Source organism: Ruegeria sp. BG6 (genome assembly GCF_056538465.1).
This window is the reverse complement of the sequence record NZ_JBQFTB010000002.1, coordinates 1-230,686: the sequence shown is the minus strand read 5'-3', so window position 1 is coordinate 230,686 and position 230,686 is coordinate 1. Positions and strand designations below refer to the sequence as shown.

Below are 230,686 nucleotides of genomic sequence, written 5' to 3'. Positions count from 1 at the left end.
GCGGATGGTGGCGGGGCTGGAAACTGTCACGTCAGGCGATATCCGGATCGGTGATGAACGGGCCAACGACAAAGAGCCTATGGACCGCGACATTGCCATGGTGTTCCAGAACTATGCGCTCTATCCGCATATGTCGGTGCGTCAGAACATGGGGTATGGCCTGAAAATTGCCGGGTTGCCCAAAGATCAGATCGATCAAAAAGTGACTGACGCCGCAAAGCTGCTGCAGTTGGAACCCTTGCTGGACCGTAAGCCCAGACAGTTGTCAGGCGGACAGCGTCAGAGGGTGGCGATGGGGCGGGCCATCGTCCGCGAGCCAGCAGTTTTCCTGTTTGATGAGCCGCTCTCGAACCTTGACGCCAAGCTTCGAGTTCAGATGCGTCTTGAAATCCGCGAACTTCAGGAAAAACTCGGTATTACCTCACTTTACGTTACACATGACCAGGTCGAAGCCATGACAATGGCGGACAGAATGATCGTAATGAATGGAGGCATCGCCGAGCAAATTGGAACGCCGCTGGAGGTCTACGAGACCCCTAAGACGCTGTTCGCGGCGCAATTCATCGGCAGCCCGGCGATGAATATTTTTGAAGCACGGCGCGAAAACGGGACAATCCGGATCGGCGACATCTCGGTTGGCCCGTCTACAGGTCCAGATGCCGCCGTAAAGCTGGGCATAAGGCCAGAGCACCTGCTGCTGGATGAAAGCGGTCCGCTGGAAGCTGCGATTCAGATGGCGGAACCGCTTGGGGCAAATACGCTGTTGCACGGCCACCTTACGGGTTCTGGCGACACGATCACGATCAGCCTTCCGGGTGTTCACCCGATCGAGGGTCGTCATCCGAATATGCGGTTCTCGGTTGCACCAGAGAATATGCATTTGTTTGACCACGCAACGGGCAAAAGACTGGAAAATTAATGGTGTTCCCTCAGGTCGAAGCATTTCGCGGCGGCAAGGATTTGATCCGGGTCGTAGGTCATCGGGGTGCGCGGGGCGTTTTGCCTGAAAACAGCATGATCGGTTTTGACTTCACACTTTCCATTGGCGTCCCGCTTCTTGAGTTTGATGTCGTTCTTACGGCTGACGATGTCCCCGTCATCACACATAACCACCGGCTTCACGCGCCGACTTTTCGAGACGCCATTGGCCGTTTCTTGGTAGGAGAAGAGCCAAAGGTTTCTTCGCTGACCGTCGAGCAGATCCAGCAATTCGACGTTGGGCGGTTGGACGGGCAATCGGCTTATGGTCGTCGGTTCCCTGATCAGGCCCAACTGGACGGCATTCGCGTTCCCACGCTGTTGGACTTGCTGAAACTTGTTGGTGAACCGAGATACGGTGATGCCAATCTTATGCTGGAACTAAAATCTGACCCCGATTTGGCCCACGATTCATCTTACAGGCGGAAATTCGTTAAACGTGTGCTGCAGGAGCTTCGTGCCACAGGCTTGGCATCGCGGGCTGTTTTGCACAGTTTCGATTGGAACTTGTTGGAAGAATGTCAGCGTCAGGCGCCTGATCTGCCGTCTTCCTACCTGACTCAGCTCCCGGAAAATGCCGACGATGTCGGCGAGGATTCCTCGAAAGCTGTTTGCCCGGATTTTCGGGGCCGTCGGGATGAAATTCCAAAACTGGTCAAGCAGGCCGGGGGTGCGCTTTGGTGCCCCTATTTTGCGGATGTGACCGCAGAAAACGTGTCGCTTGCGAAAGAACTGGGCCTTTGTGTTGCTGTGTGGACAGTCAATGACCCTGAAGAAATAAGCAGAATGATCGATCTGCGCGTGGATGCAATTGTGTCAGATTATCCAGGCCGGGTTCAAAGGCATCTGTCAGATTTGGGCATGGGATGGCACGTCGATACACCGGCACAACTTGACCGGACACAAACGTCATAGACACCTGCCAATTCTTAGATTTTAGAGAAACACAATCTGCATGGATTGGTTAGATCACCAGTTTATTTCGCCTTAGGGGCGAAACCCATATAGGCTGGGCAAACGAAACGAGCCTCAGCTTTGACCGTGCAACTTTTTTGTGAAGGCCTCGAAGTCCCCTTCATCGCGTCTCGTGCTACGGAGCGCTAGATCATACCCTAGGCTTGCCCATCATTGGGTGGAAAAGGTGCATCTTTTCTGCATTTTCAGATGATTAAGTTGGACCCAAAGCGGAAAATTTTTCAAGAAAAAGACGTGAATACAGCGCTCTAGATCAGCCTCTGAATGCGACATTCCGCCGCGCCCTTTGATTCAAGCAGGTATATCTATGGTAGTAACACTTCAGTGAGCATTTTCATCTTAGGCGAGCGAGATAGATATGACAGATCAATCCATCAGCAGCTCGAAAGACGCAGCCAAGCGTGAATGGCTGTCCTTCTTGTTTATTACGTTGGTGTTTCTGCCCGGAATTACAGTCCTGGGGGTCGGGGCTTACGGGTTCACCGTATGGATCCTTCAAATCATTTACGGCCCGCCAACTGGATCTCTCTAAACCCAGAAAATGAACCGAGGAGCACGTTCTTATGTCTCTGAAGTCTACATTGTCATCCTTCTGGAATACGGTATCCCGACCTGCCACAACGATCAGTCTGGGCGTGATCAGTCTGGGTGGCTTTATTACCGGGATAATTTTCTGGGGCGGCTTCAATACCGCGATGGAGTTTACCAACACGGAAAAGTTCTGCGTTTCCTGCCACGAGATGCGTGACAATGTCTATGTAGAGCTTCAGTCTACGGTCCATTGGGAAAACCGAACCGGGGTCCGTGCCACATGTCCGGATTGTCATGTACCGCATGAGTGGACCAACAAGGTTGCCAGAAAAATGCAAGCGTCGAAGGAAGTCTGGGCGGCTGTATTCGGCACCATAAACACCCGCGAAAAGTTCGAGGCACGCCGCGCGGAATTGGCAAGACACGAATGGGCCCGGCTGGAGGCAAACAACTCGCTCGAATGTCGGAACTGTCATGATTACGACAGCATGGATTGGGACGCGATGTCGGCCGAAGCGCGGTTCTATATGAAACCGGCAGCCGCACTGAATACAGGCTGTATCGAGTGTCACAAGGGCATAGCTCATCACCTGCCTGACAATGTGGCCGTGGGCAGCCCGGCCATGGCCAAGCTTGAAAACAAAGCCAATTCAGGCAGCGTCTCGGTCGGCGAAGACTACTTCGCCATTCGTGACATCCCTGTTTATGACAGCGCCGAGGGTTCGGAGCCGGTGGGTAACCTGACACTCGGTGCTGCCGTCGAAGTTTTGGATGAAAGCGGGGACCGTGTTCAAGTCGCACTTAAGGCGTGGCGCAAGGATAAAGGGTTTGGGCGCGTCATATTTGATGAATTTGGGCACAATATTCGGGTTGCCGTTTTGTCGAAGGACACGGCTCAGAACGCCGAACTGGTCGAAGCTTCCGCACCTCAGACGGATGATGCGACGGGGCTCGACTGGGCGCCTGTCACGGTAACGCTTTGGTCGGACAAACAGGGATATGTGGATGAGATTGACGAGCTTTGGACGGTGGCTGAGGAAAGCTACACCGCCAACTGCTCCACTTGCCACGCACAGCCGGACCCGGATCACTTCGGGACCAACTCCTGGCCTGCGCAGTTTAACGGTATGGTCGGGTTTACCAACATGGACGAAGCTCAGGCCAACTTAGTGCTGACCTACCTGCAAAAACATTCCGCTGACTATGGCGGCTCTCACTGAGGAGAAAACCATGTCAACGCGTCGTGATTTTCTGAAAGGCACAGGAGCAACAGGGTTGTCCGCACTATTGGGGCCCAGCCTGCTTCAGCCAGCGACCGCTCGTGCCGAGCAACTGACATCTGCCGGTATCTGGAAAACATCAGGCTCACACTGGGGTGCGATTGAGGCCCTTGTCAAAGGTGGTCAGGTGACCGAGGTTCGCCCGCTTGCCGACGATCCGCACCCGACCGATATGGTGAACGGCATCCAGGGCCTGATTTATTCGCCGTCGCGCGTCCGCTACCCGATGGCCCGTGCAGAATGGCTGGATAACCGAAAGGACGCGGACCGGACCACACGGGGCGACAACCGCTTTGTTCGTCTGACCTGGGATGAGGCTTTGGACCTGTTCTTCGAGGAAATGGAGCGTGTTCAGACTACGCATGGACCTTCGGGGCTTTACGCTGGGGCGACGGGCTGGCGGCAGACCGGCCAGTTCCATTCCTGCATCAATCACATGAACCGTGCCGTTTCGATGTACGGCGGCTATGTGAAAAAGGCGGGCGACTATTCAACTGGCGCAGGCCAAACCATCCTTCCTTACGTGCTTGGGTCCACCGAAGTTTATTCGCAGGGAACCAGTTGGCCACTGATCCTGGATAACGCCAAGACTATCGTTTTCTGGGCGAATGACCCGCTGAAAAACCTGCAAGTCGGCTGGACCTGCGAAACACACGAACCATTTGAGTATTTTGACCAGCTGCGGGACAAAATCGTGGCAGGCAACATCCGGGCCATCAGTGTGGACCCGGTGCGAACCAAAACCCAAAAGCACATTGGGGCTGAGCAACTCTACATCAACCCGATGACAGATGTGGCTTTCATGCTGGCACTGGCGCACACCCTCTATACCGAAGGTCTGCACGACGAAGAGTTTCTGAATGTCTACACGCTCGGGTTCGAGCCTTTCATGGCCTACGTTATGGGCGAGGCTGAAGATGGTGTCGAAAAGACGCCCGATTGGGCAGCGCCGATTTGCGGTGTCCCGGTTGATACGATCAAAGAATTTGCCCGATTGCTTGCATCGGACCGAACCCAGCTCGTCTTCGGTTGGTCCGTGCAGCGGCAACAGCATGGCGAACAGCCGTATTGGATGGGTGCGATCATCGCGGCCATGTTGGGCCAAATCGGGCTACCTGGGGGCGGCATCAGCTATTCTCATCACTATAGCGGTATTGGCGTGGCACCATCTGGTGCCAGCATGCCCGGGGCTTTTCCTCTGAATTTGGATATTGGCGTTGATCCCGTACGGTCAGACGACAATTTCCTGGGTGCCAGCAGTACAATTCCTGTCGCCAGATGGATCGACTGCCTGATGAACCCTGGTGGAACAGTCGAACACAACGGGCACACAGTTACGTATCCGGACATCCGAATGGCAATTTTCACCGGATGCAATCCGTTCCATCATCATCAGGACCACAACAAGATGCGCGTGGCTATCCAAAAGCTGGAGACCATTGTTGCGATTGACTATGCGTGGACCGCTACGTGCAGACACGCCGACTTGGTCCTGCCTGCCTGCACCCAATTTGAGCGGAACGACATAGACAGCTACGGTTCGTATTCCCGTTCCGGCGTAATCGCCATGAAGAAGCTGGTCGATCCGCTGTTCCATTCCAAAACCGACTTTGAGATTTTTTCGCTGTTCTGCCAACGCTTCGGTCGCGAGCAAGAATACACCCGTGGCTGGGATGAAATGGAGTGGGTTGAGAGCCTTTATGAGACGACCCGTAGCGCAAACGAAGGTAGCTATGAGATGCCACCTTTCGAAGAGTTCTGGGAAAAGGGCATGGTTCGGTTTGAACGGGGCGAACCTTGGGTCAGGCACGCCGATTTCCGCGAAGACCCTGAAATAAATGCGCTTGGTACGCCTTCAGGATTTATCGAAATCTCCAGCCGGACGATCGGCAACTATGGCTATGACGATTGCGGAGAACACCCCAAGTGGATGGAAAAAGTCGAACGGTCTCACGGTGGTCCTGGGTCTGACAGGTTTCCGCTATGGCTGCAATCCTGTCATCCGGATCAGCGCCTTCATTCGCAAATGTGCGAGAGCGACCCGTACCGTGCAACATATGCGGTAAAGGATCGAGAGCCTGTGTATGTAAACCCCGAAGACGCGGCCGACCGAGGAATTGAAGACGGCGATATCGTGCGGGTTTTCAATGATCGCGGTCAATTGTTGGCCGGCGCGGTTCTGAGCGATGACTATCCAAGAGGCGTAATCCGCATTCATGAAGGTGCCTGGTATGGGCCGGTCGATGCCGCGCCCAACGCTCTCGACACGTATGGCGACCCCAACACGGTCACTTTGGATGTGGGCGCCTCGAAACTGTCACAGGCGACATCCGCAAATACCTGCATCGTCGAGATGGAGAAATTTGAAGGAGAAGTTCCACAGGTAACAGCCTTTGGCGGACCCATCACCGTATGAAAGAGATTTCTCCGGATCTGATGCGCTTTCTGTCGACGGGATTCGCGCGCGAACTTGACGTGGCAACCATCAAAGCATGCCATGGCGGGGTCGCTGACGAGCTTTTGAGTGATGTCGCTGGATCAGATCAGCTGATCCGGGAAATGAAAAAGTGGTCTGACCCGCAGACCACCCAAAAAGAACTCGCAATCAGTTACGGAAGCGTATTTCTGGCCGGTGGCAGGGAAGCCGCCCCACTATATGCCTCTGCTTGGCAAGGGTCGGGGAGCCTCATGTCTGCCCCACATTGCAGGATGAAATCATTGCTAAAGCAAGCCAGAACAGAAGTGGTCAGTGGCTTCTCTGAACCGGCCGATCATCTGGCCATAATGCTCGAATATCTAGCGATGTGTCTGGAAGGGCACCCCGGCGCAATAGACGCCGCGCGATTTGCTGCTGAAGACATACTGCCCTGGTACAATGCCTTCGCGACCAGGGTTCAAGGGCATCATTTGTCCGCACCGTTTTACGTGACGCTCGTTAGCCTCACCGAAGCGGTGGTTGAGGACTGCGCATCATAGTCCATCCAATAATTCGACGGATTACGTAGACCTCAAGGGCCTGGTCCAAGGGGTTACTTCCGTGAGGGCAGCAGAGTTAAAAAATCAAGAATTGGAATTTGAATATACATTATGTTGTAGTATCCTTCTCCTCGATGGGTAAATATTGATGGACGCCACGGGAGGGGATGGTGAAGTATTTTAAGTCGATGCTCGCAACGACGCTAACTGCAATGCTGTTAGTATGTCCCAACCTGAGTATTGCAAATCAAGTCTCGAAACAGATTGAAGCGTTTCTGGTGTCAAGCGACAACGCTGGTAGCGCACTTGCCAACAGCAAAAGCCTGAATGCGAAAATCCTGGTGCCGCGTTTTTACGAAGAACGGGGCTTTGCACCGGTATGGACACGCAATGAACTGGTTGACGAACTTTTTGAAGAGTTGGATGGGGCCATTGATCAGGGGTTCAGACCCGACGACTTCAAACTAGACGAACTTCGAACCGCTTTTAAAACCTCACAGGGTGGGGATGCCTCGGATCAGGCTTTCTTCGACATTCTGGCGACCGATGCCGCCGTGAAGCTTGTGCACCATCTGGTGTTTGGAAAAGTCGACCCAAACGCACTGGACGACGATTGGAACTTTTCAAAACCGGTAGTTCAACAAGATCCAGCCACGGTATTGAACCAGTTTCTTCAGGGGGAGGGCTTTAGCGCATTAATTGAACACATCGACATCGACAACGCCCAATATGCGATGCTTGTTGACGCACTGAGCAAATACAGAGCCATCGCATCTCAGGGTGGGTGGACCAAAGTTCCCGAAGACACTGTTCTGAAGCCGGAAATGGTGGATCCCGCCGTTGGAAAACTGCGCGAAAGGCTTGTGGCAGAGGGTTATGCAGGAGCTGGCGCTTCGTCGGAAACCAGTCAAGATGGTGAAAACCCGGCTTGGGTTTACGATGATAACCTGGTCGAGTTGGTCAAGAACTTTCAAAGTCGCCACGGGTTGGAAGCAGACGGGGTTATTGGCGGCAAGACGTTCGGCTCACTCAATAAACCCGTGGAAGACCGTATAAACAAGCTGCGTCTCAGTCTGGAGCGAGGCCGTTGGCTGATGCGGGAAATCGACGACGAGTTCGTGCTGGTGAACATTGCAGGCGCCCGCACATACATGGTCAAATCGGATGGCACTCTTTGGACCACCAGGTCGATTACGGGGTCAGCCTACAGAAAGACCCCGGTGTTCCGGGATGAAATCGAATACATGGAGTTCAACCCGACCTGGACCGTTCCCGCTTCGATTTTTCGCAAAGACAAGCTGTCTCGCATCCGCCAGGATCCGACCTATCTGTCGCGTAACAATTATGTGGTGCGGAACAAAGACGGGCAGACAATTCCTGCCCATCTTGTGAATTGGGGGGCAAAGAACCCCGGCGTCACGCTGGTTCAGCAACCGGGCCCGGACAATGCGCTGGGTTTGGTCAAGTTCATGTTTCCCAACAAGTACGCGGTGTACTTGCATGACACCAACGACCCCAGTCTTTTTGACCGAAACGAAAGGAACCTCAGTTCCGGCTGCGTTCGCCTTGAGTATCCGTTCGAATTCGCAAGCCTTCTGATGGAAGGGGAGCCAGACTGGAGCCGACAAAAAATGCAATCCATTCTGGATAGCGGAAAGACAACCCGCATCAACCTGCCCGAGCCGATGCCGGTTCTCCTGACTTATTGGACTGCGTGGGTTGAGGATGGGATCGTTCACTTCCGCGAAGACCCGTACGAACGGGATGCGCGCATCCTTGCGGCTTTGGACCGCTGAGTGCGCAAAGCGCGGCACAAGGAAACCTTGTTTTCGGGCCAAACTGCCAGAATGGTTGGAGATTTCCGTTTTCGAGGTAAACTAGCCTGTGTGAGCGGCGACAAGGGAACGCATGAGGACTTGGCTATTTAGAATATTCGGCATTGTCGCGTTTCTCGTTTTCGCAGCAATCGCCTTTGTCTGGTTGTTGCTGGCTGCGCCGTTGTTTTCAGACATTCGGCGCGGCCTTGTCGAACAAGTTCTTTCGGAACAAATCGGGCGACCACTTTTGGTCAACGACGATGTGAGCGTCGCGCTTGGACGTATCACGCACATCTATGTCGGCGGCGTGGTAATCCCGAGCCTGACAATGGCAGATACATCGCTTGCCGAGTTAAGTCGCCTGGAACTGGAACTGGATATTGCGGCTTTGGCCAACGGGCGAATTCAGTTTGACAATCTCGCGGTGGACGGCCTTCAGGCCAATTTTCTTACGTCGTCTGACGGCACGACAAGCTGGCAAAAGGGTCAAACGCCACCAAAGCCAAAACCCGCAAGCGCTCAGTCAGAGGACAATCAAGACACTTTGGCCGAGGTCGACGAGCCCGCAGAGAGTGACGCGGAAGGCAGCGGAATCCTCGCATTTCTCAGCGACAAGAACGTGAGTTTCAGTTCGATAGGGCTGACCATTGATGACCAAGTCTCGGGCTTTTCGTTTGTGTTTGACCTTCAGTCGCTCGGCCTCGAACAGGTGGATGACGGACAAAGAACAAAGGTCTCCGGGGCAGGTGCCGTCAATGGCCAAAGCTTCCAGATAGAGGGCGACTATCCGCACGGCGCGCCGTTTACGACCCGTGCCAATTTCGGGGGGATGACGGTCAACTACGACGGCGAGCCATTGTCGGAGAGCGAAGGCGGAGGCTATCGCGCTGTTCTGCAGATGGACACTGGTGAATTCGGTGATTTTCTTGAAGTCATCGGGCTGGAGCGCGTTCTAGAGGGGAATGGCCAACTTGAAGCCGAGCTTGTGTCACAGGACACTCTTAAAGTTGAGGGTTTCAAGACCACGATTAGCCTCGCGGAGGGACAGCAGCTTTCGGCTGAGGGGTCCATTGAAGACCTCTACGCAGCCCAAGGCGTCGACCTGCTTTTTGACGCGCGGCTTCACCCCGAAGGACAGCCCCCGCAAGCAGCCAAGAGTATTCGGGAACTGAAGTTCACGGCCTTTGAAATGCACATGGTTGGATCGCTGGCGTCATTCGAGTTTGAAGAGCTTCTGTTTCAAACCAACGCATTTGACCAAGGACTGGACGTTATTGGTCCAGCCTCCATCGAACGCATTCGCCGTATGCCAGATGGTCGGCTTGCGATGTTGGGCATTACCTTGCAAGCCGGGCCAGTCGAGGATCCGGTCCTCAAGGCGGAAGGCGAAATCCTTGACCTGCTTCAGCTTCAGGATGTGACATTTGAGGGAACCCTGAACGGACCTGCCAGGTTGATTCTGCCAAATCTGGATGAAGATTTCGTCGACCAGTTTGGTGGTATTAACGCCGACTTCAGCCTGTCCAACAAGGGTGGAACGGTTTCTCTCGACAGGTTCAACGCAACCACCTACGGCACCGATCTCTGGGCGCTCGATCTAGCGCTGTCTGTGAACGAGATCAAAGGGTTGGCAGGCCTTGATTTCGACGTTGAACTGGATGTGGGTAACGGCGCTGAGTTTCTGACCGCGCTCAATCTGGAACCTGTCCCAGTTGGTGCGCTGGCCATTGATGCAGAAACATCGAAACAGGGTGACGATTTCGATGCCTCGATCGAGTTTGAAGCCGGGTCGTCACACCTTCTGGCCGCATTGGGCGCAAAGTTTCCCGAGGGCGCTTCTGTCGTTCGTGGCAACGTTATAAGCGAAAGGCTCGATCTTGGCGACCTGAAGAACCTGACTGCGACGCTGAACCAACTTAAGAGCTTGGTGGGCGAGGCCGCGAAGGAAGTTGAAACCGACGTACAGCCCCTGGTTCTGCCGAAGGAAGCGGATGTCCAGCCGTTGGTCTTGCCCAAGGAGAAGGGCAAGCCTGCCGATCTTCTGGATGTGCAGCGGGTGCTGCAAGAGGCTGATCTTGAGGTACAGATCGAATTCAAAGAGATTGTAGGCCAACAAGGGGTAACATCTGTTTCAAGCCAGTTGTCCGCAAAGGAAGGGACAGTTGATTTTGGCCCGCTCCAGATGGCCTATGGTGGTGGAAACTTCAGCCTGCGGGCGGTGATGGACCTGATTGACTCGCCTGATTGGCTTTCCCTGTCCGGTTCCACGTCAGGATGGGAATTCGGTGAGATCCTTGATGAACTGGGTATCGGAATCGATGCCTATGGGCGTTTGAGCGGGGAGTTCAATGTTTCGGGCAGTACGGCGTCCGGCAAAGCCTTCATCAATTCCATGCGCGGCGGCGCCTCTTTGTCGATGTCGCAAGGCTATGTCAGCACCAGCCTGCTGGAACTGGCAGGGCTTGGTATTTTCCCGTGGCTGTTCTCCGAGGAGTTTCGTCAAGGGTACACCGACATCACCTGCGTGGTGGCACCGGTACGCATTGAAGCCGGACAGGTAAGCTCGAACTCCATAGTGGTTGAGACGGGCTCGGTCCAATTGGTGGCCAGCGGGCAGGTAGACTGGTTGAACGATACAATTGCGATCAGAGCAGAGCCCCGCCGGGTTGGCAAACCTTTGTCCCGAAGTGCATGGCCGTTCGATGTGACCGGTCAGCTTTCGTCGCCGAAATTCAAACTGGATGTGGGTGGGTCAAGAAGTAAAGCACCCGATGGTGCAGACGAAATGCCGGCAGACAGGCAACCTTGCGTGCCGGATATTTCCCAATTGGAATAGCCTAGCATGGTCTTATTCGTTTAGCGGTTGCGGCTGTTCTTCCTGACACGCCAGAACGGCCTCGATGGCTTTGGCGGACCCACTCAAATCGAGCTCTACCTCGGTTCCACTTTCGCCAATGATCGTGACGCTTTGACGCTTTCCGAATTCACCTACAAATGCAGGGTTATCGAAATAGGCGTAACCTCCCGGGACGCCATTCTTGAAAACCCCGACCGCTTCGCCTTCGAACTTAGCGTCACCGAAATCGAACTTAACAATCCCCGTCGCCCCATCCTCGATCTGATCCCAGGCCGGATTGTAGGCTGCGAAAAAGCCGCCACCCTGCTTGGGGGCGGCCCCAATTTCTACTGTCATATCGTTTTCAAAGGGTTTCCAGGCGAGACACCCGTTGCCTTTCTCAGGATCAATCAGGATTTTCCAGTCTCCGGACTCACCCCATTGTTCCATACCGGCAGCGAAAGCATAGCTCCCACTAAGCACGAAAGCTGCGGACAGTGCCCATTTGATCATCTGAAACCTCAAATCGTTCTGAAGACTACATCTGTAATTCTACCTGTTGCGCGGCCCCGATCCAACTGCTCCCAGAGTGGGCAAGGTCACTTGGTCTGGTCGGCTGTATTCGCGAGCTTTCCATCCCATTCCTCTGTCGGAACTTTCGGTTCTGGCGGGTCCGCAATGTAGGACGGTGTCATTATCTGTGTTCCGTTTTCATTGAACACGTCGACAATGTTCTCATGAAGATCGGACAGTATCTTGGGCAGGCTCGATCCACGAGACGTGTATGCATTGACTTCATAGTTGATTGCGTAGTCGGCCAACTGGGTCCAAAGCACAAATGGTTCAGGGTTCTTTTTCAACCCTTGCGTGCGATGGGCTGCTTCCACAAGCATCGCCTTGATCTTCTTTGGTGGCTCTTCGTATCCAATTCCCACCGTCGTGTGCACCAATATCCCGCGACCATCCACTTTTCGCGAGTAATTTATGACTTCGGAATTGAGAAGCTGCGCGTTTGGAATACTTATCATTTCGTTTTTGATGGATTTGATAAGAGTTTCCATCAGCTTTATCTCGGTGACGTCTCCGATCTTGTCGCCGACCTTAATGCGATCACCTACGTTTGTACTGCGCCTGTAGATAACGAACAGACCAGCCATCATGTTTGAAACAACGGTGTTCGAGCCAAGCGAAACCATGATGCCGGCCAGAATTGTCAGACCCTGAAAAGCACGGGAGTCAGATCCCGGTATATAGGGGTACGCAAACACCAGCGCGATAACGATGATCAATGCCCTGACCAACATGTTCGTGGGTGCAATCCAGTGATCTTCAAAGTCCTTGAGCTCGAACGCGCCGCTCTCAAGATTTTCAAAAAACAGGTCGATGCCGCGAATTGCCATCCGCGTCACAGCGGCAATGATCACAAGCATGATCAGGTTTGGGATATACCCCACGATAGCCAACACGACACTGATGAGTGGCTCGCTGACGTATTTCAAAAGGATCTGGGCGATGTCCTGTGTTTCCGCGAAAGACAGCAGCACCAATGAAAGGTAGTAGTAAAAGAAGAACAGATACAGGACCCACATCAATATGTGGATCGAGTAAACGATGATCGAGGCAATTGCCCGGCTTCTCAAGATCGACTTGGTGGCTTCCTCGACGCCTTCTGCTCTCTTCTCCAGATTATTTCTGATATATCTCAACAGCTTTCGCCGCTTTGCAAAAAACCCATAGGACGCAAGGGCAAAGATCACCGTCCAGGCAAAAGCAGCCATCGCGCTGTCGACTCTACCCTCATTGGACCTGGCATCCCGGTATTGCAGGATCGCAGCCTCGATCGCTTCGGCCTGAAGCCCGGCCAGGACTTCAATCGCCATCTGTTCATGCTCGGCATCCGCTTGGGTGGTTATCGTGATCATTTGCCCGTCGGCACGGATCAGTTTCCCGAATTCAGCGTCCGAAATCAACAATTGGACAGTTGATTTGTTGGAAGCATCAGCGACCTGGGCTATCCGTTCTTCGATTTTTCTGGCTCGTTCCGTGGCAGGCAAAGCGCTTGAGCCTCGAACCACGAACAACTCCTCACCGTCGACAACGACCGGAGCAATATATTCAGGATCTTCTCTTTCTTCCTGTGGGGTAAGTGCTTCTTCTGACTGGGCAAATGCGACACCGCACACAAGTAGAAAGGACGCGAACCAAAGCGATACAGCTCTCATGACTTTGCTCCCTCTGCGGGTATCAGATGAACATCCCGTTGTGGGAAGGGGATCGAAATGCCCTCTTGGTCGAACTTCTCTTTCGCTTGCCCAGTGAGGTCCCAATAGACTGTCCAATAGTCTTCGGACTTGGACCATGGGCGACAGAAGATATTGACCGAACTGTCTCCCAACTCCCCCACGAAAACCTCTGGTTCTGGTGTCTTCAGACATAGCTTGTGTTGCGCCACCAGATCTTTGAGAACCTCAATTGCCCGGGCCGCGTTGTCCGAATACGCGATGCCGAAAACCAGATCGACGCGACGTTCTTCCGACGCGCTTACGTTAGTTATAACGTCGCCCCAAATCTTGCTGTTCGGAACCACGACAATCTGGTTGTCGAATGTTCTGATTTTCGTTGAAACCACGGACATCTCGTCCACAAAGCCCGATGAACCGCCGACCTGTATATAGTCGCCAGTGTCGAACGGTTTGAGGACCATGATCATCAGGCCGGCTGCCAGGTTGCCCAGCGTTTCTTGCAACGCAAAGCCCAGGATGAAGGACAAACCGCCCAGTATGGCAAACAGGGGTGTAACGTTCACGCCGAACAGCGCCAAAACGACCAATATGCCAAGGACAAAAACAGCCCAATAAACGGTTGTGGCCACAAACCTTTTCAGCATCCTCGAAATCGTCGGAATTTTGTTTAGCCCACGTTCGGTTACCCGTCGCACCATTCGGGCGACGAACATCATGGCCCAGACGGCCAGCAAGACGCCCAGACCAGCCATCAGCAGACCGATGCCCCCGTCCCAGGAAATCAGCCAGGCCCAGGCGTTCTGGAAAAGCGTTTGAAGATCAGTTGTTTTTAGGGCGCCGGCTTTCAGAGCGAGAATATAGTCGGTGTGCGGTGTCAGATCCTCGGCCTTCGCACCTTTCAATGTCCATGCCTCGAGCACCACGCGATAGTTGTCCAAAATTTCGGATCCGGTGTCATTCAAGGATGACAACTGCGATCTCAAGCCATCTTCTTGAGTTTCGCTTGCTGACCGGAGTTTCAGATTAACCTGAGCAATGTCTTCGAGCTGAGAGCGCACATATCCCTGCCAAGTGGCGGCGACCTCGGAAAGCTCTGCAGCGGTCAAGGGGACTAGCAGGACTTCCAGGTCATCCGCCGATATTGACTGATCGACGACCTCATCCAGAAGACTACTATCTTCCACTTCAACGGTTTCCGGCTCGGCCGTGGCTTCTTGCGCGCTGGCAGGAAACGTAGTTGAAATCGCTGCGAACCAAAGGAAAAGCCAAATCAGCCAGGCTCCGAGTGGTCGTCTCATTTCTCTGTCCCCTCCCTCTTTAACGGTTAAAAAGAGCACACAGAGACGCAACAAATCTACACCTTTGTTCGAAAAAATCTGTTGCCGAACCCTTCCGTAAATAGGGCTAAACGCTGGCCGCCCGTTCAGACTCCGGTGGCCTCCTCCCCGGTTGTCTTCACCTGGACAGGCTTCAAACAGCAGTTTTTACTTCACCAACCGGCGGATGCGAACACAGTATCAAACCTGCCGCTTCACCGGAGCTTTGTTCGTTTTGGGGACAATCACCATCGCCAACCAAACAAGCTTGCAAATCGAAGAGGCCCTGAACGAAATTCAAAGCCCTGGTTGATGGTGGCAACTGGGCACCTCATTGCGAGATCGGGTGCCTTTGACCGAAGCCTTTACCTGACGCGTTGCCCGACTGATCAAAACCGCAGGGACAGGCAAGACATGCCGCCGTCCAGCTTGGCGCAATCGGTGTTGTCGATCTGGATAACCTCATATCCCGCCTTGTCCAACATCTCTGCCGTGCGTGGAAAACCGGCGGCCATGAGAACGAGGTTGTTGAAACGGATAGCATTGGCGGCGGCTTCTTCACCATCGGCCACATGCAGGACTCTGTAGCCTTCGAAACAGCCTGACGCACTAAGGCGCCTGGTCGACAGGATCGTCTCGGCATCCATCAACGAACAATCCGTTTTGAAATGCAAGACGCCGTCCGGCGTAAAGACTTCACGCAGGGCGTGGCCCCATTCACTGGCGATCTCGGCCAGTTCTGCCACGCCAGCAGCATCTGTGCGGTCAGAGCGACCGACAAGGATTTCCTGTCCGGTCACCAGAATATCGCCGCCTTCGACATAACCGGGGCCTTTGATCTCGCGAACATCGTCATAGCAGGCGCGGATCGTCGGTGCCATTTCAGCCACCTCGCCCAGCCGCGAGGGCGCGCCGGGTCGCATCAGGATAGCGCCTTGCGGCAGGCACAGCGCAGTGTCTTCGACAAACTGGGCGTCTGGAAACGCGTCGAGCGGCTCAAGCTCAATCACCTCGGCCCCGGTGCTGCGCAGGGCTTCAACATAGGCTGAATGGGCAGCCCGCATACCGTCCAGGCTGGGCTTGCCGATGTCTTCGGCGCGCAGACCGTCGGCAATGGTCGAGGCGGGCCTACGGGTGATGGCCCGGGTAAATTCAAAGGTCGGATTTCGCATTGGTCACTCCTGATCCGGATTGCTTCCGGCAATGTCAATTTCCAGAATGGAGGGGCAATTCTGTGCGCTGGCTACTGCCAGAGCAGTCGCAATGGCACTCGGGTCTGGTGATACGCGTGTGTAGGGTATGCCGAACGAGGCAGCCGCGGCGGAAAATTCAGGCGGGGTCGGGTCGCACCCGATCACCTTCACATCCACGGCTTCCATCGAGGTCGCGATTTCGCCGTAACCGTGATTGTTCCAAAGAACAAAGGTGATGCGCAGGTTTTCGTCCACTGCGGCCATGATCTCGGGCAGCGAAAACTGAGCGCCGCCATCGCCAGCGATACAAATGACATGGGCGTCCGGGGCGGCGATCGCAGCGCCGATGGCGGCAGGTATACCGTAGCCCAGCGCGCCATATCCGGTGGCCGCATTAAACCAGCCGCCGGGGCGGTCGTGGTCGTAGTAGAGGTTGCCCGCATAGATCGGCTGAGTGGAATCTCCAATCATAAGCGCGCCCGGCACCGCATTGCGCATTTCGTTCAGAATTTGGACCTGAGCACGATAGTTCGGACCTATCTCTTCATACGCGGCGGCGCGGGTCATTTCAGCGCGGGCCACCCCTGCGTTTTGGTTTGATTTGCCGGGCAGGGCTTTCAACAACGCGGTCGTAGCTTCGTCAGCGCGGCCTTCGATAGCAATCGCGGCATCGTGACGAGCCAACTGATGCGGACAAATGTCAACGCGTATAAGCCCGGACATGGCCGCCGTTTTCCCAGTTGCATACATATCATAGTCGGTGGGGCCCAGTTCGGTCCCCAGAGCGAGGACACAATCGGCATCTTCGATCAGTGCTTGGACGGACTTCAGGCTGGGGCTGGCGGGTACGGTAAGCGGATGACCATGCATCACCCCGCGGGCATTCACGGTTTGCACGACCGGCGCATCGAGGCGTTCTGCCAGAGCCTGCAACTGCGATCCGGCCGTTTTTGCTCCGCCGCCAGCAAGGATGACCACTTTCTTCGCCGCCGATAGTTGGTCTGCCGCGTCTTGAAGCCGTGTTGGGTCCAATGCCGGGCAGGCCTTGGCACTCGGGGCCACGGCGCTCTGCGCCGCGAGCCCTGCGACATCCAGTGGGATCTGGATGTGAGTTGGGCCGGGTCGACCCGTGGAGTAGGGGGCAAAAGTGCGGTCCAGAGCGGTGCTCAGGTCGTGAGCCTGCTCGACATGCTCGGAAACCAGCGCAACAGTTTTGGCCAGCGCGTGCTGATCGGGCAGTTCGTGCAGATGGCCAAGTCCCCGATTCAAGGTGTTGCGTTCGTTAACGCCTGAAACCACCAGCATTGGGACTGAGTCTGCCCGGGCCTGGGCCATTGGTGTCAGCGTGTTTGTCAGGCCAGGACCCGTGATCACAAAGGCAACGCCCGGTTTCCCCGAGACACGGGCATAGCCGTCAGCCATGAAGCCAGCGCCCTGTTCGTGTCGTGGTGTAACGTGGCGGATGCCAGCGGCTGCAAGACCGCGATAAAGCTCGACCGTATGCACGCCGGGAATGCCAAAAACACAGGAGACACCCCTTTGCTTCAACTCGGCGACCAGCGCTTCGCCGACTGTTTGGTTGTTCATGCAACGCTCCGTTTCTTGCGGTTTGCGTGGGCGACGATGCGGTCCAGTGCGGTGGCAAAACTGTCGTCGTCAATGGTGAGGGCAACCCGAACCCAGTCCCTGAGGCTTTCGCCAAAGGCAGAGCCGGGCATGACCGAAACACCATGCTCCAGCAGGTCCCAGGCATAAGCGTCGCCGTCCAATCCGCTGGCCGAGACGTTGACCAGAGCAAACATGCCGGCATCGGGTCGGTGGACGGTCAGCCCGGTTTCGGTGTGCAGACGGCTTTCCAGCAGTGCAGCACGCGCCGCGAAGCGCGACGCCATACCGGAAGCCACCGATGACCCCTTGCGCACGGCTTTTTCTGTCATGTCAGCAATGAAGGGCTGGTTGCCAAACAGCATAGTTTCCGAGACTGGCAGCAGCGCGGTGCAGAACTCGGCCGGGCCCACACACCAGCCGCTGCGAAAACCGGGGGCGGCGTGTGATTTGGAGATCGAAGAGACTGCAATGACCCGGTCTGCCAGCGCCGGATCAGAGAGGGGAGAAGCAAACTCTGCACCCTCAAAGATCAGATGCTCATAGACTTCGTCGGATATTATCCAGAGATCGTGTTCTATCGCGAGTTCACCAATCTTCCGAACGTCCTCGGGCGTCAGGATGGCGCCTGTCGGGTTGTGCGGAGTCGTGAGAAGAATGGCGCTGCTGCGGGGCGTAATGTGCGCGGCAAGGTCTTCTGCCTGCAACCGAAATCCGTTTTCGGGGCGTAGCGGCACCGGCACCGGCTCGGCACCTGACGCTCGGATCACGCCCTCATAGGTGGCATACATTGGATCACCTACAAGAACTTCGGTGCCAACTTCTGCGACGCCCTGCATGACAGTGAAAAGGGAGGTCTGGGTGCCGGGAAAGCAAAGGATGTTCTCTGGCAGAAACCGGCGTCCGCGGGTTGCGGTGTAGGCCTCGGCCAGGGCTGCGCAAAGTCCGGCTTCGCCGCGTCCGTTGGAATACCCTGTGCGACCCGATTTCAGCGCGGCCGCTGCCGCGTCGCACAGTTCAGTTGGGGTTGGAACATCTGGTTCGCCAATGGTCATTTCCACGATATCGGCCCCGGCCTCGACCATAGCGCGTGCTTTCAGATGCACTTCCCATTTCCCGCCGCCCAAACCGGCCAGCCGTTCGGTAATTGCTGTCAGCCTCATTGGCGCTCACTCTCCTGCGTTAGATCCAAATCAATGATGGCGGAAACGGATTGCAGCCCGATTTCGACCAGTTCGCCCGGCGCAAAAGCATCGGGAAGGGCGCCGCCCTCAAGCCAGAGGCCGTCAATAACCGCGTTGCAGGCAATGGCCAGTTGACGCAGGCGGGCCGGAGAGGGCGCGCGGCCCGCTTCTTTCATCGAAGCGGCGATCAGCCCCTCCAGTTGGTCGCGAAAATAGGCGTATGTGCGTTCGTGCGTCGCCTTCATCTGTGGGTCGCGCTGCACCTTGTTCAGAAAGCTGGCCCACAGCGCGATTGCCCTTGGGTCGACAACCGGGGCTGTCAAAGACGCCGTCACAAAAGCGATCAACCGGGCGCGTGCGCTGGCCGCCGCGCCGTTTGCCGGGGCAAAGGTTTGATCCGTCATGGTGTTCATGTGGTGCTCGTAAGCGGCGACGATCAGTTCCTCCTTGGAACTGAAGTAATGCCGGATCAGTCCCTGGGTGACATCTGCACGCTCGGCGATTCCCCGCACCGTTGCCCCGCGCACGCCTTGTTCGGCCACCAACTCGAGCGTGGCGAGAATCAGCGCCTCCTGCCGGGATTCAGCCGATTCCCGCCTGAATTTTTTGCGCTCTTCGCTCACGACAGTTCCTTTTTTCTGGCGGCTGTAATTATACACTTGCATAATTACTAGGTTCGCGGCTTACTGCAATCAGAATTTTGGGGTCAATGAAAATGGACGCTGCCACCGCATCAGTTCAACAGACGGACACGCGCCGCGAGGCGATCCGGGTCGAGGATCTGCACAAGTCCTTTGGAAATCTGGAGGTGCTGAAAGGCGTGGATCTGACTGCGCATCAAGGTGACGTCGTGGCGATCATCGGCGGCTCGGGGTCGGGCAAGTCGACCATGCTGCGCTGCATCAATTTTCTTGAGACGCCAAGCTCAGGCAAGATCGTGATTGGCGGTGAGGAAGTGGCGATGCGGGCTGATGGCAGCCCGGCCAGCCAGAAGCAAATCGAACGAATCCGAACCAAGCTGGCGATGGTGTTTCAACAGTTCAACCTGTGGACACATCGAACCCTTCTGGAAAACGTGATCGAGGTGCCGGTACATGTCCTGAAGGTTCCGAAATCCGAGGCGATCGAACGCGCACACGAATTGTTGCGTCGGGTAGGGCTGGGCGGCAAGGAAGACACGTTCCCCGCCTACCTTTCTGGCGGGCAGCAGCAGAGGGCTGCAATTGCCCGGGCATTGGCGGTGGACCCTTCCGCCATGCTGTTTGATGAACCGACCTCGGCGCTGGACCCTGAACTTGTGGGCGAAGTTCTGACAGTGATACGCGATCTTGCCGCCGAAGGGCGCACCATGCTGCTGGTCACCCACGAAATGAAGTTCGCGCGCGAAGTCGCGAACCATGTCGTCTACCTTTATCAGGGTCGTATTGAGGAGCAGGGGAAGCCTGCCGAGATCTTTGGAAACCCGCAATCCGAACGACTGAAACAGTTCCTCAGTTCGGTGGGGTAGCACACAGAAAACCGAATAATATCAACAGGGAGAAACCTATGAAACTCAAAGCACTTCTGACCGCGGCCTCTGCCGTGGCCGTTTTGACAGCAGGCGCCGCTGCGGCTGAACAGGTCAAGATCGGCATCGCAGCCGAGCCTTATCCTCCGTTTGCCTCGCCCGACAGCTCGGGCAATTGGGTCGGCTGGGAGATTGAGGTGATCGGTGCCGTCTGCGCTGCGGCGGAACTGGACTGCGTGATCACGCCTGTTGCGTGGGATGGCATCATCCCGTCGCTGACCGGCCAGCAGATCGACGCCATCATGGCTTCGATGTCGATCACCGAAGAGCGCCTTAAAACCATCGATTTCAGCGACCCCTACTACAACACCCCGGCGGTGATCGTGGCGGACAAGTCGATGGACATTGAACCGACCCCAGAGTCGCTGGCGGGCAAGATTGTCGGCATCCAGGCCTCGACCATTCACCAGGCTTACGCGCAGGAATACTTCAAGGACGCAGAGCTGAAGGTCTACCAAACGCAGGACGAGGCAAATCAGGACCTGTTCGCGGGCCGCATCGACGCGACCCAGGCGGACAGCATTGCCATGGCCGACTTCGTGAACTCGGACAATGGCAGCTGCTGCGAGATCAAGGGTGCCGTTGCGGATGACCCGGCGATCCTGGGCCGCGGCGTTGGTGCCGGTGTGCGCAAAGGCGACACCGAGCTTCTGGAGGCGCTCAACAAAGGGATCGCGGCGATCCTGGCAGATGGAACCCACGAGAAAATCACCGCGGGCTATTTCACGACCAGCATCTACTAAGGCGCTGCTGTGACCGGACTGTTTGAGACACTGGGCCTCGGCGCCAGCGCCGAGTTGCTGTCGCTGTCAAGCTGGGGAGGCAACCTGCTGCGCGGGCTTGCCAATTCGCTGCAGATCGCCTTCGGCGCATTTGGGATGGGGCTGGTAATCGGGCTGTTCGGAGCCTATGGAAAGCTATACGGCGGGAAGGTCACACGCGACCTTCTCGCTATCTACACGACTGTGATCCGGGCGGTACCTGAGCTGGTGCTGATCCTGATCCTCTATTACGTCGGCAGTGATATCATCAACAAGATTTCTGAGGCGGTCGGCGGAGGCCGGGTTGAAATCAACGGTATCGCGGCAGGCATCTGGGTGTTGGGCGTGGTGCAGGGGGCCTATGCCACCGAAGTTCTGCGCGGTGCCATCAAGGCTGTTCCGGTGGGACAGATCGAAGCGGCAAAGTCTTACGGAATGCCAGCTTTCATGATCATGCGTCGGGTAACGATACCCGCGATGATGGGGTTTGCGGTGCCGGGGCTTGCCAATTTGTGGCTCATCGCGACCAAGGACACGGCGTTGCTGGCCGTTGTCGGATTTAGTGAATTGACCCTGGAAACAAGGCAGGCGGCAAGCAGCACCCGGGCCTATTTCACTTTCTTTCTGGCGGCGGGCTTCCTCTATCTTATGGTGACCCTGTTTTCGGGTGTGGTTTTTGCCCGAATTGAGAAATGGGCACGGCGCGGTCAACCTTCGCTGAAAGGGGACGCCGCATGACAACATTCAAAGCCCTGATGCAACCGCACCGCATCGTTATGATGCTTCTGTTTGCGGCATTGGTGATCTGGTGCGCGTTATCGCTGCGCTGGGACTGGATCCCAAAATATGCGCCCTTGGCACTGCAAGGTCTTTGGACCACGGTTTGGCTTCTGGTTGTTACAACTGTTCTGGGCTTTCTTTTGGCTGTGCCGCTTGGATTGGCGCAGGCGGTCGGGCCTTGGTATCTGGCCACTCCAGCTCGGGTATTCTGCACCATAATTCGCGGCACGCCGCTGCTGCTGCAGATTTGGTTGCTGTATTATGGGCTGGGCTCTCTGTTTCCCCAGTTTCCCTGGATCCGCGCATCGGAACTATGGCCGTACCTGCGCCAGGCGTGGCCCTATGCAGTGCTCGCGCTGACCTTGTCATTCGCGGGCTATGAGGGCGAAGTAATGCGCGGCGCGTTTTCCGGGGTGGCGAAAGGGCAGCTTGAGGCCGCAAAGTCATTTGGCATGCCACGTTTCACCATGTTCCGCCGGATCTGGTTGCCGCAGGCAGTCCGCAACGTGCTGCCGACTTTGGGTGGCGAAACAATTTTGCAACTCAAGGCAACCCCGCTGGTGGCGACCATAACAGTGGTCGAGATCTATGCAGTTTCTTCCCGGGTTCGGGCAGACACCTTTATCGTCTACGAACCACTGCTGCTGCTTGCGCTCGTTTATATGGCGATTGCGGGCCTGATTGCTCTGGCATTCCGGCGGTTCGAAGGGGTTTGAATCGCTTTGACGCTTTTCAGATAAACTCGACTTTAGGTTAGGTAAGTGTTTTGCCTGCTTCAGTTTTCTTGCCAAGACTTTTCCGTCAAAGATCTGCCAAAGAAAACAACCGCTCACCTCCAGGCAGCTGGAAAGAACCGAAGAATGGTCAACTCTTTGAAGAATGACGGTTGCTGACCCAGCGGCAACACGACATTCGAGTGAGCGTTTGGACGCAGAGCGTATCAGGGGCTTTTGTGTTTCGCGACCATTGCCGTATTGACGCAACAGCCATGGCAAATTTTCTGGATTTCAGGGTCCCACATGGAACATTACGTGGCATCTGCGCTAAAGTAAGGTGTTAATTCAGTTGCTATGGATATGATCAAAATGACTATTCGCACCCAAGCCGTCGCCCTTGTCCTTGCTGCGACGTACCCGGCAGCTTCAATGGCGAGTGATACTGAAGTTTCCCGTGTCATGGCACCGTTCCAAAAGCCGGCTGTACTCCCTGCATCCGGCGTCGACTGGACAGGTTTTTCCGTTGGTTTGGAACTTGGTTATGCCCCCGACGTGGAAGGCTCCAGCGGCCCGATCTACGGCGCGAAATTCGGCTGGGACTACGATTTCGGCAAGGTCATAATCGGGTATTTTCTGCAATACACCCGGACGAATCTGGACATTGACCCTGGTTTCGAACTGGGTTCATACAAGCGTTTTGGCGCGCGCGGCGGCATCGACAGCGGGTTGAACATGTACTACGCCAGCGCCGGTTATGCTGAACTCGACACGCACGCCAGCGGCGATATTAATCCTGGCGAAGGCGATGGTTATTTCGTGTCTCTTGGTTATGAACGTTTCATCCGCGAGGAGATCACGCTTGGCGCCGAGTTGGTCTATTCTGAGTACTCGGATTTTGAACGTGACTTTAAAGACTTGGGTGTAACCACACTTTCGTTTTCCTTGAACTACAGGTTCTGAATCGGAGCGGGCCACTGGCCCGTATTCGATCATGCGGCCCGGGCAGCGCGGCAAGGGCGTCGCGTGGATTTCCCATTAGTTAGGCGCGGCACATGGTATCTGCATGATACCGATATGCTTTTCTTGCCACCCGTCGGAGTGTACCATTGGTCTTGCGCATGTTGCGCGAGTCCTTCGGAGCACTTGCGCCCCACGCGTTGTCTGCAAGGAGGCGTAGCAATTCGGTGCCAATCTATCCCACGCTAAAGACCGTATTCATTCATATTCCAAAAACTGCGGGATCGACGGTTTCAACAATTTTGCGCCGCCCGAACCTTTTGAATTTTACGAAACATGATCCTTCTCCTTCGATCGATAAGCACTCGTCATTATTTGTGCATCTCGAGCAATTGGGGCCGGAGGCGGCAGACTATTTCAAGTTCAGTTTTGTTCGGAATCCTTGGGACAGGTTGGTCTCGGCCTATCACTATATCATCGCGCGGCGTCAGGAACTGGAACTGGTGGCCAGTCACCCCGATTTCGAGAGCTTCCTGTCTTCATTCACGGAAGAACCTTCAAAGTACCTCGACATACCCTACTTCAAACCCCAATCCAGTTTTCTCGTAAATGACGACGGTGAAATGCCGTTGGATTTCCTGGGCCGCTTCGAAACCCTCGATAAAGACCTAAAAGTCGTGCTTCGGGAAATTGGCAGCAGGCGTATGTTCTTCAAGCATCGAAAGAAATCGAAAAGGCGGGATTACCGGGAATACTATTCCGAAGAAAGCAGTAAAGCGGTTGGTGAGGTTTACATCCGCGACATTGAGAATTTCGGGTATGATTTCAACGACGGCCTGGTTCGCAAAAAGAACTTCTCTCTCCGAAAATTGTAGCCCCAAGGGGTGACTGAAGGTAAAAATTCGAATTGGTTTCTGCCCCGGGCAATGAGTTCGCGCAAAGCGCAAGAATCCTCCGACTTGATGCCTTAATTTAGGCAGGTTCAAACCCGACCGTAGTCAACACGGTCAAACAAATGGCTCGGGAGAGCCTTGCGTCTGGAACCCGCCGTCATGCGAGCGCCACGAGATCAAGATGGGTCCAAACTGGTGCCATCAATTCGCTGTGCCCTGGAATTTGGCTGGCTTCAAACGACCCTCTGCAAATCACCTTTGAAACAAATCCTTGCGCAACGTCGTAAGGGCTTCGGCGTCGATCTTGGCGTGAATAACAGTTGTTGCCCCGCAGGAAAATGCGCTGGTCAGGGCTGGCCCCAGATCCTCCGGCGACTCTATCCAGATTCCTTTGCCGCCACACAACTCAGCGAACCGGTCGAACCGGGGCGAGGCGATTTCGGCACCAAGCAGACGGCCTTCGAAAAACTCCTGTTGATAAGCTTTTTCCGCTCCCCATGCCTCGTTATCCAGGACCACGATTACTATCGGCAATCCATATGAGATTGCTGTCTGAATTTCGATCATAGTGTATCCGATCGCGCCGTCGCCCATGATTGCCACGACCGGTCGATCCGGGGCGGCGGCCTTGGCGCCAATAGCCGCCGGAAGACCAAAACCGACCAATCCGAAGTCCAGCGGTGTGATCAGGGACCTGGGTGCATAGTGGACCAGGCGGTCTGCTGCCTGAAGACATGTGTTGCCGGTATCCAGCGTTACAATTGCATTCTGGGGCAGTACTTTCCGAATTTCCGCCAAGGCGCGTCTGGGGTGCATTGGCCGCGTGTCGATCCTGGCCTCCTCATCGCGTTCAGCACGCAAGGTTTTCATGTCGTCCTGAAAAGAAATACGCCATGGATCGGCGGCGGGCTTTGAACATTTTTCGGTCAATGCGACGGCCGTTTGGCAGGCGTCTGCCTGAACTGCGATCTCAGCCGGAAAATAGCGACCGACGGCGGACCCTTTGATATCGACATGGGCAATTCGGGTATCGGCCCCGACATAGTCATTGCTGTGAAAGGTCGAGTTGAACCCCAACCGCGCGCCCAGAACGATCATAACGTCTGCCTCTTTGGTCAGGCGCGAGGCGACGCGATTGCCACGTGGCCCCGCCTGTCCTGCGAACCAAGGATGACCATGCCGCATGACATCCGCATGACCTGTCGACGCGACCACCGGAATCTCGAGCGTTTCGGCAAGCCTTGTCAGCGTGTCACACCCGGCACTCCACTTAAAACCGGCACCTGCGAAAATCACCGGGCGCTTTGCGCCGGACAGCAATCTGGCAATCGCGGTCACATCCTCGGGTGCAGGCGGGCCGGGGCGGGCTATTTTGACGGGCTCCGGCGCAATGGGCGGAACCTGGGCCGCGAAAAGATCGCGCGGGACATGCAAGACCACCGGCCCGCGTCGACCCGAACTTGCAAGTCGGATTGCATCTTCGAGCATTGGCGCCAGTCGGCTAGGATCGGTCACCATCACCGAACGCTTGCAGATCGGAGCAAACAACGCGACCTGATCGACTTCCTGAAACGTATCCTTGGCCTGATCGGACCGGCTGATCGCCCCCGCTATGACGACAAGCGGTGAATAGGCCAGATGAGCTTCGGCCACCGCCGTTGCAATATTGACCACGCCGGGGCCAGCCTGCGCGCCGAGGACGACGCCGGGTTTGCCCGTCATGCGCGCCCAGGCATCCGCCATGTGCCCAGCTGCACGTTCATCGCGGGCGCCGACATAGGCGATATCGCCGCCGCGATACATTGCGTCGTAAAGTTCCAGCATCGAGCCGCCGAGTAGTCCGAATACCGTGTCGATCCGGTTGGCCTTCAAAACGCGATAGACGGCCTCACCGCCATTGATCGTGGTCATCATTTACTCCTCGGATCGGGGGCGCAGGTTCTTTGGGTCGAAAAGGGCTTCGTCATGGACTGTAACAGGTATGTCCTGGTTCAGAATCTGCACCGAAAGCCCATTGCGTGTGGTGCCCCTGCGCACGAACAGCCAGCCCAGAGATTTTCTGATCGTGTAACCATATCCACCCGACGTTGTCAGGCCGACAACAACGCTGTTACGCAGGACGGGTTCTCCGCCATGAATGTCGAAACGATCTGAGTGCAGTTCGCAATAAAGCAGTTCCCATTCCGGCGCGTGGGCCAACAAGGCATTCCGCCCAATGAAATCGCGCCTCTCTGCACGAACGAAACGGTCCAAACCGACATCCAGCGGACCGACATCGGTGGTCAGTTCGCCCGACGCGCGATAGGCCTTCTCCATTCGCATGCCGTTGAAGGCGTAACTGCCAAAATCAATCAGGCCGTGTCCGGCACCTGCCGCGTGGAGCGCATCATAGATCTCTGCGATCCGGTGCAGCGGCGCGTGAATCTCCCAACCCAACTCTCCAACAAAAGATACTCGCAAGGCATAGACTGGCACATCCGCCACGTTGATTTCCTGCCCCGACAACCAGGGGAAGGCGGCATTCGACAGATCCGCGTCGGTAAGTTCACGCAGGATTTTGCGCGAGTTCGGACCGGACAGGGCCAGCATCCCCCAGTCCGAAGTTCGGTTGATCATCCGCACGTCCTCGCCTGGCCGAATGTGTGATCGGATCCAATCAAAGTCCGGTTTGGCGCGGGCTATTGCGGAGCCTGTGAAATACCGATCCCGGGCAATGCGCCAGATCGTCATCTCGGTTTCGAACCGTCCATTGGGCGTTAACAGGTGGTTCAGGCTTATGCCGCCGTCGCGGGAGGGGATTGTGTTTGCAGACAACCTGTCCAGCAAATTGCAGGCATCCGGGCCTGAAATTTCGAACTGAGCAAATGCGCATAGATCAACTACGCCAGCGGACGCGCGGGTTGCTTGCGCCTCGGCCATGGCGTTGGTGTGCCATGGTTGGTGCCCCCAGCCTATCTGCTCGACTTCACCCGGCATGCCAAAATACCGTGGGCGTTCCCACCCTGCGATCTCGCCGAAAACCGCGCCTTTGGCGGCCAACCGATCATACAGCGGATGTCGCTTGATCGGGCGAAGGGACGTGAACTGCTTGCCAGGGCAGGGCGTGTCATGGCGGCGCATGAATTCATCTTTGGTGCGTTCGAGGATAAAGGTGTCACTGGCAAAATCGCCGTAGCGACGCGGGTCCATCGACCTTGTGTTGATCTGCGTTTCGCCGTGAACCATCCAGTCGGCCAGCACCTTGCCCGCACCGCCGCCCCACGCGAGGCCGATAGACGACCCACAGGACAGCCAGACATTCGGCGCACCCGAGGGCCCAACCAGCATCCCCCCGTCGGGTGTGTGTGTGATTGCACCCCGAACCACTCGCTTGATGCCCAGATCAGCAAGGACAGGCATTTTCTCAAAGGCGATCATCAAGAAGTCGCCAATCGAGTCGTAATCGGCTTCGAACAGTTCATTTTCGGCCTTCCAGGGCGCACCCTGCGGCATTGTCCAGACGGTCGGGCAAATATGGCCTTCGTATATTCCGATCAGGCCGGACTTCTGTTCCTGTCTGATATACCCGCCAAAGGTGTTGTCGCGCATAACCGGCAGTTCCGGGCGGTTTTCGAATTCAGGCACGGCATCAGTGACCAGATAGTGATGTAGGCACGAGACCGAGGGGATTTTCAAACCAAACCACTCTCCAACCTGATTGGCATAGCTGCCTGCGGCGATCACCACGTGTTCGGCCAGTACTTCACCATTTTCCGTGCGCAGCAGCCAAATGTCCCCTCGTCGGCTTGCGCCCAGAACCTGATTGCGGCGGTCAATTTTGGCCCCACGCGCGCGGGAAGCCGCTGCCAGCGCCTGGGTCACGCCGGACGGGTCGATATGTCCGTCTTCGAACGTCCGGACTGCCGCCTTGACGTTGTCGACCTTGTAAAACGGATTGCCTTTTGCAACCTCATCCGGCCCGACCAGTTCCATCGGCAGATCGAGCATCTTGCCCACACCCATGATGGATTTCATCCAGTCAACCTCATCATCGGTGGTGGCAATGCGAAAACCGCCGACTTCATGCCAGCCGATGCTTTGGCCCGTCTCTTTTTCAACCTGCTTGTAGGTTGCGATCGAGTTTTTGTTGATCCATCCAGCGACACGGCTGCTGACGGCGTGGGCGATCTGCCCCGCGGCGTGCCAGGTCGAGCCACTTGTCAATTCCGCTTTCTCGAACAGAAGCGTATCTGTCCAGCCGTTTTCGGCTAGCTGAAACTGCGCAGCGACCCCCATGATACCGCCGCCAATGATGGCGACACGGGTGGTGCGCGTCACGTCCGCCACGAAAATGCTTCCTTCGCGGGTTTCAAAGTGGCCTGCGCCGAAAACCGCACACAGGCGATTTCAACTTCAACAGGCAGCGTGCCATCCGCAGTCCAGGATTTTTCTTCGAAAGACCGCTGGATATCGTGCACAACTGCCAAGGCCACAGATCGGTTGAACCGATAACTCCAGGCCGAAGACGTTATCTGCCCGATGGCGCGCCCGTTCAGATAGATCGGCTCATCGTGGATCGGTATCGCGGCCGGATCATCAAACAGCAGCGAAACAATCCGTTTTTTCGTTTCCAGCTCGAGCAGCGCATCTTCACCCACAAAACCAGAGCCAAATGCGCAAAAGGCCGCAAGCCCGGCTTCGGCGGGTGTGGTGCCGGGGGTCAGTTCGTGGCCAAAGGCCCGAAAGCCGCTTTCAATCCGCAAAGAACCACTAGCAAAGAGACCAGCATGGGTCGCCCCGGCCCTCACCAGCGCCTCATGCGCGGCCATCGCCATTTCTGCTGGGATATAGAGTTCGAACCCTTCTTCGCCGGTAAAGCTCAGGCGCCCGACCCAGCCACGGGCGGGGCCGATTTCAGCGGGCCTGAATTGAAATCTCTTGAGATCGGGCAGGGGAGTGTTTGTGGTCGCTTGAAGAACATGGCAGGCCCTTTGTCCGGCGAGACCCAGGATGGCATATCCGCTTGTTACATCAGTAAACTCAACACGATATACGCCCCGCGTTTCACGCATCCTTTTCAGGTTACGCACAACTTCACTTGCACCCGTGATCATCAGGAAGGTTTGCGGGCCGTGCCGCTGAACCGTCACGTCGCTCTCGATTCCGCCACGTTTGTTCAGGATTTGCGAGTACACAATCCGACCCTCGGCAACATCTATCTGCGCCGCACACAGCCGGTTCAGAAAGGCGCAGGCATCGGGGCCTTGGATCATGATCTTGCCGAACGCACTCTGGTCCAGAATGGCGGCACCCTGGCGGCAGGCGGCCACTTCGCGGCCGACCTGCTCGCGCCATGCGGGCACTCCGAAGGTCAGCGGCAAGTGGGCGGCTTCACCGCCGAAATGCACTGCACGTTCCCATCCGCCGCGGGATTCAAATCGTGCCCCTGCGGCCACCAGCCCCTCGTGAACAGGCGAGCGACGCTGCCCCCGCGCAGTCTCCATCGAGTGCCCGGGGTAGGGATTGTCGTAGTGGCGTCCCAGAACTTCGGGAATGCGTGCCTCCAGCGCGCCCAGAACGTTCATCTCCGGGCTGAACCGCCGGATATCGGCTTCGCTTAGTTCCATCGTCGGCTCGCCGGCAATGATCCATTCGGCCATTGCCATGCCCGCGCCCCCGGCCAGCGCGATACCGGTGGAGTTCATCCCACCGATCAGAAACAGTCCAGGAACATCCGAGCTTTCGCCCAACATGAATTGGCCGTCGAGGGTGAAACTCTCAGGACCGTTCAGCAGCATCCGCACTTCGGCACGCTCCAGCGCGGGAATGCGTCGCAGCGCGTTTTCCATCATTGGCATTAAATGATCCCAGTCTTCGTCCAGCAGGTCGAAGCTGAAATCAGCAGGCAGGCGGTCCAGCGGCAGGCCTTTGGCATGGGGTTCGAATGAACCCACCAGAAGCCCTTCGACATCGTCGCGGGCGTACAGGAACGCATCCTGATCGTTGAGCGTCGGCAGATGTGCGCCCGGCCCAAGCGCCTGCACTTCGGGCAGCGGCTTGGTCAGCATGTAGAAATGCTCGCAGGCGTAAAGGGGCATATGCGCGCCGGCCATGGCCGCCACTTCGCGGGACCACAGTCCACATGCGATCACCACCTCTTCAGCTTCGATCAGGTGGTCACCGACTTCGACGGCTGCAATCCGACCGGCTTTTTTTTGCAGGCCCGTTACTTTGGTGTCCTCGAATAATTGCACTCCGCGCGCCCGGGCCCCTTTCGACAACGCCAACGCAACATCGGATGGGTTGACCCTGCCGTCGGCGGGTGACCAGACTGCCCCCAGGACGTCGTCCACAGTGATCAGAGGCCATAGGTCCTGCGCGCGGACCGCATCGACCACTTCGGCCTCAAGCCCGAACGCACGGCCCAGCGAAACCTGACGTTTGATGTTGGTTAGGCGATCACCATTCGTGGCCAGCGTCAGCGACCCGGTTTGAACCCAGCCCGTCGCTTGCCCGGTTTCACGTTCGAGCGCCCCATATAGGTCAATCGAATAGTTGACCAGCTTTGTCAGAGTGGCCGACGGGCGCAAGCGACGCACCAGACCCGCCGCATGCCATGTGGTGCCCGAGGTCAATTTGGAACGTTCGAGCACGATGATGTCTTTGCGACCCTCACGGGCCAGATGGTAGGCGACCGAGCACCCGATCACGCCTCCGCCTATCACGATGGTGCGGGCATGGTGAGGCAGAGTCATGCAGCATCCCCATGGATTGTTCTTGTTTCGAGCGCGCTGAAAGCGCCGGCGGTACGACCGGTCATGGCTCTCTCCCGATCCGGCGGCGGCTCAGGCGAATGTCGAATTGCTGTCGCACATCGCGATCGACCGCATCCGGAATGTGTGAAGGGAAATGATTTGCAAGCAACTCACGCGTCTTGGCCCTCGCCATTTCGCCGACTGGACGTGCGCCATCTTCCTGCCAGTCAACCGGTGCGCGCCTGTCGCCAACATGAGGATAGAAATAGTCCGATTTCATTCGGTCGTAGGTATGAACCTCACCCAGGTAGTGACCCGGACCCCGACACACATCGGCGATCACCTGCGCTGCAATGTTGTCGGTCGTAACTTCGATCCCACGGATTGTTCGAAGCACATTGCCCAAAAGGTCGTTGTCGCTGACATAGCCTTCCAATGAAACGCCCAGAAGACTGGCATGACTGCCAGCGGCCTGCGTGACAATGTTCGATCCCGCATGTGCCGCCATGGCGACTGCCAGGCATTTCTCAGCCCCGTATTGGGAATCCAGTGTCTTGGCGTCGGTAATCCCGGCTATGGACGAAGTCGGCAAGTTGAAATGCCGCCCCATCTGCGCCGCACCGGCCATCAGGATCGCCTGTTCCCCTCCGCCACCAGACATCGACCCGGTGCGCAGGTCGGCGACCAAAGGTTTGGGTGCAAAAACCGCGCGAACCTGCGGATCGACCAGGCGGGCAAAAACCAATCCGGCGAGCGTTTCAGCCACGGCCTGTACAAGTGACCCGGCCAAAGTGGCCGGGCTTGTGGCCCCGGCCTGTCCCGCGCTGATCAATTGTACCGGAAAACCCGCAAGAATAGCGGCCTCGAGCACTTCACAAGCCTCTTCTGCGAAGCGCATGGGCGGCACAACATGACAGACCATGACAGTCAGGAACGGTCGCGCGCGAAAGGCGGCTTCGTCACCTGCGATCCTGTAACAAAGGCGGGCAATGGCCGGGACGTTTTCGGGTTCGGTAATCGAGACGGAAACATGCTTGGACGTGCCCATCAGGCAGGCATAGGCAGTGTTGAGGTCCATTGCCGCAGCAGGGTCAACGTCGCGCGCAACGACCGGACGGCTGAAATGATGGATGTTCTCCATCCTGTCGACCAGTCGGGCGGCATCATACAGGTCGGCCAGGGTTGAAGGGCGGTAGTGGCCCGTATCGATGTCGAAGACACCCGGCGCGGCGCCGCCGGTTGACATATGGACCCGCGTGCCTTCGATCCGCAGATCGTTTTCAGGAACTTGCCCGCAAAGGACGAAATTCCGCCTTGCCTGCTTGATCGACTTGCGCACAAGGGCGCGCGGAAACAACAATCGTCCGTCATCGCCCAGCGTCCCGCCCGCTGCCGTCACCTTGTCGACCATGGATGGGGTCGGCTGACTTAGTCCGAGGGTCTCAAGCAGCAGCAATGCGGCTTCCTCGGTCTGAGCGACTTCATTCGGGGACAGCGGTTTCAGGCACCCGCCAACCACACCCGGCCATACCGCAGGGCTGGCCTCGTCGCTGTTATCTTGTGTCAGACGGTCCTTGCGACCGCGCCGGCGCGTAGACATGGGCCTAATATCATGAGCTCAGCTTCATTCAAAGTCAGCCTACACAGCCATAGGGCTTGTTTACAAAAGCCGTTTTCTCAGCAATTGATGAGTAAAACTTACATTAGGGAAATTCGTGACCGCCTCTCTTCCCGCCCTTCGCGCCTTCGATGCAGCCGCCCGCCAGGGCAGTTTTCGAATTGCGGCCGAGAAATTGTCGGTCACACCCACGGCGATCAGCCATCACATTCGAGGGCTGGAAGAGCAGCTGGGCGTCAAGCTGTTTGAACGGGCCGGGCGCGAGGTCGCGTTGACCGAAGATGGCAGGCGTCTGGCGGCAGCAACGGCTCAGGCATTTGAAATTCTGGATGACGCGGTGCGCTCGGTTCGCCGCAGCTCCCGCAAAGTGGTCCGACTTGCTGCGGGGCCGATTTTCACCGCCCGCTGGCTGATGCCCCGGATCGGTGATTTTTGGGACGACCACCCCGAGATCGAGCTGGAGGTGGTTCCTTCTTATCAACCCGGCACGCTGAACCGGGCAAACATCGACATCGTGATCCGCTGGGAACGAATGGCCGAGATGCCCGAAACCGCGATCAAGCTGATCGAGCTTGCCCCCGTTGCCATAGCGTCGGAGGCATTTGTCCTGAGGCACGGTCCGGTGAATGAGCCCCAAGACCTGTTGCACTGTCCGCTGTTGCATCAAAGGAACCACTGGGGTTGGCTCGACTGGTTCCGGGCGATGAATGTCCCGGTTGATGGCCCTTTGCGTGGTCCGATCTTTGAAGATGCCAATGTTCTGCTGCGGGGTGCCGCAGAAGGGCAGGGCGCGATTGTCGGCTGGCTGCCCTTGATCGATCAGGATCTGGCCGAAGGTCGCGTCGTGCGTCTGTTTGATGAAAAAATAACACCCACTCATGGTTATTTCGTCGAGACCACAGGACTTGGCCGATCGCGACGCGAGACCCGCGCCGCGATTGAATGGCTGCAGGTGCAAAGCGTGGGCTCGCAGGTTGATCTGCCCTGATCCCGCCAGTTGAGAAGCATCCTTCATGCCAGTGAAGCGTGAAGGGCGAATTTGGTTGAAATTGTTTCGACATCACCCTAATCACGGCCTCACCTCGGGGTGCGCGGAATGCCGCGCTGAGACGCCCATAGCGAACCCGTTGAACCTGAACCGGCTAGAACCGGCGGAGGGAAAGGTGACGGATTGATCCATCCTTGCCCTCTCGCCGCAATGGAGGATGATATGAAACATCTGCTGATTGCTGCGGGAATTCTGAGCGCGACTTCGGCCTTCGCCGCCGACAAACCTCAGCTGACCGTTTATACTTATGACAGCTTCGTCTCGGATTGGGGTCCGGGTCCGCAGGTCAAGGAAGCATTCGAAGCGGTCTGCGACTGCAAACTGAACCTTGTTGGTGTGGAAGACGGTGCCGCCTTGCTGTCGCGCATCCGTCTGGAAGGTGAAAACTCGGATGCAGACGTCGTCTTGGGTCTGGACACCAACCTGATTGCGGCAGCAAAGGAAACCGGCCTGTTTGCGCCCAGTTCAGTCAGCGCCGAATACACTTTGCCCGTAGAATGGAACGATGACGTATTTGCGCCTTACGACTGGGGGTATTTCGCGTTTGTCCATAATGCCGACGCAGCAGCACCGGCCAATTTCCGTGAGCTGGCCGACGGTGATACCAAAATCATCATTCAGGATCCGCGTTCATCCACACCAGGGCTTGGCCTGTTGCTGTGGGTCAAAGCCGCCTATGGCGACGAAGCCCCCGAAATCTGGGCAGGACTGGCTGATAATATCGTGACCGTCACCAAGGGCTGGTCCGAGGCGTATGGACTGTTTCTTGAGGGTGAGGCTGACATGGTTCTCAGTTACACCACATCACCTGCCTATCACCTGATCGCTGAAGAAGATGCAAGCAAGGCGGCGGCCGCATTTGACGAAGGTCACTATATGCAGGTCGAAGTAGCCGGAAAACTGGCCGGAACCGATCAGCCTGAACTGGCTGACCAGTTTTTGCAGTTCATGGTTTCGGACGCCTTTCAGCAGATCATTCCGACAACAAACTGGATGTATCCGGCGGTAACGCCTGCGGCGGGCCTGCCCGAAGGGTTTGATACACTGACCGTACCGGAAAAATCTTTGCTGCTGGAGTCTGATCAGGCGGCAGCCGTGCGGGACGAGGCGTTGGCGGAATGGCTGGGCGCGCTCAGCCAGTAAATCCGACGCCGGGTATTGGCGCGGCGACACTGGTTGCCGTGCTTATTCTTGGTACGCTCGCCGCAGTTGCCATGCGTGCCGACTCCGCAAGTGGGTTCGGACCGGCCGATTGGTCAGCCCTTCGGTTCACGCTGGTTCAGGCGGTGTTGTCCGCCATTTTCAGTGCAGGGCTTGCCGTTCCTGTCGCCCGCGCGCTGGCCCGGCGGCGTTTTCGCGGGCGGGCGGTTCTGATCGCGCTGCTGGGGGCGCCGTTCATTTTGCCGGTCATTGTCGCCATCATCGGCTTGCTGCAGGTTTTCGGCCGAGCGGGCTGGATTTCAGACGTTCTAGCGGTTTTTGGGCTACCGCCGATCCGCATCTATGGTCTGCATGGCGTGGTTCTGGCGCATGTTTTTTTTAATCTCCCCTTGGCCACGCGTCTGATCCTGCAGGGGTGGCAGGAGATCCCGTCCGAAAGGTTTCGATTGGCCGCCCAGTTGGGTTGCAACGGATGGGCCATGTTCCGGCTGATCGAAATGCCTATGCTGGCGCGTATCCTGCCCGGTGTTCTGGCCGTTGTTTTTGCCATTTGCCTGACCAGTTTTGCAGTTGCCCTGACTTTGGGTGGTGGACCACGCGCGACCACGATAGAACTCGCGATTTACCAGGCCTTTACCTATGATTTCAACTTGGGTCGCGCCGCGCTTCTGTCCGGGGTGCAACTGGTTCTGACCGCGACTGCGGCCCTGGCAGCGCTCAGGTTCTCCAGGGGTGACGGGTTTGGTGCCGGGCTGGATCGTTCCATCCGACGCTGGGATGAAGGGACGCGGGCGTTTGATGCCTTCTGGATCAGCGCAGCGGCGGTCTTTCTCCTGCTGCCGTTGACCTCGGTCGTGATCTCCGGACTTTCGGGAGTGTTCGAGATACCGGTGCTGGTGTACCGGGCGGCCTTGATTTCCGTTTTGGTCGCGGCAGCCAGCACCGTCGTTCTGCTGCTTCTGGCCTTGCCGATGGCGATGACGGTTGCAACCGGGCGATACGGGATCGTCGAACTCTGCGGTATACTTGGATTGGCGGCGTCACCTCTGGTCATCGGCACCGGGCTGTTCATCCTGATCCGCCCACTTGCCAACCCTACTGTTCTGGCCCTGCCTGTAACGGCGCTGGTGAATGGCGTCATGGCGTTGCCCTTTGCCCTGAGGATACTTGTTCCATCGACGCGCGAGGTTGTTGCGCAATACGGTCGCCTGGCACTGTCACTGGATATGAGCAGATGGAGTTTTGTGACACGCATTTTGCTGCCGCGTTTGCGACCGCAAATCGGATTTGCCGCGGGTCTGGCGGCGGCACTGTCCATGGGGGATCTGGGGGTCATCGCGCTATTTGCCGATGCACAAATTGCCACGCTTCCGCTTCAGATTTACCGGCTGATGGGAGCCTATCAGATGGAGGCAGCGGCCGGTGGCGCCCTGTTGCTGCTGGCGCTTTCGATGGGGGCATTCTGGCTTTTGGATCGAGGAGGGCGCTGGCATGCTGAAGCTTGATGGCTGTGCGATTTCAAATGGCGATTTCGTATTACGCGCGAACCTGCAAATCGAAACCGGATCACGGGTTGCGATCATTGGTCCTTCCGGTGCGGGAAAGTCGACCCTTTTAGAAGCGATTGCTGGGTTTCGCGATCTGGCCGCGGGGCAAATTTACTGGCGCGGCAGCGATATTACCGGATTACCGCCGGGGCAGCGCCCGCTGGCGATGCTGTTTCAGGATGGGAACCTGTTTCCTCATCTGACCGCTGGCCAGAACATCGCCCTGGGTTTGCATCCGAACGGCCGGTTGTCAGCCGATGAGCAGGCACAGGTGCATTCCGCGCTGGATCGTGTTGGCTTGCCCGATATAGCGGACCGGCGACCGGCACAATTGTCGGGCGGTCAACAAAGCCGTGTTGCCCTTGCCCGCGTGCTGGTACAACAGCGGCCTTTGCTTTTGCTGGACGAGCCGTTTGCCGCTCTGGGACCGGCGCTCAAGGCGGAAATGCTGGATCTTGTCTCTGCCCTGACGACCGAGGCCGGAACGACAATGATGATGGTCAGCCATGATCCACAGGATGCAAGACGGATCGCAAGTCATTCGGTTCTGGTGGCGGATGGGCTGGCGCACCCGGTCACCGAGACATCCACACTTTTTGATAACCCGCCGCCTGCGCTGCGAGACTATCTTGGGTGACACGTCCGCCGTCAGTTGGCCCCGGCGACCAGATTCCACAGGAACAGATCCAAGGAGCGTGAAATCTTGTTGCGGTCAAAATTATCCGAAAAACTTCGCACAAGGATTGAATCGTGACCCTTGTGGATCTCGATCGTGAGCTGCTGCAGAAACGCCAAGGCGAGTTGGTCCGAACTGTTCATCTGATCTGACAAGTGGACGAAAATGCCATAGCGCTCTTCAGAATAGACCTGAGCGTCCGCACGGGCCTGACAATCCGGGTTTCTGTCGATGTAGGATTTCAATGCCAGCGTCACGATCTCAAGATCGCCAACCGAGTAATAGATTTGCCCGTCGCACAGCGCTTGCGCCAGTTTTTCATGGTTTGGGTAACTGCGGACAACATAGGCAGCGTCAGGATCTGTATCGGCCGCATCGGCGCTGACATATTTAGCAAGCGAACCCACATCCCACGTCAACCCAGCCACGGCATCCGGGCAATCGGTCAGGCGTTTTTTCTCATCGTCGCTGAGCACGACCTTGTCTACATCCGGATGCATTCTGACGATTTCCGAGAATGTCTCGCCGAACCCGTATTTTTCTGCAATCAGCCTAATAGAACGCGGTGCCGTGGTGCCTTCCACGATCCCTGCGACCGGGCCGATACAGGGCCAGTGACCAGCCCACTGGTCACGCGTCGTCTCCGCCCTTCCGACACCAGACAGATAGACCGGCGGGGAAACAAGCACGCCGGGATAGGACAAACGCTCTTGGGTAATGGTGGCCGGATCGCAGAGAATGTTGATTTTGCCGCTTTGTAGGTCGGTGAACCGGTCCCGCGCCTCGACAGCCTTCCATTCAACGATGAAATCGCGGGACTTCTGCAGTTCTTCAAGGACCGTGGCGCAGATATTGACCATGTAGCCAGTGAACACCTCACCCGACGCAAGAGGCGGCGTATCGCTGGTCAAACGTCCTTCGCGATCACGCACCGCGAGATACGAAAAAGGCGGGGCGTCCGTTCGCACCCCAACGATCAGATCCGCTTCGGCCGTGACAGAAGAGGCAGTGCCTTGCCAGGCCAAAGCCGCCAAGGCGAACGCCAAAACAGCAGGGCGTGTCATGAGCGACCATCCGATCTCTGGGGCTCGCGGATGCGGGTGCCGACAACTGACAGGATTTTCTTCATCGACCCGGTTTCAGCCAGTTCGGCGGCGATTGCGTAAAAGACCAGGAAAATGGAATAGGGAAGCGTTACCATGATTGCGATGTCCAGCAGGCCAAGGCCCGTCGCCGGGGGGACAATATTGAACAGGCTTGCGGCCAGATTTGCCACCATCAGAAGGAATGCCGATACCACCAGGGCGATACCGACCGTCACGAACCAGCGCATCCGGTCATGCTGATCCGCAACGAACAACAGGGCGCAGGCCGTCACGTAAGACAGCAAAAAGATGCGCGGCAACTGTTCGATTTCATCCTTCAGGAAATTCAGGCCTGTTGTGATCATCGCGCTGCCGTCACCGTCCAGCGCGTGTCGAACGACACCATCCGCGCCGATGCAGGTTATCGCACCATAGAGAACCGTGGCCAGGAAGGCGGGCCAGAAAGCAAGCTTGGCATAGTCCCAGAACGGAATTTGTATATCGTCACTGCGGGGCCAGCTGCCCTGATCCATCCTGAGATGCCGCAGCAGTATGGTAAGAAACGCCAGCAGGATAAGTGACGGGATCAGGGGGATCAGCATGGCGGCGCAGATTTCGCGCAATTCGGTCGCATCGCTTACGTTGCTGCTGAACATGGCCACCTGTTCAACCAGGACATAGCTGAAAACCGCCCCGAAAATACTTGCAAGCGTGATGTCGTGCAGGGATTGCGCGGTGTCTTCACCAGTCACTTTTTCGATGATCTGTGCCGTTGGCGTGTTCATCAGTGCTTCGGGCACTTTGCGCGACCTGATCGAATAAAGCGCAAACAGACACTGCATCGAGTCCGCCAGTTTTGCGGTTTCATCCTGCAGGCTTTGCAAGGTGTCTTTTTCCAGCTTGAAGTTGGCAATGCGGCCCAGAATGCTGGCGTACCGTGATCGCAGGTCGTCGATCCGCGCCAGAGGGGTATCTTCGTTGAACAATTGCCGGAAGGCCGAGCTTTGCGGCCCGATGATTGGCGGTTGCAGCAAATCGATACAGCGCAACGAGCTTTCGATGCTTTGCACCATTCCATCCATGATCGGGTCAACCTTACTTGCCGCGATCTTCTCACGAAAAGCTTTCCACAGCGGCAGGGTCTCGCCATCTCCATAGCTTCCGTAATTCAGATCTTCGAGAGATTGCAGCACCCGAAAAATGTTTCTGGGTACACCGGCAAAGAAATAGGCGATGGCGCGGATTTTGCGCTCGATGACCTGAAAGGTGGGTGAAGCGGCCCCAAAGGTGATGGCGATGGCCAGCCAGAACGGCAGAGTACGCGGATCAACGGCAGGCCCCGCACCAGCCTCCGGGTTAACGATGGATCGGGCCACAACGTTGGACCCGCCTGTCGCGGCCGTCGCTTCCTTGCTGCCCATCACAAAGGTCGCGATCAGTTCCGGCGACATCAGCATCACGAAGTAGATGCCGACAAAGAACACCATATATATCGCCAGACCACGGCGGTTTTCGGCCTTGGTGGTCAGTGCCGACATTCGGACGTTTTCAAGCTCTTTACGAGATGCCTGGTTGTTGGATTTCAGATTGTCCACGGCGTCAGAGGTTGTGTATTCCTTGTACGCCTCGAACAGCAGTATCAGCCCACCCAGACCGATGGCCCAAACAGCATAGTTGCCCATGTTTTCGGTTCCCCGACTCTGTTGCGTCAATCAAAGAGTTTCGCGTAACCGCACTACCAGCCGCATTTTTCATATTTGGGATTGCAGGAGGTGTTGGCGTAGGCCGCAGACTCTTTGATCACCGCGTTCGCGGCAACCAATATCAAAATGATAACAACAAGATACCGCATCAGTCACTCCTTAAAAAACTAAAAAACGGCTGCGCCGACTAAATGTTCATACTAAATATCTAAAAACATAACATAAAACTTGCAATTACGCAACCTGAGGGGGAACGTTCCGCCCGATTACACCGATGCCGTCACAAGCCGCTACGGTTGTCCGCGTTCAATGGCACAGGTTGTGGAAGTGCCAAAAAAGCTATCCAGATAGCCGGGTGGCGTATCCGGCGTGATCCCATATGGCCATTAAAATGGTCGGAAAGTACCCGGAAACCAAACAATATCAACTGCCTTGGCCGGGTGCAGGCTTCCACTGAAAACCCACGCGAATAATCCCATGATCCGTGGTTCCGCTTTCTTTATGATCGTCATGGTTCAGGTGGTCATTCTGCACCAGCATCTCGTCAAAAGCCCAAAGGCGCTTCTTCGAATTGTCGTAGAATTCCTGACTGAACATGATGTGGTCCAAGCTTTCGCGCTGTCCTTTGAACACATGCGTGTAATATACGTCGCGCGTCGAACGGTATTCCTGCATGGTTTGCGCGGTATAAAGCGCGTTGTCGGCTCCTCCCGAAGACAGAGGCGACAGGTAGGTTGGCTGTTCTGACAGAATATTGAGCGTGTTGCTTTCCTTGCCGTCATTCATGTCGCCGATCAGAACCACAGGGGTATCCGTTTTCTTTGTCAGGTTGGTTATGATCACGCGCAAAGCGGCCGCTTCGGCGGTCCTGCGCACGGTCGAGATAGCATAGCCCAGTGACGTGATATGCGGGCCGTGAACGTCCCTGTCATACCAACCCCGCTCGCGCCAGATCTGGGCCGGGCGGCGAGATTTGAAATGGCAGACGAACACATGAATAATCGGTGTCCGAGGATCGGGGCGGACCTGAAAATGCATGACAGGGCGGGAAAAGCCATCCAGCGCCACGGAAATATCAGGTTGCTGCGGATCATCTCCTGTCGACTGCAAAACACATTCCTCGGGAAAATCTTCGATCCATTCTGGTTGATCCACCAGAATGTCCGAACGCACAGCGGCGGCGCATACGATCTTCTTGTCATTGTGATCTTCGGGCACCAACAGTGTATGGGTTCCCGTCAAGGACGAGTTGTCCAGCGCCGCTTGCAGCGCGTCCTCGGCCCAAAGCTCCTGCACGCCGACCACGTCCGCATCAATTCTGCTCAGCGCCTTCGCGGTGAACGCTATCTTCTTTTCATAGGTGGCCTGATCCCATCCATCGGAGTCGCCGTAAATGGCCTGGCCCGGCAGGTTAAGGTTCAACAAATTGAAACTGGCAAATGAAATATCTCGCGCGGTCATTACTCCCTCCAAGGTATTTAGATAGAAATTTCTTTGAAACAGATCCCTCCCGAATACTCCTATTCCCGGGCAGTCGGGTCCTGGTGTCAACTCTGCGGCCAGCCGTCCGAAATTAGCGGGCTTCGGGTCAGTAGCGCGGTTACATAGTATCAGAAATTCACCAATATTTTTGCCAGAAACTCTTTTCTGTGGCAGATTTTATGGATTGGTTAAAAGGAGTTCACAGGATGGCTTTGTTTTTCTCCCGGCGTACTTACAATGCTTCAAAAAAGAAGTTCACGATAAAACCTGCCGCGAAAACCCGGTACGTCTCGATCTCACATACAAGTTCCGACGGGCGCATCCGGAAAGGAGGCATCATCAAGCAAAAGAAGTGGCTTGAGATGGTGCAGAAGGCAGGAGGTGACAAAGACGTCCTGATTTACGTTCACGGTTTCAACACGTCCCAGAAGGAAATGTTGGACCGGCTTGCCAAGATCGAAAAGGGTGTGAGATCAAAAGGATACAAGGGCGCGGTCGTTGCGTTCGACTGGCCAAGCGACGGTTCTGTTCTCAGCTATGACAAGGATCGTTCCGATGCCAAGGCAGTGGCCCCTCATCTTGTGGGCGACGGAGTACTACCGTTGCTGGCGATGTCGCCGAAACCAAGAGTTCACCTTATCGCGCATTCTATGGGTGCATTTGTTGTTTTACGCGCCTTCTCCGATTTTGGTGACTCGGCAGGTTCAGGGAGCAGCTGGGGTGTCGATCAGGTCATGTTTGCATCGGCCGATGTGGATTCAGCCTGGCTCGAGAAAGGCGCGTGGGGGGGGCTGGTGCTTGGCAATCGCAGTAAACGCTTCACGAATTACTATAGCGGTCGGGACAAGGTGCTGGCGCTGGCCGGCGGGTTGGTCCACGGCGGACGCGACCGCGCAGGCCACGTCGGGATGCCAACGCTAACCACCAAAGGCCATTGGGATATTTACTGCAATGAACAATACAAGCGCGACGTACCGAAGCCAAAACGAACCAAAGTCTATTCCCATCGCTGGTGGTTCGACAGTAAGGGGTTTTTCAAAGACCTCACCCTGACCATTGGTGGCAAGGACGCCAAGTCCATGGCCACGCGCAAAAAAACCACCGGCCATGACCTGGCGTTACTGGCTTGAGTAAGACCTAACCAGATCTATCAAAGAAAAATTCAAAAGGGGCTGAGGATTTTATTGGTCGGAGTGAGAGGATTCGAACCTCCGACCCCTGCCTCCCGAAGACAGTGCTCTACCAGGCTGAGCTACACTCCGACCGTGGCGGGTGATCTATACCCGGTGAACTGGATGCGCAAGAGGAATTCTAGGGTGGTCGTTAGGAAATATTCTCGAAAAAACCGATTAAAAACTTCGTCTGAACAATTCACTTGTCGGACAGATAGCATCAGGTCAGTGGATCGGTGCGATACAGGCGAATCTTTGTTCCGCCATGGTCCACTATGGGTCCCGGTGGCAACAGCGGCAGCCGGGTTGCGCGGCTCAGCGACTGGCTGCTGGTTACAATGCCGACTCTCCAGCCGGCAAATCGTGACATCAGCACTTTTCCCATGCTGCCATAAAGGGACCGCAACCGCTTTTCATCGCCGATCCTGCCGCCATAGGGAGGATTGACTATGACCAGTCCCGGCGGTCCTTCGGGTGGCTTGATGTCGCTGATCGCGCGGTGCTGAAACCGCGTAATCTGCGCGACGCCAGCGCGTGCTGCGTTGGTGGATGCGGCCTCGACCGCCCCGGCGTTTCGATCCGATCCGTGGAACGTCGGAACAGAATCGTGCGGAGGAGCAAGTTGGCGCAGTTTTTCCCATTCGTCGGTGCGGAAAGTTGCAAGCTTTTCAAAGGCAAAGTGCCGCGACCGCCCCGGTGCCAGACCTAAGGCTACTTCGGCCGCTTCGATGACAAAAGTGCCTGAGCCGCACATCGGGTCCAAAACGGGCTCCGTCCCGTCAAATCCGCATTCCCGCAGGAACATGGCCGCCATGGTTTCCCGCATGGGGGCCTTTGCAATCGCTGGTTTGTGGCCGCGCTTGTGCAGCGGATCGCCTGAACTGTCGATCGAGATTGTGCAAATGTCCCTTTCGATCCGCAGCAACACACGTATGTCCGCGTCCGAGGAGATCGGAGCCCCAAGAGTTTCCGAGATCGCTCTTTCGATGCGCTGTCGGGCCGCTCCGGCATGATAAATGCGTGACTTTCGGCTGGTAGCTTCAACCCGGACGGGGAGATCGGGCAGCAGGACGTCAGCCCAGGGAAATTTGCGGGCCCGTTTGTCGAGCTGCGCCAGGTGGATGGCCGGGAAGCTGCCGATCCGCACCAGAACTTTATTGGCGCCTCGAAGGACAAGATTGGCGCGCCATACCTCGGCCCAGTTGCCCCGGCAGCTGACGCCGCCCGGCACTTTGCGCGCGTCTGCGAATCCCTGTTCCAGCGCCTCGGCGCAAAGCGGCGCTTCAAGGCCCGGAGTGGCAACCAGAAAGATGTCCAGATCGTCGGAAGTGTTCATATCGGCTGCTTACACCGGAAGAACGGGCAGGGCGATATCCTATTTTTTGGACTTGTTCCGAAAAAACACAGGTTTGTTTCGGTATTGTGACCTGAGAACTTTAATTTAGGCGGTAACAGGTTTGCGTTTGTGGTATTCCCCGCGTAAAGGGACCGGGACCGAAGTTATGCTTACGGAATTCAACCGGTTTCTGGCGCTTTTGCGACAATAATCGTATGAATATCCGCGCTATCCTGTGCCAACCTGATTAAGGTCGGTGATAGCGGGCGCAAATAAGAGGCTTGGAAGAACGTAGCAACATGCAAACTTTCAAACTTAAAAAAGGGTTGGATCTGCCGATAGAGGGAGCGCCCGAACAGAAGATTCAGCCGGGGCCCGAGTTTTCGACGGTTGCCGTTCTGGGCAGGGACTTTGTGGGGCTGAAGCCCAAGATGCTGGTTCAGGAAGGTGAAGTAGTACAGCGCGGCGCGCCGCTGTTTTGCCATAAGGATGCGCCTGATGCGATGATGGTCGCACCGCTCAGCGGTAAGGTCATTGCCATCAATCGCGGCGCCCGGCGCGTGCTCCAAAGCGTCGTGATTGAGGTTTCGGATGTCAACGACACCGGCATCGATTTCTCGGGCACGGGTAACACGGACAGCGCCGAAGGTGTTGCGGCAAAGCTTTGCGCCGCAGGTCTTTGGACCGCATTCCGAACCCGCCCGTATTCGAAGATGCCTGAACCGGGCACCAGACCCGCAGCGATTTTCGTAACCGCAATGGACAGTGATCCGCTGGCAGCGGATGCAGCACTGATCATCGCCGATGCCGGTGATGCCTTTGCCGCCGGGCTCGGCGCGATTTCACACCTGACGGACGGCAAAACCTATCTGTGCCACAAGGATGGTGACACCTTGCCCGGCACCGAATTGCCCGGGGTTGAAGCGGCGGGTTTTTCCGGACCGCACCCCGCAGGCCTGGCCGGAACGCATATCCATTTCCTCGAGCCGCTGGCAGGGGACAAGCGTGTCTGGACGATCGGCTATCAGGATGTGATCGCCATTGGCCGTCTGATGCAGACCGGCCATTTGGACCCGAATATTGTAATTGCGCTGTCAGGTCCCGGGGCACGTCAACCGCGCCTGATCCGCACGGTCATGGGCGCATCGACCGATGATCTGACCCGTGACGAGGTCAATGTTGACGGCAGCGCCCGGATCATTTCCGGGTCGATCCTGTCCGGTCAGCACGCCGAGGGTCCGACCGCGTATCTGGGCCGCTTTGCGCGTCAGATTACAATCATTCGCGAAGACGCGGACCAGATCCCGATGGGCTGGATCCGACCGATGCCTTCGAAATTCGCGGTTCAGCCTGTGTTGGGCTCGGCCTTTGCCAAAAAGCTGTACGCGCTGACGTCGAACCTGAACGGCGGTCGCCGTGCCATGGTTCCTACCGGCACGTTCGAAGAGTTGATGCCGCAGGATTACCTGCCGACCCAATTGTTGCGTGCTTTGCTGGTGATGGATACGGACACCGCACAGGCGCTGGGTGCGCTGGAGCTGGACGAAGAGGATCTGGGCCTTGTGGGCTTTGCCTGTCCGGCGAAATATGAATATGGGCTGGCGCTGCGCGACTGCCTGACCAAGATTGAAAAGGAGGGCTGATCCGAATGGGTTTGCGCAACTTCTTTGACCGGATCGAGCCGAACTTTACCAAGGGCGGCAAGTACGAGAAGCTTTTCCCCATCTACGAGATGGTCGAAAGCTTCATCTACACTCCGAAAACAGTCACCTCCGTCGCCCCCCACGCGCGGTCTTATGTGGATATGAAGCGGATCATGACTTATGTCGTGATCGCGACGATCCCCTGTATCCTGTGGGGCATGTGGAATACGGGCTATCAGGCCAATTCCGCGATTGCGGCCCTTGGGCCGGACTCAGCCACGGGCTGGCGGATCGCCTTGTTGCAGATGTTTGGCATTTCACTGGACCCGTCCAGCCTGTTTGCCAACGTGATGCACGGATTGCTTTACTTCCTGCCGATCTACATCGTCACACTTGTCGCAGGCGGTATCTTCGAGGTCATCTTTGCCACCGTGCGCGGCCACGAGGTGAACGAAGGTTTCCTTGTCACTTCAATGCTTTACACGTTGATCATGCCGGCAACCACGCCCCTGTGGCAAGTGGCTTTGGGCATCATCTTCGGTGTCGTTATCGGCAAAGAGGTGTTTGGCGGCACTGGCAAGAACTTCCTCAACCCTGCGCTTGTGGGCCGTGCTTTCCTGTACTTCGCCTATCCGGCGCAGATGTCGGGCGATGCAGTGTGGACGCCGGTCGACGGCTTTTCGGGCGCAACAGCGTTGGGGGTAACAGCGGCTGAGGGCGTTCAGGCCCTTGCGGCTGAGGGCATCACCTGGTCCAGCGCGTTTTTCGGAACCATCCAGGGCAGCTTTGGCGAAACATCGACGTTGGCCTGTATCATCGGCCTCGCCTTTTTGCTGATGACCAAAATAGCCAATTATCGCCTGATCGTGGGCTGTTTGGCCGGGACGATTGCGTTTACATGGCTGTTGAACTTGATCGGTTCTGACACCAACCCGATGTTCGCGATGCCTTGGTACTGGCATGTTGTGCTGGGCGGATACGCGTTTGGCCTGGCGTTCATGGTGACCGAACCCGTTTCGGCAAGCCACACCAATCTGGGCCGCTATATCTACGGTGCGCTGATCGGTGTCATGGTTGTTTTGATCCGTGTAGTGAACCCCGCTTTCCCGGAAGGCATGATGCTGGCCATCCTGTTCGGTAACGTCTTTGCACCGCTGATCGATCACTTCGTCGTTCAGGCCAACATCAAACGGAGGGCGCGTCGCCATGTCTGATACGCAACCCCAAGAACCCAAGGGGGCAATTGCCCGGTTCCTGGCGGCCTCGCCGGACTCGGTTGGCAAGACGATCTTTGTTGCCGTCGCCGTTTGTCTGGTAGCTTCAATGGTCGTTTCCGCTGCAGCCGTCAGTCTGCGTCCCGCACAGGAAGCGAACAAACTGAAGGACAAGCAGGTCAACGTTCTTCAGGTGGCAGGTGTTTACGAACCCGGCATCAACGTGACCGAGGCCTTCGCTGCGTTTGAGCCGCACGTTCTGGAACTGGCCACCGGCGAATTCGTCGATGACCAGTTTGACCCAGCGACCTTTGACGACATCGCTGCTGCCAGCGACCCCGAACTGAGTGTCGCACTTGATGATGACCCAGCGGGAATTGGCCGCAAGTCCAAGTACCGAGTGATCTACCTGCTGCGGGATGATGCTGGTGAACTGGATAAGGTCATCCTGCCGCTGCACGGCTATGGCCTGTGGTCCACGCTCTATGGCTTTATCGCTCTGGAAAACAACGGCAACGATATTTTTGGCCTGCAGTTCTATCAGCACGGCGAAACTCCGGGCCTTGGCGCGGAAGTGGACAACCCGCGTTGGAAAGCGCTGTGGAATGGCAAGAAACTTCGTGATGACGCGGGCGATCTGCAAATCACGGTCGCCAAGTCTCAGCCTGCCGCCGGGCCGGACTTTTATGTCGACGCGCTGGCCGGTGCCACGCTGACCTCTGTTGGCGTCGATAACCTGGTGAAATTCTGGATGGGCGATGCGGGCTACGCTCCGTTCCTGGCCAAACTGCAAGCAGGAGAGTTCTAATGTCTCAGACCAAGAAAGAGATGCTGGTCGACCCGCTTGTCGACAACAACCCGATTACCCTGCAGGTGCTGGGCATCTGTTCGGCGCTGGCGGTGACCTCTTCGCTGCAGGTATCCTTCGTGATGGCGCTGGCGGTGACGTTCGTGACCTCGTTCTCGTCCTTCTTTATCTCGTGCCTGCGTAACCAGATCCCGGGCTCGATCCGGATCATTGTTCAGATGGTGATCATCGCCTCGCTGGTGATCCTGGTGGATCAGGTTCTCAAGGCCTATGCCTTCGAGATTTCGAAAACGCTTTCGGTCTTCGTCGGCCTGATCATCACCAACTGTATCGTGATGGGCCGCGCCGAGGCGTTCGCTATGAAGAACCCGCCTGTCGCGTCTTTCATCGACGGCATGGGCAACGGAATGGGCTATGGTCTGATCTTGCTGCTGGTTGGTTTCATCCGCGAACTGTTCGGGAATGGGTCGCTGTTTGGCGTCACCATTCTGGAGACCGTCAACAATGGCGGCTGGTATGTGCCCAACGGCATGTTGCTGCTGCCGCCATCCGCGTTCTTTATCATCGGTCTGATTATCTGGGCCTTCCGCACATGGAAGCCGAACCAGGTCGAAGAACGTGAATACAAAATCCAGCAGGTAGAGGCGCACTGATGGAAGGGCTTATCTCTCTGGCCGTAAAGGCCATCTTTGTTGAAAACCTCGCGCTTAGCTTCTTCCTCGGCATGTGTACCTTCATCGCCGTTTCCAAGAAGATCTCGACCGCGCTGGGTTTGGGTATTTCGGTTATGGTCGTCCAGGCGATCACCGTGCCGACAAACAATCTGTTGCTCAGCTATCTGTTGAAACCGGGCGCCTTGGCCTGGGCCGGGTTCCCGGATGTGGACCTAACCTTCCTTGGCCTGATTTCCTACATCGGCGTAATTGCGGCGATGGTTCAGATCCTCGAGATGATCCTGGATAAGTACTTCCCGCCGCTTTACAACGCACTGGGTATCTTCCTGCCGCTGATCACGGTGAACTGCGCCATCCTCGGTGGCTCGCTGTTCATGGTCGAGCGTGACTATAACTTTGCTGAGGCCGCCACCTATGGTCTGTCTTCCGGCTTTGGTTGGGCGCTGGCGATCACAGCGATGGCAGGAGTGCGTGAAAAGCTCAAATATTCGGATATTCCGGACGGTCTGCAGGGTCTTGGCATCACCTTCATCACAGCAGGTCTGATGGCGATGGCCTTCATGTCCTTCTCTGGCGTGAAACTGTAAGGAGGGCGCAATGGAAACTTTTAGCCTAGGCGTAATCCTTTTCACGATGATCGTTCTGGCGCTTGTCGCCATCATTATGGCGGCACGCTCGCGGTTGGTGTCTACCGGCAACGTCAACATCACCATCAATGGCGAGAAAACCATCTCGGTTCCGGCGGGCGGCAAACTTCTGCAAACGCTTGCGGCCGAGAAATTGTTCGTTCCTTCCGCCTGCGGTGGTGGCGGAACCTGCGCGCAATGCCGTGTGCGGGTGCATTCGGGTGGTGGTTCGATCCTGCCCACCGAAGAAAGCCACATCACCAAGCGAGAGGCATCCTGCGGTGACCGCCTGTCCTGTCAGGTCGCGGTCAAGCAGGACATGGACATCGAAGTTCCCGAAGAGGTCTTTGGCGTCAAGAAGTGGGAATGCACCGTTCGTTCGAACGACAACGTCGCCACCTTTATAAAAGCGCTGACTCTGGATCTGCCGGAAGGCGAGGACGTCAATTTCCGCGCTGGCGGCTACATCCAGATCGAGGCCCCCGCACACCAACTGGCCTATACCGATTTCGACGTGCAGGACGAGTACCGCGAAGATTGGGACAAGTTCAATCTGTGGCAGTACAAATCCGTCGTGAACGAACCGATCGAGCGCGCCTATTCGATGGCCAACTATCCGGACGAAAAAGGCATGATCATGCTGAACGTCCGGGTCGCCTCGCCGCCTCCGGGGTCCGACGGTATCCCGCCGGGTCAGATGTCGTCCTACATCTTCAACCTGAAGCCGGGTGACAAGGTTACAATCTCGGGTCCGTTTGGTGAATTCTTCGCCCGCGAGACCGAGAAAGAGATGGTCTTCATCGGCGGTGGCGCCGGTATGGCGCCGATGCGCAGCCATATCTTCGATCAGCTCAAGCGCCTTGAGAACCGCAACCGCAAGATCACCTTCTGGTACGGTGCGCGTTCCAAGAAAGAGATGTTCTTTGTCGAGGATTTCGACCAATTGGCCGAGGAGTTCGACAATTTCGAATGGCATGTGGCCCTTTCGGATGCGCAGCCCGAGGACGATTGGAAAGGCTACACCGGCTTCATCCACAACGTCCTGTTCGAGGAATACCTCAAGAACCACCCGGCACCGGAAGACTGCGAGTTCTACATGTGCGGTCCGCCAATCATGAACCAGTCCGTCATAAACATGCTGCTGGATCTCGGAGTGGACCGCGAAGACATCATGCTGGACGACTTCGGCGGTTAAGAAGAAACCGGCGCAATTAGCGCCGGTTTTTTTTGTTCCGCATTTTCAGTCGGCGGGAATTTTATAGTACTCCCGATACCATTCAACGAATTTGGCCAGACCGGTACGAATATCGGTCTGGGGTTTGTAACCGGTCAGGTTTTGCAACAAACTGGTGTCGGCCCAGGTCGCCGGAACATCGCCCATTTGCATCGGCATGTAGTTCCGGATCGCTTTCTTACCCAACGCGTCCTCGATAGCTTCGATGAAGTCCATCAGACGGACTTTGTCCGAGTTGCCGATGTTGACTACCCGGAAGGGCGCAACCGGTGACAGGCTGTCTCCCTCGGCGATCTCATCTTTGCTGTCAGGCCGCACAGGGGCGGCATCTATCAGCAGGCGAATGCCCCGTACCAGATCCTCGACATAGGTGAAGTCGCGATACATGTCGCCGTTGTTGTAAATGTCGATGGGACGGTCGTTCAGAATGGCATCGGTGAACTTGAAGTAAGCCAGATCAGGGCGGCCCCACGTGCCGTAAACTGTAAAGAACCGGAACATCGTGGTCGGCAGGCCCCACAGATGGGCATAGGAATGGCCCATCGATTCATTGGCCTTCTTGGTCGCGGAATAGATGGTCAGTTGCCCGTCGGCCTTGTCGGTTTCCCGGAACGGCATGTCTTCATTCGCTCCGTAGACTGAAGACGTCGAAGCCATCAAAAGGTGCTCTACCTGATGGATCCGGGCAACCTCCATCACATTGAATGTCCCGACGATGTTGGATTCAACGTAGCTGCGTGGCGCTTCAAGGCTGTAGCGCACGCCGGCCTGGCCAGCCAGGTGGATGATGACCTCGGGTTTGAAGTCGTCTGCGACCTGCATCAGGCGCTCGTGGTTTTCCAGCATGTTTTCGGTGACCGAAAAGCCCGGCGTTTGCAGCAACATCTGATGGCGACGCTGTTTAAGCGCCACGTCATAATAGTCGGTCATGCCGTCATAGCCATGCACCCGGAACCCTTCGGCCAAAAGCAGTTTTGCCAGATGAAACCCGATAAACCCGGCGGTCCCCGTTACCAAAACTCGTTTCATGAAATCCCCAAGAACCTTTCAAACCACATGGCCGCCTGCGATAAGATCGTCTTTGAACCTGCCAGGCCCAGATCTAACTTTAGCTTGTCATATCAAACGCCCGGCACCGACGGTCAAGTACTGAGCGGGCGGCCCGGGATTGTCGTTGCCAACGGGTCGGGTTAGGGAACGTAGAACATGGTTACGAGCTGGATCAAAGGGTTTATTGGCCGGGCACGGCCCGATCGGGAAACATCCGTTCCCGGAATCGCTCCCGATGATCGGTTTGTCGTAGTTGGCGACATTCATGGCCGGCTGGACCTGCTTCAGGCCCTGCTGATGAGGGTTGAGGACGAATGCCCTTTGATCTTTGTCGGGGACTACATCGACCGGGGTGACTACAGCGCACAGGTCCTGCGACATCTGCAGCACTTCGACACGGCAGCAAACAGGCCGGTCGTATGCCTCATGGGCAATCATGAAGACATGCTGCTGCGATTTCTGGACGAGCCCGGACGCTATGCACATCATTGGTTCCGGAATGGCGGATTTCAGACACTGGCTTCATTCGGGATTACCGAATTTGACCTTCATCCAACAAATGAAATTGCCGAAGCGGTTGCTGGCAAGTTGAAGCAGGTCATGGGCGCAGATTTGTTGTCATGGTTGCGGGACAGGCCACTAATGTGGTCGAGCGGAAACGTCACGGTCGTCCATGCCGCACTGGATCCCGATCAGCCGGTTGATAGCCAGCAGCGACAGGTCTGTTTGTGGGGGCACCCGATGTTTCCAAGACGACGCAGGGCAGACGGCCAATGGGTTGTGCACGGACACACGATCAAAGATCACCCGACGGTCAATAATGGGGTCGTCTCAATCGATACCGGGGCATTTGCAACGAACCGCCTGACGGCAGCCGAAATTTACAGAGGCGGCGTTCGCTTTGTTTCGACCTGATCTGCGCAACTCGGGACGCGGGCCAGTGAAAATGCGGCCCGCAACCCGGAAGGTCACTTGGTCAACCGACGATCATCTGCTTCATGCGCAGCGCTTCGTATTCCAGTTCCTTGAGACGGAAGTGAACAACGTCGCCAATCGTGATGACACCGCGCAGGTGGCCATCACTCAGAACCGGCATGTGGCGGAAACGTCCATCGGTCATTGTCTTCAGAACATCGTTCAGCAGGTCTTCGGGCGAACAGGTTTTGACATCCTTGGTCATTAGATCTTCGACCGACTGTGGCAGAGTCTGACCGGGGGTATCCGCCATGCGCCGTACGATATCGCGTTCTGACAGAATGCCTTGCAGGGTTCCGTTCTGATCGGTCACGACCACTGCGCCGATTCTTTTTTCCTTCAGCAGTTCCACTACCGAATGAATCGTATCGGCGGGGCGCACCGCAAACACCGCATCACCTTTACCCTCAAGCAGCTTGGCCACGGTCGTTTGCGTATGCGACAGGTTTGAATCCGCTGACTGGCTATAGGTCGCAGAACCAGACTTGTCGCCGCGTGTGGGGGGCTGATAAGAGCTTGGGGCCATGGGCAATCTCCTCTTTTATCCGAGATGGCTGTCTTTTCACCTTACCGCAGCGAACCGACCTGTATAGGGTGCAAATGCCCTGATCCCGGAAAATTGCTGACAAACAAGGAATCCCGACCCGTTGACAGACCTTTATCTGACACCGCCGCTGGCTGCGCTGATCTTTTTCGCCGTCGTGGTGTGTGGTCACAATTTCCGAATGGCGTGGAAACAGCAACAGGCCGGATGGCAAAAACGGGCCTGGCTGTTTGGTGTACCTGCCGGCGTCGGATTGCTGGTGCTGGGTTTTCTGCCGCTGAAACTGTGATGTCGATTTGACTCTGTAATGGGGCACTGGCATATGCCCGGCTAGGTTTTCCAGGGAGTTCCCCGATGCGCCATCTGCCTGTTCTGGCTTTAGTTCTGTTTGTTTCCGGCTGTTTGTTTGACAAGGAACCCGAAGTGGTCCGTCTGTCGGGCGAAACCATGGGAACAACATTCAACATCACCGCCATTGGCGAAGATGTGGATGAGGAAGCCCTGGCCGCAGCCGTGCAGGAAACACTGGCCGCAGTGAACGCCAAGATGTCAAACTGGGATCCCAACTCAGAGGTTTCGACATTTTCAGCTTCGACCGACACTTCGCCCGTTCCGGTCTCGGACGAGTTCGCTCTGGTTTTGTCCGCCGCTGACGATGTGCATGAAAAATCCGGCGGAACCTTTGACGTGACTCTGGGCCCGCTGATCGAATTGTGGGGGTTTGGCCCGCGCAAGCCCGAGGATCCGGTGCCGTCGGATGCTGAGATTCAAGCCGCTCTTGAAGGTGTCGGGCAATCCCGGCTGCTGACCTTGGACCGTGACGCCGGAACGCTGGCCAAATCCGATCCGGCAGTGGGCATCAACCTGTCGGCTATCGCCAAAGGCTATGGGATTGACGCGGTGGCCGAAACCCTAAGCGAGGCGGGGATCGAGAACTACATGGTCGAGATCGGTGGCGATCTTGTTACCAAAGGCGAAAATGACAAGGGTGAGGTCTGGCGCATCGGGGTCGAAAAACCCGAAGCGGGCGGGCAAAACCTGCAACTGATCGTGTCACTGAACGATCTGGGCATGGCGACCTCGGGCGATTACAAGAACTTCTTCGAACAGGAAGGTGTGCGATATTCCCATATCATCGATCCCACGACCGGACGACCAATCACACATCGCACCACCTCGGTCACCGTACTGGCCGAAAATGCGATGATGGCGGATGCGTGGGCGACGGCAATGCTGGCGCTGGGGCAGGAGAAGGGGCTGGAACTGGCCGAAAAGCATAAACTTGCCGTGTTCTTCATCTCTCGGGATGTGACAGGCGGCGAAGATGCCTTTATTACTGTTCACAGTACCGCGTTCAAAGACGCTTTGGGCACCAACTGACAGGCAGGACCTGAGATGAGCACATTTATTCTGGCCTTCGTACTACTGCTGATCATCATGGTCGGGATGTCGCTGGGCGTCATGCTGATGGGCAAGACGATCAAAGGCAGCTGCGGCGGCCTGAATGCAATCTCGGGCGCGGACAAATGCGTTGTGTGCAAAAAGGACGTCGACCCCAATAGCCCGCTGCTGGACCAGTTGCAGTGCAAACGCGCCAAAAAAATGCTCGAACAGATGGAACGGCAAGCCTGATTGAAGTTTGGACTTCGCTCTTGGGCAGGAAATAGCTAAGCAGGTCCCGGATCAAAGGGGGGCATTGCATTGGCCGAAGCCAAAAATATCCTGTTCATCATGTTCGACCAGCTACGCTGGGACTACCTCAGCTGTTACGGACATCCACACCTGCATACCCCGAATATCGACAAACTGGCCGCACGCGGTGTCCGGTTTGATCGCGCCTATATTCAGTCCCCGATCTGCGGAAGTTCGCGCATGTCGACCTATACTGGGCGCTATGTGCATTCCCATGGTGCCTCATGGAACAACATTCCCCTGAAAGTTGGTGAAATCACATTGGGCGATCACCTGCGCAAAGCGGGGATGGGGTGCTGGCTGGTCGGCAAGACTCATATGGCTGCCGATGCCGAAGGGATGGCGCGCCTGGGACTGGAACCCGACAGCGTCATTGGCGCTCGCGTCGCGGAATGCGGCTTTGACGTCTTCGAACGCGATGACGGGTTGCGCGCTGAAGGACCGGACGGGTTCTATGATCCGGACGGGGCAAAGAAATACAACCAATATCTCCGGGACAAAGGATACGACAGCGACAATCCCTGGCATGACTTTGCCAATTCCGGCTTGGATGCCGACGGCAACGTATTGTCAGGCTGGTTCCTCAAAAACTCATCCGAGACGGCAAATATCGCGGAAGAAGACAGTGAAACGCCATACCTGACAACGCGCGGCATTGAGTTCCTGGAAAGTCATGACGGGCCGTGGTGCTGTCACCTCAGCTACATCAAGCCGCACTGGCCTTACGTAGTGCCGGAGCCCTATGCCTCGATGTATGGACCCGAACATGTGCTGCCTGTGGTCCGGTCAGAATCCGAGCGCGAAAATGCGCATCCAGTGCTCCGGGCCTTTATGGACACGAAAGTTGGGCAGGCCTTCTCGCGTCAGGAGGTCCGCGATGCTGTGATCCCGGCCTATATGGGGCTGATCAAACAGGCGGATGACCAGATGGGGCGGTTGTTCGACTGGATGGAGGAAACCGGTCGGATGGACGACACGATGATCGTGCTGACCTCGGACCATGGGGATTTTCTGGGCGATCACTGGATGGGGGAAAAGACCTTCTTCCACGACGCCTCGACCAAGATGCCGCTGATCATCTACGACCCTTCCTCTCAGGCGGACGCCACGCGAGGCACCAACTGCGACGCGCTGGTCGAGGCGATTGATCTGGCACCAACCTTTCTTGAGGTGGCGGGCGGCGAAAAGGCCGGGCATATCCTGGAAGGGCATTCCCTGCTGCCCATCCTTCGCGGGCAAGCCGACAAAACGCCCCGCAGTGTCGCAGTCTGTGAATACGATTATTCCGCTTCTCCCATAGCCCAAAAGCTGAACGCATCTGTACGCGATGCCGTGATGTTCATGGTCGCCAACGAGAAATGGAAACTTGTCCATTGCGAAGGTGGACATAGGCCGATCCTGTTCGATCTTGAAAACGATCCCGAAGAACTGGTCGATCTGGGTGACAGTGCGGACCATTCAGACGTCATCGCCCAGATGTATCATCACCTGTTTGCCTGGGCGCGTCGCCCGTCACAGCGCACAACCCGGTCTGAAGAGCAGTTGATCGGAATGCGCAGCCGAAGCGGGGGCACAGGGATCATGATCGGTATTTACGACGAAAACGACACTCCGCTGGAACTGACGGTCAAATACCGCAACCGCAAGGCACATCCTTACAAGGATTATCTGAAGGATTGAAAACGCGGGTTTCGCGCCAAAGTGACGATGGGGCCGATTAATTCTGCTTCACACACCGCAAAGACGGTTCACGCCCGGATGGGCAGCGGGTAGAAGACTGTCAAAGCAGTTTTCCGGAGAAACTTCATGGCCGCCCCCAAACCCGTCGTCCTGTGCATCCTAGATGGCTGGGGATTGTCCGAAGACACGCAGGCCAACGCACCTTATCTGGCGAAAACGCCGACATTTGACGCGATCATGGAACGCGGTCCCCATGCGACGTTGATTACACATGGGCCGGATGTGGGTCTGCCCAGCGGGCAGATGGGAAATTCTGAGGTCGGGCACACGAACATTGGGGCCGGGCGAGTGGTTGCCATGGATCTGGGACAGATTGATCTGTCGATCGAAGACGGCAGTTTCTTTGATAACAATGCCCTTCAGGCCTTCATCGGTAAGGTAAAGGCCTCGGGCGGAACGGCGCACTTGATTGGTATCGCTTCGGATGGCGGAGTGCATGGCCATGTTGATCACATCGTTGCTGCGGCCAAGGCCGTGACAGACGCAGGTGTACCTGTCGCCCTGCACGCCATCACAGACGGTCGGGACGTTGCGCCAAAATCCGCATTTGGGTTCTTGGCCGAACTGGAAAAGCGCCTGCCAGATGGCGCACGGATCGTGACTGTCAGCGGACGGTATTATGCCATGGACCGCGACAATCGCTGGGAACGCGTTGCAGAAGCCTATGAGGCGATCATCAAGGGGCAGGGGCGTACCGCAGCCACCGCACATGGTGCTGTGGACCATGCGTATAACCAATCCGAAACGGATGAATTCATCACACCCACGGTTCTGAGCGGCTACACAAGTGTCCGCGATGGCGATGGTATTTTCTGCCTGAATTTCCGCGCCGACCGTGCGCGGGAAATACTGCGCGCCATTGGCGAGCCGGGATTCGACGATTTTGACACCGGACCGCGCCCGGCCCTGTCAGCTTTGCTGGGAATGGTTGAATACTCCGACGGGCACAACGCCTACATGACCACCGTTTTCCCGAAACGCGCCATCGTCAACACGCTGGGGGAATGGGTTGCCAAACAGGGGTTGCGGCAGTTCCGCTTGGCGGAAACCGAAAAATATCCTCATGTGACGTTCTTTCTGAACGGAGGCAAGGAAACGCCCGAGGTTGGCGAAGATCGTTTCATGCCGAAATCGCCCAAGGTGGCGACCTATGATCTTCAGCCCGAGATGTCGTCAGCCGAGGTCACGGCCAAATTCGTCGAGGCCATCGAAGCCGGGTATGATCTGATCGTCACCAATTACGCCAACCCGGATATGGTCGGGCACACAGGCGATCTGAACGCCGCGATAAAGGCCTGCGAAGCCGTTGATCAAGGTCTGGCGCAGGTGGTTGCCGCGCTGGACAAAGCAGGCGGAGCCATGATCGTGACAGCCGATCACGGGAATTGCGAAGTCATGGTCGACCCTGAAACCGGTGGACCACATACCGCTCATACATTGAACCGGGTGCCGGTCGCGCTGGTCGGTGGACCCGCTGGTGCCAAGTTGCGCGATGGCCGGTTGTCGGACCTGGCGCCAACGCTTTTAGCGCTGATGGGGCTGGATCAACCTGCGGAAATGACCGGCCAGAGCCTTCTGTCATGACAGTGCGGGCCGCGCTTCTTTCGGTCTTGCTGGCCTCGCCTGTTAACGCCCAGACGGACCCGTCGGCGGCAGCGCTGGAGGCAGCGCAAATGCTGGAAGAGGCCTCGATTGCGCTGGCCGAAGCCGACAGCGCCCGGGATCGGGTGCGCGCCCTGACCGAAACGGTGCAGGCTTATGAAGCCGGCCTAAGCGCCATGCGCGACGGCTTGCGCAAGGCCGCCACCCGAGAGGTGCAGCTGACAGAAGAACTGCGCGCGCGGGAAAAAGAAATCGCGCAATTGCTAGGCGTGTTGCAAACCATCGAAACAACGACGCCGCCCGTACTGATCCTGCATCCGTCCGGTCCTTTGGGGGCCGCGCGTACCGGCATGATGCTGGCCGAAGTCACGCCCGGCCTGAATGCACGTGCGCAGGCGCTTGCTCAGGACTTGCACGAGGTCCGGACACTACGCCAACTGCAGAAAAACGCCGCCGAAACCCTGACCAAGGGTCTGACCGGAGTGCAGAATGCCAGAACCAAGCTTAGCGAGGCCATTGCCGATCGAACGGACCTGCCGCGCCGGTTTGTCGAAGACCCTATCAGCACGGCGATCCTGATCTCCTCGACGGAAACACTGGATGGGTTTGCCAGCGGTCTGGCCGAAATATCGGAAGGCGGTATTGCCGAAACCGACGCCGATATTTCGAACAGAAAAGGAAACCTTGCTTTGCCCGTTCAGGGTGTTCTGCTGCACAGTTCAGGGGAAACGGACGCTGCCGGGGTGAAGCGCCCCGGTATCGTGCTGGGCACCCGGCCGCGCGCGCTGGTCACGACACCCACCGCAGCGACGATCCGGTATCGCGGGCCGCTGCTGGACCTTGGCAACCTGATGATCCTGGAACCCCAGCCCGGATTGCTTTTTGTCTTTTCCGGGTTGCAAGAGGTCTTCGGTACACCCGGAGAAGTGATCACCGAAGGAACGCCGGTGGGCCTAATGCCAGGTGAAACGCCGGAAATCGGCGCTATTTTGTCAACTACAAGTGATGGCACTGGAACTGACCGGTCAGAAACGCTCTATATAGAGGTAAGACAGGATAATAGCCCGGTGGACCCGGAATCGTGGTTTCGGACCAACAAGGATGGATAAACAAACATGAAGAGATTTGTGATGGCCGGTCTGGCCGGAACTGTGGCAGGCATTATCGCAACCACTCAGATTGCCGGACCTTTGCTGGCGCAAGAGGCCGAAAGCAAGGCCAGCGTGTATGAGCAATTGGATCTGTTCGGGGACATTTTCGAACGTATCCGCGCCCAATATGTCGAAGAAGTCGAGCCGGAGGAGCTGATCGAGGCAGCCATTGACGGAATGCTGACCTCACTGGATCCGCATTCCAGCTACCTGTCGCCTGACGACGCCGAACAGATGCGCGTGCAGACACGCGGTGAATTCGGCGGGCTGGGGATTGAGGTCACACAAGAAGAAGGCTTCGTCAAAGTCGTCTCACCCATCGATGATACCCCCGCGGACGAGGCGGGAATCGAAGCCGGCGACTTCATCACCCACGTTGATGGTGAAAGCATTCTGGGCCTGACGCTGGACAAGGCGGTGGATCTGATGCGCGGGCCGGTCGGCTCGGAGATCGTGATCACGGTGGTGCGCGAAGGCGAGCAGGAACCGTTTGACGTCACCATTATCCGCGACACCATCAAGTTGACCGCCGTACGTGCACGGACCGAAGGCACCAGCGTCGTTCTGCGTGTGACCACATTCAATGATCAGACCTACCCCAATCTGGAAGCCGGATTGAAAGAGCAGATTGAAGAAGCCGGAGGGATCGAAAAGGTCAATGGCGTAGTGCTGGATTTGCGGAACAATCCGGGCGGCTTGCTGACACAGGCGATCAAGGTGTCAGACGCCTTTTTGAATGAAGGGGAAATCGTTTCGACCCGCGGCCGCGATCCGGGCGAAGGCGAAAGGTTCAATGCAACTGCTGGCGATCTGACCGAAGGCAAGCCGATCGTGGTTCTGATCAACGGTGGGTCAGCCTCGGCCTCGGAAATTGTGGCGGGGGCGCTTCAGGATCATCGCCGTGCGATTGTTGTTGGCACCAAGAGCTTTGGCAAGGGTTCGGTCCAGACAGTCATGCCATTGCGCGGCGACGGTGCAATGCGTCTAACCACATCACGCTATTATACGCCTTCTGGCCGCTCGATTCAGGCGCTTGGCGTCAGCCCCGACATCATCGTCGAGCAACCGCGCCCAGCCCCAGAACCCGAAGAGGAAGAAGGCAATGCACGCACCCGGTCCGAGGCCGACCTGCGCGGCAGCCTGAACAACGACAGCCTGAGCGAGGATGAAGTTCGCCAGATCGAAGAAGACCGGGCCCGTGCCGAAGCGACTGCTGAGTTGCGGGAAAAGGACTATCAGTTGGCCTATGCCATCGATATCCTGAAAGGCCTGTCGGCCTTCGACCCCAACGGGCCTTCGCAGTAACATACAAATCGGGCCGCCGATTGCGGCGGCCCCAATTTCGGGAACAGATCTTTGATCGGTCGCGATCAGCTTTCGATTTTGTGCAGCTTGCTTTCATCCAGCATCAGCGCAAGTACGATCCCGACGGACACGGAAATCGCTGCAAAGACAAATGCCATGTTCATGCCGGTATCGAATGCTCCGGCTATTGCGGTTTTGACTGTCGCAACTTCACTTTCACTGAGCTTCTGCATGACTGCCTGAGCAGATTTGGTGGTCAGCGTTCCGCCATTGATTGCCTGAAGTTCAGCATCAGACAGTGTGACACCGGCCGCTGTCAGTTTGTCGCGCAGGCTGGCAAGGCTTGTGACATACATGATTGCCGTGGCGCAGGCGACGGCAATGGCCCCGTAGACCAGGTGGGTCATGAAGCTCAGCCCGCCGACGAGACCCGCCCGTTCGGGCTTTACCGCGCAGACTGCCGCCGTTCCCGACGGCCCGACAGTCAGCGTCGCCCCCAATCCGATGAAGGCCATGCCTGGCAGAATTTGGAAATAGCCAAGACCCTGCGGCAAGACGACAACAGTTACTGCGCCAATTGTCGCGATCAGGTAGCCCCAAAACATCAGCCGTTTTGGTCCGAAATCGTTGTACAGCGTTCCTGAAACAATGGATCCGACCGCAAGCAACACAGTCAGAGGCGCCAGCCCGAGCGCCGATTGAAACACGCTCCAGCCCAGAACTTTCTGCATGTATTGCGGGAAATACAGCAAACCCACAAAGGCGGCAGACACATTGAACATATTCAGGCCCAGCGTGATCAAAAACTCTCGATTCTGCATCAACTGAGGCAGCAGCAAAGGTTCCTTTACGCGTTTTTCGACACGTGGGAACAAAAGAAACAGGACTGCGCTGACAAAAAACAGAAGAAGCAGCGGAACCGAAGTCCAGCCCCAATCCGCACCGACATCCAGGGCGTACAGCAGCAGCAAGACCGCAAACGACAGGATGCCCATCCCGGCAAAATCGATGTGTTCGCCCTGTTTGTGTTTAGTCTCACGTTCCATCAAGAACAGGGCTGTCGCCATCGAAATGCAGGAAAACACGACGTTGGCCAGAAAGAACAATCGCCAGTCACCAAGGTTGACGGCAAAGCCGCTGATCATCGGGCCGAAGACATTGCCGCTGGTTACACCCGCAAGGATCAGCCCCATAACCAGGGCCCGATGTTCGGGCTTTGACACTTTGGTGGCGCCGAAGGCCAGTGTGCAGGGCCAGATACATCCGGCTCCGATGCCTTGCAGGGCCCGTGCTCCGATCAGGTAGTCCAGACCGGGGGCGACAAAGCATAGGATGGAGGAAAACAGGAAGATCGAAAGACCGATGATCATGATCTTTCGGTGCCCGTACATGTCGCCGAGCCGTCCGCCGGCGACCATGGTCATGGCGAAAAACAGAGCGTAGATGTTGAGCACCCACTGGGTGCTTGTAATGTCGGCATCAAAGCTGTTTTCGATGGCCGGGATCAGCATCAGCGCGCCGGTAAAATCAATCCCGATCCCAAATGCGGTCACCATAAGGGCGATGACCTTGATGATACTACTGCGGTCCATTGAGAAACCCAGGTTGCTCCGGATGTCCCGATAATGCATCAAGCCGGTCAAAAAAGATAGGAAAACAGCAGTTTAACGGTTCAGCCGGTATGACAGGCTGAACGTCCGGCCTATTCCGCGCTGCTGCAGATCCGCCGGAACGCGCGTTTCAGCATGTCCAGTTCGGCGCGCAAAAGCTCCACCTCAGCCCTCAGATCATCCGCAGCGGGAGTGCCCGCGATCACCGTGATGTCGCCCAGCTTGTTCGTCGTTGCGGTGTCGACGATCACAAAACAGTGCACCCCTTCGGAAAGGGCAGAGATGGGCAACTGAATACTCAGATCCCAACCGCCATCCGCGCGTGAAACGCTGAACTGTTCCAGCGGTTCACCGAGATAGCGCACTTCGATATTGGGTTCTGTTTCGGCTTGCAGATGGCCTTGCCAAAGCCCGTCTTCGAACCGTGTGCATGTGAGGGAGGGAAGCGTCATGCGGCAAGCACCTTACAAGTCAGCCCGGAAATGGCGGCAGAACGTCAAATCGCGCAAAACGATCCGATTCATCCCAGGATCGTCAAAGATCAGATCCAGCCAGATCTTTTCTATGCGTTTCTCGTTGAAAGACAGATGCGCAAGGTCAAAGTCCATTGCGTTCGAAGTTCGGCTTTCGTCAAGTTTGCGCAACACCTGTTCTGTATTGGGGCCGTGCTGAATGTTGAGACGTGCGAAAATTTCTCCGTTCCGCTCGCCTTCGATCAACGTATCGACACGCATCAGGTGTTGGCGCGTCAAGTCCTGCACCGCATCTTGTGGCAGCTCGACCGACAGAGAAAGAAATGAACCGGTGAACCCGAACACCTCGATCGCAAGGCTGAATGGGGCCAGGTCCTTGTCACGGCGATTGCGTATCTGGCGCATTCCGATTTCGGACTGCTCGCAATCATGAAACAGGGTTACCTGCCGGTCCATCGGCGCTTTTCGCGGGGCCGAGGCGACGCCGTGCCTGGACAGCGGCTCGCGCCATAGATCCGGACGCCAGGACCAGTCCGTGCCAAGCGGTTTGGGAAACTGCACCGAACCAATCAGTGGCCGGGCCAGCCGCCCGTCGGCCTGTTGGATCAACAGGTCAAGATGTTTCCGCAATTTGCGCGCCTCATCCCGTTGCCTGCGCAGCAATGGCTCAGGCGTTTCGGTCGCAGCCTTTGCGGCTTGGCGCCAATGCCCCAGAGACTTGCGATGCATATAGCGATCCAGAAAACTGCCCATGATCCTATCGTCCAAAGTTGTACCTGTTTAGTCAAAGACCAAGTGGCGGTTAAACCCGAATTACAGAATTTCAGCGCTAAATTTTCCGGAAATGTGATCAGCAGAGGGCTGGACAGAACCGCACCTTTCTGCCAATGCCGCGCCCGTTCTTGCAATAGACCGGGGCAGTGCTTACCGTCTGTTACCGGGTCGCAGTGGAACATCCGTCAAACAGCGCACATCCGAATTTCTCAGGACAAGGGCGGTCATGGAACCCACTCTGTTTTCGTTTATCTGGAAATACTCAAAGAAACAGCAGCTTGTATTGTTGCTGCTGACTGTATTGTCGTTTCCCTTTCTCTATGCCTCGCTCGAGTTGCCCAAACAGATCATAAACGATGCAATTGGGGCGCCCACCAACACGGTGACGATCTGGGGCTACACTGTGACGCAGATCCAATACCTTTGGATCCTGTGCTTTGCTTTTCTGGCAACAGTGATTGCCAGCGGGTTGATGAAGATGCGCATCAACACGATGAAGGGCGTGCTGGCCGAGCGCATGCTGCGCCGCCTTCGCTTTTCCCTGATCCAGCGAACGATGCGGTTCCCGAAGTCCTATTTCGCCACCACCAGCCAGGGCGAATTGGTTTCGATGATCACCTCCGAGGCCGAACCGATGGGCGGGCTGATGGGCGACGCGATTGCCCAACCGGTGTTTCAATTCGGGCAGATGATGACAATCGTCACATTTCTGTTCATGCAAAGCGTCTGGTTCGGATTGGCCAGTGTCGCGCTGATCCCATTGCAGGCCTGGCTGATCCCGAAACTGCAACGCCAGATCAACCTGCTGAACAAGGACAGAATTCAACAGGTTCGACATCTAAGCTCTGAAATCGGCGAGAGTGCGGCGGGCATCAGTGATCTGCGCACCAATGGCGGCTGGCGTTATCGGCTGGCGCAGTTCAGCCATCGGCTGGGCATCTTGTTCGAGATCCGCTTCAAGATCTACAACAAGAAATTTTTCATGAAGTTTCTCAACAACCTGATCACTCAGATGACGCCGTTTCTGTTCTACTCGGTCGGCGGTTATCTTGCGATCACGGGAGAGGTGACAGTGGGCGCACTGGTCGCCGCACTTGGGGCCTACAAGGATCTGAGTGGCCCTTGGAAGGATCTGCTGACCTACTACAATCAGGTGCAGGACATGTCGCTGCGTTGGGAAATCGTGATAGAGCGTTTTGCCCCAGCCAACATGATCCCCGAGGAACTGTTTTCCGGAGAACCCGAAACCATCCCGCACCTGACCGGTGACATCGAGTTGCGAAACGTGACGGTCCGCGATGATGACGGCAAGACCATTCTTGAAGATATCGACCTGACAATCCCAAAGGGCGCCCGGGTGGCGATACAGTCGCCACAAGCGGCCGAGCGTGGTGCGCTAGCTCAACTGCTGACAAGAGAGCTGCTACCGGTACAAGGCGACGTGATTATGGCGGGTCACAATCTCAATTCGCTGCATCAAACAGTGATTGCCGCCCGAATTGGTTATGCCTATTCACGCCCCTACCTGTTCGATGGAACACTGGGGGACAATCTGCTGATGCCCCTGCGGATCCGCCCGCAACATCAGTCGGACGCGATAAAGGCTCCTTCGCGTCGGCAGATCGAGGCCGTGCGGGCCGGAAACCCCCCCGATTCCCTGTCGGATGAATGGGTCGACCCCAGCCTGGCCGGGCTGGATAGTGCTGACGACATTCGCGACTGGTGGTTTCAGCTTGTCGAGGCGATGGGGATCGACGAGTTCATGTTCCGCCGTACTTTACGCTCCCGGTTCGACCCGGAACAGCATCCGGCTTTGGCAAAAGACGTTGTTGATCTGCGCGGAATCGTTGCCGAGCGTCTGCGCGAGCGCGGCTTGGACCGATATGTCTTCAGATTCGACCCGGAACAGTTCAACCCCGCCGTTCCCTTGGGCGGCAACCTGCTGTTCGCGTCTCCGTCGCAGGATATCTCTCCGGAAACGCTTGCCGAAGATGATCGGTTCCAGGCAATGCTCAGCGCGAACGCTCTGGACGATGACGCCATGAGCATTTCCAGTGCCGTGCTGGAAACGCTGACTCAGGCATTTGGCCGGGATGGCACGGATCATCCTCTGTTTTTGCGCCTTGGCCTGTCCCGCGACATGTTCCACAGCCTGCTGGATATCGAAGACCGTCGCAAAGCCAAGGGTGATGCCGCAATCAATCAGAAGGAAAAAGCCCTTCTGATGACGGTGCCCTTCCTACTTACAGCCGAACAGATAGGTCCGAATTTCCCGGACGAGTACAAGAACAGAATTTTGACGATTCGAAAGACGCAGGCAGAAAGAATCCGGGAATCGATGCAGGGGATGTTCCTGCCAGTGTCGCCGGATCTCTACATTCCGCGTCTGACCGTGATCGAGAATGCGCTTTACGGACGCATTTCGATCATGGCCGGGGCCAAAAAAGACGAGATCGAAGATGTAGTCGCCGAAGTTATGAACGAAGCCGGGCTGCGCCGCCGCGCCGCTGCGATCATTTACGATCTGCCGTCCGGACTGGGGGGAAACAACCTGCCGACCGTTTTTCAGGAGCGTGCCGCGTTCTCGCGGGCGGGCATCAAACGCCCCGACATTCTAGTGCTGGACAAGGTGCTGGCCAGCCACGATTCGGAAAGCCGACTGCGCACCCGCCTGAAACTGCGTGAGCTGCTGCCTGATTCAATCATGATCTTCATGGAAGATCATTTTGCCCACCCCGAAGCGTATGATCTGTTCGTCGAAATCAAGGACGGCCGTATTGACGGTGTTTCAAGAACACAAACAGAAGCGGAAGAAGGCGCTACGGCGGACCTGAGCCGGAAGCTCAAGATCATCTCCTCGACCGAGTTGTTCTCCAAGTTAGATGGCAGAAACCAACGTTTGCTGGCGTTTTCCGCACAATGGTACGAGGCCGCAGCCGGGCAGACCATCTTTGCCCGCGGCGAGGCACCTGACGCGGCCTACCTGTGTATTTCCGGTCAGGCCAATTTGGAATGGAACGACAGCAAGGGTCTCAAGCGGGTAATCTCGGTCATCGAGCCGGGACGATTGATCGGAGACCTTTCGATTATCACCAAAGACGCCAGACAATTCGATCTGGTTGCAACAAAGGATTGTACCTTTCTCAGGATCAGCGCCGGAGAGCTGCGCGCCGTCGTGGAGAGCGACGTTAATGTCGCCGTACAACTTCTTGAAACCGTTGCCGGCTACCTCATGACAGTGTCCAATCGTGTTGCCGCCGCGCAAACCCCAGAGGACATATTCACCGATACCGGCAGTTCCAGTGGAACCTAAAATCACGACACATTCGGCATACGCAGCCCATGAGATGCTTGTCCGCGACGCACGTGACAGACCGGAGCTGTGGCGGCTGACGGTTGGGCTGGTGATCGTTGGTGGTGTTGCAATTTTCCTGAACCTCACCCTGTCTTCCGTGATTTTCAGTCTCGGTACCGCGCGGTGGGTTTCCGGCTTTCAGGCGGGGGCAACACCGTCTGCTTTGTTGATTCTGTTGTCGAGTTTCGGGTTCATCACATTGGGTGTCAAACTGGCCGCCGGGGCGATGCAAAACCGCCCGTTGCATGCCATCCTGGGTCCCCGCCGTCTTGGCGTTCGCCAGTTCTGGCGCGTACTTCTGGCATTGGTGCTGCTGGCCGCGTTGATCTTCATCCTGCCGCCTTACAATCTGGGTGCACCGTTCAAACCCAATTTGGCTGTCGAAACGTGGCTGCTGCTGTTGCCGCTGTCTCTGACTGCGGTTTTGATACAAACCAGCGCCGAGGAAATCCTGTTTCGCGGCTACATTCAGCAATCACTGGCTGCGCGGTTTCGGTCGCGCCTGATTTGGATGGGTCTGCCTGCCCTGTTGTTTGCGGCCGGTCACTACGCGCCGGCCACATCCGGAGACAACGCCCTTCTGATCGCAATCTGGGCCGGCGCCTTTGGCCTGATCAACGCCGATCTCACCGCGCGGTCGGGTACCCTTGGTCCGGCTATTGCGTTGCACTTTTTCAACAACGTTGTGGCGCTGCTGTTTTTCTCGATCCCTGACAACCTCAGCGGTCTTGCCTTGTTCCTTCTGCCCTATGACATGTCCCAGACAGACGCGATACGACACTGGCTGTATGTGGATTTCGTGATGATGATTGTTTGCTGGCTAACCGCACGACTTGCGCTGAGGCGCTGATTGCATTTCCTGACGTAGCGCCTTATTTGACGTCAAAACCGCATCAGCAAGGTTCCGACATGAACTGGATCACAAACTACGTCCGCCCCCGGATCAACTCGATCTTCTCGCGCAGGGAAGTGCCCGAAAACCTGTGGCACAAATGCGATGAGTGCGGAACCATGCTGTTTCACCGCGAACTGGCCGACAACCAGAATGTCTGCACGCAATGCGATCACCACATGGCAATCACGCCGCGAGAGCGGTTCAAGCATCTGTTTGATGGCGGTATTTTCACCGAGGTCGAGGTCCCCGCGCCGAAGGACGATCCGCTGCATTTCCGGGATCAAAAGAAATACCCCGACCGCATGAAAGCGGCCCAGAAGAAAACAGGCGAGAAAGAAGCGATGCTTGTCGTTAGCGGTGAAATCGGCCGGACACCGGTTGTAGCTGCCGCGCAGGATTTTTCGTTCATGGGCGGATCGATGGGCATGTATGTCGGCAACGCCATCATCGCAGCCGCGCGGGAGGCCGTGAAACTCAAACGACCGCTGATCCTGTTTTCGGCTGCCGGTGGCGCGCGAATGCAGGAAGGTATCCTGAGCCTCATGCAGATGCCCCGCACCACGGTCGCTGTGGAAATGCTGAAAGAGGCGAACCTGCCCTATATCGTGGTGCTGACCCACCCGACCACCGGCGGCGTTACCGCGTCTTATGCAATGCTGGGCGATGTGCATATCTCGGAGCCGAATGCGCTGATCTGCTTTGCCGGACCGCGCGTGATCGAACAGACCATCCGCGAGAAACTGCCCGAAGGATTCCAGCGCGCTGAATACCTTCTGGATCACGGGATGCTGGACCGCGTTACAAAACGCACCGAAATGCGCGATGAACTGATCACCATCACCCGAATGCTGATGGGCCTGCCGCCAGCCGTCAAAGGTGACCTTCCCGCACCAGAGCCGGAGGAAGCGCCGGTCGAAGCTTCGACCGAGGGCGCAGGCGAGAAATGAAAACCCCGACATCCGACGTCATCCTTGATCGGATGATGGCGCTGCATCCCAAGATCATCGATCTGACTCTGGATCGTGTGTGGCGCCTGCTGGCTGCTCTGGACCACCCGCAAAACCGATTGCCGCCGGTTATCCATATCGCCGGAACCAACGGCAAAGGCTCGACGCAGGCCATGATCCGCGCAGGGATCGAAGGAGCCGGGCTGACAGCTCACGCATACACATCCCCCCACCTGGCCCGCTTTCACGAGCGAATCCGACTGGCGGGAGAGCTGATCTCGGAGCCTGACCTTACGGCGGTTCTGGACGAGTGTTACGCCGCAAACAATGGTGAGAATATCACCTATTTCGAAATCACGACCTGTGCGGCCCTACTGGCTTTTGCCCGCACGCAAGCTGACTATACGCTCCTTGAAGTCGGACTGGGTGGCCGGTTGGATGCAACCAACGTCGTGGAACAGCCTGCGGTTACAGTCATCACGCCGGTTTCGATTGACCACGAACAGTTCCTTGGCGACACATTGGGCAAGATTGCAGCCGAAAAGGCCGGCATCATCAAGGCCGGAGTGACCTGTATCGTGGGCCCGCAAGAAGACGAGGCGCTCGAGGTCATTGAATACACTGCCGCGCGACTGGGTGCGCCACTACTTGTTCATGGCCAACACTGGCACGTACACGAAGAAAACGGACGCCTGATCTATCAGGACGAAACAGGATTGCGCGATCTGCCGCTTCCCAATCTGCTGGGCGCGCACCAAATTCAGAACGCGGGCGCAGCGCTGGCGGTTCTGCGCCATCTGCAAATGGGCGATGACGCCTATGAGGCCGCCGTGACCAAAGCCGAATGGCCAGCACGCATGCAGCGCCTGAAAACAGGGCCACTGACAGAACAGGTTCCGCTCGCTGAACTGTGGCTCGACGGGGGCCACAACGCTGCTGCTGGCGTGGCGTTGGCCGACGTTCTGGCGAAACTGCCCAAACGCCCGACCCACATGATCTGCGGCATGCTGAACACCAAGGACGTTACCGGTTATCTGGCGCCCCTGGCCAATCAGGCCGAAAGCCTGACCGCCGTATCCATTCCCGGCGAGGCCAACACGCTCAGCGCTGACGACACTGCGGCTGCGGCCGCAAGGGTCGGCCTGCCAGCTTCAGCAGCGGAAAGCGTCGCGGCAGCCCTGACAGCAATCACGGACAAAGACCCACAGGCCCGTGTCCTGATCTGTGGCTCGCTCTATCTGGCGGGCAACATCCTGCGCGAAAACGGCTAGCTGTTTTTCTGTTTGGAAAATCTTGGAGCACGCTGGGGCGAGGGGGGCAGAGCCCCCTATTTCCCCCAGTCCTGATCCTGCATTTCCCGCAGGCGTGAGGCGGTGCGCTCGAATTCAAACGTTCCTTCACCTTCGACATACAACATCTCGGGCTCGGCGGCCGCCGAACAGATCAGCCGAACCCTGGCCTCGTAAAGGGCGTCAATCAAAGTGACAAACCGCTTGGCTTCGTTGAAGTTGTTGCGCGACAGTCGCGGCACGTCTTCCAGAACCAGCACTTTCACCGCTTCCGCAATGGCCAGATAGTCTGCCGGGCCCAGCATACGTCCGCACAAATCATAGAAGCTGGCCCTCGCTACGCCGTTGCGAAATGCCGGAAGTTCAACGGCCCGGCCGTTCACCTTCAACACCAGTGGCTCCGCCGCGCCTCCCGACAGGTCATTCCACACCGCCCGGATATTCTGCCGGGCCTCGGGCCCGATCGGCGTAAAATACACCGGCTCACCCGCCAGACGGTTCTGACGATAATCGGTGGGCGAGATAAGCTCCCAGACTTCAAGCTGTTCCTTGATATGCGCGATGAATGGCAGAAACAGCTGCCGGTTCAGCCCATTTTTGTACAGCTCATCCGGGTGCCTGTTCGACGTGGTGATCACGACCACCCCGCCTGCATGCAAAAGATCGAACAGGCGGCCCACGATCATTGCGTCCGTTATGTCCGTGATCTGCATTTCGTCAAAGGCCAGCAGCCGGACAGACTTGACAACTGCGTCGGCAACGGGTGCCAGAGCGTCCTCGACCCCTTCCTTTCGGGCCTTGTGCATGCCTGCGTGAATTTCCTGCATAAAAGCATGGAAGTGCACGCGCCTTGCAGGAATATCCTCCAGCGCATCCACAAACATGTCCATCAGCATGGACTTGCCTCGCCCGACGCCACCCCACAGGTAAAGGCCTTTGGGGGCGGGGGGGGCTTTGCGGAAGAAACCGCGTTTGACAGGTTCGGCGAGGGAGGCCCGAATACGTTCGAACTGTGGAAGAACGGCCTCCTGCGCGTCATCCCTGATCAGGCTGCCATCGGCAATGCGGGCCTCGTAAAGCGAAATCAAATCCGTCATGTCTGAGCCATAGCGTCCGCTCTGCCCCTTGAAAAGCGGCCTTTTTCTCGCGGCTTCGTTTTTGATGGGCTTCGCTCTGAAAAAATCTGTCAACGTGTTGCACGAGCGCCGGAACCAAGACAAAGTCCGCGCCAGACAGAAGCGTGGCTAAACAGGATTGCGGACATGTCACAGGCAGGAAACGTCTTATTCATAATCATCGACCAACTGCGTGCAGATTGCCTAACCGGCGCATTGGCGAACCATGTGGATCTGCCCAATTTGCGCGCGTTCATGAGCGATGCGGTCACCTTTACGCGCCACTTCTCGGTGACCAACCCGTGCGGCCCGTCCCGGGCTTCGATACTGACCGGTCAGTACGCGATGAACCACCGCTCTGTCCGCAACGGAACGCCACTGCGCCACGACATTCCCAATGTCGCGACCGAGATGCGCAAGGCCGGATATCTGCCCATGTTGTTCGGCTACACCGACACGTCAGCAGATCCGCGCGTGTTTGATCCCAACGACCCGTCGCTCAAGTCTTATGAGTACCCGATGCAGGGGTTTCACGAGGTGGTCGAAATGCGGCTCGAGGAATCTTTTCCCTGGCAATCTCATCTGATGCAAAAGGGCTATTCGTTCGACGATTACTGGGATGTCTACAAGCCCGTATCACCAACTGGGAGTTCGCCGAAACTGAACGACTCCGCGTTGTACCGGGCCGAAGATAGTGACACCGCCTTTCTGACTGATGTTTTTCTGAATGGTATCGCCGCGTACCACAAACAGAGCTGGTTCGCCCATCTGACCTATATCCGGCCGCATCCGCCGCTTGTCGCACCTGCGCCGTATAATGACATGTACGATCCTGCCGAGTTGCCTCTGCCCGCCGGATTCCCGGACCAGCAGGCCGAAGCGGCGCTGCACCCGTTTTTTGCCCCTTCGATGCAATCCCAAACGGCCACCGGCTTTGTAAAGGGCATGGGGCAAATTGAACCGACACAGGAAAACGTTCAAACCCTGCGGTCCGTCTATCTGGGTCTTGCGACCGAGGTCGATCATCACGTCGGGCGTGTAATCCAGTACCTGAAGGAAAGCGGGCAATATGACAACACCTTGTTGGTGATCACCGCCGACCATGGCGAGATGCTGGGCGATCGGCATACCTGGGGCAAAATGACGGTGTTTGATGCCGCCTATCATACGCCTCTGATTATCAGGATGCCGGGGAATTCAGCCCGCGCGGGTTCGGTTGTCGACGTGCCGACGGAATCTGTGGACGTCACCCCAACCATTCTTGACTGGGTGGGCAAATCAGTTCCGAACTCGATGGACGGACGCTCGCTTGTGCCGCTGCTGAGGGGTGATGTTCCCGACGACTGGCGCAGGTATTCGTTCAGTGAGCTTGATTTTTCGGAACCTGAAAAGCCAACTCTGTGGCAGCAGCAATTGGGAACCGGCAACAGCGACTCGAATCTGAGCATTCTTCGGGACGACCGGTTCACGCTGGTTGAGTTCGCGGCCGATCTGCCTCCGATCCTTTTTGACCATGCCGGCAAGGGTGAGCTTGAGAATGTCGCGAACAATCCGGAATTCGCGTCGGATCTGGGCCGGCTTGGGCGTCAGATGCTACGGCACCGCATGCGCAATGCGGACCACACGCTTTCCCTTTATTCTCTGACCCCAGAGGGTGCCAAATCGAAAGAGCGCTATCCAGACTAGGGCGATACATAGCGACGAAGTGCCCGCGGCAGGGCCGGCCTGTTTTTTGTCGCATCTCTCCCCCCTACACCTGCGGGGGTTCTGATGTTACGCCTGTTCCGTGGGGAGAACTGTCTTGGACACCACCGAACAGCATATGAAAGCAATGACAATGGCCGGTCTGAATCTGATCGGCCAGGCCCTTTCGATTTACGACAGCCAATTGCGGCTTGTCGTCAGCAATCGCCGCTTTCAGGAAATGTTCGATCTGCCCGACACCCTGGTCCGCCCCGGCGCCCTGTTTCACGACACCATTCAGTTCCTTGCCAGCCGTGGGGAATATGGCGACGACGGAAATGTGGACGAAATGGTGAAGGCCCGCGTCGAGCAGGCGCTGAATTTCGAACCGCATTACATGGAACGGGCGCGACCAAACGGACAGGTTATCTCGATCGAGGGGGCACCGTTGCCACAAGGCGGCTGGGTCGCAGTGTATACAGATATCACCAGCACAAAACGAGCCGAGAACCTGCTGCGCGCACGGTCCGAGGAATTGTCCGGACAGTTGCTGAGCCATGCCGAGGAATTGTCAGCCGCAAACCGAAAGCTGGCCGCAACCAACTCGGCACTGGAAGAGGCAAAGCGCCAACTGACCGAGATTGAGGCCCGCACCCGTTTGACGACGGAGATGATGCCGGCCCATATCGCTCATCTCAGACGAGACGGTATTTACGACTACTCAAACCGCCGCCTGAGTTCCGTCATGCCGGGCCGACCGTCTGAGATTGCAGGTCTGCACATCTCCGAGGCGCTGGGTCCTTCGGCATTTGAACGGGTCGAACCCTATCTGGAACGTGCCTATGGCGGCGAAACTTCGGTTTTTGAGTTTACCGAGGATCAGGATTCGCGCCGGATCCGCGTTTCTTTCACCCCGGACGGGGCAGGGGGCGTGTACATAATGTCGGTCGACGTGACCGAAGAAACGCAAGCCAGGGTCGCCTTGCAACAGGCCAGTCGCCGCGCAATGGCGGCGCAGATGACCAGCGGCATGGCACATGATTTTTCAAACCTGCTGACGATCATTCTGGGGATGCAGGCGCGGCTGAACAAAATGGACCTGCCCGAAGAGGCGCAGGAACTTGTTTCGGCCACTCAACAGACAGCGCGCCGTGGCGGACAATTGCTGAACCGGATCGCGGATATGACGGGCAACCGGACACCTCAACCCAAGGCGACCGACATGCGAGGGCTGCTGGAAGACCTTCGCATTCTTGCGTCGCCATCGTTGCCGCGGGGGGTGGGGCTGTCAGTGGTCAATACATTGCCGGACGAGGCGCTGATGCTCGACCCGGGTATGGTTCAGGATGCAATGCTCAATCTTGTCCTGAACGCGCGTGACGCATGCGGCAATTCCGGTCAGATCACCATCAGCGCCCATGCGATCGGAAGAATATGGGCCGAAATCACCGTATCCGACACTGGGCCCGGGTTTTCACCCGAAGCTTTGGACAAGGCTCTTAACCCGTTTTTCACGACCAAAGGCAGCGACGGTTCGGGGTTAGGCCTTCCTATGGTTTATGACACCGTCAAACTGGCTGGCGGAGACCTGAATCTGCGCAACACGCAATCAGGTGCGTCCGTTGTCATGCGATTGCCTTATAGACCTGCCCCGTCTGGTCGCGGCGGTCTTGTCCTGCTTGTCGAGGATAACGACGAATTGCGTTGCCAGTTCCGCGACCTGCTTGTTGATCTCGGCTATTCTGTGATCGAGGCCACGTCAGTTGATGAAGCGCTCCGTTTGATCTTGGATATTGACGATATTGCGCTGGTCCTGTCCGATATCCGGCTTGATGGACCGGCCACCGGGATTGATCTGCTTGAGCGGCTGAAGCCTGGCCTTCCCTGTATTCTGATGACATCCTTGCCCTATTCCGACCCTCTGCATCGACAAGCGCTTGCTTTGGCGCCGGTGTTGCGTAAACCGTTCTCCCGGGCACAATTGTCTGCACTGATCCGAACCGAGGCCGCCTGATGAATCAACCATTGGTGACCATCCTTGATGACGAGCCCGAGATACGGCGCATATTGACGGATGCGTTGGAAGAGGCCGGATTCCGCACACAAAGCTTTTCACGCGCCCGTGAATTCGAAGCCTCGCTGAAACGGGTGACACCGGATGTCTGCCTTGTTGATCTGTCGCTTCCGGATACAGATGGGCTGGCGTTGGTGCACCGACTGGCGCTGGAACAGGGGGCCGCCGTAATTATCATTTCGGGCAGGGTGCAGGTACAGGATCGCGTCACCGGGCTGGAACTTGGGGCTGATGACTATATCACCAAACCTTTCGATCCTGCCGAAGTTGTCGCCCGAATCCGCGCAAGATTGCGCGCACCGAGAACCCAGTCTCCCCAGTCGGAAGTGGCATATTTCAATGGCTGGACCGCATATTTCGATCGCTATGTTCTTGTGGACGGAACCGGCTCGGAAACTCCGTTCAGCCATGCCGAAGGCGAGGTTCTGCGCCTGTTTCTGGAAAGCCCGAAACGGTTGATCAGTCGGGCGCAGATGCAGGAAACCTTAGGCGGCGCCGCAGGTGAGAGTTTCGACCGGGCGATGGATGTGCGAATTTCACGTCTGCGCACAAAACTGGGCGAAGACCCAAAAAATCCGCGCCTGATTAAAACAATTTACGGTGCCGGGTACATTTTTTTGGGAGAAGTTGAATGGCAATGATTTGCTCAACACGCGATTTTTTCGACCGTGTCGACACAAACCTTCTGAATTTCAGTGCTTTTCCAGTGAGTTGGGGGATGGACAACATTATCTTTGGTCCAGCTATGGATTCTTGTAACTGTCCCGCTTAACTAACACCAACCCGTCTTTCCTGAAAAGACAGGCAACAAGATCGTTTCCGACACATTGAAGATTGCGTCGGCAGCAGGTGTCGAACGCAATTGAGGGCCTGGAGAGTAGAATGGTCAGAAGTTTCTGGGATCAATGGCGATCCGGCCACATTGGCCGACTTGTTGGCAGCAGCTTGCGCAGCCAGGGTTGGCTTTATGGCATCGCCATGGCCGCCATGGTCGTTGTCGCGGGGACAACTGCGGGCACCGCCTGGATGATGGAAAACATCGTCAACGCCATGACCACGCCGGAAGCGCGCTCAAAAGTCTATTTCGTCGCACTGGCAATTATGGGGTTGTTTTTTACAAAAGCAGCTGCATCCTACATTCAGTCTGTATTTCTGGCGCGGGCCGGCAACCGGATCATCGCCGTTCAGCAGGAACAGCTATATGCGAAACTGCTGAAACGGGGTGTCGGTTTCTTTGCCGACACTGAATCCTCTGATCTTTTGATGATCGTGACACAGGGTGCTCTGGCTGCAAGGCGCCTTGTTGATGTCGTTGTCACGAGTTTCGTTCGCGACGCATTGACCCTTGTCGGTCTGGTATTTGTGATGGTTTATCAGCAACCGATATTGTCAGTGTTGTTCTTCATTGTCGGACCAATCGCCCTGCTGAGTGTCAGAGTTATTCTCAAGAGTGTGCGCGCGATTATGCTCTCCGAAATGAAATCTCTGGCAGAGATCATGAAAGTCCTTCAGGAAACCTCGGGGGGCATTAAGATCATCAAGGTTTTTGCGCTGGAAGGCCACATGGCCGATCGCATGAACCACGCAATCAGGGCTGTCGAAAACCGTGCCAACTCGATTTCACGGTTGCAATCAATCGCCAGCCCAATGATGGAATTTCTGGCAGGTATAGCGATCGCAGCCATTCTAATCATCAGCACAATTGGTATCGCAGGAAGTGAGCCGACCACACCGGGGCAACTGATGTCTTTCATCACCGCTTTGCTGATGGCTTATGAACCGGCCAAACGCCTTTCCAAGATGCGCGTGGTAATCGAGACAACACTGGTACCGATTGGTATGATGTTCGAGTTGCTGGACCAGGAAGATCCGATGCGTGAAAGCATCGAACCCGTGCAGCTGCGTCCGGGGCCCGGCGAGGTTCGGTTGCATGACGTCACTTTTGGCTATCAGGGCTCCTTGCCCATTCTCAAGAATATGGACCTGACTTTTGAAGCAGGAAAAACCACTGCGCTGGTGGGGCAGTCCGGCGGTGGCAAATCCACCATTTTTGGCCTGATCATGCGTTTCTATGATCCGGATCAGGGACGCATCGAAATCGACGGACAAGATGTCATGGACGTGAGCTTCGCTTCTTTGCGGCGTAAAATCTCTTACGTTGGGCAAGACACGTTCCTGTTTTCCGCCAGCGTCATGGACAACCTTCGATACGCCCGTCCCGACGCAACGATTGAACAAGTCATGGAAGCCGCTCGCGCGGCACATGCCCATGACTTCATAACCGAATTGGCAAACGGATATGACACGCAGGTAGGTGAAAATGGCGCATTTCTGTCCGGTGGGCAGAAGCAAAGACTGGCAATTGCGCGCGCAGTCCTGCGCCAAGCGGAAATCCTGTTGCTTGACGAGGCAACCAGCGCGTTGGATGCAGAATCCGAAACTTACGTGAAAGAAGCGCTCGACAAACTGACCAAAGATGTGACGACGATCGTGATCGCGCATCGCTTGTCGACTGTTTTGGAGGCCGACAAAATTATGGTTGTTCAGGATGGCGAGGTGATCGAACAGGGTAGTCTCGACAACCTGATGCAGCGTAACGGGGCATTCCGGCGGCTGTTTGACCAGCAGTTCAAGCAGCCTGCCTCCTGAACCAATTTAAGCATAGTCTCCCGGATTCGGAGTTTGGATTCGGGATCAGGCAAGCTTCATCACGTACGGCGGACAACCGGAAGTCCCGGCAGATGCTATTCCCGCAATGCCCTGTCCTTGATTTTGACCACAGGCTGGACGAGATAGTCGAGGACTGACTTTCGACCTGCGAGAATATCCACTTCGGCAACCAGGCCGGGGATGATCTCTATTTCTGCACCGTTGCCGTCCAGCATTGTGCTACCGGTTCTAATCTCGACCACAAATACTTCTTCGTCGTTTCGGTCGGAACGATTGATCGTATCCGCACCAATGCAGAAGATTTCGCCGTCCAGTCCGCCGTAGCGGGCAAAGTCATAGGCCGTTATCTTGACTTTCACTTTTTGTCCGGCGTGCAAAAAAGCAATGTCTTCAGGGCGGACATAGGCCTCGACCAGCAAGGAGTCGTCCAGCGGGACAATTTCGATCAACTCCTCGCCGCTTCGGGCCAACCCGCCAACGGTTGACCGGTGTATCCGGTTGACAATACCACGCACTGGGGCTCGGATCTGCGCCCGTGCCGCACGGTCACGCAACGCAGGCAAGGCAGCTTGCAGCGCGGCAAGCTCTGCTGTCGCAAGCGCCAGATCGGTAAGGGCACTGCTGCGAAACCGACTGTGTGTCGCCCGGATGCGATCATCAATTTCGTCGAGACCGGATTTCAACCTGTTGGTCACCGCTTCGGCCCTGACTTTGCGCCCGTTCCATTCCGCCTCACTGCGCCGCAAGGAAAGCAGCGTCGTCGCCGGCTCCATCTGTTGCTCGACCAATGGTTCCATAATCAACCGTTCCTCGGCCAGCACCTTGAGCGTTTCCTCGGCCGTAAACTGATCCACCAGTCCTTCTTCGTATTCGCGACGGCGTTGCTGGCGTTGGCGTTCAAGGATGGCGATCTCCGCCTGCAACTCGGACTGTCGCCCCTGAAACAGCGCCGTTTCAGATTGAATGACCGCTGGCGCATCTTTCAACAACAAAGGCTTGAACTCTAATTCGGTACCGTCGATTTCCGCCTGCAGCCACTGCGTCCGCGCCATCAAACCAAAGGCACGCTGCTGTTCCTGACCCAATTGGCTCGCTATCTGAGTGGTATCGAACTCCATCAGAAGAGTTCCCTTGTCGACCAACTGACCTTCCTGAACATTCAGGGACTGCAGAACACCCTGTTCAGTAGCCTCGATCACCTGCAAATCACCTGATGGGACAATGCGACCGTCCGCGCGGGTTACATCGTCAAGCTCGGTCATATGCGCCCAGAAACCTGCCGCGACCAAGAAGGACAATATTAGAAGCAGCAAGACAGACCCCCGCAGCGGGGATTGCCCCTGCATCTCACGTGCCAGACTCGCAAGATCAGGATGCCGCGACATTCAGATGTCTCCCCTTGTGGTTTGCATATTGAGTCAGCAGATCTTTTGAGCCATCAGCCACAATCTTGCCGCTTTCGAGAACGATCACCCTGTCAACCAGGTCCAGCAAGCTTGTGCGATGTGTAATGACAACGACTGTGCTGTCACAAGTTGCCTGCTTCAGTCGCTTGATGACTTCTGCTTCCGTCCGGATATCCATGGCGCTGGTTGGCTCGTCCAACAGCAGGACCGGCGGGCGACCGACCAAGGCCCTCGCCAGTGCAATTGCCTGCCGTTGTCCGCCGGACAAACCTTCGCCGCGTTCTGCTAGTTTCAGATCATAGCCGCCGGGATGGCGCGCCACAAAATCTTCGACACCCGCAACCCGTCCGGCCTTCAGCAGATCTTCATCGTTGGGGCGGATCGCCCGACTGGCGATATTTTCGCGAACGGTGCCGGAAAACAACCATACATCCTGCAGAACGGACCCAATGTTTCGGCGCAGATCACCGGGGTCAATTTGTCGAATATCCGATCCATCCAACGAAACCGAACCAGTCTTGGGTTCGTATAACCCCAGCAAAAGACGCGCAATTGTACTCTTGCCCGAACCGATCGGGCCAAGGATTGCTATTTTTTCGCCGGGAGCAACCGAAAAAGAAATGCCGTCCAAAGAGTCGTTTGTCTGGTCAGGATAGGCAAAATGCACGTTGTTGAAGGAAATGCGACCTTCGAACCCTTTGCGACTGATCCAGCTTCGTCCATGCGGTCGCTCACTTTCCGCCTGCATAAGAGAATTGAGATTGCGATATGCGCTACGCGCCTGATTGATCCGCGTCAGTGTTTGTGCCAACTGCCCCAGAGGAGCCAGCGCACGGCCCGTCAGCATGACCGAAGCAACCAGTGCCCCCATGCTTGCCTCACCGCTCGCGATCAGAAAGACGCCATAGAGGACAATCAACACCTGAGCGGCTTGTTGGACGAACCCGGTCAGGTTCAGCGCAAATTGCGTGACGGCACGACTGCGCATACCGTGCGCGGATTGGCGATCCATCGCCTGTTCCCAACGGGACCGCATTTGCCGCGCCGCTCCGGTTGTCTTTATGGTTTCAAGGCCGGAAAGAGCTTCGACCAGAACCGACTGTTTGGATTGACCATCGGCAAAACTGTTTTCCGCAAGACGGGACAAAACAGGCTGAACGATCAACCCGGTCAGTAGAACGACAGGCACAGCAAGTGCGGGGATCAGGGCCAATTGGCCGCCGACCACGTAAATGACGAAAACAAACAGCCCAATAAATGGCAAATCCACCACTGCGACCAGCGTTGCCGATGTAAAGAATTCGCGCAGTGTTTCGAATTCCCGGACGGTGCTGGCCATGGCGCCAGATGACCCGATCCAGGACTTCATACGAATGTTCAGAAAATGGTCAAATACACGCCGCCCCATGAACAGATCAGCCTGCTTTCCCGCCGCATCAATAAACCCGGCTCGTAGCAGTTTCAGTACAAAGTCGAAAATCAGAGCCAGGAAAACGCCTGCGGTCAAGGCGATCAGGGACTCCGTCGCCTCGTTGGGAAGAACCCGGTCGTAAACGACCATGATGAACACGGATGTCGACAGCCCAAGCAGATTGGCAAGGGCAGCTACCAGCGCCACCTGAATATATGACCAGCGATTGGCGGCAAGGGCGGACCAGAACCAATGACCTTTCCAATCGTTGCTGATCGAACCAATTTCCTCCTGATGGATACGGCGCACCAGAATTGCATATCCGGTGTATGTCTCAGAAAGGCTGGCTTCTGGTATTTCGCCGATTTCGTCGCCCAGTTCCGGATCAAAGATCAGCAATTCGCCGTTGGATGCTCGTCCGTGCAAAACCACTGCACGCTCATTTTCCAAGAGAAGGATCGCCGGTACCAGATGATTGTTGAAAGCAGCCAGTTTCCGTTTGCCATACGCGGCCTGCATGTCCGCTCTGTTCAGGGCTGTAATGACATCCCGGATTGTCAGTTCACCTTCGCTGGATTGTGTCGCCTGGACCGCTGCCAATGTCAGTGGGCGGTCGAGATGCGTGGCGACGTGCAGGAGGCAGACCTCCATTGCCGTCAAAGAGTGGGGGCGTGTAACCGATTGCGCCTGCATCATGGTTGCCCAATCCTGTTGTTCAGAGTGACACCAAGAAGATCAAGAATATCCCCGGTCAGGCTGAGCGCCGCATAATTTGTCAGAAAGTGGTTCTGCTCTGCCAGGATCAGTCGTTCTTGCGCGTTCACATAATCCCTTTGTGCATCCAGAATCTCGATCAGAGTGCGTCGCCCGATTAAAAACTGTGCTTGTGCTGCCTTGATGCTGTCGGCGTTTGCCTTGGCGGCGTGGCGCGCTGCCTGCAGGCGTTCGGCGCCAGCTTTCTGATCCGAACGAATGAACCCCAATTCCCGGGATATTTCGCGGCTCAGGCTTTCCCGGGAAAACTCGACATCTCGGACCTGCGCTTCCGCAGCCGCAATCGCCGCACGTCGCTTCCCGGTACTGTCGATTTCGTAGTTTACTGCCAAATCGACGCCGTAGTTTGCATCCCAGTTATCGTCCCTGTTGGCAAAAGCGGCCAGACTTACATCCGGTTGACGACGGGCCAGAGCGGCAGCAAGTTCTGCCTTCGCGGCCACAACAGCAGCATCTGCGCGGCGAATCTGAGGGCTCGCCTCCACGATCTGGGCGTCACTCCGTGACAGCAGCGGAGCGGGGATGGCCGGCTCCAACACTTTAGGCGCTGTCCCGTAGATTTCAACAAATCGCGCCTCGGCGCGCGCCGTGCGCGTTTTTGCATCCGCAAAGCGTGTTTGTGCGTCAGCCATGCGGGAGCGCGCGGTCAGAACATCCGCATTCGATCCTGCGCCACTGACCGCCCGTTGCGAAATTTGCTGTACAAGCTGTTGGTGTATCTCGACATTCCTGGCGGTCAGATCTTGAATCTTCCGGCGGTCCAAAACTGTCACATATATTTCAATCGCGGCCAGCGCCGTTGCCGAGGCCGTTTGCAGACGGTCCCCCTGACTTTCGAAAATCCGGGCGCGTGCCGCAGCCAAATCCCCCGCCGCCGCACCACCATCATATACCAGTTGCGAAACACGCAGGTACGGTGAAAAATCAGCGACATCCGAAACAACTCGTTCGGAGCGCGCGTTCAGACCCAAGGAGACCTGGGGCAGAAACGCGCCTTTCGCGGCATCCTGACCGGCATTTGCGGCCGCAAACCTGGCATCGCTTTGTGCCAGGTGAGGACTGCTTTCGACAGCTGAACGCACGCGTTGCCCAAAACGGCTTTGAGCAAGATCGCTGGATTGGCGAGTAGCACCGGCCCCTGCTGTTCCGCTGGCAAATGAGGTTTGTAGGCCTGTTAGCTACGGGGGTGAAACACAGGCTGAAATCGCGGCAGCCATGACCAACAGTGGCAGCTTGAGCAGGTATCTTCTAAATCGCGACATGGAAGCCTTCCACTGCCTTGTGGCTGGTGAAGCTCTCGCGTTGCTGGTCATCGGCAATCGCAGAGAGAAATTCCAGCACGTCGGGATTGGTTTGGATGGATCGCGTAGTACTGGCAGCCATGGCTTGCCGCTGTGCCCGCTCTACCCAGGCACAATGACACAATGATAGCTGGTGCGCGTGGATCAGCCGCAAGGCACCGCTGGCTAGAAGGGCAGCACTGCACGCGATAGGCAGATTGGCCAATCGCTCGTCACTGACACACAACAAACCAGGCGGCAGATCAACACCATCATGGCGGGTCAGCGGGTCGTACAGGTTCATTTTGTCTATCTGCCGGCACAACGCCAGTGTTTGTTGACCCGCGTTCCTTCGGTTTTGCAGAAAGGCGCAAACTTTCTGCAACTCGGGGCTCAAATCACCTGTTTTGGTGAAAAAGGCTTCGTCTTGTGGGTTGTCAGATACTAATCCCGTTGCTTCGTCGATCATCAAAGAAACCGGAGCCTCAGAGTCCTGATCGTCTGGAGCGATTTCAAATGGTGTACACCGCAAGGCCGACGGGACATAGCCGGCCAACCACATACCATTCCGCGACACAAACGGTGTGCCTGCTTCGCCAACAAGTGACAGGACCGCCAAAGGTTCAACGAAGCTGTCGCGCTGATGAAACAACACCGGAAAAGCAGCGGCAACTTGATGAATTTCGGCCGCAACGACCGGGCAATCCGCTTTATGGCGCGCAAACCCATAGTCGGAAAACCTTCGCCAATACCGATGCCCATGTCGTGTTTTGCTGACCGGGTGCAGGCCATTCTGTGCCATTTCGCCCTCGTGAGTTGGAACTTTCTGTAGGATTTGATGTGCGGAGCCTGAGGTCAGGCTGTCGCGCCAGTCGGATCCGTATGAAGGATGTTGTCCGCCGTCAGGCCACTCAAATCGCCCAACCCGCTGAAATCGGCAATCCCTTCGACGGTGGCTGACCCCGGCGCGGAATAATCGACCCTGACCAGAACACTGTCCGCTCCGTCTGTGGCAAGGACAAAAAGCGCATCGCCGGCGTCAATTCCGGCAAAGCTCTCGACTGCGGTTTCGATTGTCCCCAAAGACAGATCCGCCAGAACAGTGCTTAGCCCGATGAAACCTGTGTCAGTTCCGATGACTTCGCCTTGGTTGCGTATTTCGATTCCGGTCCCGCTACCTCTCAAGCTTGCAACGTCTAGCCCACTGAACATCAGGGCGTCTGACACATCACTTTCGGCACCGAGTGTGAACCCCGTGATGATGTCCACCCCATTGGCCGTGGGGTCGGCTTCAAACACCACCACGTCACGCCCTGCGTCCGAGACGTCGATCGTATCATCACCACCTCCACCGCGTAGGATATTATCAACACCCGTCGCTGTCAGATTATCGCTATTTGCCGTGCCCAGATGAAAGACGGTGGGGCCGCCATCATCGGTGATCAGCGTTAGCTCGATCGGCTGTGTCGGGTCCTGAACGGTCATGGTGAACGTCACCAATGGCTGGCTGAGATCCGAGAATGTGGTCGCGGCGCCGCCGAACTTAACAGTGTTGCCACCGACCGGATTGGCAAGGAACAGATCGAAGGCGCCGTTTTCAACGTCAGATCCTGTATCGAATGTGACCACGGCAGGGTCGAAAACAAGATCAGCCGTCACGGACAGGCCAGACGAGATATCCCGGTCCGAGTCCGCGTAGATTTCAAATGTCACCGTGGACCCGTTTCTCCCTGCTTCTGCGATGACATAGGCAGAGGGCACGTGAGCGGTGATACTGTCTGACACGGGCAATGGATCCGGACCACCAGATACAGAAGCCTGCACCTGGATATCCAGGTCGTCACCGGCTTCCAGACGTGAGAATCCGGAACCTGGCACCGACAGTGACCAAGTTCCGTCCAAGGCAATTGTTGCGGTTCCGACCGAAACACTGTTGAGCGTCACGTCCACGCTCTGACCGGCGCTTAGACCGTGCGAGGAACCGCTTATGGTCAGGCCCGAGTTTTGCGCGTCACTGAGAGAAACGGCGCCGTTTGTCCCGACGGCATTCAGGGTCAACACCGGGCGGAAATCTGTTGTGAGCGTTGTCGTTGCAGCGGGCGCACTGTTGCCAGCGGCATCATCCACCATAGCCGTCAGCGTAAAGGCGGTCCCATCCGCCAATGCCGCCAGATCGCCCGAAAGAACGGTGGCGGACCAGGTTCCCGAGGAAACAACGGCCGTATAGGTCTGCCCGCCGAGCGTTACCGAAACCGTCTGGCCATCTTCAGCCGTGGTAGTTCCCGACACTGCTAGATCGCTGTTTCTTTCAATCACATCAAGAACTGCACCGGTCGGAACCGGATCAAGCGTGATTGACGGTGCGCTAAAGTCCGTTGTGAAGCCGTCTGCAGCCGAGTTGCTGTTTCCTGCCGCATCCGCAACCGAAGCGGTGACACTGTAGCTTTCATTGTCCTGCAACCCGGCTAAATCCAAGCTTGCGGCGGTATAGCTCCACCCTCCGCCTGTTACAGTCGCTGTTCCGCTCACATCAACGGTTCCGTCAGCACGTGCGATCTGAACTGTGACCATTGTTCCGTCCGGCGCATCTGATGTGCCCGACACGGTCAGATCCGTGCCCTGTTCGGCGGCATTCATGATCGCGCCGTCTGACAGGGCGGAGATCGTGATTGAAGGTGCCGTAAAGTCCGTGTCAAAGCTGCTGGTCGCTTGAACGGAGGGGTTACCTGCGGCGTCAGAGATGTCAGCGGTAACCGTCACAGTACCATTGTCGGACAACAACGAAAGATCTGAGGACGGTACAGTCACACTCCAACTGCCACTCTGGACCTGGCCGGAATACGTCTGCCCGTTCATCGAAACGGTCACCATTTGCCCGTCTTCGGCATCCGTCGCACCAGTTATGGTCAGATCCGTAGCTTGCTCCGAGGCATTCAGAACGGCACCAGAAGAAAAACTGTCGATGCTGAGCGTTGGGGCGGTGAAATCCGTCGAGACCGAGCTGCTGGCCTGTGGCGCGTCCAATCCGTGATTGTCGGAAACGTCAGCGGTGATGCTAAATCCCGAACCGTCCGCAAGTGCCTGCAAATCCACCGCAGGAACCGTAATTGTCCATGTATCTCCTGATACAGCGCCCGTATAGGTTTGACCGCCCAGATTTACTGTTACCTGCTGTCCATCCGGAACATTGCCCGTTGTACCGCTGACAGTCAGATCGGACCCGGCCTCGACCGCGTTCAGAACGGAACCGGTGAGCAGTGAGGAGATTGAAATGGAAGGCCCGCTGAGATCCACGGGCAGGGTTGTCGTTGCCGGAGTGGCGAAATTTCCCGAGGTGTCGCTGACCGTGGCACTGACCGAAACCGGGGTGCCGGTAGTCAGCCCCCCAAGATCGGCGCTGGCGACGGTAACGCTCCAACTGCCGCCAGATGTTGTGCCCGTGTAAACTTGGCCGTTGAACGTCACCAAAACACTCTGGCCATCGGCTGCAGTTGTCGCGCCGGTCAGAGCCAGATCGCTGTTCAGATCGACCAGTTCGATCGAACCGCCCGAAACCGGGTCAAGTGTGATGGTCGGAGCAGTGAAATCCGTGTCGATACTGTCCGCGGCCGGAACAGCCGGATTGCCTGCCTGGTCGGCCACATCCGCCTGTATTATGATTGTCGCACCATCCTGCAGCGCGGCCAGATCAGAGGCGGGGACCGTTACGCTCCATGCCCCGTTGGTGACGATGCCGGTATACGACTGCCCGTTGAACGAAACAGTTACAAGCTGGCCGTTTTCGGCGTCTGTGGTTCCGCTCAGGATCAGATCGGTCGCCTGTTCAATGGCGTTCATCACGGCCCCGTCAGATACCCCGGTTATGGCAAGGGTCGGCGGTATGGTGTCAATTTCGAACTGAACCGATTCAGTTGACAACTCGGCGCCAGACGCATCGAGGCTTCGAATAGTGACTGAATTTACCCCTTGCGGCAGACTGGCCGCTTCGGCTTCGGTCAGCGAGATAACCCAGCTTCCGTCTGCATTCGGTGCAATGGTTTTCGTGATCGAACCGATGGTCACTTCAATAGTGTCCGCGTCTGCCGAGGCCAAAACTCCGGTGCCGAAGCTGCTGAGTGTCGTCGATTGGGCTCCCGCAAGGTTGAGGGTCGGGTAGCTGGGTGTCGGACTGGGGGTCGGGGTGGGCACGACTGCGGGGCTGTCATCTCCGCCGCCGCCACCACCGCCACCTGCGCCCGCAGCAGCGGCGCCAGCCAGACCTATCCCGCCCAATATTGCGCCAGCGCTGCCCATTCCACCTGCGGCTGCGCCACCGGCCTCTGCCGCAAGGCTGAACTGAGCGATTTCGGCAACGGCTTCCTCGGCGATCATGATTGCGCCGCTGTCCAGAACCTGAACGTTTTCGGCAGCCACGATCAGGGTACGACCATCGTTGAGTTTCAGCAAAACATCGCCGTTTTTCAACAGCTTTGCCGACTTCACTCCCGGAATGGTTTCCGCAAACTGAAAGGCATAAAGCTCTTCCACGGTGGCCTGTCCCAGCGCCGGTAACGCCATCAGCACGGATCCGAGCCCCCCTGCGGCGCCCCGGCCTGCCCATTTGCGCAACCTCGCATCGATCCATTGGCGAATATGCTTCTTGCGATCCGTGTCAGGAGTGTTGAGTTCAGAATTCTTCGTCATCTTGTCCTCACAAGCAGTTGCCGCTTTCGTCGGGAAGACGTTTGGCCTGGGCCAGGTTCCGTTCATCTGTCTTTCCTTTTGATGACTCACGCGGTCGGACCCGAAAATTTGAGTTAATCTGAAACCGAACTCCCCGTTTTCACCACAATTGCGCTTTGGTTTTGGTCTTTGCGTCAGAGCACCCTGTTGTCAAAGCCGGCATCGGCGTGGGGTGATCAGATATGAAGTTCAATTTCCAAAGCGTGGTAGCAACGGCGAGCACGGCGCTCGATTCAGGTATCGGTGATACGGCTTAAAAAACGTTTAACGGGACCACGTATCTGTACAGCGTGACCGGACCCGGCGGCGGTATTGCTGTCTGGACATTGGCAAACGGCGCGATTCCTCAACTTCAGGACACGCAATATTTCAGCGGCTCGATAACGTTTCAGGTCGGGCGCAGCGGGATGCCGGTGACACTTGGGGGGCAGGACCGGCTGATTCTGGATGTCGATACCGCAACGGGTCTGGTTGGATACGATCTGCTGGCTGACGGCTCCATCGGAACGTTGCGGGAAACAGGCACCCTGTCGGGCGGTGGCGACATCGCGGCCCTGACAGGGATCACTGTCGGGCCAGTTGAATTTCTGGCAATTGCCCACGAGGACAGCGGCAATATTGCGAGCTATCATGTGAGCACGGACGGTTCGCTGTCATTGGCAGGCATCACCCCCGGACAGGCCGATTCGATGCAAAGCCTGAAATCCGGATCTGGACATTTCGTGATCACTGCGGATGCGGCCAGCAACGTGATCTCCACCTACGAAATAGACGATACGACCGGAATCCTGACCACGGTGGATAACAGCGCCTCGCTGTCGACACTGGGCATTGCCTCTCCGACAGCTATCGAAGTGGTGCAGGCGTACGGACAATCCTGGGTGTTGGTGGCGGGTTCGGGCAGCAACTCTCTCAGCGTCATGAAACTGGGCGGTGACGGACGTTTGACACCAACTGACCATGTACTTGATACATTGGATACGCGGTTTGAAACGGTTCAGGATCTGGCAGTCGTTGAAGCAAACGGTCGGGCCTTTGTTGTGGCCGGAGGTGGCGATGACGGGCTTACCCTGTTTATCCTTACACCCGACGGCCAGCTGATCTATCTGGATAGCTTCGCAGATACTCTGGCAAGCGGTTTGCAGAACGTCGAAACGATCAGCGTTGCCCAGGTCGGGGACGAGTTACAGATCCTAGCCGCCTCGCAACAGGATTCCGGCCTGACGCAATTGACTGTATCGATCGCCGATCTGGGGGTGGTCGACGAAGGGCTGGGCGGCGTCAACGGAACTGCGCTGGATGATGTGCTGACCGGCAGTATCCTGAACTCGACCCTTCTGGGTGGGGCGGGAGACGACATTCTGATCGCTGGCACAGGCGCTACAACGATGACCGGAGGTTCCGGCGCCGATATCTTTGTCATGAACTACGGCAGCGACACGACCACGATTACTGACTTCCAGCCGGGTCTGGACCGGCTGGATCTGTTCGACTACCCGCTGAAGCGAACCCCATCGCAGCTGACTTTCACCGCGACAGCGCAAGGCGCGCAGATTGACTATGTCAATGAAACCATTCTGGTTCACTCCGCAACTGGTGGCCCCTTGACCAGCGCCGACATCTTCGGAGCGGGGTTTGGCGGGCCTGACCATATCCCGGTCAATTTCGGCATTTTTGGCGGGCTTGTACCCGAAGGCTCGGGTGGCGTGCTGGGGGACATCACAGTCGACACACAGACGGCCAATCCTGCGCTGGCGGACGCAGAAATCAGGTTTACGCCAAACGGAGGTGGCACGATCAGTGTTTTTGCCGATGAGAACGGGCAATTTGATCTGGGCCTGCCTTCCGGCACGTTCCCTGGTCAATTCGATGTCGTAAAAAGCTATTCGACCGCCAGCGACCAGATAACCGCACTGGATGCACTGCAGGTCCTGCGTATATCCGTAGGGCTTGATCCGACGTGGGGGCCCGCCACGCCTGAAAACCTGATCGCGGCCGACATCACACAGGACGGAACGGTAAACGCTCTGGATGCGCTGGCGGTATTGCAGGTCGCTGTTGGTCTACCGACCACACATCCTGCGGAATGGGTGTTTCTGGACTCCGCTGCAGATCTTTCCGGGATTACCCCGACCAACGTAAATTATGCAACGGGCACAAATGCTGTCGCCGTGGATGGACAGTTTTCGGTCGACATGACCTCGATCCTGCTCGGCAATCTGGAAGCGGCCTGAAACCCGGCGCGATGATGCGCCGGGTTACTCACGGAAAGCGCGATTGAAATAGTCGGCCATCGGCTTGATCAGATAGGACAGCGGTGTACGTTCATCCGTTTTGATCATTGCCTCAACCGGCATACCGGGAAGCAGAGCTTGCCCGTTCAGTCGTTCAACTTCGCCGTCGTCAGGGGCTACTTCAGTCCGGTAGAATGTGAAACCAGTACTCTCGTCCATGAAGGTGTCGGCAGATACATTTATCACATGACCATCGATTTCAGGTGTCTCACGCTGATTGAACGCCGGGAAGCGCAGGGCGACCTCTTGCCCGACATACAATTGATCAACATGCAGCGCATCCACACGCGCGGCAACCAGCAGAGGTGTGTTCTGCGGCACGATATACATCATCGGCTCACCGGGCTGAATCACCGATTGCAGCGCAAAAACCTGACTGTCATAGACGGACCCCGAGACCGGCGAACGGATGTCCAGACGTGACAAACGCTCGGTCAAGGCCAGCCTGCGTTCCGACAGTTCTGACACCTGCGCCTGCACTTCACGTAACGCGGTGATCGCCTCCTCCCGCCGTGTGGCGGTGAGCTCGACGATTTGAATTTCCGTTGCTGCAATCTGGCCTTTCAGGCGGGCCACCGATGCTTCAAGACGGCCAATTTCACCGGTCAGGCTGGCATTTTCACGTTGAAGGGCCGAAACCCGGCTGGCCTGCGTCAAACCGCGCTTGAGCAGGTTTTCCTGATCCTCCAACTCATTCTGGATCAGATCGACCTGAGTGCGCAGCGACACCAACTGGGCCTGCGTGCCTTCGATCTCACTTTCGATCTGGGTGATCTGTTTGCCCAGTTGCTCTTTCTGCTGGGACATCGTATCGACCCGCGCCTCAAAAAGCCGTTGTTGGCCATCAATCAGATCTGAATCGATTTTTTCCTGTTGCTGAAGGGCGCTTAGACTGGATGCCAAACCGTCTACGTTGCTTCCGTCGCGTTCAGCCTCCAGCCGCGATTTCCGCGCCAGAAGTTCGAAAAGCTGAGATTCAACAATGCTTTTTTCCGAAAACAAAAACGTATCATCCAGCCGCAGGAGCAAATCACCCTCGGCGACGACATCGCCATCCCGCACAAAGATCTCGCCGACCACACCACCGTCGGGGTGTTCGACGACCTGGCGGTTGCTTTGGACTTCGATCACCCCTTGCGAGACGATTGCCCCCGCCAATTCTGTCTGCACCGACCAGAGCCCCAGTCCGCCGACCAGGATGGTCAAAGCAGAGAAACCGACAAGCGCCGGAACCGTAATGCGCCACGCCGGACGTGGATGTTGTTCAAGATTCGCCGCCATCAGCTGCCTACCTGATTGAATTTTCGTTTGATGGCTTCGGCGTTTTGCACAGCCGCGCTCAAAATCTCGTCCCGACTGCCGAACTTCACCACCTGACCGCGTTCGACCACGGCCAGATCATCGCATTCCGAGATTGCCTGCGGACGATGTGTCATGATGATTGCCCCCTTGCCCTCGGCCTTCAGGCCACGAACCGCGGCATTCAAGGCCTCGGTTCCGTCTGCGTCCAAGGCCGAGTTCGGTTCGTCCAGAATCAACAGGACCGGGTCCCCATAAAGAGCACGTGCCAAGGCAATGCGTTGTTTCTGCCCACCTGAAAGCTGGCTGTCATTGCCTTCCAGAAAGGTGTCGTACCCTTTTTCCAGTGTCAGGATCAGGTCATGCGCATTGGCTTTCTTCGCAGCATCAACGACTGCCTCGGGATCGGGGTTTTCGGACATCCGGGCGATGTTCTCGGCCACCGTTCCGTTGAACAGGGTAACCTGTTGCGGCAGATAGCCGATATGCTGTCCCAAATCGTCCGGATCATACTGATCCAGCGTCGCACCGCCCAACCTTATTTCGCCGCCGGCCGGTTGCCACAACCCCAGCAGGGCCTTGGCAAGTGTCGTTTTACCCGACCCGCTTTTGCCGATAACTCCCAACGCCTTGCCCGGTTCCAGGCGCAGCGTGACATTGCGCAGTGTCGGTGTATCGGCACCCGGCGGAATGACGGTCAGGCGCTTGGCCTCCAATTTCGCCTTTGGCACCGGCAACTTGGTGCGCGGCATCTCGGGCGGGGTGGTGTCCAGAAATCGGTTCAACGAAACCCAGGCCGTTCGCGCCTGCTGGATCATCCCCCATTGGCCCACCGCCTGTTCCACGGGCGCCAATGCCCGGCCCAAAAGGATCGAGCCTGCAATCATCGCACCGGGCGACAATTCATTGCGAAGCACCAGCCAGGCCCCAAGCGCCAGCATCGCGGATTGTAAAAACAGCCGCAGCGATTTGGTCAGCGAAGTAAAGCTTCCAGTCCAGTCGCTGGCGGAAATGGTCTGTGACAATGCACTCGACCGTTGCCGCAACCACCGCTGGGTCACAGCCCTCTGCATTCCTTGCGATCGGACCACTTCCGCGGCTTGCCTGGCATGTTCGGAAAACGAGTTCGCCTGCGCCGATGCCCGCTGTGCTTCCGCTACTTTGTTCCGGGTCAGAACCTGGTTGAGCAGAGCAATGAATATCAGCAGCGAACCGCCGCCAACGGCCAGCCATCCAAGCAAGGGGTGAAACAGGAAGATCGCGGCCAGAAACACCGGCGTCCAGGGGATGTCCATCACCGCCAGAAGAATGGGGGACGCGCATAGTTTCTGGATAATTTCGAGGTCCCGCAATGCCGTTGCAGGTGCGGATCTTGTTTTCGGATCAAGCGATCGCCGCAACGTGGCGTCGAACACCCGTTCGTCCAAAGCGGATTGGAACCGGGCCCCGAACCGGGCGACAATCCTGCCGCGTGCATAATCCAGCATGGCCATCAGGACATAGAGCAGTGCAACCAGCAGGAACAGCGCCGTCAGCGTCTCGACCGCGCGCGATCCCAAAACCCGGTCATAGACCTGCAACATGAACAATGGTCCGGTCAGCATCAGCAGATTGACAAAAACACTGAACAGAAACGCGAGTGCCAGGAACGTCGTTCCCTGATTGCGGGTATTGCGCAATTCGTGTCTGGGGGACGCAGACATTCTGAAATCCGGGTTCACAGTTCAAGCCTTTGCTGATTGCGGTACGCAGACGATCCCGTCTGCAGCGTCCGGCATCTTAGAACGTTGTCGCGGGGCGTAAAATGCGCCGTGTCGATGATCGGCAAAAAACCTCTGACCAAAGCCATTGCAACCCCCTGGATGACTGGCGAGTCAAAGCGACTGCCTCTTGAAAGCCACTATGACGGCGTACGCAGGACATGTCGAACCTATTGATACCAATTACTGAATCTGTTGGGTATTTCTTTTTCAACACATCAACCCAGAGAATTTTCATGATCCAATAGCTTTGGTCCTGCATGTTCCCCCTCAATCAGTATGCATGGAAAATCTCCGGGGCTTTGCCCCACAATATTTTGCAGGTCGAGCAACAGGTGATCGTTTAGTTTTGTCACGAATCGTGCCGTTATCCGACGAACGAGAAATGGTCGGATGACCGCAACCATGATGACTCAGAATATCTGACGTCTTTGATTTCGAGAAGGAATACCGATGAAGACGCACGCGCAGGCTGTAGTGATCGGAGGCGGCCTTGTTGGCTGCTCGATCCTGTACCACCTGGCCAAGCTGGGCTGGAGGGACGTTGTCCTGCTGGAACGGGACGAACTGACCAGCGGATCGACGTGGCATGCGGCGGCAAATATTCACGGGTTGCACGATAACAACAACGTCACCCGCATCCAGCATTATACAATGAACCTGTATAAAGAGCTGGAGAAGGAAACCGGACAGGGCTGCGGCGTGTTCCAGCCGGGCTCGCTGTATCTGGCGCAGACCGAGAACCGTGAACACCAGTTGCGCCTGCAGGAGGCCAAAGCGCGGTTCTACGGGCTGAACTTTCACGAAATCAGCCGTGAGCAGGCCAAGGAGTTGCACCCACTGGCGCAGTTCGATGACATCCGTTGCATCATGTACGAACCCGACGGCGGCAATGTTGACCCTTCGGGTGTGACCCACGCCTATGCCGCGGGGGCTCGCGCAATGGGCGCATCGATCGAACGGTTTTGCCCAGTCATCGGGACGGAACAACAGCCCGACGGTTCGTGGATCGTGCGCACCGAAAAAGGCGACATCCATACTCAATGGGTGGTCAATGCCGGCGGCCTCTGGGGACGTGAAGTCGCGGCGTTGGCCGGGATCGAACTGCCATTGCAGCCGACCGAACACCAGTATTTCGTGACCGAGGCGATTAGCGAGGTCGCCAGCCTGGGCCGGCGACTGCCCTCGATCGCCGACCGGGATGGCGAATACTACTTCCGCCAGGAAGGCAACGGCCTGCTGATCGGAGCTTATGAAAAAGACATGAAGTTCTGGGCAGAAAACGGTACGCCGCTGGACTTTGCCCATGACCTGTTCCCCGATGACCTGGACCGGATCATGGAGAATGTGATCCGCGCAACCGAACGTGTACCGGTGGCCGCCACGGCCGGGGTCAAGCGGGTGATCAATGGACCGATGATCTGGTCCCCGGACAGCAACGCGATCTGGGGGCCGGTCCCGGAGTTGCGGAACTATTTCTGCTGCACCGGTATTATCCCCGGCTTCTCGCAATCGGGCGGTCTGGGCCTGCTTGCGGCGCAGTGGATGATCGAGGGCGAGCCGCAATACGACATGTTTGCCTGGGATCTGGCCCGGTTCGGCGACTGGGCGGACAAGAAATTCACCAAGGCGCGGGTCGAGGACCAGTATACCCACCGTTTCGCCATTCATTTCCCGAACGAGGAACGCAGCGCTGGTCGACCGGCCCGCGTGCGCCCGGCTTATGAGATGCAAAAGGATATGGGTTGTGTCTTTGGCCTGAACTGCGGATGGGAACACCCGCTTTGGTTTGCAGATCAGCCCGGGGCAGTCGAAACAAACGGTTTCACACGACAGAACTGGTGGGAACCGGTGGGCCGCGAGGTGAAGATGCTGCGCGAGAGCGTTGGCGTAATCGATATCTCGAACTTTGCAAACTACGTGATCAAGGGACCAGGCGCCCATGCGTGGCTGGACAAGCTGGTCGCCAACCGGGTGCCGACCCAGGTTGGCCGGTCCTGCCTGACACCACTGATCTCCGTGCGTGGCGGTGTGGCCGGAGACTTTACCATCACCAAGGTGGCTGACGACGAATACATGATGATCGGCTCGGGCATGGCTGAACGCTATCATCAGCGCTTCTTCAACATGATCGACCTGCCCGAGAGCACCACGTTCGAGGTGGCGACGGACCGGATCGCGGGTTTCAACGTCGCAGGGCCCAAGTCGCGTGACCTTCTGCAGCGGTTGACCAATGCGGACCTGTCGAACGAGGCCTTCCGCTTCATGCGCTCGGCCACGATCGAGGTGGCAGGCGTGTCCTGCCTCGCGATCCGTGTCAGCTTTACTGGTGACCTGGGGTGGGAGTTGCACTGCGCCGAAGAGGACCAGATCAGGCTCTACTCTGCGCTGCTTGAGGCGGCGAAGGATTGCAATGGCGGCCCAGTGGGCGGCCGTGCGCTTGGGTCGTTGCGGATCGAGAAGGGCTATGGCTCGTGGGGTCGCGAGTATTCACAGGAATATTGGCCGCAGGAAGTCGGGCTGGCGGGCCTGATCAAGCTGGACAAGGATTTCCTGCACAAGGACGCCTATCTGGCCATCAAGGATAACGCCGCCCGCGAAGTTCTGTCGATCTTCGAGGTCGACGTAACCGATGCCGATGCGACAGGCGGCGAGCCGATCTTTACCCCGGACGGCACGCCAGTCGGTCGCGTGACCTCGGGCGCTTACGGCTATTCAGTCGGCAAATCCCTTGCCATCGGCTATGCCAACCCCGCTGTCGCCAAGCCCGGCGATACGGTCGATGTCTTCATTCTTGGGAAACCGCACAAGGCCAAAATCCTGGCTGGGCCGCCCTTTGACCCCGCAGGGCACCGCCTACGCGATATGGCCCCGGTTGTGGAAGAAGTCGGCGCATAACAAACAGTGCAGCTTGTTCCGGTCAGGTATTCATTTCAGCGGCAGCCTTCAAAAGCCAGTCCTGAAATAGCCTGACCGGAGGCGAGGCCGATTTTTCTTTGAGCTGCATGAAATAAGCCCATGGGCTTTCCAACTCAAAGCTAAAGGGTTCAACCAAAAACCCCCTGTCGACATAGGGTCGCGCAAGCGAACGGGGTAGTGCTATGCACCCCAGAGACTTGACCGCCATCTCCATTGCCAGGTTCGAAATATTGGTGCGCAAGCCGTCCTTTTGGTTCAGATTGGATAATCCGAAATGCTGCGCAATACGCTCCCAATAGGCGGGACGACCCAGTATGTGGATCAGTGACGCATCCTGCAATTGGGTGGGAGAGGTCAGGGGCTTTCCATCGACCAGAAAATCAGGAGCACAAACCACGGCCAGCTTTTCAACCCATAGACATCTGGCACCTTCCGCCACGTCTTCAGCATGATTGATCGTCAGAGAAATATCGGAAACATTTGCGCCGACATCGGTCCAGACGGTGCCATGGACCGTCAGATCGATATCCGGATGCACGGCGTTGAAGCCCCGGATTACATCCGGCAACCAGTTTTCCGCCAGGCTGACAGGGCAGGACACCACGACCCGCCGCTTGTGCGTGTTCAGAATGACGGATTGCGTGGCCACGTCGATTTCGTTCAGGGCATGGCGCACGGATGGCAGATAGGCCTCACCCACATCTGTCAGGGTCAATGACCGGGCATGGCGAACAAAAAGCGGACGATGCAAAAATTCCTCAAGCGAGCGCACGTGGTTGCTGACCGCCGACTGCGTGCAGTTCAGTTCCTGCGCCGCGCTGGTAAAGCTCAGATGGCGCGCTGCCGCCTCGAACGAGCGCAGGAAGGTCAGGTGGGGCAGATTCATCATGGCAACGGTATCTCAGATGGGACGCAGAACCAAAGTGAAGCGCATACTGTGCACCTTCTTGTCCGTCAGCGACGCCTGAACGGTCCTTTTTGGTCCCGCAAAGATTGGAAAGTGTCGCAAAAAATCAAGGGCCAATGCCCCCGATAGTTTTCGTTCTGCCAATCGTAAACCCTGCTAGAATTTTCGGGAAGTCAAAAGAAAACGCCCGCAGGACACCGTGACAGACACCTTTCAAGCCGTTGCCGATTTCACACTGGGGCGCCAACCGCAGGACATTCCGGACTCCACTCTCAATGCGGCGGCTCTGATGCTGCTCGACACTTTGGGCATCGCCATCGGCGCTGGCCCCATGAAGGCCGGGCAAATCGCAAGAGGCTGCGCAGCAGCCTTATACGGTGCCGGTGAACAGGGGCTAAGCGCACGCATGTTGTTCGATGGCCGCAGGGTCAGCGTGGCCGGAGCCGCTTACGCTGCCGCCACCCAGACAGACAATCTGGACGGTCATGACGGGTATAACCCGACAAAGGGCCATATCGGGGTCGTCGTGGTTCCCGCTCTTGCGGCACTGGCCGAAACGGTGCCCGATTTCTCGGGGCCTGAAGCGCTGGCCGCCGTGACGATAGGGTATGAAGTTGCCGGACGGGCCGGAATTGCTCTGCATGATACGGTCAGCGACTATCATACGTCAGGTGCCTGGAATGCATTGGGCGTGGTGGCGGTTGCAGCCCGTCTTCGCGGCCTGAGCGCGGAACAGATGCGGCAGGCAATGGGCATCGCCGAATATCACGGTCCGCGCAGTCAGATGATGCGAGAGATCGCGAACCCGACCATGTTGCACGACGGCTCGGGCTGGGGGGCGTTGGTGGGTATTTCCTCGGCGGTTCTGGCAGAAAAGGGCTTTACCGGCGCGCCTGCCATCACCATTGAGGCGAAAGAGGTCGCCGCGCATTGGCAGGACCTGGGCCATTTCTGGCAGATGGAACATCAGTATGTGAAACCCTATCCGATTTGCCGCTGGGCTCACGCTGCCATTGACGCAACCCGCGCATTGATGCGCGAAAACAACCTGAGCCATCAGGATATCGCGGCCATCCACGTGAACACCTTCAAGGAAAGCGCCTGCCTGTTCCGGGGCATGCCGGATGATACGTCCAAGGCGCAATACTCGCTGCCTTTTGCGGTCGCCACAATGGCGGCACATGGCCGGATCGGTGTCGTGCACATCACCGGCGCAGGTCTGTCCGACCCGCTGGTGGCCAGCATTGTCGAGCGCATAACGGTTGCGGAAACCGTACGCCACTCTGACCGCTTCCCGCAAAACCGCACTGCCGATGTCCGCATAACTCTGACCGACGGACAGGTGCTGAACTCGGGTGACGTACACGCGCGCGGCGGCCCCGAAGCGCCGATGGATCAGGACGAAGTTGTCGGAAAATTCATGGAATTCGCCAGCCCGCCGCTGGGTACAGAACGGGCCGCCGCCATTCGGGACGCGGTTCTCGGGCTCAACCACGCCGGATCAAAGTTCTCGGACCTTGGCGCACTGATCTACGACACTGCGAACCGCACCTGAATAGGGGCGAAGATCAAAGCCACTCGAACAACCGGCCTGGCAACGCATCGTGACGCGGAAGATTCAGGGCCCACATAAGGCAGAACATCATCGCCTGATTTGACGTCACGACCGGCTTGCCCAGTTTTTCTTCAATCCGGTCAATCGCTTCTACGGATCGCATGTCCGTGCAGCTGAGAACAATTGCCTGCGCCTCGCGATGGTCGGCCTGACAGGCCAGATCAAAAACCTCATCCGGGGTCAGTTCACCCTGACCATAATTCCCCAGTTCGCGGCCTATGTCAGCGCAACGAACGGTTTCGATGCCGTTTTGAGACATGAAATCAATCGCCTGTGCATTGATTTCCCCCAGGTAGGGCGAGGAAAACCCGACTTTGGCAGCTCCTAGCGCTGTAATCGCCGCAATCAGTGACCCTGCGGCGGTCAGAGAAAGCGCGCCCGAACTGGATTTGATCTGCCGCGCAAGATCCGCGTCAAATGACGGGCCATGAGTCAGCGTGGCAGAAGTGCAACCGTATAATACCGCGTCCGGCCGAACGCCCGCGATCATTCGCAGGTCGTGACTGATATCGGATGCGCCAAGTCCTGCCATCTGGTCCGATCCCGGAATCTCGTCCACGTCGTACCCACCCATGCGCTGGAAATGGACGGTGGTGTCCGGCGGGCGCATCAATTCCATATCCGGCTCCAGATTGGTATTGGTGAAAGGCACAAGGACGCCGATTTTGGCTCGTCTTCGCGTTTCGCAAATCATGATATCACCTTTTTTAGCACCGCCAGGCATCGATCCATGACCGGTGCCTCGCATATGGTTGCGCGCAGGCAGTCGCTCAGCCCATAGCCACCCATTCCGCGCATCAACAGATTTTCAGCACGCAGCGCCGCATCCGCACGCTGTGCTTCTTCGGCCGAGGCAAAACGCAGCAGGACGAAGTTGGTGTGGCTTTCGGGGACGCGCAGGCCCATGGCGCGGCATTGATCGGCGAAGCGGTCGCGAATGTCGGCGGTTCGGGCAATTACGTCCCGCATATGCGCCTGATCGCGCATCGCGGCGGTTGCGGCGGCTTGCGAGGCAATCGAGATATTGTTGGGATTCAGAAGCTTTCGTATCTCAGTCGCAATCGCCGGCGGGAAATACCCCCAGCCTACCCGAGCACCCGCAAGACCATAAGCCTTGGAAAACGTCCGCATGACCACGGTATCGCCCCTGTCAGTCAGGGCAAAAATCCCCGCGGGGTCATTGGTTTCGTCAGAGAACTCGGCATAGGCCTGATCCACGACCAGCAGAACATCTGCGGGCAACCCGTCCCGCAGGCGCAGGATCTCGGAGTTCGGAATCAAGGTGCCCGTCGGGTTGCCGGGGTTGCAGACAAAAACGATCCGCGTCTTGCGCGACATCGCAGCAAGGATGTCGTCAACGGATACTGTCAGGTCAATTTCGCGGGCCTGGACATAATCAGCCTGCACCTGCGCCGCAGCGGACGAGACGAACGCATATCCATAGTCCGTACCGAGAACCCGATCGCCAGGTCCGGCATAAGCCCGGATCAGGCAACCAATCAGTTCCATCGAGCCGGCGCCGCATAACACCCGCGCCGGATCCAGCCGATGCACATCGGCAATAGCGGCGCGCAGTTCCGGCCACTCCGGATCGGGGTAGAGTGGCAAATCACTCATAGCAGCCTGTCCCGCCGCGATGGCAGCGGGGCTTGCAGGAAAGGCACTTTCGTTCTGGGCCAACGAGATGGTGTCCGCGCCGCCGAGATCGGCCAGCGCATACGCCGCCATCGCGCCTACATGGGAAACCGGGCGGATCATGACACAACGCCGTAGGATTTGGCGCCGTCCTCGCTGATCAGGCCGCGTTTCAGATCCAGCGCAAGTGCCTGTGCGTCGCGTTCGGAGGGATCTCCGAAACCACCTCCGCCGGGGGTTTCGAAAATCAGATAGTCGCCGCCTTCGACCCGCAACTCGCCCTTGCCGGGAATGTCGCCTTCACCGTCGCGGAAACGGATGCGCCCGGGTGCGCCTGGCCGTCCGCCCATACGCCCCAGGGCGGGGAACTTCAGCCGTTCGACCGAGAGGAATACGATGAAGGGTGCACCGTTGGCCGAGGTCATCTCGATCCGTTGACCCAATCCGCCGCGATACGTGCCTGCGCCGCCGGAATCGGGGCGCAGTTCGCGCCGCCAGATGGTGACGGGTGCCACGCTTTCAGTGATCTCGACCTGTGATCCGAATACGCCCGAAGGGTAAGCAGTGGCCGACAGGCCATCCGCGTGTGGCCGCGCGCCGGTGCCGCCATTATGTACCGGTTCAACGGCGAACTCGCGTCCACCATCACGGGCCACTTCCGGCGCATGACGCATTGGCAGGTCGAACATGCACGAGGCACCTTCGGCCGGCACTGCATTGGGAAGCGCCTGATGCAGACACCCCAGCACCAGATCAGGCGTCACCTGTCCCAGCGTATGCCGCATGGCGACCGGCACAGGGCGCTGTGCATTCAGGATACAGCCCTTTGGTCCGTCCACGGTGAACGGTTCCAACGACCCGGCATTGTTGGGGATGTCAGAGCCGACGATGCAACGCAGTGCGAACACTGTATAGGCGGTGGCATAGTTGAGCGGCACGTTGATACCCTTGCGCGAAAAACCCGAGGTGCCGGTGAAATCAACATGCATGCCCGATTTGCTGACTGTCAGTGTCGCGTGCAGTTCCAGTTCGTTCTCATAGCCGTCCATCTTCAGCGCGTTCCTGTAGACGCCTTCTGGCACTTCGGCGATCGCCTCAAGCGTACCACGGCGCGAGGTGTCGATGATGTAGTTGCCCAGCCTGTCCAGATCGTCGATGCCGAACTCGTCCATCATGTCGACCAGACGGGTTACGCCTGCTTCGCAACAGGCGATCAGCGCATATATGTCACCCTCATTTGCAATTGGCTCGCGGCTGTTGGCGCGGATTATGTCCAGCAGCAGGGCGTTCGGCACCCCTTCTTCAACCAGTTTGCAGGGCGGGATCAGCAGCCCCTCGTCATAGATATCCGACCCTTCCGGACCCATGCCGAGGCCCCCAAGATCGACCAGATGGGATGTGCAGGAGGTAAAGCCCACGACCTTGCCGTTCTTGAACGCAGGCATCATCAGCAGAAAATCGTTCAGATGCCCCGAGGCGAGCCAGGGATCATTGGTCATATAGATGTCGCCGGGTTTCATGTTCTGCACCGGGAAACGTTCGCGCAGATGCATCACCGCTTCGGCCATGGTGTTGATATGGCCCGGTGTGCCGGTGACGGCCTGCGCCAACATCCGGCCATGAACGTCGAATATCCCGGCAGAAATGTCGCCGCATTCCCGTACGATAGGTGAGAACGCTGCATGGATCAGGGTCTGGCCCTGTTCCTCGACCACTGCCAGCAGTCGGTTCCACATCACTTGCAGGCGGGCGGGAGAATGATCGGCAGTCATCATGCGCCTCCTTTCTGGTCCTGGAGCAGGACGAGGTTTCCAATGGCGTCCACATGCGCCGAGAAATCAGCCGAGACCAATGTTGTGGTCTGCGGTTCGGTGATCAGTGCCGGGCCATGTATCCGGTCGCCGGGTCTCAGGCTGTCGCGGGGGACAAAGCTTGCCTGCTTTTTCTGTCCGTCAACATCACAGGTGATGGGGCGCGTCTCGGAAGGTGTGATCGTGGTCAGATCAGGTGTTGTCGGAATATCCGGCAACTCGGCATCCGGCGTGGCAACGCGCACGGCCCAGTTCAGAATCTCGATCTGCATCCCCGGCACCGGGCGCGAGAACTGCTTGCGGTATTCCGTTTCGAACGCCGTTATCAGCGGGCTGATATCATCCGCCGTTAAGGCACGGTCGGGCAGGGGAATCTCGATCTCGTGACCCTGACCGTTGTAGCGCATAAAGGCAGTGCGTTGCGTCTCGGTAAGCGCATCGCCTGCACCTTGTGCAACAACGCCGCTGGCCTCGGCAATCATGTCGGCGAACAGGGTGTTGATCCCATCAAAATCCAGCGTTTCCAGCAGCGAATAACGCGAGCGCACGATTTCGAAACTGACTGGTGCGAACAGGAAACCCACCGCCGAGCCGACGCCCGGATTGGGCGGGATCACGATCCGGCTGACCCCGGCCGAACGCGCCACACGGCTGGCGTGCAGCGGCCCGTTACCACCAAAGGCGATCATGGTGCGCGGACCCAGATCCTTGCCCGATTCCACGGCATGCATCCGGCCAGCGCTGGCCATGCTTTCATCGACGATCCGGCTGACCCCATCGGCCGATCCCGTCGCATCGGTGTCCAGGCGTGATCCGATCACACGGGTCAGGGCCTCTTTCGAGGCTTCCGGATCAAGCTTGATGTATCCTTCTGCAAATGTGTCGGGCACGATGTAACCCAGCGTGATGTCACTGTCGGTCACGGTTGGCTCTGTGCCACCCCGGCCAAACGCTACGGGTCCGGGTTCCGACCCCGCTGATTTCGGGCCAACAGTTAAACGACCCAGACGGTCGACACCGGCAATAGAACCACCACCCGCGCCAATCTCGATCATTTCGATCACCGGAATGCGCACGGGCATGCCCGATCCCTTGATGAACCTAGCTGCGCGCGCGATTTCGAACTGGCGTGAGGTTTGGGGCCGGGCGTTATCAATCAGGCACAGCTTGGCGGTTGTGCCGCCCACATCAAAGGACAGAACATTGCAAATCCCAGCCCGCGCCGCGATGCGCGCGGCAAGGATGGCGCCCCCGGCCGGCCCGCTTTCCACCAGTCGGATCGGAAACCGGGCGGCGGTTCGTACCGTGCACATGCCACCCCCTGCAGTCATCATCAGGATCGGGCAGGTCACGCCTTCGGCCTCGAACCGGGCGACGAACCGCCTTAGATAGCTTTCCATCAGCGGCTGGATATAGGCATTGGCAACCGTGGTGCAGAGACGGTCGAATTCACGCGCCTCGGGGCTGACATCGGACGAGATCGAAACCGTCAGACCGGGGCGTTTCTCGGCTAGCGCATCGCGCAGGCGCCGCTCATGGTCGGGATTGGCATAAGCATGCATCAGACAGATCGCGACCGCCTCGGCACCGCTGGCGTCTAGATCGGCCAACAATGCATCAATCGCGTCATCCTCCAGCGGGATCAGCACACTTCCATCCGCCGCCATCCGCTCACGAACGGTCAACGCCCGTTCGCGCGGCACCAGCAGATCGGGCTTTTCCAGATTGATGTCATATTGCGAATAGCGCCGCTCGTACGCGATCTCAAGGATGTCTCGGAACCCTTCGGTCGTCACCGTCGCCACAACCGCGCCGCGCCGCTCAATCAGTGCATTGGTTGCAAGGGTGGTCCCGTGAATGAACCCTGTTATTTCATTCAGGTCGTGCCCGGACTGTGCCATTACGCGCACCGCGCCCTCCATCGCGCCATCTGCCGGGTTCTGGTGCGTGGTCAGCGTTTTTGTCGAAGCCAGTATCGTCTCTTCACCGGATACCAGAACCGTATCGGTAAATGTGCCGCCAATATCGATGGCCAGACGCAGTCTTTGAAATGTCATGAAGTTTTCCGGATATGATCGTCACAGCGCAGATGAGCCCCGGCAGATGCCCGCGCTTCAGGCTGACGCGACCAGATCGCAACCGGTCGCGCGACGGTCCAGAGGGTTCAAGATGTGACTCGCTCTCATGCGATTGATCTTGCCGTCGCGCCAATGCTTCGACAAGCCGATTTGCGACAAAAGTTCTCGTTAGCGACATGCACTTGCTCGCTCGGCCGATAGTCGTGCGACAGAATTTTGTTTTGAGGCGGAACCCGTGGCCCCAGCAAAGGACTACTGAAAACCAAATAGCCAGCAACCTACACGCCACTTGGACCGGGATTCGTGCCCATTATTCTATGGCTCAGCCTGAAGAATATCATGAACCCATTGCGCAATGCCCAACAACCGCGCGTCGGCACCGCATGGTGCGATCAACTGAAATCCCAACGGCAGGCCGCTTGGATCAGCCCCGAACGGTACGGCGCAGGACGGGACCTGCAACAGGTTCCACATTCGGGAAAACAGTGGATCGCCGGTGGCTTCCAACCCCTTAGGTGCAGGTCCCGGAGCCGATGGCACCAGCAAGGCATCAATATCCCGGAACAACTGGTTCAGAACGACAGACGCGCTGTCGCGGATTGTCAGCGCCTGCCGGTAGTCCGTATCACGCACCCCAAGGCCGTTCTCGATCAGCGAATGGAATTGCGGGCTGATCGCGGACTCGCCCGCGCTGTATTCGACAGCGCGCAACCGGGCGGCCTCATAACTCATGACGGTGTTTTGGGCGTCGGAAAGTCCGGAAAACACCTGCGGGCAGGCGACCTCTGCTGTGTCGGCTCCGGCCGCCGCAATTGCAGCCAGCGCACGAGTACATGTATCGCGCATTTCGACCGTACCATCCATCCAGTGTGGGCCACGCATCAGCCCGATACGCGGCAAGTTGTCTTGGAAGTCTGGCAGCGGCGGCACATCGGTTCCCCGCAAGACAGAATCCGCCAACAAAAGATCACGGGGGTTTCGGGCCAGCACGCCCAGGGTATCCAGGCTTTGCGACAAACCCATGACTCCGTCCAGCGGATAGCCACCGATAGTTGGCCGAAACCCATATACCCCGCAATAGGCCGCTGGCCGGATCAGGGAAGCTGCCGTTTGCGAACCAAAGGCCAGCGGCACCATGAAGTCGGCCACCGCTGCGGCTGAGCCTGACGAAGATCCGCCGGGTGTGTGCAAGGTGTTGTGGGGGTTTGCCGTCTTGCCCGGGCGAAAATAGGCGAACTCGGTTGTCACCGTCTTGCCGACTGCAATCGCGCCCGCATCTATGAATGCCTGAACGCAGGCCGCATTGCGCGTTGGCTGCCGCCCCGCATACAAGTCACTGCCCCATCCTGTTGGCATGTCTTCGGTATCAATGATGTCCTTGATCGCGAAAGGCACCCCAAACAGCGGCCCGTTGACGGGCAGAGCGTCGGCTCGGGTTGCCTGCTCCATGGCATGCTCTGCATCGAGGTATTCGAAGGCACCAATTTCAGGCTCTCTGTGTGCGATGCGATGCAAATGGGCGGCCATTACTTCGGACGGTTTGGCTTGGCCCGCGCGGATCAGCGCGGCAAGCTCAAACGCCCCAAGTTCATTCAGTTCTGTCATGAAGACAGCGCCCGCAAGGCTGTGGCAAAGGGATCGACCGGCATGTCATAAATCCCACCGCCTAAGCGCCCAGCCTGTCCCAGCCGATCCAGAATGCCAAGGCTGACCACAGGACCAGCCCCTTGCGCAACCGCCCCTCGGGCGGTCGAGCCCAGACTGATATCAAAAGCATTGAAATACGGGTGCGCGCCCACGGCCAAACCGGATGTACGGGTCCTGGCATCGTCCGGCAAAAAGGCACCCAAACCCTTTAACTGCTCAGGGCTGTGTTCGATGGCCATGGCGCCCAGCCCAAACGCGTCGACCACAGCGCTGTCACCGATGGCGCCCAGGGCACGCTCGGCCGGTAGATCGACATCGAATTTACCTGATGGCGGAGCGGCCGGAATCGTGAACCAACGCCCGGGCAGGCCAGATACCTGAATGCCGACGTCGCGCCCGTTTCCGCCGGCCGCGGTGACGAAACTGGACCCTTCGACCCCTTCGGCCAGCTTCATCATGATCTTGGTTGCGGCCATCCAAAGGTTCAGAAACAAGGACGGTGAGGTCGCCATGAATTCCAGCGCATCCGCGTCATCAATGCCCTTCGGACTGCGGTCTTTCAGTTCCTCGACAAGCGCAGCCGTGCTGACGGGGGTTCGCCCGTGACAATCATCACCACCCAACAGACCAATGACCGCCAGAGGAACAAGTGCAATGCCCTCGGCGATGCCGTTTTGCAGGATGTCCAGAAATCGCGTGTTCAGCCAGCGGATATGATCCAGCACTGCCTGCGATCGCAGACCCAGCCGCATGGACGGGCGCGCGCCGCCGTTGATCGGGGTGAATACCCGCGTCTGTCCCCGCCACGCATCGTAAATCGTGTGAAGGGGCATATTTGCCGAGACAACGGCAGCCAGTGGTGTGACCACGTCATGGTCTTGCGCTGGTTGCAACAGGATTTCCTGTGCCATGATCATCGCTTCGGCCTGATCGAAATTCCGGGCCAACCCTTCCCAGACTGCCGCGACACAGGCGGAATTCAGGATGGGTACAGTGATTTGTTCCGGCGCAGAGAACGCCGGACCAGCATGCAACAGCACGTTTTCAGCCAACCCGACTGCTTCGGAGGCCGTGTTGAAACGGTTCCAGACCGGTTGCGTCACCATCGCCCGGTCAAACGCCAGCTGGTCGGCGGGGTGCAGAGTCATGAGACCTCCGGCGGGATGATCCAGGTTTCCGAAAAATAGAGGAACGCGGTCGTGGTCTCGAACCCGGCCTGAACCCGTGTCCCCAGTTTTCCCGGCAATGCACGCCCATTTACAATGATCTGTGCGAATTGTGCCGGGATCAGAAGCGAGAACATGTTCTGTTCACCCGATGCCACCTCATGCGGGGACAACTCCAATGCGCGGGGTGGTTCAAGCTTCTCCCAGACCAGTTCAACCGTCAGGGTTCCGCCAACGATGGTTTCAGAGTAACGATGGCTCATCGGGTCACCCGAGCTGCGAACCACCTGCGCGCCGATTTCCGGAAGGGTTTCAAAAGCTGGCGCGTTGGCAAAGGCTGCTAGTTTGCTGACGAAGTTCATTTTCAGAAAAGCAGTCAGATCGGGATTGTCGCTGAGGATGACATTCGGCGCATCCGAAGTGCCTTCGACCTGAGAGGGGGTGCCGTACAGCAGCAGAACCTGCCCCTGTCCCACAGGCGACCAGGCAACACGGAAAAACAAGGCCATCGCGCTAATTTTCCCGTCGTCATCTTTCAACAGGATTCCGGGATTTTCCCCGGTCCAGTCAACCACGCCCGGTGTGATCGGTTCATTCAGTGGCATCAGGCATCCTCCTGCGGCGTAACCCAGGTTTCTGAAAAAGCCAGAAAGGCGGTGCTCATCCTGCGGCCAAAGAACTGACGTTCCGCCACCTGGCCGGTCAGGGTGGTGCCGTTGATCTTGATCTCCGCCTGGCCCGCCTCAAGAAAAACGGAATACATCTCGTGTTCCTTGGTCGCCGAGTTCTCTTTGGTCACCTCGACCGGCAGCGGCGGGCCCATATCCCGCCAGATCATCTCGAGTGTCACGCCAGACCCGCGCAGGGTCTCCGAATACCGGGTTTTCAGGTCTCCGGGACGTTTTTCAACGCTGTCACAGTCCAGCCATGTCATCGCGGACAGCCCGGCTTTGCCTACGAATGTCGGCATTTTCGTCACCCAGCCATCGACGATCCAACGTATCATACGCTGATTATCAGTCATGATTAGATTTGGCACCATGGGCCAGCCGAGTGCGTCATCCGGAGCGCCAAGCACGATGGCCGCATGACCCCGCCCGTACGGCGATACAACCACCCGGAAGAAAAGCGCCACGGTGTCATAGCTCTTCTGACCCGGATCCCGCTTCAGGTAGATGCCCGGGTTTTCCCCCGACCACTCCACCCGCCCCGGATTGTGCGGTATGCGCGTCATGTCCAATCCCCTTTTCCTGCCGCCTTGCCCTTAACCGTCAAGTCCAGCCAGATTCGTAATCCTTCAGTTCCTTCACGATAAAGTCGCGTCTCTGTTTGCCGGTCAGGTGATCGCCCGATTTCAGGATTTCGGCGACCTTGAAACTGACTTCTTTCTGCAGGGCACCGTCGTCGCGGCCTTCCTGCTGCGGGATCTTCAACACCGTGTCACCGGCGTAGGTTGGGATCACCCTGCCGGTGAAATGGTCGGTCGGCTGTGCGGGGCGCTCGCCTTTTTGCAGCGCCCGGATCGCATTGCGTACCATCCGCCGCGCCTTGGCGACCCCACGGTCGGTAAACGACAGGTTTTCGCGGGCATGGATATTGATCGGGCCCTGACTGACCCAGGCGTCGTAGTCGCCTGGATCGCGTTGGCGCGTTTCATATGGGCGGTCGGGACCCTGTCCGTAGAAATCCGTCTTGCCGAACCCGACCTCGTCACGATTGGTCAGCCCTCGCGGGTCATCATTGAACTCGGGGGCGCGAAAGTGCCGCCAGGCGATGACCATCGTATTGGTGTCGTCAATCGGTGTGATCCAGCGCGTCAGCCCGCCGCGACCGAAATAGCGCGACCGGTCCGGCACCGGAAAATGCCCGCCATTCTGGGTGAAACTGGGCAGCATGTGATCGTGCACGCGCACCCAGATATAGTCCCCGTCCCGGCGCACGTTGGTATAGAAATCACCGGTGGCGCAGTCGTGGAACTCAATCATCGGCATATGCGCGAACGCTTCGGTGAACTGCACACGGGCGGCCAGCGTGTGCAGGTACACGACATGGAATGGATCCCAGGCATTCTCCATCACCTGGAGCCAGTTGCACGGAGACTTGATCAGATATGGAACAAGCTCGTCTCCTTCATCATCGAACGTGTCCATGACTGGGAATGGCGGCATTTCGTTCTTTGGACCCAGATAAGCAAAGGCAAGTCCCTTGTATTCGATCACCGGATAAGCCCCCAGGCAGGCCTTTTTCCTGACCTGGCTGGCAGGGGGTTCGCAGGGCGTTTCCAGAACCGTGCTATCCAGACCGTATTTCCAGCCATGATAGGAACAACGGATGCCACCCTCTTCGACGATACCGAATTCCAGGCTCATGTTGCGGTGGCAGCAGTGCAGATGAGTCAGGCCCAGCTTGCCTTCCTTCTTTTCCCGGAAAAGGACAAGATCCTCGCCCAGTATACGCAGGCGATAGGGCAGATCGCCAATCTGATCCGTCATCGCGACCGGCATCCAGAACCGCCGCAGATATTCGCCGCAAGGTCTGCCGGGGCCGACTTCGGTCAGTTCCGGATCATGCTCAAGTGACCATACCTGTTGCTGGTCATGACCCCGGAAATCACCCTCGGGAACTGCGAACAAGGTGTCGTCGGCTGGATTGCTCATGTCATTGCTCCATACTTTCCGGGTCACAAAGGGTTGTTTCCGTCGGTTCCGGGAAGGGGTCGGGAACCGGGGAAGATCCGGTCCAGATCGATTTGCTTTGCAGGAAGTCCTTGACGGCATCCGGCCCCAATTCCCGGCCATATCCCGACAGTTTGAACCCGCCGATGGGACTTGCCGGATCGACGCTTCGATAATGGTTGATGTAAACCGTGCCTGCATGAATGGCGCCGGCAACGCGCGCGCCCTTGTCCTGATCAGAGGTCCAGACTCCGCCCGCTAGGCCGTAGTCGGTGTCGTTGGCCAATTCGATGGCCTCGTCTTCAGTTGCGAAGGTGGTGATCGCAAGGACCGGACCAAAAACCTCCTCACGCCAGAGATGCATGTCCGGTGTCACGTCGGCAAAAATCGTTGGTCCGATATAAAAACCGGGATACCCGGCCCCTGTCTCGGTACCATCAAGAAGGCAAATCGCGCCATCGGCCTTCGCCTGCCGGATCATGGTAACAACCTTGTTCCAATGCGGTTCGTTTGCCAGCGGCCCGATCTGCGTCTCTGTTTTCATCGGGTCACCAGGCCGAAGGATGCCGGCGCGTTCCAGAAGGCGATTGGTAAAGGCGGCGGCAACCGTTTCCTCCAGAATCAGACGGGACCCGGCGACACAGGTCTGACCATTCGACAGAAAGATTCCCGACATGACGCCGTTGACCGCATTTTCCAGGTCGACATCGGCAAACACGACCTGCGGGGACTTGCCACCCAGTTCCAGGGTCGTTGGAACAACTCCGGCCGCTGCCGCCTCGGCAACCTTGCGCCCGCCGATATCAGAGCCGGTGAAGGTCACTTTGCGGGTCAGCGGGTGGCGCACCAGCGCCTCACCAGCCTCATGCCCGTGACCTGTCACGACGTTCAATACACCAGAAGGCAAGCCGCATTCACACGCCAGTCGCGCAAATTCCAGCGTCGAGGCCGACGCCATCTCGGATGGTTTCACCACCACCGTATTCCCTGCGGCTAGTGCGGGGGCCAGTTTCCACGCCAAGATCATCAGCGGTGAATTCCACGGTGTAATCGCGGCGACCACCCCGTAAGGCATCCAATTGCCGATGCTTTCCACTCCGAACACCCCGTTCGATTGCAGCGCGGGCGAAAGCTGGCGTGCCTGATCGGCAAAATACCTGTACCAGCCGTGCAAGCCGGAAAACTGTCCGCGGACTTCGGCGATGCGTTTGCCGTTGTCACGGATTTCGGGCTCGACAAGCTCTTCCCAGCGACTCTGCAGCCCGTCCGCTAGACCATCTAGGATATCCGCGCGCTGCGAAGATGTTGTATTGGCCCAGGGCCCGGTTCGAAACGCCTTGTCCGCATCACGAACAGCCTGATCAACCTCGTCAGACCCGCAACACGCAAACCGACACCATTCCTGACCCGTCGCAGGGTCAACACTCGGCAATGTCTCACCATGCCACTTCAGGAATGAGCCCGAGATGAATGGGCCGTATGTTTTCAAGCCGCTATCGCCCATTTACCAGCTCCTGAACCGCCGCTGCAGGTTTCCGCTGACTTGAGATTGTGCACCTGTTGCCAAGACGGATCAGGCTCGCTGCACACATTCTCGGGATTTGATGGCCGGTGGTTGAAATGCATGAACTCATTGCAGGCGGATCCTATTTAACTTTCATTCATAATATTTTTGAAATCGAAAAGCAAAAACGTACTTACTTTGTGATGATGCAATCTAGAAAATGAACGGCAAGAGCATGCGACGCAGGGTAGCCCCCAGCAGGAAAAGACCCGTTCTGCGGCCAATTGAGGCGCCGTGCGGCCCGAGATTTTAGCTGGCCTCAATAGATTAGTGTTCGTTATTAGGCTCGGCGATTGGCCGCTCGCAGCCAATGAAATAAGTGCCGGACGCTAGTTTTTCGAACCTGAACACCGACAGGTTGGACACCGTCTGCGATCAGGGTCGTGGCCAACACCAGATGCTCTCGCGCGTCGCCTGATCGCACCAAACGTTCGCGGCCATACCTGGCGACTTTTGGGTGGTTTACCCAGACGTGTTCTTACGACCTCGGGCCATATGGCGCTGGCCGGGGGCAGGGGGCATTTCGGGAGGGCCCGCAAAACACTGCGCCATGCCCATCCATTCCGTGGCAACGGGGCCGGTCACTTGCAGTGTGGTGTCGGCGATATTACGGGTTTGGGTGACGACCTGACAAAACTCGGTGGCGCGACCCTCGATCCGCTCGGCCTCATTGGGTTCCCCCCATTCCCAGACTTCACCGGAAGGGGCGGTCAGGTTTAGATGGGGCATCGTACCGGGCAAATCCAAGCTGCGGTTCTTGTAGGTCCAGCCAAAAGTGTTCACACCCAGAACGACGATATTCTTGATGTAGTCGTGATCCTGCCGCACGACACCGAACAGATCGTAAAGCGCCTGCGCGTGCGACCAGGTTTCCATCAGCCGGGCAGAAATGGACGATCGCACGGACATATCCGGCCCGACCCACGGCACCCGAGCCTTGGGATCGGCCTGCGCAAAGCGGTCGCACATACCAGTGGTGTAGAACATCCATTCATCCAGCAACGCGTGCCCCGACAAACCCTCGAGGTATTTCGCCTCAAACCCGGCAAGATCACCGCTGCTGAAGTGGGCGATGGCGTCAATTTTGAATGCCGCGAAAGCCTCGGGTTTGCTCAGTGACAGGTCTGCACCGATGTTCCAGACATGCAGATGGCCCAGGATCCGGTTGGCGGTCCAGCCCTTGAACAGGGTCGCGCGGGCCAGATCTTCCTCGCCTCGGTCCTTTAGAAGATCGTAGAGCGCTTGGCTTTCGGCCTGAACGGCCTGCGGTTGATCAAACATCTTCACCCTCCTCGGCGGGTTCAATGATCAGGATCACCTCATCGGCGGCGATCTGTCCTCCGGCACTGGCCTGAACTTCGGTCACGGTTCCGTCGATTTCCGCTTCGATCGCGAGCTGCATTTTCATCGCTTCCAGAACCGCCAGGCGATCGCCCTTGGCGACGGTGTCGCCCACGACCACATTGATTTCCAGCAGAGCACCATGCATCGGTGCCGCCACACGGCCTCCGCCGCGTGCCTCCTCGGCCAAAGCCGAAAATTCGAGCTCGTTGCGCAGGGCGAAGGTACGGCCCTTATGTTCCAGATGAATACGGCCGCGTTCGGTGACAAGCATACCGACCGGGACAATGCGTCCGTTCACCCGCAAACGGGCTTCGGTGCCTTCTTGACGGTCGATGGCGATGGTGGCGCGGGTTTTACCACAGGTTACGTGATAGCGGCCTTCCGTGGCAGTCACCGTCACGCCGCGGGTCATCCCTTCGCTGACATAACGATAGTCGGATTCCAGACGCCCGGTTGAACTGAAGTTGGCCAGCTCCGGGTTGATACCCAGCGCGGCCGCCATACTCCGGTGGCGCGAGTCCTCGTATTGCAGAACGACCGCAATCATCGCTTCGGTTTCGGACAATACCGGTGGCGTCATTTCTTCTGCGCCGAACTCCTCGGCGATGAAGGCAGTAGTAGCCTCGCCCCTGGTGAAGGTTTCCTTGTCAAGAATTGCCGACAGGAAGCCCTTGTTGGTCTTGATGCCGAATAGTCGGGAGTTGTCCAGTGCCGCGTTCAGCCTCGCGGTGGCGGTTTCACGGTCCGGGCCCCAGGCGATGACCTTGGCGATCATCGGGTCATAATAGGGCGAGACGACGCTGCCGGTCTCGATACCGCTGTCGATCCTGATGCCTTCGCCGCGATGGGGTTGCCAAAGGTCCACATGACCCGTCATCGGCAGGAAGTCCTGCGCCGGGTCTTCGGCGTAAAGACGCGCCTCGATCGCATGGCCATTCAACTGCACACCATCCTGCACCAACGGCAGGCGTTCGCCTTGTGCGACGCTGATTTGAAGTGCCACCAGGTCGAGACCGGTGATCATCTCGGTCACAGGATGTTCCACCTGAAGGCGTGTATTCATTTCCAGGAAATAGAACTTGCCCGAGGCGTCCACCAGGAACTCCACCGTGCCCGCGCCCAGATAGCTGATCGACAGCGCCGCATCGACGGCGGCCTTGCCCATCGCAGCACGCAGTCCGGGAGTCATGATCGGGCAGGGGGCCTCTTCAATGATCTTCTGGTGTCGGCGCTGGACGGAACAGTCACGTTCGCCAAGATGGATGGCATTGCCATGGGCGTCGGCAAAAACCTGAACCTCGACATGACGAGGGCGGATGAGGGCCATTTCCAGAATCAACTCGTCCGAGCCAAAGGCGTTCAGCGACTCGGACCGGGCCGAGATCAGCGCAGCGGGCAGTTCCTCGGCCATCTGGACCAGACGCATCCCGCGCCCGCCGCCACCTGCGGCAGCCTTGACCATGATTGGAAAACCGAGCTCGGCTGCGGCAGTGATCAGTTGCTCGTCCGACTGACCCTTGCCCTCACGGCCAGGAACACAAGGCACACCCGCCTCAATCATTCGACGCTTGGCGGCAGCCTTGTTGCCCATAAGGTCAACCGCTTCGGCCGTGGGGCCGATAAAGACTATACCCGCGTCGACACAAGCCTTTGCGAAATCAGCGTTTTCGGACAAGAAGCCATAGCCCGGATGCACCGCGCCCGCGCCAGTCTTCCTGGCAGCCTCAAGGATTTTGTCCGCACGCAGATAGCTTTCGCCAACCGGTGCCGGACCCACACAGACCGCATCATCGGCAAATTTCACGTGCGGCGCGGTGGCATCAGCCTCGGAATAGACCGCGATGGTGCGATAGCCCAGCGAACGCGCGGTTTTCATCACCCGCAGAGCAATTTCACCACGATTGGCCACAAGGATCGAGTTGAAGCGCGGCATGGATCAGACCTTTGCGGTTTCGGAGGTGGCATCGGCCTGGTCGGACCACACCGACCGGCTGTTGCACTGATTGTCCAGTTCGAAGGTTTGATGGGTCTTTAAATCAGCCAAGTTGCGCCCTCTCAAATCCTTGCGATGCCAAAGGTGTTGGGTTTCAGGTCTCGGTTGCGTGCTTCCCAAGTGGTCTCGATCAAAAAGCCCAGAATTTTACGAGTGTCGCGCGGGTCGATGATACCGTTGTCCAACATCCGGCCGGAGGTGTAGAAGACGCTTTCCTGCGGTTCGAACACGTCCCGAATGGCCTGTTTCTGCTTGGCCATCTTCGCTTCCATCTCGGGCGTGATCTCAACCCCCTTGCGGGCGGCTCCGGCGCGGGCAACAACGTCCATGGTTATGGCGGCCTGCTCGCCACCCATTACTCCGGTGCGCGCATTGGGCCAAGAGAACAGAAAATCCGCATCAAAAGCATGACCGCACATGCCGTAATTCCCGGCACCAAAGCTGGCACCGACATAGAGCGAAAGCTTCGGAACGCGGACATTCGACACGGCCTGAATCATCTTGGAGCCAAGCTTGATCATACCAGCCTGCTCGTACTCGGTACCGACCATGTAGCCGGTGATGTTGTTGAGGAAGATGATCGGCATGTCTGCGCTGTCGCAGAGCTGGAAGAACTGCGTTGCCTTGGCCGCACCCTGAGGGTCCAGCGGGCCATTGTTGCCAATGATTCCGACCGAGTGACCAAAAATTCGGGCCTGGACGCAGACGGTCGCGGGGCCAAAACGGGGTTTGAATTCCAGCAGGTCCGAGCCATCGGTGATCCGGGCCATGATCTCGCGGCAGTCAAAGGCGGTTCTGTAATCCACAGGGACGACACCGGCGAGTTCGTCCGGAGAATAGACCGGCGGTTCGACCTGTTTGCGGGGCAGGGGGCGGGCGTTCTTGTTCCAGTCCAGACGCTCGACCAGATCGCGACAAATCAGGATGCCTTCCGCATCGTCTTCGGCCAGGTATTCCACAAGGCCCGAAACCGAGGCGTGCATCTCCGATCCGCCCAGTTCGCGCTCATCGGCCACCTCACCAGTTGCGGCCTGCGTCAGCGCGGCTCCGGCCAACGCCGCCATGCCATTGTGTTTCACGCCGATTACGTAATCCGACATGCCCGGCTGATAGGCGCCACCAGCAGTGGAAGGCCCGTGCAGAACCACAAAGGTCGGAATACCGGCTGCGGACAGTTTGGCCAGACCATAAAACAGCCCGCCGCCATTGGCCCAAAGTTCTACGGTGTACTGCATCAGATTGGCCCCGGCGCTTTCCACCAGATGCACAAAGGGCAGCTTTTGTTTCAGCGCGATCTTGAGAATGGCCAGTCCTTTGTTCACTGACATATTGGTCGACGCGCCCGCATTGATCCCGCTGTCATCGGCATAGACCAGACAGCGCGTGCCGCTGATATAGCCGATCCCGGTTATCATCGACGCGCCGGGAATGGAGGTTTCCGGGTCTGGGTCGTCGACCAGAAAATTCGCCATATTGAACAGCTCGACAAACGGCATACCCGGGTCCAGCAGACGCTTGACCCGCTCGCGCGGGGTCAACTGGCCACGCTGGTCGAAACGGGCCTTGCGGCTGTCCGAACGCGCAACGGCGCGCGCTTCGTACTCGCGCAGTTCGGTGATCAGTGCCAGCATATCCCGACGGTTCTGCCCAAACGCTTCGGATGAGGTCGATATTCTGGTCTGGAAAACGGGCATCAGAGCGCCTCCGCAACAGAGTGGGGAACAGGAATGGGGTGATCCAGCAGAATCTGCCCATAGGCCTTGCCCAGCGGATCGTCCTGCAGTGCGGCCGTGCCACCGCCACCCAGTGCATCATGCAATACAAAATTCAGCGCGTGCATGCCCGGCATATAAAACCGCTCTACCCCGCCTTTCAGTCGATGGGCAAAGCGGGCCGTCACCACATCCGAGGTTACAGCGGCAGCAATATAAGGCAAGTATTCGGACTTGCGGGCGATCAGGCCGATATTGGCCTTGTCGCCCTTGTCGCCCGAGCGTCCGATTGCCAACTTGATCAGGGGCACTTCGACTGTGCAGGCTTCTAAAACAGCGGAGATGCCGGGCAGGGTTTCGGAATCCGTAAATGGTTGCCCCGCCGCTATATCCACTGATTGTGCGCCGCTCTCCGTGACGACATGGACCGGCACATCCGCTTTCGGGATCAGGCACGAAAACAGGCGCACGATCGGCATCGGTTTTGGCTTGCCACCGCCAAAGGCGGACAGACCGGCTGGCGTTGCAAGGCCCGCGCCGATAACCTCAGCCAAGAAAAGGGCGACGCCGGTTTTATCCATGTGTTTTACAGTGATCCGGCCCGCAATCTCGCGCACGCCCAATTCTCGGGCATAATCGCCGTATTTGGCTTCGGATCCGATCGGCTCAACGCATATCCCTTCGAAATCCGGCAGGTTTCGGGCGGCCAGTTTTCCGCGAGCACGGGTCAGAGCCGCCTGCGCGTAAGTGCGGAACTTGGCCTCGGCGTCAAAGCCGGTAAACACCAGCATGATTGAGCCCTTATATCCATCCAGGAAAGTGACACTGGCCTTATAAGACTCGGTTGGCGCGCGGCCCCGGGCACCAGCAACCCGGACCAGGTCGGGGCCGATCTGCGTCACGACAACCTGCGAGAAATCGCAGACAACATCAGGCAGGATATAGGCCTGCGGGTCGCCGATTTCATAAATGATCTGTTCAGCGACGGTCCCGACGGACACCAAACCGCCGGTGCCTTTGGGCTTTTCGACGGTAAAGCTTCCGTCGGCTGCGACCGTTGCGATTGGATAACCGATGTTGGCCATATCGCCCACATCCCGCCAATCGGTGAAATTACCACCTGTGGCTTGCGGCCCGCATTCGATTACATGTCCTGCAAGGCTGCCACCCGCGAGTTGGTCCAGATCATCCGCACCCCAGCCAAATTCATGGATGCAGGCCCCCAGCGTGACGGCACTATCCACACAGCGACCAGTTACAACTATCTCTGCACCACCCGCCAGCGCCTGCGCGATGGGGAACGCGCCCAGATAGGCGTTCGCGCTTTGCAGATTTTCTGGTTTCGGCAGCGGAGTGTTCACAAACATTTCTCGCACGCCAGCGAATTCCCCGACCTTGAGGCGGGGTAGAATATCGTCGCCCAAAACCACGGCGACTTTCAGATCCAACCCCAGATCGGCAATGAGTGACCTTACGGCTTCGCCGCAGGCTTCGGGGTTCACGCCACCCGCATTTGCGATGACCTTGATCTTCTGCCGCGCGATCTCGCGCAGGTTCTGACGCAGGACCGAATTCACGAAGTCCACCGCATAACCCTTGTCTGCATCTGCTGCGCGCGCGCGCGCCAGTACGGACATCGTGATTTCAGCCAGATAGTCGAACACCATATAGTCCAGCCGCCCGTTTTCCAGAAACTGCGGCACGGCCATATCGGATTCACCCCAAAATCCGCTGGCACCGCCTATTCGGATTTGTCTCTGCATGAACTCCCCTTTGAATCCACTGGACCTGCGTCAGTTTTGATGTCATCAAACAAACAGAACGTTCTGTTTGTCAACTGCTTCGTGTCGCATAAAACCCTTTGAAATCGCAAAGGGGCAGACCGAAGCCGAAGAAGGTAGAATATGGCCAGCAGCAAACCGACCAAGCGCGAGACCAAGGCGCTACAGTCACGGCAGACGATCCTTGAGGCGACGATGCGGTGTCTCGTGAAATACGGCTACTCCGAAACCAGCACGTCGCGTGTTTGCGAAGAGGCGGGGCTTTCGCGCGGGGCTTTGACCCATCACTTTACCTCGAAGACAGCGTTGATGGTGGCCACCAGCGACTGGATCATGCAGGCCTCGATCCGCTGGCTGGCTGGCCGCGAAAACCGACCTGAGCAGACGATCGAAAGGCATCTGGAACGGCTTTGGCGGCAGGTCATGAACACCGACGCGATGCGCGCCCTGCACGAGATTCTGGTGGCGATCCGCACGGATAAAGAGCTTGCGGACCAGATCCACGACTCGCTGCTGGACTGGAACGACACCATCAATGAAAACGCATTGCTTCATCTCAAGACGACGGATGGCGACAATGCGAAATTTATTCGCCTGTGGACCATCGCCCGAATTTTCTATCGCGGTTTGCTGACACATGACTCATTTGTCCGGAGCGAAGCTGAGACCGCGGAAATCGTGCAGGAGTTCATTTACCTGCTGACCCCGCATCTGCAACGGCGAAGGGAGGTGCGGCTGGTGAGTTCCGAGAGCTAGGCAGTCATGCCCCAGATCGGGCACTGTAACCATTCTGAGGGGATTTCGATGATGTTCACGCAAAAGACACGAAGAATCCCGACGTACTTGCGAACGTTGAGCAGAGACCGAGATGAACCTTTGCAAGGGCCTTCCCCGCCCATGAGATTTTCAGATCACTGGACACCCGGGAGATCAAGCGGGTCAAAAAGATCGGTATGAATGGCTCGACACGGTCAAACTGGGTGCGACCAGTGCATTATCCGAACAGCCGGTTGAGAAAGTACTGAATGGCTAGGAGGCCGAGATGGCGCTGATTTCACCCTTTATGACACCCGAGCGCGAGAACTTCCGGGACAATTTCCAGCGATTTGTCGAAAGCGAGATTCACCCCAACATCGAAACGTGGGAGGCCGACAAAGCCGTTCCCGCCGAACTGGATGAAAAAGTGGCCGAGTTCGGTGTGTTCGGCTTTGGGGTGCCCGAAGAATACGGTGGCTTGGGAATGGACGATGCCTTTCTGCGTACCGATTTCAACGAATTGATCTTTGGCTGCGGCGCATCGGGGGTAGCGGCGGCCGTGGGCGGACGCGCGATTTCAATTGCGCCGATGGCGCGGTTTGCATCAGATGACTTCCGCACCACCGTTCTGCCCGAAATTATCGCGGGCAGGATGTCGTCGTCGCTGGCAATCACTGAGCCCAGTGGCGGATCAGATGTGGCCAACATGCGCACGACCGCCACGCGATCAGGTAACGGGTGGGTTCTGAATGGTGAGAAGTGCTTTATCACCGGCGGCATGGCCTCGAAGTGGTTTGTCGTCGGCGCACGGACAGGCGATGCGGGTCTGGGCGGTATCTCTCTGTTTCTGATCGAAGCCGACACATCAGGCTTTACCCGCACCAGAGGCGAAGAAAAGATGGGTTGGCATTGTTCAGAACAGGCCTCTTTGTTCTTCAAGGATTGCCACGTTCCCGCCGACGCGCTGATCGGTCCTGAAAACCGGGGCTTCCTTGCGATCATGGAAAACTTCAATCATGAACGGCTTGCTTTGATCGCCGGTTCGCTGGGCATGATGAAGCTGTGCTTCAACGCCTCCCTGGACTGGGCGCGCGAACGAAGGACCTTTGGCAAACGCCTGATCGATCATCAGGTCATCGCCCATAAGTTTGCCGAAATCTCGGCCCGGATAGACATGAATCAGGCCTATCTGGATCAGATTTGCTACACCATCAACGCGGGCCAAATACCGGCCGCCGAAATCGCAAAGGCAAAGGTACAGGCGACGAAATCGCTGGAATTTGTAGCGTCTGAATCGATGCAGATCTTTGGTGGCGCAGGTTACATGCTCGGCAATCCGGTCGAGCGCGTTTATCGCGAAGTCAAGATCATGGCTATCGGCGGCGGTTCGGAAGAGATCATGCGCGATCTGGCTGTACGCCAAATGGGCCTGACCACATAACCGTCAGCCGGCGCGAAAGTGTATTGCACAGGTTGGATCGGGTGGCACACAACCGGGCGGGTCGACCACTACGGCGCTAACCGACGCGATAAACTATCCGCGACCACATCGACAAAAGAAGCGCCGACCCTCAGGATACACGCGTTGGTTTTTGCGACGAAGCGAAGCAAGGGAGAGGCGGGGCAGCATGGGAAGAACGTATCAGGACCGGTATGACAATTGGGCGCTGGTCACAGGTGCCAGTTCCGGAATTGGCGCCGAATTTGCGAACCAGCTTGCGGTTGCCGGGATGAACCTCATCCTTGTGGCGCGCCGCGCCGATTTGCTGGACGCTATGGCCAGCGATCTCAGCGCTCGCCACGGGGTGGAAGTACGCTGTGTCGCCGCTGATCTCGGAACGGAGACCGGCATCGACGCGGTGTGTGCCATCCCCGAAGAAATCGGTCTGTTGGTTCATTCTGCCGGTGTAGAGGTGAACGGCGCGTTTGAAACGACCGATGCGGATCAGGGAATGGCATTGCTGCGGCTGAATGTTCTGTCGACCTTTCGCCTGACCCACCACTTTTGCCAGGGAATGCTAGAGCGCGGACGGGGCGGGATCGTTCTGGTCTCAAGCCTGTCGGGCCACATGCCGAACCCCTATTTTTCAAACTATGCAGGCAGCAAGGCTTACGTGCTGAATTTCGGCGCATCCCTGCGGGCCGAGCTTCGGCCGAAGGGCATTGACGTTCATGTCCTGTCGCCTGGACCGACCGATACGCCGATGGCTGCTGGTACCGGGTTGGATTGGAGCAAGGTTCCATCAAGCGTTATGAATGCAGACGCAGTTGTCACCGAAGCGCTCGGCAATCTGGGTGGCAAGTTCCTGACGGCTCCGGGGCTGATGAACAAAATGACCATATGGATGGCCAAACACAGCCCGACAGCCCTGTTCGGTCGCATAAATGAGAAAGTGCTGAAAAACGCCCTGCCGCCGGAAAAGCTTGGGTGAAGAACTGCGGCGATCACGGCTATGGCAACGTCAGGGAGCGTCTTATAAGGGAACCCAGGGAACGTCAGAACGGCCTGTAATGCGCGACTGAACGGTGCAATCCACCTCTGGCGATCAAGACAGGACAAAAACTTCCGGACATGATGACCGTGTCCTGAACCAAAAAAGGCACAAAAGATGAGCAGTGAAACTCCGAAAGGTGAACTGACATTGCGCACGGCAGCAATGCCGGCGGACGTCAACGTTAACGGCGATATCTTTGGCGGCTGGGTTCTCAGTCAGATGGATATAGCCGGCGGAATTGTTGCAGCTACACGCGCGCAAGGCCGCGTTGCCACAATCGCAGTTGATGCGATGAAGTTCATTCGCCCGGTGAAAGTCGGTGACGTGTTATGCATCTACGGAGAGGTGTCGCGTGTAGGCCGAACCTCAATGGCCATTTCCATCGAAGCCTGGGTTTTGCGCGGCTTGATCGGCGTCCGTGAAAAGGTGACCGAGGCGATCTTCACCTTTGTTGCGATCGATGAGAACGGAGTTCCACGTCCGGTTCCAAGCGCTGAATAGGGGCTGTCACTGTCGTTTGCGGTATCCAACATTGTCAGGAAAGTTAGAATTTGACCGTTTTGGAGCGGTACTGGAGCGCGCTTCCAAAATTCGAACTGCTGGAAACTGCACTAAGGCTTTCATGCTGGAACAATTCACATGCCAGCCGGTCAGGAGAGTTCCTGCCTGAGTTCGCTAGATCGATAACAACTACTAAAAACGCGAGGATTTCTGCCGCGCACCTCGATTGGAGCGCGATTTCCAATCAGGCAAGCCAGTGAGGTCCACATTAGTCGCCTGAACGGTAAGTCGGTGGATCAGGACACCTCGCTGCGCATGGTGTCGCTGGAACGGCATACGCGTTTTACGTGCTCCACCAGTTTGTCCTGGAACTGCTTGGCCGCCGATCCCGACTGTTGATACTTCGGAAGCAACAATCCAAATGTCATCCATTTTTCCGGCTCGATCGGGATTGATACCAAGCGATCCCCGAATGACGCCGCGACCATCTCATCGGCGATTGTGATGCCTGCACCTTCGGCCACCAAGGCACAAGCAAGTTGGGACGAGGACACTTCATGGGTCACTTCGGGCACTACACCAGCCGAGTTGAAAGCGTCGTCTAACTGCTCCCGAAGCAACAAGCCCTGCATCAGGCGGATGATCGTTTCACTGGCAAGCTGTTCTGCCGCTATTGTTGCCTCATTCGCCAACGGGTGATCCCGGGGCAGGATTGCCAGGGCTCGCACGCGGACAAGCGGCACCGTTCTGATGTCCGGATGGCTGACCGGCAGGGCTGCTATTCCGATATCGTACTCTCGCCCGGCCAGCCATTTGCTCGCGTCCCGGCGCGCGCGGACGTCCAAGGTCACACTTACTTCGGGGTTTTCACGGGTGAAGTGCGCGACGGCGGGTGCAGACAGAAATTGGGCGATCCGAGGCATCGTCACAACCCGAAGACTTTCTGTACGCCCGGCCCGGATTTCGGCTGCAATACGGGGAACCTCATCCAGGTTGTCCAGAATGCGCCCGGCTTCGCGATAAAACGCGATCCCCTCAGTGGTGGGGGACAGGCTGCGCCCGCTGCGGTCAAACAGCCTGAGCTTCAGTTCTGCTTCCAAACCGCTGATCAGTCTGCTGATGGCAGGCTGACTTAGATGCATGATGTCCGAGGCCGCCGCAATGGAGCCTTCGGAAAAAGCATGACGGAAGGCGCGGAGAGCTTTGACGTTCATCGACAGGACTCTTTCATTATTTGCATTATTTAATGCTACATTTGCAAAAATCGCAATCAATTGGCCTGCTAGAAAGGCTGCGTCACTTTTTGGGGGAGCCCACATGAAACGCAGAGCATTCCTTGCTGCCGTCACAGCGGCGACCGCGCTGGTCGCAACGGCAACCGCCGGCTTCGCGGCCGACTGGCCGAAACGCCCGATCAATATCGTGGTACCCTATCAGGCCGGGGGCGGCACCGATGCCTATGCGCGTGCCATTTCCGCCGCTGCCGAAGGCGTATTGGACGTTCCGGTGGTCGTCGTGAACAAACCCGGATCAGGTGGCCTCAATGGCGCCAACGCCGTGGTCGGGGCCAAGCCTGATGGCTATACGATGATGATGACCTCGGGCGGGTCTTTCCTGCTGTCGACCATGACACGCGACACAGACATTGATGCACTGGATAGCTTTGACTTCGTCGCTCAGGTCGGCCAGCTGCAGACCTCGCTGATGGTACCCACAGACAGCACATATCAAAGCGTAGAGGACGTGATTGAAGCGGCAAAGGCAAACCCTGGGTCATTGCGTTGGGCCCATTCCGGGCGCGGAGGGTTCCATCACGTGGGCGGTCTCGGGTTCCTGGCCAACAACGGAATCGAGGCGCAGGATGTGCCGTTCAAGGGGGGCGGGCCGACCCGCGCGGCGCTGATTGGCGGACAGGCCGACTTCGGTTTCCTCGGGGTGCAGCAATTGCGCGGTTTTGAAGAGCAGCTGCGCGCACTTGCCGTCAATAGCGCCGAGCGGGACAATATCATGTCCGATGTTCCGTCCTTTGGCGAACTGGGCGTTCCCTTTGCCGCCGTATCGTCGCCGGTGATCGTATTCGCGCCCAAGGGCACGCCGGCCGAAGTGATTTCCGCCATGGAAACGGCGCTGACCGAGATCACGGCAAAGCCGGAATTTGCAGAGCTTCTGGCAGAGCGCGGCACCGGTCCGGTCTTTGCAACAGGCGCAGACGCCAGGGCCACACTGACCACGATGAAAGCGGATGCCGCGCCGCTGGTTGCGACCCTGAATAACTGAGGTGGGCAACGGCCGGGCCAGACTCAGCTTCGGCCCGGCCGCTCCACCCGAGATGTTTCTGAAGGAGAACACTATGCGGGACGTGATCGAGGGAATTGTACTCGTACTGCTGTCATTGTTCGCGATCTGGGGGGCCTGGCAGGTTCCGGCGGCAAGCCCCGGAGACACATGGGCCGGGATCGCGCCCTTTGCCGCATCAGTTGCCTTGCTCGCCCTCTCGGGCCTGGTACTGATGAACGGGCTGCGCCTGGTGCAGTCACGACAGGTTGTCGTTGAAGAAAGCGACACGAGCACGCTGGACATCCTGATCCTGTTTGCATTGCTCTGATTTATCAGCAGTCTTTCCGCTGGTTCGGCTACGTCCTGCCCACGGCCATGACCGCGCCGGTGGTTCTGTATATCTTCGGTGTCCGCAGTCGTATCGGGTTGGCCATATCCGTGATCGTCTGTCCGCTCATCTTCCACATCATCTTTTTCGAGTTGCTCGGCGTCTTCCCGCCTTATGGCGAGGTGTTCGATCTGCTCGACTGGTTCCGAGGGTAAACACAATGGAGATCTTTCCCGCCCTTCTGTCGGTTATCACCGATCCGACACTTCTATTCGCCATTGTCCTGGCTGCTGTCGTCGGCATGATCGTCGGTGCCACCCCGGCCTGACCGCTTCGGCGGCCATCGCAATGCTGCTGCCCATTACCTTCTACATGCCGCCTCTGTTTGCGTTGGCGTTTCTCTATGTCATAGGCAAATCGGGGCGTTATGGCGGCTCTGTTGCCGCGATTCTGTTCAATACGCCCGGAACAGCGGCAAGTGCAGCGACGCAGATCGACGGCTATCCGCTGGCCCGTGCAGGCAAGGCAGGTAAGGCGATGAAGGTTGCGACGATCTCGTCGGTCATCGGCGATTTCATGGGGGATATCCTGCTTGTGGCGGGTGTCGGTTTCATCGCCGCCATCGCGCTGAAACTCGGCCCGCCCGAAACCTTCGCCATCTACTTCGCGGCCTTCGTGGTGATCGGGTCCGTGATCGGAAAGTCCATCACCAAGGGCCTGATCTCGGCCCTGCTCGGCATCCTTGTGGCCATGGTCGGTCTCGACCCGATTTCCAGCGAAGAACGGTACACGTTTGGTTCGTTCGATCTGTCGAATGGCATCGGACTGGTGCCTCTTATGATCGGTGTCTTTGTTCTGGGCGAGGTTTTTGCCCAACTGGAAGGGCGCAAAAAGGCCAAAGGCGAGGTCAGTGAAAACGAAAGCGACCCAACCGGGCACAACCTGACCTTTGAAGAATACAAGCCCTGCATCCCGCATGCCATCCGGGGCGGATTCATCGGCGCGGGGATCGGGGTTCTTCCCGGGCTCGGCTCGGCCATTGCGGCCTTCATTTCTTACGGTGAAGGCAAGCGCCGCGCCAGAAACCCCGAGCAATGGGGCAAGGGCGCGCTGGAAGGCGTCGCCGCGCCCGAGGCCGCCAACAACGCGGTGTCCGGGCCGTCGATGGCGCCGCTGCTGACGCTTGGCATCCCGGGGTCGACCATCGGGGCCATCCTGCTGGGCGTTTTCCTGATCCACGGCATTCAGGTCGGACCCACCCTGTTTCTCACGGACAAGGAACTGGTCTATCAGCTTTTTGCCTGCGGGATGCTGGGAATCTTTGCCTACGGGATCATCGGCTACTTTGGGGCCACGCAGGTTGCGCGCCTGATCCTGAAGGTTCCGGTCAATGTCCTCTACCCGCTGATCTTTCTGACTGCCTTTGTCGCCGCCTATTCCGCCCGAGGTTCGATGTTCGACGTGACTGTCATGACCGTGGCCGGATTTGTGGGCTGGCTGATGCGCAAATTCGACTTCAACGTCGCGGCCTTCGTCATCTCTTTCGTCCTGGCGAAGGGGGCCGAGGAAACGTTCCGTCAGGCGCTGCTGATGTCCGATGGCGGCGCGCTCATCTTTGTCGAACGCCCCATCGCCGCCGGATTCCTGCTGCTCGGCCTTTTGGCCATGGGGTTCCGCATTCAGTCGATCATGAATGAACGGCGCATCGCCGCCGGCGGGCTGGGCGATGCTTGATTACCGGATCTACCGCAACTGCTTTTCTTCCGCTGAAATGCGCCGGATTTGGTCCGAGCCCGCCGCCATCGCTGCGTGGTTGAAGGTCGAACAGATCCTTTCGCGCTGTCAGGCCGATCTGAACCTGATTCCGACCGAGGCGGCCGTGGCGATCGAAGCCGTGGGTATCTCTGATCTGGATACCGAAGCACTGGCTGCGGAAATGGATCTGGTCGGGCGCCCGATCGTGGGGCTGGTGAAACAGATTCGGTCATTGGTGCGCGCGCATGCAGATCACGTTCACCACAGGGCGACCACACAGGACATTATGGACACCGCCATGGTCATGCAGATGAAGCTTGGCCTTGCGGAAATCGAGTTTGGCATCAACCGGCTGCTCGAACTGCTGGACGGACATATCCGCGACCACCCCTCGACCTGGCTGATGGGGCGCACCAACGGTCAGCATGCAGTTCCCATGATGCTGGCCACAAAACTGGAGGTGTGGCGGTCAGAACTGGCGCGCCGCAACAAGGCGTTGGAACAGGCTTCGGGTCGTGGCCTCAACGTGCAAATCGGCGGCCCGGTTGGTGATCTGCGGGGCTACAAGAACGGAGAGGGAGAGAGGGTCAAGACAGCGGTCGCGGAAAGCCTGGGGCTGGGCAGTGTCGCGCCCCACTGGCAAAACGCCCGCGACGGGATCGCGGATTTGGTGACTGCACTGGGATCACTCTGCGCCACGCTCTGCAAGATCGCCCACAATATCAACCTTCTGTCCTCATCCGACATTGCCGAGATCTCTGAAGTACATGCCAACGGCAAAGGCGCGTCCTCGTCCATGCACCACAAGCGCAACCAGCGGGCAACTGAATTCATGGAGGCGGTGTCGCGCCTCGGCCGGCAGAAAGCGGAACAGATCGGGGAGTTCACCCTTCACCAACACGAAAGGTCCGGCGGCGCTTGGATTGGAGAGTGGGTGATCGTGCCCGAAGTGTTCCTGCTGACATCAGGGGCACTACACTGGGCGCAGGCCTTGTTTGAAAATCTGACCTATCATCCCGACCGAATGGCAGAGCACTGCAGGGCGTCGGCCGAGGCCGCCCGGATGCGTTGAAGTTTGGCGTTTCAAAATAATAAACTGTCACTATTGACAATAATAGGAAGCCACCCTAAATATTGTCAATCTTGACAACTTATGGTGACCCGATGCAACCTTTCAAACTTGTCTCAGTGGCGGCCCTTGCTACTGCCACCGCAGTCGCAGCCATTGCGCAATCGTCCGAAACCGCACCGCTTTCGGTGACTGTCGACGGGCTGCGGAATGGCAATGGCGCAGTGATCGTGGCGGCCTTCGATCAGGCCGCGGGCTTTGAGACGATGGACGTGGCCACGGCGATCGCGATGGCCCAGGTCCCTGCTGCCGGTGCAACGGTCTCGGTCACGTTTCACAACCTTCCGGCTGGCACCTATGCCTTCGCCGCGATGCACGACGAGGACCTGGACAGCTATCTGGACATGAAAGGCGAAGTGCCGACCGAAGGATATGCGTTTTCCGGCATGGGGCGCCGGGGTTTGCCGCCGAAATTCGAGGATGCGGCTGTCGCAACTGGCGCGACGGCCAAATCGACATTGCAGCTGAAGTACTGGAACTGACGTGGCCGGGCGCCCATCAAACCGAGACGAACGCTATGCACAGGTGATGAACGCACTGGTGCGTTGCGTGGCACGTTTCGGGCTTGAAGGCGCCTCGCTTGCGCAAATCGCGGACGATGCGGGGCTGACCCGGCCGCTCATCCGACACCATCTGGGCAATCGGGACGAAATGATCGTGGCGTTGCAGGACTATGTCCTGCGCAGCTTTGCCGAACAGACCGAAGCGCTGTTGGCCGCGCTTCCGGAAGATGGCGCGGGGCCGGCTCTGGTCGAGCTTCTGCTTTCCGAAACGATGGAATCGACCCCGGACATGGTGTTGGCGTTTGCGGCACTGACAGCGCGTGCCGCAGAAGATGCGGACCTGCGCGCCGCCTGCCGAGACTCCCTTCTGGCGTTCGAGGCCGCGATTGCAGGTATTTTGAGCAAGGACTATCCACAAGCCGCACAATCCCTCGCGGGCAACCTGCTGGAAGGATTGGAAAGCCGCTCATGATCCAGATGCGTCCACTCAACTACATCGCTTTCGCCGTGCTGATGATTGCAACAGTGCTTGGCTATCAATCGCTCTGGGGGCTGCTGTTCCTGTTTTGGACAGTCCAGAGTTATCGCACGGGCTATGCGTTTTTGTTGTCTGAAGTAACGCGGGACGAAGACCCCGTTCTGTACTGGTTGATCCAGGTTGCCTGGGTCGTCTTCGGTATCTTGCTGATAACCAACGATTTTCTGCCCGGCTAGGGCTCACACCAATCTTGGGAACACCCGAATGACCCGAATGCTTCACCTGCTGCCTGTCGAGGCCTACACTTCGCAAGAGTGGTTCGATCGCGAAATGCGCGAGATCTTCTCGAAAACCTGGCGTTATGCCGGGTTCATGGAGGATGTCAGCGAACCCGGCCAATACATCACCGTTCAGGCCGGGCTGAACAACATATTCGTGGTAATGGGCCGCGACAGGCGGCTGCGCGCGTTTCATAACATTTGCCGTCACCGCGGCACGCAACTGATCCGGGCCGTCGGCAAGACGCAAAAGGCGCTGACATGCCCGTATCACGACTGGACCTATGACCTTGAAGGTAACCTGATCTCGGTGCCCGAAGAACAAGAGGAATTCGGAAAGGTAGATAAATCCTGCCTGGGTCTGAAACCCGCCAGGGTCGACATCTGGAAATCGATGATATTTGTGCATCCTGACCCGGACGCGCCCTCTATCGCTGAATGGTTCGGGCCGGTGGAACAGCATATTGGCCCGCACGTACCCGAGGAACTGGTCGAATATGAAGACCTGAACAACAGCTACGAGATCAAGGCAAACTGGAAGGTGGTTGTCGAAAACTACATCGACGTCTACCACCTGAGCCACCTGCATTCGAACACGCTGCAAATGTACGACCACAAGGCCGCGAAGTACCACTGGGAAGGCCCCCATTACATGTTCTGGGAACCCCCGGTCGAAGACTTTCTGAAGGATCAGGAAAGCAAGCTGATTGCCCCGCGTGTGATCCCCGAGGACATGACTGGCGCATGGGTGCCGATGCTGTTCCCGGGGATTGGGTTGGCTGGCTCCGAGGACGGTTGGAACATCTTCATCATCGAGCCGCTCGGCCCCGAACTGACGCGAGTGTCCAACCGGGGGCGGGTGTCCAACAGTTCCGGCTGGGAGTTTGCCAAGCAGTCGATGAAATCCTCGAATTTCTGGACCAAGTTTGGCCTGAGCGGCAAGTACGAAGCCCATGACGCCATGAGCGAGGATGACCCGATGGTCGCGGGCGACTTCACGGGGGAAGACATCTACGCATGTGAGCAACAGCAGAAATCGCTGAAATCGCCCTATTTCGAAACCGGTCCCGCAGCGGTTGGTGAAGGCCCGGTCGTGCAGCATCAGAAAGTCGTTCTCGAATGGTTGGGGGACGCCAAATGAGACAGCGAAACTTCCACCCACTGACCGTTCTCGATACCCGCGAGGAAATCGGCGGCCAGGCCAAAACAGTCATGTTCGACGTGCCCGACGCCCTGCGCGAAACTTTCGCCTGGCGGGCCGGTCAGCACCTGTCGTTCCGCTTCATGGTGAACGGAGAGGAGCAAAGGCGCAGCTATTCAATCTCCTCGTCTCCGTTCACGGGTGATCCCCTGCGGATCACCGTCAAGCGAGTCCGGAACGGCCTCGTCAGCAACCACGTCAATGACACTGTGAACAAGGGCGATGTGATCGATGTGATGCCACCTTTCGGCGGGTTTTGCCTGGATCCCGGAGCGACAGCGCGCCGTACCCATTACTTTTTTGGCGCCGGTTCGGGCATCACCCCGCTTTACGCTATGCTCAGTTCAGTCATGGCGGCCGAGCCCAATTCCTTCGCGCATCTGGCTTACGGCAACAACAACGAGCACTCTGTTCTGTTGTTGGACGAGCTGAACGCCCTTGGGGAAGCCAATCCGGATCGGATGACCATTCACCATGTCTTTTCCAAACCCGGTTTCTGGTCCTCGGCCGAGTATTGGCGCAGAGGTATCATCGACGAACCCGCGATCGAGGCGCTGATTGCCGAAAACCCGCCCTATGCACAGGACACGCAGTATTACGTCTGCGGACCCGGCGGCATGAACAAGGCCGTGAAAGCATCGCTGATGTCGCTCGATGTTCCTGCCAATCGCATCCACATGGAAAGCTATGGCGGCGCGGCAGAGATTGACACCACTGTCGAAGGTCTGGCTGCCAAGGCAGAGATCACGTTGGGCGGCGTCAGGCATTCGGTCGACGTGGCCAGCGGCCAAACGGTTCTCGAAGCGGCAAAATCCGCAGGTCTGAAACCGCCCTTTTCCTGCCAGTCCGGGGTTTGTGGTGCCTGCCGTGCCAAACTGACAAAAGGCGATGTCCAAATGCGGGCGCGAATGGCGCTGGAAGACGCAGACATTGCAAAAGGGGCGATCCTGACGTGCCAGTCGCTGCCGCAGACGGACACCCTGTCGCTCAGCTATGACTGATCGAATTAAGAGCAAAAGGTGAGTCGTTCTGCGCGGCCCGTTGCACCATCTACCAGACTTCACCTGCGGCACAAATGGCCTGTGCCGGGGCGGGCAGGGCCGTCGATGGAGCGGCCTGCCCATTATGGCGGTGTGTCTTCCTTTGTGCCAAAAGCCCTCCCTTGTCAGGCCAAGTGGCCAAGGCCAAACGATAAGATAACACTGGCCACGTGGATGCCCTGGCGGCTTGCTTTTTCAAGCCCGGATCTGTGTGAATCGCACTTGGAATGCCTTGCCCCAAGACCGTCAAACAGAACTGTCCCCGCAGGTTGCCGGGTCGATTATTTCTGAGACAAGAAAAAAAGAATTCTCTACACTAGCGCATCAATTTGGGGGAACCAGTAATGAAGGGACGGCAACTCGTTTCGAACGGCAACCCGATGGAAGAGATCGTTGGGTTCAGCCGTGCTGTTCGGGTCGGATCGTTCATCGCCGTCGGGGGAACTGCGCCGGTCGATGCAAACGGTAAAACGGTCGGCATCGGCGATGTCTATGCCCAGACCAGACAGTGTTTCGAAATCATCAAGGCGGCCCTCGAAGACGCCGGATCCGGCTTGCAGGACATTGTCCGCACCCGCGTGATCCTGACGGATATCGACAACTGGAAGGAGGCGATCGAGGCGCGGAAACACTATTGCAGGGACTCCCGGCCGGTGGACACGATCATGGCGATTGAACGCTTCGTGAACCCGGAATGGCTGGTCGAAATCGAAGTGGATGCCGTGATCCCCGAAGACACAGGCGGAGCATCGTCATGACCACATCTGCGAAATTCGACAGCTGGGCCGCCGGTGACGCTTACGAACATTACATGGGCCGGTGGAGCCGACAGATCGCCCGCGATTTCCTGGATTGGCTGGCACCTTCGCCTGACGCCGACTGGATAGATGTCGGATGCGGAACCGGCGCGCTTTCCGCAACCATTCTGGACCACTGTCGCCCGAAATCCGTGCTCGGCGTTGATCCGTCGGACGGCTTCGTCGCCTTCGCCCGCGAAAACTCGGCAGATGACCGCGCACGGTTTGCCGTCGGCGGTGCGGAAGATCTGCCTGCCGAGACCGGGATGTTCGACATCGCGACGTCTGGTCTGGCCGTCAATTTTTTTCCCGATGCAACTGCGGGTCTGCAGGAAATGATGCGCGTTGTCAGGCCGGGAGGCACTGTTTGCTTCTATGTCTGGGACTATCCCGGCGGCGGCATGGGTTTAATCAGTACTTTCTGGAAAGCTGCGGCATCAATTGATGAAAACGCGGCCAGTTTGGACGAGGCGGCCCGGTTTCCTCAATGCACGCCCGACGGGCTGACCGAGCTTTGCAAGGCTGCGGGCCTGCAATGCGATGTGGCACCCATCCAGCGCGACACCCGCTTTTCCGACTTCGAAGCGTTCTGGGACCCGTTCACACGAGGGGCTGGACCGGCACCGGGCTACCTCGCAAAGCTCGCTCCGAAACAACAGGCCGAACTGAAAGGCAGATTAAAGACCGATCTGGGCGAGAACGAGATCGTGCTGCCGGCCCGCGCCTGGGCCGTCAAGGCAACCAATACCCGCGCCTAGTAAACTTCGGACGGCAATCCAATGTCGCAAGACAACACCTTTCATCTTTCGACCTCTGCAGCGGAAACATACGAAAAACAACGCGTGCCGGCCATTTTCGGCCCGATGGCAGAAGCCACGCTGAATGCCATTTCGTTGCCCCCCGCAAAAACCGTGCTCGACGTGGCCTGCGGAACGGGGGTCATGGCCCGCGCCGTGGCCAAGCGGCTGACCACACCCGCTCGTATTGTCGGATGCGATCTGAACCCGGCCATGATCCAGGTTGCCTACGCAAACACGCCGGACGGCCCGCACCGATTTGAATGGACCGAGGCACCGGCCCAGTCGATGCCTCTGAAAGACGGGGAAGTCGATCTGGCGTTTTGCCAACATGGTTTGCAGTTTTTTCCTGACAAACCCGCAGCCCTGGCCGAGATCAGAAGGATCGTAAAGCCAGACGCGCTGGTTGTCGTGACATGCTGGAAAGCTATCCCGCCCTTTTTTGCGGTCGTTGCCGATGTGCTGAAAGTCCACATTGGTGACACGGCCGCCACAACGGCTGTTCAACCCTTCACATGGAACGACGCCGATGAGGTTCGCGAATTGATTGGAGCCGCTGGTTTCAACGTCGCCGCACCGCAGACCATTTCCGTCGACCGAAAACTGCGCTGCGACGCGCAAGCCATGCGAGACGAACTGTTATCAACTCCGAACGAAAAGGCGCTTCGCGCGGCGGGAGAGGAAGCCACCAACGTTGTTGCTTCAGAGATACTAAAGGCGGTCACTCACTTTCGCGACGGCGAGTTCCTGGTCATGCCGCAAAAGGCGCTTTTGTTCGAAGCGGTCGCCAGATAGCAGACGGCCGAAGTTCGGATCGGTTCCCTCGCACCTGATGATTGTTCGACTCAACTGACAAAGCCATCTGCATCCGGGCCGAATTCCAGAAAGAATTCATCAGGGACTGCAGGATACTTCGTCTGAAGCTCCGCCAGAGAGGCCATGCCGTCACCGTCCATATCCAGATCGGCGGGCATGGGGAACACAAGCCGGGCAAACAGCGACGAGAGCAGTGACACAACAGAATCTCGACCCATTTTAGTCTCCGTCAGATATGGGCAACTACCCATTGCAAGGTTGGTGTAGCGCTCCGGTGCCGGTGAAATTTCTTCGGGTATCAGACTTCATTGGTTCCTCAGCTTGGGTGCTGCAATACGAAATTAGAAGTGTTGATTGGTGATCCGATATGGCAGGGGCACTTTCGCGCTACACATAAAATATGGCACGGCCTCATTTTATTGAAAAACGAATTTTTATCACGGATAGTATCGATCAATCAAATAGGTGGCTCATGGATATTGAACTTGCCCGCACGTTCCTGGCGGTCGTTGAGACGGGCACCTTTTTCGATGCCGCAAACAAGGTGCATGTCACACAATCGACCGTGAGCATGAGGATTCGGACGCTCGAGCAGCAGCTAGGCCAATCCGTTTTTGAACGTGGCAAATCCGGCGCGACCCTGACGCCAGCGGGGCGGCATTTCCTCAAACACGCTCAGGTTCTGGTACGCACCTGGACACAGGCAAAGCTGGATGCAAGCCTTCCGGCGGCGATGACAGCCGCGCTGGCGATCGGTGCGGCGCCGAGCTTATGGGACGGCTATTTGACCGACGCCCTGCCCAAGTTGATGACATTGATGCCCGATGTTGCCATCAAAGCGTCAGCCGCGTCTTCCGCAACCCTGACCCGCGAAATTGAAGAGGGCGGCCTGGACCTTGCAATTATGTACGAGCCGCGAAGCGTGTCAGGGCTATCTGCGGTGCAACTTTTCGAAGATGAGTTTGTACTGGTCACCAGCGGCCCGGATGCCCTGCCAGCCAATCTCGGCAACGCCTACATCCTGATAGATTGGGGCCCGGAATTCCGGGCCGACCATTTGCTGAACTTTCCCGAGCTTGATACGCCACGTCTTCAGTTGGGGATCGGAACCCTCGGCCTTCAATACCTACGCTCAATTCCCGCCGCTGGTTATTTTCCGAAACGCGTGATCGAACCGGAACTTGAAGGCGGGTGGCTTAAGCTGGTCAAGGCGGCCCCCCGGTTCGCATATGCCGCCTACGCGGTTTTCGACGAAAGCGAGGGGGATGGGCTGCCAGCCCAGGCCGCATCAGAGCTTCGTGCTGCCGCGAGTTCGTTGGGTCTTGCATCCCACAACGGATAAGATCGCCCTGCGGGCTTGATCGGCCACTTGCGGCTACCGCCACGGACATCGCCCCGATGGTTTCGTATGTGATCAGGCCGGATTTGCGCCGGGGAAGGCTTTGCGTTTCCTGAGCGTCGGTATTGCCAGCAATTCACCACCTATGTTGGCACTTGGATCAGTAGTCGGCGGATCCGGGTTTGGCTCGATCCAAAAAAACACACACAAAACTGTTGCCGAAACCGGTTTCGGCACTGAACCTGAGCATATGAACGCGAATCCGTCCACTTCCAAGGCAAGAAACAACGGGGCGACGCCCGCGGCGGCGGGTCGCGTCAAAATCGACGAACTGGCCGAACATCTGGGGCTGTCAAAAAGCACCGTTTCCCGCGCACTGAACGGCTATTCCGATATCGCCGAAACAACGCGAAAAAGGGTGGAAAACGCCGCGCGAAAGCTCGGTTACCGTCCATTGAGCCATGCACAGGCAATCCGAACCGGACGTGTTCGCGCCATCGCCATGGTTCTCAACAGTGAAGAGCCGGACGGGCACAATCCGTTCCTTCAGGAATTTCTTGCCGGTGCGTGCGAGGCCGCCAGCGGTTTTGACTGGACCATGACAATCTCGACCGCTAAATCCGAGCAGGACACGTTGAAAGTCCTGAGCCGTTTGGTCGAGGAGCGCAAGGCCGACGGCTTCATCCTGCCTCGGACCGCCGTGAATGATTCTCGTGTTCGTCTTCTGCGCCATCTTGGCGTGCCGCATATTCTATATGGACGAACCGGTTACGGACGCTCGAACCCGCCCGAAGGTACATCCTGGTTCGACATTTCCGGCGAAAGCGCAATGCGTAACGCAGTCCTGAGGCTGGCCGGGCACGGCCATACGCGGATCGGCTATGTCGGCAGCGATCTCAAATTCAACTACAGTCACCTGCGTCGGGACGGGTTTGTCGAGGGGCTGGGCATCGCAGGTCTGCCCTATGATCCTGAACTCGTGCGCGACGGTGCCCGAACCCGAGAGGAAGGGGCCGTGCAGGGCCGCGCGCTGATGCGGCTGAACCGCCCGCCCACAGCGATCGTTTTTGCCACTGATCTTGCTGCATTGGGCTTTTATACCGTGACCGCTGATTTAAACCTGCAGGTTGGTCGGGATGTCTCGGTCATTGCATATGACGGTATTCCCGAAAGCCAGCATGCCCACCCGGCATTGACCACCTTCAACGTGGATTCCGGCCAGGCCGGGCACAGGCTTGTGACACTGCTGATCCGTCAGATCAGGGGCGAAATCGCAGATACGCTGCGCGAGTTGGGTGAGGCCACGTTGGTTGAGCGCGCTTCAGACGGGCCGCCCACCTGTTCTCCAGAAGAACTGGCGCAAAAGATTTCCATACATGTCGAATAATCCGGGGAGGAACCAAATGACTATTCGCATCGCAACCCGTACGGCCAGGCTATTGCTTGGCACATCCCTTGCACTGACCTTGTCAGCGCTGTCGGCGCAAGCCGATACCATTCGCTTCTGGACCACGGAAGAACAGCCCGAACGCCTGGCAAAACAGCAGGAAATGGCTGATCAGTTCAAAGCCGATACAGGCACGACCGTCGAGGTGATCCCGGTGACGGAAAGCGATCTGGGCACGCGCGCAACCGCGGCTTTTGCAGCAGGCGACCTGCCGGACGTAATTTATCACACCCTGCAATATGCCCTGCCATGGGCAGAAGCTGGCATTCTTGACACCGAAGCCGCATCCGAAGTGATCGAAGAACTGGGCGCGGATACATTCGCACCCGGAGCCATCGCCATGGCCGCGTTCAACGATGAAACCGCATCGGTGCCTGTAGACGGCTGGACCCAGATGGTCGTCTATCGCAAGGACCTGTTCGAGGAGAACGGTCTCGAAGCCCCGGATTCCTTTGCCGATATTCAGGCGGCATTGGAAAAACTGCACAATCCGCCCGAGATGTACGGGTTCGTGTCCGCCACCAAAGTTGATGAGAACTTCATGAGCCAGGTTCTGGAGCATGTTTTCCTCGCCAATGGCGTCAGCCCGGTTGGTCCGGATGGCTTCCAACCACTGGACGAAGCCAAAACCACCGAAGTTCTGGATTTCTACAAGGCGATTTCCAAAGCCTCACCTCCGGGAGAGTTGTACTGGAAGCAATCGCGCGAGCTGTATTTTGACGGCAAAGCGGCAATGATCATCTGGTCGCCTTTCATTCTGGACGAGCTGGCCGGTCTGCGCGATAGCGCTCCGCCGACCATCAACGACGACCCGACCTCGCGTGATCTGGCGGGCAAGACAGGTATCGTGACCAAATTGTCCGGCCCTTCCAATCCTGACGGCGCGGCCTGGGGTGACGTTCGGTATCTCGGCATCACCAGCGACGCGGACACCGATGCAGCCATGGAATTCGTGAAATACGCCATGGATGACGGCTATACTCAGACGCTGGCAATCGCGCCTGAGGGCAAGTTCCCGGTCCGCCGCGGCAATGCCGAAAATCCGACGGCCTTTGCAGAAGCCTGGGCCGAATTGCCGGTCGGGGTGGATCGCAAGGCACCCTTGGGTGAGCTTTATGATCAGGCGATGATCGACGAAATCGTCGGTGGTCTTGACGTTGCACAGCGTTGGGGCGTGACCGAGGGGCAATTGTCCCTGGCGTCGAAAATGATCAACTCGCAGGCCATCAACCGTGTCGTTCGTCAGTATATCGACGATGAAATCGACGCCGCCGAGGCCGTAGCGGCCATGAACGACGAACTGGCCAAAGTTCGGTAGAACCACCGTCTCTCAATCAGAAACCGCAGCGGCGTGCGCGCCGCTGCACCCAACCCTCTCCGAGGTTTTCCATGTCTTCTTCGGTTACCCCACCGACCGGAACCGGGGCACTTGCCAAACGCGAGGCGCGTATGGCCTGGGCTCTGCTGGCTCCGACCGTGATCAGTGTGTCGCTTGTCGTGATCCTGCCGTTGCTGGCAATCATCTGGATCAGCTTCAAGCCATTTTCCCTGTCCGACCTGCGCCCACCCGCGCCGGTTGTCCGTGAAAATCTGCGCGGATCGGGCGACGATCTGCGGATCGAATACCGCTTGCGCAACTCCAGCCAGGAGATCGCGATCGAAGGCGTGACCCTGGCCGATGTTCTTCCTGACGGGGTGACCGCCGGAGAAGTCGTTGCGCCATGTGCTCTGGACGGGCAGGATTTGTATTGCGATTTCGGCACTTTGCAGGGTGGACAGCGTGAGCGTATCCGCATCCCGGTCACATTCGACGGCGACCCGGATGCGGTCGAGGATGCGGTCGAGGGATCAGAGCCGAAAGTCACCGGCAGCGGGCCGAATGTACTGACCAGTCTCGAATTCAGCCTCGAAAACTTTGCCCGCGTCTTTGACGGGAAAGAATTCTGGGGCGTTCTTTGGGTCACTCTGTTCTATACTGTATTCGGCACAATCGGTGCGCTGGTCATGGGCCTCTTTGCGGCCCTGCTGCTGAACAAAAGCTTCAGGGGGCAGGGCATCATCCGAGGCCTCTACCTGTTCCCTTACGTTGCCCCAGTGATTGCGGTCGCCTTCACATGGGTCACGCTGTTCGACCCATTCTCAGGTTCCGCCAACGCGTTGCTGGTGCAGATGGGACTGACCAGCGATCCCATCAACTTCTTCGGGGAACGTCCTCTGGCCCTGATCATGGTCACAGTGTTTGAGATCTGGCGCTATTTCCCTCTGTCCTTCCTGTTCATCCTCGCCAGGATGCAATCTATCGACTCCAGCATGTACGAAGCGGCGGATATGGACGGGGCTTCGCCATTCCAGAAATTCTGGTTGCTGAGCATCCCGCAATTGCTGGGTATCCTGTCAGTGCTGTTCCTGCTGCGCTTCATTTGGACGTTCAACAAATTCGATGACATCTTCCTGCTGACCGGCGGCAATGCAGGCACTCGCACGCTGACCGTGAATGTCTATGAACAGGCTTTTGCAATATCGAACATCGGCGCCGGTGCGGCGGTGGCGGTGGTGATCCTGGTGTGCCTGATTGCCTTCAGCTTTGTCTTCTTCCGCTTCATTAGCCGTGAGGAGGGTCTGTGATGCGCAAAGGGTATATAACCGGCCCAATTCTGGGCGCGCTTTGGCTGGTTGTCATCGCGACAACCGTCGCCGTCACCATGTCGTTTTCCACCGGGGCGGCATTTCGTCCCCAGTTACTGCTCTGCCTGATCTGGGGTGCGCTGGCAGGATGGATCTACATCCGGTTCCCGGCGCACCATGCACCGGCCCGCCTGGGTATATCGGCCATGCTGGGCCTGTCCGGCCTGACCGGGTTTGGCCCCGTTCTGATCGGTCCGGACACGTCAGTGCAGGCAGTCCTGGTTACTGTTCTGGCAATGGCCGCCGTAATTCACGTCTCGTTGGCTGCAATTCTCAGGGAAACCCCGTTCGGAAAGCTGACCCGGCACGAGTTCGAGGATGCGGTAATCCGGTTCTGCACCGGCTTCGGGTATATATTCTTCACGGCCATCGTGGTCATCCCGTTTTACGTCATGGTGATGACCAGCCTGAAATCCCAGCAGGCGTTGCTGCAAAATCCGCTGGATTTCTCGGTCGACCTGAGCCAGGGCACCGCACTATTCCGAAGTTATACCGAGCTGTTCCGTGACTTCAATTTCGGCACCTATTTGTGGACGTCCTTCTACGTCTCGGTCCTCACGGTATTCATTACGCTGGCCTTCAGCGTCCCCGGGGCCTACGCTGTTGCGCGGTTCCGGTTCAAGGGCCAAAAGGCGTTCTCGCGTTCGATATTGTTGATCTACATGGTGCCTATGATCGTTTTGGCGCTTCCGATCTATATCGCCTTCTCACTGACCGGGCTGCGCAACTCGATCCTCGGCATCGTCATGATCTATCCGGTGACAACGATCCCTGTCGCGCTCTACATGCTGCAAGGCTATTTTCGCGGCTTGCCGACCGAGGTTGAGGAAGCCGGTTTGATGGATGGGTTGTCACGCCTGTCGGTGATCTGGAAGATCACCCTTCCGCTCAGCCTGCCGGCTCTGGCGTCGGTCTCGCTTTACGTCTTCATGATCGCCTGGAACGAGTTCCTGCTGGCCTTCATGCTGCTGGACGATCCGTCAAAATTCACCCTGACCCGTGGGGTCACGATGCTGAATTCCTCAGAAATTCCCCGTCAGCACCTGATGGCCGGTGCGGTAATCGCCACTGTGCCGATCATGGCGCTGTTCCTGGGGCTTGAACGTTTCATGACCAAGGGCCTGACTGCGGGGTCCGTCAAAGGATGACCGAGATGAACCAACATACAAACCCTGACCGCGAGGCGCGCAATATCCTGATCGCCAATGACCGGGGAGGCTACACCATCCCGACCGAAGGGCTGTATCCTTATCAATGGAACTGGGACAGCGCGATCGCCGCGCTTGGGTTTGCCGAATTTGACATAGATCGAGCCTGGATTGAGCTTGAGACGCTGTTCTCGGGACAATGGGCTGACGGGATGGTCCCGCATATCCTGTTTCACAAACCCGATCCTGGGTATTTCCCCGGTCCGGATGTCTGGGGGTGCAACGGCCCGATCCCGTCGTCGGGCATCATCCAGCCACCCATTGCGGCCACCATGGCGCGCCTTATCTGGGACAAGGACCGGACACTGGGCGAAGTTCGTATTCGCGCGCTGTTCCCTGCCATGCTGGCCTGGCACCGTTGGATCATGAAATGGCGGCTGGACGATCTGGGGGCTGTCTGCACCACCCACCCCTGGGAGGCGGGCCGCGACAACGCCCCGGACTGGGACAAGGCGATGGCACGTATGGATGCCTCGGACGTGGGCGAATATGTCCGCCGGGACACAAGCCACGTCAACAGCGACGACCGGCCCACCAAGTTCGACTATGACCGGTACATCAAGCTGGTTCAGATCGGACGCCAAGCCGGATGGGATCAAAAGACTTTACTCAGCAAGAACCCGTTCCGCGTGGCGGACCCGACAATGACCTTCACCACCTTACGCGCGGCCCGCGATCTGTTGGCCGTAGGCACCGAACTCGGTCTGGAAACCGACGGCTTGAGCAACGACATCGCCCGGTTGGAGGAGGGCGCGCGGTCGCTGTGGAATGCCGATCTGGGGTCTTTTGACTCGCGCGATGCCCATAGCTGCGACTGGGCGGGCAGTATCTCGAACGCTTCCTTCATGTGCTGGTTTGCTGGCATCGAGTCACCCGAAATGCTGGAAAGGCTCAGAAAAGTTCAGAAAGCGGTCCCGCACCCCATTCCCAGCCACGACACGGAAAGCCCGAAATTCGATCCCCGCCGATACTGGCGCGGACCAACCTGGGCGATCATGAACATGATGATCGGCATTGGCCTTGCCGAAATGGGCCATGAGGCCGAGGCGGAAGACCTGCGCGCCAAAACCGCCGCGTTGATTTCCAATTTCGGGTTTGCTGAATACTTCGATCCCAATACCGGCAGTCCCGCGGGCGGGAATTCGTTTACATGGACAGCCGCCGTTTGGCTGATCTGGGCAGGGAGGAACTGATGGGCAGCATCAAGCTCAACGCGGTCGAAAAGTGGTTTGGTAACGTTCAGGTCATCAAGGGCATTGACCTTGACATAGACGAAGGTGAGTTCATCGTGTTCGTCGGCCCATCGGGCTGCGGTAAATCCACCCTGTTGCGGATGATCGGCGGCCTTGAAGACACTTCGCGCGGCGCAATTCTGATCAACGACAACGACGTCACCGATCACCCGCCTTCGAAACGCGGTCTAACCATGGTGTTTCAATCCTACGCCCTTTACCCCCATCTGACCGTGGCCGAGAATATGGGGTTTTCGCTGAAGGTTGCCGGGGCACCAAAAACAGACATCGACGCCCAGGTCAGCAAGGCTGCCGAGGTTCTGAAGCTGACGCCATTTCTGGAACGCAGGCCTAAGGACCTTTCAGGTGGTCAGCGCCAGCGTGTCGCTATCGGCCGCTCAATCGTGCGTGACCCCACCGCATTCCTGTTTGACGAACCTCTTTCGAACCTCGACGCCGCGTTGCGCGTCGAAATGCGCTACGAGATCGCCAAACTGCACCAGAACCTGAAACGTACCATGATCTACGTCACGCACGATCAGGTCGAGGCGATGACGCTGGCAGACCGGATCGTCGTGCTGGAATACGGTCATATCGCCCAGGTCGGCACTCCGCGCGAATTATATGAGCATCCAGCGAACCTGTTCGTAGCCCAATTCATCGGCAGCCCGAAAATGAACATCCTGCCGTGCACGACCGACAATGGTTCTTACCGCCTTTCGGGGGGTGGCAGTGGAACCTATGATCGGGCTGTAGCCGCGACACGGTTGGGCATCCGCCCCGAACATATTAAGGTCGTAGCACAAGGTGCAGGTCAGTGTGATGGCGTTATCGAGGTTATTGAGTATCTTGGCGCAGACACATTCCTGATCCTCGATTGTGGTGGCGAAGACAAAGTTACAGTCCGCATCACCGGTGATACCGAATTGCAGCCTGGCGCAACGGTTGGGTTGCACCTTGCACCAGAATTCCTGCATTTCTTCGATGTCGAGGATCAACGCGTTGATGTGTAAATGGGATTCTAAAGGCTAAGGTCGACACAATTGCACCCGTGACATGGCCCGAAGTAGGCATGCGCCGCCCGTTTGCACGTCGCACGGCCTGGATGTTTTTCCGGGCGCCCCTTCGGGATGAATTTACCTCAATCCCGGCGTGAAGAATTCAGTTTCGATCTTTGCTTCCGACTGAAAAACATGGACTCTGAAACAGGAGGCAATGTGATGCGGACAGGCGGACAGGTTTTGATCGACATGCTGCGGGTCAACGGTGTTGAGGCCATTTTCGGTGTCCCCGGTGAAAGTTACCTAGCGGCCCTGGATGCGCTGCATGATTGCTCGAACACACTAAAGTACTACACGACACGGCAAGAGGGCGGCGCGGCCTTCATGGCGGCGGCGTATTCGGACGCCACAGGCAAGCCCGGGGTCTGTTTCGTGACACGGGGCCCCGGGGTGACCAATGCCTCCATCGGGGTGCATACTGCGCAACAGGGCTCGACTCCGCTGATCCTGCTGATCGGTCAGATCCCGCGCACTCATCGCGACAAGGAGGCGTTTCAGGAGGTCGATTACCGTCGGTTTCTGGGCCATATGGTGAAATGGGTGGCCGAAATCGACGATCCCGCCCGCATCCCGGAATATGTGAACCGCGCCTTTCGCACCGCCCTTTCGGGACGGCCCGGCCCGGTGGCGCTGGCCCTGCCCGAGGATATGCTGGCCGAACTGACCGACGCCGCAGATCTGCCAAAGGTCAAACTGACCCCTCCCGCACCCACACCGGCCGATCTGGAACAGGTGTCCGCGCTTCTGGCCGAAGCCGAGCGCCCGCTGCTGCTGTTAGGCGGCACCTGCTGGACCGAAGAGGGGCATGCAGCCGCGATCCGCTTTGTCGAAGACCACGGGCTTCCGGTTGCCGTAGGGTTCCGCCGCCAGGGTCTGTTTCCGCATGACCACCCCAATTTTATCGGGAATCTGGGTTTTGGCGGCAATCCGATGCCAAATGAATACGCGACATCTGCTGATCTGGTGATCGCACTGAGCGCGCGCCTGAATGACGGGACCACACTGAAATTCAGCCTCATCCAATCGCCCCAACCGGATTGCAAGCTTGTGCACATCCTGCCGGGCCCCGAGGATCTGGGACGGCTCTATCAGGCCGACCTGCCCATTCTGGCCGACCCGAACGAAGCTGCAAAATCCCTGGCCTTGCTGCCGGTCGCAAAACGCCACTCGCCTGCCCGCGCGCGTGCCGATTACCAGGCGATGCGGGCCCTGCCTGTCCAACGCGGCCCGGTCGACATGGCCGAAGTGATGTGCGTGCTGAACTCCACTTTGCCTCGGGAAACTACGATGACCACCGGTGCGGGCAACGCGGCCGACTGGCCCAACATCCATTTCGACTACCGTCAGTTTCTGGGCGCTCTGGCCCCGATTTCCGGCGCGATGGGAATGGGCGTTCCGGCGGCGGTCGCCGCCAAGGTGGCGCGCCCCTATGCACCGGCCGTCTACGTCGCCGGGGATGGTGATTTTCTGATGAACGGGCAAGAGTTGGCGACGGCAATTCAATATGGGCTCGATCCTATATTCATCATCGTTGACAACGGCATGTACGGCACCATTCGCACCAATCAGGAGCGAAAGCATCCCGGGCGTATTTCGGGCACTTCACTGACAAACCCCGATTTCGCGGTCGTCGCGCAAGGCTATGGCGCACATGGCGAGCGGGTTGAGACGACCGCCGATTTCGCACCCGCGCTGGAACGCGCAATGGCATCCGGAAAAGCCGCCGTCATCCATATTCTTGTTGGCCCCGACAGTCTTGGCCCCAATCTGACCCTGACCGATCTGGCGGAGGCATCATGATGCTGTCCCGACTGGTCGACGCGCTGCCCGCATCACCGATCATCGGTGTCTTCAACAAAGCCTTCGAAATGCGGCAGGCCGGGGCCGATCTGATCGACTTTTCCGTGGGCGAACCGGATTTCGACACACCCGCCCATATTTGCGAGGCCGGGATTGCCGCCATTCGGGCGGGCGACACACGGTACACTCCGACCGACGGAAACGGAGCCGTCAAGGCGGCCGTGATCGAAAAGTTCCGCCGGGACAACAACCTGACCTTCTCGGCACAAGAAATCATCGTCTGTTCAGGCGCGAAGCCATTGCTGGCAACCGCCATTCAGGCAGTCCTGAACCCAGGGGACGAGATGGTCCTGCCTGTACCACTCTGGGCCTCGCACTTGGGTATGGTGCAGGCCGTGGGCGGAACGCCGGTTTTGGTCGACACTGCAGACAGCAACTTTAAACTGACGCCCGAAATCCTTGAAGCGGCAATCACGCCCCGGACGCGGCTGATGATGATCTGCTCACCCTCCAATCCGACCGGAGCAGTGTATTCAGCCACCGAGCTGGAGGCGCTGGCAGTGGTCTTCAGACGCCATCCGCAGGTCAATGTAATCTCGGACGATCTGTACGAACACATCATATTCGATGGCGCGGAGTTCGCGACACTGGCTGCTGTCGCGCCGGACCTGCAGCAGCGGATACTGACTGTGAACGGCGTGTCGAAATCCTACGCCATGACGGGCTGGCGAATCGGGTTTGCCGGTGGGCCCGAATGGTGGACCTACGGCATTCGCAGCCTGTTCAGCCAGACCAATGGCGGTCCGTGCTCGATCAGTCAGGCGGCGACGGTGGCGGCTCTGACCGGGCCGCAGGAATTCCTGAAAGACTGGTGCGCCATCTACCAGAAACGCCGCGATCAGGCTTTGACCGGGCTGGCCGAAATCGAAGGGCTGCAAACACTGAGCCCCGGCGGCGCGTTCTATTTGATGCCCGATTGCGGCGGACTGCTTGGACGCCGGACGCCCGGGGGTAAGATACTTACCAGCTCGACCGAACTGGCGGCCTATTTTCTGGAACACGGGGTCGTCGTGGTCCCCGGGCCCGGATTTTCATGTGATCCGTTCTTTCGCATGTCAATCGCAACGTCTGAAAACAACATATCGGAAGGTTTGAAGCGCATGAAATCCGCCGTGGACTTGCTGAGCTGATGGGACACAGATTCGACCAGTTCGCCGCCAATCTGCGTTATGATGATCTGCCCGAAACCGTCCTGTGGACGCTGCGCCGGTCCTTTGTCGACACGATCGGCGTGGCGGCCGTCGGCGTGACCACCGAAATGTCGGGCATCGCACGCCGCGTTGCACCGATGATATTCGGGGCGGGCACATCTGGTTCGGCGAGGATTCTGATGGATGGCCGCTCGGTCAGCCCTGTCGGGGCCGCCATGGCCGGCGCATTCACAGTGGACAGCATCGACGCCCATGACGGTACCACCCCGTGCAAAGGTCATGCGGGTTCAGCCGTGTTCCCGGCGATGATCGCAATGGCACAGGCCAGCGGCAATCAGATCGACGGCAGGCGCTTTGCCGCAATCCTCGCCACCGCATACGAAGTCTCCTACCGTGCCGGGTTGGTGCAACACGCAACCTGCGCTGATTATCACACCTCGGGCGCGTGGACCGCCGTTGGGGTCGCCGCCGCCGGAGCCAAACTGCTGGGTGGTAACGCGGAACAGATCCGGCAGGCCGCGGGGATCGGGGAATACCATGGCCCTCGCAGCCAGATGATGCGCTGCATCGACCATCCCACCATGGTTCGCGATGGCGTCGGTTGGGGCGCGCCCTCGGGGGTGACGGCGGCTTATCTTGCAATGGAAGGGTTCACCGGTGCCCCGGCGCTGACCTGCGAGGGCGAAGACGGCGCGGAATTCTGGGCCGATCTGGGCACCGGCTGGCGGCTGGTCGACCACACGCATTACAAGGCCTATCCCTGCTGCCGCTGGGCCCATCCCTCGCTCGATTCCGTACACGACATGATGCAGAAACACGGCTTCACCCACGAAAAGGTGAACAGCGTCGAAATCCGCACCTTCCACTATGCAACACGGCTGGCCGGTCACGAACCGCAAACTCAGGATGAGTTCGCCTATGCAATCGCCTTTCCCGTCGCCGCGATGCTCGTACGCGGTCAGGTGGGCGTCGACGAACTGAGCGCCGAGGCCCTACGCGACCCCGACATCCTGCGCGTAAGCCGCACCATCAAGCTGATAGATGATCCGGAAATGACCCGCATCAGTACCGACAAACGCTGGGCGCAGGTGACAATCATCCTCAGGAACGGTCAGCGGATCGTGGATGAGCCCCGCACACCGTGCGGTGACGCGGACATGGCACTCAGCGACGACCAGATCACCCAAAAGTTCCGCATGCTCGCCGCTCCGGTTCTTGAGGAATCCCGAGCCGAAGAAATCCGCGACCTGTCCGCGCAGTTCGATCAACTGTCGGCACAAGACTTGCGGCATCTGTTTGATCTGTGCACGGCTCCCGTATAAGGGGACAGGACTGGGAGCAGCGTATCATTTGTTCTAGGGTCCGCACGTTGGCCCGTAACCGGATGTTCAGATGTCACGCAAGATACCGCCATTTGCCGCCATTCGCGCGTTCGAAGCCGTCGTACGGCTGGGGCGCAACGTCGAGGCCGCGCGCGAGCTCAATATCACTGCCTCGGGCGTGAGCCATCAGATCCGGTCACTCGAAACCTTTGTCGGCGCGACCCTATTGAAGCGCGGAGCACATCAGAGCGTCGAACTGACAGACGAAGGGAAAGCGCTGTTCGGCCCCGTGCGCCAAGCCCTGGACACGCTTGATGCCGCCTTCGCCGAATATACCGGCGACAAGAGCGGGCAAACCGTGTCGGTCCATATGTACCAGTCACTGGCCAACATGTGGCTGATCCCGAACCTGCCCAATCTGCGCGAGGCAGCGCCGAACGTGACCGTCAAAATCATCACCATGCCAGAGGAAATCACACTTGCAGGCAGTGACGTCGACATGGCGATCGTCTTTGCCGACAAACCCCCGCAGGAGGCACGCTGCGTCAAGCTGTTCGATGAGATCATCCAGCCGGTTTGCGCCCCCGATTATCTGGAGGCCAGAGGCAGCATTCCACTGCCCGAAGAGATGCAGTCCGAGCCGCTGATCAGCAGCCACCACCACGCGAATGAATGGAGCCGTTGGTTTTCAGCAGCTGGTCTGAGCGAGATTTCATGGAAACCGGTCGCCGAGATGGATAATCGCTCGAACGCCCTGCAGGCCGCCAAAAGCGGGCTGGGCTGGGCCATGGACCGCCGCCCCTTTGGTGAGGAAAGCCGGCGCAAGGGCCAGTTGGTCGCTCCCCTTGATCTGAGCCTTCCGACCGGCAATGCCTACTACCTGCTGACCTCGTACCGCGCCGACGGGTCGCGTGCGGTCACTCAGTTCCGCAACTGGCTGCTGCGCATTTGCGCCAGAGAATTCCTGCTCAGGTAGGTTGTTCTGTTTCGCGCTTGAAATAATTCAGCGACGGGAAATGCACCTGTGTGCGCTGTTGCGGAAACCTGAGGCGTCGGCATTAAAAGGCTGGTCTCTCGCAGAACCTTTTTCAACGGGGATATACCGGTATTCTTCGACTGCCGGACAATGCCTGAGGGCGACCGCAGTCAATAGGTTGTGCGCATCTGATAGCCTTGGTGGAATGTCATGCGCACGAACGTGACGGGTTTGTTCTGAAACCATGTCGTGCGTTCCAGCTGAAACAGCGGTGTTCCGGACGGGACGGACAAAAAGTCCTGCAACGGGCCTGTGGCGGGGACGGCCGAGAAAGCGATTTCCGCATTTGAAAATGGCACTTCAGCCAGCAGCCATTCGTTGGGGCCAACGGTCAGGAAATCTTCGTTTGCAACATGGGGCACGGCGTCGATATTGATCCAACGCTCTTCGAATTGGAAAGGGCGGTTGTCGGCGTGGTGCATACAGGACAGATGCAGGACCTGCGCCGCCTCGGGCAAGCCCAGCTTGGCCTGCAGCCAGGCCGGGCAGGCAATGACAGTTCGGCTGACAAGCGCATAACGGTATTCGGCATTCATCTCTTCGATGGTCTGACGAACCACGGTGATGGGCAGTTTTGCCTGTTTGACCGGCATGGTGACCACGCGGGTGCCGCCCTTGCGTTTACGGGTGACGATCCCCTGATCTGCCAGTTCGCGCAGGGCCCGGTTGACCGTTGCACGGGCGCAGCCGAACTCAGCCGCCAGTTCCAGCTCGGTCGGCAGCAGGCTGCCCTGCGGCCAGACACGCGTCTGGATGCGGTTCAGCACTTCATCGCGGATCGCCTGAAAGCCTATGTTTTTCTGCTCGGTCAAGTTCTGCTCACTATATCATTTTGCTCATATTCATATTATGTCCAGATTAATGACAACATGCAAAGAAATTGACCCGCATGCGTATCAGGCTTGATGAGACGGCAGCCGCCCCCTGGGCCAATGGCGGCGGCGTAACCCGTGAACTGGCCGTCCAGCGGACTGAACACCAGCTCGCCTGGCGCATAAGCGTTGCCGAGATCGGCCGTGACGGGCCATTCTCGCGCTTTCCGGGGCTGGCGCGGGTGCACACGATCATCGACGGGGCCGGGCTGAATTTGCAAGGCTCGACCGACATTTATAAGGCCCGGCCGTTCAAGCCGCTATACTTCGATGGGGCGTTGCCGCTGAATGCGCGGCTGCTGGGCGGGCCGTGCCGGGCATTCAATGTGATTTACGATCCGCGGGTCACCACGGCCAGCGTGGATGTTCATATAGGTGCACAACCTTTCGATGTGTCACCGTTTGGATTCGTCTTTGTTGCCAAGGGTATGGCTGCCACGTCAGTTGGCGCTCAGTTGATCGCGGGAGAGGCGGAATGGCCGGATGACGCCTTAACCGTCACTCCGGCCCCTGATGCCATAGTCCTGTCTGTCCGATTTGCACAGGTTAGCGCCTAGAGACCAGACAGAAGCCCGGCCATGGCGGCCCGGTAACCGGAGATGATCTGGTCCCGTGCCACGTGGCGGCCATTTTGCACACGATGGCGACCAGCAGACCACAGGTCGGTCACCACATGGTCCTTTGCGGCAAAGACTAGCCCGTCCAGTAGCTGGTCCGGGCGCAAGGCACACAAGGCTGGATTTTGCCCGTCCACAGCCACGAGGTCGGCGAGCTTGCCCTCGGCAATCTGCCCCGCATCGCGGTCAAGCGCCTGCGCGCCACCCTCTGCCGCGCCGCAATAAAGCGTCCGCCCGACCGAGCCCTCGCCCACGACCAGCACATTGCGCGACAGATCGCGCAGACGCTGGGAATACTCCAGTGTGCGCAACTCTTCAGTCAGGGATATCAACACGTTGGAATCCGAACCCACGCCAAAGGCGCCGTTTGCATTCAGGTAAGTCGCGCCGTTGAAGGGACCATCGCCCAGATTGGCCTCGGTCACCGGACAGAGGCCCGCAACGGCACCGCTGGCGGCCATGGCGCAGGTCTCGGCCTCGGTCATATGCGTGGCGTGAATCAGGCACCAGTTCGCATCGACCGGCGCATTGTCCAGCAGCCATTCAACCGGGCGCGCACCCAGACCCGCCTGCACTTCAGCCACCTCCTTGGGTTGTTCGGCGATGTGAATGTGGATCGGGCCAGCGCCCTGCGCGGCAACAACTTGCGCCAGATCGGCTGGCGAAGTGGCACGCAGGGAATGCGGGGCGATGCCGACCCGGCAGTCATCTGGCAGATCACCAAGCGCGCCACGGGCTTGCTCCACCAATTTGCAGAAACGGTCCACATCGTTGCCAAAGCGGCGCTGGCCACTCTCCAGCGGTTTTTCCCCGACGCCCGCATAGGAATAGAGCACCGGCAGATGCGTCAGTCCAATCCCGGTCTCGGCGGCAGCGGCCATGATCCGATCCGACAGCTCGGCAAGGCGGTCATAAGGCGTCCCGTTCGACTGGTGATGCAGATAGTGGAATTCGCCGACCGCGGCATATCCGGCCTCCTGCATCTCAAGATAGACCAACGCCGCGATGGCCTGAACCTGTTCGGGGCTTAGATGGCCGGTAAAGCGATACATCAGATCGCGCCAGGTCCAGAAACTGTCGCGACCGGCCAGACGATACTCGGTCATCCCGGCCATGGCGCGCTGGAAGGCGTGACTGTGCAGGTTCGACAATGCAGGCAGCAGAATGTCGACGCGGGTATCTTCATCACGCGCCGCGGAATCCGGCGTCAGGCGCGCAATCCGCCCGCTTTCGACCTCAAGCCGCAGGTTCTCTGCCCAGCCAGTGGGCAGCAGGGCGCGATTTGCGAATATGGCTGTCATGTGTGTCTCCGCTTTATGGATAGACATATGACATAAAGACCTGTACCAGAAAAGAGAGAATTGCAGGGGAGGGGGATTCGAATGCAGGCCCGCGATCATCTGTTCACCGATCTGCACGCAGCGACGATGTTGGAAGCTGCCAATGCCTATGGTCTGATTAAGGATGCCGCGATTGCGGCTGTGGATGGCCGTATCGCCTGGGTCGGTCCGCAGACCGAACTGCCCGCTGAATTTGCAGCGCTGCCCCGGACCTCGTTCGAGGGTCGACTGGTGACACCTGCATTTATTGACTGTCATACGCATGTGGTCTTTGGCGGCCACCGCGCGGTCGAGTTCGAGATGCGGCTGAACGGCGCCAGCTATGAAGAAGTGGCGCGTGCAGGCGGTGGCATCATCTCGACCGTAAAGGCGACGCGCTCTGCCAGTTTGGAGGATCTGGTCACGCAGGCGCTGCCACGAGTGGATGCGATGCTGGCCGAAAGTGTTTCGGTGATCGAGGTCAAATCCGGCTACGGGCTGGATAAAGAAACCGAATTGAACATGCTGCGCGCGGCAAGGGCGCTGCCACGACATCGCCCTGTCCGGGTCGTGACCAGCTTTCTGGGCGCCCATGCAGTTCCGGTTGAATATCAGGACCGCCCCGAAGCGTATATCACCGAAGTCTGCATTCCGACCCTGCGTGCCGCCCATGCGGAAGGGTTGGTGGACGCGGTGGATGCCTTCTGCGAAGGGATTGCGTTCCTGCCCGAGCAACTGGTGCCATTGTTCGATGTGGCCACAGAATTAGGACTGCCGATCAAATGCCATACCGAACAGTTGTCCAATCTGGGCGGCACGAAACTTGCCGCATCCTACGGGGCGATCTCAGCCGATCACATTGAATATCTGGACGAGGACGGCGTTCAGGCCATGGCGGCCGCCGGCACGGTCGGAGTCATCTTACCCGGTGCCTTCTACACCCTGCGCGAAACACAAGCCCCGCCAATCGACCTGCTGCGCAAGCACAAGGTACCGATGGCGCTGGCCACAGACTGCAATCCGGGTTCTGCGCCAATGACCTCGCTTTTGCTGGCGATGAACATGGGTTGCACCCTGTTCCGGATGACGCCCGAAGAGGCGCTGCAAGGTGTCACCACCCATGCGGCACGCGCGCTGCGCCTAGACGATTGCGGCCGTATCGCCCCCGGTTTGCGCGCCGATCTTGCCGTCTGGAATGCAACGCACCCGGCTGAACTGGCCTATCGCATCGGCTTCAACCCGCTTCATTCCCGCATACTCGGAGAACTCAATTGACCACCCTGACACTCACCCCCGGCTCTGTGTCTCTGGCGCAACTGGAACAGGTATACCGGGAAGAATGCGCGGTTCGGCTAGACCCGGCCTGCCGCCCCGGCATTGAAGCTGCCCATGCGCACATTGCCGATGCGGCAGCAGGTGATGCGGCGGTTTATGGGGTCAATACCGGGTTTGGAAAACTGGCAAGCGTCAAGATCGCGGCCGAAGATACGGCGACCCTGCAGCGCAACCTGATCCTGTCCCATTGCTGTGGGGTGGGGCCGGCCATTACGCGCGCCCATGCGCGGCTGATGATGGCGCTGAAACTGCTCAGCCTCGGGCGCGGTGCATCCGGTGTGCGGCTGGAACTGATCGACCTGCTTGAGGCGATGCTGGACAAGGGCGTGACCCCGGTGATCCCAGCGCAGGGGTCCGTGGGCGCGTCAGGTGATCTTGCGCCCTTGTCGCATATGGCAGCGGTGATGATGGGCGCAGGCGAGGCCGAGTTTGGCGGCACCGTGATGCCGGGCGACCAAGCACTGGCCGCAGCCGGTCTGACCCCGGTCGAACTTGGCCCCAAAGAAGGTCTGGCCCTGATCAACGGAACCCAGTTTTCGACCGCGTTTGCTTTGGCCGGTCTTTTTGGTGCGTGGCAGGCCGCTCAAAGCGCGCTGGTGACATCGGCGCTGACCACCGACGCGATCATGGGGTCAACCGCGCCATTGCAGCCCGAGATTCACACATTGCGTGGCCATCGCGGCCAGATAGAGGCCGGGGCCACGATGCGCGCATTGCTGGCCGGATCGGTGATCCGCGAAAGTCATCGCGAGGGCGACACGCGGGTGCAGGACCCTTATTGCATCCGCTGCCAGCCGCAGGTCGTGGGTGCCGCGATGGACGTCCTGCGACAGGCCGCCACGACGCTCGAGATCGAGGCCAATGCCGCGACCGACAACCCGCTGGTGCTGGCCGACGCAGGGCTCATCGTCTCGGGTGGCAATTTCCATGCTGAACCCGTGGGGTTTGCCGCCGATATGATCGCGCTGGCGATTGCGGAAATCGGGGCCATTGCGCAGCGCCGTATCGCCCTGATCGTCGATCCGGTGCTCAGCTTTGACCTGCCACCCTTCCTGACCCCCAATCCGGGGCTGAACTCGGGGCTTATGATTGCCGAGGTCACCACCGCCGCCCTGATGAGCGAGAACAAGCATCTGGCCAACCCCTGCGTGACCGACTCGACCCCGACCTCGGCCAATCAGGAGGATCACGTGTCCATGGCCGCCCATGGTGCACGACGCCTGGGGCAGATGGTGACCAATCTGGAACGCATTCTGGGGGTCGAACTGCTTTGCGCCACGCAAGGGATCGAGTTCCGCGCGCCGCTGCCCACCAGCGAGACCCTGCAGGGCGTGATGGCGCGTCTGCGCGCGGTGGTTCCTCCCCTTGGCGATGACCGCTATACCGCCCCGGATATCGAGGCAGCCTCGGCTCTGATTGCCAATGGTGAGATTGCCAAAGGCACAGAGATAGAAATGCCCGGGCTTGGCGCATGACCCATCCGGTGGAAATCATTCGGGGCGACAGCCCCCTTGTGCTTGGGCTGCCCCATACGGGCACCTACGTTCCGCCTGACATCAAGGCCAGGCTGAACGACCGCGGCCGGGAACTGGCCGATACGGACTGGCATATTGACCGGCTTTACGAAGGGCTTCTTCCGGGGGCCACCACGGTGCGTGCCACATTCCACCGCTATGTGATTGATGCCAACCGTGATCCTTCGGGCGTGTCTCTCTATCCCGGGCAGAACACCACGACGTTGGTGCCGCTGACGGATTTCGACGGGCATGACATCTGGAACCAGCCACCTTCAGAGTTAGAGATCACCGATCGCCGGGAAACGTTCCATGCGCCGTATCACGCAGCGCTCGAGGCCGAACTGGCGCGGGTGAAGGCAATTCATGGAACTGTGGTTCTGTATGACTGTCATTCGATCCGCAGCCACATCCCGTTCCTGTTTGACGGTGTCCTGCCGGACATGAATCTGGGTACCAATGGCGGGACAACCTGCGCGCCCCAAATTGAGGCCATTGCCCATGAATTTGCCGCCTCGTCCCCCTACAGCACCGTATTGAACGGGCGGTTCAAGGGCGGGTGGACAACCCGGCACTATGGCCGCCCGGCTGAGGGTCTGCACGCCATTCAGATGGAACTGGCCCAATCCACCTACCTGACCACAGAAAGCCCGCCCTGGTCCTATGAAGACCGCAAGGCCACCCGCCTGCGCCGCTGGCTTTCCGACATTCTGGACGCCATCCAAGACACTGCACTGGAGCTTGCCCCATGACCGACCCCCGCAAGAACACCCGCGACATCTTTCCGCCAACCGGCTCTGAGCTGAACGCCAAAAGCTGGATGACCGAAGCCCCCCTGCGGATGATGATGAACAACCTGCACCCGGACGTTGCCGAAAACCCGCATGAACTGGTGGTCTATGGCGGCATCGGGCGCGCAGCGCGAACGTGGAAGGACTTTGACACCATCGTCGCCAGCCTCAAGGATCTTGAAGAAGACGAAACGCTGGTGGTGCAGTCCGGCAAGCCGGTGGCCATTGTGCGCACCCATTCGGATGCACCGCGGGTGCTGATCGCCAACTCGAACCTTGTGCCGCACTGGGCCAACTGGGATCACTTCAACGAGCTCGATAAGAAGGGCCTGATGATGTACGGCCAGATGACCGCCGGCTCGTGGATCTATATCGGAACGCAGGGCATTGTTCAGGGCACTTACGAAACCTTCGCCGAGGCCGGACGTCAGCATTATGGCGGCGATCTGAAAGGCAAGTGGATCCTGACCGGCGGTTTGGGCGGCATGGGTGGCGCACAGCCTCTGGCCGCCGTCTTTGCCAAGGCCTGCTGTCTCGCGGTCGAGTGCAATCCCGACAGCATCGATTTCCGCCTACGCACCAAATACCTGGACGAAAAGGCCGAGACGCTGGACGAGGCGCTTGAGATGATCGACCGCTGGACCAAAGCGGGAGAGGCGAAATCCGTCGGCCTCCTCGGCAATGCCGCCGAAATATTCCCCGAAATCTATGCCCGGATGCAGGCCGGCGGCATGCGTCCCGATATCGTCACCGACCAGACTTCGGCACATGACCCGGTCAACGGTTATCTGCCCCTGGGCTGGACCATGGCACAGTGGAAAGACAAGCGCGAAACCGATACCAAGGCGGTCGAAAAAGCGGCACGGGCCTCGATGAAACAACATGTGGCCGCCATGGTCGATTTCTGGAACGCAGGCGTTCCGACATTGGATTATGGCAACAACATTCGGCAGGTGGCACAGGATGAGGGTTTGGAAAACGCCTTTGCCTTCCCAGGATTTGTCCCGGCCTATATCCGTCCGCTGTTCTGCCGTGGTATTGGCCCGTTCCGCTGGTGTGCGCTGTCGGGCGACCCCGAGGATATCTACAAGACCGACGCCAAGATGAAGGAACTGTTCCCCGAGAACACCCATCTGCACAATTGGCTCGACATGGCGCAGGAGCGTATCGCCTTCCAGGGCCTGCCCGCGCGCATCTGTTGGATCGGGCTGGGCGACCGTCACCGCGCCGGGCTGGCGTTCAACGAAATGGTCAGGAACGGCGAGTTGAAAGCACCTGTCGTCATTGGTCGCGACCATCTGGACAGCGGTTCGGTCGCATCACCCAACCGCGAGACAGAAGCAATGCTGGATGGCTCGGACGCCGTCAGTGACTGGCCGCTGCTGAACGCGCTGGTCAATACTGCCTCGGGCGCCACATGGGTGTCGCTGCACCACGGTGGCGGGGTCGGAATGGGGTTCAGCCAGCACGCAGGCGTCGTGATTTGCGCCGACGGCACGGATGCGGCCGCCAAACGGCTTGAGCGCGTCCTGTGGAACGACCCGGCCTCGGGAGTCTGGCGGCACGCGGACGCCGGCTATGACATCGCAAAAGACTGCGCCCGCGAACATGGCCTGCGCTTGCCCGGCATCCTGGGGTAAATGTAAGTGGCGGAGGGGTTGCCCCTCCGCATCTGTACTGAAGATTGCGATTGCCACGGAAGCCCGCAAGGCCTAGGCCTTGCGGCACCTGAATTCAGGTTCGAACGCAGTGGTGATCGCGTGCTCCCTTATCTTGGGCGACCCGATACTAACGGACATTCCCGGCCGCCTCAGCCCTCCATCTTGGCATCGACCATCGCCTCTTCGGCGATCATTGCTTCCAGTTGGCGGCGGAACCGCAGCTGGCCTCCGTCGATGCTCAGGTCGATATGGGGGCTTTCCTTTTCGTCCATGCCGATCTGAACCTCTTCGAGAACGGCCAGGTCTTCTTCGAATGCGTGGCGGACATCCTCACTCATCATCCTGGAAAGCTCGGCGTCGTCCGGGCGGATGTTGCGCAGCTGAAACCAGTAATACCGGGTCTCGGTTTCCGAGGTCGGCGTCATGAAGTTGTAGCTGTCCATGATGAAGGTCCGCGCATGCAGCGGTCCGTCCGGCCCCCCAGTACCAGCAGGGGTGAAGACGGCCTTAATCAGCGCATGGCTGGGATAGTGCACTTCATAGTGCTGAAGCCGGTCGCAATTGCCTTCGAACTCGACCACCTTCTTGTAAAACGGGGCAGGTTCCACATCCATCATCCACCGATGCACGACGATGCCGTTGTCCTTTTTTGTAACCGACAGCGGCGTGTCCTTCGTGGCATCCTGCGCGAAAGAGCTTTGGTGCACCCACGCGACATGGGTTGGATCCAGCAGGTTGTCGGTCATGTACAGATAGTTGCACCTGATCTCCATCGCCGCACCACGGTTTATGCCCCAGTCGGGGTCGTCGTAATGCTCGATCTCGAAGATCTCGGAAGGCTCGGCCATGGCCGGATTGCCCATCCAGATCCAGACCAGTTCGTATTTTTCGTGCACGGGATAGGAATGCACCTTAGCCGAGGATGGGATGCGCCCTTTGCCGGGGGCCGAGACACACTGACCGACGCAGTCGAACGTCAGCCCGTGATAGCCGCATTCCACATCGTCGCCTTTCATGCGGCCTTTTGACAGCGGCAGTTTTCGGTGCGGGCAGGCGTCCTCCAGCGCGACAACTTCACCGGCCCGGGTCCGATAGACACAGATTTTCTTGCCCAGAACCCGGATTTGCCGCAGCTCATGAGTGATCTCGGAACTCCAGGCCGCAACGTACCAGGCATTTTTCAGAAACACGGTTCACCTCCCGCAGAATAGTTTGTTCGAGCTTTAGGAACTTATGTGCGGTGAATGCGGGCTTGTATAGTTTTGCTGCCTGTCTTGTTGTTCAGGAAAACTGAATCATTTTACCGATCTCTTGAGAAGTTTCCGAGCGATCTTGAGACGTCGCGTCCTGCCTGCAGAATCCAGACCAGAAAGCTGCGTGCCGTTCGTTCATCCAGCGCGCCTTCACCCCAGCAGACCAGATAGGGTCTGGGCAATGGTATTTCCTGTTCGGACAGGCGACACAGATAGCCCATCTGCAAGTCCCGTTGAACAAAAGATGTTTGTGCCAACGCCACGCCACGTCCCTGAATGGCGGCATCCAAAGCCAGGCTGGACAGCGAAAAGACGGCATCCTTCCGTCGTGGTGAGGCGTCGATATTGTTCGCTGCAAACCAGTCTTCCCAGTCCGGGACGTCTTCGAAGCCGGGCCCCCAGTCTGTGCACAGCAGGCGCGCGCGCGACAGTCCTTCCGGCGTCACAAGCTCGGGGTTGTTGCGCGCGAACTCCGGCGAGCATACGGGAAACAGGGTGTCCGTGAACAGTTCCTTTTGGAACGGGAAATCCCGCCCCTGATCACCATATGTAAGTCTGAACGAGACGCTCTGCAAATGGCGGTCCGGTTCCTGATGGGTGGAATCCAGCCGGATTGAAACGCCGGGATGCTGTTGCTGAAAATCGCCGAGAATCGGGTAGAGCCACTTGGACAGCAAAGATGGCAAGGCGCTTATGGACAGGCTCGTCTCACGCTCCATCCGCGCAAGGTAATGCTGCGCCCGATGCAGTGCTTCGAACCCTTCGGACAGGAACTGGTGGTAAACCTGTGCATCCTGGCGCAGAAAAACGCTGCGCCCCCGCCGGGCAATCAGCGCGCGACCGGTTTGTTCTTCCAGCACTTTGAGCTGCTGACTGACCGCACCGGGTGTGACGTTCAGCTCCCGCGCGGTATCGGCGACGGAATTGGTACGCCCAAACACCTCGAATGTTTGCAAGGCCCGGAGGGAGGGGAGGGGGGGGTCGACGCATATATACCGCTTGGCGAAGTTTAGAAAAACTGATTTGTGATTCAGGCTACCCAACTTGGTGCCAGAAGAAAACAGATCCAATTCAGGTATGAACACAAGAAGCGGCGCCATGACCGACGGCTTTCACCTATAGGCCTTAAGCAACATAGGTGGACACCAACCCGGCCGTTCGAGCTGGCCACAGATCGGATTTGGCGAAGAGCGGTGCCCCGGGGAGCTTCTGTTCAGGGCGCGCGCCCCGAATTGTTGATTGGCCAAAAAAAGCGACCCGATGATCACTGATGGACCAATGCAAGATCGAAACAACGAAGGCTTTGATCTTAACCATAAAGATGAGAGCATGCGCGCAGTGGTCGAATTCCGAGCCGCTGACAAACGTGACATTTTAAGAAGGTGCCTCGATGGTTCAGAATTGCCCGGTCCGATGCTCGCTTGATCTTGTAAGTCCGGGCAAACGGACCGGTTTCATCGACGTGACCCTGTCCAACGATGCGCTTGCTTTCAGCACCATTCGCGTTCCCATTGGCGTGTTGTGCGGTGCGGCCGGGCCCACGGTGTTGCTGACGGCTGGCAACCATGGGGACGAGTACGAAGGGCAGCTTATCCTTCACCGAATGCTGAGAGAGCTCGAGCCGGAGCAGCTGAACGGGCGCATCATTGCGCTGCCGGCATTGAATGCGCCTGCCGTGCGTGCGCGTACCCGTGTGTCGCCACTGGATCAGGGAAATATGAACCGGGCGTTCCCCGGGACACATGCTCCCGGACCGACGGCTGCTATTGCCCGGTTCGTGTCACATGAGTTGATCCCGCAATCCGACATCATTCTGGATTTTCACTCAGGGGGAACTGCGACGCGCTACATTGACTGCGCGTTCGTTTGCCTGGGGAATGATGCGGCGCTGAATGCAGACAATATTGATCTTGCGCGCCAATTTGGTGCCGATTTCACAATGGTAAGTCGAACGTCCGACGAGGGTGCAGATTTCGACTCGGAAGCCTATCGTCAGGGCAAAAAATTCCTGTCCTGCGAGCTTGGGGGGATGGGCACGATGACCACCCGCTCTTTCCAGATTGGCTGGTCGGGCTGCTGCCGTGTTCTGTCTAACCTAGGGCTTTTCGCAGTCGATGAGGTCATGACGGAACCCGCGGATGCTGCCATGACCCGTTTTGTTGATGTGGGTGCAGATTGCTCGCATGTCACCAGCAATTTTGAGGGGTTGATTGACCTTCACGTGCAGCTTGGTGACGAGGTCGGCAAAGGACAGGTCGTTGCGACCTTGTATGACATACACAACATCGGGCACCCACCTGCGTCATTGACGACTCAGCAGAACGGAGTCGTTTGCGTCACGCGTCGAAACCCCTTGGTCTCACCCGGTGATCACCTGCTGATGATTTGCGGGGACTACGCAATTTAGCCAATAGGCTGCGTGGGCCGACCGAGATTCTGCCGCAGACCGACAATCACAGCATGGGCATGGGGGACGTGTTCAAGCAAGTGGCGACGAACTGTGACCTATGTCAAGGACAGCGCTCGGGTCTCGGTGTCCATTGGGCGCGGTTTGTTGGCCAGGTTGCGACCCGTCCGATCATGAACAGTGTTGACGCTGATTTGCCGGGGTTGTCCTTGCATTCGGCTGAACCCGGAGAAACACAGATGGCTGATGGATGCGCCTGCGACCGGCACGCCCACATGTACGTGTCCGTGGCTGACGCCCTGACACGGGGGCTGGCCGCCGCCAATCCGATTGTCGAAACAAAGCCCGTACCGCTGACTGAGGCGATTGGCCGGGTTCTGGCCGAGGATTGCATCAGCAAAACTGACATGCCCGCCTTCGACAACTCTGCCATGGATGGCTACGCGATCCGCACTCGCGATCTGGGCGCGGGGCCGGTCTTTGATCTGCCCGTCGCCGGGCGCGTGGCCGCCGGGGACAGCGGCGCGCATCAGGCACCCGCAGGAAGCGCCTTGCGTATCTTTACCGGTGCGCCGGTGCCAAATGACTTCGATGCCATTCTGATGCAGGAGGATTGCGAGCTAACAAAAGGCGGTATCCGCTTCTCAAGTCGCCCGACCGCCGAACAGCATATCCGCCGCGCGGGTGAGGACCTGAAAGCGGGGGCACTGATCCTGCGTCACGGCTGCGAGATCGGCGCGCGCGAGGTCGCGGCGCTGGCCTCAGCCGGGTTTGGCCAGGTCAAGGTATACCGCAAGCTCAAGATCACCATCTTCTCGACCGGCAGCGAATTACGCCAGCCCGGAGAAGACCTTGGCCCCGGCCAGATTTACAACTCGAACCGTTATATGCTGCGGGCGCTGCTGGACAAGCGCTGGATCGACCTGACGGACATCGGCCCGGTCGAGGATGACCCGGTTTTGCTGGAACAGGTCTTGCGGCAGGCATGCGACACATCCGATCTGATCGTCACAACCGGCGGCGTGTCTGTTGGCGACGAGGATCACATGCCGCGCCTGTTTTCCAAAATCGGGGGTCAGACGGATGTGATGAAAGTGGCCATGAAACCGGGCAAGCCGATCATGTTCGGACGTCACGGCGATGCGCTTTATATCGGGCTGCCGGGCAATCCGGTTTCCGCCTACGTTACCTGGCAAATCATCGGGTCGCCAATGATGGCACGGCGCGCCGGTTTGCATCCAAGCCCGCTAGTGGCCGAACAGGCGGTGCTGGCGGAACCGCTGCAGCGTCATCCCGGGCGGCAGGAATTTCGCCCGGTGCAGATCCGGGGCACAGCTCCGGACGGCAGGCCGCGCCTGCACCTGATGGCGCCGTCCTACAGCGGGCGCGTGGCGTTGCTGGCGCAGGCGGACGGGTTGGCCATTATCCCTGCGGATGTCGAAACCCTACCAGAGGGGTACGCGCTGGAACTGTTGCGGTTCTGAACGCTCGGTGCCCGAGCTGAAGGTTGTGTCCCTATTGTGTGTCAAAAAGCGGTGGCTTGATCCTCTGGTGGGGAAAAAATCAAGCATTCTCTGTACTTTCCACTAGTGCTGCGAGCTTCATCAACCAAGACCTTGGGCAAGCTTCTTCAGCTCACATTGTGGGGCCACCAATCGTTCTGCCAGCGCGACATTGTCCTCCATCAGCGCGCGGCAAATCTCTTCCTCCAATTGGTTTGCAAGTCGCAGCAACAAAGGCGCGACTTCGTTGGCTCCGTTGTTGTTGCCAGAGGCTCCGGTTTGACCCAGTTTGTTCGTTGATACTTGTGGCATAGCGCGAATTCCCGATTGGCTCTCCGGAACAGGGTATCCGCATGAACTTGGTGATGCCGTTGACTTATCGTTGATGTATCGTTGAATCTTGCAGGCAGTGTGGGAGGAGCACATGCGGCGATGGGTATTGAATCTCAAGGATGGCAAATTGTCATCGGGAAAGGATCAATCGACACTATCGCCAAAAGCTACCGAAGTACTGGAGTACATGATTTCCAGGGCCGGTATGGTTTTGTCTCGGGAAGAAATACTTCAGGCCGTATGGCATGGCTTGTTTGTGAACCCGGATCTTGTGCGCGAGTACATTTTTGAGATCCGAAAATCGCTCGGGGATGACGCAAAAAATCCAAGTTACATTGAGACTGTAGGCCGGCGTGGATTTCGGCTGATCGGACCAGTTTCCGTCCAACACGGTGAAGATCAGGCTTCGTACTCTGCTCTTTCCCCGGCGCAACCCAACCCATTGCCTTTGGTGAAATATTGTCGTTCCAACGACGGGACCTCCATCGCGCATACTGTTTCCGGCGAAGGGTATCCGATGTTGATTTCCGGAAGCTGGATGACCCACTTGGAACAAGACTGGCAAAACCCTGCTTACGGCGATTACATTCGACACCTTTCGGATAAGTTTACGGTCATTCGCTATGACCAACGGGGGAATGGTCTGTCCCAGTGGGCGGATGTCGACATCAGTTTTGAGCGCATGGTCGACGACATGGAAGTCGTGATCGATGCCTACGATTTTGAACAAGTAGCGATCCTGGGTTTGTCGCAAGGTGCATCTGTTTCCTTGGCATATGCGCTGAGGCATCCGGAACGAATTTCGCATCTTGTACTAAGTGGAGGGTATTCAAGGGGGCGCAAACATCGCGGCAACGAAGCCGAGATTGAAGAAAGCGAAGCTCTTGTCAATTTAATCCGCAACAGCTGGGGAAACGAAAACCCCGCAATCCGGCAAATCCTGACCACGATGTTCATGCCGGACGCTACAAAAGCAGAAATGCAGTGGTTCAACGATTTCCAAAAGCTCTGCGGACCAGCCGAGAATATTGCTCAGTTTCGCGCTTTGTTTGACGACATTGACGTGAGCAACCTGTTAACAGAAATCTCATTGCCGACCTTGGTTCTTCACAGCGACAGGGATGCAGTGGCACCGCTTTCGGAAGGGAAAATACTGGCTTCCCAGATTCCGGATGCTTCATTCGTGCAACTGGATAGCCCCAACCACTTACTTTTTTCGTCAGAACCAGATTTCGAAAGAATGATTGCCAGCATCGAGAGCTTTGTTCGGTCCTGATGCTTAAACTTGATGAGTTGTCGTTCCTTTTCCGACAGTTGCACAACAGGCCTGCCAAGAAACACCGCTTCAGCCCGGCGCTCTGAGAAATTCAGACGCCGGGCCGCTTGGCTCGGATCAGGCGGTTGCGCCCTTTATGCGGATGGCACTGCCCACCGCGCCCGCGCAAACGCCGACCGCGATGGCAATCATCAGTTCCAACACTTCGACATGGGCAAACTGCCATTTGGCAAAAACCAGTGTCTCCAGCACGCCGACCACACCGCCCATGACCGCGCCCAGCCACAGCTTGCGGGTCATCATGCCAAGCGCCAAACCCAGAATGCCGGGCAGGCTGAGGATGTTGCCACCGATGGTTCCAAGTAATTCAAGCATATGTCGAGCTCCTCTCAGTCTGCCCGTTTGGCCAGAAACGACCGGATTTCGTCACTGCCTGCCGAGGCGTGCTGCTGCAGGTTCTGCGGCGCCTCGTCCAGTTCGGCAGTGATGTCCTGATAGGTTTCCAGATAGTTGGGCGGCAGACTGTGGGCGATGCCTTGGTGGCAGTCGATGCATGTCATGCCGGAATCGATGGCGCGCTGATGCTCGGACGCGGCGCGGGTTTCCTGAAGGGTGAAGTCCATATACTCGAAATTGTGACAGTTGCGGCATTCACGGCTGTCGGATTCCTTCATTTTCTTCCACACCGCCGAAGCCATGCTCAGACGATGGTCTTCATATTTTTCCGGGGTGCTGATGGTGCCGGCCAGCTCGTGATAGACGTCCTTGACAGCCATGATCTTGGCTTTGATCTTGTGGTTCCATTCGTGCGGCACGTGGCAGTCGGAACAGATCGCGCGCACGCCCGAGTGGTTGTTGTAGTGGATCGTCTCGCGGTATTCACCCAGATTGGTTTCCATCGTGTGGCACGAGGTGCAGAATTCCTCGGTATTGGTCAGTTCCAGCGTCCAGTGGAAACCGCCCCAGAACAAGATACCGGCCAGAAAACCTGCCAAAATCAGAAAGCCCGAGCTGAACATCACAGCCGGGGTCCAGATCGCGTTCCAGAGGCGGCCAATCCAGCCGCGATTTTCGGGGGAGTCTGCCATATCGGTGCTCCTTTCAAAGATGCGTTGGATCAGTTGCCGGAAGAAGGTTCGAATTCATTGTCGACCAGCGCCGGAGTGTCGGCCTGCGGCACGTGGCACTGATTGCAGAAATACCGTGTGCCCGCGATCCGGTCCAGTTCACGGCCTTCGCGGTCCAGGTAGTGGGTCATCGAAAGGGTCGGTGCGTTGCGTTCGCCCGCTTTGGTCCAGTCGTGACAGGACAGGCACTGATTGGTGCGCAAGTCGATCTGGTATTGTTCAATCGAATGCGGGATCAGCGGTGGTTGCTGGCGATAATTCCGCTGCATGCGTCCTTCGACATTGCGATGGACCTGATCGAGGACCACTGGTTCATCCACTTCGGCTCCGCGTAGCGAATTCACCTGAGCGGACTGCGCCAGAGCAAACCCACTCAGGAGCAAAACGGGGATCAGGGCAATTCCGCCTGTCAGGATTGGTCTATTCATCATGGCACTCCCTTAGATAGGTCTGGCGGCGCGCGGCTTGGGCGCGGCGGCTGGATCGGCAGGCGCGACGAGGGCCTCGTCGAACCGGTGAGTAAATTTGAAGACATCGACCGCGCACACATCAATGCAACGGCCACAATTGGTGCAGTCAGGCGACAAGATCAGTGGGCTGGATCCCGGCTTGCCCTTCAGCGCGGGCGAGATCACCTGGTTTTCCGGGCAGACCGCATAGCAGTCTATGCAATCATCACAGGCAGCGCGGTTGCTGGCGCTGACGCGCAGCAGGCTTTTTGTGCCGATCAGGCCGTAGAAAGCCCCGACCGGGCAGAAATGACCGCACCAGCCATGGCGTGCGACCAGCAGGTCAAACACAAAGATCGCGGCGATCATGGCCCAGACAAATCCCATGCCGAAGATCAGGCCCCGGTGCAGCATGGTGATCGGATTCACGATCTCCCACGCAATCACGCCGGTCAGGCCCGAGACGATCAGGACTGTCGCCAGAACCCACAGACGGGTGCTGCGCTTTGGCTGCCAGCCCTTCGGCAAGTCCAAACGCCGATGCAGCCAACTGGCGGCATCAGTCACCGGGTTGATCGGACAAACCCAGGAACAATAGACCCGGCCACCGATCAGCGCGTAAGTGACAAGCACGATCAACCCGCCAATCAGTGCGGTCAGTTCGGGCCAGTGGCCTGCGACCATGCTTTGCAGCAGGATCAGCGGGTCGGTCAGCGGTAGAACGCCCAACGTCAATGATCCGGCCAGGTTGCCCTGAACGATCCAGATGCCAAACCACGGCCCCAGCAGGAACAGCACCAGAAAGAACACCTGGCTTGCCCGGCGCAACAGCAAAAAGCGATGCGCGCCGATCCAGCCCTTGGCCTCTATCGCCTCTTGGCCCACAGGTATCTGGATGCTGGCGCTCATTGTCCCACTCCCGGCAGGTTGTATTCGGGCGCAAACCCTCCGGGTGTGACCAGATTGTCGGTGCCGGGCCCCGGCAGGCGGTCGGGCAGGTCAATGATGCCTTCGACCAGCGGAGCGCCCTTGGCAGCCTTTTCTTCCCAGCCCTTGCGGTAGTGATCCGCCGCGCTGCCACGCGCCAGACGGGCTGGAAGCACCTTTATCGCGGCTTCCGGCAAAACGCAGCTTTTCTCGCATACGCCGCAGCCGGTGCAGCGGTCCGCATGAACCGTCGGCGCAAAGATCGCGTGGCTGCCCGAGCGGGTATTGTGTGACGGCTCAAGCGTGATGGCCTCATCAATGACGGGGCAGACGCGATAGCAGACATCACAGCGCAGGCCGAGGTAGTTCAGACAATTCTCCTGATCCACCAGCACCGCCACGCCCATCTTGGCATCGTCGATATTGTCAAGCGACGGGTCCAGTGCGCCGGTCGGGCAGGCGGCGACGCAAGGAATGTCGTCGCACATCTCGCACGGCACATCGCGGGCGGTGAAATACGGCGTCCCGGTGGCGCCGGAATCCGAGCCCAGTTCCGCCAGTTTCAGCGTATCGTAAGGGCAGTCCCGAACGCATAACCCGCAACGGATGCAGGCCGACAGGAAAATCTCTTCGGGCAGCGCACCGGGCGGGCGCAGGGCCTCGGCCGGCAGGCTGCGCGCATCGCGCGCCAGCCAGGCCAGCAACGATCCTGCAACCACGCAGCCGCCCGCCGCGCGCGCCGTTCCCTGCAGGAAACGACGCCGTTGCGGCGAAATAGGTGTGCCGGCAAGGGACATGGGGACTACCTTCGCGATCCGTGCCGGTTACGCGCGCTCGACCTTGCAGGCGCATTTCTTGAAGTCGGTCTCCTTCGAAAGCGGGCAGGTCGCGTCCAGCGTCAGCTTGTTGGTCAGCTGGCCCTCGTCGAACCACGGCATGAAGACCAGACCACGTGGAACCTTGTTGCGCCCGCGGGTCTCGACCCGGCTTGTGACTTCGCCGCGACGGGTGGACAGAACGATCTCCTGACCACGGCGCAGACCCCGATCCTTGGCATCCTGCGGATGCATGTAGACCACGGCCGCCGGATAGGCGCGGTGCAGTTCGGGCACCCGGCGGGTCATCGAGCCGGAATGCCAGTGCTCCAGCACGCGACCGGTGCACAGCCACAGGTCGTATTCCGCATCCGGCTCCTCAGGGGCGGGTTCATACGGCGCAAAGATGATACTCGCCTTGCCGTCAGGCTTACCATAGAACTTCACGCCTGCGCCTTCGGGCACATACGGGTCATAGCCTTCGCGGAAACGATAGAGCGTTTCCTTGCCGTCCACGACCGGCCAGCGCATGCCGCGCGCCTGATGGTACATTTCGAATGGTGCCAGATCGTGGGCATGGCCACGTCCGAAATCGGCATATTCCTCGAACAGACCCTTCTGGACGTAGTATCCGAAATGCTCGGCATCATCGTTGTCGAAACCTTCGGCAGTTTCCGACAGCGGGTACTGGTCGATCTTCCCGTTGGCATACAGCACGTCATACATGGTCTTGCCGCGATGTTCCGGCATGGCAGCCAGCAGTTCCTCGCCCCAGACCTCCTCGACGGTGAAGCGTTTCGCGAATTCCATCAGCTGCCACAGGTCGGACTTGGCCTCACCCGGGGCCTTGACCTGCTGCCGCCAGAACTGGGTGCGGCGCTCGGCGTTGCCATAGGCGCCTTCCTTCTCGACCCACATGGCGGTTGGCAAGATCAGGTCGGCGGACAGGGCGGTAACGGTGGGGTAGGGGTCCGACACGGTAATGAAGTTTTCCGGGTTGCGATAGCCGGGGTACCCTTCTTCGTTGATATTCGGCGCGGCCTGCATGTTGTTGTTGCACTGCACCCAATAGGCGTTCAGATCGCCATCCTTCAGTTTGCGATTCTGAAGGACAGCGTGGAAGCCCGGTTTGGGCGGGATGGTGCCCGCAGGCACGTTCCATGCGGTCTCGCAGATCTCGCGGTGCTTGTCGTTTGTCACCACCATGTCGGCGGGCAGACGGTGGGCAAAGGTGCCGACCTCGCGCGCCGTACCACAGGCCGAGGGCTGACCGGTCAGCGAGAAGGGCGAGTTGCCGGGTTCGGAAATCTTACCAACCAGCAGGTGCACGTTGTACATCAGCGAGTTCACCCACGACCCGCGGGTATGCTGGTTGAACCCCATGGTCCACAGGCTCATGACCTTGCGGTTCGGATCGGCATATTGCTGGGCCAGCTTCTCAAGCTTTTCGGCGGGCACACCGGACAGTTCCTCGGTGTATTCCAGCGTGTATTCCGACACCGCTTCGGCATATTCCTCGAAGCTGATCGGTTCCATCTTGCCGACGTTGGGGTTCGCTGCCTCTTGCTGCAGCGGGTGGTTGTCGCGCAGACCATAGCCGATATCGGTGGCAGTCTTGGTGATGTTGACGTGGTTCTTGACGAATTCCTCGTTCACCGCGCCGTTCTGGATGATGTAGTTGGCGATATAGTTCAGGATCGCCAGGTCGGTCTGCGGGTTGAACACCATGCCGTTGTCGGCCAGCTCGAACGAGCGGTGTTCGAATGTCGACAGAACATGTACCTCGCACCCCGGCTTGGTCAGGCGCGTATCGGTCAGGCGCGACCACAGGATCGGGTGCATCTCGGCCATGTTCGACCCCCACAGCACGAAGGTATCCGCGTGCTCCAGATCGTCATAGCAGCCCATCGGTTCGTCGATACCGAAGGTGCGCATGAAACCCACAACGGCCGAGGCCATGCAGTGCCGCGCATTCGGGTCGATGTTGTTCGACCGGAACCCGGCCTTCATCAGCTTGGCGGCGGCATAGCCTTCCCAGACCGTCCACTGACCGGAACCGAACATGCCGACACTGGTCGGACCTTTCTTGGCCAGCGCTTCTTTCCACTTGGCGGCCATCACGTCGAAGGCTTCGTCCCAGCTGACCGGCTCGAATTCGCCGTTCTTGTCATATTCGCCGTTTGACTTGCGCAGCAGCGGAGTTGTCAGGCGGTCATTGCCGTACATGATCTTGGACAGGAAATATCCCTTGATGCAGTTCAGGCCCCGGTTGACCGGCGCGTCCGGGTCACCTTGCGTGGCCACGACGCGGCCATCCTTGGTGCCGATCAGAACCGAACAGCCTGTGCCGCAAAACCGGCAGGCCGCCTTGTCCCAGCGAATATCAGGCGTTGCCACCTGGGCATCGGCCTGTCCGGCGGCCATTGGAATACCTGCGGCCGAAGCAGTGGCTGCCGCGGCTGAAGCTTTTAGAAAAGTCCGGCGAGATTCAGAGATGGTCATTGCATGGGCCTCCTGCTGGTCGGTTGGCTTGGGGCATCAGGACGCGGATAGCTTTCCGCGAGATCCTCGAAATGGTGATAGGTCAGCGTCAAAGAGATCACTCCGGGGATCTGGTGCAGATCCATGATGATCTCGGACGCCATACGTGCGGGCGTATCTTCTACGACAACGACAAAGCGGCCGTCGTCGGTTGCGGCGTGAACCTCGACCCCCGGCGTGTCTTCCATGACCTGGCGCGCTGTGCCGGTGCTGTCCGGGGCAACGTGAACAAGGCAACCGCAGATATTCATTGCAGTGTCTCCGGGTGTAAGGTTGCAGGGCGTTCAAATCTGACCGCATCGGCGGGGCAGGACGTGGCGCAGCCGCCGCATCCGGTGCAGGTCTCGGTATTCAGAACCGGTTCCGCCTTGCCGCCAGGCATCAGCTTGAACCGGATCGAGCCTTCATCGCAACTGTCCTGGCAAATGCGGCAACTGATCCCGTTCAGTGACAGGCAAGCGCTGGCGACGATAGATGCGCGCCAGGGCCAGTCGGCCATGCGATCAGCGATCAGGGCGCCCGTCTGGCAGGCTTCCACGCAATCGCCGCAGAACGTGCACGCCCCGTCCGTCATCCGTAGCGTCGGGTATCCACCCGCGCTGAGCGAAATGACATCTTCGGGGCAGGCGTCCAGACAATCACCGCAGGCGGTGCACAGGTCCAGAAACCTGCTTTCCACCGCGCCCGGAGGCCTGATGGCACCGGGGTCTTCGCGGAGCATGCGCCCACTTAGAAAAGCGCGTCTGCTGGTTGGCTGACTCATGCGTTGCTGACCTGCGTTTCTGGGGGCAGGTGATCCTGCCCGGATTCGCTTGCTAGCGCATTTTCACAAGACCGGAGTTGATCCAGATCATGTTTTTTGGGAACCGTTTCTCCGGCTTGCAAAAACAAGGCAGACACGCCCAAGAGCGGTTGCCGAAGTATCTGCTTGTTTGCCAGCGAAACATCCACTCTCACAGTGGTACAACACCTTCGGCCCTTTGCCAAAACTTTTGTGCCACAATCAAAAGTTGTGATCAGATCATCATCTCGATCCGACTTCCGGGAAAGCGGTCCAGCACGGTATCAACCCGCGTCTTTGGGATCAGGCAAAGGGCTGTGGAAAGACCATCTGCAATCGCCGCTCGGGGGGCAGAGACCGAGACGGCCCGGTGCAAGGGCTTGCTGCCGTCCGGGCTCAGGATGTGGCCCTGACCGTCCTTCAGAATCGTGCCTCCGGGTGCAGAAGTGGCAACCGCCCGGTCGCTGATCCCGATCCGTTTCAGAACCGCACCGTCTGGTCCGGCCAACCCGACACGCCAGTGGCGGCCATCCGCGTTGGCGCCTAGGGCTGCGATCTCGCCCATGTCCACCAAAACGTTCCCAAGGCCCATGGACCGCAACAGATCCGCAATACGATCTGTTACCGCCCCCTGCGCTATTCCGTTCAGGGTCAGAGCCGACACACCGGGTTGTGGCAGAAGAATATGATCTGCCGTGACTGTGACTTGGTGCCAGCCGACCAATTGCCGGGCCGAGCTGATCACGCTTTCATCGGCACCAGAGGCCAAGGCAAGCCACAGAGGTTGAACACTCGGATCAAACGCCCCACCCGATGCGTCATGCAGTGCCGCACACAGGCTGAGCACGTTCAGCAACTCCGGCGCAGGGGCGGTCAGCATCCCGTCGCGGTTCAACCTGCTCAACTCGGAATCCGGGCGATAGAGGCTGAAAATGTTCTCAAGCCTGTGCAGTTCCGCCTCGATGGCAGAGATCACAGGACGGGCCTCGTCATCGGTCAGACCGGACAATTGCAGGCTGGCACGCGCGCCCAGTGCGGTGCCGCGCCAATGGGCGACTGGGGCAGCCTTTGCTCCGGCGGGCAAGGCCATGCAAGCCGCGGAAATCGACAGGAAACGGCGACGGGACAAAACGGTCATACGGGGGTCTCCAGATTCAGGTCCAGATCGACGGGCCCCAGAACCTCGTCAGCCGGGATGTCGGACAGGGGCAGGGCGGTGCCGCCATACCGATTGATAAAGTCATCGGCGTCGGCGGGATCACCAAAAGGAACAACCTCGCGTGCGCCCATGCCGCCGGCGACGTTGGCCCCGACCACAAATGTCGCGCCGCCGGCGGCGATCCAGTTGGAGATACCGGGTTCCCGCCAGTTTACCGCGATGCCCATGTCACTGACATAGACGGCGGTGATCTTGGCATCGCGTTCAGGGCTTTTCAGATAGGCCACCATGTCGCGCACCTGCGCAAAAAAAAGCGGCGCGGGGTAGCCATCCAGATGGATCTGCCCCTTGGGCCCACCATGCTCGGCGATGTTCATCTGGCAAAAGAAACTCAGCGCATCCGGGGTCAGATCGACCGGATCGGGGACGACAGCGACCTCTTCCTTGCAGGCGGCCAGAGCAATCAGCGCAATCAGGCACAGGCGTTTCACGGCTCGACCCTCCGGAATGCCGCACGGGCAAGGGCAAAACCGATCAACGGCCAGAGCAGCAGCGACGCGGGTGCGGCCCAGACGGGCAGGGCCTGCGCTGCACCGGTCATGCCGGACGCCATAGCGACGCCTTCGGTCGCGGCGATGTTCCACAGACGGAATGCGTCGGCCGGGTTGGCCACCATCACCCATGGAAAGACGGATTGGGTGAAGGTGCCGCCCTTGTCCATGACGACGGCCCCCAACAGGCCCAGATCATAAAGGACGACAAATACCAGCCATAGCCCGGCCGACAGACCTGCCGCCGCCGTGGACCCCTTTGCCAGGGCGGACAGCAGGTATCCCAGCGCCAGAAAGACAGCGCCCAGAAGCATGGATGTAAGGATGAGGCGCGCCAGCGCCATCAGGCTTTCCGGGCCTGCGCCACCAAAGAAGGCGGCGACGGCGCCAGCGGTTCCGAAACCGACGGTCATGGCAAAGGCCAGGGCGGCCAGATGGGCGGTGAACTTGCCTAACAGGATTTCTCCGCGCCCCGCCGGGTAGGACAGCAGCAGCGACAGGCTGCCGCGGTCCACATCGCCTGCGATAGCGTCGAACGAGATCATCAGCGCCAGCAGCGGCGCCAGGTAGACTGAAAGCGTTGTCATCGAGGCGACCGAGACGGTCAGCATGTCAACGCCCAACGTGCCGGTCGGGGCGCTGCCTGCAAAGGTCAGGGCTAGCGCGAACAACACCATTATCAACGTTGCCACCAGCAGCCAGCGGTTGCGGCGCAGGATCAGCATCTCGGTGCGGGTGATGGCGAGGAAGCGGGTCATAGCCTCTCCTCCTGTGCATAATGGCGATAGAGGTCTTCCAGCTTGGGCGGGGTCATTTCCACATCCGCCACCGCGTCGCCCAACCCGGCGATTCGGCGCAGGGCCTCCATCTTGTCGTCAGATGTACAGAGCAACTCAACGGATGCGCCGTTGATCCGGTTGCCGCCCAGTTCGGCGGCAAGCGCTTCAGGGTTGGCGCTGGCGCGGACCCGCAGGCGTATCGGAAGTCCCGCCAGGGCGGACAGGTTGGTCAGCGTATCGTCGGCCACCATCCGGCCCTTGCGCATGATGGCAATGCGGTCGGTACGCGCCTCGACCTCGGTCAAAGCATGCGAGGCGATCAGGACCGCCGTGCCTTGCGCCGCCAGTTCGTCGATGATGGCGTAGAGATCCTGCCGAGAAATCGGATCCAACCCCGATGTCGGCTCGTCCAAGAGGGCCACTTTCGGCCTGCCCAGAAGAACCTGAGCCAGACCCAGACGCTGCCGCATCCCCTTGGAATAAGCGCCAATCCGGCGGTCGAGTGCATCGCTCAGGCCGACGCGTTCCAGCAGACCGGGCACATCGGCTTTGGCTCCGGACAGCTTGGCAAACAGCGTCAGTTGCTCGCGTCCGGTCAGGGCCGGGTGGAAGGAGACCGCTTCGGGCAGATAGGCCGTCTCGCGCCGAGCTTGTGCGCTGCCGGGGGCGGCATCCCCGATCCGAATGGCACCACCATGGATAGGTGTCAGTCCGAGAATGGATTTGATCAGGGTTGACTTGCCCGCACCGTTATGGCCCAGCAACGCGACGCGCTGGCCGGGGGCAAGTGACAGGGTGATATCGTCAAGAACGCGGGTTTTCCCTCGGTCCTTGAGTACATGGTCGATTGACAGGGCCTTATCCGTCATGAGGCACCTTTTTCATAGCTGGGGGTTCAGGGGCTTGCATTAGCGGGTTGCTGTCCATCACACCGCCCGGCAGCAGGGCCGGGAATGCAGATTGGGACCAGCGCACCAACTGCACGGCAGGCGAGCCGAGCAGCAATTTGGCTGAGGGTTGGGTCCACAGCACATGGTCCATCGAGTCATTGGGGCGATAGGGGGCATCGGCGATACCGTTGCCATCCACATCATACGCGGCGAAATCGGACCAGTAATTGCCGCGCCCTTCTTCTGACCACTCGACCCATTTGGTCGAAACGTATTTCACCTGTGTCCGGTTACCGACAAAGGCGTTGCCGACGATCCGATTGCGCTCGGACCCAGCGGTAAAGTGGATGCCGATGCCGCAACCTTGGAACCAGTTGTCGGTAAATTCGTTTTTGTTCGAGTTATAGAGGAAGGTGCATTTTTCCTTGGCACCTTTCACCACGTTTCCGGTGATAACGCTCTTGTTAGCGTAGTTCAGCATCACGCCATGTTCCCGGTCACTGATCGAGACATTGTTGGCGACGGTCACATTGGTCGTGAACATCACCGCATAGCCCAGATCGTTCCCGATTGAGACGTTGTCGCTGACCACCGAATTGTCGGCATACATGTAGTGCACGGCAAATCGAAGATCGCGGAACAAATTGCCCGTGAAGGTGTTCTTCTTGGACGAGTTCACAAAGATCCCATCGCGGCCGTAGCGAATGTCGTTGTCTTCCACCCGCGCGCCCGGCGCGTTCCAGACGTAGACTCCATTGCCACGGTCGTTCATCCGCTGGTCCAAACGCCCTTCGATCCGGTTACCACGCACGATGCTGTGCTTGGCCCCGTGAATGTCGACGCCATAAAGGTTGCCCAGCAATACGTTATCCTCGACCACTGGCGCATTGGCCGTTTTGGTCAGCTGGATGCCACTGTCGATTCCGTCATGGTCAGAACCCGAGCCGACCACCGTCAGCCCGCGTACCGTTACGCCCGGCCCGGTCACGGTAATGACGCTGCCGTCGCCTTGCCCGTCGATGGTGGCCTGGCCCTGCCCGTCGAGGGTAACGGGCCGGTCCAGAACCAGTGTTTCAAAGTATACGCCTGGGCTCAGGCGGAGGGTGTCTCCATCCGCCGCCTGCGCCAGTGTTTCGTTGATGGCCCCCGCCCGGTTGGGCACATCCCAGTCCGCCGCCCAAAGGGGCGAGCCGAGCAGGAGCGGTATGAGCAGGGACCAACGCATCGTTATGCGCTCCGCGGCTCAACAAACATCCGGCCGCGCATTTCCATGTGCAGCGCGTGGCAGAACCACTGGCAGTAATACCAGTGCACGCCCGGACGGTCGGCAATGAAGGTGACCGAGGCGGTGGCCTGAGGTGCGATCTCCATCGCGACGCCGAAGTTCGAAAGGCACAGACCGTGGGTCACATCATCCACGTCATCCAGGTTGGTGACATAGATGGTGACTTCATCGCCCTGCTTGACCGTGAACTTCTCCATGCTGAAAACGGGCGCGGTCGAGGTCATGTAAACGCGGACCTTGTTGCCGTCACGGATGGGTTCTTCGGCCCCTTCCTCCAGATCGACACCGTCTGCCGCGGCCTGCTGGCGCGCTTCTTCCCACATCGGGTCGTTGCGGTCCCAGACATTGACCGGGTTCACCTTCGACCGGTGCACGATGATCGAGTCGTGCGGTTCCGCAAAGGTCGGGCCGTCGTGGACCACTTTCATCTTGTCGCCCGAGATGTCGATCAGCTGCTCGTTCTCGGGCTTCAGCGGACCCACGTTCAGGAAGCGGTCTTTCGAGAACTTATTCATCGAAATCAGCCACTTGCCGTCCGCCTCGGCCGTTTCGCCCATCGAGGTCGAGTTATGGCCGGGCTGATAATGCACATCCACCTTGTCGACAATGGGATCGACGTCCGCACCTGCATAGGCTTCGATGGCCTTGGCGATGTCCCATTTCACCACCTGGCTGTCCAGGAACAAGGTGGTATAAGCGTTGCCCTTGCCGTCGAACGCGGTGTGAAGCGGGCCAAGGCCCAACTGCGGTTCAGCAACGATGGCGGAACGCGGATCGGCATTGTCAGCAAACAGCGCGTCGACTTTCTCCACATCGATCACGGACACTGTCGGCGACAGCTTACCGTTGATCATGATGTGTTTCTTGTCGGGCGCGGCGTTCACACCGTGCGGCGAGTTCGGGATCGGGATATAGCGGGTCAGGTTACCGCCAGCCTCTTTGCGGCCGTCCACGACCTTGACGCCGTTCAGTTCCTGATAGTTCCCGGCGGCCACGGCCTCTTCGATGCCCTTGAGGTTGAACACGACCACGTGGTCCAGCTCGTTCTCGGTCATCTCGGCCAGGTTCATACCCATTTCCGAGTTGTACGAGGTCGAGAAGGCGTATTTGCCCTGATAGTCGCAGTCAGTGTTGTCGAGGTTGCCCGACACCATCACCTGCCACGCGATCTCCATCGTGTCACCGTCGATGGCGGTGAAGATGTTCACGTATTGCGACGGATCGTCGAGGATCTGACCATCGTTCACCAGCGGCGCTTCATGCTCACCATTGGCAAAGACGTAGCCGGTGCGCGGGTATTTCTGCGGACGCAGGCCGTGGATGTCGTGCGCGTTCGGGATCTCGATGATCTTGTCGCATTTCATCACGTCACAGCGCACGCGGGCCACGCGGGTGTTAGCCTTGTCATTCATGAACAGATAGCGGCCGTCATAGGTGCCATCGGTGAAGGACATGTGCGGGTGGTGCAGGTCGCCGTTGTCGTAGGTCACCTTGCCGTTTGCGGCCAGGAATTCCTTGGTTTCGGGCAGCAGGCCCTCGGTCAGGATTTTCAGCGACTCGTTGGTCTGACCCCAGCCCGTGGCCGAGCAGCGGTTGAACACCGGAACCCGCATCAGTTCGCGCATGGACGGCACGCCCATAATGCGCAGTTCACCGGTCTGGCCCGAAGACCAGAAGCCGTAATACTCGTCCAGTTCACCCGGCTCCAGCGCGGCATTGGCGGCAGCACTGGCTTGCTTGGCCGTCATCAGGGTCGAGCCCAGGCCGGTCCCGGCAATCACCGCGCCGGTGGCGGTTGCCCCCAGCATCCCGCGGCGTGTGATGTTCAGTTTGTTTTCATTGTCCGACATGATCGTTCCTCCTTTTTTAGGAAACGGATTGCGGTTTGGCGTTCGGATGGTTCGCCGGTGGTTGTCCGAGAGGGGTCTTGAGGTTGACCGACCCTGTCTTGGCCCGCCGTTTTAGCTGGCGGATAACGACGGGACATTTCGTCTCGGACTGATAGAGCACCTGGCAATGCAGACAGGTGACGCACTCGTTCGGGTTGATCTCACCTGTGGGGTGGATCGCCTGAACGGGGCATTCGTTGGCGCAGGTCTGACAGGGGCTGCCGCAATCGGGGTAACGGCGCAGCCAATCGAACATGCGGATACGGGCAGGGATCGCCAGCGCTCCGCCCAGCGGGCAGAGGTAGCGGCAGTAGAACCGTTCGATGAACAGCCCGATCCCCAACAGGGTCAGCGCAAAGACCACAAAGGGCCAGTCACGCATGAATTTCAGAATGATCGCGGTCTTGAACGGCTCGACCTCGGCGTATTTCTCGGCCAGCGGGATCGAGACAAAGCTGATGCCGAAGAGAACGAGGAAGATCATGTACTTCGCAGGCCAAAGCCGTTCGTTCAGGCCCCAAGGCAGGGTCCATTGCGGAACCTTCAACGCGCGCGCGATCTTGTTGGTCAGCTCCTGTAGTGCACCAAACGGGCACAGCCAGCCGCAATAGGCCCCGCGCCCCCAGAACAGCAGCGCAGCGGCGACAGCGAACCACTGAATGAAGACCAGCGGGTCCAGCAGGAACGCGTCCCAGGAAAACCCGGTCCGCAGGCTTCCGGCCAGTGCCATCAGATTCACCACGCTCAACTGCGCATTGGCGTACCAGCCGATGAAGAACAGCGTCATGGTCAGGTATCCGATGCGGAACCAGTAAAAGACGCGCGCGTTCATGGTGGCGTGGAACTGGAAGAAGAAAGTCGCGGTCAGCACCAGCAGCATGACGATCAGAACGCCGATCTCGACGGTGCGGTCCTTCCAGATACGCTGCCACAGGGCGGCCTTGGCAGCGGCCTCGCCGGTGGCATCATCGACGACAACAGGAGCCGCGACAGGCAGCAGGTACTGTTCCGGCAACTTGTAGCCCAGGTCGAAGGTCAGAAAGGTTTTTTCGACCGCACCCACGGCGCGCTGCACCAGCAGTTGCAGTCGGAAGGGTGCGGCGGGGTCAAACTCGGCGTCGGCCGGTATCTTGAAGATGTCCAGCTCAGTGAAACTGGGCGCGTCAGGGGCTGCAACTTCCCCCAATCGCCGTTGTTGACGGTCGAAAAAGCGGACCGATCTGTCACCCTGGATCAATTGAATACGGTCAAAGATGCCGCCACGCACATAGCCCGAGCCTTTGAAACTATAGGCGCCGCGCCCCAGTACCAGAATGGCCTGCTCGCCTTCGTCCAGCCAGTTGATCAGGTTCTGGTATTCAGCCTCACCCAGCAGCGACTTACCGATGGACGGCACCGAAACCAGTGCCACGTGCATGTCGATGAAGGTATCATCGGGCTCGCCGGGTTCGGGGCGTTTGATGGCGCGCTGATCTCCGGTGGCCTCGAAGGCGGCATTCACCTGGCCGATATCCAGCGTCATCCGCCGGACCGAACCGTCGCCCGAAAGTGTCGTCCAGTCGAAAACAGCATCCTGCGCCATGTCGACTTCGCGTTTCGGTCCATCGGCCTTTACCGGAGACAGTCCACCCAGCCCCAGCGCGCGCGCCACTTTGATACCACCACGCACAAGGCTGTCGTCGATCACCATGATCGTCACGGTCGCGCCCGAGATGATGTCCAGGTCATGCCCTTCACCGCCGGTTTCGGCCTCACGCTTGAGGTCCAGGCCGGCATAGCCTTCGGTCAGCTCGACCATGCGCGAATTGGGGATGCCGATCAGAACGATCGGTTCCGAGTGTTTGACCAGTTTCACACCGGTCAGAACCGCGTCACTGTCGATGGCCGCCACCACGTGAATGGGTTTGCCGGAATAACCGGTGGTGCCGACGAAGTCAGATGTCAGGAAAGCCCAGGCAACCGTTTCCCCCCCCTTCAAAACCGGGGCAACGGGTATGTCATCGCGGACCGGACCAAAGGTATCGGCTTCTGGAACCAGATCGGCAGGAGCAATTTCGGGCAGAAAGCTGGCGAGGCTGTCGGCATGCGCGCTGATCGCCATCAGGCAGGACAGGGTGAAGGCCAGCAGGAAATGGATTGCGCGACTTACGACCATGGCGCACCTCCGATTACTTGGGTGGATGCCATGGACGCGCGCAGGGCGCGTTCAGATTCTTCTTTGGTCAAATACGGGGGACCCCGGGTTTCGGGCCATAGCCATTTCGGGCTGTGCAAATCGCACAGGCTCTGGTTCGCAACGTGTACAAGCCGCACATCTCCGGCCTGCGCGACAAGCGGCAGGTCTGGCAGCGGCGCTGCCGTCGTCACTGCGCAAAGCGCACAATCGGCGCATTTCGGACAGGGCGCGGTCGGGTCGTCGGTATCTTCTTCCAGATCAACCTCAACCCAGACCGCCCCTGCCTCCGAGCAGATCTCGATCCACATGCTGTCGCCGGAACTCGCCAGTGCCGGGCCAAGCATTTGTAACAGCAACAGGAATATGCCCACCAAACCGCACACCGCGCGGGACACGCGATCAAACAGGCTATGCGGAGGGCGGAAGGTGGGCATTGAGAATCCAACTCGGCGTTCTTTCCCGAACCCTATGGGATTCTCTCAAGCAGAAACTTGACTTAGGTCAGGTCCGAGAAAATTTGCACCTATTCATCGGCCTCATCCATCAATCCGCGCAGCCAGCGCCCGGCCAGCCATGTCGCTGGAATCCCTAAAGGAATCGACCAAAGGATCGCCGGAACTGGTTCAATCGCGCCGAACCCGGCGCTGTGCAGGATCAGGCCAAGCAAAAACAGGTTGATGGCCACGGTCAGTGCCGTGGCCGGGTACAGCAGTATGGCCAGTTTCCAAACCGGCCATCTGCCCTCAGTGGCTGGTGCCTTCCGAGAAGGTGATCTTGTTCCAGACATTGTATTTCCCCGAAGGTTTGCGCATCGGCAGACGGCGAACTTCCTCCAGCGTCTGCGCATCATATACGATCACCGCGCCGTCATCCTCCCAGATCGAAACCAACGCATGGCTGCCGTCCTTGGTAAATTCCACGTGGGCCACGGTTTCGCCCGGAGCAGGTCGCAGAGTCTTTATGATTTCAAGGCTTTGCTTGTCGATGACATGCATCGCGTCCTTGTTGGGTCCAAAGAACACGTCGGCCCAGACGTAGGGTGAGTTCTCATGGCTGCGCATGAAGAACCCGGGCCCTTCGGTCTTTATCCGCTTGACGGTTTCCCATGTCTGCATATCGATCACCGACACGGTGCCATCGGTCAAATGTGGAGTGGCCATCACGGTTGTATCACCGTGCTGCCAAGTGATGCCCGACCCCAGATGCGGCATCCCCGGCAGGTCCAGATCGGCCACTTTCTGACCGATGACCAGGTCGATCACCTGCCCGCCTTTACCATCGCGGGACGCACCCATGACGTATTCGTAGCTCTGATCGAAAAAGAAGTCGTCCAGGTAGTCCGGCGTCGTGATCTTGCGCACCGGGAAGGGGTCAGGGTTCTTGAACTGCCCTTCGATGCGGAAGTCATGACCCAGCCCGGATTGCGGCGGGTTGGCGCCATAAAAGACCTCCCATATCTCGGGCACATCTTTCAGCGCCAGAACAAAACTCTCGCGCGGCGGAGCCTGATACACTGCCGAAACACGACTGCCCTTGCCCTTCTTGCCTTTGATCTCGATGACCTTGGCAACCGACAGATCCTCTGTCGACAACAAGGTCAGGGTGTTGGGCAGGTAATTTGCCACGGCCACCCATTTGCCATCGCCTGACATAGCGATGTTACGGCTGTTCAGGCCGGCGCGCACACGACCCACCTGTTTCAACGCCCAGATGTCATACTTCTGCACCCAGCCATCGCGCGACATGATGAAGACATATCGCCCGTCGGGGCTGAACTTTGGCCCGCCATGCACGGCAAAGGGTGTCTCGAACCGGTCGAGAACCTCGAAAGTGTCACCATCCAGAACGCTGACATGGTGATCGCCAGTTTCAACGACCAGCGTGATGTTCATGGGGTCACTGTCCCAGACAGGGGCATCAACCGATGTGTAATCCTCGTCCAGAGCACGGCTGGCCATAATCTCGGCCTCACCCCATTCCGGGTCGGTCTCCAGCGGCGATTTCAGCCAACCTGCCAATTCCTCGATCTGCAAGGCGTCAAGATCATGCGAAAACCCCGGCATCTGTGTCGCCGCCCGCCCTTCGGCAATTACTGCGGCAACACGGGGGCCGCGCATGCGTTTCAAGGTCTCGGGGATCAGCGCCGGACCCACACCGCCCAGACGGCTCTCACCGTGGCACGATGCGCAATGCTCGGCATAGTCCGAAGGCGCATCCGCCCAGGCCACCCCGACACTGAGGATCGAACACAAGACCCCGATCTTCATCTTTTTACAAATACTCCCGCCGGAGGCTCCAGAACTCACCACCCGCACAGGTGCTGGGTGAACAGAACGCCCATTATCAAAAGAACTGATGCGCCGGATCATGACGTTTCCCCCGGAACGGCGTGACCTGCAGACGTTCGCCCGCGTCGTCCACGCCGATTTCTTGATTTGACAGATAGCAGGCCGGATCTTCGGCCCAGGGATCGCCGGTCAGTTGCAAGGCCCGAATGCGGGTGTTGCCGCCGCACACATCCTTCAGCTGACAGGCGCCACAGCGCCCTTTCAGCGGGCGGGGGCGGGTGCGCAGCATAGCCAGCATCGGGTCATCGCTGGTCCAAAGCTCTGAGAACGATTTTGTCTTCACATTGCCGACCGTGTAGTCCGACCAATAAGTGTCGGGATGCACGCGACCGAGATTGTCGATATTGGCAACACCCAGACCGCTGGAGTTGCCACCCCATGCGGCAAGATGTTCGCGCACATGCGCCTCTTTCTCTGCATCGAAACGCGAACGTACCCAGTTCAGAAAATACCCGGCATCCGCGTCGTTGTTGCCGGTGACGATATCCAGCGGTCGCCCTCCAGAGGCCGCCTCCCATGCGCGCTCCAACAACAGGTCCAATCCCTTGCGGGTGCGCAGATGCTCGGCATCCTCGCCCCGGTTCTTGTCGCCACGTCCGGCATAGACCAGGTGGGACAGATAAAACTTGTCCACTCCCTCGTCGTCACACAGTTTCAGCAGGTCGGGCAGGTGATGCTGGGTCCCTTCGGTCAGGCAAAAACGCAGACCAACCTTGATGCCGCGTTTCTTGCATTCACGTACGCCGCGCAGGGCGTCGGCAAAAGCACCCTTGACCCCACGGAACCAATCGTTCGTGGCCCCGATCCCGTCCAGCGAGATGCCGACATAGCTGAACCCCACATCGGCGATCATGTCGGCAGTTTCATCGTAGATCCGCGTGCCATTGGTCGACAGCGCCAGCATCGGCACCAGATCGCGGGCGCGTTTGGCGATGTCGAAGAAATCGAACCGGTCCAGCGGCTCCCCACCCGAGAGGATCAGGGCCGGGACGCGAAACTGGCCCAGATCCTCAAGGGTAACCATGGCTTGCTCGTGGCTGAGCTCACCCGGGAAGGCCACATCCGCGGAAACGGTGTAGCAATGGCGGCACTTCAGGTTGCAGCGCCGTGTCAGGTTCCAGATCACCACCGGCATTACCGGACCCGGACGCCGTTTGCGCACCGGCGTCGGATTGACCAGTTGATGCATGTATTCGGTCAGGCGGAACATGTTTCAGCCTTTCAATTGCTCTTTGGACTTCAGACGCAGCCCGGTTTTTTTCAGGATGCGCGTGGAATAAAGGATGTCTTTGGCGCGGCAGGCGTCGCCCAGAATGGCGGTGATTTCTGCCCGCTTTTCTTCGACCTCGGTCCGGTCCGAACCATGGACCATGGCAAAAAGGTTATAGGGCCAGTCGGGCAGGGCGCGCGGGCGTTCATAACAGTGCGTGACAAAAGGCAGCGCGCCGATTTCTGCGCCCAGTTCGGCAACACGGCCGTCGTCCACATCCCATACGGTCATCCCGTTCGACGTCATGCCCAGCTTGTAGTGGTTGGGCGCTGCGGCGATGCGGCGGATCACCCCGCGCGATTTCAGACCCGCAAGCCGAGAAAGCAAGGCGTCTTCGTCCATGCCCAGGGTTTCGGCCACACTGGCATAGGGGGCAGGGACCAGCGGCAGGCCGCCTTGCAATGCCTCAATGATCTCTCTGTCTTGTGCGTCGATCATGCCGCCACCCGGAAGCCGATAAAAAATTCCTGTAGTTTGGGGAACTGCAGGACGGCGATCCCGGTTTCCCGTTCGATTGCCTCGGCTGCTGTTGCGATCCCTTCAGGGGTTTCGGTCGCCAGAACGAACCACATGTTCAGCCGGTGCGTACGTTCATAATTATGAGCCACCTCGGGGTGTGCATTGACTTTGGTCAGGACGGTTTCGAAATTCTCGGGCTCGACGGCCATGGCACAGAGGCAAAAAGCCCCACCCATGGCGGCTGCGTCGAAGAACGGGCCAAACCGCGTGATCACGCGGTCTTTCTTCATCCGGGACAGGCGATTCAGCAAGTCGCTTTCAGATATGTTCAACGCGCCTGCCACGGCGGCGTAGGGGTTCGGCACCAATGGCAGGTCCTCCTGCATCCGGTTCAGGATTCTGCGATCAATTGCGTCGAGTGTCATGCGGCGGACTCCTTCGGTTGGATCAGCGCGCCGGTCTGTTTGAAGCAGCGGGTCGAAAACAGAACCTTGTGCCGCGCACCGGTCAGCTCTTGAAGCTCGGTCGCGCCAGCCAGCACCTCATACGCTTCACTCCGCGAGCGAGCGTGAATCATGGAATAGAGCCGATAGGGCCACACCCCCTCGACCGGGTTGCGTTCGTAACACAGGGTGATCCCGGGATGGGCTGCCAAGGCCGGACCAGCGGTGTCAATCTGATCGGCGGGAAGGTCCCAGACAACCATCGCGTTGGCAGACCATCCCAGCGCACGGTGACGAACGATGACGCCCAAACGCGAGATGATGCCCGCCTCGTGCAGGCAGCGAATGCGCGTCATTACATCTTCGGGCTCCCGACCCAGCGACCGGGCCATCGCCGCGTAAGGGTCACCGACAAGTGACAGGCCCGAGCTCAGTGACTGGAGCAAATCACGGTCACCGTCCTGCATGGCCGACCGGTCGATCCGACGCGCGCTGGGAACGCGTCGCGCGCCACCGGACATGCGGAACCCCAGATCCACATTGAAGGGGCGCACCAACCGCAGGTCGAGAACGCGAAGCCCGGTTTTTTTTCTGATCCGGGCCAGCGTGTTGTCGACATGTGCGCGATCCGGCCCGGTGGCGACGAACCAGAGGTTCCAATCATCTTCCCGCTGATAGTTATGGTTCACGCCCGGTTCCGCGTCGATCAGGGCAGCAATCTTTTCAATGCGGTGCTCAGGTGCCGCAACCGCAGCCAGCGTGCTTGCGGAAACCGCGCCGGGCGCGATGGTCGCCCCGACACGCGTGATCCGGCCTGCCGCCCGCATGCGGGCCAGCCGGTCGATCACATCGGCCTCGCTGAGCTTCAGTGTGTCGGCCACAACTTGGAAAGGGCGTTCGGTGACTGGAAAGTTGCGCTGGAAATCATCCAGAAGGTGGCGATCGATCGGGTCGGTGATATGGCACATGGGTTACAGGCCTGTTCTGTGCGCGCGGGCGGTGAAGAAGATGCCCGATGGGCTGTCCGCTTCGATTTCACGCATTTTTTCAAATGTTTGCGTGTCGTAGATCATGACCTTGTTGGCATCCCGGACGCTGATCCAGACCTCATGACCGCGCGGCGTGAACTCCATATGCAGTACGGCGGGGCCGGGTTTGAATTCGTGGATGATGTCCTTGCTGACACTGTCGATGACCTGGATCGTGTCGTTCAGCGGGTGGGCGAAGTTGACCCAGACTTGCCGCCCGTCGGGCCGCGCCATTGCAAAGACCGGCTGGCCATGGGTTTGGGTACGCCCGGTCTCGGTCAGGGTATCGGCGTTGATCCACAAGACCTCGTGGTGGCCGACAGCGGGCAGAACGAATTCACGACCGGTCAGCGCCCAACCTTCAAGATGGGGCATCTTGTAGACGGGCATCTCTTCTTGCCCGCGCCCGTAGTCGGGCAGCACGCGGATGGGTTCCGGGGTGTCAGCCCAGAGGTCCAACGCCGTTAAGCCATCCTCGCCAAACAGGCCTGTGATATAGGTCCGGCCATTTGCGGTTATCAAAGCGTCGTAGGGGTTTTCACCCATGTCGGGGATTTTGGTGAGTGCCGGCGTACCTGAGGAAAAATTGGCAATCCAAGTCTCACCCGTGTCCCACATGGTGAACACGAACCGCCGACCGGGCGCGTCAACCAGGCCGATGGTTTTGCTGCCGGTCGGAATGTCCGCGACCATTTCAAGCGTATCGGCATCGAATACGCGCACGCCGCCGGGTTCATAGTTGGACACTGCAACCAGCGAACCATCGTCTGAGATTGCGCCGCCGATGGCGTTGCCCGCCTGTACAACACGATTGGCAATCTGGCGGGTGACGATGTCGACCTTGGTCAGACCTCCATCGCGGCCGAACACGTAGGCGAAACGTTCGTCGGGCGAATAGACCAGCGACGCATGAGACAGATCGCCCAGGCCTTCGATCCGGGCCAGCGCCGTGCGCTCGGATTGATCGACCAGCAGAACTGAACCCTGTGCCCGTTCGATCACCAGCCCGAGGTCGCCGGTGGCGGTGGGTTCCGCCTGCGCAGTGGACATCATAAGGGTTGCGGCAAGGCCGAGTATGAGCTGTTTCATTGTGCCTCCGGTTCCAGCAGGTAACGGGCGATCCACTCGGCCTCTTCTTCCGTGATCAAGGGGCGCCAGGGCGGCATCGCGGTGTCCGGGATTCCGTCAAGGATGACGCCGGTCAAAACTTCGGCGTCGTAATGTGCAAGAGTTCCCGCACGCAAATCGGGGCCCAGACCCCCCTTCAAAGACAACCCGTGGCACGATCCGCAATCCTGATGGACAAGCCGCTTCAGAGCGTTGGGGTCCAGCGTATCGGCGGCAATTGCCGAGGTTGCCACCAGCACGGCCATGGTCAGGACGGTGCGCCCGGCCCATCCTGACTGCGGATTGTTGCAGGCCGGCGCGGTATTTTGGCGACCTAGCCTAGCCATGAGCCTGTTCCAATAACTCAGCCACGGGTCGCTCGGAATATAGCGAAACGACCTGACCGATGATGAACAGGGTAGGGGCCGCAAGTTCCGCCTGACGCACATCCGCAGCCAACCGATCCAGCCGGGAAACAAGGCGGCGTTCTGCGCGGGTGGTGGCCTTGGCGACGGCCAGAACAGGGGTCGATCCGGGCAGGTTCTCGGTCATCAGACCCATGGCGATCTGACCGATATTGGCAACGCCCATATAAACCACCAGCGTCGAATCCGGGTCGGCCAGACGTTTCCAATCCAGATCCAGAACCTTGTCTGCCTGCCGGTGCCCGGTGACATATTGGACTGAGGTCGCAAGCCCGCGATGTGTCAGTGGTACGCCGGTGGAACAAGACGCACCTTGTGCCGCTGTAATTCCGGGCGCGTATTCGACCTCGACGCCGTGGTCCATCAGATAGGCGGCCTCTTCCGAACCGCGGCCAAAAATCATCGGGTCGCCGCCTTTCAGGCGCGCCACGGCATGGCCGGCGCGGGCCTCTTCCAACAGGATTTCGTTGATGCGGTCTTGCGGGACAGTGTGGCATTTCGGGGCTTTGCCGACAGGGATCAGTCGCGCCCCTTCGGCGTGCATGGCAAGGATTTCGTCAGAGACCAATCGGTCATAGACCACCACATCCGCCTGTTGCAGCATCCGTAGGGCGCGCAGGGTCATCAGCTCCGGATCACCCGGTCCGGCACCAATCAGAAAAACCTTACCGCTCATGTGCAAACTCACTTGTCCTGAATGTCGTCGGAACCCGGTGTTTCCTGTGCGAATCCAGTGTGATTACGGGACGTTGCTGGGTGAACCGGGCGTGTCATGACGGCAGGTTGGCGCATTCACGGTTCAACCTCCTTGACATAAGTTAAGGAGCGCGGGATTTGCATCCGCGCTCCTTACTTCTGCCCGTATGTCTGCTTCTGCTCAGGGATCTACTGTGATCATTCCGATCATGTTCTGTGTCTCCCAATGTGGACCGCACAGATAGTCCTGCGGCCCCGGGGTGAGGAAGGTCAGATCAACCGTTTCCTCGGGAAACAGCCGGTCGCTTTCAGGTTCGCTGCCGTCTTTCAGCAAAACGCTGTGGCTGGTGCGTTTGTCCACGTTCACCCAGCGGACCGTGGTTCCTGCTTTGACCGTCAGTTCGGCAGGGCAGAAATTGTATTTGTACATCAACACAACTTCGGCGTCCTCAACGGCTGACGATGGTTGGTCGAACAATTCGACATAACGTTCTTCGGCCTCGGCGCAGATTGCGGCTGTCTCTTCGTCGGCCGCAAGAACCGGTGATGCCAGAAACAAAAGTGCAGGAAGAAGTCGTTGGGTTTTCATGATCCAATCTCCTTTCTGAAAGGATTGGGGCCGGATCTTCCGGCCCCAATCCGTTACTGTTTCACCACGTTGATATTTGCGCTGTCGTCGTCCAGCGCGAGGCTGGTGTTCAGCGTCACATGGTGGAACCTCGCACTGGCATAGTCATCGTGGATTGCAAAGCCGACCGTATAGGTCTGCCCGGGTTCCAGCGGGACATCACCCGGCGCACCGGAGTTCAACGACCGCGTGAACACGACAGTCCACGTTCCGCCGGAAAGCTCGGCCGAGGCGGCGATTTCACCGTCATTGACCACGCGCTGATCCAGCAGATAGCCGTTGGTGGCACTGCCATCGGCATAGACCCGCATCAGGTCAAGATAGGTGCCGTCGGCCAGGTATTGCTCAATCTGCTCGGCAGACTGCAGCTTGTCCCAACCACCCAGGGGCTTGCCACCGCGGCCTTTGACCTCAACCTCGGTGCGGCTTTCGCTGATGTATTTGGTCACTGTGTCCTGCGCGGTCAGCCGTCCCGTAACATCACCATTGGCGGCAATGGCATCCGCACCCGGGTCAAAGGGCATGTAGCTGTTGTCGGCGTGACAGGAAGCCCAGCAACCCACTTGATCACCCAGTTCAATATCTGTTCCGGTGATCATCATGGCGACCTTGATCTGGTTGTCGGGGTCCATTTTGCCGCCATCAACGAACGGGGCAGGGCTATGGCCCGCATCCGGCCATTGCAGGCGGATATAGAGGTTTTCATCGTCATGCGCCGCCTGAACGGTTGCGTCGATCACCCCACGTTTGCCCGGGATCGGGGTCGGTTCCAGTTCGCCACCGGCAACGATCTTGTTTCCGATGGTGTCCAGTTCCTTGGCGTGACAGGTCGAACACTGATCGCCCCCCTTGGTCAGCGGACGGGCACCGCCGTGGGTCTTGCCGTTTTGCACCCATTCGAAGGACGCCTGACCGGGGTAGAACAGTTTCAGGTCCGCACTGGCCACGGCATTCCAGTCGATGTTCGAAGCGACGTCGCTGCCACCGCCGCCCGCAGGCGCGGCCGAGGCCTCTCCCGCAGCGTTGGCGCGTTCTTCCGCCACAGCAGCGTCAACAGCGGCCGCAATCTGGGCCTGAACAGCCTCTTGCTGGGCTTGTTTGGCGGCTTTTTCCGCGTCGGCCTCGGCGGCCTCCAAGGCTTCGATCTTCTCGAGGCTGGCCAGATATTCTGGCGGGATCGGCCGGACAAACGCAGGGTTCGGGGCTTCCAACTCTTCCAGATACTCGTCGGTTGCACGGTCCCGGATGTTCGAGTGCGCAATCCCCTTGTGGCAATCGATACAGGTCTGACCGGTTTCCATCGCGTTCAGGTGTTGCTGACGGGCGCGGGGTTTCTGGAATTCGGGCATCATCGATTCGAAATCGTGGCAGTTACGGCACTCGCGCGAGTCGGTAGCCTTCATCCGCTCCCATTCGTTCATCGCCAGATGGATGCGTTTGGCTTCGAATTTCTCTGGGGTGCTGATGGTCCCGACCATTTTGCCATAAAGCTCTTTGGAGGCCTGGATTTTGCGGATGATCTTGTGGGTCCAGTCCTTGGGCACGTGGCAGTCTGAACAGACCGCGCCCACGCCGGAACGGTTCACATCGTGGATCGTGCCGGTGTATTCGGTGTATATATAATCGCGCATCTCGTGACACGAGACACAGAACTTCTCGGTGTTGGTCGCTTCCATGGCAGTGTTGAAGCCGCCCCAGAAGATGATGCCTGCAGCAAAAGCGGCAGCGAGACCGGCCACGGGCATTCCCCACAGGAAATACCGGCGCCAGATCGGTGGTTTTTTATCCGGTTCGGAGGTCATATCCGTGCTCCGTTATGGCTGTCTTGTCAGGCCTTGTGTGGCAGGCCGGTGAGTTTGGCTGATAGGTCAAACGAGGAAAGGGCGGGCGAGGGGCCCGCCCTTTCCGGTTCTGGATGCGATCCCGTCAGGTGACGTGGTTCGAACGGTTGTAGACGTTGAACTTGCCGGTCGGGGCATAAAGCCCTTCGATGCGGCCAATTTCTTCCAGCGTCTTGGCGTCGAAGATCACGATCTGACCGTTGGGTTCTTTCGAATCCGACAGGTTCCATTTGGAAACCCAGACCTCGGTACCATCCGCGTTGAACTCGAAGTGAACAGCGGCGCTGCCTTCATCTTCGGTGATCTGGATGGTTTTTACGATCTCGCCGGTCTCTTTCGAGATGACCTGAACGGACTGCTGAATTTCCGGTTCCGGATGTTTGGTCTGGTCAGCCCAGATGTAATCCGAATTCGGGTGCGTGCGGATAAACAGGCCGGGGCCGTCGGTTTCCACTTCGTAGCAAACCTTCCAGGCATCGTCCGGACGGTTCTCTGGGTCGTTGCCCCAGACGGTCACGGCACCAACACCAAGGTGGGTTGTACCGGCAACCGGACCACAATTCGGGTCAACCCAGTTGGCGCCCGGGCCGGGGTGCGGCAACGCAGCCGTGTCGATCATTGCCTCAAGCTTGTGAGTTTCGGTGTCGACGACAACCATCTTGTTCGACGCGTTCGCGGCGATCTGGAAGTAACGGCCTGTCGGGTCGAAGAACCCGTCATGCAGGAACTTGGCACTGTCGATCTTGTCGATCCGCAGGTTCTCAAGGTCGGTATAGTCGACCTGCCACAGCTGACCCAATTCCTTGATCGCGACAATCCAGGTTGGCTCGTTCGGTGTGGTGTAGATTGCGGCCACGCGGGCCTCTTCCACATAGTCCCCGTCCACGTTCACGCCGCGTGTCGATACAACCTTGACCGGTTCCATGGTCTGGGCATCAACGATTGCGAAATGCGGCGGCCAGTAACCACCACCGATGACGTATTTACCGTCGCCGGAAACGGCCACATCGCGGGCGTCATAGGCAATCTTGACCTCGGAAACCAACATATTCTCAGGCTTCTGCCAGAGGTCGATCTTGGTCATCTTGCCGTCACGGCCCATGGTGTACCAGAAGCGGCCCGGATGTTCCGGTTCGGTAGTGCTGTGGTGTTCGGATGCTTTCAGAACGTGGACAGCGTAACCGGTCGGGATGTGTGTCAGCACTTCTTTGGTGTCGCCGTCGATCACGGCCACTTTACCTACGTCACGTTCGATGACGACAAAGAAGTTCTCCCAGTTGCGGCCATGCAGCGGTTCGGTCGGATAGTCGGCTTCTTCGACATAGACCTTGCGTGTCGCTTTCATCTGTTCCAGCGACATCTCAGGCGGCTTGGGGGCCTCCATCATAATGTATGTCGCCATGTCCTTTATTTCCTGCTCGGTCATGATGTCCGAGAAGTTGTTCATGCCGCCTTCGGTCCCCCAGGCGATGATCTTTTCAAGACGTTCCTGCCCAAGCGCGAGGGTGCCGCCTTCGGTCACGGTGCCATCGGCTGCGGTTTTCTTCCAGTGGGGTTCAAGGTTTTTGCCTGTGGCGCCTTTACGCAGAACGCCGTGGCAACCTGCGCATTGCTCGAAATAGAGCTGTTTGGACGATTCAAACGCTTCGTCGCTCAATGTTGGCTCTTCGGCGAAGACTGGTGCAGCGACGCTGCCCAGCAGCATCGCCAAACCGACCCCAAAGGCGCGGCCAGTTTTGTTGTAGCTGATTCCAAGTGACATGATCACTCTCCATTTGCTGGTGAGGCAGGCTGGAGACTGAAACATCACGGAGATGTTATCCTTGACCAAAGTCAACGGAAGGGACGGAAACGGGTTTGTACACAGACTGAAATGCAAAAATAATTCTTAATAAAACAGGTGTTTCCGGGTCATGTTTTGCGACGGTTTTGATTTTGGTTAAGTCATCCGGGCCGCCGGGCTGCTACGTGTGGCAAAACGGTCTAGGAGAGCAGAAATGCCCACGATCATCACCCGTATTTTTGGTGAAGGATTCCGAGTTTTTTTCCTGTCTGCAGGTCTCTACGGCCTGTTTGTCGGCCTTGTCTGGGGGCTGTGGCTGGCGGTGCCGTATTTGGCACCGGATTACGGCATGACACCGCCTATGTGGCACGCGCATGAGATGATTTTCGGCTATGCCACAGCAGCTTTGGGAGGGTTCTTCCTGACAGCGGTGCCGAACTGGACCGGTGCGCCCGACGCGCGGGCTCGCTTCATCGCACTGGCGGCAGGGGTCTGGCTGGCCGGCCGGATGGCAATGTGGTTTTCCGGGATACTGCCGCCGCTTGTGGTCGCGGTTTTGGATCTGGCCTTTGTGCCAATTCTGGCAGCCAAGATCGCCACACTGCTCATCCGCCGTCCCAAGCCGCAGAACATGGTGTTTCTCCTGCTGCTAAGCCTCATCTGGGTCGCGAACCTGCTGACCCATCTGGAATGGGCTGGTATTACAAGCGACACACTGCAAACAGGTCTGCGAGCAGGCTTGCTGACACTCTGTGCGATGATCGCCATTCTGGGGGGTCGGATCACTCCCGCCTTTACACGCAATGCAATGAAACGCGCCGGAGAACCCGAGGCGAACTGGCCGGTCTCGGTGGCTGGCCTGGACAAGGCGGGCATGATTCTGGCCTTGGTTCTGCCCTGTGGCGTTCTGGTATTGGGCGCGACGGGCACGGCCGGAGTGCTGGGGCTGGCCCTTGGCGGTGTGCAAATCCTGCGCATGTCGCGCTGGCGCATGATCTGGTCCGCGCGGCAGCCAATCCTGCTCGCGCTGCACCTGGGACTTGGAATGCTGGCGCTGGGGCTGATTCTTTGGGGGCTTGCAGCATTGGGTTTCGGCAATGAGGTTGCTGCGCTGCACGTTCTGGGCATCGGTTGCGTGGGCGGCATGACCCTTGCGGTCATGAGCCGAGCTGCGCTGGGGCACAGCGGACGGGATCTGATCGCACCCGGCCCGATGGTCGTGGCCTATGGACTGATGGCCGCGGCAGCGATCTCGCGCTGGATCGCGGCGGATATGGAATCTGGCTATCTAGTTGCGATGCTGCTGTCCGATGGACTCTGGGTCAGCGCCTTTGTGCTGTATCTGATCGCCATGTGGCCTGCGCTGACGGGTCCACGGCTGGGGCACTCAAACTGAATCTGATTTCCTGTCGCAAGTCTTGACTTTCGTTAAGGCGATACCATGACCCACCCGCCATTCTGAGCAAACTAGCTAATCTGCGCAAAGGAGAGCGCGATGCGAGAAGTCATGACAAAGAGCATGGCTCGCAATATATTCTATGGCGGGTCACTGTTCTTCATTCTAATCTTTCTGGCCCTGTCGGCCCATTCCCACCTGTATATCGTCAATTCCGAAAACGCGGCAAAGCTTGACGAAAGTGTGGTTCGCGGCAAGCACGTCTGGGAAAAACACGCCTGCATCAACTGTCACTCGATTCTCGGCGAAGGGGCCTACTTCGCCCCGGAAGTCGGTAACGTGATGACCCGTTGGGGGGTGCTGGACGACCCGGAATCAGCCTTTGAATCCCTCAAGGGCTGGATGGAGGCGCAGCCGACCGGCATTCCCGGTCGCCGACAGATGCCCAATTTCAACCTCAGCGACGAAGAACTCCGCGACCTGACCAACTTCCTGATCTGGACGGACAATATCGACGCTCAGGGCTGGCCGCCCAACGAGGCAGGCTGAGAAAGGGACAAGGACAATGAAATACGAATCCCAAAAAATCGCCTACGCCTACTTCGCAGTGGCAATGGGCCTGTTCGCGATCCAGGTGATCGGCGGCCTGCTGGCCGGACTGATCTATGTATCGCCAAACTTCCTGAGTGAGCTTCTGCCGTTCAATATCGTGCGGATGCTTCACACCAACTCGCTGATCGTCTGGCTGATCCTGGGCTTCTTCGGCGCTGCTTACTTCCTGATCCCGGAAGAGGCCGAGCGCGAGATCCACTCGCCCAAGCTGGCCTATCTGCAGCTGATCATTCTGGTCGTCGGCACGCTGGGCGTGGTCGTGACCTATGTCTTCAACCTGTTCGAAGGCAACTGGCTGCTGGGCAAAGAAGGGCGCGAGTTCCTGGAACAGCCCAAATGGGTCAAGGCGGGTATCGTCGTGGCTGCGCTGATCTTCCTATACAACGTGTCGATGACCGTTCTGAAGGGCAAAAAGACCGCTATCACCAACATCCTTTTGTTGGGTCTGTGGGGTCTGGCGCTTTTGTTCCTGTTCGCTTTCTACAACCCCGGCAACCTGTCCCTGGACAAGCAATACTGGTGGTACGTTGTCCACCTGTGGGTCGAAGGTGTGTGGGAACTGATCATGGCCTCGATCCTGGCCTATCTGATGCTGAAGTTGACCGGTGTTGACCGTGAGGTGGTTGAAAAGTGGCTCTACGTCATCGTCGCTGCCGCCCTGTTCTCGGGCATCCTCGGCACCGGCCACCACTATTACTGGATCGGTACACCCGCCTACTGGCAGTGGATCGGTTCGATCTTCTCGAGCCTCGAGGTGATCCCGTTCTTTGCAATGATGGCCTTTGCCTTCGTCATGGTCTGGAAAGGCCGCCGTGACCACCCCAACAAGGCCGCCCTGTTGTGGTCGCTGGGCTGCGCCACATTGGCCTTCTTCGGGGCCGGCGTCTGGGGCTTCCTGCATACGCTGCACGGTGTGAACTATTACACCCACGGCACGCAGATCACGGCCGCACACGGTCACCTGGCCTTCTACGGCGCCTATGTCTGCCTCAACCTGGCGATCTTCAGCTACGCAATGCCGATCCTCAAGAACCGCGATCCTTATAATCAGGTTCTGAACATGGCTTCCTTCTGGCTGATGACAGGTGGTATGGTCTTCATGACCTTCGTGCTGACCTTCGCCGGGACTGTTCAGACACACATGCAACGTGTGGTCGGTGACTACTTCATGGATGTGCAGGATCAGATCGCGATCTTCTACTGGATGCGCCTTGGCTCTGGCCTGGTCGTGGTGCTTGGTGCGCTGCTGTTCATCTACTCGATCTGGGTCCCCCGGAAAGAGGTCATTGAACCCGGCGCAGCTGAAACACCCGCGGAGTAATGGATATGGACGGCTCCATGCAACTGGGAACGGGGGCGGCTGACGCCCCCTTCTACCTGCCCCAAGGCGACGAATGCGACGTGTTCGCCGCCGCCTATACCAACAACCTGCCGGTCTTGCTGAAAGGACCGACGGGCTGCGGCAAGACCCGCTTTGTGGCCCATATGGCCGCCAGCCTTGGCCGCCCGCTTTACACCGTGGCCTGCCATGATGACCTCGCTGCCGCCGACCTGATCGGCCGCTACCTGCTGAAAGGCGGCGAGACCGTCTGGGTCGATGGCCCCCTGACCCGCGCAGTACGTGAAGGTGCAATCTGCTACCTTGATGAGGTAGTCGAGGCTCGCAAGGACGTCACCGTCGTTCTGCACCCGCTGACCGACGACCGGCGCATCCTGCCGATCGACCGCACCGGCGAAGAGCTTGAAGCCGCACCCGGCTTCATGTTGGTGGCCTCATACAACCCCGGCTACCAGAACATTCTGAAAACTCTGAAACCCTCGACCCGTCAGCGCTTTATCTCGCTGGAGTTCGACTTCCCGTCGCCCGAGATGGAGGCCGAAGTCGTTGCACAGGAAAGCGGCCTGCCGCTGGAACGCTGCAAACCGCTGGTGCGCCTGGCAGGCAAACTGCGCGGGCTCAAGGGTCAGGATCTTGAGGAAGGCGTTTCCACCCGTCTGGTCGTTTATGCCGCAACGCTGATCGCTCAGGGCATGTCCACCGACCGCGCCATCCTTGCCGCCATGATCGAACCTCTGACTGATGACGAGGATATCAAACGCGGGCTCCTCGATCTTGTCACGGCTGTCTTTGGGTGAGGCCGGCCGATGGTCAAGATCGATTTCGAGCCATGGGAACCCGAAGAAACGATCGGGAAACTGTGGCACACCCTTGCCAGCCGCCTCGATGCACCTGATGTGCATGTTGGAGCCGCGGTCGACCTCTCTGAGGTCGCGGGGCGGCTGGCAGTCCTCTTCCGGGGACTGGGGGGCAGCCCGGGCGTCGAATTGCGCCCGGTCTCTCCTGAAGTTTCGCGCCACCGTCTCGGCTGGCGCCGCCGTCTGGCGACCGAAACCGAATTGATGCCGCGCGCGTCGTTCGACGGGGAAGTACTACGCCTGCCGGACCGGCTGGCCGTATTCCCAGCGCGTGAAGCAAACGGCGCGCTCTATGTCTGGCTGGCCGCAACTGCCGCCCATGCCGCAAAAAGAATTGACGAAGACGATCCTCTGCGCGGCGACCTGCGCGCACTGGTCGCTGCCCGGCACATGGTCAAGGCGACATTGGAAAATGCACCCGGTCTGCGCCCGCTGTACGCTGAACTCTGCAAGGGCGTTCTGTATCAACGGAACATACCCGGCCTGCCACCGCTCGAGGCGGCGGTCGAAGAGGTTGTCCGCGACATGCTGGGTGACCCCGCGCCCCTGTCACCGAAAGCCCAAGAGTTTTTGGCACTGGGTGACGATCTCACCGCCCCGCGCGGCTATCAGCATTTCCGCCCGGTCCCGCTGTGGCCCGAGTTGCGCGCCGTCGGGTATTCCGAACATAACGAGGTTGAAAACCCGGATACAGAAGGCCCACCCGAAGAATCCGGTGAAAAGACCCACCGCGCGCGCCGCCGAAAATCTGACCAGGCTTCGCGCAGCGACAGTTTCATCCTGCACAAGTTCGAAGCAATCCTCAGCTGGGCCGAGTTTCTGAACATCAACCGTCGTATCGATGATGATGACCCCGACAACGCGAAGAAAGCGGCCGACGATCAGGAGGAGATCGGCCTGGGCCAGATCTCCAAGGCCCCGCCGACCAAGTTGAAACTCCACCTCGATCTTGCGCCAGAAGACGTGAACCGAGAGCGCCTGTCAGGCCGCATCCTCTATCCCGAATGGGACGTGCGCACAGGTCAGTACCTGCCCGACCACGTCAACGTTCTGCTGTCCGACGCCGATATCCGCGACGATGCAGCCGAGTTCGGCAAGGACCCCGCCACGGCCCGCCGCATTCGTGCCGTCAAACGCCAGTTCGAAGCCCTGCGCCCCGGTCGGGTCATGACCCGAGGTCATCTGGACGGTGATCAACTCGACATCGAAGCCGCCGTGCGGGCTGCTACCGACCGTCTCGCAAGCGGGGAAAGCAACGAACGCGTCTGGATGCAATCCCGCCCCGAGGCCCGCGATCTGGCGGTGTCGATCCTGCTGGATGTCAGCCGCTCGACCGAAAGCGCCGTCACCGGTCGCGCTGTGATCGACATAGAACGCGAGGCGCTGGCGGCGCTGGCCTGGGGCATGAATGCCTGCGGCGACGATTTCGCCATCCACGCCTTCAGTTCGCTGAAACGCGAACGCGTATACGTTCAGCGCTGCAAACGATTTGACGAACCCATGGGGCCAAAGGTCGAGCAGCGTATCGCTTCGCTGCGACCGGGGCACTACACCCGGCTCGGAGCCGCAATTCGCCACTGTTCCGCCGACCTTGCCGCGCAATCTCGCAAGCGCCGCCTGCTGCTGGTCATCACCGATGGCAAACCCAACGACCTGGACCATTACGAGGGCCGACATGGTATCGAAGATACCTGCATGGCTGTGCGCGAAGCCCGCCGTGCCGGTCATTCGGTCTTTGGCGTCACCATCGACAAGACCGGCAAAAGCTGGTTCCCGCGCATGTTCGGGCAGGGTGGCTTTGCCGTCATCCCGGATCCGCACCGCCTGACGATGGCCCTGCCGCAAATCTACCGACAACTGGTCGGCGCATGAGCGACGCCACCCTGATCGACGAACTGCCCGGCGAATTGCTGATGTGGGTGCTGATCATCAGTGAACTGCTGGTGTTTGGGGCAGGGCTGATCGCCTTCATGGGCGTGCGTCTGACTGACCCTGCAGGATTTGCCGAAGCCCAGTCGCATCTTCACCGTACCGGAGCAGCGCTGAATACCGTCGTTCTTGTATCGTCCGGCTATCTGGCGGCACAGGCACTGCACTGGCGGCGGGATGCCCGCCGGAATACCGCCCAATTGGCACTGTTGGGTGCGTCTCTGCTGGGACTGGTTTTCCTTGTCATCAAAGGGGTGGAATATGCCGACAAAGCAGCGCAGGGTATCAGTTACGAAACCCATCCGTTCTTTCTCTTCTATTATCTTCTGACTGGATTTCACGCCGCACATGTGCTGGCCGGAGCCTTAATCCTCCTGCTGGTCGCCTGGCGGGATGACCCCCGAAATATCGAGGCAGGCGCTCAGTTCTGGCATATGGTCGACCTGGTTTGGATCATGCTGTTCCCGGTCATCTACCTGCTGGGATGAACATCATGGCCGCCTCTTCATCTTTTTCCAAATACTCCCGCCGGAGGCTCCCGAACCCGCTAACAAAGGCCTGGCTTGGACTACTGGCGCTCAGCCTGGCATCCGCGCTTCTGACCCTGCTGCCCGCGGCGCCTGCGATAATATGGGGTGGAATCCTGCTTTTGGCGTTGCTCAAGGCGCGCCTCATCCTCGCGCGCTACCTCGACCTGACGGACAGCCCGGGCTGGCTACGAGGCTTTACAATGGTACTGACCGGGTTTTCAGTCGCGGTTTTTGGCCTCTACCTGGTATGACAAAAGCCGCCCGAAAGGGCGGCCTTTTTTCACAATTCTCAAGCCGGTATCACTGCGCGGCCATCGGCCTCCGGGCAATCTGACAGCGTTGCCACAGCGCGGACAGCGCGCCGACAAGATGATCGATATCTGCGTCGGTATGGACAGGCGACGGCGTGATCCGAAGACGTTCAGTGCCTTTGGGAACGGTCGGGTAGTTGATCGGCTGGATATAGATGCCGAATTCTTCCAGCAGTGTGTCCGAAATGAATTTGCATTTCACCGGATCACCCACCATCACCGGAATGATGTGACTGGGGTTGGGAAGATGCGGGATGCCTTCGGCATCCAGTCTGGCCCGGACCTGTTCCACACGAGCCTTCTGCAAACCGCGCTCGGCGTTCGACTGTCTCAGATGCCGAATTGATGCCGCTGCCCCGGCTGCAATCGCCGGCGGCAGGGCGGTCGTAAAGATGAATCCACTGGCGAAGCTGCGCACGAAATCGCACAAGGCGACCGACGCCGCGATATAACCGCCCACCACTCCGAAAGCTTTGCCAAGCGTGCCTTCGATGACGGTCAGGCGGTCCATCAGCCCTTCACGTTCGGCGATGCCGCCGCCACGTGGACCATAGAGGCCAACGGCGTGAACTTCATCCAGGTAAGTCATCGCCCCGTACTTGTCGGCCAGGTCGCAGATCTCTTTGATCGGGGCGATATCCCCGTCCATTGAATAAACGGATTCAAAGGCGATCATCTTGGGGGCATCGGGATCAGCGGCGGCCAGTTTAGCCTCGAGATCGGCAAGGTCGTTGTGTTTCCAGATCACCTTTTGCGCCCGTGAGTGGCGAATGCCTTCGATCATCGAGGCATGATTCAGCGCGTCGGAGAACACGATCAGACCAGGAATTTTCGCCGCAAGTGTTCCAAGCGCGGCCCAGTTCGAAACGTATCCGGATGTAAACAGCAGCGCGGCTTCTTTTCCGTGCAGGTCAGCCAGTTCCGCCTCGAGCAACACATGATCGTGGGTCGTGCCGGAAATGTTGCGCGTTCCACCCGCACCCGCGCCGCAGCGGTTCAAAGCATTATGCATCGCGTTGATCACATCCGGATGCTGACCCATGCCCAGATAGTCGTTCGAGCACCAGATCCGCACATCGCGCTGGATATCGCCATCGGTTTGTCGCGCATTAGGGAAATCGCCGCGGTGGCGTTGCAAATCGATGAAAACCCTGTAGTTTCCCTCATCCCGCAATGCGTCGAGGCTTTGACTGAAAAATCGCTCGTAGTCCATGGTGTGTGCTCCCCGGATTGCTGGCTTTGCAGCGAGGTTAATCGCTGCGGCCGAGGCGTGACATGACAATAGTCAAGTTGGTGCGCGGGAAAGGGCTGGTGCCGGGGCGACGGCTTTGGCATAGCCATAAGTCAAGGGAAAGACCGGTCGGAGACCCGGCCTGAAAAAGGGGAATATTCGTGGCCCATGAAGCCGAAAAGGCAGTTGCCCGGCAGTCTTTGCTGCTCAGGAGCTTGCCAGAGCAACATGTAGATACGTTACTGAGCCAAGCCATCTGGCGCGAATACGACCGTGGAGAAACCATCTTTCTGCAGGAAGAGACGGCTCAGGCCGTTCACGTGGTTCTGGCTGGGTGGATCAAACTGTTCCGGATGTCTCCGTCCGGTGCCGAGGCAGTGGTCAGCGTTTTCACCAAGGGCGAAAGCTTTGGCGAGGCGGTGGCGCTGCGCAATATGCCCTATCCGGTCTCGGCCGAGGCCGTGTCGCGTTGTCAGGTGATGCATATCCCGATCCCTGTGCTGATATCTCTGATGAAGGAAGACCCCGAAATCGGTATTTCGATACTGGCGGCAACGTTTACGCACCTGCATTCACTGGTGGCGCAGTTGGAACAACTGAAGGCGCAAACCGGGGCACAGAGGGTGGCAAAATTCCTGCTGGGTCTTTGCGATCGCGACAGCGGCGCCTGCGAGGTGGTGCTACCCTATGACAAGATGCTGATCGCCGGACGCCTTGGAATGAAGCCCGAAAGCCTGAGCCGCGCGTTTTCGCGCCTCAAGGCAACCGGAGTCATCATTGATCGCAACCACGCGCGGATTTCAGATGTCACTTCTCTTCTGGAATATGCTGAAAGCGACCCGATGGACAAATGACCGGACTGTCCTGTCACTTCGCTGATTAAGCCTGAACTTTGTCTTCCCATCATGCAAGTTTCCTGCATGGCTTCGACCCGTTTTGAGCCGGGGCCCTGTGCACAAGTTCCATTCCGGAATATTTGGAACCGTTGCGAGGTACTGAACAACCCGTCAAGCAATGGCTGCGCAGGCTCTCTCGGCCCATGCACGCCCGGCGTGTGATAGTTGCGAACCGATCCGGCGCAGGACCTCGGCGTTGTATGCGTTCAGCCAGCTTCGTTCCGCTTGGGACAACTTGTCAGCAAGCAGCATATCAGTCTGGATCGGTATCCATGTGAGGTTGGAAAACGCCATGAAGCCATCGTCCTCTTCGACGATCTCGAACAGGTTTTCGATACGGATGCCAAACCGGCCCATCTCATAAAACCCCGGCTCGATGGACAGGATCATACCCGGCACAAGATCCACCGGGTTGTATGGCTTGCCTATACGCTGCGGGTGTTCGTGTACGGAAAGGCGATGCCCGATGCCATGTCCGGTTCCGTGATCATAGTCCAACCCTAGATCCCACAAAGGGCGGCGGCAGATGGCGTCGATGTGATGGCCCTGTGTGCCGGGTGGAAACCGCAGTGTTGCTAGGGCGTGGAACGCTTTAAACACGGCGGTATAGGCGCGGTCATACCCATCCGGCCTGACCTTTCCGAAGGCAAAGCTGCGGGTGGCGTCGGTTGTGCCGGTCTCATACTGGCCGCCGGAATCCAGCAGATATGTCCCTTCAGGGTCAATTGTTGCCGCATCCTCCGGAATGGTCGCGTAATGGCACATGGCAGCATTCGCACCCGCGGCCGAAATGGTATTGAAGCTTTCCTCAAGATACCCGGCACGGTCGCGGCGGCAGGACTGAATTTTGTCTTTTGCTTCAAGCTCGGTCACTTGTCTGTTGAGAGAGGCTCGCGCCGGAATTTCAGCATTTAGCCAACCACAGAACTCGATCCACGCGATGGCATCTTGAAGGTGACAGGCACGCAGGCCTTCTATTTCGACCGGATTTTTCCGGGCCTTGAACAGCGTCAGCGGACTGCTGGCCGCTCGAGCTTGTGCAGATGACCGGTCGAGGGTCAGACGCACCGCAGCCGGGGAAAATTCGGCATCGTATTGCACGCAGGCGCCACGACCCGACAACTCCGAAAGGGTCGGTAGAAATGCTGCTGGCGGATGCAGCGTCACGGTGTCGGGCAGATGATCGCAGATTTCTGGGCTGAATTTTTTGGTTTCGACGAACCAGTCAACCTGACCCGATGAACGCGCCAACAAAAAAGACTGTGGAACCGGACAATAGGCCACATCCGAGCCGCGCACATTGAGAAGCCATGCTATGTTGTCGGGTTGTGTTTCAACCAGCAGATCGACCTCGTCGCTTTGCAGGGTTGCGACAAGCTGAGAGATCTTTTCATCCGCGCCTACACCCGTGAATTGTGTCGGAAAGGCAGAGATGATGCCGTCGGGCGGCGCGGGCTGGTCGGGCCAGATCGCGTCAACGGGGTTGTCTTCAACGGCGACGAAACGGGCGCGCGATCCATTCAGCGCATCCGTGAAGCGGTCATGCCAGACGGGCGGCAGGTGCATAGCGTCAAACCCGACGGACCAGCCCTGTTCGGCGACGCTTGCCAGCCAGAATTCAGGCGGCTCGTCGTGCAGATGGTGATGCGAGAACAAAGGTTCCGGGCATTGATTGGCAGCCTGGACCACATATCGTCCATCAACAAACATGGCGACAGTGTCACCTGTCACGATGGCCAGTCCGGCAGAACCGGTGAAACCGGTCACATAGGCCAGCCGTTCGTCATGCGGTGCGACGTATTCGGCCTGATACGCATCGTAGCGGGGCAGAACAAAGGCATTCAGACCACGGGTGCGCATCTCGTCGCGCAGGGCTGAAACGATCCGAGCGCGGTCAGGCATGGGCGTTGATCTCTTTGACGTGGTGGCAGGCGACCTGGCCGCGATTTTCGAACGGCATCAGGGCAGGGGTGCCGGTCCTGCAAATCTCGGATGCGTGGCGACAGCGGACATGGAACGGGCAGCCCGATGGCATGTTCAGGGGCGAGGGCAACTCTCCTTCAAGCGGGATGGCCTTGCCCCGATCATCCGGGTTCAGGGATGGCGCGGCAGACAAAAGCGCCTGACTGTAGGGATGGGCAGGGGCGGAGAACAATGTCTCGCTATCGCCGATTTCGACGATCCGGCCCAGATAGATCACCGCCACGCGATTTGACACATGCCGCACCAGTCGCAGGTCGTGAGCCACAAACAGGATGGTCAGGCCCAGTTTTTGCTGCAGGTCCAGCAGCAGGTTGACCACCTGCGCCTGCACCGACACATCCAGCGCCGAAACCAGTTCATCCGCAATCAGCACTTCGGGCTCGACCGCCAGTGCGCGGGCAATGGCGATGCGCTGTCGCTGGCCACCGGAAAACTCGTGCGGCAGTTTGTGCTGAGCGTCCTGAGGCAGACGCACAAGGTCCAGCAGTTCCGCGACACGGGCGGGGATGTTCGCTTTGGTGCGCATGTCGTGGACCGCCAACGCCTCGGACAGAATCTGGCCCGTTGTCATGCGTGGGTTCAGCGAGGAATAGGGGTCCTGGAACATCATCTGAACGCGCCGGTTGTAACTGCGGTCGCCGCCTGCATCTTCGAAGATATCCTGCCCCTCGAAACGGATCGTCCCGTCACTGGGGCTATGCAATCGAACGATGCAGCGGGCCAGCGTGGATTTCCCGCAACCGGATTCGCCGACGACGCCAAGCGTTTCACCCCGGATAAGATCCAGGCTGACGCCATTCAGCGCCCGCACCACGCGACCCGGCCGGCCGGTGGCAAGATCAGAAAGGCTGCGACCCAGGGCAAACCGCTGATGCAGGTCGCGTATTTCGATCACGGCATTGTTCATGCGGCGTTTCCTTCGGCCTTGGTCACAGGGTTGAAGCAGGCCACCTGCCTGCTGTCCGCGATCACCGACAGAACCGGGCGGTCCTGCTGGCAGGGCTGGATGCAGGCCTCGCAGCGTGGCGCAAAGGCGCATCCCTGCGGAAGCGCGTCCAGAGATGGAGGAACACCCGGCACGGAATAAAGCGGCGTCCGAGGTGTAAGATTTTCCGGAACCGAGCGCATCAGGCCAACTGTGTAAGGATGGCGGGGTTCGCGCAGCACATCCCGAACCGGCCCCTGTTCGACGATCCGGCCTGCATACATAACCGCCACGTTGTCACAGGTTTGGACGACCACGCCCAGATCATGAGTGACAAGGACGACGCCCATTTCCATCTCGTCCGCCAGACGCAGAATCAGATCGAGGATCTGCGCCTGAATGGTCACATCCAGCGCCGTAGTCGGCTCATCCGCCAGCAGCAACCTGGGGTTGGCGGCCAGTGCGATTGCGATCATGACCCGTTGGCGCATACCACCGGAGAACTGGTGCGGGTAATCCCTGAGCCTTTGCGCCGCCGAGGGGATACCGACCAGATCCAGCATCTCGACCGCCCGGTCGCGCCGGGCTTTCCCGGACAGCTCCGTATGAGTGCGCAATGTCTCCTCCAGCTGCAGACCCACTGTCAGCAAAGGGTTCAGCGAGGTCATAGGTTCCTGAAAGATCATCGCGATCTCGCGCCCCTGGACTTGCCGCAGAGCGCGGTCCGGCAGCGGGACCAGATCACGACCCTGCCAGCGGACCTGCCCGCTGACATCGCCATAACGCCGCGCCAGTCCGATGATCGAGCGCAGGGTGACGCTTTTGCCTGAACCGCTTTCACCGACCAGCCCCAGAACCTCGCCACGAGCCACGCTGAAGCTGACGTCGCGCAGGGCCGGCAGTTCCCGGCCGTTGCGGTGGAAAGTGGTGTTAAGCCCCTGAACCTCGAGGATGGGAGTTCGTTCAGTCATCTCTTATCCCCGTGGTCTCAGCAGATCGGCCAGCCCGTCGCCCAGCAGCGAAAAGCCAAGGCCCGTCAGAACGATAGCCAACCCGGGCATCAGGCTGAGCCACCATGCGGTCGAGATGAAATTGCGCCCCTCGGCGATCAGTACGCCCCATTCCGCCTGCGGTGGCTGCGCGCCCAACCCAAGATAGCCCAGCGACGAACCCAGCAAGATCACCAGCGCCATGTCAGTCATCCAGTAGACAATGACCGGGGTGATGGCGTTAGGCAGCAGGTGACGGAAGATGATGCGCCGGTCGGAATAGCCCATGACGACCCCGGCGGCCGCATAGTCATTGCCCATCTGTGCGATCACCTCGGCCCGCATCAGACGCGCGTAATAGACCCAGTAGACCACAGATATGGCGATATACATGTTGATAAGGCCCGGCCCCAAAACGGCGACCACCGCGATCACCAGCACCAGAAATGGAAATGTGATGACCGCATCGACGATCCGACCAAAGATCAGATCGGCAAAACCCCGGTAGTATCCAACCAAGGCCCCGATGATGACACCTGTCACCAGTGCAAAGACGGTGCCAAAGACCGCCATCTGCATATTGACCTGATAGGCCCAGATCACGCGGGACAGGCTGTCACGGCCTAGCAGGTCGGTGCCGAACGGGTGCTCCCATGATGGCGGCTGACGCACCGCCAGATAGTCAATTGCATTTGGATCGTAAGGAGCAAACGCTCCGGGAAAGATGGCCAGCAGGGTCGATAACCCGATGATCAGCAAACCGGCCACAAAACCCGGCTTGCGCAAGGCGGCGCGGGCAAGGGATGGGCGGTCGGCTGTGAAAGGCACGTCACTCATTGCAGGCGCATCCTTGGGTCCAGGCGGCTTTGGAACAGGTCCGTCATCAGAAAGACCAGCGAAACCAGAAGCGCGAAGGTCAGGGTCAGCCCCTGTATCAGCGGGTAGTCGCGCGCAAAGATCGCTTCCAGCATCAGCCGTCCCATTCCGGGCACCGCAAAGACAGTCTCGGTAACCAGCGTTCCGCTCATCAGATTGCCGATGGACAGGCCCAGCAGGGTGACCGTGGAGATCAGCGCGTTGCGCAACACGTGACGGCCAAGGATCAGGCGCGGCGGCAGACCCTTGGCGCGGGCGAACTGGACATACTCGGCATCCAGAACCTCGATAATCGCGCTGCGCAAGTTCCGCATGATGATGGCCGAAGTATAAAGCGCCACGGTCACCGAAGGCAGAAACAGGTGATAGAGACGCTCACCAAACGTGTCGCCATAGCCACCCACCGGGAACAGGCGCAACTGCGCCGCCAAAAAGGTCAGCAGAACCAGTCCGATGTAAAACACCGGCATCGACAGGCCGATCTGGAACACAGTGCGGATCACCGCATCGGGCCAGCGGCCGCGATTGAGCGCCGCGATAAAGGCCAGCGGACCAGCGATGATCAGGGATAGCACAACCGAGTAAATCGTCAGGAAAACCGTGATCGGCAATCGATCGGCAATGACGCCCACGACATCCGTCCGCATCAGGATCGAACGGCCCAGATCGCCCTGCAGAGTATTGGTCAGAAACAGCCAGAATTGCACTGGCATCGGTTCCGTCAGACCCAGTCTTTCCCGGATTGCAGCAATATCGGCGTCAGATGCGCGGTCCCCGGCCATGGCGATGGCCGGATCACCGGGCAACAGGCGCACCAGCATGAATATGATGATCATGACCAGAAAGAAGGTCGGGATCATCAGCAAAAGCCGTTTGAAGATGTAGGACAGGCTGGACAATTCGACGCTCCGCAAAGGGCCCCGCCGCAGGGTGCGGCGAGGCAAGGGATCAGCTCTTAGCGGCTGACTGTGGCTTCATCGAAGATGTTATTGCCAAGCGGGGTCTGAACATAGCCCTCGACCGCCGTCCCCAGCGCGACAGCGAAAGGTGTTTCATACATGAACAGCAAGGGGGCTGCCTCGGCATAAAGTGCCTGCATGCGGTCGAACTTGGCCTTTCGAGAGTCCGGGTCCATGTCTTTGGCGGCCTCTTCGAACAGGGTGTTGAACTCTGCGTTCTCCCAACCGGTGCCGACAGCCTTGGCAGTCGGTGTGTAGCCCAGCCAGCCGACAACCTGGCTGGGATCGTTCACATCGTTGACCCAGCCATAGGTGTGAATGTCAAACTCACCCGAGCGGTTCTTGGCCCCGCGCGTGGCGCCGTCGACCTGTTCGACCACCAGATCAATTCCCAACTCGCCCCACATTTGCTGAAGCGCGGCGAAAATTGTTGCGTCATCGGCGGATCCGGCCAGCGTGGTCAGAGTCACCTGCGTGCCGTCCGCGACCCCGGCATCCGCGATCAACCCTTTGGCTTTTTCAAGATCATAGCTATAGAGCGGGCTCAGATCGGCCGCATATTGCGTTGCTTTGGCCATCAGCGGTGAGCTCATGGGTTGGCCCGCACCGTGCAGAACCACACCGATCAGAGCATCCTTGTTGGTGCCATAGTTCAGCGCCTGCCGCACGCGGGGGTCTGCCAGCGGGTTGGGGGAACCGTCGGCGCGTGTCTCACGGGTGTTGATCGGCGAATAGATGATCCGTGTTGACGGATACAGCTGCATGTTGATGTTCGGATCGGCCTCAAGCTCGGCCACGCGGCTGAACGGGATGAACTCGGCTGCATCAACCTCCCCCGCCTGGAGGCGCAGAATGCGGGTTGCATCATCGGGAACGATCTCGAAATGGACGCCGTCCAGATAGGGCAGGGCTTTGCCATCCGCGCCCATGCGCCAGTAATGCTCGTTGGCGCAGAAATCCATGCTGGCCCCTTGTTCAAAGCCGCACAAATAGAACGGGCCGGAGCCGACGCCTGCGCTTGTGGCCGCGAAAATGGCAGCGGATTTGTCCTGATCCGTTTCACCTGCGGCTGCGTCAAATGCGGCTTTCGAAACGATGGCCGTGTTGAATGTGGCCAACATCGACAACAGGGTGGGATCGGGGTCCTTCAAAGCGATGGTGATCGCGTTTCCATCCGCGGACACCGCGTCAATCGATCCCAGCAGACCGGCCCATGGGCTCAGGTCAGGGTTGCGGGCGCGATCCAGCGAAAAGACTACATCCGCGCCCGACATGGGCGAGCCGTCAGCGAACTGGATACCTTCTCGCAGGGTCAGGGATACGGTCTTGCCATCCTCTGACACTGCATAGTCTTCTGCAAGCCCGGGTTCTACCGAGTTGCCATCGGGGCTGCTGCGCAAAAGCGTGTCGAACAGGCTGCCAACCATCCAGATATCGGGGTTGCGGTCCGCGTAAATCGGATCGATCAGGCGCGATCCGTCATAGCGGGCAAAGTTCAATGTGCCCCCGCGTTCCTGCGCCAGAACGGGCAGCGCAAGCGTCGCGGCGACCGTGGCGCCCAATAGTGTCTTCAGCTTCATCTTCTTCTCCTCCCGCAAATCTTCTTGCTCCTGCGGAGGGACATTAAGCGATTCTTAGTTTTACTAAAGTTTTTTTTAGCAAAAGATGAAACTTTTTTAGACCGCGGCATTCCGGGACTGAGTTTTTCGCAGTCCTAACCGCTGTCTGGTGGCGCGGAATCCTTGATCGGAGAGGTTGTAACCCACAGTTCGACGGCCTCGGTTTCGCCCAGGACAACGGAATAGTGAGGCGTCGATGTGTCGTGATGAACCACGTCACCGGGTGACATGATAAAAACACGATCACCCAGATGGTATTCCAGTTGACCGGCTTGCAGATAGCAAAAGGCTTCACCGCTGTGGCACATACGTTCCGATATGTGCCCCGGCGGACGATGAACGATCTGCGGGTGGAACAGAGCGCCCAGAAATCCCGGCCCGAGTTTCTCGTAAAACCGCCCGCGCAAACCAAGGGAATAGGTCTGTCTGCTATCCTTGGCGACAAACTCGGAAAAGACCTGTGGAACGCTCAGCAGCTGTTCAATGGTTGTTTGCAAAGCCGCGGCAATTGCCATGAGAGAGGTTAAAGAGGGAGAGCTGAGCCCACGCTCGACCTGCGACAGAAAGCCTGTAGTCAGATCGGCCTTCTTGGCAACCTGATCCAGCGTCAGCCCCATCGCCTTTCGGCGTCGCCGGATCGCCTGACCCAATTCGGTCGGCTGCCCCTTGGTTTTTGCCCGCGTTGTCGGAGCTTGCATCCGGTCTCTCCTGCATTCCATTTGTTCTGACCATTGAACAGAAGAATGCGAGGAAGATCAAAATTTATTTTAGTGTCTCTAAAAATTGGGCAACAATCGTTGTCAACGCTGCTTCCTTGCCTGTTGAAAATCGAGAAACTCCCGTGAGATGGCTTGAGCCGCCATCTCCAACAGTCGGGCTCCGTCTGCGGGCGTGGCCAAGGCAGAATGGGATCCGACCCGCCCGTCCGGGAATTCTGCGCGGTGTTCATCGGGCGGCCCGTGACGGTCTCCGCTGTGATCACGCAGGTATTGAGGGGTCAGTTTTTGCGGCGGCTCATCGGCGCGTTCGTCGGTTATGGTGCCCAACAAGGATTGCGTGATGGCCACTTCGGACGGGGTGGCGTGCATCCCTTCCCATTCTCCGTATAGATTTCGGCGCAATGCGTTGACGGGTTCAGGTTCCCACCAGCTGCGGGTGATCAAGGCGTTCGGGGGCAGGTCGGCGCTTATGGCCTGCAGGGGCGCAATGTTCGCGCCATGCCCGTTAACGATGAAGACGCCAGAAAAGCCCTGCGCTAAAAGGCCTTCAATGATTTCCCTTGCGTAAAGGGTGAACACATCCGGGGAAACGGAAACCGTGCCGGGAAAGGCAGCGTTGAAAGGTGCGGGCGTGTAGGCCAGGGCGGGTGCCACGATCGCGTCACAAAGATCAGCGGCGCGCAGAGCGACGGCCCGGGCACAGATCGTGTCGGTCCCGATCCGCCCGATCGGCCCGTGCTGTTCGGTCGAACCGATAGGAAGCATCACCGCGCAGCCATTGCCAAGGCGGTCGTCAACTTCGTACCAGGTCAAGTGTTCCAGTTGCATCAGGTGTCCTTACGGTTACGCGCGCTTTCCCTTTTGGTACCGGGGCGTTACGCTGCGTGCATGGAAGATTCCGCACCCATTGAAGGGGAAAAGCCCCGGCTGGATCAGGTGATCGGCGCAGCGGTCAAAGCCCACAGGGTTCTGGCCGGCCTGACGATCGCCGAACTGTCGGCGCGCGCCAATGTCTCGCCAGCGATGATTTCCAAGATCGAGCGGGGACAGGTTTCCGCTTCGCTGAGTTCGCTTGAGGCGTTGGCGAAGGCCACGGGCGTTCCGCTGATCAATTTCTTCGCCGGAACTGCCGAAGTGACGGATGTTTCCTTTGTGGCTGCCGGTGAGGGCATGACGGTTCAGCGTATGGGCAGCGATTTTGGGCATGCGTTCAAACTGATCGGACGTGCCGAAGCCAGCCACGTGAGCTTCGAAAGTTTTCTTGTCACGCTTGAAGGCCCCTTGCCGCCGGGTCCGCTTTATCAGCATGAAGGGGCAGAGTTCGTGCATGTAACCGAGGGCGAAATGATCTTTCGGTGCGGCGAAGGCTTGTACCACATGCGCCCCGGCGACAGTCTGAGTTATGATTCCAGTACGACCCATGGGGCGGTTGAGCTAAAGACGGGCAAGGTCAGTTTTATTTCGCTTCTGGCCAAAGCATTGCCCGGATAGACCGTCCGCTCCGGCCGGAGCGAACGGTTCTGAATATGGGGATCAAAGCCCCCATTTTTCCTTGTTGGCCTCAAAGAACCCCTGCGCCTTTTTCACTTTGATCCAGTTGTTCACGTAATTGATCCACACCTGATCGTCCTGTGGCAGCAGCATGGCGATGGGCGAAGGAGAACGCGCCTCGGCGCCCGCAACCGGGACAACCGGAAATTTGGCTTCCAGCGTCGCGCCTTCGATGTTTGACGTGATAAAGACGTCGGCTCGTCCGGCCAGAACCTCCTGAAATCCACGGGCAGGGGCCTCGACCACCTTGATATCCGCGTTCGGGAACCATTCGCGCGCGCGTTTTTCGAATGTGGTGCCAAGGGTTGTTGCAACCTTGACGTCAGGCTGGTTGATCGAGTCGTAGCCGTTGAAACGGTCGGCCTTGTCCTTGGTCGTGAACGGATAGAGTTCGACCGAGATGTAGCTTTCCGAGAACCCCGCAACCTTCATGCGCGGCGGCGAGATCGAAGCCGAACCGGTCATGTGGTATTTGCCCGAGACCACGCCATTGACCAGCGTTTTCCAGTCGGTCGGAACAAACTCGACCTCGACCCCCAGATCGTTGGCCAGCTCGGTCATGATGTCGATGTCATACCCTTTGTAGCTGTTAGTCGCAGGGTCGCGCAGGGTCATCGGGTTCCAGTCACCCGTTGTGCCAACCTTCAGGACACCGCCATCAAGGATTTCGTTCAGCGCTGACTGGGCCTGTGCAACCCCGGCAAGGGCCAGTCCGATGGCTGCCGCAGCGGCCGTCCTGAGTAGGTTTTTCATCTGAGTGCTCCCGTTGGTTGTTCATTGATTGCCGTTGTACACTAGCATTTTTGATGCTTGATTTAACGTCAAGTGCAACGTTAACCTCAAGAAAAATATTTCTTCCCAGGAAAACTTCATACCAAGGGAGCCCGGCCAGTGAGCGAAACGGCAATCGAACTTGTGAATGTCAATAAATGGTACGGCGATTTCCATGTTTTGAAGGACATCAATCTCAGCATCAAGTCGGGTGAAAAGGTTGTGATCTGCGGCCCTTCGGGGTCCGGCAAATCGACCGTGGTGCGCTGTATCAACCGATTGGAAGAACACCAGAAAGGCACCATCCGTGTTGATGGAATTGAACTGACGAATGACCCCAAATCCGTGACGGCCATCCGGTCAGAGGTCGGAATGGTGTTTCAGCAGTTCAATCTATTCCCGCACCTGAGCGTTCTGGAAAACCTGACCCTTGGCCCGATCAAGTCACGAGGAATGTCGCGTGCCGACGCCGAGGCCCGGGCGAGGCACTATCTGGAACGGGTTCACATCCCGGATCAGGCCGAAAAACGCCCCGGCCAACTGTCCGGTGGACAGCAGCAGCGCGTCGCCATCGCGCGGTCGTTATGCATGGAACCCCGGGTCCTGCTGTTTGACGAACCCACGTCGGCACTGGACCCCGAGATGATTTCCGAAGTGCTCGATGTGATGGTGGAACTTGCGCAAGAAGGCATGACCATGGTCGTGGTGACACATGAGATGGGCTTTGCCCGCAAAGTGGCAGACAACATGGTGTTCATGGATGCGGGGCAGATTGTCGAACAGGGCAACCCCGAGGAGTTCTTTGGAGCCCCCCGATCCGAGCGCTGCCAGAAATTTCTCAGCCAGATACTGCAGCATTGAGGGGCCCAAACGCGATGAAAAGAAACCTTCTTCTTCTCCTGTCGTTTCTGGCGCTTGCAGCTTGTTCCAGTTCTTCCACATGGGGATGGTATGTCATCAATCCGATGACCGAAGCAGGCTGGATCAATGTCAAATTCCTGATTTCCGGCATGGGCGACACCATCTTGATTTCAGTGATCGCCGCTGTCATTTCGATTGTTCTGGGGTTGATCGTGGCATTGCCGGGGCTGGCCAAAAGCCGGGGCTGGCGTTTGGTTAACCGGGTCTATGTCGAACTGATCCGCTCGATCCCGCTGCTGCCCATGCTGTTCTGGGTATTCTACGGCCTGCCGATCGTTTTTCGTGAAATGGGCCTGAACATACCGATTGATCCGTTTTGGGGCGCTATCATCACGCTTGCCTTGTCCGACAGCGCATTTACAGCCGAGATTTACCGGGCCGGTATCCAGTCGATTGCCAAGGGGCAGACCGAGGCGGCACAGACCATCGGCCTGAACTATCTTCAAACCATGCGCTATGTGATCCTGCCTCAGGCGATCCGACGCATTTTGCCACCGCTGGCGAACCAGTTCATCTACATTGTCAAGATGAGCGCCTTTGCCAGCGTCATCGGCATGCAGGAACTGACACGGCGCGCGAACGAGTTGGTGGTGACGGAATACCGCCCGCTTGAGATCTATTCGCTGCTGATCCTTGAATATCTGATCCTGGTTCTGATCATCAGCGCCGGAGTGCGCTGGCTGGAACGCCGCATGGGATCGGATGAACGCGGCTGAAGGAGGACGACATGGACTGGAATGACTTCATGGCCGGGATTGAGGCCGACATCGCAACATATTCGAAAGAAGTGCCCGAGACAGTCAAGGGCTTTGGCATCATGGGTAAGGCCGCCAAGTCCAACGGCGCGCTCAGCGAAAAAACCAAAGAGTTCATGGCGCTCGGGATCGCAATTGCGACGCGCTGTGACAGTTGTATCGGCTTTCACGTCCGTTCTTTGGTGCGCCTCGGTGCCAGCCGGGAAGAACTGTGCGAGGCGCTGGCCATGGCGACCTATATGGGCGGCGGCCCGTCTTATGCCTACAGCGCCAAGGCGCTCAAGGCGTTCGACACCTTTTCGAAACAAGCTTAACGGCTGATCGTGATGCCCGCGCGGCGCGCCGTTGTTCTCAGCTGATCCAGCAAGTCCGCGTCGCGCTGAACGTATCGCGTTTCTGTTACCGTAAGCGCGCCGGGTTTTACCCGATCTTCGAATAGCATCATCGCCAATGCGGAACTGTCACGCACGGATGACCAGATTATGCCATCTGCGGTGGGGTTGTCTTTCCAGATCAAGGCGGCAAGCTCCCGGCAAGTGGGATAGTTGCTTTCATCGTAGGTAAGCAGGTCAGCTTCCGCGATGCCCCAGGCGGCCAGTTCCGGCGTAAACAAACGAACCAACTGCAGTTCCCGCCTGGTCGTCAACCGGCTTGCTGCATAGTCATCAAGACGGTTACGAGGGAATGTCTGATACTTGGCCGGACGTTCTCGGAACAGTGTTTCATAAGCCGCGCCATCAAATGTGGTAGCGGAGTAAAGAGTGGGAACTATTTTGCCCTCGAAATCTTGAAAGGGGGCGAAGCGGGACGTGCCGTAACCTGGATTGAACTGATCACCATCCAGAACGTCTCGGTGCAGGCGAAAGACCTCTCGCCCGCTTTCCAGCGCAAAATAGGGATGCTGTCCGGCCGAATTCGGAAGTATCACGCGCCGTCAGCCTGCCGGCGTTTCAAACGCGCGCGCAGCGGCATCGACAACCCGCGCGTCACCGGTCTGAACAAGATCAATGGGCCGAGCACCATCCAGCGCGTTTTGGGACGCTACAAGCCAAAAGGCAGTTTGCCAGGGAGTCAAATCCTGCGGAAGCACCGCAAGCACGTCCGCCAAGATCGCATAGGGCCGCCCATCAGCATTAAATTGGAACGCCGGATACAGGTCCTTGCCCTGCAGTTTCACCGAAAAGATCTTTCCGGCCTTTTTCCAATCGTTCGCCGTGGCTGACTTGTTTCTCGATGTGCTGCCAGACATGGCATGGATCTGGGCGCTTGTAAGGACCTCAAAATCGCTCAGAAATTCCGCGCGCAGCCGGGCGTTGTCGTCGTCAATCTTTGCCTCGACCTGATCGAACGCGTCCGTGTCGAGATAGGCATCGATCATCGCGTCAATACGCTCCTGAGCGCGCTCCAGCTTTCGTCTGGCAACCGAGGATGCGATGAGGTGAAATGTCCTGGGCGACATGTCCCGAACACCGCTGATAAGGATCAGGGATTTGTCCTTTTGGGCAAGCCGAACCGCTTCCTGCGCGGAAAGATCGCGTTCGGTATCTTCTGCGACATCATAAAGATGAAGAATCCTGGACATCACAAGCTTCCTTATATATCGTATATGACAATATAGATAAGAAATATCAGAAAACAAGTAATGCGAAGCCGTTGTCATTGGCCAAAGCGAGTACCTAAACGATACATTTTCCAAATATTACCATAATCATGATTATGCGAGATATCCTAACGAACGCCATTTAGAGTTGTACTTTCAAAAACTCGGGAAAACGTAAAGTTAGTTACTGCCGCGACGTATGCATTTCGCGTTTCCGGTTGCGCGTGCGTACGGTCGCCTCCTCTGAGCCGTCGTGATATGTGCCGAACCACTTGTCCCAGGGCATTTCCGCGTTGCCGTAGTTGCATTCGTAGTATCGATGATGCAATTGATGAAAAAAGGCACCGATCAGTAGCGCTTTGCGGTCGTGGGCCCAGATTGCTTCGTATCCCGAATGGGATGACGCGGCGCCCAGCATCAGCCAATATCCCAGAAAGATCATGTGAACCGGATGACTTGGCAATACCAGAACGATCAGGATCGCGCTGAGATAGCCGAACGCCTCGACCGGATGCATCGACATACCCGACCACGGGCCGGTGTTTACGTTTCGGTGATGAACGGCGTGGACATGTCTGTAGATGAACGGTTGATGCAGAAAAAGATGCACCATGTAGAAATGAAAACTCTGCCATATGGCGAGTAACGGGAATAGTAAAATAAACCAGACCGGATGGGCGCCAAAGCTGAGCGTGACGATGTAACCATTGGCATACATCCAGCGCAAGAAGCACTCAAGCGCCGACAGGATCGTGGCACCGTAGACCAGCGAATAGTGCATATTGTCCCAGGTCTGATAGCCGAACTTATAAAGCGCATTCTTGCGCTTCATGTAGGGTCTTGGGTCGTATTTCAGCAGCTTGCCCTGTCCGTCTATTCCGTAGAACCAGAAATGCAGCCCACCTGCGACAATGATCAGCAGGGCCCAGTTTCGGATGAAAACCCATGACATCCAACCAACCGCGAATTGCGTTTGTTCGGAGCCAACGGGTTGCATCCAGAACGCCACGACAAACGACAGTGCCAAATAGATCGAACGATCGGAAACCTGCAGGTAATTCTGCCAAAGCCACTTTGCCAGAACACCAGGTTTCGGCGGCCAATGCCAATATGGTGCGTGGTTCACCGGCAATTCAGGGTGCCAGTGCCACTCGCGGCTCTTCGGGCCAGCCTCGGGGCGATGGGCGGCATTTTCCGTTGGGTTGGTGTCCGCTGTCGTCATGTCCAATCCCCTACTCGCGATTTAGCAGCACCAGCTTGCCGGACAGAATGGCCCTGGCGGCCACAGCTATGATATGCCTGAGCCGGTTCAAAGCCCGATGTGATCAGGTCATTCAGCGGCTTTCAGCGCCTTGCCCTGCGGGATCACCTCATAGCCGGGCTCTTCGGGTTCATCGTCTTCCATCTCGGGCGGGAAGCCGGGTGCAAGGATCTCCAGACCTGTGACCTCTTCCAGGCGCCTGATAATGTTGGGCGACAACTCACGTTCGCCAAAACGTTCGATCCCGTCCTCGAAAATCTGAACCAGCATGGGCGAGATTTCCAACGGGACGTTGTGGCGGTCGGCAACCTGCTGGAACAGGCTCACGTCCTTTTTGACCAGATCCATGGTGAACGAGATGTCGCGTGATCCGTTCAGGATGACCTGACTCTCGGTCTCATGAACAAACGATGTGCCGGAACTGATCTTGATCGCTTCATAGGTGGTATTCAGGTCCATACCTGCGGCTTTGGCCGTGACCAGAGCCTCGCAGCAGGTCACCAGATTGGCTGTGGCCAGATAGTTCGTCAAAACTTTCAGGACCGAAGCCGACCCCAACTCACCGGTATGCAAAATACGGCGGCCCATGGTCTTGAGGAACGGCGCGATACGCTCGAACGTTGCGCGATCACATCCCGCAAAGATCGAGATATTTCCCGTGGCCGCGCGATGGCATCCGCCCGAAACCGGGCAATCCACTGCCGCCCCGCCCCGCTCCATCACCATGGCCCCCAGGCGTTTGACTTCAGCCTCATCCGTGGTGGACATCTCCATCCAGATTTTGCCGTCGGTCACTTTAGGCAACATCTGCTGCATGACGGCATCCGACGCAGCAGGCGACGGCAAGCAGGTGATGACCGCATCACAATCCCGCATCAGTTGCGCCGGCCCTTCCGCCTTTTTCGCACCACGGGCCACGAAGGCATCAACCAGTTCTTCGTTCAGATCATGGACTGTCAGGTCCATACCATTGCGCAGCAGCGAACCCGAAAGCTTGCCGCCGACATTACCCAGACCAATAAATCCAACTTTCATGAGCGCGTTCCTCAGGGTGTCCGGTCTGATCAGGCCGGCGAAATTTCCGTTTGTGCACCGATTTAGCGACGTTGAAGCGAAAAAGTAAAACGAATAAAAAGAGCAATAATCACAAAATTTCTTTGGTGCTGAACCTGTCCAATTCCCCAAATCTTGTCTGGCTCAGATCGTTTGAATGCGCAGCGCGGCATATGAGCTTTACGGCCGCAGCGAAGGAACTGGGCATAACGCAAACGGCGCTCAGTCTGCATGTCCGCTCGCTGGAGGCGCAGTTGGGATGCAAGCTTTTCTTTCGCGCGGCCAGAAACCTGAGCCTGACAGAGGTCGGACAGGCCTACGCATATTCGGTGCGGCGCGCGCTGAGCGATATTACGGTATCGACCGCCAGCCTTTTCGGGTCCGGAAGCGCGCAGGTTCTAACTGTGCGGGCTCCAATCTCGACAGCGACGCTCTGGCTGGCACATAGGCTGCCGAAATTCACCCGCAGCCAGCCCGATGTATCCATTCGGCTGGTCTCGAACATTTGGGCGGATTCGGCTGGTCGCGAAAACGTGGATGTCGAGTTGCGCGTGGGGGTTGGTGACTGGCCTGATGCGCGAACCCGAAAAATCTCGACCGAGCGTATCGTACCTGTCGCGGCGGATTCGGCGTCGGGGCAAAGCATTCCGGTTGCCGAACTCCGCAAGCAACCGCTTGTGCAGATTCTGGGATTTCAGGACATGGGGCAGAAGTATTTCGAAGCATTGGGCATAGCGTATTCTGAACCTTTGTCCCCCTACTCTGTCGATACAACCGTCGCCGCGATGGGCGTCGTTGCGGCGGGCGGAGGGTACGCAATGGTGCTGGAAAGGTTCGCGCAAACCGCGATCGAGTCCGGACAGGCCATCGCGATTGTCGGCGATGCGGTCCCAATCAACCAATCCCACTTTCTTGTTGAGACAAGCGGAACAGGCGCAAACGAGCCTGTTAAGCAACTGTTCGAAACCTGGCTTGAACAGGAGTTTTCAGAGCATCAATAGGCATGACCCGAACCAGATCAGATGTGAAAAACTGGCTTTCAATCGCTGCGGCAAGATCCGTTTTCAAGTGGGAGGTCGGATCTGAATTGCCACGAGGGGGAAAAGCAACTGCATGCCGCAGCGATTGAGTGTGAGCGGCGTCAATGCCAGTGGCTATGTGAAGTGACGTTTGATTGAGGCCAAAATATGGCCCATTCTACTAATTCTTTAATTTGTCAAAAATTATAACAATGACAGTGCTTTAAGCGATTTCACCATTTACTGTCAGAACGATATTTCGGGGCCGGATTTTGCCCCGCGAATGATCAAACGATCTGGGTGCTGTGCGAGATATTTTTAACAATCATATAGTTTTCCAGACCCTCGGTCCCGCCTTCCCTGCCGTATCCACTGGATTTGACCCCGCCAAAAGGTGTTTCCGGCAATGATGCTTCCAGCGTGTTGAAGGACAGGTTTCCGGCTTCGACTTCATCGGTCATCCGGTCAATATAGTCGGCCCTGTTTGAAAACCCGTAAGCGGCAAGACCAAAAGGTGTCGCATTCGCCTTGGCTATGGCTTCGTCCAGTGAAGCGACCGGATTGATCACGGCCAGCGGGCCAAATGGCTCTTCCTGCATCACGCGGGCGTCGTCAGGCACATTCGTCAAAACGGTCGGCGCAAAGAAATAGCCTTTGACTCCGATCCGACCGCCCCCGGTGCAGATCGTTGCACCGGCATCACGGGCATCTTCCACAAGTTCGCTCAGCGCGGGAACGCGGCGGTCGTTTGCCAGCGGCCCCATTTCGATACCCTCTTCCACTCCGTTCCCTACGACAGTGGCAGCGGCCCGTTCATTGAACGTATCCAGGAATGGCTTGTAGATGCTTTCGTGCACAAAAAACCGGGTTGGCGAGGTGCAGACCTGCCCTGCATTCCTGTATTTGCGGACCGCTCCGCTAATTGCGGCTTTTTCAACGTCTGTATCTTCACAGACGATGACTGGTGCATGCCCGCCCAGCTCCATCAGGACGCGCGTCATGTTCTCCGAGGCGAGCGTCGTCAGGTGGCGCCCGACCGCTGTTGACCCGGTAAAGGCGACAAGCCGTACTGGATCCTGCCGGATAAGATGGCTTGAGATATCCGCAGGCTCACCAAAGACAAGGTTCAGGACACCCGGTGGCAAGCCGGCGTCGTGGAAGGCGCGCGCGATATGCATGGCACCTGCCGGAGTTTCTTCAGCCGCTTTCAGGATGATCGAACACCCCGATGCCAGCGCGCCTGCAATCTTGCGTGCCGGCTGGCTCATCGGGAAATTCCAGGGCGACAGGCCAAGAACCACCCCGATGGGTTGGTGGTGCACAACATATCGAACGCCGGGCGCCGAGGGGATAACGCGGCCATAAGTACGCATGGCCTCGCCCGCGTCCCATTCGAAAAACTCGCAGCCGCGGATCACCTCGAGCCGGGCCTGTGCCAGCGGCTTTCCATGCTCGGCAGTGATTGAGCGGGCAATCTCCTCCTGCCGGTCGCGCATCAGCGCCGCAGCCTTGATCATGATGTCAGCACGGTCGCGTGGGGCCGTGCGACGCCAAACGCGAAACCCCGCTTCGGCCGCAGCCAGCGCGTCATCCAGATCGGACCTGCCCGCTTTGGGAAGCCTGCCGATTTCCTCTTCGGTCGCAGGGTTCAACACGGGAATGTCGTCTGCTGCCTTGCGCCACTCACCGCCGATATAAAGTTTCAGGTCCGGATAAGTGCTCATGGCGCCCTCGCAGGTTGCAATTCAGCTTCAGGGTCTCATTTCCGCTGGCATCACCTCAACTGAATTGAAGAAATACTGATATCCGATTGCGTGATATCTGCAGGGATGGTTCAGATGTCCCCTGCTGCCGCGCGCAGGGCATCCAGAAATGTGCTGCTTGCCGGGGACAGGCTGTTTTCCCCTCTGTGCGAGACGCCAACCGGGCCCGCACCAAATGGGACAGCCCAGTCCAGGCAGGCCAGCAGGCCACGGTCGATATCCAACGAGGCGACATGGGCCGGCATCAGCCCGACAAAATCGTGGGATCGCAACAGGGACCTGTTGGCAAGATAGGAGACCGATTCAATTGAAACACCCGGCTGGTACTGATCCTGCCGCACAAAATACTGGTCGGTTTGGCGGCGCAGAGTGGTTTCGACCGGCGGAAGTATCCAGCCAAAGCGTCTGAGTTCTTCGAAAGTGATATTCGGCTTGCCGACCAAAGGATGCTGCGTTCCCGTCACGGCCAATACCCGTTCATCAAAGAACTTTTCCTGCGTGATCCGTGCCCGGTGGCGATGATTGGGCAGACGACCAACAACCATGTCGATCTCGCCCGACAAAAGCGCAGGCATCAGCACTTCGTTTGTCCCCTCGACAATTTTGACCGCGACTTTCGGGCGGTCTTTCAGCAGCCGTTCGACAGCGCGTGGCAGCAAGGTTGGTGACGCCGCCAGCAGGGTTCCCACCACAACCCGGCCGCTGTTGCCTTCGTTCAGATCATCCAATTCCTGAGCGGCATTTGAGACCTGCGCGAAGATCAGCTTGCCATGGCGGATCAGCGCTTCACCAAACACCGTGGGCACAACGCCGCGATTGGTCCGCTCGAAAAGCTTGACCTCGAAATCCAGCTCCAGGTCCTGAATCATCTTGGTGGCGGCAGGCTGCGAAATGCCCAGATCGCGCGCCGCGTTCTGGATGCTGCCATGCTGGCCGACCGCAACCAGCAGACGCAACTGGCGCAGCTTCAACCGCGTCAGCGCGCGCTCAACGATGCGGGTATGATGTGCGACCATGAAGGCCCCTCAGATACTGATCGCTGCGGGCTGTCTTTCGATGGCGGCAATCGCGCTCATGGCAGCCAGAGCCGAACTGCGCGGGTTGTCCGGCAGCGCCTTTCCTTCGATCCTGAATGTGAAGGTGCCAAAACTGCCGCGCGCCTCGATTTCGTGGATATTGGCATTAACAGCCGGATCGGCGATCAGTTCAACCCTTGTCTCGTCAAATCCCAGCCCCGCCAACGCTATAGCCGCTGCCACGTTGGCGTTCTTTGGATAGGCCACGGCTGCTTGCCGGGCAGTTCCGGAAAAATGTATCGCCGCTGACTTCAGGTGATCCAGCTTCAATTGTTCTTCTGCAGCTGAACCACGCCATCCCGCCGGGGGCTTGCTGCCGCGATAGATGACCTCGGTCAGTCCTCCCACCCTTGCAGCGGACAGACAATCCAGTGCGCCGATCGCCCCGCTTGCAAGGCGCAATTGCGAATGACCGTTACGCGCCGCCAGTGCCAGCGCCTGTTCAAGATCAGGGTCCGCCAATGCGCCGACTGACAGTGTTACCAGGTCGATGCCCCGTTCCAGAATGGCGGCTCCGTGTGCTTTCAGGCCCGCATGGCCCGCGCAATCGACCATCAGATCGATCCCGCCGGGCAGGTCTGAGACGCAGGAAACACGGGATGGCCCGGCCGCTTTTTCGTCAAGCAGCCGACCAGGTGAAACCAGTATGGCATCAGGCCCTTCGCCTTTTTCAAGCAAGTGTTGTGCCACGTAACGCCCGATAGCGCCTTCGCCGATAATGCCGATTTTCATAGAGCCTCCAGATGCAGCCTTAACCTATCCGAAACTGCAGGCTCTCTGTTATCGAAATATTGGATATCCACATCCGCCCAATGCGCTTGGCTTTGTGCGTTTGACGGAACCAGAGTGTTTGCACGCTCGCGATCTGACATCTGACCTTCGGAATTTCTGCCCATGAAATATGCCAAACACGACGCCAAAGCCTATTCGCGCGAAACCATGCGGGGGATCTGGGCAGCCGCGTTGAACCCGTTCAACGAAGACCTCAGCCTGAACGAGGCCGGATTGCGCCGGAACATTCGGCACTGGATCGACGATCTGCAAATTCAGGGCCTGTTCATCGCAGGCAAACAGGGCGAGTTCTGGTCGATGTCGCTGGACGAACGCAAACGCAACATGACCATCGCAGCCGAGGAATGCGGGGACAAGGCCGGGACGATCATGTCGATCTCGGATCAGAACGTGGACACCGTGCTGGAGCTTGGACGGCATGCTCAGGACTGCGGTGCGGATTATGTGGTGGTCCACGCCCCGATGCTCAGCTTTTGCCACGACCGCGACGAGGTTTTGTACAATTACTACAAGTATATCTGCGACCGCCTGGATATCGGCATCGCCATGTGGAGCCATCCCGACAGCGGGTATCTGATGCAGCCCGAAACCTGTGCGCGTATTGCGGAACTGCCCAACATCATGGCCATCAAATACTCGGTCCCCCGGGACATGTATGCAAAGCTGACGCGGATGGTGGGTGACAAGATCCTGGTGTCAACGTCTCTGGAAGACGACTGGCTGGACAATATCGAGGAACTGGGCTGGCAACTTTATCTGTGTTCTTCGCCACCCTACCAAATCCAGACGGCGAACGACTTGCGTATGCACGAATACACCGAACTGGCTTTTGCCGGAAAGTTCGATCAGGCCCGGCGGGTGCGCGACAGTCTCGATCCGGTCCGTGCCGCTATCAAACGCACCAAGCCCGGTGGCAAGCCGACGGCCCACGGAAAATACTGGCAGGAACTGCTTGGACAGGTCGGAGGGCGCGTGCGCCATCCCATGCTGGAACTGACCGAGGCCGAAAAAGCCGCCACAAGCGCCGCGTTCGAGGATTGCGGCCTTCAGCTTGGATCAAGCTGATATCAGGTTAATGGATACCGACATTCCCAGAAACAAATATTTCTTTCATACGGCTTGTCCTAGGCTTTTTGACGGCACGATATAGTGTAGCTGTGCCCCAAACACCGGTCAGGCAGGAGAAAGCATATGGGACAACACCCGACGCTGAAACCCTTCAATTTCAAGAAATGGGTGGAAGACAACGCTGACAAACTGCGCCCTCCGGTTGGCAATCAGTTGCTGCACAAGGAAGGCGACATGATTGTCATGGTCGTTGGCGGCCCCAATACACGTGTCGATTTTCACGATGATCCGGTTGAAGAATGGTTCTTTCAGCAAAAGGGCGACATGATGCTGAAGATCGCCGACGGCGGCAAAATCTACGATGTGCCGGTGCGTGAAGGCGAGGTTTTCCTGTTGCCGCCTCATGTGCGCCACGCGCCGCAGCGCCCACAGGAAGGATCGATCGGCATCGTGGTCGAAGCCCCGCGCCAGCCGGGGATGAAAGAAGGGTTCGAATGGTTTTGCTTTAACTGCGAAGGCCTTGTGCATCGCGAAGAAGTTGCGCTTGATGGCCCCGAAGGGATCGTCACCGCACTGCCAAAGATTTACGATGCTTTCCATAACAGTACCGAAGCTCGAACTTGTCCGAACTGCGGAGCGCTGCATCCCGGAAAGGGTAAGCCGCCTGCGGACTGGGTCCAGCTCTGAGCCGAACCGGAACAAAACAGGGAGAATACAATGAACTACTTTCACAAAGCCCTTTGCGGCGCGACTGCTGCGGTTGTGGCTTCCTTTTCCGCAACGATTGCGCTGGCGGATGAGTTCCGCCTGGGTCTGATCACGCCACCGCCGCATATCTGGACCAAGGCGGCCGAGGCCTTTGGCGCAGACTTGTCGGAAGCCAGCGGTGGCGCGCATAGCGTGACAGTTTTCCCGGCGCGTCAGTTGGGCAACGAAGCCGAGATGCTGCAGCAGCTGCAAACAGGTGCTTTGGACATGGCGTTCATGACAGTGGCCGAAGTGTCCAACCGCGCCAAGGATTTCGGCGCGTTCTACGCCCCGTATCTGGCCAGCGATATCGGCCACGCGGGCCGCATCCTGCGCAGCGATGGCGCACGCAGTATGCTAGATCAGCTTCCGGCCGAGGTCGGTGTCGTCGGCACCGGGTACGGCATGGCCGGCCTGCGCCAGATCGTTGCCCGGGGCGATGTAAACTCGGCAGAGGACCTCGCCGGTCTCAAACTGCGGATCACTCCGTTCGAGCCTATTCTCGACTTCTACAACGCCGTTGGTGCGGCCCCGACCCCGATGCCCCTGCCCGCCGTTTACGATGCGCTGGCCAACGGTCAGGTCGATGCAATCGACATGGACGCTGAACTGATCTGGGTTCTGAAATATTATGAACATGCCGACACTGTCGTGCAGTCGGACCACATGATGTTCCCGATGGTTGGTCTTGTGTCGGCCAAGGTCTGGGCCGGTCTTTCTGAAGAAGACCGCACCATGATCGGTGAACTGATGGCCCGTCACGTGGACAGCACCATCGACACCTATGTTGCCAAGGAACAGGAATGGCTGGATCAGGTGAAAGGCACCGGCAAAACCTATGTTCAGGTAGACAGCTCATTCTTTGGTGATGCCATTGATCAATGGAACCAGACCTGGGCCGGGAAATCAGGTGCGCTGGATCAATTGCGACAGGTTGCTGCGGAAACCGCCAACTAATACGGTACTCATGCAATTGGGGCGCAGGTGATTTGCGCCCCTTGTTTTGAGGAGTGAGCGCAATGATCCGGCGGATTTCTGCAGCATGGGCGCGTGCTGAACTGTGGCTCGCGTCATTTCTGGCCGCCGCGATATCGGTTCTTATCCTGCTGAACGTCGTGACACGGAGCCTGGGGTCCGCTTTGTTCTGGGTGGATGAGCTGGCAATCTATGCCATGGCCTGGATGACCTTTCTCGGCGCATCCGCGGCGCTGCACTATGGTCACGCGGTAGCCGTCACGATCCTGACAGACTCCCTGCCCCCTCTGCTGCGTGATCTGACGGCACGGCTTGTTGACCTGATCGTTCTGATCTTTGCCCTGTTCATGATCTGGTTCTGTTGGCGCTGGTATTCACCTCTGGAACTGGCGCGGCATGGGTTCGACACCAAGCAGTTTCAGGGTGCGACCTTCAACTTCATCTACGCGGAACCGACAACAACGCTAGGCGTTCCGAAATACCTGGTATGGATGGTCATGTGGCTGTTTGCGCTGGGGGCAACGCTGCACAGCATTTCAAATCTGACCGGCCCCCGTGACCCTCAACCCGAGGGCAACGCATGACGCCACTGATTTTTGCCTTCAAGCTGCTGATCGCGGTTCCCGTTGCGCTGGTCCTGTCGCTGACCGCGATCTGGTACATATGGGAAAGCGGCAACACTGTTTTGTATGACAGCTTTGCCCAAAAGATGTTCTCGGGCCTCGAGAACTATGGGCTTCTGGCCATTCCTCTTTTCATGCTGACCGGCGAGATGATGAACGAAGGTGGCATGACCCGACGGCTTATCGATGCCGCCCGGGTCTTTGTCGGCGGCTTTCGCGGCGGGCTGGCCTATATCAACCTGCTGGCCAACATGTTCATGGCCGCCATCATCGGATCGGCCACGGCGCAGATTGCCGTCATGGCGCGGGCCATGACGCCTGAGATGGAGCGGGAAGGCTATGACAAGGGCTTTGCCGCTGCCACCACAGCCGCTGGGGGATTGCTGGCACCGGTCATCCCACCATCCATGATGTTCGTGATCTTTGGCGTTCTGGCGCAGATCCCCATCGGTGATATGTTCCTTGCCGGCATCCTCCCTGGACTGTTGCTGTCGATCTCGTTTGCCGTGGTGATCGCCCTGATCGGTTTCGCGCAGGGCTTTCCCAAGGGTGCCTGGTTTACGCGGCAGGAATCGATTTCGGCGCTGCTTGCCTGTTTACCGGCGGTATTGATCCCCATGGCCATTATCGGGGGGGTTCTGTTCGGTATCGCCACGCCCACGGAATCCGCCGCCATTGCGTCGCTGATCGCGTTCCTGATTGGCTGGCTGATCTACGGAGAGCTTAAGCCCAAGGCGCTGCCCCAGATGTTCCGGCGCACGGCAATCAACGCGTCTATGATCATTTTCATGATTTCGGCCGCAAGTGTTTTCGGCTGGGTGATCATCTATGAGGCACTGCCGCAGAAGCTGGCGGTCCTGATCACCTCCATTACAGATGATCCATTCCTGTTCCTGCTGATCGTCAACCTGATCCTGCTGGGGGTCGGAATGTTGATCGATGGCATCGCGGCCGTCATTCTGATCACCCCCATCCTGCTGCCCATCGCAATGAACGACTACGACATCAGCCCCTATCAGTTCGGCGTCGTCATGTGCCTGAACCTAGTTCTGGGCCTGCTGACGCCACCGGTGGGTGTCGGGCTTTACATCGCATCTTCCATGAGCGGGGCCTCACCGGGTCGCATTTTACGATCTCTCTGGCCCTTCTTGCTTGCTGTTGCAGCAATCCTGGTTCTGCTCAGCCGTTTCCCATGGTTTTCAACCGCTCTGGTCTAACGCAGGACTACTCCAGCGACACCCACAGAACCTGTGCGTCTTCCTCGCCGGTGGATACGCATCCATGGCCCATGCTGCTGTCATAATATAGTGAATCCCCCGCCTTCATCGGCAGTGGGCGATAATGCTCCGAAACAAAGATCAACTCGCCCTTCAGGACATACATGAACTCTTCCCCGGAATGCCGGATCCAGTTGTCGAATTCGGATATGTCACGCGCTTTGATTGTCGCTACATAGGGTAGCATGCGCTTGCTGGTCAGTTCCGGGCACAGCAACTCGTGCATGTAGGTGGCAGTATGCCTGATCTCGCCCGTCCCTTTAGGGGTGAAGTCCCGCCGCCCGGCGACCCCCGTCTGACCGGATTGTAGGAACAGCTGCGGAGGGTTCATATCCAACGCCTGAGTCAACCGGCGGACAATATCGAAACTGGGGCGGGTCTGGTTGTTTTCTATCTTTGAAAGCGTCGAGCGACCAATGCCGGCGGCTCTGCCGGCCTCTTCCAGCGTCCAGCCCTTCTCACGGCGTGCATCCCGGATCGAGCGACCCAGAGCGGCTCCATCGTCCTGGTCCTGATGTCCCGCGCCATCAGGCTGTAAATCGTCTGACATATTGAATCCCCCCCACTTTCAGCAAGGATACATAGTTCCCGATTAGACCTCAACATAACAAATCGGAAAAAAATGTTGCCTCAAGCGGCTGTTTTCCACTATAGGAAACAAAATCCCCTGTTAAGGATTCGGATTTCGGAGGAGGAAATCATGTTCAGAACGTCTCTTGCAGCATCCGACCCGGTTATTGCGGCGTCGATTTCGCGTGAAGCTTCCCGTCAGGCTGAACAAATTGAGCTTATCGCGTCCGAGAACATTGTCTCGCAGGCCGTAATCGAAGCGCAGGGTTCAGTACTGACCAACAAATATGCCGAAGGCTATCCCGGTCGTCGCTACTATGGCGGATGCGAATATGTGGACGAGGTCGAGGTTGAAGCCATTGAACGGCTGAAGTCGATTTTTGGCTGCGGATTTGCCAATGTGCAGCCGCATTCCGGCGCGCAGGCCAATGGTGCCGTCAAGCTGGCGTTGCTGAGCCCGGGCGACACGATCCTGGGCATGTCGCTGGATGCCGGCGGCCACCTGACTCACGGCGCGAAACCTGCGCAGTCGGGCAAATGGTTCCGTCCGGTTCAGTACGGCCTGACCGACGCGGGTCTGATTGACTACGATCAGGTCGCCGAACTGGCGCGCGCAGAGAAACCCAAGCTGATCATCGCGGGCGCGTCGGCCTATTCGCGCAAGATCGACTTTGCCCGGTTCCGTGAAATCGCCGACGAAGTCGGGGCGTGGCTGCTGGCCGACATGGCCCATATCGCGGGTCTGGTCGCGACAGGTCTGCACCCTTCGCCTGTCGGACACGCGCATGTCGTGACGTCGACAACCCATAAAACGCTGCGCGGTCCGCGCGGCGGCATCATCCTGACCAATGATGAAGCGCTGGCGAAGAAGATCAATTCCGCTGTGTTCCCCGGCCTTCAGGGTGGCCCGCTGATGCACGTCATCGCAGGCAAAGCAGTCGCGTTTGGCGAAGCTCAGAAGCCGGAATTCAAGGAATACATGCAACGCGTCGTCGACAGCGCCGATGCATTGTCCAATGTGATGATGTCGCGCGGCTGTGACATCGTTTCGGGTGGTACGGACAACCATCTGATGCTGGTCGATCTTCGACCAATCGGGGTGAAGGGCAACGCGGCAGAGGCGGCACTGGAGCGCGCCGGGTTCACCTGCAACAAGAACAGCGTGCCCGGAGACCCGGAAAAGCCAACAGTCACAAGCGGAGTCCGCCTGGGCACCGCCGCCGGATGCAGCCGTGGCTTCGGTCCCGAAGAGTTCAAGAAGATCGGCCACCTGATCGGCGACGTTCTGGATGCGCTTGCACAGTCGCCGGATGGGGATGAGACCGTCGAGAAGGCAACCCGCGAACAAGTCCGCGCCCTGTGCGCGAGCTACCCGATCTACTGAGAGCAAGCCCATGAATACCTACGATCTAATCGTTATCGGTGGCGGACCCGGCGGCTATGTCGCCGCGATCCGCGCAGCTCAGCTGGGTCTGAAAGTGGCCTGCGTGGAAGGACGCGGGGCACTGGGCGGAACCTGTCTGAATGTGGGGTGCATTCCCTCCAAAGCCTTGCTGACCTCCTCGGCCAAATATGCCGAACTCTCCCATCTCTCCTCCCATGGCATTGCAGTCGAGGGGGCCAGCATCGACGTTGGCGCGATGATGGAGCGCAAGGACAAGATCGTTGGTGATCTGACCAAGGGCATCGCGTTTCTGTTCAAGAAGAACGGTGTCGATCTGATCGAAGGCTGGGCCAGCATCCCTGCCGCAGGTCAGGTCAAGGTCGCTGACGCGGTTCACGAAGCCAAAAACATCCTGATCGCCACCGGGTCCGAGCCGACCTCGCTGCCGGGTATCGAGATTGACGAGCAGGATGTCCTGAGTTCGACCGGCGCGATCGCGCTGGAGAGCGTACCCGACCATCTGGTCGTGATCGGTGCGGGTGTAATCGGTCTGGAACTGGGGCAGGTCTGGGCGCGCCTGGGCGCCAAGGTCACTGTTGTCGAATATCTGGACCGCGTGCTGCCGGGCATTGACGGCGAGATCGCCAAGCTGGCGCAGCGGGCCTTGTCCAAGCGCGGTCTGAAGTTCCAATTGGGTCGCGCCCTGAAGTCGGTTGAAAAAACCGGTTCAGGCCTGACCCTGACCATGGACCGCGTCGGCAAAGACAAGGAAGAGGTAATGGAAGCCGACAAGGTTCTGATCGCAGTCGGTCGTCGTCCAGTTACCCGTGGTCTCGGGCTGGAAGAACTGGGTGTTGCCGTGAATCAGCGCGGCTTTGTCGAAGTCGACAGCAAATTCCAGACATCGGTACCCGGCATCTACGCCATCGGTGACTGCGTGCCCGGCCCGATGCTGGCGCACAAGGCAGAGGAAGACGGTGTTGCCTGCGTCGAGATGCTGGCCGGGTTGGCCGGGCATGTGGATTACAACACGGTACCCGGCGTGGTTTACACCGACCCCGAGGTTGCGTCCGTTGGTCTGACCGAAGAAGCGCTGAAAGAGACCGGATCGGAGTATACGGTCGGAAAATTTGCCTTCATGGCCAATTCCCGTGCCCGATCGACCGGAGAAACAGACGGCGCGGTCAAGGTTCTGGCCGACGCGGATGGCAAGATACTGGGGGGCCATATCTGCGGGGCGCATGGCGGTGACCTGATCGCCGAACTGGTGCTGGCCATGACCAAAGGCGCAACCGTCGCCGAGGTCGCCGCAACCTGCCACGCGCACCCGGCGATGGGCGAGGCTGTCAAGGAAGCCTGCCTTGACGCCATGGGCCGCGCAATCCACGCCTGAACCGGAGCAGCCAGATGACCATCCAGCTTCGCCCACGCCACCCGGAAAAGGCCAAAAAGGCCGACAGTGTCATACCGCGCAAACCGAAGTGGATACGTAAGAAAAAGATCGAAGGATCCGAGTATTACGAAACCCGCCGCCTGATGCGCGAGCACGATCTGGCGACCGTTTGCGAAGAAGCCGCCTGCCCCAACATCGGAGAGTGCTGGTCCAAACGCCACGCAACCATGATGATCATGGGCGAGGTCTGCACCCGCGGCTGTTCCTTCTGCAACGTGGCGACGGGCCGTCCTGACGCTCTGGATGCGTTCGAACCGGGCCGGGTCGCGGCGGCGGTCAAAAAGCTGGGTCTGCGCCATGTGGTGATCACTTCCGTGGATCGCGACGATCTGGAAGACGGTGGGGCCGAGCATATCGCGCAAACGATCCGCGCCGTGCGTCATCAGAACCCCGGGACGACAATCGAGGTTCTGACGCCTGATTTTCTGGGCAAGGGCAAAGCCCCGGATGTCGTCTTCGAAGCGGCGCCGGATGTGTTTAACCATAATCTGGAAACCGTGCCGCATTTGTACCCGACGGTGCGGCCGGGTGCCCGGTATTATGCCTCTTTGCGGCTTCTGGACGATGCCAAACGGGCTGAACCGGAAATCTTCACAAAATCGGGACTTATGGTAGGGTTGGGCGAAACAATTAATGATGTGCGCCAGGTGATGGACGATCTGCGCGCTGCCAATGTCGATTTCCTAACCGTCGGACAATATCTGCAACCGACCCCGAAACACCATCCGATTGACCGGTTTTGGTCACCGGAAGAGTTTAAAAAGCTAGAACAAATTGCCCGTTCCAAGGGCTTTCTGCACGTGTCGGCAACACCGCTGACCCGGTCGTCGTTCCACGCGGACGAAGATTTCGCTGCTCTTAAGCAGGCCCGCCAGCGGGCCGTCGCCAACGGGGCATAAACCTGACGCAAATGGGAGGGAAACCATGGAAGCGTTAAATTCAATCGTAGGAGCCATAAACGGCGTCGTGTGGGGGCCGCTGATGCTGGTTCTCATCCTTGGCGTCGGCTTCTTCCTGCAGGTTGGGCTGAAATTCATGCCGATTCTGCGCATTGGCACGGGCTTTAGCCTGCTGTTCAAAGGCCGTGAGGGTCAGGGCGAAGGGCAGATCAGCCCGTTCAACGCGCTGATGACCTCGCTGTCGGCAACCATCGGCACGGGTAACATCGCCGGTGTGGCCACTGCTGTCTTCCTGGGCGGTCCGGGCGCCTTGTTCTGGATGTGGATGACCGCCCTGGTGGGCATGGCCACCAAATACGCCGAAGCCGTCTGCGCCGTGAAATACCGCGAGCAGGACGAGTTGGGCAACTTTGTCGGTGGCCCGATGTACTACATCAAGAACGGTTTGGGCGCGAAATGGGCCTGGCTGGGTGTTGCTTTCGCCCTGTTCGGCGCAGTGGCCGCTTTCGGAATCGGTAACGGTGTGCAGGCTAACGGTGTGGCGCAGGTTCTGGAAGCGAACTTCGGCTTCAACACCTCGGTTACCGGCGTGGTCCTGATGGTTCTGACCGCAGCCGTGATCCTGGGTGGCATCACCCGCATTGGTGCGGTTGCCGGTAAACTGGTTCCGTTCATGGCGATTGCCTACATCGTCGCGGGCCTGCTGGTTCTGCTGATCAACATCGGCAACATCGGTCACGCCCTGTCGCTGGTCTTTACCTACGCCTTCACCCCGTCGGCCGCCGAAGGTGGTTTCGCCGGTGCAGCCGTCTGGGCCGCCATCCGGTTTGGTGTGGCCCGCGGTGTCTTCTCGAACGAAGCCGGTTTGGGTTCGGCTCCGATCGCACACGCCGCAGCCGAGACCAAAGGTCCGGTCAACCAGGGCCTGATCGCGATGTTGGGTACGTTCATCGACACTATCATCGTCTGCTCGATCACTGGTCTGGCGATCATCTCGTCGGGTGCATGGACATCGGGTGAATCCGGTGCGGCACTGACCTCGGCAGCGTTCGAACTGTCCCTGCCGGGTATTGGTGGGTATCTGATCGCCATAGCTCTGTCGATCTTTGCCTTCACCACCATCCTGGGCTGGTCCTTCTACGGTGAGAAATGCGTCGAGTTCCTGCTGGGCGTCAAATCGCTGATCCCCTACCGCGTCTTGTGGATTGTCATGATCTACTTCGGCGCAACAGCAGATCTGGGCTTCATCTGGCTGCTGGCGGACACGCTGAACGCCATGATGGCCATTCCGAACCTGATCGCCCTGGCCCTGCTGAGCCCGATCGTCTTCAAACTGACGAAAGAGTTCTTCGCCTCGGGCGGCCAATCGGAAGAACCCGGCAACACTCCTGCCGAGTAATTCGAACAGAAAAAACGGGGGGCCGTCCCGGCCCTCCACCTTCGAAACAGATTTCCATATCTCGAGGAGAGACGTGATGGCCACGAAAATCCTGCTGCCAATTGATCACACCGACGACCACTCGTGGAAGCTGGCTTTGCCGGTCGCGTTGGAACAGGCGAAATTCTACGGTGCCGAGCTGCACGCGATCGCTGTCATCCCCGAGATCATCCAGCTGCCGAACCTGCCCGCCAACTATGGCGCAGGCGCAAAAGACCACGTGCGGGGCAAGGTTCAGGCCATTCTGGATCACGGCAATGCCTCTGACGTGCCCGTGCATGTCGAGGAAGGCAGCGTCTACCGCGAAATTCTGAAGCTTGCCCACAAGGAAGGCTTCGACCTGATCGTCATGGCGTCGACCAAAGGCGATTTCCCGAATTATGAAATCGGTCCGAACCTGGCTCGTGTCGTGCGCAATGCGCATTGCACCGTTATGGTCGTTCGCGACCAGTCCCGCTGATTGAAAGGTTGAGAAGATGACCGAACCGAAGCGTACGCCGCTATACGACCTGCATGTCGAACTGGGCGGAAAGATGGTGGATTTTGCCGGATGGGAAATGCCCGTTCAGTATCCGCTGGGTATCATGGGTGAACATGTTCAGTGCCGGGAAAAAGCCGCGCTGTTCGACGTCAGCCACATGGGTCAGGTGATCCTGCGTGGCGAGAACGTGGGCGAGAAGCTGGAAACCATCTGCCCTCAGGCCTATGCCACTCTGAAGCCCGGCAAGGCACGTTACGGGTTTTTCACCAACGCGGAAGGCGGGATCATGGACGACCTGATCGTGTCCAACGCGGGTGACGATTTCTTTGTCGTGGTCAACGCAGCCCTGCGCCATCAGGACATCCCGCACATGAAAGAGCATCTGGAAGGGGTCGAAGTCACCGAGATTTTCGACCGTGCTCTGGTCGCTGTTCAGGGCCCGAAGGCCGAGGATGTGGTGGGCGCGCTTTGCCCTGCGGCACGGGATCTGAAGTTCATGGAAACCACAATGGCCCCGATCAACGGCGTCGAATGCCGTATCTCGCGTCTGGGCTATACCGGCGAGGACGGTTACGAAATCTCGATCCCCGAGGACAAGGCCATCGAGATCAGCAAGGCGTTTCTGGCCCACGAAGACTGCGAAGCGGCCGGTCTGGGCGCGCGCGACAGTCTGCGGCTCGAAGCCGGTCTGTGCCTCTATGGGAACGACATCGATCAGACCACCTCGCCGATCGAGGCGTCGCTGGCCTGGGCCATTCAAAAGCGCCGCAAGGAAGAAGGCGGATTCCCTGGCGCTGAGCGTGTTCAACGGGAACTGGCAGAGGGCGCCGCGCGCAAACTGGTCGGCATTCTGCCTTCCGGTCGTGCCCCCGCGCGTCAGGGCGTCGAGATCCAATGTGCCGAAGGAAATACCATCGGGCAGATCACTTCGGGTGGCTTTGGTCCGACCATCGGCGGCCCGGTCGCGATGGGCTATGTGTCCGCAGGCCACGGCGAGCCGGGCGAGAAGGTGAACCTGATCATTCGGGGCAAGGCGCAACCGGCCGAGATCGTGGCCACGCCTTTCGTCAAACAAAACTACAAGCGTTGAAGTCAGGAGAGAACAGGAATGTCGACGTATTATTCTGAAGAGCACGAGTGGCTGCGAGTTGAAGGAGAAGTTG

200 protein-coding genes, 1 tRNA gene and 1 riboswitch (1 of these 202 cut by a window edge) are annotated in these 230,686 nt (G+C 58.2%); of the genes, 104 read left to right on the top strand and 97 right to left on the bottom strand.

Features of this window, described 5'->3' with window-relative positions; genetic code table 11:
* The 8 genes from ACR0JW_RS05960 to ACR0JW_RS05925 form a co-directional block, all read left to right on the top strand.
* Positions 1-919, top strand: the 3' portion of a protein-coding gene (locus tag ACR0JW_RS05960) for a sn-glycerol-3-phosphate import ATP-binding protein UgpC (RefSeq protein ID WP_170678975.1). It extends 137 nt beyond the left edge of the window; the window shows 919 of its 1,056 coding nt (coding positions 138-1,056); the start codon falls outside the window, past its left edge; it ends in the stop codon at positions 917-919.
* A complete protein-coding gene (locus tag ACR0JW_RS05955; protein ID WP_480713685.1) occupies positions 919-1,893 on the top strand; it encodes a glycerophosphodiester phosphodiesterase family protein in 975 nt (324 codons plus the stop codon). The genes ACR0JW_RS05960 and ACR0JW_RS05955 overlap by 1 nt, the downstream gene beginning before the upstream one ends.
* A 418-nt stretch (positions 1,894-2,311) precedes the next feature.
* Complete coding sequence (locus ACR0JW_RS05950) at positions 2,312-2,485, top strand: periplasmic nitrate reductase, NapE protein (protein ID WP_170617186.1); 174 nt, start codon at positions 2,312-2,314, stop codon at positions 2,483-2,485.
* A 31-nt stretch (positions 2,486-2,516) separates the two neighbouring features.
* On the top strand, positions 2,517-3,704 hold the full coding sequence (torC, locus tag ACR0JW_RS05945; protein WP_480441195.1) for a pentaheme c-type cytochrome TorC: 1,188 nt from the start codon (positions 2,517-2,519) through the stop codon (positions 3,702-3,704).
* Positions 3,705-3,714: 10 nt separating this feature from the next.
* Positions 3,715-6,180, top strand: a complete 2,466-nt coding sequence (gene torA / locus ACR0JW_RS05940; RefSeq protein ID WP_480713684.1) for a trimethylamine-N-oxide reductase TorA — start codon at positions 3,715-3,717, stop codon at positions 6,178-6,180.
* The gene (locus ACR0JW_RS05935; protein ID WP_170678969.1) at positions 6,177-6,740 is read left to right on the top strand and encodes a molecular chaperone TorD family protein; all 564 of its coding nucleotides are present in this window, start codon (positions 6,177-6,179) and stop codon (positions 6,738-6,740) included. The genes torA and ACR0JW_RS05935 overlap by 4 nt, the downstream gene beginning before the upstream one ends.
* Positions 6,741-7,081: 341 nt before the next feature.
* A complete protein-coding gene (locus ACR0JW_RS05930; protein WP_480713683.1) occupies positions 7,082-8,536 on the top strand; it encodes a L,D-transpeptidase family protein in 1,455 nt (484 codons plus the stop codon).
* Positions 8,537-8,648: 112 nt separating this feature from the next.
* On the top strand, positions 8,649-11,393 hold the full coding sequence (locus tag ACR0JW_RS05925) for an AsmA family protein (RefSeq protein WP_170678967.1): 2,745 nt from the start codon (positions 8,649-8,651) through the stop codon (positions 11,391-11,393).
* Positions 11,394-11,405: 12 nt separating this feature from the next.
* Here ACR0JW_RS05925 and ACR0JW_RS05920 read toward each other — a convergent pair whose 3' ends face one another.
* The 7 genes from ACR0JW_RS05920 to ACR0JW_RS05890 all read right to left on the bottom strand — a co-directional run bounded on the left by ACR0JW_RS05920 (position 11,406) and on the right by ACR0JW_RS05890 (position 19,557).
* A complete protein-coding gene (locus ACR0JW_RS05920) occupies positions 11,406-11,906 on the bottom strand; it encodes a hypothetical protein (RefSeq protein WP_170678965.1) in 501 nt (166 codons plus the stop codon).
* Positions 11,907-11,992: 86 nt separating this feature from the next.
* On the bottom strand, positions 11,993-13,615 hold the full coding sequence (locus ACR0JW_RS05915; RefSeq protein ID WP_480713682.1) for a mechanosensitive ion channel family protein: 1,623 nt from the start codon (positions 13,613-13,615) through the stop codon (positions 11,993-11,995).
* The gene (locus tag ACR0JW_RS05910; protein ID WP_170678962.1) at positions 13,612-14,934 is read right to left on the bottom strand and encodes a mechanosensitive ion channel domain-containing protein; all 1,323 of its coding nucleotides are present in this window, start codon (positions 14,932-14,934) and stop codon (positions 13,612-13,614) included. The genes ACR0JW_RS05915 and ACR0JW_RS05910 overlap by 4 nt, the downstream gene beginning before the upstream one ends.
* Positions 14,935-15,341: 407 nt before the next feature.
* Positions 15,342-16,124 carry an arginine deiminase family protein gene (locus ACR0JW_RS05905; RefSeq protein ID WP_170678960.1) on the bottom strand — a complete coding sequence of 261 codons (783 nt, stop codon included), beginning with the start codon at positions 16,122-16,124 and terminating at the stop codon, positions 15,342-15,344.
* Positions 16,125-16,127: 3 nt separating this feature from the next.
* A complete protein-coding gene (locus ACR0JW_RS05900) occupies positions 16,128-17,732 on the bottom strand; it encodes a 5-guanidino-2-oxopentanoate decarboxylase (RefSeq protein WP_170678958.1) in 1,605 nt (534 codons plus the stop codon).
* The gene (locus ACR0JW_RS05895; RefSeq protein WP_170678956.1) at positions 17,729-18,913 is read right to left on the bottom strand and encodes a pyridoxal phosphate-dependent aminotransferase; all 1,185 of its coding nucleotides are present in this window, start codon (positions 18,911-18,913) and stop codon (positions 17,729-17,731) included. The genes ACR0JW_RS05900 and ACR0JW_RS05895 overlap by 4 nt, the downstream gene beginning before the upstream one ends.
* A complete protein-coding gene (locus tag ACR0JW_RS05890) occupies positions 18,910-19,557 on the bottom strand; it encodes a TetR/AcrR family transcriptional regulator (protein WP_480524700.1) in 648 nt (215 codons plus the stop codon). Before ACR0JW_RS05890 ends, ACR0JW_RS05895 begins: the two co-directional genes overlap by 4 nt.
* 92 nt (positions 19,558-19,649) lie before the next feature.
* Between ACR0JW_RS05890 and ACR0JW_RS05885 the strand changes: the two genes are divergently transcribed.
* The 6 genes from ACR0JW_RS05885 to ACR0JW_RS05860 all read left to right on the top strand — a co-directional run bounded on the left by ACR0JW_RS05885 (position 19,650) and on the right by ACR0JW_RS05860 (position 24,590).
* Entirely contained in the window at positions 19,650-20,441 is a 792-nt protein-coding gene (locus ACR0JW_RS05885) for an ATP-binding cassette domain-containing protein (RefSeq protein WP_170678951.1), read from the top strand.
* A gap of 38 nt (positions 20,442-20,479) precedes the next feature.
* Positions 20,480-21,244, top strand: coding sequence for a transporter substrate-binding domain-containing protein (locus ACR0JW_RS05880; protein ID WP_170678949.1), 765 nt, complete (start codon positions 20,480-20,482; stop codon positions 21,242-21,244).
* Between the two features lie 9 nt (positions 21,245-21,253).
* The gene (locus ACR0JW_RS05875) at positions 21,254-22,000 is read left to right on the top strand and encodes an ABC transporter permease subunit (protein ID WP_170617150.1); all 747 of its coding nucleotides are present in this window, start codon (positions 21,254-21,256) and stop codon (positions 21,998-22,000) included.
* On the top strand, positions 21,997-22,758 hold the full coding sequence (locus ACR0JW_RS05870; RefSeq protein ID WP_170617148.1) for an ABC transporter permease: 762 nt from the start codon (positions 21,997-21,999) through the stop codon (positions 22,756-22,758). Before ACR0JW_RS05875 ends, ACR0JW_RS05870 begins: the two co-directional genes overlap by 4 nt.
* 369 nt (positions 22,759-23,127) lie before the next feature.
* On the top strand, positions 23,128-23,718 hold the full coding sequence (locus tag ACR0JW_RS05865; RefSeq protein WP_170824772.1) for a porin family protein: 591 nt from the start codon (positions 23,128-23,130) through the stop codon (positions 23,716-23,718).
* Positions 23,719-23,876: 158 nt separating this feature from the next.
* Complete coding sequence (locus ACR0JW_RS05860; protein ID WP_170678945.1) at positions 23,877-24,590, top strand: sulfotransferase family 2 domain-containing protein; 714 nt, start codon at positions 23,877-23,879, stop codon at positions 24,588-24,590.
* A gap of 270 nt (positions 24,591-24,860) precedes the next feature.
* Here the strand turns inward: ACR0JW_RS05860 and ACR0JW_RS05855 are convergent, their stop codons facing one another.
* From ACR0JW_RS05855 to ACR0JW_RS05840, 4 genes are all read right to left on the bottom strand, one after another.
* Positions 24,861-26,519 (bottom strand): thiamine pyrophosphate-binding protein, encoded by a 1,659-nt coding sequence (locus tag ACR0JW_RS05855; protein ID WP_170678943.1) that lies wholly within the window; start codon positions 26,517-26,519, stop codon positions 24,861-24,863.
* A 3-nt stretch (positions 26,520-26,522) separates the two neighbouring features.
* Positions 26,523-28,934 (bottom strand): FAD-dependent oxidoreductase, encoded by a 2,412-nt coding sequence (locus ACR0JW_RS05850; protein WP_170678941.1) that lies wholly within the window; start codon positions 28,932-28,934, stop codon positions 26,523-26,525.
* Positions 28,922-31,342, bottom strand: a complete 2,421-nt coding sequence (locus ACR0JW_RS05845; protein WP_170678939.1) for a GcvT family protein — start codon at positions 31,340-31,342, stop codon at positions 28,922-28,924. The genes ACR0JW_RS05850 and ACR0JW_RS05845 overlap by 13 nt, the downstream gene beginning before the upstream one ends.
* 61 nt (positions 31,343-31,403) lie before the next feature.
* Positions 31,404-32,942 carry a trimethylamine methyltransferase family protein gene (locus tag ACR0JW_RS05840; protein ID WP_480713681.1) on the bottom strand — a complete coding sequence of 513 codons (1,539 nt, stop codon included), beginning with the start codon at positions 32,940-32,942 and terminating at the stop codon, positions 31,404-31,406.
* A gap of 115 nt (positions 32,943-33,057) precedes the next feature.
* On the opposite strand from ACR0JW_RS05840, the gene ACR0JW_RS05835 reads away from it, so the two are divergent.
* The 4 genes from ACR0JW_RS05835 to ACR0JW_RS05820 all read left to right on the top strand — a co-directional run bounded on the left by ACR0JW_RS05835 (position 33,058) and on the right by ACR0JW_RS05820 (position 37,353).
* Positions 33,058-33,948: a LysR family transcriptional regulator gene (locus ACR0JW_RS05835; RefSeq protein WP_170678935.1), complete on the top strand. Its 891-nt coding sequence runs from the start codon at positions 33,058-33,060 to the stop codon at positions 33,946-33,948.
* A gap of 85 nt (positions 33,949-34,033) precedes the next feature.
* Positions 34,034-34,138, top strand: a riboswitch (TPP riboswitch).
* A gap of 32 nt (positions 34,139-34,170) precedes the next feature.
* Positions 34,171-35,151, top strand: coding sequence for a thiamine ABC transporter substrate binding subunit (gene thiB / locus ACR0JW_RS05830; RefSeq protein WP_170678933.1), 981 nt, complete (start codon positions 34,171-34,173; stop codon positions 35,149-35,151).
* Positions 35,127-36,674, top strand: a complete 1,548-nt coding sequence (locus ACR0JW_RS05825) for a thiamine/thiamine pyrophosphate ABC transporter permease ThiP (RefSeq protein WP_170678931.1) — start codon at positions 35,127-35,129, stop codon at positions 36,672-36,674. The genes thiB and ACR0JW_RS05825 overlap by 25 nt, the downstream gene beginning before the upstream one ends.
* Positions 36,661-37,353, top strand: a complete 693-nt coding sequence (locus ACR0JW_RS05820; RefSeq protein ID WP_170678929.1) for an ATP-binding cassette domain-containing protein — start codon at positions 36,661-36,663, stop codon at positions 37,351-37,353. The genes ACR0JW_RS05825 and ACR0JW_RS05820 overlap by 14 nt, the downstream gene beginning before the upstream one ends.
* 11 nt (positions 37,354-37,364) lie before the next feature.
* On the opposite strand, the gene ACR0JW_RS05815 is transcribed toward ACR0JW_RS05820, so the two are convergent.
* The 3 genes from ACR0JW_RS05815 to ACR0JW_RS05805 all read right to left on the bottom strand — a co-directional run bounded on the left by ACR0JW_RS05815 (position 37,365) and on the right by ACR0JW_RS05805 (position 41,641).
* Positions 37,365-38,456 carry a transporter substrate-binding domain-containing protein gene (locus ACR0JW_RS05815; protein ID WP_170678927.1) on the bottom strand — a complete coding sequence of 364 codons (1,092 nt, stop codon included), beginning with the start codon at positions 38,454-38,456 and terminating at the stop codon, positions 37,365-37,367.
* Complete coding sequence (locus ACR0JW_RS05810) at positions 38,453-40,159, bottom strand: hypothetical protein (RefSeq protein WP_170678925.1); 1,707 nt, start codon at positions 40,157-40,159, stop codon at positions 38,453-38,455. The genes ACR0JW_RS05815 and ACR0JW_RS05810 overlap by 4 nt, the downstream gene beginning before the upstream one ends.
* Positions 40,160-40,603: 444 nt before the next feature.
* Positions 40,604-41,641, bottom strand: coding sequence for an endonuclease/exonuclease/phosphatase family protein (locus ACR0JW_RS05805; protein ID WP_170678923.1), 1,038 nt, complete (start codon positions 41,639-41,641; stop codon positions 40,604-40,606).
* Positions 41,642-41,829: 188 nt separating this feature from the next.
* On the opposite strand from ACR0JW_RS05805, the gene ACR0JW_RS05800 reads away from it, so the two are divergent.
* On the top strand, positions 41,830-42,792 hold the full coding sequence (locus tag ACR0JW_RS05800) for an alpha/beta fold hydrolase (RefSeq protein WP_170678921.1): 963 nt from the start codon (positions 41,830-41,832) through the stop codon (positions 42,790-42,792).
* Between the two features lie 55 nt (positions 42,793-42,847).
* On the opposite strand, the gene ACR0JW_RS05795 is transcribed toward ACR0JW_RS05800, so the two are convergent.
* A tRNA-Pro gene (locus ACR0JW_RS05795) sits at positions 42,848-42,924 on the bottom strand.
* A gap of 130 nt (positions 42,925-43,054) precedes the next feature.
* Positions 43,055-44,170: a THUMP domain-containing class I SAM-dependent RNA methyltransferase gene (locus ACR0JW_RS05790; RefSeq protein ID WP_480713680.1), complete on the bottom strand. Its 1,116-nt coding sequence runs from the start codon at positions 44,168-44,170 to the stop codon at positions 43,055-43,057.
* A 299-nt stretch (positions 44,171-44,469) separates the two neighbouring features.
* Here ACR0JW_RS05790 and ACR0JW_RS05785 point away from each other — a divergent pair, with 299 nt between their 5' ends.
* Genes ACR0JW_RS05785 through nqrF form a run of 6 tightly spaced genes read left to right on the top strand, consistent with a single transcriptional unit; the run spans position 44,470 to position 50,330 of the window.
* Positions 44,470-45,813 carry a Na(+)-translocating NADH-quinone reductase subunit A gene (locus tag ACR0JW_RS05785; RefSeq protein WP_480713679.1) on the top strand — a complete coding sequence of 448 codons (1,344 nt, stop codon included), beginning with the start codon at positions 44,470-44,472 and terminating at the stop codon, positions 45,811-45,813.
* A gap of 5 nt (positions 45,814-45,818) precedes the next feature.
* Positions 45,819-47,027: an NADH:ubiquinone reductase (Na(+)-transporting) subunit B gene (locus ACR0JW_RS05780; RefSeq protein ID WP_170678860.1), complete on the top strand. Its 1,209-nt coding sequence runs from the start codon at positions 45,819-45,821 to the stop codon at positions 47,025-47,027.
* Positions 47,020-47,835, top strand: coding sequence for a Na(+)-translocating NADH-quinone reductase subunit C (locus tag ACR0JW_RS05775; protein WP_170678859.1), 816 nt, complete (start codon positions 47,020-47,022; stop codon positions 47,833-47,835). The genes ACR0JW_RS05780 and ACR0JW_RS05775 overlap by 8 nt, the downstream gene beginning before the upstream one ends.
* Positions 47,835-48,488 (top strand): NADH:ubiquinone reductase (Na(+)-transporting) subunit D, encoded by a 654-nt coding sequence (locus ACR0JW_RS05770; RefSeq protein WP_170614094.1) that lies wholly within the window; start codon positions 47,835-47,837, stop codon positions 48,486-48,488. The genes ACR0JW_RS05775 and ACR0JW_RS05770 overlap by 1 nt, the downstream gene beginning before the upstream one ends.
* Positions 48,488-49,096: an NADH:ubiquinone reductase (Na(+)-transporting) subunit E gene (nqrE, locus tag ACR0JW_RS05765; protein WP_170614093.1), complete on the top strand. Its 609-nt coding sequence runs from the start codon at positions 48,488-48,490 to the stop codon at positions 49,094-49,096. The genes ACR0JW_RS05770 and nqrE overlap by 1 nt, the downstream gene beginning before the upstream one ends.
* Before the next feature lie 10 nt (positions 49,097-49,106).
* Positions 49,107-50,330 (top strand): NADH:ubiquinone reductase (Na(+)-transporting) subunit F, encoded by a 1,224-nt coding sequence (gene nqrF, locus ACR0JW_RS05760; RefSeq protein WP_170678858.1) that lies wholly within the window; start codon positions 49,107-49,109, stop codon positions 50,328-50,330.
* Between the two features lie 45 nt (positions 50,331-50,375).
* Here nqrF and ACR0JW_RS05755 read toward each other — a convergent pair whose 3' ends face one another.
* Positions 50,376-51,398 carry an NAD-dependent epimerase/dehydratase family protein gene (locus ACR0JW_RS05755; protein WP_480713678.1) on the bottom strand — a complete coding sequence of 341 codons (1,023 nt, stop codon included), beginning with the start codon at positions 51,396-51,398 and terminating at the stop codon, positions 50,376-50,378.
* A gap of 177 nt (positions 51,399-51,575) precedes the next feature.
* Here ACR0JW_RS05755 and ACR0JW_RS05750 point away from each other — a divergent pair, with 177 nt between their 5' ends.
* A complete protein-coding gene (locus tag ACR0JW_RS05750; protein WP_170678856.1) occupies positions 51,576-52,334 on the top strand; it encodes a metallophosphoesterase in 759 nt (252 codons plus the stop codon).
* A gap of 61 nt (positions 52,335-52,395) precedes the next feature.
* On the opposite strand, the gene ACR0JW_RS05745 is transcribed toward ACR0JW_RS05750, so the two are convergent.
* Positions 52,396-52,920 carry a CBS domain-containing protein gene (locus ACR0JW_RS05745; RefSeq protein WP_170614089.1) on the bottom strand — a complete coding sequence of 175 codons (525 nt, stop codon included), beginning with the start codon at positions 52,918-52,920 and terminating at the stop codon, positions 52,396-52,398.
* A gap of 121 nt (positions 52,921-53,041) precedes the next feature.
* Here ACR0JW_RS05745 and ACR0JW_RS05740 point away from each other — a divergent pair, with 121 nt between their 5' ends.
* From ACR0JW_RS05740 to ACR0JW_RS05710, 7 genes are all read left to right on the top strand, one after another.
* Positions 53,042-53,227 carry a hypothetical protein gene (locus ACR0JW_RS05740; RefSeq protein ID WP_170678855.1) on the top strand — a complete coding sequence of 62 codons (186 nt, stop codon included), beginning with the start codon at positions 53,042-53,044 and terminating at the stop codon, positions 53,225-53,227.
* Between the two features lie 65 nt (positions 53,228-53,292).
* The gene (locus tag ACR0JW_RS05735; protein ID WP_170678853.1) at positions 53,293-54,318 is read left to right on the top strand and encodes an FAD:protein FMN transferase; all 1,026 of its coding nucleotides are present in this window, start codon (positions 53,293-53,295) and stop codon (positions 54,316-54,318) included.
* A 15-nt stretch (positions 54,319-54,333) separates the two neighbouring features.
* Complete coding sequence (gene nqrM, locus ACR0JW_RS05730; RefSeq protein ID WP_170678852.1) at positions 54,334-54,570, top strand: (Na+)-NQR maturation NqrM; 237 nt, start codon at positions 54,334-54,336, stop codon at positions 54,568-54,570.
* A 69-nt stretch (positions 54,571-54,639) separates the two neighbouring features.
* Entirely contained in the window at positions 54,640-56,310 is a 1,671-nt protein-coding gene (locus ACR0JW_RS05725) for a sulfatase-like hydrolase/transferase (RefSeq protein ID WP_480713677.1), read from the top strand.
* Between the two features lie 126 nt (positions 56,311-56,436).
* Positions 56,437-57,954: a 2,3-bisphosphoglycerate-independent phosphoglycerate mutase gene (gene gpmI / locus ACR0JW_RS05720; RefSeq protein WP_170825196.1), complete on the top strand. Its 1,518-nt coding sequence runs from the start codon at positions 56,437-56,439 to the stop codon at positions 57,952-57,954.
* The gene (locus ACR0JW_RS05715) at positions 57,951-59,081 is read left to right on the top strand and encodes a peptidase M23 (protein ID WP_170678849.1); all 1,131 of its coding nucleotides are present in this window, start codon (positions 57,951-57,953) and stop codon (positions 59,079-59,081) included. The genes gpmI and ACR0JW_RS05715 overlap by 4 nt, the downstream gene beginning before the upstream one ends.
* A 6-nt stretch (positions 59,082-59,087) precedes the next feature.
* Positions 59,088-60,428, top strand: a complete 1,341-nt coding sequence (locus ACR0JW_RS05710) for a S41 family peptidase (protein WP_170678848.1) — start codon at positions 59,088-59,090, stop codon at positions 60,426-60,428.
* Positions 60,429-60,493: 65 nt separating this feature from the next.
* Here ACR0JW_RS05710 and ACR0JW_RS05705 read toward each other — a convergent pair whose 3' ends face one another.
* The 3 genes from ACR0JW_RS05705 to ACR0JW_RS05695 all read right to left on the bottom strand — a co-directional run bounded on the left by ACR0JW_RS05705 (position 60,494) and on the right by ACR0JW_RS05695 (position 63,264).
* Complete coding sequence (locus tag ACR0JW_RS05705) at positions 60,494-62,020, bottom strand: MFS transporter (protein WP_170619329.1); 1,527 nt, start codon at positions 62,018-62,020, stop codon at positions 60,494-60,496.
* Positions 62,021-62,130: 110 nt separating this feature from the next.
* Positions 62,131-62,490, bottom strand: a complete 360-nt coding sequence (locus ACR0JW_RS05700) for a hypothetical protein (protein WP_480713676.1) — start codon at positions 62,488-62,490, stop codon at positions 62,131-62,133.
* Positions 62,491-62,502: 12 nt separating this feature from the next.
* A complete protein-coding gene (locus ACR0JW_RS05695; protein ID WP_170678846.1) occupies positions 62,503-63,264 on the bottom strand; it encodes a DUF6478 family protein in 762 nt (253 codons plus the stop codon).
* Positions 63,265-63,511: 247 nt separating this feature from the next.
* On the opposite strand from ACR0JW_RS05695, the gene ACR0JW_RS05690 reads away from it, so the two are divergent.
* Genes ACR0JW_RS05690 through ACR0JW_RS05675 form a run of 4 tightly spaced genes read left to right on the top strand, consistent with a single transcriptional unit; the run spans position 63,512 to position 69,753 of the window.
* Positions 63,512-66,598, top strand: coding sequence for an ABC transporter transmembrane domain-containing protein (locus ACR0JW_RS05690; protein ID WP_480713675.1), 3,087 nt, complete (start codon positions 63,512-63,514; stop codon positions 66,596-66,598).
* The gene (locus tag ACR0JW_RS05685; protein ID WP_480713674.1) at positions 66,588-67,490 is read left to right on the top strand and encodes a CPBP family intramembrane glutamic endopeptidase; all 903 of its coding nucleotides are present in this window, start codon (positions 66,588-66,590) and stop codon (positions 67,488-67,490) included. Before ACR0JW_RS05690 ends, ACR0JW_RS05685 begins: the two co-directional genes overlap by 11 nt.
* Before the next feature lie 59 nt (positions 67,491-67,549).
* Positions 67,550-68,482 (top strand): acetyl-CoA carboxylase, carboxyltransferase subunit beta, encoded by a 933-nt coding sequence (gene accD / locus ACR0JW_RS05680; RefSeq protein ID WP_170678843.1) that lies wholly within the window; start codon positions 67,550-67,552, stop codon positions 68,480-68,482.
* Entirely contained in the window at positions 68,479-69,753 is a 1,275-nt protein-coding gene (locus ACR0JW_RS05675; RefSeq protein WP_480713673.1) for a bifunctional folylpolyglutamate synthase/dihydrofolate synthase, read from the top strand. The genes accD and ACR0JW_RS05675 overlap by 4 nt, the downstream gene beginning before the upstream one ends.
* Positions 69,754-69,809: 56 nt before the next feature.
* Here ACR0JW_RS05675 and zapE read toward each other — a convergent pair whose 3' ends face one another.
* Positions 69,810-70,868: a cell division protein ZapE gene (zapE, locus tag ACR0JW_RS05670; protein WP_170678839.1), complete on the bottom strand. Its 1,059-nt coding sequence runs from the start codon at positions 70,866-70,868 to the stop codon at positions 69,810-69,812.
* A gap of 165 nt (positions 70,869-71,033) precedes the next feature.
* On the opposite strand from zapE, the gene ACR0JW_RS05665 reads away from it, so the two are divergent.
* The 4 genes from ACR0JW_RS05665 to ACR0JW_RS05650 all read left to right on the top strand — a co-directional run bounded on the left by ACR0JW_RS05665 (position 71,034) and on the right by ACR0JW_RS05650 (position 77,292).
* The gene (locus ACR0JW_RS05665; protein WP_170678837.1) at positions 71,034-72,572 is read left to right on the top strand and encodes an alkaline phosphatase family protein; all 1,539 of its coding nucleotides are present in this window, start codon (positions 71,034-71,036) and stop codon (positions 72,570-72,572) included.
* Positions 72,573-72,717: 145 nt separating this feature from the next.
* A complete protein-coding gene (locus ACR0JW_RS05660) occupies positions 72,718-74,583 on the top strand; it encodes a PAS-domain containing protein (RefSeq protein ID WP_480713738.1) in 1,866 nt (621 codons plus the stop codon).
* Positions 74,583-75,284 carry a response regulator transcription factor gene (locus ACR0JW_RS05655; protein ID WP_170678833.1) on the top strand — a complete coding sequence of 234 codons (702 nt, stop codon included), beginning with the start codon at positions 74,583-74,585 and terminating at the stop codon, positions 75,282-75,284. Before ACR0JW_RS05660 ends, ACR0JW_RS05655 begins: the two co-directional genes overlap by 1 nt.
* A 241-nt stretch (positions 75,285-75,525) precedes the next feature.
* Entirely contained in the window at positions 75,526-77,292 is a 1,767-nt protein-coding gene (locus ACR0JW_RS05650; protein ID WP_170678832.1) for an ABC transporter ATP-binding protein, read from the top strand.
* A 95-nt stretch (positions 77,293-77,387) separates the two neighbouring features.
* Here the strand turns inward: ACR0JW_RS05650 and ACR0JW_RS05645 are convergent, their stop codons facing one another.
* The 5 genes from ACR0JW_RS05645 to ACR0JW_RS05625 form a co-directional block, all read right to left on the bottom strand.
* Positions 77,388-78,698, bottom strand: a complete 1,311-nt coding sequence (locus tag ACR0JW_RS05645; protein WP_480713672.1) for an HlyD family type I secretion periplasmic adaptor subunit — start codon at positions 78,696-78,698, stop codon at positions 77,388-77,390.
* A complete protein-coding gene (locus tag ACR0JW_RS05640) occupies positions 78,682-80,826 on the bottom strand; it encodes a type I secretion system permease/ATPase (RefSeq protein WP_480713671.1) in 2,145 nt (714 codons plus the stop codon). Before ACR0JW_RS05640 ends, ACR0JW_RS05645 begins: the two co-directional genes overlap by 17 nt.
* On the bottom strand, positions 80,823-81,986 hold the full coding sequence (locus tag ACR0JW_RS05635) for a TolC family protein (RefSeq protein WP_480713670.1): 1,164 nt from the start codon (positions 81,984-81,986) through the stop codon (positions 80,823-80,825). Before ACR0JW_RS05635 ends, ACR0JW_RS05640 begins: the two co-directional genes overlap by 4 nt.
* 166 nt (positions 81,987-82,152) lie before the next feature.
* Positions 82,153-82,986: a SapC family protein gene (locus ACR0JW_RS05630; protein ID WP_170678826.1), complete on the bottom strand. Its 834-nt coding sequence runs from the start codon at positions 82,984-82,986 to the stop codon at positions 82,153-82,155.
* Between the two features lie 53 nt (positions 82,987-83,039).
* Entirely contained in the window at positions 83,040-86,867 is a 3,828-nt protein-coding gene (locus ACR0JW_RS05625) for a beta strand repeat-containing protein (RefSeq protein WP_480713669.1), read from the bottom strand.
* Positions 86,868-87,196: 329 nt separating this feature from the next.
* Between ACR0JW_RS05625 and ACR0JW_RS05620 the strand changes: the two genes are divergently transcribed.
* Complete coding sequence (locus tag ACR0JW_RS05620; RefSeq protein WP_480713668.1) at positions 87,197-89,140, top strand: dockerin type I domain-containing protein; 1,944 nt, start codon at positions 87,197-87,199, stop codon at positions 89,138-89,140.
* A 24-nt stretch (positions 89,141-89,164) separates the two neighbouring features.
* Here ACR0JW_RS05620 and ACR0JW_RS05615 read toward each other — a convergent pair whose 3' ends face one another.
* Both ACR0JW_RS05615 and ACR0JW_RS05610 read right to left on the bottom strand, forming a co-directional pair.
* Positions 89,165-90,481, bottom strand: a complete 1,317-nt coding sequence (locus ACR0JW_RS05615) for an HlyD family type I secretion periplasmic adaptor subunit (RefSeq protein ID WP_480713667.1) — start codon at positions 90,479-90,481, stop codon at positions 89,165-89,167.
* Positions 90,481-92,202: a type I secretion system permease/ATPase gene (locus tag ACR0JW_RS05610; RefSeq protein WP_170614065.1), complete on the bottom strand. Its 1,722-nt coding sequence runs from the start codon at positions 92,200-92,202 to the stop codon at positions 90,481-90,483. Before ACR0JW_RS05610 ends, ACR0JW_RS05615 begins: the two co-directional genes overlap by 1 nt.
* A gap of 510 nt (positions 92,203-92,712) precedes the next feature.
* Between ACR0JW_RS05610 and ACR0JW_RS05605 the strand changes: the two genes are divergently transcribed.
* Positions 92,713-95,157: an FAD-dependent oxidoreductase gene (locus tag ACR0JW_RS05605; protein WP_170678820.1), complete on the top strand. Its 2,445-nt coding sequence runs from the start codon at positions 92,713-92,715 to the stop codon at positions 95,155-95,157.
* 22 nt (positions 95,158-95,179) lie between these two features.
* Here ACR0JW_RS05605 and ACR0JW_RS05600 read toward each other — a convergent pair whose 3' ends face one another.
* Positions 95,180-96,067, bottom strand: a complete 888-nt coding sequence (locus ACR0JW_RS05600; RefSeq protein ID WP_170678818.1) for a LysR substrate-binding domain-containing protein — start codon at positions 96,065-96,067, stop codon at positions 95,180-95,182.
* Positions 96,068-96,284: 217 nt separating this feature from the next.
* Here ACR0JW_RS05600 and ACR0JW_RS05595 point away from each other — a divergent pair, with 217 nt between their 5' ends.
* A complete protein-coding gene (locus ACR0JW_RS05595; protein WP_170678816.1) occupies positions 96,285-97,640 on the top strand; it encodes an MmgE/PrpD family protein in 1,356 nt (451 codons plus the stop codon).
* A 13-nt stretch (positions 97,641-97,653) separates the two neighbouring features.
* Here ACR0JW_RS05595 and ACR0JW_RS05590 read toward each other — a convergent pair whose 3' ends face one another.
* The 14 genes from ACR0JW_RS05590 to ACR0JW_RS05525 all read right to left on the bottom strand — a co-directional run bounded on the left by ACR0JW_RS05590 (position 97,654) and on the right by ACR0JW_RS05525 (position 117,088).
* The gene (locus ACR0JW_RS05590; RefSeq protein WP_480713666.1) at positions 97,654-98,352 is read right to left on the bottom strand and encodes a maleate cis-trans isomerase family protein; all 699 of its coding nucleotides are present in this window, start codon (positions 98,350-98,352) and stop codon (positions 97,654-97,656) included.
* 38 nt (positions 98,353-98,390) lie between these two features.
* A complete protein-coding gene (locus tag ACR0JW_RS05585) occupies positions 98,391-99,458 on the bottom strand; it encodes an aminotransferase class I/II-fold pyridoxal phosphate-dependent enzyme (protein WP_170678814.1) in 1,068 nt (355 codons plus the stop codon).
* Complete coding sequence (locus tag ACR0JW_RS05580) at positions 99,455-101,107, bottom strand: hydantoinase B/oxoprolinase family protein (protein ID WP_480713665.1); 1,653 nt, start codon at positions 101,105-101,107, stop codon at positions 99,455-99,457. Before ACR0JW_RS05580 ends, ACR0JW_RS05585 begins: the two co-directional genes overlap by 4 nt.
* Complete coding sequence (locus ACR0JW_RS05575; protein WP_170678810.1) at positions 101,107-103,203, bottom strand: hydantoinase/oxoprolinase family protein; 2,097 nt, start codon at positions 103,201-103,203, stop codon at positions 101,107-101,109. The genes ACR0JW_RS05580 and ACR0JW_RS05575 overlap by 1 nt, the downstream gene beginning before the upstream one ends.
* A gap of 336 nt (positions 103,204-103,539) precedes the next feature.
* Complete coding sequence (locus ACR0JW_RS05570) at positions 103,540-104,829, bottom strand: amidase (protein ID WP_170678808.1); 1,290 nt, start codon at positions 104,827-104,829, stop codon at positions 103,540-103,542.
* On the bottom strand, positions 104,826-106,019 hold the full coding sequence (locus tag ACR0JW_RS05565; protein WP_480713664.1) for a YlbE family protein: 1,194 nt from the start codon (positions 106,017-106,019) through the stop codon (positions 104,826-104,828). The genes ACR0JW_RS05570 and ACR0JW_RS05565 overlap by 4 nt, the downstream gene beginning before the upstream one ends.
* Complete coding sequence (locus tag ACR0JW_RS05560; protein WP_480713663.1) at positions 106,016-106,642, bottom strand: hypothetical protein; 627 nt, start codon at positions 106,640-106,642, stop codon at positions 106,016-106,018. Before ACR0JW_RS05560 ends, ACR0JW_RS05565 begins: the two co-directional genes overlap by 4 nt.
* Positions 106,642-107,271 (bottom strand): hypothetical protein, encoded by a 630-nt coding sequence (locus tag ACR0JW_RS05555; protein WP_480713662.1) that lies wholly within the window; start codon positions 107,269-107,271, stop codon positions 106,642-106,644. The genes ACR0JW_RS05560 and ACR0JW_RS05555 overlap by 1 nt, the downstream gene beginning before the upstream one ends.
* A 37-nt stretch (positions 107,272-107,308) precedes the next feature.
* A complete protein-coding gene (locus ACR0JW_RS05550; RefSeq protein ID WP_170678802.1) occupies positions 107,309-108,694 on the bottom strand; it encodes a Rieske 2Fe-2S domain-containing protein in 1,386 nt (461 codons plus the stop codon).
* A 1-nt stretch (position 108,695) separates the two neighbouring features.
* Entirely contained in the window at positions 108,696-110,216 is a 1,521-nt protein-coding gene (locus ACR0JW_RS05545) for an aldehyde dehydrogenase (protein ID WP_480713661.1), read from the bottom strand.
* A 522-nt stretch (positions 110,217-110,738) separates the two neighbouring features.
* Positions 110,739-111,557: a TIGR03084 family metal-binding protein gene (locus ACR0JW_RS05540; protein WP_170825188.1), complete on the bottom strand. Its 819-nt coding sequence runs from the start codon at positions 111,555-111,557 to the stop codon at positions 110,739-110,741.
* Complete coding sequence (locus ACR0JW_RS05535; protein WP_170678798.1) at positions 111,550-113,553, bottom strand: acetyl-CoA carboxylase biotin carboxylase subunit; 2,004 nt, start codon at positions 113,551-113,553, stop codon at positions 111,550-111,552. Before ACR0JW_RS05535 ends, ACR0JW_RS05540 begins: the two co-directional genes overlap by 8 nt.
* A gap of 122 nt (positions 113,554-113,675) precedes the next feature.
* Positions 113,676-115,307 carry an acyl-CoA carboxylase subunit beta gene (locus ACR0JW_RS05530; RefSeq protein WP_480713660.1) on the bottom strand — a complete coding sequence of 544 codons (1,632 nt, stop codon included), beginning with the start codon at positions 115,305-115,307 and terminating at the stop codon, positions 113,676-113,678.
* Positions 115,307-117,088 carry an acyclic terpene utilization AtuA family protein gene (locus ACR0JW_RS05525; protein WP_480713659.1) on the bottom strand — a complete coding sequence of 594 codons (1,782 nt, stop codon included), beginning with the start codon at positions 117,086-117,088 and terminating at the stop codon, positions 115,307-115,309. Before ACR0JW_RS05525 ends, ACR0JW_RS05530 begins: the two co-directional genes overlap by 1 nt.
* 141 nt (positions 117,089-117,229) lie before the next feature.
* On the opposite strand from ACR0JW_RS05525, the gene ACR0JW_RS05520 reads away from it, so the two are divergent.
* The 4 genes from ACR0JW_RS05520 to ACR0JW_RS05505 all read left to right on the top strand — a co-directional run bounded on the left by ACR0JW_RS05520 (position 117,230) and on the right by ACR0JW_RS05505 (position 120,858).
* The gene (locus ACR0JW_RS05520) at positions 117,230-117,862 is read left to right on the top strand and encodes a TetR/AcrR family transcriptional regulator (protein ID WP_480713658.1); all 633 of its coding nucleotides are present in this window, start codon (positions 117,230-117,232) and stop codon (positions 117,860-117,862) included.
* 286 nt (positions 117,863-118,148) lie between these two features.
* Positions 118,149-119,303, top strand: a complete 1,155-nt coding sequence (locus ACR0JW_RS05515; RefSeq protein WP_170678790.1) for an acyl-CoA dehydrogenase family protein — start codon at positions 118,149-118,151, stop codon at positions 119,301-119,303.
* 187 nt (positions 119,304-119,490) lie between these two features.
* A complete protein-coding gene (locus ACR0JW_RS05510; RefSeq protein WP_170678788.1) occupies positions 119,491-120,294 on the top strand; it encodes an SDR family NAD(P)-dependent oxidoreductase in 804 nt (267 codons plus the stop codon).
* A 177-nt stretch (positions 120,295-120,471) separates the two neighbouring features.
* Complete coding sequence (locus tag ACR0JW_RS05505; RefSeq protein ID WP_170678786.1) at positions 120,472-120,858, top strand: acyl-CoA thioesterase; 387 nt, start codon at positions 120,472-120,474, stop codon at positions 120,856-120,858.
* A gap of 296 nt (positions 120,859-121,154) precedes the next feature.
* On the opposite strand, the gene ACR0JW_RS05500 is transcribed toward ACR0JW_RS05505, so the two are convergent.
* Complete coding sequence (locus ACR0JW_RS05500; RefSeq protein WP_170678784.1) at positions 121,155-122,072, bottom strand: LysR family transcriptional regulator; 918 nt, start codon at positions 122,070-122,072, stop codon at positions 121,155-121,157.
* A gap of 103 nt (positions 122,073-122,175) precedes the next feature.
* Between ACR0JW_RS05500 and ACR0JW_RS05495 the strand changes: the two genes are divergently transcribed.
* The 13 genes from ACR0JW_RS05495 to ACR0JW_RS05435 all read left to right on the top strand — a co-directional run bounded on the left by ACR0JW_RS05495 (position 122,176) and on the right by ACR0JW_RS05435 (position 132,236).
* On the top strand, positions 122,176-123,135 hold the full coding sequence (locus ACR0JW_RS05495; RefSeq protein WP_170678782.1) for a tripartite tricarboxylate transporter substrate binding protein: 960 nt from the start codon (positions 122,176-122,178) through the stop codon (positions 123,133-123,135).
* A gap of 73 nt (positions 123,136-123,208) precedes the next feature.
* Positions 123,209-123,463 (top strand): hypothetical protein, encoded by a 255-nt coding sequence (locus ACR0JW_RS05490; protein WP_170678780.1) that lies wholly within the window; start codon positions 123,209-123,211, stop codon positions 123,461-123,463.
* A gap of 47 nt (positions 123,464-123,510) precedes the next feature.
* A complete protein-coding gene (locus ACR0JW_RS05485; protein WP_170678778.1) occupies positions 123,511-123,678 on the top strand; it encodes a hypothetical protein in 168 nt (55 codons plus the stop codon).
* Between the two features lie 133 nt (positions 123,679-123,811).
* A complete protein-coding gene (locus ACR0JW_RS05480; RefSeq protein WP_480713657.1) occupies positions 123,812-125,197 on the top strand; it encodes a tripartite tricarboxylate transporter permease in 1,386 nt (461 codons plus the stop codon).
* Positions 125,190-126,290 (top strand): lyase family protein, encoded by a 1,101-nt coding sequence (locus ACR0JW_RS05475; protein WP_170678776.1) that lies wholly within the window; start codon positions 125,190-125,192, stop codon positions 126,288-126,290. Before ACR0JW_RS05480 ends, ACR0JW_RS05475 begins: the two co-directional genes overlap by 8 nt.
* Positions 126,291-126,382: 92 nt before the next feature.
* Positions 126,383-126,829 (top strand): DUF2141 domain-containing protein, encoded by a 447-nt coding sequence (locus tag ACR0JW_RS05470; RefSeq protein WP_170678774.1) that lies wholly within the window; start codon positions 126,383-126,385, stop codon positions 126,827-126,829.
* Position 126,830: 1 nt separating this feature from the next.
* Positions 126,831-127,322, top strand: a complete 492-nt coding sequence (locus ACR0JW_RS05465; RefSeq protein ID WP_170825181.1) for a TetR/AcrR family transcriptional regulator — start codon at positions 126,831-126,833, stop codon at positions 127,320-127,322.
* Positions 127,319-127,564 carry a hypothetical protein gene (locus ACR0JW_RS05460; RefSeq protein WP_480713656.1) on the top strand — a complete coding sequence of 82 codons (246 nt, stop codon included), beginning with the start codon at positions 127,319-127,321 and terminating at the stop codon, positions 127,562-127,564. Before ACR0JW_RS05465 ends, ACR0JW_RS05460 begins: the two co-directional genes overlap by 4 nt.
* A gap of 28 nt (positions 127,565-127,592) precedes the next feature.
* The gene (locus ACR0JW_RS05455) at positions 127,593-128,747 is read left to right on the top strand and encodes an aromatic ring-hydroxylating oxygenase subunit alpha (RefSeq protein WP_170678768.1); all 1,155 of its coding nucleotides are present in this window, start codon (positions 127,593-127,595) and stop codon (positions 128,745-128,747) included.
* Complete coding sequence (locus tag ACR0JW_RS05450) at positions 128,744-129,808, top strand: ferredoxin--NADP reductase (RefSeq protein WP_170678766.1); 1,065 nt, start codon at positions 128,744-128,746, stop codon at positions 129,806-129,808. Before ACR0JW_RS05455 ends, ACR0JW_RS05450 begins: the two co-directional genes overlap by 4 nt.
* A gap of 383 nt (positions 129,809-130,191) precedes the next feature.
* Positions 130,192-130,605 (top strand): RidA family protein, encoded by a 414-nt coding sequence (locus tag ACR0JW_RS05445; protein ID WP_480492366.1) that lies wholly within the window; start codon positions 130,192-130,194, stop codon positions 130,603-130,605.
* A complete protein-coding gene (locus ACR0JW_RS05440; RefSeq protein ID WP_480713655.1) occupies positions 130,602-131,402 on the top strand; it encodes a class I SAM-dependent methyltransferase in 801 nt (266 codons plus the stop codon). The genes ACR0JW_RS05445 and ACR0JW_RS05440 overlap by 4 nt, the downstream gene beginning before the upstream one ends.
* Before the next feature lie 21 nt (positions 131,403-131,423).
* Positions 131,424-132,236, top strand: a complete 813-nt coding sequence (locus tag ACR0JW_RS05435; protein ID WP_170678762.1) for a methyltransferase domain-containing protein — start codon at positions 131,424-131,426, stop codon at positions 132,234-132,236.
* A 50-nt stretch (positions 132,237-132,286) separates the two neighbouring features.
* On the opposite strand, the gene ACR0JW_RS05430 is transcribed toward ACR0JW_RS05435, so the two are convergent.
* Positions 132,287-132,475 carry a hypothetical protein gene (locus ACR0JW_RS05430; RefSeq protein WP_480713654.1) on the bottom strand — a complete coding sequence of 63 codons (189 nt, stop codon included), beginning with the start codon at positions 132,473-132,475 and terminating at the stop codon, positions 132,287-132,289.
* A 254-nt stretch (positions 132,476-132,729) separates the two neighbouring features.
* Here ACR0JW_RS05430 and ACR0JW_RS05425 point away from each other — a divergent pair, with 254 nt between their 5' ends.
* The 11 genes from ACR0JW_RS05425 (at position 132,730) to ACR0JW_RS05375 (ending at position 146,538) form a co-directional block, all read left to right on the top strand.
* Complete coding sequence (locus ACR0JW_RS05425) at positions 132,730-133,599, top strand: LysR family transcriptional regulator (RefSeq protein ID WP_170678760.1); 870 nt, start codon at positions 132,730-132,732, stop codon at positions 133,597-133,599.
* A 247-nt stretch (positions 133,600-133,846) separates the two neighbouring features.
* Positions 133,847-134,983, top strand: coding sequence for a LacI family DNA-binding transcriptional regulator (locus tag ACR0JW_RS05420; protein ID WP_170678758.1), 1,137 nt, complete (start codon positions 133,847-133,849; stop codon positions 134,981-134,983).
* Between the two features lie 16 nt (positions 134,984-134,999).
* Positions 135,000-136,361, top strand: coding sequence for an extracellular solute-binding protein (locus tag ACR0JW_RS05415; protein WP_170678756.1), 1,362 nt, complete (start codon positions 135,000-135,002; stop codon positions 136,359-136,361).
* Between the two features lie 71 nt (positions 136,362-136,432).
* Entirely contained in the window at positions 136,433-137,668 is a 1,236-nt protein-coding gene (locus ACR0JW_RS05410; protein WP_170678754.1) for a carbohydrate ABC transporter permease, read from the top strand.
* Positions 137,668-138,876: a carbohydrate ABC transporter permease gene (locus ACR0JW_RS05405; RefSeq protein WP_480713653.1), complete on the top strand. Its 1,209-nt coding sequence runs from the start codon at positions 137,668-137,670 to the stop codon at positions 138,874-138,876. Before ACR0JW_RS05410 ends, ACR0JW_RS05405 begins: the two co-directional genes overlap by 1 nt.
* Positions 138,877-138,881: 5 nt before the next feature.
* Positions 138,882-140,129: an MGH1-like glycoside hydrolase domain-containing protein gene (locus tag ACR0JW_RS05400; protein WP_480713652.1), complete on the top strand. Its 1,248-nt coding sequence runs from the start codon at positions 138,882-138,884 to the stop codon at positions 140,127-140,129.
* On the top strand, positions 140,129-141,181 hold the full coding sequence (locus ACR0JW_RS05395; protein ID WP_170679222.1) for a sn-glycerol-3-phosphate ABC transporter ATP-binding protein UgpC: 1,053 nt from the start codon (positions 140,129-140,131) through the stop codon (positions 141,179-141,181). The genes ACR0JW_RS05400 and ACR0JW_RS05395 overlap by 1 nt, the downstream gene beginning before the upstream one ends.
* A 180-nt stretch (positions 141,182-141,361) precedes the next feature.
* Positions 141,362-143,029, top strand: coding sequence for a thiamine pyrophosphate-dependent enzyme (locus tag ACR0JW_RS05390; protein WP_170678748.1), 1,668 nt, complete (start codon positions 141,362-141,364; stop codon positions 143,027-143,029).
* Positions 143,026-144,219: a pyridoxal phosphate-dependent aminotransferase gene (locus ACR0JW_RS05385; protein WP_170678746.1), complete on the top strand. Its 1,194-nt coding sequence runs from the start codon at positions 143,026-143,028 to the stop codon at positions 144,217-144,219. Before ACR0JW_RS05390 ends, ACR0JW_RS05385 begins: the two co-directional genes overlap by 4 nt.
* Positions 144,219-145,562, top strand: coding sequence for an MmgE/PrpD family protein (locus ACR0JW_RS05380; RefSeq protein WP_170678744.1), 1,344 nt, complete (start codon positions 144,219-144,221; stop codon positions 145,560-145,562). The genes ACR0JW_RS05385 and ACR0JW_RS05380 overlap by 1 nt, the downstream gene beginning before the upstream one ends.
* Positions 145,563-145,632: 70 nt before the next feature.
* Positions 145,633-146,538 (top strand): LysR substrate-binding domain-containing protein, encoded by a 906-nt coding sequence (locus tag ACR0JW_RS05375; protein ID WP_170678742.1) that lies wholly within the window; start codon positions 145,633-145,635, stop codon positions 146,536-146,538.
* Between the two features lie 170 nt (positions 146,539-146,708).
* On the opposite strand, the gene ACR0JW_RS05370 is transcribed toward ACR0JW_RS05375, so the two are convergent.
* Positions 146,709-147,410, bottom strand: coding sequence for a GntR family transcriptional regulator (locus tag ACR0JW_RS05370; protein ID WP_170614033.1), 702 nt, complete (start codon positions 147,408-147,410; stop codon positions 146,709-146,711).
* Positions 147,411-147,487: 77 nt separating this feature from the next.
* Between ACR0JW_RS05370 and ACR0JW_RS05365 the strand changes: the two genes are divergently transcribed.
* Positions 147,488-148,027: a HutD/Ves family protein gene (locus ACR0JW_RS05365; RefSeq protein ID WP_480713651.1), complete on the top strand. Its 540-nt coding sequence runs from the start codon at positions 147,488-147,490 to the stop codon at positions 148,025-148,027.
* Here ACR0JW_RS05365 and ACR0JW_RS05360 read toward each other — a convergent pair.
* Positions 148,024-149,388 (bottom strand): formimidoylglutamate deiminase, encoded by a 1,365-nt coding sequence (locus tag ACR0JW_RS05360; protein WP_170678738.1) that lies wholly within the window; start codon positions 149,386-149,388, stop codon positions 148,024-148,026. The two genes, ACR0JW_RS05365 and ACR0JW_RS05360, sit on opposite strands and share 4 nt — an antisense overlap.
* A gap of 81 nt (positions 149,389-149,469) precedes the next feature.
* On the opposite strand from ACR0JW_RS05360, the gene hutI reads away from it, so the two are divergent.
* Genes hutI through hutU form a run of 4 tightly spaced genes read left to right on the top strand, consistent with a single transcriptional unit; the run spans position 149,470 to position 154,686 of the window.
* On the top strand, positions 149,470-150,681 hold the full coding sequence (gene hutI, locus ACR0JW_RS05355) for an imidazolonepropionase (protein WP_170678736.1): 1,212 nt from the start codon (positions 149,470-149,472) through the stop codon (positions 150,679-150,681).
* The gene (hutH, locus tag ACR0JW_RS05350) at positions 150,678-152,216 is read left to right on the top strand and encodes a histidine ammonia-lyase (RefSeq protein ID WP_480713650.1); all 1,539 of its coding nucleotides are present in this window, start codon (positions 150,678-150,680) and stop codon (positions 152,214-152,216) included. The genes hutI and hutH overlap by 4 nt, the downstream gene beginning before the upstream one ends.
* The gene (hutG, locus tag ACR0JW_RS05345) at positions 152,213-153,007 is read left to right on the top strand and encodes an N-formylglutamate deformylase (protein ID WP_170678732.1); all 795 of its coding nucleotides are present in this window, start codon (positions 152,213-152,215) and stop codon (positions 153,005-153,007) included. The genes hutH and hutG overlap by 4 nt, the downstream gene beginning before the upstream one ends.
* Positions 153,004-154,686 (top strand): urocanate hydratase, encoded by a 1,683-nt coding sequence (gene hutU, locus ACR0JW_RS05340; protein WP_480713649.1) that lies wholly within the window; start codon positions 153,004-153,006, stop codon positions 154,684-154,686. The genes hutG and hutU overlap by 4 nt, the downstream gene beginning before the upstream one ends.
* Before the next feature lie 170 nt (positions 154,687-154,856).
* On the opposite strand, the gene ACR0JW_RS05335 is transcribed toward hutU, so the two are convergent.
* Together ACR0JW_RS05335 and ACR0JW_RS05330 are read right to left on the bottom strand one after the other, a co-directional pair.
* Positions 154,857-155,897, bottom strand: coding sequence for an aromatic ring-hydroxylating oxygenase subunit alpha (locus ACR0JW_RS05335; protein WP_170678729.1), 1,041 nt, complete (start codon positions 155,895-155,897; stop codon positions 154,857-154,859).
* Between the two features lie 110 nt (positions 155,898-156,007).
* Positions 156,008-157,060, bottom strand: a complete 1,053-nt coding sequence (locus ACR0JW_RS05330; protein WP_480713648.1) for a LysR substrate-binding domain-containing protein — start codon at positions 157,058-157,060, stop codon at positions 156,008-156,010.
* A 290-nt stretch (positions 157,061-157,350) separates the two neighbouring features.
* Between ACR0JW_RS05330 and ACR0JW_RS05325 the strand changes: the two genes are divergently transcribed.
* Complete coding sequence (locus ACR0JW_RS05325) at positions 157,351-158,367, top strand: succinylglutamate desuccinylase/aspartoacylase domain-containing protein (RefSeq protein ID WP_170678724.1); 1,017 nt, start codon at positions 157,351-157,353, stop codon at positions 158,365-158,367.
* Positions 158,368-158,540: 173 nt separating this feature from the next.
* Positions 158,541-159,851 carry a molybdopterin molybdotransferase MoeA gene (locus ACR0JW_RS05320; RefSeq protein ID WP_480713647.1) on the top strand — a complete coding sequence of 437 codons (1,311 nt, stop codon included), beginning with the start codon at positions 158,541-158,543 and terminating at the stop codon, positions 159,849-159,851.
* A gap of 120 nt (positions 159,852-159,971) precedes the next feature.
* Here ACR0JW_RS05320 and ACR0JW_RS05315 read toward each other — a convergent pair whose 3' ends face one another.
* Positions 159,972-160,181, bottom strand: coding sequence for a hypothetical protein (locus ACR0JW_RS05315; protein ID WP_170678720.1), 210 nt, complete (start codon positions 160,179-160,181; stop codon positions 159,972-159,974).
* Between the two features lie 112 nt (positions 160,182-160,293).
* Between ACR0JW_RS05315 and ACR0JW_RS05310 the strand changes: the two genes are divergently transcribed.
* Entirely contained in the window at positions 160,294-161,478 is a 1,185-nt protein-coding gene (locus ACR0JW_RS05310) for an alpha/beta hydrolase (protein ID WP_170678718.1), read from the top strand.
* Positions 161,479-161,595: 117 nt separating this feature from the next.
* Here the strand turns inward: ACR0JW_RS05310 and ACR0JW_RS05305 are convergent, their stop codons facing one another.
* The 28 genes from ACR0JW_RS05305 to ACR0JW_RS05170 form a co-directional block, all read right to left on the bottom strand.
* Entirely contained in the window at positions 161,596-161,853 is a 258-nt protein-coding gene (locus ACR0JW_RS05305) for a hypothetical protein (RefSeq protein ID WP_170614021.1), read from the bottom strand.
* 14 nt (positions 161,854-161,867) lie between these two features.
* Positions 161,868-162,566, bottom strand: coding sequence for a NapC/NirT family cytochrome c (locus ACR0JW_RS05300; protein ID WP_170614020.1), 699 nt, complete (start codon positions 162,564-162,566; stop codon positions 161,868-161,870).
* Positions 162,567-162,595: 29 nt separating this feature from the next.
* Complete coding sequence (locus tag ACR0JW_RS05295; RefSeq protein WP_170614019.1) at positions 162,596-163,033, bottom strand: nitrate reductase cytochrome c-type subunit; 438 nt, start codon at positions 163,031-163,033, stop codon at positions 162,596-162,598.
* Between the two features lie 12 nt (positions 163,034-163,045).
* Positions 163,046-163,963 (bottom strand): quinol dehydrogenase ferredoxin subunit NapH, encoded by a 918-nt coding sequence (gene napH, locus ACR0JW_RS05290; RefSeq protein WP_170678716.1) that lies wholly within the window; start codon positions 163,961-163,963, stop codon positions 163,046-163,048.
* Complete coding sequence (gene napG, locus ACR0JW_RS05285; protein ID WP_170678714.1) at positions 163,960-164,778, bottom strand: ferredoxin-type protein NapG; 819 nt, start codon at positions 164,776-164,778, stop codon at positions 163,960-163,962. The genes napH and napG overlap by 4 nt, the downstream gene beginning before the upstream one ends.
* A gap of 27 nt (positions 164,779-164,805) precedes the next feature.
* Entirely contained in the window at positions 164,806-167,298 is a 2,493-nt protein-coding gene (gene napA, locus ACR0JW_RS05280; protein ID WP_480713646.1) for a nitrate reductase catalytic subunit NapA, read from the bottom strand.
* A complete protein-coding gene (locus ACR0JW_RS05275; RefSeq protein WP_170614015.1) occupies positions 167,295-167,588 on the bottom strand; it encodes a chaperone NapD in 294 nt (97 codons plus the stop codon). Before ACR0JW_RS05275 ends, napA begins: the two co-directional genes overlap by 4 nt.
* The gene (gene napF, locus ACR0JW_RS05270; RefSeq protein ID WP_480713645.1) at positions 167,585-168,058 is read right to left on the bottom strand and encodes a ferredoxin-type protein NapF; all 474 of its coding nucleotides are present in this window, start codon (positions 168,056-168,058) and stop codon (positions 167,585-167,587) included. Before napF ends, ACR0JW_RS05275 begins: the two co-directional genes overlap by 4 nt.
* A 295-nt stretch (positions 168,059-168,353) precedes the next feature.
* Positions 168,354-169,256: an FAD:protein FMN transferase gene (locus ACR0JW_RS05265; RefSeq protein ID WP_170614013.1), complete on the bottom strand. Its 903-nt coding sequence runs from the start codon at positions 169,254-169,256 to the stop codon at positions 168,354-168,356.
* The gene (locus tag ACR0JW_RS05260) at positions 169,253-169,768 is read right to left on the bottom strand and encodes a nitrous oxide reductase accessory protein NosL (protein WP_170614012.1); all 516 of its coding nucleotides are present in this window, start codon (positions 169,766-169,768) and stop codon (positions 169,253-169,255) included. Before ACR0JW_RS05260 ends, ACR0JW_RS05265 begins: the two co-directional genes overlap by 4 nt.
* The gene (locus ACR0JW_RS05255) at positions 169,765-170,586 is read right to left on the bottom strand and encodes an ABC transporter permease (protein ID WP_170619359.1); all 822 of its coding nucleotides are present in this window, start codon (positions 170,584-170,586) and stop codon (positions 169,765-169,767) included. Before ACR0JW_RS05255 ends, ACR0JW_RS05260 begins: the two co-directional genes overlap by 4 nt.
* Entirely contained in the window at positions 170,583-171,476 is an 894-nt protein-coding gene (locus tag ACR0JW_RS05250; protein WP_170614010.1) for an ABC transporter ATP-binding protein, read from the bottom strand. The genes ACR0JW_RS05255 and ACR0JW_RS05250 overlap by 4 nt, the downstream gene beginning before the upstream one ends.
* On the bottom strand, positions 171,466-172,722 hold the full coding sequence (locus tag ACR0JW_RS05245; protein ID WP_170614009.1) for a nitrous oxide reductase family maturation protein NosD: 1,257 nt from the start codon (positions 172,720-172,722) through the stop codon (positions 171,466-171,468). Before ACR0JW_RS05245 ends, ACR0JW_RS05250 begins: the two co-directional genes overlap by 11 nt.
* 2 nt (positions 172,723-172,724) lie before the next feature.
* A complete protein-coding gene (gene nosZ, locus ACR0JW_RS05240; RefSeq protein ID WP_170614008.1) occupies positions 172,725-174,632 on the bottom strand; it encodes a TAT-dependent nitrous-oxide reductase in 1,908 nt (635 codons plus the stop codon).
* A 16-nt stretch (positions 174,633-174,648) separates the two neighbouring features.
* Positions 174,649-176,826 carry a NosR/NirI family protein gene (locus ACR0JW_RS05235; RefSeq protein ID WP_170678704.1) on the bottom strand — a complete coding sequence of 726 codons (2,178 nt, stop codon included), beginning with the start codon at positions 176,824-176,826 and terminating at the stop codon, positions 174,649-174,651.
* Positions 176,817-177,281 carry a DUF2946 family protein gene (locus ACR0JW_RS05230; protein ID WP_480713644.1) on the bottom strand — a complete coding sequence of 155 codons (465 nt, stop codon included), beginning with the start codon at positions 177,279-177,281 and terminating at the stop codon, positions 176,817-176,819. The genes ACR0JW_RS05235 and ACR0JW_RS05230 overlap by 10 nt, the downstream gene beginning before the upstream one ends.
* Before the next feature lie 89 nt (positions 177,282-177,370).
* The gene (locus ACR0JW_RS05225; protein WP_480441058.1) at positions 177,371-177,532 is read right to left on the bottom strand and encodes a hypothetical protein; all 162 of its coding nucleotides are present in this window, start codon (positions 177,530-177,532) and stop codon (positions 177,371-177,373) included.
* A 58-nt stretch (positions 177,533-177,590) separates the two neighbouring features.
* Positions 177,591-179,114 carry a nitrite reductase gene (locus ACR0JW_RS05220; protein WP_170678701.1) on the bottom strand — a complete coding sequence of 508 codons (1,524 nt, stop codon included), beginning with the start codon at positions 179,112-179,114 and terminating at the stop codon, positions 177,591-177,593.
* Between the two features lie 76 nt (positions 179,115-179,190).
* On the bottom strand, positions 179,191-180,405 hold the full coding sequence (gene nirJ, locus ACR0JW_RS05215) for a heme d1 biosynthesis radical SAM protein NirJ (RefSeq protein WP_170678698.1): 1,215 nt from the start codon (positions 180,403-180,405) through the stop codon (positions 179,191-179,193).
* A 3-nt stretch (positions 180,406-180,408) separates the two neighbouring features.
* On the bottom strand, positions 180,409-180,903 hold the full coding sequence (gene ahbB, locus ACR0JW_RS05210) for a siroheme decarboxylase subunit beta (RefSeq protein ID WP_170678696.1): 495 nt from the start codon (positions 180,901-180,903) through the stop codon (positions 180,409-180,411).
* Positions 180,900-181,349, bottom strand: coding sequence for an Lrp/AsnC family transcriptional regulator (locus tag ACR0JW_RS05205; RefSeq protein ID WP_170678695.1), 450 nt, complete (start codon positions 181,347-181,349; stop codon positions 180,900-180,902). Before ACR0JW_RS05205 ends, ahbB (ACR0JW_RS05210) begins: the two co-directional genes overlap by 4 nt.
* On the bottom strand, positions 181,346-182,335 hold the full coding sequence (gene ahbB / locus ACR0JW_RS05200) for a siroheme decarboxylase subunit beta (RefSeq protein ID WP_170678693.1): 990 nt from the start codon (positions 182,333-182,335) through the stop codon (positions 181,346-181,348). Before ahbB (ACR0JW_RS05200) ends, ACR0JW_RS05205 begins: the two co-directional genes overlap by 4 nt.
* A 3-nt stretch (positions 182,336-182,338) precedes the next feature.
* Complete coding sequence (locus ACR0JW_RS05195) at positions 182,339-183,484, bottom strand: cytochrome D1 domain-containing protein (protein WP_170678691.1); 1,146 nt, start codon at positions 183,482-183,484, stop codon at positions 182,339-182,341.
* On the bottom strand, positions 183,481-183,768 hold the full coding sequence (locus ACR0JW_RS05190) for a c-type cytochrome (protein ID WP_170825200.1): 288 nt from the start codon (positions 183,766-183,768) through the stop codon (positions 183,481-183,483). The genes ACR0JW_RS05195 and ACR0JW_RS05190 overlap by 4 nt, the downstream gene beginning before the upstream one ends.
* Before the next feature lie 73 nt (positions 183,769-183,841).
* Positions 183,842-184,603 (bottom strand): uroporphyrinogen-III C-methyltransferase, encoded by a 762-nt coding sequence (cobA, locus tag ACR0JW_RS05185; RefSeq protein ID WP_170678689.1) that lies wholly within the window; start codon positions 184,601-184,603, stop codon positions 183,842-183,844.
* Positions 184,604-184,804: 201 nt separating this feature from the next.
* Positions 184,805-185,212, bottom strand: a complete 408-nt coding sequence (locus tag ACR0JW_RS05180) for a plastocyanin/azurin family copper-binding protein (protein WP_170678687.1) — start codon at positions 185,210-185,212, stop codon at positions 184,805-184,807.
* Positions 185,213-185,265: 53 nt separating this feature from the next.
* A complete protein-coding gene (locus ACR0JW_RS05175) occupies positions 185,266-187,053 on the bottom strand; it encodes a NapC/NirT family cytochrome c (RefSeq protein WP_170678685.1) in 1,788 nt (595 codons plus the stop codon).
* A 124-nt stretch (positions 187,054-187,177) separates the two neighbouring features.
* The gene (locus ACR0JW_RS05170; RefSeq protein WP_170613995.1) at positions 187,178-188,854 is read right to left on the bottom strand and encodes a cytochrome D1 domain-containing protein; all 1,677 of its coding nucleotides are present in this window, start codon (positions 188,852-188,854) and stop codon (positions 187,178-187,180) included.
* A gap of 235 nt (positions 188,855-189,089) precedes the next feature.
* Here ACR0JW_RS05170 and ACR0JW_RS05165 point away from each other — a divergent pair, with 235 nt between their 5' ends.
* The 7 genes from ACR0JW_RS05165 to ACR0JW_RS05135 all read left to right on the top strand — a co-directional run bounded on the left by ACR0JW_RS05165 (position 189,090) and on the right by ACR0JW_RS05135 (position 195,789).
* Positions 189,090-190,271 (top strand): NnrS family protein, encoded by a 1,182-nt coding sequence (locus tag ACR0JW_RS05165; protein WP_170678683.1) that lies wholly within the window; start codon positions 189,090-189,092, stop codon positions 190,269-190,271.
* 99 nt (positions 190,272-190,370) lie between these two features.
* Entirely contained in the window at positions 190,371-190,820 is a 450-nt protein-coding gene (locus tag ACR0JW_RS05160) for a c-type cytochrome (protein ID WP_170613993.1), read from the top strand.
* Between the two features lie 16 nt (positions 190,821-190,836).
* The gene (locus ACR0JW_RS05155) at positions 190,837-192,204 is read left to right on the top strand and encodes a cbb3-type cytochrome c oxidase subunit I (protein WP_170678681.1); all 1,368 of its coding nucleotides are present in this window, start codon (positions 190,837-190,839) and stop codon (positions 192,202-192,204) included.
* Positions 192,205-192,209: 5 nt separating this feature from the next.
* Positions 192,210-193,019: an AAA family ATPase gene (locus ACR0JW_RS05150; protein ID WP_480524469.1), complete on the top strand. Its 810-nt coding sequence runs from the start codon at positions 192,210-192,212 to the stop codon at positions 193,017-193,019.
* A 9-nt stretch (positions 193,020-193,028) separates the two neighbouring features.
* A complete protein-coding gene (locus ACR0JW_RS05145; protein WP_170678677.1) occupies positions 193,029-194,951 on the top strand; it encodes a VWA domain-containing protein in 1,923 nt (640 codons plus the stop codon).
* Positions 194,948-195,496: a cytochrome c oxidase subunit 3 gene (locus ACR0JW_RS05140; RefSeq protein ID WP_170678675.1), complete on the top strand. Its 549-nt coding sequence runs from the start codon at positions 194,948-194,950 to the stop codon at positions 195,494-195,496. Before ACR0JW_RS05145 ends, ACR0JW_RS05140 begins: the two co-directional genes overlap by 4 nt.
* A 5-nt stretch (positions 195,497-195,501) precedes the next feature.
* Positions 195,502-195,789 (top strand): cytochrome C oxidase subunit IV family protein, encoded by a 288-nt coding sequence (locus ACR0JW_RS05135; RefSeq protein ID WP_170825169.1) that lies wholly within the window; start codon positions 195,502-195,504, stop codon positions 195,787-195,789.
* Positions 195,790-195,838: 49 nt separating this feature from the next.
* On the opposite strand, the gene hemA is transcribed toward ACR0JW_RS05135, so the two are convergent.
* Positions 195,839-197,062 carry a 5-aminolevulinate synthase gene (gene hemA, locus ACR0JW_RS05130; protein WP_480713643.1) on the bottom strand — a complete coding sequence of 408 codons (1,224 nt, stop codon included), beginning with the start codon at positions 197,060-197,062 and terminating at the stop codon, positions 195,839-195,841.
* A 179-nt stretch (positions 197,063-197,241) separates the two neighbouring features.
* Here hemA and ACR0JW_RS05125 point away from each other — a divergent pair, with 179 nt between their 5' ends.
* Positions 197,242-197,934 (top strand): Crp/Fnr family transcriptional regulator, encoded by a 693-nt coding sequence (locus tag ACR0JW_RS05125; protein ID WP_170678669.1) that lies wholly within the window; start codon positions 197,242-197,244, stop codon positions 197,932-197,934.
* A 153-nt stretch (positions 197,935-198,087) separates the two neighbouring features.
* Here ACR0JW_RS05125 and ACR0JW_RS05120 read toward each other — a convergent pair whose 3' ends face one another.
* The 8 genes from ACR0JW_RS05120 to ACR0JW_RS05085 form a co-directional block, all read right to left on the bottom strand.
* Positions 198,088-199,878: an aminopeptidase P family protein gene (locus ACR0JW_RS05120; RefSeq protein WP_170678667.1), complete on the bottom strand. Its 1,791-nt coding sequence runs from the start codon at positions 199,876-199,878 to the stop codon at positions 198,088-198,090.
* Positions 199,871-200,866 (bottom strand): oligopeptide/dipeptide ABC transporter ATP-binding protein, encoded by a 996-nt coding sequence (locus tag ACR0JW_RS05115; RefSeq protein ID WP_170678665.1) that lies wholly within the window; start codon positions 200,864-200,866, stop codon positions 199,871-199,873. Before ACR0JW_RS05115 ends, ACR0JW_RS05120 begins: the two co-directional genes overlap by 8 nt.
* A complete protein-coding gene (locus ACR0JW_RS05110) occupies positions 200,863-201,855 on the bottom strand; it encodes an ABC transporter ATP-binding protein (protein WP_170678663.1) in 993 nt (330 codons plus the stop codon). The genes ACR0JW_RS05115 and ACR0JW_RS05110 overlap by 4 nt, the downstream gene beginning before the upstream one ends.
* Before the next feature lie 3 nt (positions 201,856-201,858).
* Complete coding sequence (locus ACR0JW_RS05105; RefSeq protein WP_170678660.1) at positions 201,859-202,710, bottom strand: ABC transporter permease; 852 nt, start codon at positions 202,708-202,710, stop codon at positions 201,859-201,861.
* On the bottom strand, positions 202,707-203,648 hold the full coding sequence (locus ACR0JW_RS05100) for an ABC transporter permease (protein ID WP_170678658.1): 942 nt from the start codon (positions 203,646-203,648) through the stop codon (positions 202,707-202,709). Before ACR0JW_RS05100 ends, ACR0JW_RS05105 begins: the two co-directional genes overlap by 4 nt.
* Positions 203,649-203,704: 56 nt before the next feature.
* Complete coding sequence (locus ACR0JW_RS05095; RefSeq protein ID WP_480713642.1) at positions 203,705-205,288, bottom strand: ABC transporter substrate-binding protein; 1,584 nt, start codon at positions 205,286-205,288, stop codon at positions 203,705-203,707.
* A gap of 134 nt (positions 205,289-205,422) precedes the next feature.
* Positions 205,423-206,025: an XRE family transcriptional regulator gene (locus ACR0JW_RS05090; protein WP_170613969.1), complete on the bottom strand. Its 603-nt coding sequence runs from the start codon at positions 206,023-206,025 to the stop codon at positions 205,423-205,425.
* Positions 206,026-206,127: 102 nt separating this feature from the next.
* Positions 206,128-206,874, bottom strand: coding sequence for a creatininase family protein (locus tag ACR0JW_RS05085; protein WP_170678654.1), 747 nt, complete (start codon positions 206,872-206,874; stop codon positions 206,128-206,130).
* A gap of 60 nt (positions 206,875-206,934) precedes the next feature.
* On the opposite strand from ACR0JW_RS05085, the gene ACR0JW_RS05080 reads away from it, so the two are divergent.
* Positions 206,935-207,537 carry a helix-turn-helix domain-containing protein gene (locus ACR0JW_RS05080; protein ID WP_480713641.1) on the top strand — a complete coding sequence of 201 codons (603 nt, stop codon included), beginning with the start codon at positions 206,935-206,937 and terminating at the stop codon, positions 207,535-207,537.
* A 42-nt stretch (positions 207,538-207,579) separates the two neighbouring features.
* On the opposite strand, the gene ACR0JW_RS05075 is transcribed toward ACR0JW_RS05080, so the two are convergent.
* Positions 207,580-208,350, bottom strand: coding sequence for a transporter substrate-binding domain-containing protein (locus ACR0JW_RS05075; protein ID WP_170678650.1), 771 nt, complete (start codon positions 208,348-208,350; stop codon positions 207,580-207,582).
* 138 nt (positions 208,351-208,488) lie between these two features.
* On the opposite strand from ACR0JW_RS05075, the gene ACR0JW_RS05070 reads away from it, so the two are divergent.
* Genes ACR0JW_RS05070 through ACR0JW_RS05060 form a run of 3 tightly spaced genes read left to right on the top strand, consistent with a single transcriptional unit; the run spans position 208,489 to position 210,358 of the window.
* Positions 208,489-209,229: an amino acid ABC transporter ATP-binding protein gene (locus ACR0JW_RS05070; protein WP_170613966.1), complete on the top strand. Its 741-nt coding sequence runs from the start codon at positions 208,489-208,491 to the stop codon at positions 209,227-209,229.
* 14 nt (positions 209,230-209,243) lie between these two features.
* Entirely contained in the window at positions 209,244-210,005 is a 762-nt protein-coding gene (locus ACR0JW_RS05065) for an amino acid ABC transporter permease (protein ID WP_170678648.1), read from the top strand.
* 11 nt (positions 210,006-210,016) lie between these two features.
* Positions 210,017-210,358, top strand: coding sequence for a carboxymuconolactone decarboxylase family protein (locus ACR0JW_RS05060; protein ID WP_170678646.1), 342 nt, complete (start codon positions 210,017-210,019; stop codon positions 210,356-210,358).
* Here ACR0JW_RS05060 and ACR0JW_RS05055 read toward each other — a convergent pair.
* The 4 genes from ACR0JW_RS05055 to ACR0JW_RS05040 form a co-directional block, all read right to left on the bottom strand.
* Positions 210,355-210,972 carry an RES family NAD+ phosphorylase gene (locus ACR0JW_RS05055; protein WP_170678644.1) on the bottom strand — a complete coding sequence of 206 codons (618 nt, stop codon included), beginning with the start codon at positions 210,970-210,972 and terminating at the stop codon, positions 210,355-210,357. The genes ACR0JW_RS05060 and ACR0JW_RS05055 overlap by 4 nt on opposite strands.
* 6 nt (positions 210,973-210,978) lie before the next feature.
* Complete coding sequence (locus ACR0JW_RS05050; protein WP_170678642.1) at positions 210,979-211,626, bottom strand: hypothetical protein; 648 nt, start codon at positions 211,624-211,626, stop codon at positions 210,979-210,981.
* Positions 211,627-211,828: 202 nt separating this feature from the next.
* On the bottom strand, positions 211,829-212,866 hold the full coding sequence (locus tag ACR0JW_RS05045; protein ID WP_170678640.1) for a sterol desaturase family protein: 1,038 nt from the start codon (positions 212,864-212,866) through the stop codon (positions 211,829-211,831).
* A 108-nt stretch (positions 212,867-212,974) separates the two neighbouring features.
* Positions 212,975-213,940, bottom strand: coding sequence for an NAD(P)-dependent oxidoreductase (locus tag ACR0JW_RS05040; protein ID WP_170678638.1), 966 nt, complete (start codon positions 213,938-213,940; stop codon positions 212,975-212,977).
* Between the two features lie 125 nt (positions 213,941-214,065).
* Between ACR0JW_RS05040 and ACR0JW_RS05035 the strand changes: the two genes are divergently transcribed.
* Positions 214,066-214,959, top strand: coding sequence for a LysR substrate-binding domain-containing protein (locus ACR0JW_RS05035; RefSeq protein ID WP_480713640.1), 894 nt, complete (start codon positions 214,066-214,068; stop codon positions 214,957-214,959).
* Between the two features lie 305 nt (positions 214,960-215,264).
* Here the strand turns inward: ACR0JW_RS05035 and ACR0JW_RS05030 are convergent, their stop codons facing one another.
* From ACR0JW_RS05030 to ACR0JW_RS05020, 3 genes are all read right to left on the bottom strand, one after another.
* Positions 215,265-216,701 (bottom strand): NAD-dependent succinate-semialdehyde dehydrogenase, encoded by a 1,437-nt coding sequence (locus ACR0JW_RS05030; RefSeq protein ID WP_480713639.1) that lies wholly within the window; start codon positions 216,699-216,701, stop codon positions 215,265-215,267.
* Between the two features lie 110 nt (positions 216,702-216,811).
* A complete protein-coding gene (locus tag ACR0JW_RS05025; RefSeq protein ID WP_480713638.1) occupies positions 216,812-217,756 on the bottom strand; it encodes a LysR substrate-binding domain-containing protein in 945 nt (314 codons plus the stop codon).
* 9 nt (positions 217,757-217,765) lie between these two features.
* The gene (locus tag ACR0JW_RS05020) at positions 217,766-218,548 is read right to left on the bottom strand and encodes an aspartate dehydrogenase (protein WP_170678630.1); all 783 of its coding nucleotides are present in this window, start codon (positions 218,546-218,548) and stop codon (positions 217,766-217,768) included.
* A 162-nt stretch (positions 218,549-218,710) separates the two neighbouring features.
* On the opposite strand from ACR0JW_RS05020, the gene ACR0JW_RS05015 reads away from it, so the two are divergent.
* From ACR0JW_RS05015 to ACR0JW_RS04995, 5 genes are all read left to right on the top strand, one after another.
* The gene (locus ACR0JW_RS05015; protein ID WP_170678628.1) at positions 218,711-219,673 is read left to right on the top strand and encodes a dihydrodipicolinate synthase family protein; all 963 of its coding nucleotides are present in this window, start codon (positions 218,711-218,713) and stop codon (positions 219,671-219,673) included.
* Between the two features lie 126 nt (positions 219,674-219,799).
* Positions 219,800-220,363: a 3-hydroxyanthranilate 3,4-dioxygenase gene (locus ACR0JW_RS05010; protein WP_170678626.1), complete on the top strand. Its 564-nt coding sequence runs from the start codon at positions 219,800-219,802 to the stop codon at positions 220,361-220,363.
* 30 nt (positions 220,364-220,393) lie between these two features.
* Complete coding sequence (locus tag ACR0JW_RS05005; RefSeq protein WP_170678624.1) at positions 220,394-221,380, top strand: TRAP transporter substrate-binding protein; 987 nt, start codon at positions 220,394-220,396, stop codon at positions 221,378-221,380.
* 62 nt (positions 221,381-221,442) lie between these two features.
* Positions 221,443-221,982, top strand: coding sequence for a TRAP transporter small permease (locus ACR0JW_RS05000; RefSeq protein WP_170678622.1), 540 nt, complete (start codon positions 221,443-221,445; stop codon positions 221,980-221,982).
* Complete coding sequence (locus ACR0JW_RS04995) at positions 221,979-223,238, top strand: TRAP transporter large permease (RefSeq protein WP_170613951.1); 1,260 nt, start codon at positions 221,979-221,981, stop codon at positions 223,236-223,238. The genes ACR0JW_RS05000 and ACR0JW_RS04995 overlap by 4 nt, the downstream gene beginning before the upstream one ends.
* 7 nt (positions 223,239-223,245) lie before the next feature.
* On the opposite strand, the gene ACR0JW_RS04990 is transcribed toward ACR0JW_RS04995, so the two are convergent.
* Entirely contained in the window at positions 223,246-223,848 is a 603-nt protein-coding gene (locus ACR0JW_RS04990) for an XRE family transcriptional regulator (protein ID WP_170678620.1), read from the bottom strand.
* 150 nt (positions 223,849-223,998) lie between these two features.
* Between ACR0JW_RS04990 and glyA the strand changes: the two genes are divergently transcribed.
* The 6 genes from glyA to gcvT all read left to right on the top strand — a co-directional run bounded on the left by glyA (position 223,999) and on the right by gcvT (position 230,613).
* On the top strand, positions 223,999-225,252 hold the full coding sequence (glyA, locus tag ACR0JW_RS04985) for a serine hydroxymethyltransferase (protein ID WP_170678618.1): 1,254 nt from the start codon (positions 223,999-224,001) through the stop codon (positions 225,250-225,252).
* Between the two features lie 10 nt (positions 225,253-225,262).
* Positions 225,263-226,645: a dihydrolipoyl dehydrogenase gene (lpdA, locus tag ACR0JW_RS04980; RefSeq protein ID WP_170678616.1), complete on the top strand. Its 1,383-nt coding sequence runs from the start codon at positions 225,263-225,265 to the stop codon at positions 226,643-226,645.
* A gap of 14 nt (positions 226,646-226,659) precedes the next feature.
* Complete coding sequence (gene lipA, locus ACR0JW_RS04975) at positions 226,660-227,604, top strand: lipoyl synthase (RefSeq protein ID WP_170678614.1); 945 nt, start codon at positions 226,660-226,662, stop codon at positions 227,602-227,604.
* A 25-nt stretch (positions 227,605-227,629) separates the two neighbouring features.
* Positions 227,630-229,003, top strand: a complete 1,374-nt coding sequence (locus ACR0JW_RS04970; protein WP_170678613.1) for an alanine/glycine:cation symporter family protein — start codon at positions 227,630-227,632, stop codon at positions 229,001-229,003.
* Between the two features lie 76 nt (positions 229,004-229,079).
* Positions 229,080-229,502 (top strand): universal stress protein, encoded by a 423-nt coding sequence (locus ACR0JW_RS04965; protein ID WP_170613945.1) that lies wholly within the window; start codon positions 229,080-229,082, stop codon positions 229,500-229,502.
* A gap of 16 nt (positions 229,503-229,518) precedes the next feature.
* Positions 229,519-230,613, top strand: coding sequence for a glycine cleavage system aminomethyltransferase GcvT (gcvT, locus tag ACR0JW_RS04960; RefSeq protein ID WP_170678611.1), 1,095 nt, complete (start codon positions 229,519-229,521; stop codon positions 230,611-230,613).
* Positions 230,614-230,686: the final 73 nt, after the last annotated feature.

Excerpts from the sequence above, each read along its gene's own strand:
- ACR0JW_RS05955 (WP_480713685.1), top strand. The coding sequence starts at position 919 with ATGGTGTTCCCTCAGGTCGAAGCATTTCGCGGCGGCAAGGATTTGATC.
- ACR0JW_RS05950 (WP_170617186.1), top strand. The coding sequence starts at position 2,312 with ATGACAGATCAATCCATCAGCAGCTCGAAAGACGCAGCCAAGCGTGAA.
- torC (WP_480441195.1), top strand. The coding sequence starts at position 2,517 with ATGTCTCTGAAGTCTACATTGTCATCCTTCTGGAATACGGTATCCCGA.
- torA (WP_480713684.1), top strand. The coding sequence starts at position 3,715 with ATGTCAACGCGTCGTGATTTTCTGAAAGGCACAGGAGCAACAGGGTTG.
- ACR0JW_RS05935 (WP_170678969.1), top strand. The coding sequence starts at position 6,177 with ATGAAAGAGATTTCTCCGGATCTGATGCGCTTTCTGTCGACGGGATTC.
- ACR0JW_RS05925 (WP_170678967.1), top strand. The coding sequence starts at position 8,649 with ATGAGGACTTGGCTATTTAGAATATTCGGCATTGTCGCGTTTCTCGTT.
- ACR0JW_RS05920 (WP_170678965.1), bottom strand. The coding sequence starts at position 11,906 with ATGATCAAATGGGCACTGTCCGCAGCTTTCGTGCTTAGTGGGAGCTAT.
- ACR0JW_RS05915 (WP_480713682.1), bottom strand. The coding sequence starts at position 13,615 with ATGAGAGCTGTATCGCTTTGGTTCGCGTCCTTTCTACTTGTGTGCGGT.
- ACR0JW_RS05910 (WP_170678962.1), bottom strand. The coding sequence starts at position 14,934 with ATGAGACGACCACTCGGAGCCTGGCTGATTTGGCTTTTCCTTTGGTTC.
- ACR0JW_RS05905 (WP_170678960.1), bottom strand. The coding sequence starts at position 16,124 with ATGCGAAATCCGACCTTTGAATTTACCCGGGCCATCACCCGTAGGCCC.
- ACR0JW_RS05900 (WP_170678958.1), bottom strand. The coding sequence starts at position 17,732 with ATGAACAACCAAACAGTCGGCGAAGCGCTGGTCGCCGAGTTGAAGCAA.
- ACR0JW_RS05895 (WP_170678956.1), bottom strand. The coding sequence starts at position 18,913 with ATGAGGCTGACAGCAATTACCGAACGGCTGGCCGGTTTGGGCGGCGGG.
- ACR0JW_RS05885 (WP_170678951.1), top strand. The coding sequence starts at position 19,650 with ATGGACGCTGCCACCGCATCAGTTCAACAGACGGACACGCGCCGCGAG.
- ACR0JW_RS05880 (WP_170678949.1), top strand. The coding sequence starts at position 20,480 with ATGAAACTCAAAGCACTTCTGACCGCGGCCTCTGCCGTGGCCGTTTTG.
- ACR0JW_RS05870 (WP_170617148.1), top strand. The coding sequence starts at position 21,997 with ATGACAACATTCAAAGCCCTGATGCAACCGCACCGCATCGTTATGATG.
- ACR0JW_RS05865 (WP_170824772.1), top strand. The coding sequence starts at position 23,128 with ATGACTATTCGCACCCAAGCCGTCGCCCTTGTCCTTGCTGCGACGTAC.
- ACR0JW_RS05860 (WP_170678945.1), top strand. The coding sequence starts at position 23,877 with ATGTTGCGCGAGTCCTTCGGAGCACTTGCGCCCCACGCGTTGTCTGCA.
- ACR0JW_RS05855 (WP_170678943.1), bottom strand. The coding sequence starts at position 26,519 with ATGACCACGATCAATGGCGGTGAGGCCGTCTATCGCGTTTTGAAGGCC.
- ACR0JW_RS05845 (WP_170678939.1), bottom strand. The coding sequence starts at position 31,342 with ATGACTCTGCCTCACCATGCCCGCACCATCGTGATAGGCGGAGGCGTG.
- ACR0JW_RS05840 (WP_480713681.1), bottom strand. The coding sequence starts at position 32,942 with ATGTCTACGCGCCGGCGCGGTCGCAAGGACCGTCTGACACAAGATAAC.
- thiB (WP_170678933.1), top strand. The coding sequence starts at position 34,171 with ATGAAACATCTGCTGATTGCTGCGGGAATTCTGAGCGCGACTTCGGCC.
- ACR0JW_RS05825 (WP_170678931.1), top strand. The coding sequence starts at position 35,127 with ATGGCTGGGCGCGCTCAGCCAGTAAATCCGACGCCGGGTATTGGCGCG.
- ACR0JW_RS05820 (WP_170678929.1), top strand. The coding sequence starts at position 36,661 with ATGCTGAAGCTTGATGGCTGTGCGATTTCAAATGGCGATTTCGTATTA.
- ACR0JW_RS05815 (WP_170678927.1), bottom strand. The coding sequence starts at position 38,456 with ATGACACGCCCTGCTGTTTTGGCGTTCGCCTTGGCGGCTTTGGCCTGG.
- ACR0JW_RS05810 (WP_170678925.1), bottom strand. The coding sequence starts at position 40,159 with ATGGGCAACTATGCTGTTTGGGCCATCGGTCTGGGTGGGCTGATACTG.
- ACR0JW_RS05805 (WP_170678923.1), bottom strand. The coding sequence starts at position 41,641 with ATGACCGCGCGAGATATTTCATTTGCCAGTTTCAATTTGTTGAACCTT.
- ACR0JW_RS05790 (WP_480713680.1), bottom strand. The coding sequence starts at position 44,170 with ATGAACACTTCCGACGATCTGGACATCTTTCTGGTTGCCACTCCGGGC.
- ACR0JW_RS05785 (WP_480713679.1), top strand. The coding sequence starts at position 44,470 with ATGCAAACTTTCAAACTTAAAAAAGGGTTGGATCTGCCGATAGAGGGA.
- ACR0JW_RS05780 (WP_170678860.1), top strand. The coding sequence starts at position 45,819 with ATGGGTTTGCGCAACTTCTTTGACCGGATCGAGCCGAACTTTACCAAG.
- ACR0JW_RS05775 (WP_170678859.1), top strand. The coding sequence starts at position 47,020 with ATGTCTGATACGCAACCCCAAGAACCCAAGGGGGCAATTGCCCGGTTC.
- ACR0JW_RS05770 (WP_170614094.1), top strand. The coding sequence starts at position 47,835 with ATGTCTCAGACCAAGAAAGAGATGCTGGTCGACCCGCTTGTCGACAAC.
- nqrE (WP_170614093.1), top strand. The coding sequence starts at position 48,488 with ATGGAAGGGCTTATCTCTCTGGCCGTAAAGGCCATCTTTGTTGAAAAC.
- nqrF (WP_170678858.1), top strand. The coding sequence starts at position 49,107 with ATGGAAACTTTTAGCCTAGGCGTAATCCTTTTCACGATGATCGTTCTG.
- ACR0JW_RS05755 (WP_480713678.1), bottom strand. The coding sequence starts at position 51,398 with ATGAAACGAGTTTTGGTAACGGGGACCGCCGGGTTTATCGGGTTTCAT.
- ACR0JW_RS05750 (WP_170678856.1), top strand. The coding sequence starts at position 51,576 with ATGGTTACGAGCTGGATCAAAGGGTTTATTGGCCGGGCACGGCCCGAT.
- ACR0JW_RS05745 (WP_170614089.1), bottom strand. The coding sequence starts at position 52,920 with ATGGCCCCAAGCTCTTATCAGCCCCCCACACGCGGCGACAAGTCTGGT.
- ACR0JW_RS05735 (WP_170678853.1), top strand. The coding sequence starts at position 53,293 with ATGCGCCATCTGCCTGTTCTGGCTTTAGTTCTGTTTGTTTCCGGCTGT.
- nqrM (WP_170678852.1), top strand. The coding sequence starts at position 54,334 with ATGAGCACATTTATTCTGGCCTTCGTACTACTGCTGATCATCATGGTC.
- gpmI (WP_170825196.1), top strand. The coding sequence starts at position 56,437 with ATGGCCGCCCCCAAACCCGTCGTCCTGTGCATCCTAGATGGCTGGGGA.
- ACR0JW_RS05715 (WP_170678849.1), top strand. The coding sequence starts at position 57,951 with ATGACAGTGCGGGCCGCGCTTCTTTCGGTCTTGCTGGCCTCGCCTGTT.
- ACR0JW_RS05710 (WP_170678848.1), top strand. The coding sequence starts at position 59,088 with ATGAAGAGATTTGTGATGGCCGGTCTGGCCGGAACTGTGGCAGGCATT.
- ACR0JW_RS05705 (WP_170619329.1), bottom strand. The coding sequence starts at position 62,020 with ATGGACCGCAGTAGTATCATCAAGGTCATCGCCCTTATGGTGACCGCA.
- ACR0JW_RS05700 (WP_480713676.1), bottom strand. The coding sequence starts at position 62,490 with ATGACGCTTCCCTCCCTCACATGCACACGGTTCGAAGACGGGCTTTGG.
- ACR0JW_RS05695 (WP_170678846.1), bottom strand. The coding sequence starts at position 63,264 with ATGGGCAGTTTTCTGGATCGCTATATGCATCGCAAGTCTCTGGGGCAT.
- ACR0JW_RS05690 (WP_480713675.1), top strand. The coding sequence starts at position 63,512 with ATGGAACCCACTCTGTTTTCGTTTATCTGGAAATACTCAAAGAAACAG.
- accD (WP_170678843.1), top strand. The coding sequence starts at position 67,550 with ATGAACTGGATCACAAACTACGTCCGCCCCCGGATCAACTCGATCTTC.
- ACR0JW_RS05675 (WP_480713673.1), top strand. The coding sequence starts at position 68,479 with ATGAAAACCCCGACATCCGACGTCATCCTTGATCGGATGATGGCGCTG.
- zapE (WP_170678839.1), bottom strand. The coding sequence starts at position 70,868 with ATGACGGATTTGATTTCGCTTTACGAGGCCCGCATTGCCGATGGCAGC.
- ACR0JW_RS05665 (WP_170678837.1), top strand. The coding sequence starts at position 71,034 with ATGTCACAGGCAGGAAACGTCTTATTCATAATCATCGACCAACTGCGT.
- ACR0JW_RS05660 (WP_480713738.1), top strand. The coding sequence starts at position 72,718 with ATGACAATGGCCGGTCTGAATCTGATCGGCCAGGCCCTTTCGATTTAC.
- ACR0JW_RS05655 (WP_170678833.1), top strand. The coding sequence starts at position 74,583 with ATGAATCAACCATTGGTGACCATCCTTGATGACGAGCCCGAGATACGG.
- ACR0JW_RS05650 (WP_170678832.1), top strand. The coding sequence starts at position 75,526 with ATGGTCAGAAGTTTCTGGGATCAATGGCGATCCGGCCACATTGGCCGA.
- ACR0JW_RS05645 (WP_480713672.1), bottom strand. The coding sequence starts at position 78,698 with ATGTCGCGGCATCCTGATCTTGCGAGTCTGGCACGTGAGATGCAGGGG.
- ACR0JW_RS05640 (WP_480713671.1), bottom strand. The coding sequence starts at position 80,826 with ATGATGCAGGCGCAATCGGTTACACGCCCCCACTCTTTGACGGCAATG.
- ACR0JW_RS05630 (WP_170678826.1), bottom strand. The coding sequence starts at position 82,986 with ATGGCACAGAATGGCCTGCACCCGGTCAGCAAAACACGACATGGGCAT.
- ACR0JW_RS05625 (WP_480713669.1), bottom strand. The coding sequence starts at position 86,867 with ATGACGAAGAATTCTGAACTCAACACTCCTGACACGGATCGCAAGAAG.
- ACR0JW_RS05615 (WP_480713667.1), bottom strand. The coding sequence starts at position 90,481 with ATGGCGGCGAATCTTGAACAACATCCACGTCCGGCGTGGCGCATTACG.
- ACR0JW_RS05610 (WP_170614065.1), bottom strand. The coding sequence starts at position 92,202 with ATGTCTGCGTCCCCCAGACACGAATTGCGCAATACCCGCAATCAGGGA.
- ACR0JW_RS05605 (WP_170678820.1), top strand. The coding sequence starts at position 92,713 with ATGAAGACGCACGCGCAGGCTGTAGTGATCGGAGGCGGCCTTGTTGGC.
- ACR0JW_RS05600 (WP_170678818.1), bottom strand. The coding sequence starts at position 96,067 with ATGATGAATCTGCCCCACCTGACCTTCCTGCGCTCGTTCGAGGCGGCA.
- ACR0JW_RS05585 (WP_170678814.1), bottom strand. The coding sequence starts at position 99,458 with ATGATCCGCCCGGTTTCCCATGTAGGCGCGATGGCGGCGTATGCGCTG.
- ACR0JW_RS05580 (WP_480713665.1), bottom strand. The coding sequence starts at position 101,107 with ATGACTGCCGATCATTCTCCCGCCCGCCTGCAAGTGATGTGGAACCGA.
- ACR0JW_RS05575 (WP_170678810.1), bottom strand. The coding sequence starts at position 103,203 with ATGACATTTCAAAGACTGCGTCTGGCCATCGATATTGGCGGCACATTT.
- ACR0JW_RS05570 (WP_170678808.1), bottom strand. The coding sequence starts at position 104,829 with ATGACAGAACTGAATGAACTTGGGGCGTTTGAGCTTGCCGCGCTGATC.
- ACR0JW_RS05565 (WP_480713664.1), bottom strand. The coding sequence starts at position 106,019 with ATGACTCTGCACCCCGCCGACCAGCTGGCGTTTGACCGGGCGATGGTG.
- ACR0JW_RS05560 (WP_480713663.1), bottom strand. The coding sequence starts at position 106,642 with ATGCCACTGAATGAACCGATCACACCGGGCGTGGTTGACTGGACCGGG.
- ACR0JW_RS05555 (WP_480713662.1), bottom strand. The coding sequence starts at position 107,271 with ATGACGCGCATACCGCACAATCCGGGGCGGGTGGAGTGGTCGGGGGAA.
- ACR0JW_RS05550 (WP_170678802.1), bottom strand. The coding sequence starts at position 108,694 with ATGAGCAATCCAGCCGACGACACCTTGTTCGCAGTTCCCGAGGGTGAT.
- ACR0JW_RS05545 (WP_480713661.1), bottom strand. The coding sequence starts at position 110,216 with ATGGGCGATAGCGGCTTGAAAACATACGGCCCATTCATCTCGGGCTCA.
- ACR0JW_RS05540 (WP_170825188.1), bottom strand. The coding sequence starts at position 111,557 with ATGTTTGATCAACCGCAGGCCGTTCAGGCCGAAAGCCAAGCGCTCTAC.
- ACR0JW_RS05535 (WP_170678798.1), bottom strand. The coding sequence starts at position 113,553 with ATGCCGCGCTTCAACTCGATCCTTGTGGCCAATCGTGGTGAAATTGCT.
- ACR0JW_RS05530 (WP_480713660.1), bottom strand. The coding sequence starts at position 115,307 with ATGCCCGTTTTCCAGACCAGAATATCGACCTCATCCGAAGCGTTTGGG.
- ACR0JW_RS05525 (WP_480713659.1), bottom strand. The coding sequence starts at position 117,088 with ATGCAGAGACAAATCCGAATAGGCGGTGCCAGCGGATTTTGGGGTGAA.
- ACR0JW_RS05520 (WP_480713658.1), top strand. The coding sequence starts at position 117,230 with ATGGCCAGCAGCAAACCGACCAAGCGCGAGACCAAGGCGCTACAGTCA.
- ACR0JW_RS05515 (WP_170678790.1), top strand. The coding sequence starts at position 118,149 with ATGGCGCTGATTTCACCCTTTATGACACCCGAGCGCGAGAACTTCCGG.
- ACR0JW_RS05510 (WP_170678788.1), top strand. The coding sequence starts at position 119,491 with ATGGGAAGAACGTATCAGGACCGGTATGACAATTGGGCGCTGGTCACA.
- ACR0JW_RS05505 (WP_170678786.1), top strand. The coding sequence starts at position 120,472 with ATGAGCAGTGAAACTCCGAAAGGTGAACTGACATTGCGCACGGCAGCA.
- ACR0JW_RS05500 (WP_170678784.1), bottom strand. The coding sequence starts at position 122,072 with ATGAACGTCAAAGCTCTCCGCGCCTTCCGTCATGCTTTTTCCGAAGGC.
- ACR0JW_RS05495 (WP_170678782.1), top strand. The coding sequence starts at position 122,176 with ATGAAACGCAGAGCATTCCTTGCTGCCGTCACAGCGGCGACCGCGCTG.
- ACR0JW_RS05490 (WP_170678780.1), top strand. The coding sequence starts at position 123,209 with ATGCGGGACGTGATCGAGGGAATTGTACTCGTACTGCTGTCATTGTTC.
- ACR0JW_RS05485 (WP_170678778.1), top strand. The coding sequence starts at position 123,511 with ATGACCGCGCCGGTGGTTCTGTATATCTTCGGTGTCCGCAGTCGTATC.
- ACR0JW_RS05480 (WP_480713657.1), top strand. The coding sequence starts at position 123,812 with ATGCTGCTGCCCATTACCTTCTACATGCCGCCTCTGTTTGCGTTGGCG.
- ACR0JW_RS05475 (WP_170678776.1), top strand. The coding sequence starts at position 125,190 with ATGCTTGATTACCGGATCTACCGCAACTGCTTTTCTTCCGCTGAAATG.
- ACR0JW_RS05470 (WP_170678774.1), top strand. The coding sequence starts at position 126,383 with ATGCAACCTTTCAAACTTGTCTCAGTGGCGGCCCTTGCTACTGCCACC.
- ACR0JW_RS05460 (WP_480713656.1), top strand. The coding sequence starts at position 127,319 with ATGATCCAGATGCGTCCACTCAACTACATCGCTTTCGCCGTGCTGATG.
- ACR0JW_RS05455 (WP_170678768.1), top strand. The coding sequence starts at position 127,593 with ATGACCCGAATGCTTCACCTGCTGCCTGTCGAGGCCTACACTTCGCAA.
- ACR0JW_RS05450 (WP_170678766.1), top strand. The coding sequence starts at position 128,744 with ATGAGACAGCGAAACTTCCACCCACTGACCGTTCTCGATACCCGCGAG.
- ACR0JW_RS05445 (WP_480492366.1), top strand. The coding sequence starts at position 130,192 with ATGAAGGGACGGCAACTCGTTTCGAACGGCAACCCGATGGAAGAGATC.
- ACR0JW_RS05440 (WP_480713655.1), top strand. The coding sequence starts at position 130,602 with ATGACCACATCTGCGAAATTCGACAGCTGGGCCGCCGGTGACGCTTAC.
- ACR0JW_RS05435 (WP_170678762.1), top strand. The coding sequence starts at position 131,424 with ATGTCGCAAGACAACACCTTTCATCTTTCGACCTCTGCAGCGGAAACA.
- ACR0JW_RS05430 (WP_480713654.1), bottom strand. The coding sequence starts at position 132,475 with ATGGGTCGAGATTCTGTTGTGTCACTGCTCTCGTCGCTGTTTGCCCGG.
- ACR0JW_RS05425 (WP_170678760.1), top strand. The coding sequence starts at position 132,730 with ATGGATATTGAACTTGCCCGCACGTTCCTGGCGGTCGTTGAGACGGGC.
- ACR0JW_RS05420 (WP_170678758.1), top strand. The coding sequence starts at position 133,847 with ATGAACGCGAATCCGTCCACTTCCAAGGCAAGAAACAACGGGGCGACG.
- ACR0JW_RS05415 (WP_170678756.1), top strand. The coding sequence starts at position 135,000 with ATGACTATTCGCATCGCAACCCGTACGGCCAGGCTATTGCTTGGCACA.
- ACR0JW_RS05410 (WP_170678754.1), top strand. The coding sequence starts at position 136,433 with ATGTCTTCTTCGGTTACCCCACCGACCGGAACCGGGGCACTTGCCAAA.
- ACR0JW_RS05405 (WP_480713653.1), top strand. The coding sequence starts at position 137,668 with ATGCGCAAAGGGTATATAACCGGCCCAATTCTGGGCGCGCTTTGGCTG.
- ACR0JW_RS05400 (WP_480713652.1), top strand. The coding sequence starts at position 138,882 with ATGAACCAACATACAAACCCTGACCGCGAGGCGCGCAATATCCTGATC.
- ACR0JW_RS05395 (WP_170679222.1), top strand. The coding sequence starts at position 140,129 with ATGGGCAGCATCAAGCTCAACGCGGTCGAAAAGTGGTTTGGTAACGTT.
- ACR0JW_RS05390 (WP_170678748.1), top strand. The coding sequence starts at position 141,362 with ATGGACTCTGAAACAGGAGGCAATGTGATGCGGACAGGCGGACAGGTT.
- ACR0JW_RS05385 (WP_170678746.1), top strand. The coding sequence starts at position 143,026 with ATGATGCTGTCCCGACTGGTCGACGCGCTGCCCGCATCACCGATCATC.
- ACR0JW_RS05380 (WP_170678744.1), top strand. The coding sequence starts at position 144,219 with ATGGGACACAGATTCGACCAGTTCGCCGCCAATCTGCGTTATGATGAT.
- ACR0JW_RS05375 (WP_170678742.1), top strand. The coding sequence starts at position 145,633 with ATGTCACGCAAGATACCGCCATTTGCCGCCATTCGCGCGTTCGAAGCC.
- ACR0JW_RS05365 (WP_480713651.1), top strand. The coding sequence starts at position 147,488 with ATGCGTATCAGGCTTGATGAGACGGCAGCCGCCCCCTGGGCCAATGGC.
- ACR0JW_RS05360 (WP_170678738.1), bottom strand. The coding sequence starts at position 149,388 with ATGACAGCCATATTCGCAAATCGCGCCCTGCTGCCCACTGGCTGGGCA.
- hutI (WP_170678736.1), top strand. The coding sequence starts at position 149,470 with ATGCAGGCCCGCGATCATCTGTTCACCGATCTGCACGCAGCGACGATG.
- hutG (WP_170678732.1), top strand. The coding sequence starts at position 152,213 with ATGACCCATCCGGTGGAAATCATTCGGGGCGACAGCCCCCTTGTGCTT.
- hutU (WP_480713649.1), top strand. The coding sequence starts at position 153,004 with ATGACCGACCCCCGCAAGAACACCCGCGACATCTTTCCGCCAACCGGC.
- ACR0JW_RS05330 (WP_480713648.1), bottom strand. The coding sequence starts at position 157,060 with ATGGCGCCGCTTCTTGTGTTCATACCTGAATTGGATCTGTTTTCTTCT.
- ACR0JW_RS05325 (WP_170678724.1), top strand. The coding sequence starts at position 157,351 with ATGGTTCAGAATTGCCCGGTCCGATGCTCGCTTGATCTTGTAAGTCCG.
- ACR0JW_RS05320 (WP_480713647.1), top strand. The coding sequence starts at position 158,541 with ATGAACAGTGTTGACGCTGATTTGCCGGGGTTGTCCTTGCATTCGGCT.
- ACR0JW_RS05315 (WP_170678720.1), bottom strand. The coding sequence starts at position 160,181 with ATGCCACAAGTATCAACGAACAAACTGGGTCAAACCGGAGCCTCTGGC.
- ACR0JW_RS05310 (WP_170678718.1), top strand. The coding sequence starts at position 160,294 with ATGCGGCGATGGGTATTGAATCTCAAGGATGGCAAATTGTCATCGGGA.
- ACR0JW_RS05305 (WP_170614021.1), bottom strand. The coding sequence starts at position 161,853 with ATGCTTGAATTACTTGGAACCATCGGTGGCAACATCCTCAGCCTGCCC.
- ACR0JW_RS05300 (WP_170614020.1), bottom strand. The coding sequence starts at position 162,566 with ATGGCAGACTCCCCCGAAAATCGCGGCTGGATTGGCCGCCTCTGGAAC.
- ACR0JW_RS05295 (WP_170614019.1), bottom strand. The coding sequence starts at position 163,033 with ATGAATAGACCAATCCTGACAGGCGGAATTGCCCTGATCCCCGTTTTG.
- napH (WP_170678716.1), bottom strand. The coding sequence starts at position 163,963 with ATGAGCGCCAGCATCCAGATACCTGTGGGCCAAGAGGCGATAGAGGCC.
- napG (WP_170678714.1), bottom strand. The coding sequence starts at position 164,778 with ATGTCCCTTGCCGGCACACCTATTTCGCCGCAACGGCGTCGTTTCCTG.
- napA (WP_480713646.1), bottom strand. The coding sequence starts at position 167,298 with ATGACCATCTCTGAATCTCGCCGGACTTTTCTAAAAGCTTCAGCCGCG.
- ACR0JW_RS05275 (WP_170614015.1), bottom strand. The coding sequence starts at position 167,588 with ATGAATATCTGCGGTTGCCTTGTTCACGTTGCCCCGGACAGCACCGGC.
- napF (WP_480713645.1), bottom strand. The coding sequence starts at position 168,058 with ATGCTCCGCGAAGACCCCGGTGCCATCAGGCCTCCGGGCGCGGTGGAA.
- ACR0JW_RS05265 (WP_170614013.1), bottom strand. The coding sequence starts at position 169,256 with ATGACCGTTTTGTCCCGTCGCCGTTTCCTGTCGATTTCCGCGGCTTGC.
- ACR0JW_RS05255 (WP_170619359.1), bottom strand. The coding sequence starts at position 170,586 with ATGACCCGCTTCCTCGCCATCACCCGCACCGAGATGCTGATCCTGCGC.
- ACR0JW_RS05250 (WP_170614010.1), bottom strand. The coding sequence starts at position 171,476 with ATGACGGATAAGGCCCTGTCAATCGACCATGTACTCAAGGACCGAGGG.
- ACR0JW_RS05245 (WP_170614009.1), bottom strand. The coding sequence starts at position 172,722 with ATGCGTTGGTCCCTGCTCATACCGCTCCTGCTCGGCTCGCCCCTTTGG.
- nosZ (WP_170614008.1), bottom strand. The coding sequence starts at position 174,632 with ATGTCGGACAATGAAAACAAACTGAACATCACACGCCGCGGGATGCTG.
- ACR0JW_RS05235 (WP_170678704.1), bottom strand. The coding sequence starts at position 176,826 with ATGGTCGTAAGTCGCGCAATCCATTTCCTGCTGGCCTTCACCCTGTCC.
- ACR0JW_RS05230 (WP_480713644.1), bottom strand. The coding sequence starts at position 177,281 with ATGCCCACCTTCCGCCCTCCGCATAGCCTGTTTGATCGCGTGTCCCGC.
- ACR0JW_RS05220 (WP_170678701.1), bottom strand. The coding sequence starts at position 179,114 with ATGAAGATCGGGGTCTTGTGTTCGATCCTCAGTGTCGGGGTGGCCTGG.
- nirJ (WP_170678698.1), bottom strand. The coding sequence starts at position 180,405 with ATGTTCCGCCTGACCGAATACATGCATCAACTGGTCAATCCGACGCCG.
- ahbB (WP_170678696.1), bottom strand. The coding sequence starts at position 180,903 with ATGATCGACGCACAAGACAGAGAGATCATTGAGGCATTGCAAGGCGGC.
- ACR0JW_RS05205 (WP_170678695.1), bottom strand. The coding sequence starts at position 181,349 with ATGACACTCGACGCAATTGATCGCAGAATCCTGAACCGGATGCAGGAG.
- ahbB (WP_170678693.1), bottom strand. The coding sequence starts at position 182,335 with ATGTGCCATATCACCGACCCGATCGATCGCCACCTTCTGGATGATTTC.
- ACR0JW_RS05195 (WP_170678691.1), bottom strand. The coding sequence starts at position 183,484 with ATGAAACAGCTCATACTCGGCCTTGCCGCAACCCTTATGATGTCCACT.
- ACR0JW_RS05190 (WP_170825200.1), bottom strand. The coding sequence starts at position 183,768 with ATGGCCGTGCTGGTGGCAACCTCGGCAATTGCCGCCGATACGCTGGAC.
- cobA (WP_170678689.1), bottom strand. The coding sequence starts at position 184,603 with ATGAGCGGTAAGGTTTTTCTGATTGGTGCCGGACCGGGTGATCCGGAG.
- ACR0JW_RS05180 (WP_170678687.1), bottom strand. The coding sequence starts at position 185,212 with ATGAAAACCCAACGACTTCTTCCTGCACTTTTGTTTCTGGCATCACCG.
- ACR0JW_RS05175 (WP_170678685.1), bottom strand. The coding sequence starts at position 187,053 with ATGACCTCCGAACCGGATAAAAAACCACCGATCTGGCGCCGGTATTTC.
- ACR0JW_RS05170 (WP_170613995.1), bottom strand. The coding sequence starts at position 188,854 with ATGTCACTTGGAATCAGCTACAACAAAACTGGCCGCGCCTTTGGGGTC.
- ACR0JW_RS05165 (WP_170678683.1), top strand. The coding sequence starts at position 189,090 with ATGCCCACGATCATCACCCGTATTTTTGGTGAAGGATTCCGAGTTTTT.
- ACR0JW_RS05160 (WP_170613993.1), top strand. The coding sequence starts at position 190,371 with ATGCGAGAAGTCATGACAAAGAGCATGGCTCGCAATATATTCTATGGC.
- ACR0JW_RS05155 (WP_170678681.1), top strand. The coding sequence starts at position 190,837 with ATGAAATACGAATCCCAAAAAATCGCCTACGCCTACTTCGCAGTGGCA.
- ACR0JW_RS05150 (WP_480524469.1), top strand. The coding sequence starts at position 192,210 with ATGGACGGCTCCATGCAACTGGGAACGGGGGCGGCTGACGCCCCCTTC.
- ACR0JW_RS05145 (WP_170678677.1), top strand. The coding sequence starts at position 193,029 with ATGGTCAAGATCGATTTCGAGCCATGGGAACCCGAAGAAACGATCGGG.
- ACR0JW_RS05140 (WP_170678675.1), top strand. The coding sequence starts at position 194,948 with ATGAGCGACGCCACCCTGATCGACGAACTGCCCGGCGAATTGCTGATG.
- ACR0JW_RS05135 (WP_170825169.1), top strand. The coding sequence starts at position 195,502 with ATGGCCGCCTCTTCATCTTTTTCCAAATACTCCCGCCGGAGGCTCCCG.
- hemA (WP_480713643.1), bottom strand. The coding sequence starts at position 197,062 with ATGGACTACGAGCGATTTTTCAGTCAAAGCCTCGACGCATTGCGGGAT.
- ACR0JW_RS05120 (WP_170678667.1), bottom strand. The coding sequence starts at position 199,878 with ATGCCTGACCGCGCTCGGATCGTTTCAGCCCTGCGCGACGAGATGCGC.
- ACR0JW_RS05115 (WP_170678665.1), bottom strand. The coding sequence starts at position 200,866 with ATGAACAATGCCGTGATCGAAATACGCGACCTGCATCAGCGGTTTGCC.
- ACR0JW_RS05110 (WP_170678663.1), bottom strand. The coding sequence starts at position 201,855 with ATGACTGAACGAACTCCCATCCTCGAGGTTCAGGGGCTTAACACCACT.
- ACR0JW_RS05105 (WP_170678660.1), bottom strand. The coding sequence starts at position 202,710 with ATGAGTGACGTGCCTTTCACAGCCGACCGCCCATCCCTTGCCCGCGCC.
- ACR0JW_RS05095 (WP_480713642.1), bottom strand. The coding sequence starts at position 205,288 with ATGAAGCTGAAGACACTATTGGGCGCCACGGTCGCCGCGACGCTTGCG.
- ACR0JW_RS05090 (WP_170613969.1), bottom strand. The coding sequence starts at position 206,025 with ATGCAAGCTCCGACAACGCGGGCAAAAACCAAGGGGCAGCCGACCGAA.
- ACR0JW_RS05085 (WP_170678654.1), bottom strand. The coding sequence starts at position 206,874 with ATGCAACTGGAACACTTGACCTGGTACGAAGTTGACGACCGCCTTGGC.
- ACR0JW_RS05080 (WP_480713641.1), top strand. The coding sequence starts at position 206,935 with ATGGAAGATTCCGCACCCATTGAAGGGGAAAAGCCCCGGCTGGATCAG.
- ACR0JW_RS05075 (WP_170678650.1), bottom strand. The coding sequence starts at position 208,350 with ATGAAAAACCTACTCAGGACGGCCGCTGCGGCAGCCATCGGACTGGCC.
- ACR0JW_RS05065 (WP_170678648.1), top strand. The coding sequence starts at position 209,244 with ATGAAAAGAAACCTTCTTCTTCTCCTGTCGTTTCTGGCGCTTGCAGCT.
- ACR0JW_RS05060 (WP_170678646.1), top strand. The coding sequence starts at position 210,017 with ATGGACTGGAATGACTTCATGGCCGGGATTGAGGCCGACATCGCAACA.
- ACR0JW_RS05050 (WP_170678642.1), bottom strand. The coding sequence starts at position 211,626 with ATGTCCAGGATTCTTCATCTTTATGATGTCGCAGAAGATACCGAACGC.
- ACR0JW_RS05045 (WP_170678640.1), bottom strand. The coding sequence starts at position 212,866 with ATGACGACAGCGGACACCAACCCAACGGAAAATGCCGCCCATCGCCCC.
- ACR0JW_RS05040 (WP_170678638.1), bottom strand. The coding sequence starts at position 213,940 with ATGAAAGTTGGATTTATTGGTCTGGGTAATGTCGGCGGCAAGCTTTCG.
- ACR0JW_RS05030 (WP_480713639.1), bottom strand. The coding sequence starts at position 216,701 with ATGAGCACTTATCCGGACCTGAAACTTTATATCGGCGGTGAGTGGCGC.
- ACR0JW_RS05025 (WP_480713638.1), bottom strand. The coding sequence starts at position 217,756 with ATGGTCGCACATCATACCCGCATCGTTGAGCGCGCGCTGACGCGGTTG.
- ACR0JW_RS05020 (WP_170678630.1), bottom strand. The coding sequence starts at position 218,548 with ATGAAAATCGGCATTATCGGCGAAGGCGCTATCGGGCGTTACGTGGCA.
- ACR0JW_RS05015 (WP_170678628.1), top strand. The coding sequence starts at position 218,711 with ATGAAATATGCCAAACACGACGCCAAAGCCTATTCGCGCGAAACCATG.
- ACR0JW_RS05010 (WP_170678626.1), top strand. The coding sequence starts at position 219,800 with ATGGGACAACACCCGACGCTGAAACCCTTCAATTTCAAGAAATGGGTG.
- ACR0JW_RS05005 (WP_170678624.1), top strand. The coding sequence starts at position 220,394 with ATGAACTACTTTCACAAAGCCCTTTGCGGCGCGACTGCTGCGGTTGTG.
- ACR0JW_RS05000 (WP_170678622.1), top strand. The coding sequence starts at position 221,443 with ATGATCCGGCGGATTTCTGCAGCATGGGCGCGTGCTGAACTGTGGCTC.
- ACR0JW_RS04995 (WP_170613951.1), top strand. The coding sequence starts at position 221,979 with ATGACGCCACTGATTTTTGCCTTCAAGCTGCTGATCGCGGTTCCCGTT.
- ACR0JW_RS04990 (WP_170678620.1), bottom strand. The coding sequence starts at position 223,848 with ATGTCAGACGATTTACAGCCTGATGGCGCGGGACATCAGGACCAGGAC.
- glyA (WP_170678618.1), top strand. The coding sequence starts at position 223,999 with ATGTTCAGAACGTCTCTTGCAGCATCCGACCCGGTTATTGCGGCGTCG.
- lpdA (WP_170678616.1), top strand. The coding sequence starts at position 225,263 with ATGAATACCTACGATCTAATCGTTATCGGTGGCGGACCCGGCGGCTAT.
- lipA (WP_170678614.1), top strand. The coding sequence starts at position 226,660 with ATGACCATCCAGCTTCGCCCACGCCACCCGGAAAAGGCCAAAAAGGCC.
- ACR0JW_RS04970 (WP_170678613.1), top strand. The coding sequence starts at position 227,630 with ATGGAAGCGTTAAATTCAATCGTAGGAGCCATAAACGGCGTCGTGTGG.
- ACR0JW_RS04965 (WP_170613945.1), top strand. The coding sequence starts at position 229,080 with ATGGCCACGAAAATCCTGCTGCCAATTGATCACACCGACGACCACTCG.
- gcvT (WP_170678611.1), top strand. The coding sequence starts at position 229,519 with ATGACCGAACCGAAGCGTACGCCGCTATACGACCTGCATGTCGAACTG.